General features: G+C 69.1%; 210 protein-coding genes, 5 tRNA genes, 1 other RNA gene and 5 pseudogenes (2 of these 221 cut by a window edge). 114 read left to right on the forward strand and 107 right to left on the reverse strand.

Features of this window, described 5'->3' with window-relative positions; all coding sequences use genetic code 11:
- From pabB to holA, 5 genes are all read left to right on the forward strand, one after another.
- Window positions 1-1,235: the 3' portion of an aminodeoxychorismate synthase component I gene (gene pabB, locus HUS56_RS13145; RefSeq protein WP_173923894.1), read on the forward strand. 208 nt of this gene lie to the left of the window's left edge; the window shows 1,235 of its 1,443 coding nt (coding positions 209-1,443); its start codon lies beyond the left edge, outside the window; the stop codon is at window positions 1,233-1,235.
- 85 nt (window positions 1,236-1,320) lie between these two features.
- Entirely contained in the window at window positions 1,321-3,894 is a 2,574-nt protein-coding gene (gene leuS, locus HUS56_RS13150) for a leucine--tRNA ligase (protein ID WP_254431457.1), read from the forward strand.
- A 94-nt stretch (window positions 3,895-3,988) separates the two neighbouring features.
- Window positions 3,989-4,651 carry a ComEA family DNA-binding protein gene (locus HUS56_RS13155; protein ID WP_173923895.1) on the forward strand — a complete coding sequence of 221 codons (663 nt, stop codon included), beginning with the start codon at window positions 3,989-3,991 and terminating at the stop codon, window positions 4,649-4,651.
- Window positions 4,652-7,045 carry a ComEC/Rec2 family competence protein gene (locus tag HUS56_RS13160; RefSeq protein WP_173923896.1) on the forward strand — a complete coding sequence of 798 codons (2,394 nt, stop codon included), beginning with the start codon at window positions 4,652-4,654 and terminating at the stop codon, window positions 7,043-7,045.
- Between the two features lie 23 nt (window positions 7,046-7,068).
- Window positions 7,069-8,097 carry a DNA polymerase III subunit delta gene (gene holA / locus HUS56_RS13165; protein WP_173923897.1) on the forward strand — a complete coding sequence of 343 codons (1,029 nt, stop codon included), beginning with the start codon at window positions 7,069-7,071 and terminating at the stop codon, window positions 8,095-8,097.
- 102 nt (window positions 8,098-8,199) lie between these two features.
- Here holA and rpsT read toward each other — a convergent pair whose 3' ends face one another.
- From rpsT to HUS56_RS13185, 4 genes are all read right to left on the reverse strand, one after another.
- Window positions 8,200-8,460, reverse strand: coding sequence for a 30S ribosomal protein S20 (rpsT, locus tag HUS56_RS13170; RefSeq protein ID WP_173923898.1), 261 nt, complete (start codon window positions 8,458-8,460; stop codon window positions 8,200-8,202).
- Window positions 8,461-8,687: 227 nt separating this feature from the next.
- Entirely contained in the window at window positions 8,688-9,449 is a 762-nt protein-coding gene (locus HUS56_RS13175; protein WP_173923899.1) for an alpha/beta fold hydrolase, read from the reverse strand.
- Between the two features lie 3 nt (window positions 9,450-9,452).
- On the reverse strand, window positions 9,453-10,076 hold the full coding sequence (locus HUS56_RS13180) for a response regulator transcription factor (RefSeq protein ID WP_173923900.1): 624 nt from the start codon (window positions 10,074-10,076) through the stop codon (window positions 9,453-9,455).
- On the reverse strand, window positions 10,073-11,296 hold the full coding sequence (locus HUS56_RS13185; protein WP_254431458.1) for a sensor histidine kinase: 1,224 nt from the start codon (window positions 11,294-11,296) through the stop codon (window positions 10,073-10,075). Before HUS56_RS13185 ends, HUS56_RS13180 begins: the two co-directional genes overlap by 4 nt.
- Window positions 11,297-11,389: 93 nt before the next feature.
- Here HUS56_RS13185 and lepA point away from each other — a divergent pair, with 93 nt between their 5' ends.
- The 3 genes from lepA to hemW are packed head-to-tail and all read left to right on the forward strand — an operon-like array spanning window position 11,390 to window position 15,142.
- The gene (gene lepA / locus HUS56_RS13190; protein WP_173923901.1) at window positions 11,390-13,249 is read left to right on the forward strand and encodes a translation elongation factor 4; all 1,860 of its coding nucleotides are present in this window, start codon (window positions 11,390-11,392) and stop codon (window positions 13,247-13,249) included.
- 10 nt (window positions 13,250-13,259) lie between these two features.
- Window positions 13,260-13,913, forward strand: a complete 654-nt coding sequence (locus HUS56_RS13195) for a DUF1990 family protein (RefSeq protein ID WP_173923902.1) — start codon at window positions 13,260-13,262, stop codon at window positions 13,911-13,913.
- Between the two features lie 2 nt (window positions 13,914-13,915).
- Window positions 13,916-15,142, forward strand: a complete 1,227-nt coding sequence (gene hemW / locus HUS56_RS13200; RefSeq protein WP_173923903.1) for a radical SAM family heme chaperone HemW — start codon at window positions 13,916-13,918, stop codon at window positions 15,140-15,142.
- 6 nt (window positions 15,143-15,148) lie between these two features.
- On the opposite strand, the gene HUS56_RS13205 is transcribed toward hemW, so the two are convergent.
- Window positions 15,149-15,532 (reverse strand): DUF4870 domain-containing protein, encoded by a 384-nt coding sequence (locus tag HUS56_RS13205; RefSeq protein ID WP_173923904.1) that lies wholly within the window; start codon window positions 15,530-15,532, stop codon window positions 15,149-15,151.
- Between the two features lie 123 nt (window positions 15,533-15,655).
- Window positions 15,656-16,057 carry a DUF4870 domain-containing protein gene (locus HUS56_RS13210; protein ID WP_173923905.1) on the reverse strand — a complete coding sequence of 134 codons (402 nt, stop codon included), beginning with the start codon at window positions 16,055-16,057 and terminating at the stop codon, window positions 15,656-15,658.
- Window positions 16,058-16,248: 191 nt separating this feature from the next.
- Between HUS56_RS13210 and hrcA the strand changes: the two genes are divergently transcribed.
- The 19 genes from hrcA to HUS56_RS13300 all read left to right on the forward strand — a co-directional run bounded on the left by hrcA (window position 16,249) and on the right by HUS56_RS13300 (window position 34,918).
- On the forward strand, window positions 16,249-17,274 hold the full coding sequence (gene hrcA, locus HUS56_RS13215; RefSeq protein WP_173923906.1) for a heat-inducible transcriptional repressor HrcA: 1,026 nt from the start codon (window positions 16,249-16,251) through the stop codon (window positions 17,272-17,274).
- Between the two features lie 56 nt (window positions 17,275-17,330).
- Complete coding sequence (gene dnaJ, locus HUS56_RS13220) at window positions 17,331-18,431, forward strand: molecular chaperone DnaJ (RefSeq protein WP_173923907.1); 1,101 nt, start codon at window positions 17,331-17,333, stop codon at window positions 18,429-18,431.
- Window positions 18,432-18,443: 12 nt separating this feature from the next.
- Window positions 18,444-19,178, forward strand: coding sequence for a 16S rRNA (uracil(1498)-N(3))-methyltransferase (locus HUS56_RS13225; protein WP_173923908.1), 735 nt, complete (start codon window positions 18,444-18,446; stop codon window positions 19,176-19,178).
- Window positions 19,179-19,202: 24 nt separating this feature from the next.
- The gene (locus HUS56_RS13230) at window positions 19,203-19,562 is read left to right on the forward strand and encodes an HIT domain-containing protein (RefSeq protein ID WP_173923909.1); all 360 of its coding nucleotides are present in this window, start codon (window positions 19,203-19,205) and stop codon (window positions 19,560-19,562) included.
- Between the two features lie 76 nt (window positions 19,563-19,638).
- Window positions 19,639-20,655 (forward strand): PhoH family protein, encoded by a 1,017-nt coding sequence (locus HUS56_RS13235; RefSeq protein ID WP_173924594.1) that lies wholly within the window; start codon window positions 19,639-19,641, stop codon window positions 20,653-20,655.
- Window positions 20,656-20,683: 28 nt separating this feature from the next.
- Window positions 20,684-21,145 carry an rRNA maturation RNase YbeY gene (ybeY, locus tag HUS56_RS13240; protein ID WP_173923910.1) on the forward strand — a complete coding sequence of 154 codons (462 nt, stop codon included), beginning with the start codon at window positions 20,684-20,686 and terminating at the stop codon, window positions 21,143-21,145.
- 2 nt (window positions 21,146-21,147) lie between these two features.
- On the forward strand, window positions 21,148-22,467 hold the full coding sequence (locus tag HUS56_RS13245; RefSeq protein ID WP_173923911.1) for a hemolysin family protein: 1,320 nt from the start codon (window positions 21,148-21,150) through the stop codon (window positions 22,465-22,467).
- The gene (gene era, locus HUS56_RS13250; RefSeq protein WP_173923912.1) at window positions 22,442-23,353 is read left to right on the forward strand and encodes a GTPase Era; all 912 of its coding nucleotides are present in this window, start codon (window positions 22,442-22,444) and stop codon (window positions 23,351-23,353) included. The genes HUS56_RS13245 and era overlap by 26 nt, the downstream gene beginning before the upstream one ends.
- A gap of 70 nt (window positions 23,354-23,423) precedes the next feature.
- Window positions 23,424-24,620 carry a sensor histidine kinase gene (locus HUS56_RS13255; RefSeq protein ID WP_173923913.1) on the forward strand — a complete coding sequence of 399 codons (1,197 nt, stop codon included), beginning with the start codon at window positions 23,424-23,426 and terminating at the stop codon, window positions 24,618-24,620.
- The gene (locus HUS56_RS13260; protein WP_173923914.1) at window positions 24,617-25,297 is read left to right on the forward strand and encodes a response regulator transcription factor; all 681 of its coding nucleotides are present in this window, start codon (window positions 24,617-24,619) and stop codon (window positions 25,295-25,297) included. Before HUS56_RS13255 ends, HUS56_RS13260 begins: the two co-directional genes overlap by 4 nt.
- Window positions 25,298-25,742: 445 nt before the next feature.
- A complete protein-coding gene (locus HUS56_RS13265; RefSeq protein ID WP_173923915.1) occupies window positions 25,743-26,504 on the forward strand; it encodes an ABC transporter ATP-binding protein in 762 nt (253 codons plus the stop codon).
- On the forward strand, window positions 26,501-27,901 hold the full coding sequence (locus tag HUS56_RS13270) for an ABC transporter permease (RefSeq protein ID WP_173923916.1): 1,401 nt from the start codon (window positions 26,501-26,503) through the stop codon (window positions 27,899-27,901). Before HUS56_RS13265 ends, HUS56_RS13270 begins: the two co-directional genes overlap by 4 nt.
- 135 nt (window positions 27,902-28,036) lie before the next feature.
- Window positions 28,037-29,815, forward strand: a complete 1,779-nt coding sequence (leuA, locus tag HUS56_RS13275; protein WP_173923917.1) for a 2-isopropylmalate synthase — start codon at window positions 28,037-28,039, stop codon at window positions 29,813-29,815.
- A 434-nt stretch (window positions 29,816-30,249) separates the two neighbouring features.
- Complete coding sequence (gene recO / locus HUS56_RS13280; protein ID WP_173923918.1) at window positions 30,250-30,987, forward strand: DNA repair protein RecO; 738 nt, start codon at window positions 30,250-30,252, stop codon at window positions 30,985-30,987.
- On the forward strand, window positions 30,984-31,796 hold the full coding sequence (locus HUS56_RS13285; protein ID WP_173923919.1) for an isoprenyl transferase: 813 nt from the start codon (window positions 30,984-30,986) through the stop codon (window positions 31,794-31,796). Before recO ends, HUS56_RS13285 begins: the two co-directional genes overlap by 4 nt.
- A 70-nt stretch (window positions 31,797-31,866) precedes the next feature.
- The gene (locus tag HUS56_RS13290; protein ID WP_173923920.1) at window positions 31,867-32,607 is read left to right on the forward strand and encodes a hypothetical protein; all 741 of its coding nucleotides are present in this window, start codon (window positions 31,867-31,869) and stop codon (window positions 32,605-32,607) included.
- Window positions 32,608-32,685: 78 nt separating this feature from the next.
- Window positions 32,686-33,351 carry a DsbA family protein gene (locus HUS56_RS13295; RefSeq protein WP_173923921.1) on the forward strand — a complete coding sequence of 222 codons (666 nt, stop codon included), beginning with the start codon at window positions 32,686-32,688 and terminating at the stop codon, window positions 33,349-33,351.
- A complete protein-coding gene (locus HUS56_RS17445) occupies window positions 33,348-33,479 on the forward strand; it encodes a hypothetical protein (protein ID WP_256368819.1) in 132 nt (43 codons plus the stop codon). The genes HUS56_RS13295 and HUS56_RS17445 overlap by 4 nt, the downstream gene beginning before the upstream one ends.
- A 362-nt stretch (window positions 33,480-33,841) precedes the next feature.
- Entirely contained in the window at window positions 33,842-34,918 is a 1,077-nt protein-coding gene (locus tag HUS56_RS13300) for an IS110 family transposase (RefSeq protein ID WP_173923922.1), read from the forward strand.
- 56 nt (window positions 34,919-34,974) lie between these two features.
- On the opposite strand, the gene HUS56_RS13305 is transcribed toward HUS56_RS13300, so the two are convergent.
- A complete protein-coding gene (locus HUS56_RS13305) occupies window positions 34,975-35,457 on the reverse strand; it encodes an aminoacyl-tRNA deacylase (RefSeq protein ID WP_173924595.1) in 483 nt (160 codons plus the stop codon).
- 91 nt (window positions 35,458-35,548) lie between these two features.
- On the opposite strand from HUS56_RS13305, the gene dusB reads away from it, so the two are divergent.
- The 11 genes from dusB to HUS56_RS13360 all read left to right on the forward strand — a co-directional run bounded on the left by dusB (window position 35,549) and on the right by HUS56_RS13360 (window position 47,754).
- Window positions 35,549-36,709, forward strand: coding sequence for a tRNA dihydrouridine synthase DusB (gene dusB / locus HUS56_RS13310; protein WP_173923923.1), 1,161 nt, complete (start codon window positions 35,549-35,551; stop codon window positions 36,707-36,709).
- Between the two features lie 2 nt (window positions 36,710-36,711).
- A complete protein-coding gene (locus HUS56_RS13315; protein ID WP_173923924.1) occupies window positions 36,712-37,968 on the forward strand; it encodes a deoxyguanosinetriphosphate triphosphohydrolase in 1,257 nt (418 codons plus the stop codon).
- Window positions 37,969-38,010: 42 nt separating this feature from the next.
- Complete coding sequence (gene dnaG / locus HUS56_RS13320) at window positions 38,011-39,897, forward strand: DNA primase (protein WP_173923925.1); 1,887 nt, start codon at window positions 38,011-38,013, stop codon at window positions 39,895-39,897.
- A 189-nt stretch (window positions 39,898-40,086) separates the two neighbouring features.
- On the forward strand, window positions 40,087-41,721 hold the full coding sequence (locus tag HUS56_RS13325) for an ABC transporter substrate-binding protein (protein ID WP_173923926.1): 1,635 nt from the start codon (window positions 40,087-40,089) through the stop codon (window positions 41,719-41,721).
- 86 nt (window positions 41,722-41,807) lie between these two features.
- On the forward strand, window positions 41,808-42,902 hold the full coding sequence (locus HUS56_RS13330; RefSeq protein WP_173923927.1) for an ABC transporter permease: 1,095 nt from the start codon (window positions 41,808-41,810) through the stop codon (window positions 42,900-42,902).
- Window position 42,903: 1 nt separating this feature from the next.
- Complete coding sequence (locus HUS56_RS13335) at window positions 42,904-43,980, forward strand: ABC transporter permease (protein WP_173923928.1); 1,077 nt, start codon at window positions 42,904-42,906, stop codon at window positions 43,978-43,980.
- Window positions 43,977-45,665 carry an ABC transporter ATP-binding protein gene (locus tag HUS56_RS13340; RefSeq protein WP_173923929.1) on the forward strand — a complete coding sequence of 563 codons (1,689 nt, stop codon included), beginning with the start codon at window positions 43,977-43,979 and terminating at the stop codon, window positions 45,663-45,665. The genes HUS56_RS13335 and HUS56_RS13340 overlap by 4 nt, the downstream gene beginning before the upstream one ends.
- Window positions 45,665-46,525: an ABC transporter ATP-binding protein gene (locus HUS56_RS13345; RefSeq protein WP_173923930.1), complete on the forward strand. Its 861-nt coding sequence runs from the start codon at window positions 45,665-45,667 to the stop codon at window positions 46,523-46,525. The genes HUS56_RS13340 and HUS56_RS13345 overlap by 1 nt, the downstream gene beginning before the upstream one ends.
- A gap of 74 nt (window positions 46,526-46,599) precedes the next feature.
- Window positions 46,600-46,672: transfer RNA gene (locus HUS56_RS13350), tRNA-Asn, on the forward strand.
- A 54-nt stretch (window positions 46,673-46,726) separates the two neighbouring features.
- Window positions 46,727-47,452: an AzlC family ABC transporter permease gene (locus HUS56_RS13355; protein WP_173923931.1), complete on the forward strand. Its 726-nt coding sequence runs from the start codon at window positions 46,727-46,729 to the stop codon at window positions 47,450-47,452.
- Complete coding sequence (locus tag HUS56_RS13360) at window positions 47,449-47,754, forward strand: AzlD domain-containing protein (protein WP_173923932.1); 306 nt, start codon at window positions 47,449-47,451, stop codon at window positions 47,752-47,754. Before HUS56_RS13355 ends, HUS56_RS13360 begins: the two co-directional genes overlap by 4 nt.
- A 33-nt stretch (window positions 47,755-47,787) precedes the next feature.
- Here the strand turns inward: HUS56_RS13360 and def are convergent, their stop codons facing one another.
- Window positions 47,788-48,354, reverse strand: coding sequence for a peptide deformylase (gene def / locus HUS56_RS13365; RefSeq protein WP_173923933.1), 567 nt, complete (start codon window positions 48,352-48,354; stop codon window positions 47,788-47,790).
- A 40-nt stretch (window positions 48,355-48,394) separates the two neighbouring features.
- Between def and HUS56_RS13370 the strand changes: the two genes are divergently transcribed.
- The 3 genes from HUS56_RS13370 (at window position 48,395) to HUS56_RS13380 (ending at window position 50,802) form a co-directional block, all read left to right on the forward strand.
- A complete protein-coding gene (locus tag HUS56_RS13370; RefSeq protein WP_173923934.1) occupies window positions 48,395-49,312 on the forward strand; it encodes a DMT family transporter in 918 nt (305 codons plus the stop codon).
- A gap of 152 nt (window positions 49,313-49,464) precedes the next feature.
- Complete coding sequence (locus tag HUS56_RS13375) at window positions 49,465-50,718, forward strand: glycosyltransferase (protein ID WP_254431459.1); 1,254 nt, start codon at window positions 49,465-49,467, stop codon at window positions 50,716-50,718.
- A 10-nt stretch (window positions 50,719-50,728) separates the two neighbouring features.
- A tRNA-Ile gene (locus HUS56_RS13380) sits at window positions 50,729-50,802 on the forward strand.
- 137 nt (window positions 50,803-50,939) lie between these two features.
- Here HUS56_RS13380 and HUS56_RS13385 read toward each other — a convergent pair.
- Window positions 50,940-52,174, reverse strand: a pseudogene (locus HUS56_RS13385) (IS256 family transposase); the annotation flags it as partial.
- A 287-nt stretch (window positions 52,175-52,461) separates the two neighbouring features.
- Window positions 52,462-53,319: a response regulator transcription factor gene (locus HUS56_RS13390; RefSeq protein WP_217424025.1), complete on the reverse strand. Its 858-nt coding sequence runs from the start codon at window positions 53,317-53,319 to the stop codon at window positions 52,462-52,464.
- Window positions 53,320-53,743: 424 nt separating this feature from the next.
- Here HUS56_RS13390 and HUS56_RS13395 point away from each other — a divergent pair, with 424 nt between their 5' ends.
- The 3 genes from HUS56_RS13395 to HUS56_RS13405 all read left to right on the forward strand — a co-directional run bounded on the left by HUS56_RS13395 (window position 53,744) and on the right by HUS56_RS13405 (window position 58,914).
- Window positions 53,744-55,396, forward strand: coding sequence for a hypothetical protein (locus HUS56_RS13395; protein ID WP_173923935.1), 1,653 nt, complete (start codon window positions 53,744-53,746; stop codon window positions 55,394-55,396).
- 451 nt (window positions 55,397-55,847) lie between these two features.
- The gene (locus tag HUS56_RS13400) at window positions 55,848-57,452 is read left to right on the forward strand and encodes a hypothetical protein (RefSeq protein ID WP_173923936.1); all 1,605 of its coding nucleotides are present in this window, start codon (window positions 55,848-55,850) and stop codon (window positions 57,450-57,452) included.
- A 46-nt stretch (window positions 57,453-57,498) separates the two neighbouring features.
- Window positions 57,499-58,914 carry a hypothetical protein gene (locus HUS56_RS13405; RefSeq protein WP_173923937.1) on the forward strand — a complete coding sequence of 472 codons (1,416 nt, stop codon included), beginning with the start codon at window positions 57,499-57,501 and terminating at the stop codon, window positions 58,912-58,914.
- Window positions 58,915-59,031: 117 nt separating this feature from the next.
- Here HUS56_RS13405 and HUS56_RS13410 read toward each other — a convergent pair whose 3' ends face one another.
- A complete protein-coding gene (locus HUS56_RS13410) occupies window positions 59,032-60,255 on the reverse strand; it encodes an IS256 family transposase (RefSeq protein ID WP_173921883.1) in 1,224 nt (407 codons plus the stop codon).
- A 304-nt stretch (window positions 60,256-60,559) separates the two neighbouring features.
- Between HUS56_RS13410 and HUS56_RS13415 the strand changes: the two genes are divergently transcribed.
- Complete coding sequence (locus tag HUS56_RS13415; protein ID WP_173923938.1) at window positions 60,560-61,843, forward strand: serpin family protein; 1,284 nt, start codon at window positions 60,560-60,562, stop codon at window positions 61,841-61,843.
- 43 nt (window positions 61,844-61,886) lie between these two features.
- Here the strand turns inward: HUS56_RS13415 and HUS56_RS13420 are convergent, their stop codons facing one another.
- The 3 genes from HUS56_RS13420 to HUS56_RS13430 all read right to left on the reverse strand — a co-directional run bounded on the left by HUS56_RS13420 (window position 61,887) and on the right by HUS56_RS13430 (window position 64,943).
- Window positions 61,887-62,684 (reverse strand): alpha/beta fold hydrolase, encoded by a 798-nt coding sequence (locus tag HUS56_RS13420; RefSeq protein ID WP_254431460.1) that lies wholly within the window; start codon window positions 62,682-62,684, stop codon window positions 61,887-61,889.
- Between the two features lie 220 nt (window positions 62,685-62,904).
- Window positions 62,905-63,501, reverse strand: coding sequence for a DUF1992 domain-containing protein (locus HUS56_RS13425; RefSeq protein WP_173923940.1), 597 nt, complete (start codon window positions 63,499-63,501; stop codon window positions 62,905-62,907).
- Between the two features lie 89 nt (window positions 63,502-63,590).
- Window positions 63,591-64,943 (reverse strand): glucose-6-phosphate dehydrogenase, encoded by a 1,353-nt coding sequence (locus HUS56_RS13430; RefSeq protein ID WP_173923941.1) that lies wholly within the window; start codon window positions 64,941-64,943, stop codon window positions 63,591-63,593.
- Between the two features lie 62 nt (window positions 64,944-65,005).
- Here HUS56_RS13430 and HUS56_RS17375 point away from each other — a divergent pair, with 62 nt between their 5' ends.
- On the forward strand, window positions 65,006-65,851 hold the full coding sequence (locus HUS56_RS17375) for an SMP-30/gluconolactonase/LRE family protein (RefSeq protein WP_173923942.1): 846 nt from the start codon (window positions 65,006-65,008) through the stop codon (window positions 65,849-65,851).
- Between the two features lie 86 nt (window positions 65,852-65,937).
- Here the strand turns inward: HUS56_RS17375 and HUS56_RS13440 are convergent.
- From HUS56_RS13440 to dinB, 5 genes and pseudogenes are all read right to left on the reverse strand, one after another.
- Window positions 65,938-67,929 (reverse strand): annotated as a pseudogene (locus tag HUS56_RS13440) (beta-glucosidase); the annotation flags it as partial.
- A gap of 87 nt (window positions 67,930-68,016) precedes the next feature.
- Entirely contained in the window at window positions 68,017-69,021 is a 1,005-nt protein-coding gene (locus HUS56_RS13445; protein ID WP_173923943.1) for a glycoside-pentoside-hexuronide (GPH):cation symporter, read from the reverse strand.
- Between the two features lie 46 nt (window positions 69,022-69,067).
- Window positions 69,068-69,391 (reverse strand): annotated as a pseudogene (locus HUS56_RS17380) (MFS transporter); the annotation flags it as partial.
- Window positions 69,391-69,936 (reverse strand): annotated as a pseudogene (locus HUS56_RS13460) (AAA family ATPase); the annotation flags it as partial. The pseudogenes HUS56_RS17380 and HUS56_RS13460, both read right to left, overlap by 1 nt.
- A gap of 246 nt (window positions 69,937-70,182) precedes the next feature.
- Window positions 70,183-71,379 carry a DNA polymerase IV gene (gene dinB, locus HUS56_RS13465; RefSeq protein ID WP_173924598.1) on the reverse strand — a complete coding sequence of 399 codons (1,197 nt, stop codon included), beginning with the start codon at window positions 71,377-71,379 and terminating at the stop codon, window positions 70,183-70,185.
- A 169-nt stretch (window positions 71,380-71,548) separates the two neighbouring features.
- On the opposite strand from dinB, the gene HUS56_RS13470 reads away from it, so the two are divergent.
- Entirely contained in the window at window positions 71,549-71,971 is a 423-nt protein-coding gene (locus HUS56_RS13470; protein ID WP_173923945.1) for an ester cyclase, read from the forward strand.
- A gap of 75 nt (window positions 71,972-72,046) precedes the next feature.
- Here HUS56_RS13470 and HUS56_RS13475 read toward each other — a convergent pair whose 3' ends face one another.
- Together HUS56_RS13475 and HUS56_RS13480 are read right to left on the reverse strand one after the other, a co-directional pair.
- Window positions 72,047-72,670, reverse strand: coding sequence for a cyclodeaminase/cyclohydrolase family protein (locus HUS56_RS13475; RefSeq protein ID WP_173923946.1), 624 nt, complete (start codon window positions 72,668-72,670; stop codon window positions 72,047-72,049).
- Window positions 72,671-72,722: 52 nt separating this feature from the next.
- On the reverse strand, window positions 72,723-73,499 hold the full coding sequence (locus HUS56_RS13480; RefSeq protein WP_173923947.1) for a hypothetical protein: 777 nt from the start codon (window positions 73,497-73,499) through the stop codon (window positions 72,723-72,725).
- Window positions 73,500-73,594: 95 nt separating this feature from the next.
- Between HUS56_RS13480 and HUS56_RS13485 the strand changes: the two genes are divergently transcribed.
- Window positions 73,595-75,400, forward strand: a complete 1,806-nt coding sequence (locus HUS56_RS13485) for a bifunctional 3'-5' exonuclease/DNA polymerase (RefSeq protein WP_173924599.1) — start codon at window positions 73,595-73,597, stop codon at window positions 75,398-75,400.
- Here HUS56_RS13485 and HUS56_RS13490 read toward each other — a convergent pair.
- Complete coding sequence (locus HUS56_RS13490) at window positions 75,379-76,080, reverse strand: PadR family transcriptional regulator (protein ID WP_173923948.1); 702 nt, start codon at window positions 76,078-76,080, stop codon at window positions 75,379-75,381. The genes HUS56_RS13485 and HUS56_RS13490 overlap by 22 nt on opposite strands.
- Window positions 76,081-76,282: 202 nt before the next feature.
- Here HUS56_RS13490 and HUS56_RS13495 point away from each other — a divergent pair, with 202 nt between their 5' ends.
- On the forward strand, window positions 76,283-76,804 hold the full coding sequence (locus HUS56_RS13495) for a DUF3145 domain-containing protein (protein WP_173923949.1): 522 nt from the start codon (window positions 76,283-76,285) through the stop codon (window positions 76,802-76,804).
- A gap of 158 nt (window positions 76,805-76,962) precedes the next feature.
- Here the strand turns inward: HUS56_RS13495 and HUS56_RS13500 are convergent, their stop codons facing one another.
- The 6 genes from HUS56_RS13500 to aceE form a co-directional block, all read right to left on the reverse strand.
- Window positions 76,963-78,198, reverse strand: coding sequence for a beta-ketoacyl synthase (locus HUS56_RS13500; protein ID WP_173923950.1), 1,236 nt, complete (start codon window positions 78,196-78,198; stop codon window positions 76,963-76,965).
- 82 nt (window positions 78,199-78,280) lie between these two features.
- Window positions 78,281-78,529, reverse strand: a complete 249-nt coding sequence (locus tag HUS56_RS13505; protein WP_173923951.1) for an acyl carrier protein — start codon at window positions 78,527-78,529, stop codon at window positions 78,281-78,283.
- A gap of 64 nt (window positions 78,530-78,593) precedes the next feature.
- Complete coding sequence (locus HUS56_RS13510; RefSeq protein ID WP_173923952.1) at window positions 78,594-79,598, reverse strand: beta-ketoacyl-ACP synthase III; 1,005 nt, start codon at window positions 79,596-79,598, stop codon at window positions 78,594-78,596.
- A 21-nt stretch (window positions 79,599-79,619) separates the two neighbouring features.
- Window positions 79,620-80,543, reverse strand: coding sequence for an ACP S-malonyltransferase (locus tag HUS56_RS13515; RefSeq protein WP_173923953.1), 924 nt, complete (start codon window positions 80,541-80,543; stop codon window positions 79,620-79,622).
- Between the two features lie 110 nt (window positions 80,544-80,653).
- The gene (locus HUS56_RS13520; protein ID WP_173923954.1) at window positions 80,654-81,868 is read right to left on the reverse strand and encodes a CdaR family transcriptional regulator; all 1,215 of its coding nucleotides are present in this window, start codon (window positions 81,866-81,868) and stop codon (window positions 80,654-80,656) included.
- An 11-nt stretch (window positions 81,869-81,879) separates the two neighbouring features.
- Complete coding sequence (gene aceE, locus HUS56_RS13525) at window positions 81,880-84,606, reverse strand: pyruvate dehydrogenase (acetyl-transferring), homodimeric type (protein ID WP_173923955.1); 2,727 nt, start codon at window positions 84,604-84,606, stop codon at window positions 81,880-81,882.
- A gap of 167 nt (window positions 84,607-84,773) precedes the next feature.
- Between aceE and HUS56_RS13530 the strand changes: the two genes are divergently transcribed.
- The gene (locus HUS56_RS13530) at window positions 84,774-85,232 is read left to right on the forward strand and encodes a peroxiredoxin (protein WP_305792493.1); all 459 of its coding nucleotides are present in this window, start codon (window positions 84,774-84,776) and stop codon (window positions 85,230-85,232) included.
- 20 nt (window positions 85,233-85,252) lie between these two features.
- On the opposite strand, the gene HUS56_RS13535 is transcribed toward HUS56_RS13530, so the two are convergent.
- Complete coding sequence (locus HUS56_RS13535; protein WP_254431461.1) at window positions 85,253-85,951, reverse strand: hypothetical protein; 699 nt, start codon at window positions 85,949-85,951, stop codon at window positions 85,253-85,255.
- A 73-nt stretch (window positions 85,952-86,024) separates the two neighbouring features.
- Here HUS56_RS13535 and HUS56_RS13540 point away from each other — a divergent pair.
- A tRNA-Val gene (locus HUS56_RS13540) sits at window positions 86,025-86,097 on the forward strand.
- A 15-nt stretch (window positions 86,098-86,112) separates the two neighbouring features.
- Here HUS56_RS13540 and HUS56_RS13545 read toward each other — a convergent pair.
- Both HUS56_RS13545 and HUS56_RS13550 read right to left on the reverse strand, forming a co-directional pair.
- The gene (locus HUS56_RS13545) at window positions 86,113-86,730 is read right to left on the reverse strand and encodes a TetR/AcrR family transcriptional regulator (RefSeq protein WP_173923956.1); all 618 of its coding nucleotides are present in this window, start codon (window positions 86,728-86,730) and stop codon (window positions 86,113-86,115) included.
- A 3-nt stretch (window positions 86,731-86,733) separates the two neighbouring features.
- Window positions 86,734-87,909 carry an FAD-binding domain gene (locus tag HUS56_RS13550; RefSeq protein ID WP_173923957.1) on the reverse strand — a complete coding sequence of 392 codons (1,176 nt, stop codon included), beginning with the start codon at window positions 87,907-87,909 and terminating at the stop codon, window positions 86,734-86,736.
- A 100-nt stretch (window positions 87,910-88,009) separates the two neighbouring features.
- Between HUS56_RS13550 and HUS56_RS13555 the strand changes: the two genes are divergently transcribed.
- The 3 genes from HUS56_RS13555 (at window position 88,010) to rnpB (ending at window position 90,036) form a co-directional block, all read left to right on the forward strand.
- The gene (locus HUS56_RS13555) at window positions 88,010-88,828 is read left to right on the forward strand and encodes a Nif3-like dinuclear metal center hexameric protein (RefSeq protein WP_254431462.1); all 819 of its coding nucleotides are present in this window, start codon (window positions 88,010-88,012) and stop codon (window positions 88,826-88,828) included.
- Window positions 88,829-88,871: 43 nt separating this feature from the next.
- Window positions 88,872-89,609, forward strand: coding sequence for a zinc ribbon domain-containing protein (locus HUS56_RS13560; RefSeq protein ID WP_173923958.1), 738 nt, complete (start codon window positions 88,872-88,874; stop codon window positions 89,607-89,609).
- Between the two features lie 53 nt (window positions 89,610-89,662).
- Window positions 89,663-90,036, forward strand: an RNA gene (gene rnpB, locus HUS56_RS13565) — RNase P RNA component class A.
- Between the two features lie 41 nt (window positions 90,037-90,077).
- Here the strand turns inward: rnpB and ppgK are convergent.
- Together ppgK and map are read right to left on the reverse strand one after the other, a co-directional pair.
- The gene (gene ppgK, locus HUS56_RS13570; RefSeq protein ID WP_173923959.1) at window positions 90,078-90,830 is read right to left on the reverse strand and encodes a polyphosphate--glucose phosphotransferase; all 753 of its coding nucleotides are present in this window, start codon (window positions 90,828-90,830) and stop codon (window positions 90,078-90,080) included.
- Between the two features lie 34 nt (window positions 90,831-90,864).
- On the reverse strand, window positions 90,865-91,728 hold the full coding sequence (gene map / locus HUS56_RS13575) for a type I methionyl aminopeptidase (protein ID WP_173923960.1): 864 nt from the start codon (window positions 91,726-91,728) through the stop codon (window positions 90,865-90,867).
- Between the two features lie 11 nt (window positions 91,729-91,739).
- Between map and HUS56_RS13580 the strand changes: the two genes are divergently transcribed.
- Window positions 91,740-91,925, forward strand: a complete 186-nt coding sequence (locus HUS56_RS13580) for an SPOR domain-containing protein (protein ID WP_173923961.1) — start codon at window positions 91,740-91,742, stop codon at window positions 91,923-91,925.
- 17 nt (window positions 91,926-91,942) lie between these two features.
- Here the strand turns inward: HUS56_RS13580 and panB are convergent, their stop codons facing one another.
- Complete coding sequence (gene panB, locus HUS56_RS13585) at window positions 91,943-92,836, reverse strand: 3-methyl-2-oxobutanoate hydroxymethyltransferase (protein WP_173923962.1); 894 nt, start codon at window positions 92,834-92,836, stop codon at window positions 91,943-91,945.
- Between the two features lie 86 nt (window positions 92,837-92,922).
- On the opposite strand from panB, the gene HUS56_RS13590 reads away from it, so the two are divergent.
- The 3 genes from HUS56_RS13590 to HUS56_RS13600 are packed head-to-tail and all read left to right on the forward strand — an operon-like array spanning window position 92,923 to window position 98,087.
- Window positions 92,923-94,260, forward strand: coding sequence for a glutamine synthetase family protein (locus HUS56_RS13590; protein WP_173923963.1), 1,338 nt, complete (start codon window positions 92,923-92,925; stop codon window positions 94,258-94,260).
- 10 nt (window positions 94,261-94,270) lie between these two features.
- Window positions 94,271-97,306: a bifunctional [glutamine synthetase] adenylyltransferase/[glutamine synthetase]-adenylyl-L-tyrosine phosphorylase gene (locus HUS56_RS13595; RefSeq protein WP_173923964.1), complete on the forward strand. Its 3,036-nt coding sequence runs from the start codon at window positions 94,271-94,273 to the stop codon at window positions 97,304-97,306.
- A 25-nt stretch (window positions 97,307-97,331) separates the two neighbouring features.
- Complete coding sequence (locus HUS56_RS13600) at window positions 97,332-98,087, forward strand: alpha/beta fold hydrolase (protein ID WP_173923965.1); 756 nt, start codon at window positions 97,332-97,334, stop codon at window positions 98,085-98,087.
- Between the two features lie 127 nt (window positions 98,088-98,214).
- Here the strand turns inward: HUS56_RS13600 and glnA are convergent, their stop codons facing one another.
- Window positions 98,215-99,639: a type I glutamate--ammonia ligase gene (glnA, locus tag HUS56_RS13605; protein WP_173923966.1), complete on the reverse strand. Its 1,425-nt coding sequence runs from the start codon at window positions 99,637-99,639 to the stop codon at window positions 98,215-98,217.
- A 139-nt stretch (window positions 99,640-99,778) separates the two neighbouring features.
- On the opposite strand from glnA, the gene HUS56_RS13610 reads away from it, so the two are divergent.
- Window positions 99,779-100,213 carry an RDD family protein gene (locus HUS56_RS13610; RefSeq protein WP_173923967.1) on the forward strand — a complete coding sequence of 145 codons (435 nt, stop codon included), beginning with the start codon at window positions 99,779-99,781 and terminating at the stop codon, window positions 100,211-100,213.
- Window positions 100,214-100,228: 15 nt separating this feature from the next.
- Here the strand turns inward: HUS56_RS13610 and HUS56_RS13615 are convergent, their stop codons facing one another.
- Window positions 100,229-100,942, reverse strand: coding sequence for a DUF4191 domain-containing protein (locus tag HUS56_RS13615; RefSeq protein WP_173923968.1), 714 nt, complete (start codon window positions 100,940-100,942; stop codon window positions 100,229-100,231).
- Window positions 100,943-101,103: 161 nt separating this feature from the next.
- Here HUS56_RS13615 and HUS56_RS13620 point away from each other — a divergent pair, with 161 nt between their 5' ends.
- Window positions 101,104-102,663 carry a hypothetical protein gene (locus tag HUS56_RS13620; protein WP_173923969.1) on the forward strand — a complete coding sequence of 520 codons (1,560 nt, stop codon included), beginning with the start codon at window positions 101,104-101,106 and terminating at the stop codon, window positions 102,661-102,663.
- On the opposite strand, the pseudogene sucB reads toward HUS56_RS13620, so the two are convergent.
- The 3 genes and pseudogenes from sucB to HUS56_RS13635 form a co-directional block, all read right to left on the reverse strand.
- A pseudogene (gene sucB / locus HUS56_RS13625) lies at window positions 102,660-104,116 on the reverse strand (2-oxoglutarate dehydrogenase, E2 component, dihydrolipoamide succinyltransferase). The gene HUS56_RS13620 and the pseudogene sucB sit on opposite strands and share 4 nt — an antisense overlap.
- Window positions 104,117-104,182: 66 nt before the next feature.
- On the reverse strand, window positions 104,183-105,556 hold the full coding sequence (lpdA, locus tag HUS56_RS13630; protein WP_173923970.1) for a dihydrolipoyl dehydrogenase: 1,374 nt from the start codon (window positions 105,554-105,556) through the stop codon (window positions 104,183-104,185).
- A gap of 93 nt (window positions 105,557-105,649) precedes the next feature.
- Complete coding sequence (locus HUS56_RS13635; protein ID WP_173923971.1) at window positions 105,650-107,113, reverse strand: leucyl aminopeptidase; 1,464 nt, start codon at window positions 107,111-107,113, stop codon at window positions 105,650-105,652.
- Window positions 107,114-107,200: 87 nt separating this feature from the next.
- On the opposite strand from HUS56_RS13635, the gene HUS56_RS13640 reads away from it, so the two are divergent.
- The 4 genes from HUS56_RS13640 to HUS56_RS13655 all read left to right on the forward strand — a co-directional run bounded on the left by HUS56_RS13640 (window position 107,201) and on the right by HUS56_RS13655 (window position 112,014).
- A complete protein-coding gene (locus tag HUS56_RS13640) occupies window positions 107,201-108,127 on the forward strand; it encodes a proteasome assembly chaperone family protein (protein WP_173923972.1) in 927 nt (308 codons plus the stop codon).
- Window positions 108,128-108,426: 299 nt separating this feature from the next.
- The gene (locus tag HUS56_RS13645) at window positions 108,427-109,995 is read left to right on the forward strand and encodes an RNA polymerase sigma factor (RefSeq protein ID WP_173923973.1); all 1,569 of its coding nucleotides are present in this window, start codon (window positions 108,427-108,429) and stop codon (window positions 109,993-109,995) included.
- Between the two features lie 7 nt (window positions 109,996-110,002).
- Window positions 110,003-111,259, forward strand: a complete 1,257-nt coding sequence (locus HUS56_RS13650) for a MurT ligase domain-containing protein (RefSeq protein ID WP_173923974.1) — start codon at window positions 110,003-110,005, stop codon at window positions 111,257-111,259.
- Window positions 111,256-112,014, forward strand: coding sequence for a type 1 glutamine amidotransferase (locus tag HUS56_RS13655; RefSeq protein ID WP_173923975.1), 759 nt, complete (start codon window positions 111,256-111,258; stop codon window positions 112,012-112,014). Before HUS56_RS13650 ends, HUS56_RS13655 begins: the two co-directional genes overlap by 4 nt.
- A 129-nt stretch (window positions 112,015-112,143) precedes the next feature.
- On the opposite strand, the gene HUS56_RS13660 is transcribed toward HUS56_RS13655, so the two are convergent.
- Window positions 112,144-112,377 carry a hypothetical protein gene (locus HUS56_RS13660; RefSeq protein WP_173923976.1) on the reverse strand — a complete coding sequence of 78 codons (234 nt, stop codon included), beginning with the start codon at window positions 112,375-112,377 and terminating at the stop codon, window positions 112,144-112,146.
- Between the two features lie 145 nt (window positions 112,378-112,522).
- On the opposite strand from HUS56_RS13660, the gene HUS56_RS13665 reads away from it, so the two are divergent.
- A complete protein-coding gene (locus tag HUS56_RS13665) occupies window positions 112,523-114,601 on the forward strand; it encodes a type IIA DNA topoisomerase subunit B (RefSeq protein WP_254431463.1) in 2,079 nt (692 codons plus the stop codon).
- 16 nt (window positions 114,602-114,617) lie between these two features.
- Here the strand turns inward: HUS56_RS13665 and HUS56_RS13670 are convergent, their stop codons facing one another.
- Complete coding sequence (locus HUS56_RS13670) at window positions 114,618-117,092, reverse strand: DNA topoisomerase (ATP-hydrolyzing) subunit A (protein ID WP_173923978.1); 2,475 nt, start codon at window positions 117,090-117,092, stop codon at window positions 114,618-114,620.
- Between the two features lie 84 nt (window positions 117,093-117,176).
- Here HUS56_RS13670 and HUS56_RS13675 point away from each other — a divergent pair, with 84 nt between their 5' ends.
- Entirely contained in the window at window positions 117,177-118,316 is a 1,140-nt protein-coding gene (locus HUS56_RS13675; protein ID WP_254431516.1) for an alkaline phosphatase family protein, read from the forward strand.
- A gap of 3 nt (window positions 118,317-118,319) precedes the next feature.
- Here the strand turns inward: HUS56_RS13675 and HUS56_RS13680 are convergent, their stop codons facing one another.
- Entirely contained in the window at window positions 118,320-118,901 is a 582-nt protein-coding gene (locus tag HUS56_RS13680; RefSeq protein WP_173923980.1) for a DUF3043 domain-containing protein, read from the reverse strand.
- Window positions 118,902-118,937: 36 nt separating this feature from the next.
- Between HUS56_RS13680 and HUS56_RS13685 the strand changes: the two genes are divergently transcribed.
- The 5 genes from HUS56_RS13685 (at window position 118,938) to HUS56_RS13705 (ending at window position 124,091) form a co-directional block, all read left to right on the forward strand.
- Window positions 118,938-120,365 carry a dipeptidase gene (locus HUS56_RS13685; protein WP_173923981.1) on the forward strand — a complete coding sequence of 476 codons (1,428 nt, stop codon included), beginning with the start codon at window positions 118,938-118,940 and terminating at the stop codon, window positions 120,363-120,365.
- Window positions 120,366-120,461: 96 nt separating this feature from the next.
- Window positions 120,462-120,812, forward strand: a complete 351-nt coding sequence (gene erpA / locus HUS56_RS13690; RefSeq protein WP_173923982.1) for an iron-sulfur cluster insertion protein ErpA — start codon at window positions 120,462-120,464, stop codon at window positions 120,810-120,812.
- A 199-nt stretch (window positions 120,813-121,011) separates the two neighbouring features.
- The gene (coxB, locus tag HUS56_RS13695) at window positions 121,012-121,914 is read left to right on the forward strand and encodes a cytochrome c oxidase subunit II (RefSeq protein ID WP_173923983.1); all 903 of its coding nucleotides are present in this window, start codon (window positions 121,012-121,014) and stop codon (window positions 121,912-121,914) included.
- A complete protein-coding gene (gene ctaD / locus HUS56_RS13700; RefSeq protein WP_173923984.1) occupies window positions 121,911-123,647 on the forward strand; it encodes a cytochrome c oxidase subunit I in 1,737 nt (578 codons plus the stop codon). Before coxB ends, ctaD begins: the two co-directional genes overlap by 4 nt.
- On the forward strand, window positions 123,648-124,091 hold the full coding sequence (locus HUS56_RS13705) for a cytochrome c oxidase subunit 4 (RefSeq protein WP_173923985.1): 444 nt from the start codon (window positions 123,648-123,650) through the stop codon (window positions 124,089-124,091).
- Between the two features lie 79 nt (window positions 124,092-124,170).
- Here the strand turns inward: HUS56_RS13705 and HUS56_RS13710 are convergent, their stop codons facing one another.
- Genes HUS56_RS13710 through HUS56_RS13730 form a run of 5 tightly spaced genes read right to left on the reverse strand, consistent with a single transcriptional unit; the run spans window position 124,171 to window position 129,277 of the window.
- Window positions 124,171-125,040: a putative RNA methyltransferase gene (locus HUS56_RS13710; protein WP_173923986.1), complete on the reverse strand. Its 870-nt coding sequence runs from the start codon at window positions 125,038-125,040 to the stop codon at window positions 124,171-124,173.
- Between the two features lie 31 nt (window positions 125,041-125,071).
- On the reverse strand, window positions 125,072-126,685 hold the full coding sequence (locus tag HUS56_RS13715) for a cytochrome bc complex cytochrome b subunit (RefSeq protein ID WP_173923987.1): 1,614 nt from the start codon (window positions 126,683-126,685) through the stop codon (window positions 125,072-125,074).
- Window positions 126,682-127,758 (reverse strand): ubiquinol-cytochrome c reductase iron-sulfur subunit, encoded by a 1,077-nt coding sequence (locus tag HUS56_RS13720; protein ID WP_173923988.1) that lies wholly within the window; start codon window positions 127,756-127,758, stop codon window positions 126,682-126,684. Before HUS56_RS13720 ends, HUS56_RS13715 begins: the two co-directional genes overlap by 4 nt.
- Before the next feature lie 36 nt (window positions 127,759-127,794).
- Window positions 127,795-128,589 (reverse strand): c-type cytochrome, encoded by a 795-nt coding sequence (locus HUS56_RS13725; RefSeq protein WP_173923989.1) that lies wholly within the window; start codon window positions 128,587-128,589, stop codon window positions 127,795-127,797.
- Between the two features lie 49 nt (window positions 128,590-128,638).
- Complete coding sequence (locus HUS56_RS13730) at window positions 128,639-129,277, reverse strand: heme-copper oxidase subunit III (RefSeq protein ID WP_173923990.1); 639 nt, start codon at window positions 129,275-129,277, stop codon at window positions 128,639-128,641.
- Window positions 129,278-129,408: 131 nt separating this feature from the next.
- On the opposite strand from HUS56_RS13730, the gene trpD reads away from it, so the two are divergent.
- A complete protein-coding gene (trpD, locus tag HUS56_RS13735) occupies window positions 129,409-130,461 on the forward strand; it encodes an anthranilate phosphoribosyltransferase (RefSeq protein ID WP_173923991.1) in 1,053 nt (350 codons plus the stop codon).
- A gap of 89 nt (window positions 130,462-130,550) precedes the next feature.
- On the opposite strand, the gene glpK is transcribed toward trpD, so the two are convergent.
- Together glpK and HUS56_RS13745 are read right to left on the reverse strand one after the other, a co-directional pair.
- Window positions 130,551-132,071 carry a glycerol kinase GlpK gene (gene glpK, locus HUS56_RS13740; RefSeq protein WP_173923992.1) on the reverse strand — a complete coding sequence of 507 codons (1,521 nt, stop codon included), beginning with the start codon at window positions 132,069-132,071 and terminating at the stop codon, window positions 130,551-130,553.
- Window positions 132,072-132,179: 108 nt separating this feature from the next.
- A complete protein-coding gene (locus tag HUS56_RS13745; RefSeq protein ID WP_173923993.1) occupies window positions 132,180-132,965 on the reverse strand; it encodes an MIP/aquaporin family protein in 786 nt (261 codons plus the stop codon).
- Window positions 132,966-133,175: 210 nt separating this feature from the next.
- Between HUS56_RS13745 and dhaK the strand changes: the two genes are divergently transcribed.
- Genes dhaK through dhaM form a run of 3 tightly spaced genes read left to right on the forward strand, consistent with a single transcriptional unit; the run spans window position 133,176 to window position 135,561 of the window.
- Window positions 133,176-134,177: a dihydroxyacetone kinase subunit DhaK gene (gene dhaK, locus HUS56_RS13750; protein ID WP_173923994.1), complete on the forward strand. Its 1,002-nt coding sequence runs from the start codon at window positions 133,176-133,178 to the stop codon at window positions 134,175-134,177.
- Window positions 134,178-134,186: 9 nt separating this feature from the next.
- Window positions 134,187-134,834 carry a dihydroxyacetone kinase subunit DhaL gene (gene dhaL / locus HUS56_RS13755; RefSeq protein WP_173923995.1) on the forward strand — a complete coding sequence of 216 codons (648 nt, stop codon included), beginning with the start codon at window positions 134,187-134,189 and terminating at the stop codon, window positions 134,832-134,834.
- A gap of 1 nt (window position 134,835) precedes the next feature.
- A complete protein-coding gene (gene dhaM / locus HUS56_RS13760) occupies window positions 134,836-135,561 on the forward strand; it encodes a dihydroxyacetone kinase phosphoryl donor subunit DhaM (RefSeq protein ID WP_254431464.1) in 726 nt (241 codons plus the stop codon).
- A 23-nt stretch (window positions 135,562-135,584) separates the two neighbouring features.
- Here the strand turns inward: dhaM and HUS56_RS13765 are convergent, their stop codons facing one another.
- Entirely contained in the window at window positions 135,585-136,346 is a 762-nt protein-coding gene (locus HUS56_RS13765) for an SDR family NAD(P)-dependent oxidoreductase (protein ID WP_173923996.1), read from the reverse strand.
- Between the two features lie 70 nt (window positions 136,347-136,416).
- Between HUS56_RS13765 and HUS56_RS13770 the strand changes: the two genes are divergently transcribed.
- Window positions 136,417-136,749 (forward strand): hypothetical protein, encoded by a 333-nt coding sequence (locus HUS56_RS13770; protein WP_173923997.1) that lies wholly within the window; start codon window positions 136,417-136,419, stop codon window positions 136,747-136,749.
- 222 nt (window positions 136,750-136,971) lie between these two features.
- On the opposite strand, the gene HUS56_RS13775 is transcribed toward HUS56_RS13770, so the two are convergent.
- The 4 genes from HUS56_RS13775 to HUS56_RS13790 form a co-directional block, all read right to left on the reverse strand.
- Window positions 136,972-137,400, reverse strand: coding sequence for a cupin domain-containing protein (locus tag HUS56_RS13775; protein WP_173923998.1), 429 nt, complete (start codon window positions 137,398-137,400; stop codon window positions 136,972-136,974).
- Window positions 137,401-137,464: 64 nt separating this feature from the next.
- A complete protein-coding gene (locus HUS56_RS13780; protein WP_173923999.1) occupies window positions 137,465-139,843 on the reverse strand; it encodes an excinuclease ABC subunit UvrA in 2,379 nt (792 codons plus the stop codon).
- A 3-nt stretch (window positions 139,844-139,846) separates the two neighbouring features.
- A complete protein-coding gene (locus HUS56_RS13785) occupies window positions 139,847-140,257 on the reverse strand; it encodes a VOC family protein (RefSeq protein ID WP_173924000.1) in 411 nt (136 codons plus the stop codon).
- A 9-nt stretch (window positions 140,258-140,266) separates the two neighbouring features.
- Window positions 140,267-140,764: a helix-turn-helix transcriptional regulator gene (locus HUS56_RS13790; RefSeq protein WP_173924603.1), complete on the reverse strand. Its 498-nt coding sequence runs from the start codon at window positions 140,762-140,764 to the stop codon at window positions 140,267-140,269.
- Window positions 140,765-140,959: 195 nt separating this feature from the next.
- Here HUS56_RS13790 and HUS56_RS13795 point away from each other — a divergent pair, with 195 nt between their 5' ends.
- The 3 genes from HUS56_RS13795 (at window position 140,960) to HUS56_RS13805 (ending at window position 142,834) form a co-directional block, all read left to right on the forward strand.
- On the forward strand, window positions 140,960-141,388 hold the full coding sequence (locus tag HUS56_RS13795; protein ID WP_173924001.1) for a helix-turn-helix transcriptional regulator: 429 nt from the start codon (window positions 140,960-140,962) through the stop codon (window positions 141,386-141,388).
- Between the two features lie 5 nt (window positions 141,389-141,393).
- Window positions 141,394-142,056, forward strand: a complete 663-nt coding sequence (locus HUS56_RS13800) for an SRPBCC domain-containing protein (RefSeq protein ID WP_173924002.1) — start codon at window positions 141,394-141,396, stop codon at window positions 142,054-142,056.
- 154 nt (window positions 142,057-142,210) lie between these two features.
- Window positions 142,211-142,834: an HdeD family acid-resistance protein gene (locus tag HUS56_RS13805; protein WP_173924003.1), complete on the forward strand. Its 624-nt coding sequence runs from the start codon at window positions 142,211-142,213 to the stop codon at window positions 142,832-142,834.
- Between the two features lie 73 nt (window positions 142,835-142,907).
- On the opposite strand, the gene HUS56_RS13810 is transcribed toward HUS56_RS13805, so the two are convergent.
- Window positions 142,908-143,675 carry an SDR family oxidoreductase gene (locus HUS56_RS13810; protein ID WP_173924004.1) on the reverse strand — a complete coding sequence of 256 codons (768 nt, stop codon included), beginning with the start codon at window positions 143,673-143,675 and terminating at the stop codon, window positions 142,908-142,910.
- Window positions 143,676-143,809: 134 nt separating this feature from the next.
- Between HUS56_RS13810 and HUS56_RS13815 the strand changes: the two genes are divergently transcribed.
- From HUS56_RS13815 to HUS56_RS13835, 5 genes are all read left to right on the forward strand, one after another.
- Window positions 143,810-144,280, forward strand: a complete 471-nt coding sequence (locus HUS56_RS13815; RefSeq protein ID WP_254431517.1) for an NfeD family protein — start codon at window positions 143,810-143,812, stop codon at window positions 144,278-144,280.
- Between the two features lie 59 nt (window positions 144,281-144,339).
- Window positions 144,340-144,831: an NfeD family protein gene (locus HUS56_RS13820; RefSeq protein WP_173924005.1), complete on the forward strand. Its 492-nt coding sequence runs from the start codon at window positions 144,340-144,342 to the stop codon at window positions 144,829-144,831.
- A 15-nt stretch (window positions 144,832-144,846) separates the two neighbouring features.
- The gene (locus HUS56_RS13825; protein ID WP_173924006.1) at window positions 144,847-145,812 is read left to right on the forward strand and encodes an SPFH domain-containing protein; all 966 of its coding nucleotides are present in this window, start codon (window positions 144,847-144,849) and stop codon (window positions 145,810-145,812) included.
- A gap of 5 nt (window positions 145,813-145,817) precedes the next feature.
- The gene (locus HUS56_RS13830) at window positions 145,818-146,573 is read left to right on the forward strand and encodes a glycerophosphodiester phosphodiesterase (protein ID WP_217424027.1); all 756 of its coding nucleotides are present in this window, start codon (window positions 145,818-145,820) and stop codon (window positions 146,571-146,573) included.
- A gap of 85 nt (window positions 146,574-146,658) precedes the next feature.
- Complete coding sequence (locus HUS56_RS13835) at window positions 146,659-147,021, forward strand: RNA polymerase-binding protein RbpA (RefSeq protein ID WP_173924007.1); 363 nt, start codon at window positions 146,659-146,661, stop codon at window positions 147,019-147,021.
- 18 nt (window positions 147,022-147,039) lie between these two features.
- Here HUS56_RS13835 and lnt read toward each other — a convergent pair whose 3' ends face one another.
- The 9 genes from lnt to HUS56_RS13880 are packed head-to-tail and all read right to left on the reverse strand — an operon-like array spanning window position 147,040 to window position 156,965.
- Entirely contained in the window at window positions 147,040-148,581 is a 1,542-nt protein-coding gene (gene lnt / locus HUS56_RS13840) for an apolipoprotein N-acyltransferase (protein WP_173924008.1), read from the reverse strand.
- A 33-nt stretch (window positions 148,582-148,614) separates the two neighbouring features.
- The gene (locus tag HUS56_RS13845) at window positions 148,615-151,044 is read right to left on the reverse strand and encodes an RNA helicase (protein ID WP_173924009.1); all 2,430 of its coding nucleotides are present in this window, start codon (window positions 151,042-151,044) and stop codon (window positions 148,615-148,617) included.
- 42 nt (window positions 151,045-151,086) lie between these two features.
- Window positions 151,087-151,839: a twin-arginine translocase subunit TatC gene (gene tatC / locus HUS56_RS13850; protein WP_173924606.1), complete on the reverse strand. Its 753-nt coding sequence runs from the start codon at window positions 151,837-151,839 to the stop codon at window positions 151,087-151,089.
- Window positions 151,840-151,886: 47 nt separating this feature from the next.
- Window positions 151,887-152,153 carry a Sec-independent protein translocase subunit TatA gene (tatA, locus tag HUS56_RS13855; protein WP_173924010.1) on the reverse strand — a complete coding sequence of 89 codons (267 nt, stop codon included), beginning with the start codon at window positions 152,151-152,153 and terminating at the stop codon, window positions 151,887-151,889.
- Between the two features lie 39 nt (window positions 152,154-152,192).
- A complete protein-coding gene (locus tag HUS56_RS13860) occupies window positions 152,193-153,182 on the reverse strand; it encodes a YafY family protein (RefSeq protein ID WP_173924011.1) in 990 nt (329 codons plus the stop codon).
- Window positions 153,182-154,201: a YafY family protein gene (locus HUS56_RS13865; protein WP_254431466.1), complete on the reverse strand. Its 1,020-nt coding sequence runs from the start codon at window positions 154,199-154,201 to the stop codon at window positions 153,182-153,184. The genes HUS56_RS13860 and HUS56_RS13865 overlap by 1 nt, the downstream gene beginning before the upstream one ends.
- 49 nt (window positions 154,202-154,250) lie before the next feature.
- On the reverse strand, window positions 154,251-155,198 hold the full coding sequence (locus tag HUS56_RS13870; protein ID WP_173924013.1) for an FKBP-type peptidyl-prolyl cis-trans isomerase: 948 nt from the start codon (window positions 155,196-155,198) through the stop codon (window positions 154,251-154,253).
- A gap of 43 nt (window positions 155,199-155,241) precedes the next feature.
- Window positions 155,242-156,267, reverse strand: coding sequence for a tRNA (adenine-N1)-methyltransferase (locus HUS56_RS13875; RefSeq protein WP_254431467.1), 1,026 nt, complete (start codon window positions 156,265-156,267; stop codon window positions 155,242-155,244).
- A complete protein-coding gene (locus HUS56_RS13880; RefSeq protein WP_173924015.1) occupies window positions 156,264-156,965 on the reverse strand; it encodes an HAD family phosphatase in 702 nt (233 codons plus the stop codon). The genes HUS56_RS13875 and HUS56_RS13880 overlap by 4 nt, the downstream gene beginning before the upstream one ends.
- 73 nt (window positions 156,966-157,038) lie before the next feature.
- On the opposite strand from HUS56_RS13880, the gene HUS56_RS13885 reads away from it, so the two are divergent.
- The gene (locus HUS56_RS13885; protein ID WP_254431468.1) at window positions 157,039-157,959 is read left to right on the forward strand and encodes a PAC2 family protein; all 921 of its coding nucleotides are present in this window, start codon (window positions 157,039-157,041) and stop codon (window positions 157,957-157,959) included.
- A gap of 21 nt (window positions 157,960-157,980) precedes the next feature.
- Here the strand turns inward: HUS56_RS13885 and HUS56_RS13890 are convergent, their stop codons facing one another.
- Together HUS56_RS13890 and HUS56_RS13895 are read right to left on the reverse strand one after the other, a co-directional pair.
- On the reverse strand, window positions 157,981-158,799 hold the full coding sequence (locus HUS56_RS13890; RefSeq protein WP_173924017.1) for an undecaprenyl-diphosphate phosphatase: 819 nt from the start codon (window positions 158,797-158,799) through the stop codon (window positions 157,981-157,983).
- 60 nt (window positions 158,800-158,859) lie between these two features.
- Entirely contained in the window at window positions 158,860-160,185 is a 1,326-nt protein-coding gene (locus tag HUS56_RS13895; RefSeq protein ID WP_173924018.1) for a M20/M25/M40 family metallo-hydrolase, read from the reverse strand.
- Window positions 160,186-160,299: 114 nt separating this feature from the next.
- Between HUS56_RS13895 and HUS56_RS13900 the strand changes: the two genes are divergently transcribed.
- From HUS56_RS13900 to HUS56_RS13925, 6 genes are all read left to right on the forward strand, one after another.
- A tRNA-Leu gene (locus tag HUS56_RS13900) sits at window positions 160,300-160,384 on the forward strand.
- A gap of 168 nt (window positions 160,385-160,552) precedes the next feature.
- Window positions 160,553-161,296, forward strand: coding sequence for a hypothetical protein (locus HUS56_RS13905; RefSeq protein WP_173924019.1), 744 nt, complete (start codon window positions 160,553-160,555; stop codon window positions 161,294-161,296).
- Entirely contained in the window at window positions 161,293-162,840 is a 1,548-nt protein-coding gene (locus HUS56_RS13910; RefSeq protein ID WP_173924020.1) for a DNA polymerase Y family protein, read from the forward strand. Before HUS56_RS13905 ends, HUS56_RS13910 begins: the two co-directional genes overlap by 4 nt.
- Before the next feature lie 16 nt (window positions 162,841-162,856).
- Complete coding sequence (locus HUS56_RS13915) at window positions 162,857-166,294, forward strand: error-prone DNA polymerase (protein WP_173924021.1); 3,438 nt, start codon at window positions 162,857-162,859, stop codon at window positions 166,292-166,294.
- Window positions 166,295-166,443: 149 nt separating this feature from the next.
- Window positions 166,444-167,316: a DUF3097 domain-containing protein gene (locus HUS56_RS13920; protein WP_254431469.1), complete on the forward strand. Its 873-nt coding sequence runs from the start codon at window positions 166,444-166,446 to the stop codon at window positions 167,314-167,316.
- Window positions 167,317-167,470: 154 nt separating this feature from the next.
- Window positions 167,471-168,568 carry a VIT1/CCC1 family protein gene (locus HUS56_RS13925; protein ID WP_173924022.1) on the forward strand — a complete coding sequence of 366 codons (1,098 nt, stop codon included), beginning with the start codon at window positions 167,471-167,473 and terminating at the stop codon, window positions 168,566-168,568.
- Window positions 168,569-168,624: 56 nt separating this feature from the next.
- On the opposite strand, the gene HUS56_RS13930 is transcribed toward HUS56_RS13925, so the two are convergent.
- Window positions 168,625-169,101: an Lrp/AsnC family transcriptional regulator gene (locus tag HUS56_RS13930; RefSeq protein WP_173924023.1), complete on the reverse strand. Its 477-nt coding sequence runs from the start codon at window positions 169,099-169,101 to the stop codon at window positions 168,625-168,627.
- 109 nt (window positions 169,102-169,210) lie between these two features.
- Between HUS56_RS13930 and HUS56_RS13935 the strand changes: the two genes are divergently transcribed.
- On the forward strand, window positions 169,211-170,440 hold the full coding sequence (locus HUS56_RS13935) for a PLP-dependent aspartate aminotransferase family protein (RefSeq protein WP_173924024.1): 1,230 nt from the start codon (window positions 169,211-169,213) through the stop codon (window positions 170,438-170,440).
- Here the strand turns inward: HUS56_RS13935 and HUS56_RS13940 are convergent.
- The gene (locus tag HUS56_RS13940; RefSeq protein ID WP_173924025.1) at window positions 170,430-171,815 is read right to left on the reverse strand and encodes an MFS transporter; all 1,386 of its coding nucleotides are present in this window, start codon (window positions 171,813-171,815) and stop codon (window positions 170,430-170,432) included. The genes HUS56_RS13935 and HUS56_RS13940 overlap by 11 nt on opposite strands.
- Before the next feature lie 72 nt (window positions 171,816-171,887).
- Window positions 171,888-173,684, reverse strand: a complete 1,797-nt coding sequence (locus tag HUS56_RS13945; protein WP_254431470.1) for a DEAD/DEAH box helicase — start codon at window positions 173,682-173,684, stop codon at window positions 171,888-171,890.
- A 63-nt stretch (window positions 173,685-173,747) separates the two neighbouring features.
- Here HUS56_RS13945 and HUS56_RS13950 point away from each other — a divergent pair, with 63 nt between their 5' ends.
- A complete protein-coding gene (locus HUS56_RS13950; protein ID WP_173924027.1) occupies window positions 173,748-174,533 on the forward strand; it encodes an SGNH/GDSL hydrolase family protein in 786 nt (261 codons plus the stop codon).
- Here HUS56_RS13950 and HUS56_RS13955 read toward each other — a convergent pair.
- Together HUS56_RS13955 and HUS56_RS13960 are read right to left on the reverse strand one after the other, a co-directional pair.
- Window positions 174,515-175,792 carry a D-alanyl-D-alanine carboxypeptidase family protein gene (locus tag HUS56_RS13955; RefSeq protein WP_173924028.1) on the reverse strand — a complete coding sequence of 426 codons (1,278 nt, stop codon included), beginning with the start codon at window positions 175,790-175,792 and terminating at the stop codon, window positions 174,515-174,517. The two genes, HUS56_RS13950 and HUS56_RS13955, sit on opposite strands and share 19 nt — an antisense overlap.
- Window positions 175,785-176,609: an RNA methyltransferase gene (locus HUS56_RS13960; RefSeq protein WP_173924029.1), complete on the reverse strand. Its 825-nt coding sequence runs from the start codon at window positions 176,607-176,609 to the stop codon at window positions 175,785-175,787. Before HUS56_RS13960 ends, HUS56_RS13955 begins: the two co-directional genes overlap by 8 nt.
- Before the next feature lie 90 nt (window positions 176,610-176,699).
- On the opposite strand from HUS56_RS13960, the gene HUS56_RS13965 reads away from it, so the two are divergent.
- Window positions 176,700-177,545, forward strand: coding sequence for an NAD-dependent protein deacetylase (locus HUS56_RS13965; protein WP_173924030.1), 846 nt, complete (start codon window positions 176,700-176,702; stop codon window positions 177,543-177,545).
- Between the two features lie 26 nt (window positions 177,546-177,571).
- On the opposite strand, the gene HUS56_RS13970 is transcribed toward HUS56_RS13965, so the two are convergent.
- Together HUS56_RS13970 and HUS56_RS13975 are read right to left on the reverse strand one after the other, a co-directional pair.
- Window positions 177,572-178,678 carry a glycosyltransferase family 1 protein gene (locus tag HUS56_RS13970; RefSeq protein ID WP_173924031.1) on the reverse strand — a complete coding sequence of 369 codons (1,107 nt, stop codon included), beginning with the start codon at window positions 178,676-178,678 and terminating at the stop codon, window positions 177,572-177,574.
- Window positions 178,675-179,568 carry an alpha/beta fold hydrolase gene (locus HUS56_RS13975; RefSeq protein ID WP_371808313.1) on the reverse strand — a complete coding sequence of 298 codons (894 nt, stop codon included), beginning with the start codon at window positions 179,566-179,568 and terminating at the stop codon, window positions 178,675-178,677. Before HUS56_RS13975 ends, HUS56_RS13970 begins: the two co-directional genes overlap by 4 nt.
- A gap of 112 nt (window positions 179,569-179,680) precedes the next feature.
- On the opposite strand from HUS56_RS13975, the gene HUS56_RS13980 reads away from it, so the two are divergent.
- Window positions 179,681-180,415 (forward strand): exonuclease domain-containing protein, encoded by a 735-nt coding sequence (locus tag HUS56_RS13980; RefSeq protein ID WP_173924033.1) that lies wholly within the window; start codon window positions 179,681-179,683, stop codon window positions 180,413-180,415.
- Window positions 180,416-180,580: 165 nt separating this feature from the next.
- Here the strand turns inward: HUS56_RS13980 and HUS56_RS13985 are convergent, their stop codons facing one another.
- The 3 genes from HUS56_RS13985 to glgA all read right to left on the reverse strand — a co-directional run bounded on the left by HUS56_RS13985 (window position 180,581) and on the right by glgA (window position 183,050).
- The gene (locus HUS56_RS13985) at window positions 180,581-180,829 is read right to left on the reverse strand and encodes a type B 50S ribosomal protein L31 (RefSeq protein WP_173924034.1); all 249 of its coding nucleotides are present in this window, start codon (window positions 180,827-180,829) and stop codon (window positions 180,581-180,583) included.
- Between the two features lie 175 nt (window positions 180,830-181,004).
- Window positions 181,005-181,790, reverse strand: a complete 786-nt coding sequence (locus HUS56_RS13990) for an ABC transporter ATP-binding protein (RefSeq protein ID WP_173924035.1) — start codon at window positions 181,788-181,790, stop codon at window positions 181,005-181,007.
- Between the two features lie 72 nt (window positions 181,791-181,862).
- Window positions 181,863-183,050, reverse strand: a complete 1,188-nt coding sequence (gene glgA, locus HUS56_RS13995; protein ID WP_173924036.1) for a glycogen synthase — start codon at window positions 183,048-183,050, stop codon at window positions 181,863-181,865.
- Window positions 183,051-183,132: 82 nt separating this feature from the next.
- On the opposite strand from glgA, the gene glgC reads away from it, so the two are divergent.
- From glgC to HUS56_RS14010, 3 genes are all read left to right on the forward strand, one after another.
- The gene (gene glgC, locus HUS56_RS14000; protein WP_173924037.1) at window positions 183,133-184,380 is read left to right on the forward strand and encodes a glucose-1-phosphate adenylyltransferase; all 1,248 of its coding nucleotides are present in this window, start codon (window positions 183,133-183,135) and stop codon (window positions 184,378-184,380) included.
- Window positions 184,377-185,039: a phosphoserine phosphatase SerB gene (gene serB / locus HUS56_RS14005; RefSeq protein WP_173924038.1), complete on the forward strand. Its 663-nt coding sequence runs from the start codon at window positions 184,377-184,379 to the stop codon at window positions 185,037-185,039. Before glgC ends, serB begins: the two co-directional genes overlap by 4 nt.
- An 85-nt stretch (window positions 185,040-185,124) precedes the next feature.
- Window positions 185,125-186,072 carry an SMP-30/gluconolactonase/LRE family protein gene (locus HUS56_RS14010; RefSeq protein WP_173924039.1) on the forward strand — a complete coding sequence of 316 codons (948 nt, stop codon included), beginning with the start codon at window positions 185,125-185,127 and terminating at the stop codon, window positions 186,070-186,072.
- A 4-nt stretch (window positions 186,073-186,076) separates the two neighbouring features.
- On the opposite strand, the gene HUS56_RS14015 is transcribed toward HUS56_RS14010, so the two are convergent.
- On the reverse strand, window positions 186,077-186,787 hold the full coding sequence (locus tag HUS56_RS14015) for a beta-ketoacyl-ACP reductase (RefSeq protein WP_173924608.1): 711 nt from the start codon (window positions 186,785-186,787) through the stop codon (window positions 186,077-186,079).
- 141 nt (window positions 186,788-186,928) lie between these two features.
- On the opposite strand from HUS56_RS14015, the gene HUS56_RS14020 reads away from it, so the two are divergent.
- From HUS56_RS14020 to HUS56_RS14030, 3 genes are read left to right on the forward strand one after another with little or no spacing between them, the layout of a single operon-like run.
- On the forward strand, window positions 186,929-187,306 hold the full coding sequence (locus HUS56_RS14020; RefSeq protein WP_173924040.1) for a DUF3099 domain-containing protein: 378 nt from the start codon (window positions 186,929-186,931) through the stop codon (window positions 187,304-187,306).
- Window positions 187,303-187,551 (forward strand): hypothetical protein, encoded by a 249-nt coding sequence (locus HUS56_RS14025; protein WP_254431471.1) that lies wholly within the window; start codon window positions 187,303-187,305, stop codon window positions 187,549-187,551. The genes HUS56_RS14020 and HUS56_RS14025 overlap by 4 nt, the downstream gene beginning before the upstream one ends.
- Window positions 187,548-188,384 carry an SURF1 family protein gene (locus HUS56_RS14030; RefSeq protein ID WP_173924041.1) on the forward strand — a complete coding sequence of 279 codons (837 nt, stop codon included), beginning with the start codon at window positions 187,548-187,550 and terminating at the stop codon, window positions 188,382-188,384. Before HUS56_RS14025 ends, HUS56_RS14030 begins: the two co-directional genes overlap by 4 nt.
- 48 nt (window positions 188,385-188,432) lie before the next feature.
- Here HUS56_RS14030 and HUS56_RS14035 read toward each other — a convergent pair whose 3' ends face one another.
- On the reverse strand, window positions 188,433-190,031 hold the full coding sequence (locus tag HUS56_RS14035) for an ABC-F family ATP-binding cassette domain-containing protein (protein WP_173924042.1): 1,599 nt from the start codon (window positions 190,029-190,031) through the stop codon (window positions 188,433-188,435).
- A 115-nt stretch (window positions 190,032-190,146) separates the two neighbouring features.
- On the opposite strand from HUS56_RS14035, the gene HUS56_RS14040 reads away from it, so the two are divergent.
- Window positions 190,147-191,265 (forward strand): winged helix DNA-binding domain-containing protein, encoded by a 1,119-nt coding sequence (locus HUS56_RS14040; RefSeq protein ID WP_173924043.1) that lies wholly within the window; start codon window positions 190,147-190,149, stop codon window positions 191,263-191,265.
- 54 nt (window positions 191,266-191,319) lie between these two features.
- Here the strand turns inward: HUS56_RS14040 and HUS56_RS14045 are convergent, their stop codons facing one another.
- A complete protein-coding gene (locus tag HUS56_RS14045; protein WP_173924044.1) occupies window positions 191,320-191,889 on the reverse strand; it encodes a YceI family protein in 570 nt (189 codons plus the stop codon).
- A gap of 134 nt (window positions 191,890-192,023) precedes the next feature.
- Window positions 192,024-193,229 (reverse strand): glycoside hydrolase family 3 N-terminal domain-containing protein, encoded by a 1,206-nt coding sequence (locus tag HUS56_RS14050; RefSeq protein WP_173924045.1) that lies wholly within the window; start codon window positions 193,227-193,229, stop codon window positions 192,024-192,026.
- A 110-nt stretch (window positions 193,230-193,339) separates the two neighbouring features.
- Here HUS56_RS14050 and HUS56_RS14055 point away from each other — a divergent pair, with 110 nt between their 5' ends.
- The 6 genes from HUS56_RS14055 to HUS56_RS14080 all read left to right on the forward strand — a co-directional run bounded on the left by HUS56_RS14055 (window position 193,340) and on the right by HUS56_RS14080 (window position 199,496).
- The gene (locus tag HUS56_RS14055; RefSeq protein WP_173924046.1) at window positions 193,340-194,461 is read left to right on the forward strand and encodes a hypothetical protein; all 1,122 of its coding nucleotides are present in this window, start codon (window positions 193,340-193,342) and stop codon (window positions 194,459-194,461) included.
- Window positions 194,461-195,285 (forward strand): oxygenase MpaB family protein, encoded by an 825-nt coding sequence (locus HUS56_RS14060; RefSeq protein WP_173924047.1) that lies wholly within the window; start codon window positions 194,461-194,463, stop codon window positions 195,283-195,285. Before HUS56_RS14055 ends, HUS56_RS14060 begins: the two co-directional genes overlap by 1 nt.
- Complete coding sequence (locus tag HUS56_RS14065; protein ID WP_173924048.1) at window positions 195,282-195,776, forward strand: Lrp/AsnC family transcriptional regulator; 495 nt, start codon at window positions 195,282-195,284, stop codon at window positions 195,774-195,776. Before HUS56_RS14060 ends, HUS56_RS14065 begins: the two co-directional genes overlap by 4 nt.
- 107 nt (window positions 195,777-195,883) lie before the next feature.
- Window positions 195,884-197,020 carry a pyruvate dehydrogenase (acetyl-transferring) E1 component subunit alpha gene (gene pdhA, locus HUS56_RS14070; RefSeq protein ID WP_173924049.1) on the forward strand — a complete coding sequence of 379 codons (1,137 nt, stop codon included), beginning with the start codon at window positions 195,884-195,886 and terminating at the stop codon, window positions 197,018-197,020.
- Complete coding sequence (locus HUS56_RS14075; protein WP_173924050.1) at window positions 197,017-198,039, forward strand: alpha-ketoacid dehydrogenase subunit beta; 1,023 nt, start codon at window positions 197,017-197,019, stop codon at window positions 198,037-198,039. Before pdhA ends, HUS56_RS14075 begins: the two co-directional genes overlap by 4 nt.
- Complete coding sequence (locus tag HUS56_RS14080; protein WP_173924051.1) at window positions 198,027-199,496, forward strand: dihydrolipoamide acetyltransferase family protein; 1,470 nt, start codon at window positions 198,027-198,029, stop codon at window positions 199,494-199,496. Before HUS56_RS14075 ends, HUS56_RS14080 begins: the two co-directional genes overlap by 13 nt.
- A gap of 68 nt (window positions 199,497-199,564) precedes the next feature.
- Here HUS56_RS14080 and HUS56_RS14085 read toward each other — a convergent pair whose 3' ends face one another.
- The 16 genes from HUS56_RS14085 to rplU form a co-directional block, all read right to left on the reverse strand.
- The gene (locus tag HUS56_RS14085) at window positions 199,565-200,101 is read right to left on the reverse strand and encodes a hypothetical protein (protein ID WP_173924052.1); all 537 of its coding nucleotides are present in this window, start codon (window positions 200,099-200,101) and stop codon (window positions 199,565-199,567) included.
- A gap of 105 nt (window positions 200,102-200,206) precedes the next feature.
- A complete protein-coding gene (locus HUS56_RS14090; protein WP_173924053.1) occupies window positions 200,207-200,704 on the reverse strand; it encodes a glutathione peroxidase in 498 nt (165 codons plus the stop codon).
- Between the two features lie 9 nt (window positions 200,705-200,713).
- Window positions 200,714-201,451: an SOS response-associated peptidase gene (locus HUS56_RS14095; RefSeq protein WP_173924054.1), complete on the reverse strand. Its 738-nt coding sequence runs from the start codon at window positions 201,449-201,451 to the stop codon at window positions 200,714-200,716.
- 166 nt (window positions 201,452-201,617) lie between these two features.
- The gene (locus HUS56_RS14100) at window positions 201,618-201,878 is read right to left on the reverse strand and encodes a Txe/YoeB family addiction module toxin (protein WP_173924055.1); all 261 of its coding nucleotides are present in this window, start codon (window positions 201,876-201,878) and stop codon (window positions 201,618-201,620) included.
- A complete protein-coding gene (locus HUS56_RS14105; protein ID WP_173924056.1) occupies window positions 201,875-202,126 on the reverse strand; it encodes a type II toxin-antitoxin system Phd/YefM family antitoxin in 252 nt (83 codons plus the stop codon). Before HUS56_RS14105 ends, HUS56_RS14100 begins: the two co-directional genes overlap by 4 nt.
- Window positions 202,127-202,239: 113 nt before the next feature.
- A complete protein-coding gene (locus HUS56_RS14110) occupies window positions 202,240-202,407 on the reverse strand; it encodes a helix-turn-helix domain-containing protein (protein ID WP_173924057.1) in 168 nt (55 codons plus the stop codon).
- Between the two features lie 175 nt (window positions 202,408-202,582).
- Window positions 202,583-202,658 (reverse strand) — tRNA-Ala (locus HUS56_RS14115).
- A gap of 92 nt (window positions 202,659-202,750) precedes the next feature.
- Window positions 202,751-203,125 carry a ribosome silencing factor gene (gene rsfS / locus HUS56_RS14120; RefSeq protein WP_173924058.1) on the reverse strand — a complete coding sequence of 125 codons (375 nt, stop codon included), beginning with the start codon at window positions 203,123-203,125 and terminating at the stop codon, window positions 202,751-202,753.
- 34 nt (window positions 203,126-203,159) lie between these two features.
- Complete coding sequence (locus HUS56_RS14125; RefSeq protein WP_173924059.1) at window positions 203,160-204,209, reverse strand: hypothetical protein; 1,050 nt, start codon at window positions 204,207-204,209, stop codon at window positions 203,160-203,162.
- Window positions 204,206-204,805, reverse strand: a complete 600-nt coding sequence (nadD, locus tag HUS56_RS14130) for a nicotinate-nucleotide adenylyltransferase (RefSeq protein ID WP_371808314.1) — start codon at window positions 204,803-204,805, stop codon at window positions 204,206-204,208. Before nadD ends, HUS56_RS14125 begins: the two co-directional genes overlap by 4 nt.
- Before the next feature lie 15 nt (window positions 204,806-204,820).
- Window positions 204,821-205,027 carry a hypothetical protein gene (locus HUS56_RS14135; RefSeq protein ID WP_173924061.1) on the reverse strand — a complete coding sequence of 69 codons (207 nt, stop codon included), beginning with the start codon at window positions 205,025-205,027 and terminating at the stop codon, window positions 204,821-204,823.
- Between the two features lie 51 nt (window positions 205,028-205,078).
- The gene (locus HUS56_RS14140; RefSeq protein WP_173924062.1) at window positions 205,079-206,347 is read right to left on the reverse strand and encodes a glutamate-5-semialdehyde dehydrogenase; all 1,269 of its coding nucleotides are present in this window, start codon (window positions 206,345-206,347) and stop codon (window positions 205,079-205,081) included.
- A 9-nt stretch (window positions 206,348-206,356) separates the two neighbouring features.
- Window positions 206,357-207,175, reverse strand: coding sequence for a glutamate 5-kinase (proB, locus tag HUS56_RS14145; protein ID WP_173924063.1), 819 nt, complete (start codon window positions 207,173-207,175; stop codon window positions 206,357-206,359).
- The gene (gene obgE, locus HUS56_RS14150; RefSeq protein WP_173924064.1) at window positions 207,172-208,728 is read right to left on the reverse strand and encodes a GTPase ObgE; all 1,557 of its coding nucleotides are present in this window, start codon (window positions 208,726-208,728) and stop codon (window positions 207,172-207,174) included. Before obgE ends, proB begins: the two co-directional genes overlap by 4 nt.
- A gap of 69 nt (window positions 208,729-208,797) precedes the next feature.
- Window positions 208,798-209,055 (reverse strand): 50S ribosomal protein L27, encoded by a 258-nt coding sequence (rpmA, locus tag HUS56_RS14155; RefSeq protein ID WP_148734951.1) that lies wholly within the window; start codon window positions 209,053-209,055, stop codon window positions 208,798-208,800.
- Between the two features lie 22 nt (window positions 209,056-209,077).
- On the reverse strand, window positions 209,078-209,386 hold the full coding sequence (gene rplU, locus HUS56_RS14160; RefSeq protein ID WP_173924065.1) for a 50S ribosomal protein L21: 309 nt from the start codon (window positions 209,384-209,386) through the stop codon (window positions 209,078-209,080).
- Between the two features lie 223 nt (window positions 209,387-209,609).
- Between rplU and HUS56_RS14165 the strand changes: the two genes are divergently transcribed.
- A complete protein-coding gene (locus HUS56_RS14165; protein ID WP_173924066.1) occupies window positions 209,610-209,897 on the forward strand; it encodes a DUF4031 domain-containing protein in 288 nt (95 codons plus the stop codon).
- Here HUS56_RS14165 and HUS56_RS14170 read toward each other — a convergent pair.
- Window positions 209,894-212,479 (reverse strand): Rne/Rng family ribonuclease, encoded by a 2,586-nt coding sequence (locus tag HUS56_RS14170; RefSeq protein WP_173924067.1) that lies wholly within the window; start codon window positions 212,477-212,479, stop codon window positions 209,894-209,896. The two genes, HUS56_RS14165 and HUS56_RS14170, sit on opposite strands and share 4 nt — an antisense overlap.
- 277 nt (window positions 212,480-212,756) lie before the next feature.
- Between HUS56_RS14170 and HUS56_RS14175 the strand changes: the two genes are divergently transcribed.
- Complete coding sequence (locus HUS56_RS14175) at window positions 212,757-213,383, forward strand: vitamin K epoxide reductase family protein (protein WP_173924068.1); 627 nt, start codon at window positions 212,757-212,759, stop codon at window positions 213,381-213,383.
- 16 nt (window positions 213,384-213,399) lie between these two features.
- On the opposite strand, the gene ndk is transcribed toward HUS56_RS14175, so the two are convergent.
- The 5 genes from ndk to HUS56_RS14200 all read right to left on the reverse strand — a co-directional run bounded on the left by ndk (window position 213,400) and on the right by HUS56_RS14200 (window position 219,592).
- Window positions 213,400-213,822, reverse strand: coding sequence for a nucleoside-diphosphate kinase (gene ndk / locus HUS56_RS14180; RefSeq protein ID WP_173924069.1), 423 nt, complete (start codon window positions 213,820-213,822; stop codon window positions 213,400-213,402).
- A complete protein-coding gene (locus tag HUS56_RS14185) occupies window positions 213,819-214,241 on the reverse strand; it encodes a DUF4233 domain-containing protein (protein ID WP_173924070.1) in 423 nt (140 codons plus the stop codon). The genes ndk and HUS56_RS14185 overlap by 4 nt, the downstream gene beginning before the upstream one ends.
- Window positions 214,238-215,614, reverse strand: coding sequence for a folylpolyglutamate synthase/dihydrofolate synthase family protein (locus HUS56_RS14190; RefSeq protein WP_173924071.1), 1,377 nt, complete (start codon window positions 215,612-215,614; stop codon window positions 214,238-214,240). Before HUS56_RS14190 ends, HUS56_RS14185 begins: the two co-directional genes overlap by 4 nt.
- Entirely contained in the window at window positions 215,611-218,916 is a 3,306-nt protein-coding gene (ileS, locus tag HUS56_RS14195) for an isoleucine--tRNA ligase (protein WP_173924072.1), read from the reverse strand. The genes HUS56_RS14190 and ileS overlap by 4 nt, the downstream gene beginning before the upstream one ends.
- 274 nt (window positions 218,917-219,190) lie before the next feature.
- Window positions 219,191-219,592: a GntR family transcriptional regulator gene (locus HUS56_RS14200; protein ID WP_173924073.1), complete on the reverse strand. Its 402-nt coding sequence runs from the start codon at window positions 219,590-219,592 to the stop codon at window positions 219,191-219,193.
- Between the two features lie 77 nt (window positions 219,593-219,669).
- Between HUS56_RS14200 and HUS56_RS14205 the strand changes: the two genes are divergently transcribed.
- The 4 genes from HUS56_RS14205 (at window position 219,670) to HUS56_RS14220 (ending at window position 224,384) form a co-directional block, all read left to right on the forward strand.
- Entirely contained in the window at window positions 219,670-221,022 is a 1,353-nt protein-coding gene (locus tag HUS56_RS14205) for an MFS transporter (RefSeq protein ID WP_254431472.1), read from the forward strand.
- Between the two features lie 103 nt (window positions 221,023-221,125).
- The gene (gene valS, locus HUS56_RS14210) at window positions 221,126-223,720 is read left to right on the forward strand and encodes a valine--tRNA ligase (protein WP_173924074.1); all 2,595 of its coding nucleotides are present in this window, start codon (window positions 221,126-221,128) and stop codon (window positions 223,718-223,720) included.
- On the forward strand, window positions 223,717-224,163 hold the full coding sequence (locus HUS56_RS14215; protein WP_173924075.1) for a GNAT family N-acetyltransferase: 447 nt from the start codon (window positions 223,717-223,719) through the stop codon (window positions 224,161-224,163). Before valS ends, HUS56_RS14215 begins: the two co-directional genes overlap by 4 nt.
- Window positions 224,163-224,384, forward strand: a complete 222-nt coding sequence (locus HUS56_RS14220; protein ID WP_173924076.1) for a hypothetical protein — start codon at window positions 224,163-224,165, stop codon at window positions 224,382-224,384. Before HUS56_RS14215 ends, HUS56_RS14220 begins: the two co-directional genes overlap by 1 nt.
- Window positions 224,385-224,411: 27 nt before the next feature.
- On the opposite strand, the gene HUS56_RS14225 is transcribed toward HUS56_RS14220, so the two are convergent.
- The 5 genes from HUS56_RS14225 to sufD form a co-directional block, all read right to left on the reverse strand.
- Window positions 224,412-225,242, reverse strand: coding sequence for a class I SAM-dependent methyltransferase (locus tag HUS56_RS14225; protein ID WP_173924077.1), 831 nt, complete (start codon window positions 225,240-225,242; stop codon window positions 224,412-224,414).
- A 95-nt stretch (window positions 225,243-225,337) separates the two neighbouring features.
- The gene (locus HUS56_RS14230; protein WP_173924078.1) at window positions 225,338-225,667 is read right to left on the reverse strand and encodes a metal-sulfur cluster assembly factor; all 330 of its coding nucleotides are present in this window, start codon (window positions 225,665-225,667) and stop codon (window positions 225,338-225,340) included.
- Between the two features lie 19 nt (window positions 225,668-225,686).
- Window positions 225,687-226,454 carry a Fe-S cluster assembly ATPase SufC gene (sufC, locus tag HUS56_RS14235; protein ID WP_173924079.1) on the reverse strand — a complete coding sequence of 256 codons (768 nt, stop codon included), beginning with the start codon at window positions 226,452-226,454 and terminating at the stop codon, window positions 225,687-225,689.
- 50 nt (window positions 226,455-226,504) lie between these two features.
- Window positions 226,505-226,831, reverse strand: coding sequence for a non-heme iron oxygenase ferredoxin subunit (locus HUS56_RS14240; protein ID WP_173924080.1), 327 nt, complete (start codon window positions 226,829-226,831; stop codon window positions 226,505-226,507).
- A gap of 1 nt (window position 226,832) precedes the next feature.
- On the reverse strand, window positions 226,833-227,606 hold the 3' portion of the coding sequence (gene sufD, locus HUS56_RS14245) for a Fe-S cluster assembly protein SufD (RefSeq protein WP_254431473.1). It continues 399 nt past the right edge of the window; 774 of the gene's 1,173 nt are visible here — the last part of the coding sequence; its start codon lies off the right edge, out of view; the stop codon is at window positions 226,833-226,835.

Raw genomic sequence — 227,606 nt, forward strand, 5'->3', positions numbered from 1 at the left:
TCAGCGACGACGAGCCGGCGACGGTGGCGGCATCCGTCTTCGAGGTGCTCGCCGAGGGGCTGGGCGCCCGCTCGTCCGGCCCTACCGACGCTGACCACGACCTCGCGGCACGGCTCGGGTGGTACGGGTGGTTCGGCTACGAGCTCGGGGCGCAGCTCAACGACGTTCCCGCGTCGGACGCCGAGACACCCGACGCCGCCTTCCTCTTCGTCGACCGAGCCATCGTGTTCGACCACGCCGCACGCACCATGCAGCTCGTCTGGTGCCAGGCGGATGAGACGGATGCCGCGGCCGCAGCGTGGGCCGACGACCTCGAGTCGCGCTTCCTCGCGCTCGACCCCGGCCGTACCGTGCTCGATCGGCCGGCCGCCGTCGAGGGCGATCGCCGACAGCCTCCGACCGTGCGCTGGCGGCACTCACCCGAGCGGTACGCCGAGCTCATCGGCGAGTGCCAGGCCGCGATCGTTCGGGGCGACGCCTATCAGCTGTGCCTCACCAACCGAGTCGACGTCGATGTACGACCCGATCCGGCCGCGACGTACCTCGCCCTTCGGGCCTCGAGTCCGAGCCATCACGGCGGACTCCTGCGGTTCGGCGAGTTCGCGCTCCTGAGCGCCTCACCCGAGCAGTTCCTCCTGGTCGATGCAGATGGCTTCGTCACCACCAAGCCGATGAAGGGCACGCGACCGCGCGGGAACGACACGGCTGCCGACCTCGCGCTGCGCCGCGAGCTCGTCGAAAGCGAGAAGGAGCGCGCCGAGAACCTCATGATCGTCGACCTGATGCGCAACGACCTCGGACGCATCGCGGAGCTCGGTTCGGTGTCGGTGCCGAGCCTGCTCGAGGTGGAGGAGTACGCCCACGTGCACCAGCTCGTCTCGACCGTTCGCGCGCGGATCCGGCATCCGCTCACCGCACTCGACGTCGTCGCGGCCGCCTTCCCAGCCGGCTCGATGACCGGCGCACCCAAGCGCAGCGCGATGACGATCCTCCATGAACTCGAGCAGGGACCGCGTGGCGTGTACTCGGGCACGTTCGGGTACCTCGGCATCGACGGCAGCGCCGACCTGGCGATGGTCATCCGGTCGATCGTGCTGACCCCACGCGGCGCCAGCATCGGCACGGGCGGCGGCATCACGGCGCTGTCGGTCGCCGAGGAGGAGATCGAGGAGACCCGCGTGAAGGCGAGGGCGCTGCTCGCGGTGCTCGGCGCGGCGGCGCCACGTGGGGAGTGACTAGGCTTGAGAGTCGAGCACGCCGTCGCTGCGGCGTGCCCGAATGATGTGCGGATTCGACCGCAGCGACACGATTGAGAGTCACGTGGCACACGATCACGACCAGTCCCGCGCCGACCACGGCGCCTACGACTTCGCGGCGATCCAGGCGAAGTGGCTGCCCGTGTGGGAAGAGCTCCAGCCGTTCCGGGCCGGACTGCCGGGCGACACGAAGCCCCGCAAGTACATCCTCGACATGTTCCCGTATCCGTCGGGTGACCTCCACATGGGCCACGCTGAGGCCTTCGGCTTCGGCGACATCGTCGCCCGCTACTGGCGGCACCAGGGCTTCGACGTGTTGCACCCCGTCGGCTGGGACTCGTTCGGGCTTCCCGCCGAGAACGCCGCCATCAAGCGCGGCGTCGACCCCCGAGGATGGACCTACCAGAACATCGAGCAGCAGAAGCGGTCGTTCCGCCAGTACGCGCCGTCGTTCGACTGGTCGCGAGAGCTTCACACGAGCGATCCCGAGTACTACCGATGGAACCAGTGGCTGTTCCTGAAGCTCTACGAGAAGGGCATCGCGTACCGCAAGGCCGGAATGGTCAACTGGTGCCCGAACGATCAGACCGTGCTCGCCAACGAGCAGGTCATCGACGGGCACTGCGAACGCTGCGGGTTCGTCGTCACCAAGAAGTCGCTCACGCAGTGGTACTTCCGAGTGACCGACTACGCCGACCGACTCCTCGATGACTTGAACCAGCTCGAGGGAGCATGGCCGTCGAAGGTCATCTCGATGCAGCGCAACTGGATCGGTCGATCCTCGGGCGCCGACGTCGACTTCCAGATCGAGGGGCGCGAGGAGCCCGTGACGGTCTTCACGACACGACCCGACACGCTCTACGGGGCCACCTTCATGGTCGTGGCCGCCGACGCCGAGCTCGCTGCCGAGCTCGCTGACGGGGCATCCGACGAGGTCAAGGTCCGGTTCAACGACTACCTCGACTCGGTGCGCGCCGAGAGCGATATCGATCGCCTGTCGACCGAGCGGCCGAAGACCGGCGTATTCCTCGAGCGGTATGCGATCAACCCGGTGAACGGCGAGCGGCTGCCGATCTGGGCGGCCGACTACGTGCTGGCCGATTACGGTCACGGCGCGATCATGGCGGTGCCTGCCCACGACCAGCGCGACCTCGATTTCGCTCGCACGTTCGGGCTGCCGATCCGCGTCGTGGTTGATACGAATGCACCGGTCACCGGCGTGGTGCCGGTGATCCCGCTCGACGAGCACGGCGATCCGGTGCTGCCCGACGACGTGGAGACGCTCGATCCGGCTTCGACCGGGGTGGCCCTGGCCGGTGACGGCCGTCTCGTCAATTCGGGGCCGCTCGACGGGCTGTCGAAGACGAACGCGATCCGACGCGTCATCGAGATCCTCGAGCAGCGCGGACTCGGGCGTGCGTCGAAGAACTTCCGCCTGCGCGACTGGCTCATCTCCCGTCAGCGCTATTGGGGAACCCCCATTCCGATCATCCACTGCGCCGAGTGCGGTGAGGTCCCGGTGCCCGAGAACGAGCTTCCGGTTCGGCTGCCCGATGCTGCAGGTCTCGACCTGAAGCCGAAGGGCACGAGCCCGCTCGGAGCCGCCGAGAGCTGGGTGAACGTCGCCTGCCCGAACTGCGGCGGCCCGGCCAAGCGCGATTCCGACACGATGGACACGTTCGTCGACAGCTCCTGGTACTACCTGCGCTACTTGAACCCGAACGACGAGACCAAGGCGTTCGACGTCGCCGAGGCCGAGAAGTGGATGCCCGTCGACCAGTACGTCGGCGGGGTCGAGCACGCCATCCTCCATCTGCTGTACTCGCGGTTCATCACCAAGGTGCTCTTCGACCACGGCTACCTGAGCTTCACCGAGCCGTTCACCTCGCTGCTGAACCAGGGCATGGTCATCATGAACGGCGCGAAGATGTCGAAATCGAAGGGCAACCTCGTCGAGTTCGCGACCGAGCTCGCCGCACACGGTGCCGATGCCCTGCGCGTGACGCTCGCATTCGCCGGTCCGCCCGAGGAGGACATCGACTGGGCCGACGTCTCGCCCGTCGGTGCGGCGAAGTTCCTGGCCCGCGCCTGGCGCATCTCTGGCGAGGTCGCATCGAGTCCCGATGTGGAGTGGAAGACCGGTGACGTGTCGCTGCGTCGCATGACGCATCGCCTGCTCGCCGACGCCCCGCAACTCGTGGAGGCGTTCAAGTTCAATGTCGTGGTCGCTCGCCTGATGGAGCTCGTGAACGCGACGCGGAAGGTCATCGACTCGGGGGCCGGGCCTGCCGATGCCGCGGTGCGCGAGGCCGCCGAGGTGACCGCGATGATCCTCGACCTGTTCGCGCCGTACACCGCGGAAGACATGTGGCAGCGCCTGGGCTACGAACCCACCGTCGCACTCGTGCCGTGGCGCAAGGCCGACCCGGCCCTGCTCGTCGAGGACTCGGTCACCGCGATCGTGCAGGTCGACGGCAAGGTGCGCGACCGGCTGGATGTCTCGCCGAAGATCTCCGTCGAGGAGCTCGAGACCCTCGCCCGAGCGTCGACGGGCGTCGCACGTGCCGTCGGCGAGCGCGAGATCGTGAACGTGATCGTGCGCGCGCCGCGGCTCGTGAACATCGCCACGCGCCGCTGACACTCCTCCTCCACAGGCGACGGCCCGGGCTCGCGGGGTGCCGGTACCGTCGACCCGGCAGGATCCGCGGGCACCCGCTCGGTAGCGTGCCGGCATGCCCGCGAGCCAGCGACCCGACCCGCTCGACGCGCTCGCACCATCGGCACGTCGCGCCGCTCCTCGCACGCGGATCGCGGTCGGCGCCTCGGTCGTGCTCTTCCTCGCGTGCGTCGCGGTCGCGGCGGCCCTGTCGTTCTCCGCGGCGGGGGGCGGCGACCAGGGCGTCGTCGCTCGATTCGACGCGCAAGCTCCCGCGACTGCACTTCCGGGCGACCGCGCGATCGTCAGCAGCGAGCCGCTGCTGGTGCATGTGCTCGGTGCCGTCGCAGAGCCGGGGCTCGTGGAACTCGCCGCGGGGGCGCGCGTCGTCGACGCGGTCGCGGCCGCGGGCGGGTTCACGGCCGAGGCCGATCCCGCCGGAGTCAACCTCGCTCGACCGGTCGTCGACGGCGAGCAGTTGGTCGTGCTCGCCCTCGGCGAGGCGCCGCCGCCCGCCCCCGATGGCACGGCCGCGGGTGCCGGCGACGGGCTCGTGCACCTGAACACCGCCGATGTCGCAGCGCTCGACACGCTGCCCCGCATCGGGCCGGCGCTCGCGCAGCGCATCATCGATTGGCGGGAGGCGAACGGCCCGTTCACGAGCGTCGATCAGCTGCTCGATGTCGCCGGCATCGGCGATGCCGTGTTCTCGGGGCTCGCCGACAAGGTCACGCTGTAGGTGCGCGACCTCCGGCTGCTGCTGCCTGCCGCGGTGGCGTGGTCCGCCGCATGGTGGGCGGTTTGGGCGCCGGATCCGTGGCTCGGCGCGCGGGCGATGTCGTGGGCGCTCTGGGCGAGCGGGCTGGCCGTGCTCGCGCTGATGGTCGGCACGGTCGTGCGGCGGGGTGGGCCGCGGCGCGCCGATGCCATCGACCGTTCCACGGTCATCGCCGCCCGGCTCGTCCGCAACGGCCCCGCCGTGGTCGTCGCACTGGCGGCGGCGGCGCTGGTGACGTCGTCCGCTGCATCCGGGCTCGAACAGCGCGCGCAGTCCCCGTTGACCGCGGCCGCTCATGCCGGGCAGACGGTGCACGTCGTCGTCGATGTCGTGGCGGCGCCGCGTCTCATGCGGGGCGCCGGCTGGGGTGAGACCCCCGAGGAACGGAGCGTCCGTGTCGACGGGCGGCTCGTCTCGGTCGACGGTGCGGACGTCGCGGCGGTGGCGGTCACGACGACGCTCCCGGGGCGCTCGGGCCGCATCGAGCTCGGCGGCCGCGTCGCCTTCGACGCGCGCTCGTCGACGCTGCCCGCCGAGGAGGAGAGCGGCTTCCGGCTCCGGGCCGGCGGTGAGGTTCGTGTCGAGCCTCCGCCACCGTGGTTGGCCTGGGCGGCGGTCCTTCGCCATGGATTCGCGGATGCCGCTGCCGGCCTGGGCGGCGATGGCGGGGCGCTCGTCCCCGGGCTGGCGATCGGCGACACGACTGCGGTCGACGCCGAGCTCGATGCGGCGATGAAGGCGAGTTCGCTCAGCCACCTGACCGCCGTTTCGGGAGCCAACTGTGCGATCGTCACCGCGGCGGCGTTCGGGCTCGCGGCACTGCTCCGCCTCCCACGCGCTGCTCGCGTCGTCGTGGCGATGGCGGCGCTGGTGGGGTTCGTCGCACTCGTGACACCGCAGCCGAGCGTCGTACGCGCGGGCGTCATGGCGATCGTCGTGCTCATCGCGATCGCGGCCGGCCGGCCGGGTGGTGGCGTGGCCGCACTCTCGGTCGCGGTGTCGGGGCTTCTCGTCGCCGACCCCTGGTTCTCGAGGGACTACGGATTCGCGCTCTCCGCCGCCGCCACGGCGGGACTCCTGCTGCTCGCGGGGCCGCTGTCGGCGCGAATGGCGCGGGTGATGCCCGTGCCGCTCGCGATCGCCCTCGGTGTTCCCCTGGCCGCCCAGCTGGCGTGTCAGCCCGTGCTCGTGCTGCTCGACCCGGCGATCGCCGTCTATGGTGTGGCGGCGAACCTGCTCGCCGCGCCCGCGGCCCCGGTCGGCACGGTGATCGGGATGCTCGGATGCCTCGTGCTGCCGGTGCTGCCGTCGGTGGGAACGGCCTTCCTGCAGTTGGCATGGCTGCCGGCGTCGTGGATCGCCGTTGTCGCGCACGGGGCCGCCGCGCTCCCCGGCGGGCGATTGCCATGGCTGCCCGATGCCCCGGGAGCCCTGCTGCTCGGCGCCGGCACGGCACTCGCCCTCTGGCTGGTGCTCGGCGATCAGCGTCGCCGAGCGGCCCGTGCGGTGGCTGCGTTCGCACTGGCCATCGTCGTCGCGGTTCCGGTCGGATCTTCGCTCGTCGCTCCGGTGATCGGGAGCGCGACTCGGCCGCCGGAGTGGGACGTGGCCTCATGCGATGTCGGTCAGGGTGACGCGGTCCTGATCCGGTCCGCCGGCGAGACGGCCCTCGTCGACACCGGGCCCGATCCGGCCGCGCTCGACCAGTGCCTCGCACTGCTCGGCGTGGAGCGGGTCGATCTGCTCGTGCTCACGCACTGGGATGCCGATCACGTCGGGGGAGCGGCGGCGATCGCCGGGCGCGTCGAGGTCGTGGTGCACGGACCACTCGACGGGGCCCGCTCCGATCGAGCGCTCGGGCCCCTCGTTCGTTCGGGAGCGGAGGTGGTCGAGGTGCTGGCCGGGCATGGTGGCCTCGTCGGCGACGCGTACTGGCGGGTGCTCTGGCCGCGACCCGGCCTCGCGCCGGGCAATGACGCGAGCGTCGTCCTCGAGGTCGACGCCGCGGACTACCGGATGCTGCTGCTCGGCGACCTGGGCGAGGAGGCGCAGGCACGGCTGCTCCGGTCCACCGAGGTGCAGCGGGCCGACCTGGTGAAGGTTGCGCATCACGGTTCCGCCGACCAGAGCGCCCGCCTGTACCACCAGGTCGGTGCGGCCGTGGGGATCATCGGCGTGGGACGCGACAACGGGTACGGTCACCCCACTGAACGCCTGCTCGACCTGCTGCGCTCCTCGGGGACGACGGCGCTTCGCACCGACCGGTCGGGAACTGCCGTGCTGACCGCCGAGGGCGATGGGGTGTTCAGACTGTGGAGCGAACGCTCGGGCACCGAGGTCGGACCCCGCCCCTAGACTCGAACGGAACGGGAGGTGCGGTGGCGGCACGAACAGGCGCGGCGACGCGTTCGAAGGCGACGATTCCGCAGTTGTCGTGGAACCAGGTGCGACCAGCCCCCGTCGTCCTCATCTCCGGGCCCGAGCAGGTGCTCGCCGAGCGAGCGAGCGCCATGCTGCGAGAAGCTCTTCGCGCCGACGACCCGGCCCTCGAGGTGAGCGACCTCGAGGCCGATGGCTATCGCCGCGGAGAGCTGCTCACGCTCGCGAGCCCGTCGCTCTTCGGCGAGCCGCGACTGATCCGGGTGAACGCCGTCGAGCGCGCGAGCGACGACTTCCTCATCGACGCGATGGAGTACCTCGAGCAGACCGCAGAGTCGACCACACTCGTCCTGCGCCACACCGGTGGTCAGCGGGGCAAGAAGCTCCTCGATGCAATCCGGGCCGGCACCGGCGGCGGCATCGAGATCGTCTGCGCCGAACTGAAGCGAGACGTCGAGAAGCAGGAGTTCGTCGCGGCCGAGTTCCGCGCGGCGGGGCGCAGCGTGAACCCCAGGGCCCTCCGGGCACTCGTCGCCGCGTTCAGCGATGACCTGGCCGAGCTTTCGGCGGCGTGCCGCCAGCTCATCGCCGACGCGCCCGGTGACGTCAGCGAAGAGGTGGTCGCCCGATACTACGGCGGTCGTGTCGACACGAACGCCTTCGCGGTGGCCGACTCCGCGATAGCGGGGCGTCACGGTGATGCGCTCATCGCCCTGCGACACGCACTCGACAGCGGTGCCGACCCGGTGCCGATCGTCGCCGCGTTCGCGATGAAGGTCCGCACGATGGCGAAGGTGTCCGGAGTCCGGGGCGGCGGCCCTCAGGTCGCATCCTCGCTCGGGCTCGCCCCGTGGCAGGTCGACCGGGCCCGACGCGATCTCGCGGGATGGAGCGATGAAGGCCTCGGCCGGGCCATCCAGGCGCTGGCGGCGGCCGACGCGGCCGTGAAGGGCGCCGAGCGCGACCCCGTGTTCGCCCTGGAGCGCCTCATCGGCATCATCTCCGCGCGGGGTCGCGAGCATGCGTGACGCGAAGGTGCGAAGCCCCGAGTGACCTGACGACTCTCGAACGCAGGAACGCAGAAGGCCCCGCACCATCGGTGCGGGGCCTTCTGTCGCAAGTGCGTCGCGTCAGAGCGCGGCGACCTGCTTGGCGATCGCGGACTTGCGGTTCGCGGCCTGGTTCTTGTGGATGACGCCCTTGCCGGCGGCCTTGTCGAGCTTGCGGGTCGCGACGCGAAGGGCGGCCGTCGCCTTCTCCTTGTCGCCGGCCGCGATCGCCTCGCGCGTGGCGCGGACGGCGCTGCGGACCTCGCTCTTGACCGCCTTGTTGCGCTCCGTCGCCTTCTGGTTGGTGCGGATGCGCTTGATCTGCGACTTGATGTTTGCCACGTGGTTCGTCTTTCGTTCGTGCGGGTACCGGATGTGCCGGGCGGAGGTAGAGGGGCCTCGCCGGCGAATCGTGCGGGGTGGGACCCACACGGAAGCCAACAGGCAACGATACCAGCAGGGTGCCGACGTCTCCAAAGCGAGCACCGCGGCGGCTCACGCGCCCGCATGGGTCCCGAGCGACGACGCGCCGCTCGGGAATCCGGACCGGCTCACCGTGAGACCCGGCATCAGCCGTTTCTCTCCCGTTGCCTGCGGCCTGCATGTGCCTGGAGCTCGGCAACGGCGCCCAGGATGACCGCCGTGAAGTCGTCGGGCCGGGTGAGGCTCACGAGGTGCGTCGCGCCGGGGACCACGACGAGTCGCCCACGCGGGGCGGCGCGCAACATCCGTCGCTCCTCGATCCGGAAGTGGTCGAAACGGCCGTTGACGAACCAGACCGGCACGTCGATCCTGGCGAGGGCCGCCTCGGGGTCGAGCTCGCCGACCGCGGTCAGCGCCGGCGCCATGACATCGAGCGCGACGCCGCCGGCGAGCACGTCGTCGACCGCGTCACCGCGGAGGAAGAGGCGCACCATCGCGTCGTTCATGGCCCTGCCACGGTCGGGCAGCCGGCCGATGAGCGCGGCGAGCCTGCGGTAGCCGGCGAGGCCCGCCCCACGGGGCCGAGTTCCGCATGCCGCCGCGACGAGTCCGTCGATGCGGTCGGGATGCCGCCCCGCGAACTCGATGGCGAGGTACCCGCCGAGGCTCAGCCCGACGGGCAGCGTCGGGGTCGACCGCCTCGACGAGGGATCGCGTGCCGGCAGCGCGGTGTCCAGCGCGCGGATCGCATCGTGGAGGGTGAACGGGTCGTCGATGCGGGACCCGTGGCCGGGAAGGTCGATCGCGATGGCGTCGATGTCGTGGCGGGCGAGCGTCGTGAGCTGCCTCCGCCACATGGTGGCCGAGGTGCGGAGTCCGTGCACGAGCACGACGCGGGCGCGCGGCATCCGTCAACCCGCCCTGATCGCCCCGAGCTCGCGCGCCCGAGCCACGGCGGCGGTGCGGGAGCCGACGCCCAGTTTCGCGAAGATGTGCACGAGGTGCGACTTCACCGTCGCCTCGCTGAGGAACAGCGCTCGGCCGATGTCGCGGTTCGACCGGCCCTCGGCCACGAGCGACAGCACCTCGGCCTCGCGCACCGTGAGCCGTTCGGCTCTGCCGAGCGACGCGTCGAGCCGCGACGAGACACCCGGCGCGAGCGCCGATTCCCCGATCGCCGCGGCGCGCACGGCCGCGACCAGCTCGGCGGGCGGGGCATCCTTCAGCAGGTACCCGCTCGCGCCCGCCTCGATGGCGCCGAGGATGTCGGCGTCGGTGTCGTAGTTCGTGAGCACCAGGACGCGCGGCGCGCCGTCGAGGGAACGGATCCGCCGAGTGGCCTCGACGCCCTGCAGCGCACCTGGGAACTGCAGGTCCATCAGCACGAGATCGACGTCGGATGCCGCGGCGAGACGTACAGCGTCCTCGGCGGTCGGGGCTTCGGCGACGACCTCGAGATCGGGCTCCGACTCGAGGAGCGCGCGGATGCCGGCCCGCACGACGGGGTGATCGTCGGTGAGCAGGAGCCGGATCATGGCGCCCCCACGGGGATCCGAACCGAGACAGCGGTCCCATCGCCCGGGCTCGTCTCGATCACGAGTCGTCCGCCCAGGTGTTCGGCACGTTCCCGCATCGCCCGTATGCCGAAGGCGACGCCCTCGTCCTCCGCGTGCCGTGCGATCAGCGGGTCGAAGCCCACGCCGTCGTCGACGACGTCGAGCGCGACCTCGCCGTCGAGATAGCTGAGCGTGAGCTCGGCTCTCGCGGCATCCGAGTGACGCAGCACATTCGCGAACGCGCCCTGCGCGATGCGGAGCACCGTCGCGTCGACCGCCATGGGCAGCACGATCGGATCGCCGCTCAAACCGAAACTCGCGCGGATCGGCGCCCCCGCCTGTTCGGCCTGCTCGTTCACGGCGGCAACGAGCCGGCGGAGCGCGGCCGGCAGCGTCTGCTCGTCGAGCGACGGAGGCGTGAGCTCGCGGATGAACCGCCGTGTCTCGCCGAGGTTGTCGGCCGCGGTCTCGCGCGCGAGCCGGAGCTTCTCACGAGTGCGTTCATCGTCCACGTCGCGCTCGACGGCGTGCAGGAGCATCTGGATGCTCGAGAGTCCCTGTGCCACGGTGTCGTGGATCTCACGGGCGATGCGCTCCCGCTCGGCGAGCGTGCCTGCCTCGCGGCTGGCTGCCGCCAGCTCCTCGCGGGTCGCGAGCAGGTCGAGGATGAGGGCCTGCCGGTCGCGGGTCTCCTGGGCCATGGCGCGATACCCGAGTCCGATCACGATCGCGACGCCGGCACTGATGAGCGGCCCGAGGATGGTGCCCACCTCGAAGCCCAGGTGCGTGGCGGTGCCCCAGACCGACAGGCCGAACGTGATGACGACGAGCGGCACCGCCATCGGGGCGGGCAGCAGGTGCAGCTCGACGAAGAAGAGCGGGAACGCCAGGAACGCGGCATCGGGGGTGAAGTACGACAGCGCGACCCAGAGCGCGAGCAGCGCCGCCAGCCAGAGGACACGCGCCCAGGTCGGCAGGTGGCGGTGGGCGGCGGCCACGCCCGCCCCGTACCAGGCGAGGAATGCGACCGCGAAGACGGTGATCGGCACCTCGGCCGGCGCGTCGACCAGCAGTGCCCGCACCACGACGAACAGGGTCAGCCCGACCACGAGCAGGTGCAACCCGAACCGGAGGGTCAGGAAGACCGGGCGCAGTGCCGACGGGGCCACCCGGGGCTCGGTCACGTCGATCGCGGTCATGGTGGAGTTCAGCGTAGTCGCGAGGGTGCGGCGCGGCATCCGACGAAAGTGGGAGACGAAGGCGGGTCTCGAAATCATGGGAGAATCGACAGGATGTCCCCACGAGCCGCCAACCCCCCGGTGCCCGCCGCCACCGATCCCGCGCTGATCCGCAACTTCTGCATCATCGCGCACATCGACCATGGCAAGTCGACGCTGGCCGACCGGATGCTGCAGATCACCGGGGTCGTGTCCGATCGCGACATGCGCGCGCAGTACCTCGACCGCATGGAGCTCGAGCGCGAGCGCGGCATCACCATCAAGAGCCAGGCGGTGCGCATGCCGTGGGCCGTGTCCGACAGGGCGTACGCGCTCAACATGATCGACACGCCGGGCCACGTCGACTTCAGCTACGAGGTCTCGCGGTCGCTCGCGGCGTGCGAGGGGGCGATCCTCCTCGTCGACGCGGCGCAGGGTATCGAGGCGCAGACGCTCGCCAACCTCTACCTCGCCCTCGAGAACGACCTCGAGATCATCCCGGTGCTGAACAAGATCGACCTGCCGGCCGCCGATCCCGAGAAGTACGCGAAGGAGCTCGCCGACCTCATCGGCGGTTCGCCCGACGACGTGCTCCGCGTGTCGGGCAAGACCGGCGTCGGCGTCGAAGACCTGCTCGACCGAGTCGTCGAGCGCATCCCGGCTCCGGTCGGAAATGCGGATGCCGCACCGCGGGCGATGATCTTCGACTCCGTGTACGACAGCTATCGCGGCGTGGTCACCTATGTGCGCATGGTCGACGGGCACCTGAATCCTCGTGAGCGCATCCAGATGATGTCGACCAAGGCCACGCACGAGATCCTCGAGATCGGAGTGAGCGCGCCCGAGCCGACGCCGACGAACGGCCTCGGGGTGGGCGAGGTGGGCTACCTCATCACCGGCGTGAAGGACGTGCGCCAGTCGAAGGTCGGCGACACGGTCACGACCGCGGTGAAGCCGGCCGCCGAACCGCTCGCCGGTTACACCGAGCCGCTGCCGATGGTCTACTCGGGCCTCTATCCGATCGACGGCAGCGACTATCCCGAGCTTCGCGAGGCGCTCGACAAGCTCAAGCTGTCGGATGCCGCGCTCGTCTACGAGCCCGAGACGTCGGTCGCGCTCGGCTTCGGCTTCCGCGCCGGGTTCCTCGGCCTCCTGCACCTCGAGATCGTGACCGAGCGACTCCGTCGCGAGTTCGGACTCGACATCATCGCGACCGCACCGAGCGTGGTCTACGAGGTCACCACCGAAGACAAGAAGACCGTGACGGTCACGAACCCGAGCGAATTCCCGACGGGCGCGAAGATCGCCGAGGTGCGCGAGCCCATGGTGAAGGCCGCCATCCTCGCCCCGAAGGACTACGTGGGCACGATCATGGAGCTCTGCCAGTCGCGACGCGGCTCGCTCCTCGGCATGGAGTACCTCGGCGAAGACCGGGTCGAGATCCGCTACAACATGCCGCTCGGCGAGATCGTGTTCGACTTCTTCGACCAACTGAAGTCGAAGACGGCGGGGTACGCGTCGCTCGACTACGAGCCCGCCGGCGACCAGGCGGCCGACCTCGTGAAGGTCGACATCCTCCTGCAGGGCGAGCAGGTCGACGCGTTCAGCGCGATCGTGCACCGCGACAAGGCGTACGCCTACGGCGTGCTCATGACCGGCCGGCTTCGCGAGCTCATCCCGCGGCAGCAGTTCGAGGTGCCCATCCAGGCGGCCATCGGCGCGCGCATCATCGCCCGCGAATCGATCCGGGCGATGCGCAAGGACGTGCTGGCCAAGTGCTACGGCGGCGACATCAGCCGCAAGCGCAAGCTCCTCGAGAAGCAGAAGGAGGGCAAGAAGCGCATGAAGATGGTGGGCCGCGTCGAGGTTCCGCAGGAGGCGTTCATCGCCGCACTGTCGGGCGACACCGAGGGCAAGGAAGCGAAGAAGAAGTAGGTCTCTCCCGATGACTCGTCGAAGCACCTTCACCGACCAGTCGGTCACGTACGGCGCCATCGGCGCGACGCTCGCGCCCGACCTCCTGCGCTATCCGCCCGAGGGGTATCGTCCCGCCGCGGACTCCGTGCGCCTCGGGAGCGGCGTCGAGCGATTCGAACGGGCGTCGGAGTCGCTGATGACGTGGGGCGTGCAGAAGGGCGCCGGCTTCGAGGTCGTCGACGTATCGGCCGGCACCGGTGCGCAGTACCCGGGCATCGCCTATGACGCCGATGGCATGACGCCGCTCGCCGAGCAGCCCGCCCCGCACACCGAGCAGCGCTTCGGCGCCGACGGTACGCCCTACATCACGGCCGGCGTCACCGCGACGCTTCGGCGCAGGACCCGATTCGGGAGCCGTGACACTCCGGTGCTCGTGGTGTACGTGATCGACGAACCCGGCCGAGTCGGCTTCGCCTACGGCACGACCGCCGACGGACCCGAGAGCGGTGAGGAGTCGTTCATCCTCGAGCACCGCGACGATGACACCGTCTGGCTCACCATCCGATCGATGCTGCGGACTCGCGGCGGCATCCATGCTCTGACCGCACCCTCGCAGCGAAGGAAGCGGCGCGAGCTCACCACGCGCGAGCTGCGCGCGCTGCATCCCGCGTTCCCGGGCTGATCGTGGGGTCGGCGCTTCCGCTCGGTGACCCGGCGCCGCTCGACGGGCTCCTGCCGCCGTCAGCCGCCGTCGGCGCAGCCGACCGTGCCTTCGGCGTGTACGTGCACGTGCCCTTCTGCCGGGTGCGATGCGGCTACTGCGACTTCAACACCTACACGGCGAGCGAGCTGCGCGGTGCGCGGCAGGTCGACTACGCCGACCACGCGATCGCAGAGATCCGGATGTCGCGGCGCGTGCTCGCGGCATCTGGCGTGCCCGCTCGCTCTGCCTCGACCGTGTTCTTCGGCGGGGGGACGCCGACCCTCCTTCCGGCCGACGATCTCGTGCGAATGCTCGGGGCGGTGCGCGGCGAGCTCGGGCTCGTGCCGGGCGCCGAGGTCACCACCGAGGCGAACCCCGACTCGGTCGGACCCGACGACCTGCGCCGCCTCGCCGACGGCGGCTTCACGCGGATCTCGTTCGGCATGCAGTCGGCCGTTCCGCACGTGCTCGCCGCGCTCGACCGCACGCACGATCCCGCCAGGATTCCGCTCGTGGTCGGCTGGGCCCGCGACGCGGGCCTCGATGTGAGCCTCGACCTCATCTACGGCACGCCGGGGGAGTCGCTCGACGACTGGCGTCGCAGCGTCGACACGGTCCTCGAGCAGCGTCCCGATCACGTGAGTGCCTACGCGCTCATCGTCGAGGAAGGCACGAAGCTGGCCCGGCAGATCCGTCGCGGCGAGCTGGTGGGACCCGACGACGACCTCGAGGCCGACATGTACGAGCACGTCGACGATGCACTCGGCGCCGCCGGGTACGAATGGTACGAGGTGAGCAACTGGGCGTCCTCGCCTGGGCATCGTTCCCGGCACAACCTCGGCTACTGGCGGGGCGACGACTGGTGGGGCGTCGGGCCGGGGGCCCACAGCCACATCGGCGGTGTCCGCTGGTGGAATGCGAAGCATCCGGCCGCCTATGCCGAGCGTGTCACGGCCGAACGGTCACCGGCGGTCGGCCGGGAAGTGCTCGGCACCCGCGCTCGAGAGACGGAACGGATCATGCTCCGCACGCGCATCAACGAAGGAGTCGAGATCGCATCGCTGGGCGGAGGCGGGCCCGAGGCGGTGGCCGGCCTGATCGCCGACGATCTCGCCGACGCGAAAGCCGCCCGCGCCGGTGTGCTGACGCTCACCAGGCGAGGACGGCTGCTCGCGGACGCGGTCGTCAGGCGCCTGCTCGACGACTGAGTCGGATCAGCTCACGAACTTGATCGCGAGCGGATAGGTGTAGGGCTGGCCCTGGTTCGCCTTCACCGCGGCGATGATGCTGAAGATGATCGTGAGCACCCAGACCGCGATCAGCACGAAGATGCCGACGACGATGAAGATCAGGATGTATCCGACCACGTAGGCGATCGCCATGGTGATCTGGAAGTTCAGGGCTGTCGCGGTGTGCGCACGGACGAACGGCCCCTTGTCCTTCAGGATCAGGTACCCGATCAAGGCGGGGATGAAGCTGAAGAAGATACCGCCGATGTGCACGAGCGTCGCCCACAGCTTCTCGTCGTTCGGGCTGAGCGCGCGGCTCTGCTCGTACGGGTTCTGCGGTGGGGGCGGGGGAGGCGGGGTCTCGGACATTCGGTCTCCTTGTTCGTGCTCGTCCTGACGGCGAGACTCGGTCGATCTCATGCTGGCACAGAGTCGCCCGCTGGGGCAGCATTGACGCCCCGCGGGCGGACCCCGTGCCGCTGGGCCGGGCGACTACTTGATGAGGCGGATGGCGAAGGGGTAGCGGTAGTGCCTGCCGTCCTTCGCCTGCAGGAACGCGATGATCGAGAACACGACCCCGACGATCCACACGGCCCACATGAGGATCGCGCCGATGAAGACGATGATCAGGATCCACGAGATGACGTAGCCGAAGAGGAGGGTGATCTGGAAGTTCAGCGCCTCCTTCGCCTCGGTGCTCGTGAAGGAGCCCCGGTCCTTGAAGACCAGCCAGATGATGAGCGACGGCAGGAAGCCGAGGACGCCGCCGAGGTGCGCGAAGGAGCCCCACTGCACGTCCTGCTCGGGAGTGAGGGGCGCCGCCGCGACCGGCTGCTGCGGCTGCGGAGCCGGCGGGACGTTCGGATCGGGGGACTGGAAGTTCGGGTCGGTCATGGCTCGCTCGCCTTTCAGGGCTTCGGTGGGGGTGAACCGCGACGGCGCAGGGGACCCGGCCGGGCATGACTCGCGGGGTACCCATACGGTAGCGTCGCCACCCCCGGGTGGCAACGGCGATCACGCAGGATCTCGCGATATGATTAGCAGTCAGTCGAATCGAGTGCTAAGCCGGCAGGAAGGCGGGGTGGATGGTCTCCGAACGCAGTCTCGCCGTCCTGCGCGCCATCGTGCAGGACTACGTCGCCTCGCGCGAACCGGTCGGCTCCAAGTCGATCGTCGAGCGGCACGCATTCGGCGTGTCGGCCGCGACGATCCGCAATGACATGGCCCTCCTCGAGGAGGAGGAGCTGATCGCGGCGCCGCATACGTCGTCCGGTCGTATTCCCACCGACAAGGGCTACCGGGTCTTCGTCGACCAGCTCAGCGAGATCCGACCGCTCAGCCAGGCGCAACGACAGGCCATCGAGACCTTCCTCGGCGAGTCGAGCGACCTCGATGAGCTGCTCGCACGCACCGTTCGGCTCATCTCGCAACTCACCAAGCAGCTCGCCGTGGTGCAGTACCCGAGCTTCGGCAGCTCCCGAGTGCGCCATGTCGAGGTCGTGCAGCTCGCGCCCGATCGCGTGCTGTGCGTGCTCATCACCGACTCCGGGCAGGTCGAGCAGCGACTCGCGATGCTCGAGCAGCCGGTCGACGAAGAGACGCTGGCCGGGCTTCGCGTCCGGCTCAACGAGATCGCCGGCGGTCGCACGATGACCGAGGCGGCCGAGGCCCTCTCCGGCGAGATCGCTGCCACCGATCCCCGGCATGCGGAGGTCCTGCACACCCTGGCGGCGACACTCGCCGAGCAGGCACGGGTACAGCGACAGGATCGACTGGTCGTCGCGGGGGCTGCCAACCTCGTCCGCACCGAGGAGGACTTCGCGGGCTCGATCCTCGCGGTCATCGAGGCCATCGAGGAGCAGGTCGTGCTGCTGCGCCTCTTCGGCGAGATGGCGGCCGACGAGCAGCACTCCGTCGCCGTCCGGATCGGTCGCGAGAACGCCCCGTACGGGCTCGGCGAGACCTCGGTCGTGTCGAGTTCCTTCGCGATCCCCGGTCGCGACGTCTCCAGGCTCGGCATCGTCGGGCCCACCCGTATGGACTACTCGCAGACCATGGCGGCCGTTCGCGCCGTCGCCCGGTACCTCTCCCGCACGCTCGGCGAGAACTGACCCACCCGCTGCCGCCAAGCCGACGGCAGCCGGCAATCGAAAGGACGAAGCCCTCCGTGGCCGACCATTACGAGGTCCTCGGCGTCTCACGCGACGCCACCCCCGAAGAGATCAAGAAGGCGTACCGTCGGCTCGCGCGCGAGTTGCACCCCGACGTGAATCCGGGTGTCGAGGCATCCGAGCGGTTCAAGGCGGTGACGCACGCCTATGACGTGCTGTCCGACCCCCAGCAGCGTCGGCAGTACGACCTCGGTGGCGGTCAGGGCGGCTTCAACGGCCAGGGCTTCGGCGGCTTCGGGGACATCTTCGAGACGTTCTTCGGCGCCGGACAGCAGACCCGCGGTCCGCGCTCCCGACGCGAACGCGGGCAGGACGCCCTCATCCGCGTGGAGATCGGGCTGGAAGAGGTCATCTTCGGCACGCACCGCGACATCGAGGTCGACACGGCCGTGCTCTGCGAGACCTGCCGCGGCTCGTGCTGCCAGCCCGGCACGTCGCCCGTGACCTGCGACATCTGCCATGGCACCGGCTCGATCCAGCGCTCGGTTCGCTCGCTCCTCGGCAACGTCATGACGTCGAGCCCCTGCGGAACCTGCCGGGGCTACGGCACGATCATCGCGACGCCCTGCGTGACGTGCCAGGGCCAGGGCCGCGTGCGAGCGCGTCGCACCGTGCCGGTCGATGTTCCCGCCGGCGTCGACACCGGGGTCCGCCTGCAGATGCCGGGTTCGGGTGAGGCAGGTCCCGCGGGCGGCCCGAACGGCGACCTGTACCTCGAGATCAAGGTGCGCAACCACGAGGTCTTCAGCCGCAACGGCGACGACCTGCTGTGCACCCTCGAGGTCGCGATGACCGACGCCATCCTCGGCACGACCGCACGAGTGGCCGCGCTCGACGGCGACGTCGACGTGGAGGTCCGACCCGGTCTGCAGAGCGGCGAGGTGATCACGGTGAAGGACCGGGGCGTCACGCGACTGCGCGGCACCGGCCGCGGCGACCTGAAGATCGGCGTGCAGGTGGTCACCCCGACGAAGCTGTCGTCGAAGGAGCGCCAGCTGATCGAGCAGTTCGCCGCATCGAAGAAGGCGCCGGCGCCCGAGCTCAGCCACTTCCAGCAGGGGCTCTTCGCGCGTCTGCGCGACCGATTCCTGGGCTAGGCGGATGTCGCGGTGAGCCACCTCTACCTCGACGAGTCGCTCGACCTCTCGTCCGCCGGTCCCGGCACGATCATCGAGCTCCGAGGCGACGAGGGGCGGCACGCCGTCACCGTGTCCCGGGTCCGGCGAGGCGAGCGCATCGCGATCGGCGACGGGCGCGGCACGATCGTGCAGGGGGTCGTGACGGCGACCGGTCCACGTGACCTCACGCTCGAGGCCGAGGAGCTTTTCGTCGAGGAGCCGCCGGCCATCCGGATCACGCTCGTGCAGGCGCTGGCCAAGGGCGACCGCGACGAGCTCGCGGTCCAGGCGGCGACCGAACTCGGGGTCGACGCCGTCGTACCGTGGGCGGCGGCTCGCTCCGTCTCACGGTGGGAGGGCCCGAAGGCCGAGAAAGGCAGGCAGCGCTGGAGCGTGATCGTGCGCGAGGCGGTGAAGCAGTCGATCCGGTCGCGCGTGCCATCGGTTGCGAAGGTCGCGACGACCGCCGAACTGCCCGAGCGATTGACCGGCATCCGGATGCTGCTGCTGGAGCCCACCGCCACGACCCCGCTCAGCGAGGTCCAGCCCGACGCCAGAGATCTCGCGCTCGTCGTGGGTCCCGAGGGAGGCATCGCGCCCGAAGAGCTCGAGCGACTCGTCGCCGCGGGCGCCGAGACCGTGCGACTCGGGACCTCGGTGTTGCGCACCTCGACGGCCGGCCCTGCCGCCATCGCGGTGCTGAACACCGCACTCGGGCGGTGGTGACCCATCCATAGCTACGATGGGGGGATGACGGAATCCGGTGCCGAGCCCACGATCTTCGAACGCATCGCCGCGCGCGAGATTCCCGCCGACATCGTGGCCGAAACCGACCGCATCGTGGCGTTCCACGACATCGCGCCGAAAGCCCCCGTGCACGTGGTCGTCACGCCGAAGCAGGGGCGCTACCGCGATGTCGTCGAACTCGCGAACGGTGACCCCGCCCTGCTGGCCGAGCTCGTCGCCGTTGCCCGAGACGTCGCCGCCGACCTCTCCGACGGCGACTTCCGGCTGGTGTTCAACCCCGGCGGCGGTGCCGGCCAGACCGTGTTCCACGTGCGCGCCCACGTCCTCGCGGGCGGTTTGGAGGAGGGGTCGCTTGCCGGCTGATCCGCAGGCCTTCGACGCACCCGAGCCGCAGCCGATTCGCGATGATGAGGAGCGGCTGCGCGTCGACGGTGTCGCCATGGTGCGGCTGCTCGGTCCGCAGGACCGACTGCTGACCTCGATCCAGCACCAGTACCCCGGTGTGGAGGTGCACGTCCGAGGCAACGAGATCGCGATCCGCGGCGACCTCGACGAGCGCACTCGCGTGCGCCGTCTCATCGAAGAACTCCTGGAGCTCGTACGAGCAGGCCAGGATCCGACGCCCACCGAAGTGAGGAGCTCGGCCCGAATGCTCGACGCCGATCCCAACGCCAGGCCATCAGAACTGCTGGGGCAGGTCATCGTGTCCGCCCGCGGCAAGACCATCCGACCGAAGACCGAGGGCCAACGCGAGTACGTCGACGCGATCGACGACCACACGATCGTCTTCGGCATCGGTCCCGCCGGCACGGGCAAGACGTACCTCGCCATGGCGAAGGCCGTGCAGGCGCTGCAGCGCAAAGAGGTCAACCGCATCATCCTGACGCGCCCCGCCGTCGAGGCGGGGGAGCGGCTCGGGTTCCTGCCCGGCACGCTCACCGACAAGATCGACCCCTACCTGCGTCCGCTCTACGACGCGCTGAACGAGATGATGGACCCCGAGATGGTGCCGAAGCTCCTCGCTGCAGGCACCGTCGAGGTGGCACCGCTGGCGTACATGCGCGGAAGAACGCTGAATGATTCGTTCGTCGTGCTCGACGAGGCGCAGAACACGACGCCCGAGCAGATGAAGATGTTCCTCACCCGACTCGGGTTCGGCTCCAAGATGGTCGTCACGGGCGACATCACCCAGATCGACCTTCCGGGCGGCGCCAGCGGGCTCCGGTTGGTCACGCGCATCCTGCAGGACGTCGACGACATCCACTTCGCACGCCTCACGAGCGACGACGTCGTGCGGCACTCGTTGGTGGGCCGCATCGTCGACGCGTACACCGAGTACGACCAGCGCCAGCAGGCGCAGCGCTTCGAGCGGGAGCAGGCGCGCGAGTTCGCGAACCGCGCCGAGCGTCGCGGCGCGGCCCCGCGCGATCACCTTCCACGCAGGGGCAAGTCGTGATCGTCGACGAGGCGGGGGTTCACCGCAGGTGAGCATCGAGGTCAACAACGAGTCAGGCGTCGACGTCGATGAGGGTGCGCTGCAGCGTCTCGCCGTGTACGCACTCGACGCGATGCACGTGCATCCCGACGCCGAGCTCGCGATCGTGCTCGTCGACGAGGGCGCGATGGAGCAGCTCCACGTGCAGTGGATGGATGAGCCGGGTCCGACCGACGTGCTGAGCTTCCCGATGGACGAGTTGCGTCCTGGTACCGAGGACCAGCCCGCACCGCCCGGCCTGCTCGGCGACGTCGTGCTGTGCCCGCAGGTCGCCGAGACGCAGGCCCGTACGGCGGGGCATCCACTCATGGACGAGCTGCTGCTGCTCACGACGCACGGCATCCTGCATCTGCTCGGCTTCGATCATGCCGAGCCCGCGGAAGAGAAGGAGATGTTCGGCATCCAGCGCGATGTGCTCGTCGGCTTCGCGATGCAGGAGCGTCGTCGCTGACCATGCAGCCGTGGTTCTTCATCGGCGCGGCGTTCGTGCTCGTCGCCTTCGGCGGCCTCATGGCGGCGATCGATGCGGCCATCGGCGTGAGCAGCCGAGCCGATATCACCGACCTGGCGATCGGCTCGCGGGTGCGCCGATCGCTGCTGGCCATCGCCGACGACACCGGCGCACATGTCAACGCCGTCAACTTCGTGCGCATCATCCTGGAGACGACGGCTGCGGTACTCGTCACGCTGGCGTTCGCCTCGTTCCTCGACAACGTGTGGCTCGTGCTGCTCTACTCGGCGCTCATCATGACCGCCGTGTCGTTCGTGCTCGTGGGTGCGAGCCCTCGTGGCGTGGGTCGCGCGCACGCCGCCACGGTGCTGCGCCTCACGGCACCGCTCGTGCACTTCCTCCGAGTGCTGCTGGGGCCGCTGGCCAACGCGCTCGTCGCGCTCGGCAATCGGGTGACGCCGGCCCGCATCCGGTTCGCCGGCGTGTCGAGCGAGGAACAGCTGCTCAGCATGGTCGACGAGGCGGCCGAGCTCGAGGTGCTCGAGCAGGGCGACCGTGAGCTGATCCACTCGATCTTCGAGTTCAGCGACACCGTCGCGCGCGAGGTGATGGTGCCGCGCACCGACATGGTCACCATCGACGCATCCGCGCATCTCGCCCAGGCGATGTCGCAGTTCCTGAAGGCGGGATACTCGCGCATCCCGGTCATCGAGCAGGATGCCGATGATGTGACCGGCATCCTCTACCTCCGCGACCTGGCGCGATTGAGCTTCGAGCGGCCGCTCGACGCGGAGCAGCTGCGGGTCGGTGAGCTCGTGCGCCCCGCGGTCTTCGTTCCCGATTCGATGAAGGCCGACGCCCTCCTCCGGCAGATGCAGCTCGAGTCGAACCACCTCGCGATGGTGGTCGACGAGTACGGCGGCATCGCCGGCCTCGTCACCCTCGAAGACCTCATCGAGGAGCTCGTCGGCGACATCTCCGACGAGTACGATCGCGAGGCAGCACAGGTGGAGGAACTGGGCGACGGCCGGTACCGGGTGAACGCGCGGCTCCCCATCGACGAGCTGGGTGAGCTGTTCGGGCTCGACCTCGACGACGAAGACGTCGACTCGGCGGGAGGCCTGCTCGCGAAGGAGCTCGGCCGGCTCCCGCAGCGGGGCGAACGGGTGACCGTCTCGGGCCTCATCCTCGAGGCGGAACGCACCGAGGGCCGGCGCAAGCGCATCTCGACGATCCTCGTGGAGCGCGACCAGGCCCTGATCGACGCGCAGGCGGCGTTCGAGTTGAACGACTCCGATGGAAGGAACAACCACCGTGACTGAGTACCGCGCCGGGTTCGTCTCGATCGTGGGGCGGCCGAACGTCGGCAAGTCGACGCTCACGAACGCGCTCGTCGGCGAGAAGGTCGCCATCACGAGCTCGAAGCCGCAGACGACTCGGCGCGCCATCCGCGGCATCGTGCACCGGGAGCACGGGCAGCTGATCCTCGTCGACACGCCGGGCCTGCACCGGCCGCGCACCCTCCTCGGCGAACGCCTGAACACGCTCGTTCAGTCCACGCTGGGCGACGTCGACGTGATCGCGTTCTGCGTGCCCGCGAACGAGGCAATCGGCCCGGGCGACCGGTTCATCAACGAGCAGCTCGACCAGTATCCGCGCGCGAAGAAGGTGGCGATCGTGACGAAGACGGATGCCGCGCCGAAGGTCAAGGTGGCCGAGCAGCTGCTCGCTGTCTCCGAGTTGCGCGAGTGGGCCTCGATCATCCCGGTCTCGGCGCCCACGGGGGAGCAGCTCGACGTGCTCGTCGACGAGCTGCTCGCGCTCATGCCCGAGTCGGAGCATCCGCTGTATCCGGCCGAGACCCTCACCGACGAGGACGTGACCGAGCGCATCGCCGAATTCGTGCGCGAGGCGGCGCTCGAAGGGGTCTCCGACGAGCTCCCGCATTCGATCGCCGTCACCGTCGACGACCTCATCGAGCGCGACGACAAAGACCTGGTCGAGGTCTACGCGAACGTCTTCGTGGAGCGCGACAGCCAGAAGGGCATCATCATCGGCAAGGGCGGCGCCCGGCTCAAGGAGGTCGGCGCAACCGCGCGCGAGCAGGTCGAACGCCTCCTCGGCCGCAGGGTCTACCTGGCGCTGCACGTGAAGGTCGCGAAGGACTGGCAGCGCGATCCGAAGCAGCTCGGGCGGCTCGGGTTCTGAGCGTACGACTCGAGGATGATTCCACTCCCGCGGCGGCGAACGTCACCGTGACAGCGCGTACGGTGGATCGGTGCCCACCTCCCTGAGTCGCGCAAGACTCACGACCGACATCGTGCTCGCGGTCGTGTTCGGGCTCGTCTGCCTGCCGTTCGCGTTGCTCGGAAACGTGGTCGACCTCGTGGCGCTCGGCGGCTTCGTCGCGGCCCTCGCCGTGAGGCGGCTCGCGCCCGCCTGGTCGCTCGGCATCGCCTGGGCGGCCGCGATCGTGCAGATGACGGCGCTGCGCGACCTGCAGCTCTACGACGCGGCGGTGCTCGGCGTGCTCTACTCCACGGCCGCGCACGGCGGCCGGATCGTGAAGTGGCTCGGCCTCGCCTCCGCGGGACTCGGTGCGGTGATCGCCACGCTCTACCTGGCGGTGCTGAAGCCGCTGACCGGTGCGACGCCCCTCTACGCCAACCCGTCCGACGCCTTCGGCCAGGCCCTCTGGCTCGGCTTCCTCTTCGTCGCGGCGATCTCGGTGCTCGTGCTCGCATGGACGGCGGGCCTGCTGGCCCGTTCCGTTCGCGACTCGCGCGAGGTGCGTCGTCGCGAGGAGATCGCGACCCGTGAGCGGGCGCTCGTCGAGTACCGGTACGCCGTCGAACAGGAGCGCAACCGCATCGCGCGCGACATGCACGACGTCGTCGCCCACTCGCTGGCGGTCGTGATCGCCCAGGCCGACGGAGCGAGGTTCGCCGCACGCACGCGGCCCGAGGCCGCTGTCGGTGCGCTCGACACGATCGCCGGTGTCGCTCGCGGCGCGCTCGGCGACGTACGAGTACTGCTCGCCGAGCTCCGCCACGACGAGACGGATGCTCCGCAGCCCGTGCTCGACGACCTCGCCGGCGTGCTCGAGCGCGTCGGCGACGCGGGTCTCGACGTGCACTTCAGCGAGAAGGGGGAGCGCCTGCCGCTCGGGACCGGCCACCAGATCGCCGTCTACCGCATCGCGCAGGAGGGGCTGACGAACGCCCTCCGTCACGGTGACACGTCAGCCCCGGTCGACCTCCGGCTGAGCTGGGACGACGGGGGCGTCGATCTCGAGGTCGTCAACGCGATGCGAACGGATGCCGCGCCCGTCGAGTCTCGCGGCATCCGGCATGGGATCCCTGGGATGCGCGAGCGCGCCCAGCTCGCTGGCGGCACCCTCACCGCGGAGGCGGACGGGGACGGGACCTTCCGGGTGCGCGCCCGCATCCCGGTGCAACCGGGGAGCCTCGCATGAGTGCCATCAGCGTGGCGCTCGTCGACGACCAGGCGCTCTTCCGAGCCGGCGTGCGGATGCTCGTCGAGTCGCAGCCCGACCTGCGCGTCGCAGGCGAGGCGGGCGACGGGGCCGCTGCCGTTGACCTGGCCGAACGAGCGCGTCCCGACGTGATGCTCATGGATGTCCGGATGCCGCTGCAGGACGGCATCGCGGCGACCGAGCGCATCCTCGCCGATGCCGACCGCGAGCAGCGCACGCCACCGCGCATCCTCGTGCTGACCACGTTCGACCTCGACGAGAACGCGGCGCGCGCCATCCGCGCCGGCGCGAGCGGCTTCGTGCTGAAGGATGCCGATCCCGAGTTCCTCCTCGCCGCGATCCGCACGGTGCACCGCGGCAACCAGGTGATCGCGGCATCCGCTACCCGTGAGCTGTTCGCGCACGTCGGCCGGGGGAGCGGCCGCCGGGCGGCACCCGCCGCGTGGTCGGAGCTCACGCCGCGGGAGCGCGAGATCTTCGGGCTCGCGGCTCGCGGACTTTCGAACGCCGAGATCGCGGCATCCGAGTTCCTCTCGGAGGCGACCGTCAAGACGCACGTCAGCCGCATCCTCGCGAAGCTGGGGCTCCGCGACCGCGTGCAGCTCGTCGTGTTCGCGTACGAGCACGAACTGCCCCCCGTTCCGGTGGTCGAGTAGCGACGGCCGAAGGCCGACGCGGATCGAGACCCGGACGTGACGTCTCGATACGCGTCGCGCTTCGCGCGGCGCTACTCGACGACCAGGGGGCGTCGTGTTCGCGTACGAGCACGAGCTGCCGGTGGTCGAGTAGCGCCGGTCGGAGGCCGACGCGGATCGAGACCCGGACGTGACGTCTCGATGCGCGTCGCGCTTCGCGCGGCGCTCCTCGACGACCAGGGGCGCGTCGTGTTCGCGTACGAGCACGGGCTGCCCGCCGTTCCGGTGGTCGAGTAGCGACGGCCCGGAGGCCGACGCGGATCGAGACCCGGACGTGACGTCTCGATACGCGTCGCGCTTCGCGCGGCGCTACTCGACGACCAGGTGCCGCGTCATCCTCCAGGATGACGGCGAACCATCCGAGGGCCGGATGCCGCGGCCGACGCGGCTCCGTAGCGTCGACGACATGCAGATACAACCTTCCGACCTGGGCCTCATCGCCCGGGTCACCAACCTCGGCAAGCAGTACGGGCAGGGTGCAGGAACCGTGGCCGCGCTCGACGACGTCTCGCTCGGACTGCGTCGCGGCGAGTTCACCGCGATCATGGGGCCCTCGGGCTCGGGCAAGTCGACGCTGATGCACATCATGGCCGGCCTCGACTCGCCGACCACCGGGCGCGCCTGGCTCGGCGATACCGACATCACCGAGCTCTCCGACACCGCCCTCACCGTGCTCCGGCGTCGCCGGATCGGCTTCGTGTTCCAGTCGTTCAACCTGGTCCCGACGCTCGACGTGCAGGGCAACGTGCTGCTGCCGTTCGAGCTCGACGGCCGCCGGCCGAGCAGAGACGAGCAGGCGTGGATCGACGAGCTCATCGAGGCGCTCGGCCTGGGCGCACGGCTCCGTCACCGGCCGCACGAGCTCTCGGGCGGGCAACAGCAGCGGGTCGCCATTGCACGCGCCCTCGCCACGCGGCCCGACCTGGTCTTCGCCGACGAACCGACCGGAAACCTCGATTCGCGCACCGGGCGTGAGGTGCTCGGCCTCCTCGCGGCGGCGAGCGCCCGGTACGGACAGTCGATCGCGATGGTCACGCATGATCCCGTTGCCGCAAGCCACGCCGACCGCATCCTGTTCCTCGCCGACGGGCGCATCGTGCGCGACGCGACCCGTTCCTCCGCGGAGGAGATCTCGTCGTACATCCTGTCGATGGGGGTCGCGGCATGATCCGCACCCGGTTGAAGGACCAGTGGCCCACGCTGCTCGTCGCCGCGCTCGCCGGCACCTTCGGCGTCGCACTCCTGCATGTGACGGGCCTGCTGGCCGCCGCGATCGCCGCCGACGACGTCACCGGCTCGAGCGACACCGTTGCGATCATGCTCGGCATCGTCGCGGTCGTCTTCATCGTGATCGCCGTGTACGTCAGCGCCGTCGTCACGACGAACACGGTCGCCACGGTTGTCGCCGGGCGCACCAGGCTGATCGCGCTCCTGCGTCTCATCGGATCCAGCGCTCGCGCGCAGCGCATGCAGATCGCACGGGAGGGATTGTTCATCGGCCTCATCGGCGCGGTGATCGGCATCGCCGTGGGCACGGCCGCCGCCATGGCCCTCGAGGTCATCGCGGTCGCGACCGACCTGATGCCCTCCACGGACTACGACTACCTCAACGTCGCGGTCCTGCTCCCTGCCGGAGCCGTCGTCGTCACGACGTGGCTCGCCTCGTGGGTCGGTTCCCGCCGGGTGCTGCGGGTTCGTCCGATCCAGGCGATCGGCGACTCGCGTGAGCACGATCGCGAGGAGCTGGGGCGTCGGCGTGTGCGCAACGTGTCGGCGGCCCTGCTGTTCGCCCTCGGCACTGCGCTGCTCGTCGTCGGCATCGTCTGGGGGCTCACCGAGCCCTACGGCGTGCTCGTCGGCATGGCCGGCGGCATCCTCTCGTTCACCGGTATCGTGCTCGGCGCGCACGTGGTGATGCCGCCCGTGCTGCGGCTCGTCGGTCGCGCCCTCGGCACGTCGCCCGCTGCGCGACTGGCGGCGGAGAACGCCGTGCGCCACCCCGAGCGCAGCTCGCGGATGACGATCGGCATCGTCATCGGCGTGACCCTCGTGACCACGTTCGCCGTGACGATGGAGTCGTATCGCGAGTTGATCCGCGCGGCACAGCGGGCGCAGCCCGAGGTCTATGCGGGCGTCGATGCGATGCTCGACGTGACGGTCGCCGTGTTCACCGTGCTGATCGGCTTCAGCGCGCTCATCGCGGCGATCGGGATGGTGAACACGCTGTCGCTCAGCGTCATACAGCGGACGCGTGAGCTGGGACTGCTGCGAGCGCTCGGCTTCGATCGGCGGCAACTGCGCCGCATGATCGTCGCCGAGAGCGCGGCGCTGACGCTCGCGGCGACCGTGACCGGGATCGTGCTGGGTTTCGGATACGGCTGGGCGGGGGCGCAGTCCCTCCTCGGTGGCGCACAGGGTGAGGGCGTGCTCGTGCTGCCCGGCATCCCGTGGGCGATGTTCGGTGCGCTGCTGCTGGCGGCCGGCGTGCTGACGCTCGTCGCGTCGATCGCGCCGGCGCGGCGCGCGATGCGGGTGGCGCCGGTCGTGGCTCTCGCCGTCGAATAGCGCCGTGTTAGCCTTGACTCGTGCTACGCGGTCTGCTCCTCCTTAGCTGCCGCAGCGAGTCCTAACCCAGGCCTCCCTCGCTGCGGAGTTCGTCGTCGGCTGAAACCCACCCGCAGAGCGAGAAGAGCACACCCCATGAAGAACACCCAGAAGCCGTCGGCGATGCCCGTGCATCGGTATCGCCCGTATCACGAGCAGATCCGGGTCGACCTGCCCGACCGCACATGGCCGTCGAAGCGCATCACCGTCGCACCGCGCTGGTGCGCCGTCGACCTGCGCGACGGCAACCAGGCCCTCATCGACCCGATGAGCCCAGAGCGCAAGCGCATCATGTTCGACCTCCTGGTGCGCATGGGCTACAAGGAGATCGAGGTCGGATTCCCGTCGGCGAGCCAGACCGACTTCGACTTCGTGCGCAGCCTGATCGAAGAGCGCGCGATCCCCGACGATGTCACCATCCAGGTGCTCACGCAGGCGCGCGATCACCTCATCGAGCGCACGTACGAGTCGATCCGCGGCGCCAAGCAGGCGATCGTGCACCTCTACAACTCGACGAGCATCCTGCAGCGCGAGGTCGTGTTCCGCAGCGACAAGCAGGGCATCATCGACATCGCGCTGCACGGCGCACGCAAGTGCCGCGAGATGGAGGTGTCGGTTCCCGGCACGACGGTCTACTACGAGTACTCGCCCGAGAGCTACACGGGCACCGAGCTCGAGTTCGCGGTCGACGTGTGCAACCAGGTGCTCGAGATCTTCGAGCCGACGCCCGAGCGAAACGTCATCATCAACCTGCCCGCAACGGTCGAGATGGCCACGCCCAACGTCTACGCCGACTCGATCGAGTGGATGAGCCGGCACCTGAACCACCGCGAGAACGTGATCCTCTCGCTGCATCCGCACAACGATCGCGGCACTGCCGTGGCGGCCGCCGAACTCGGCTACATGGCGGGAGCCGACCGCATCGAGGGATGCCTGTTCGGCAACGGCGAGCGCACCGGCAACGTCGACCTCGTCGCCCTTGGAATCAACCTGTTCACGCAGGGCATCGACCCCCAGATCGACTTCTCCGACATCGACGAGGTGAAGCGCACGGCCGAGTACTGCAACCAGCTGCGCGTCGGTGAGCGCAGCCCATGGGCGGGCGACCTTGTCTACACGGCGTTCTCGGGGTCGCACCAGGACGCGATCAAGAAGGGCTTCGAGGCCATGGATGCCGAGGCGGCCCGTCGCGGCATCCCGGTTGACGATCTCGAATGGGCGGTGCCGTACCTGCCCGTCGACCCGAAGGACCTGGGGCGCAGCTACGAGGCGGTGATCCGGGTCAACTCGCAGTCGGGCAAGGGCGGCGTCGCGTACCTGCTGAAGACCGACCACGCGCTCGACCTGCCCCGCCGGTTGCAGATCGAGTTCTCGGGCGTCGTGCAGGCCAAGACCGACGCCGAGGGCGGCGAGGTCACGAGCGACGAGATCTGGCGCATCTTCACCGATGAGTACCTGCCGGCGCCCGAGGATCGCCCCGACGAGAAGTGGGGCCGGTTCGAGCTGCTGTCGCTGCGCACCGAGAGCGATCTCACCGGTTCGGTGCGCGTCCGCGTCGGTCTGCGCGACGGCGAGGAGCGCGTCGAAGCCGACGGCACCGGGAACGGCCCGGTCGCGGCGTTCCTCTCGGTGCTGGGGGCCGAGGGGGTAGACGTGCGTGTGCTCGACTACAGCGAGCACGCCCTCTCCGCAGGCGGCGACGCCCTCGCTGCGGCGTACGTGGAGTGCCAGGTCGGCGGTCGCACGCTGTGGGGCGTCGGGGTCGACGCGGACATCTCGACCGCGTCGCTGAAGGCGGTCGTGTCGGCCGTGAATCGTGCGCTCCGCAGCGCACAGGTCGAAGTCGTCGACGAGCGCCAGGTCGTCGGCGTCTGAGGCCCCGTCCGGTGGTCGAGTGGCGCCCGCCGGAGGCGGACGCGTATCGAGACCCGGCTGCGTCTCGATATGCGTCCCGCTTCGCGTGGCGCTACCCACGCCCCGTCCGGTGGTCGAGTAGCGCCCGCCGGAGGCGGACGCGTATCGAGACCCGGCTGCGTCTCGATACGCGTCACGCTTCGCGTGGCGGCGGCTGCGTCTCGATACGCGGCGCGCTTCGCGTGGCGCTACTCACGCCCCGTCCGGTGGTCGAGTAGCGCCCGCCGGAGGCGGACGCGTATCGAGACCTGGTTGCGCCTCGATATGCGGCACGCTTCGCGTGGCGCTACTCGACGACCCGGACGGCAGCGCGGCATCCGTGCAGCCCCTCGCGTGATCGAGCCGGTGCTCGGCCCGCCTCGGCGCTGCCGCACGGCCGCGCGGGATAATGAAGGGTGCCCGTCTACCGAGATGAAGCCGTCGTGCTGCGCACCCACAAGCTGGGGGAGGCCGATCGCATCCTCACGCTGCTGACCAAGCGGCACGGCAAGGTGCGCGCCGTCGCCAAGGGCGTGCGACGCACCGGGTCGAAGTTCGGGGCACGGCTCGAGCCCTTCATGGTCGCCGACCTGCAGCTCTACGAGGGCCGCAGCCTCGACGTGGTGACCCAGGCGGACTCGCTGGGATCGTACGGAGCCGAGATCACGCAGGACTACGCGTCGTACACCGCGGCGAACGCCATGGTGGAGGCGGCCGACAAGCTCACCGAGGCCGAGGGGTCGCTGCAGCAGTACCTGCTGCTCGTGGGTGCACTCCGCTCGCTCTCTCGCGCCGAGCACGGAGCGAGCCTGACGCTCGACTCGTACCTGCTGCGCGCCCTGGCACTCGCGGGCTGGGCGCCGAGCTTCCAGGACTGCGCGCGCTGCGGCAGGGTCGGCGAGCACACAGCCGTCGTCGTGCAGCTGGGCGGCGTGGTGTGCGACGACTGCGCGCCGCCCGGAACGCCGCGTATCGCCCGCTCGACCGTCGCACTGCTCGGCGCTTTGCTCGCAGGCGATTGGGGATACGCCGAGGCCTCGCTGGCCGGCGATCGGAGCCAGGCGAGCGGCATCGTCGCGGCCTACACCCAGTGGCACCTCGAGCGCGGCCTTCGCTCCCTGCCCCACGTCTCGAGAGAAACGACGACCTCGTGAGCCCCAAGCCCTACACGCATCGCGACGCGGTGCCGTATCGCCCGCTCGACTGGACCGGCCTGTACCCGCCGCAGCTGCCCAAGGGCGCTGTGCCCGACCACGTCGCGATCGTCATGGACGGCAACGGGCGCTGGGCGAACGGCCGCGGCCTCACCCGCATCGAGGGCCACAAGGCCGGCGAGGCGGCGCTGCTCGACGTCGTCGCGGGGGCGGTGCAGGTCGGGGTGAAGCACCTCTCGGTCTATGCCTTCTCGACCGAGAACTGGAAGCGCTCGCCCGACGAGGTGCGGTTCCTCATGGGCTACAACCGAGACGTGCTGCATCGTCGCCGTGACCAGCTCAACGAGTGGGGCGTGCGAATCCGGTGGGCGGGGCGCAGGCCGCGTCTGTGGCGCTCGGTCATCGACGAGCTGCAGTACGCCGAGCGGCTCACGGCGGGAAACGACACGCTGACGCTCACGATGTGCGTGAACTACGGCGGTCGCACCGAGATCGCCGACGCAGTCCGCTCGATCGCCGACGATGTGGCATCCGGTCGCCTGAAGCCCTCGGCGGTCACTGAGAAGCAGATCGCGCGGCGCCTGTACGTGCCCGAGCTGCCCGACGTCGACCTGTTCGTGCGCAGTTCTGGAGAGCAGCGCACGTCGAACTTCCTGCTGTGGCAGTCGGCGTACGCCGAGATGGTCTTCCTCGACACGCTCTGGCCCGACTTCTCGCGCACCGACCTGTGGCACGCCATCGCGGTGTACGCGCGTCGCAACCGACGCTTCGGCGCCGCAGTCGACGCGCCCGCACCCGTCATCGTCTGATCGAGCGGATGCCGCCGCGGCGACTTGCCGCGGGGCGGTCGACGATGCATGCTGGCCGCAGGGGGCCGAAGTGGATGCCGGTGAGGGGCGCATTCGCGAGCTGCAACGGTTGGCGTACGGCGCCGATGCGTCGGACGCCGAACGCGCGAGAGCCGTGGACGAACTCGCGCGACTCGCGACACGGGGAGTCGGCGGTGACGGCCCCCGCGACGTCGACCGAGCAGATCCGGGGCGTCGTCCCGAGACGGTCGATGCATCGGATGCCGCCACGGACACGGAATCCGTCGAACCTGCGCAGCACCTGCACGCCACGGGGCGCCGGAGCATCGTTCGGTGGTCGGCCGTAGCCGGCACGATCGGCCTCCTCGTCGGTTCCGCCCTCGGGTGGGGGATCGGCCGGCATGCCTCCATCGATGCGCCGGGACGCGCGACCTCTGCGGCGTCGGAGTCCGCGCCCGCCGGCACGCCGCTCGAGGAGACGGGGCTCCTCGACGTCTTCGACCGGGTGCCGCCGGCCGCAGAGTCGGCGCGCTTCGCCGACGTGGTCGACCCGATCGATCCGGCATCGGTGCGGCTGCTCGCCACCCGCCTCGATGGGCCGGCCGCCTACCTGGCCCGGACGACCGACGGCCAGGATGTCTGCCTCGTCCTGCTGCTGCCGTCCCGTGCACCGCGCAGCGAATGCACCGTCGGGGGGCGCCTTCCTCCCGACGGGTTGACGATCCTGTACGGCGCCCTCGGTTACGGGCTCGCGGCGGCACGACTCGGACCGACCGGAGTGGTCTCGCTCGGCCAGACGGTCGAGTTCTGAGCGCCGGGTCTCGACGGATCACCCTGCTGCCCGCATCGATGGGGAATACCAGGAGAGAAGTATCCGTTTGCATGTATCGTGAGCGAACCAATCAAGATCGACATCTGGTCAGACATCGCGTGCCCCTGGTGCTACATCGGCAAGCGGCACCTCGAGGCGGGCATCGCGGCCCTCGGCGACGAGGCGCCCGAGGTCGAGATCGAGTACCACTCGTTCGAGCTGTCTCCCGACACGCCGCTCGACTTCGAGGGCTCGACGGTCGAGTACCTGTCGGAGCGCAAGGGCATGCCGGTCGCCCAGGTCGAGCAGATGCTCGAGCATGTCACCGCGGTCGCGTCCAAAGCGGGACTCGACTATCACTTCGAGAAGGTCGCCCACACGAAGACGCTCAAGGGCCACGAGCTGCTGCACCTCGCGAAGGCGCACGGTGCGCAGCTCGAGATGAAGGAGCGGTTGCTCAAGGCGTACTTCACCGAGGGCGGCCGGGTGAACCGCATCGAGGAGCTCGTCGGGTACGCAGAAGAGCTCGGCCTCGACCCGGTCGAGACACGCGAAGCACTCGAATCGGGTCGCTACGCCCCCGATGTGCAGGCCGACATCGCCCAGGCTCGCAGGTACGGCATCAACGGCGTGCCCTTCTTCGTGTTCGAGGGCAAGTACGGCGTCTCGGGGGCGCAACCGGCCGAGGTGTTCTCGCAGGTGCTCACCCAGGTCGCCGGCGAGCGCGACGGGGCCGCGGCGTGACCGAGCCGAGCGAGGTGACGGATGCCGCACCCGCACCGTTCACGATGGTGACGGGCGACCCCGCGGCGATGATCTGCGACGGCGACGTCTGCTATGTTCCCGAGGCGCAGGCCCCGGTGACCGAGTAGCGGCGGGCGTAGCCCGACGCGTATCGAGGTCAGGCGTCTCGATACGCGGCGCCTGCGGCGGCGCTACTCGACGACCGGCGAGTCGCGCGTCTCGATACGCGGCGCCTGCGGCGGCGCTACTCGACATTGAGAATGGTGGTGGCGGTCTCGGGCTGGGTCTGACCTGCTACTCGACGGACTCGTTGTGATGTCATTCGGCCGATTTGTCGGCCCTGCTCGGGGCTTGTCGATCACGTCGGTTCGGGAGACCGGGCCGGGCGTGGGATGTGACCTAATAGGACCCTGTCCGCCGACTCTTCAATGTCTTGTCCGCCCGGCCCGGTGCGGTCATCCGATCGATCACTCGAGAGGAGACACCCATCATGCTACCCACCCCGAACGCGCCCGTCCCGGGCACGACTGTCGTCGTCGGTGTCGATACGCACACGGACACCCATCACGCGGCAGTGCTTGATCTGAACGGCCGGCTCGAAGGCGACGCCGCGTTCCCGGCGACGCCGGCCGGTTACCAGGCACTGGTGGACTGGGCCGGCTCGTACGGGATCATCGACCGGATCGGGGTCGAGCTGACCAGCTCGTACGGTGCCGGCTTGACTCGGGCGCTGACCGGTGCAGGGATCCACGTCCTCCAAGTAAACACCACCGACAAGGCCACCCGCGCCCGACGCGGCAAGGACGACCGCAGCGACGCGATCGCTGCCGCGCAGAAAGTCCTCGCCGGGATGGCGACCGCGATCCCGAAGGACACCACCGGTGTCATCGAATCGATCCGGATGCTGACATTGGTGCGGAATTCCGCGGTGAAGTCCCGCACGCAGGCGTTGAACCAGATCAAGGACCTCCTCGTTACCGCGCCCACCCCGCTACGGGAACAACTCCGCCGATTCAGCCTGCCCACGATCGCGAAACACGCGGCCGCACTCCAACCCGACACCGGGCGGTACGCCGATCCGGCACACGCAGCCGAGCATGCCCTGAAACGTCTCGGTCACCGCGTCGCCGCCCTGAACGACGAGATCACCGCCGCAGATCAGGAACTACGCGCCCTGACCACGGCGACCGCACCAACTCTGCTCGCTCGTCCCGGGCTGGGCGTCCACACCACCGCCCAGTTCCTGATCACCGCCGCCGAGAACATCGACCGGATCACCAGCGACGCCGCATTCGCCAGACTCTGCGGAGCCGCACCCGGCCCAGTATCGTCCGGACAAACCCACCGGATGCGACTGCACCGCGGCGGCGACCGGCAAGCCAACCGAGCGCTGCACATGATCATCATCGGCCGGATGAAGAACGACCCCGACACCCGCGCCTACATCACCCGAAGACTCACCGAAGGCCTCTCAAAACGCGACACCATCCGCGCCCTGAAACGCTACGTCGCCCGCCAAGTCTTCAACGACCTCAAAACCGACCTCACCAAGAATCGACATCCATAGGACCATCGACCGGCGAGTCGCGCGGCCTGCGGGGGCGCTACTCGACGACGGGGCCGCTATTCGGGCTCGCTGATGTCGGCGACGGTCGCATCGAACGCCGCGATGAGCCGGTCGGCGTCGACCCAGAGGCTGCGACCGTGCTCGCCTGCGCCCATCGAGATGCGCCGGCCCACGATCGTCTCGTCCACGACGACCGGCCATGCGGTCGTGGAGCCGAGCGGGGTGATCGTGCCACGCTCGTAGCCAGTCGCCGCGAGGGCGTGCGCGGCATCCGGGAGCTGGATCTTGTTGACGCCCAGCAACGCGCGCACCTTGGGCCACGAGATCTTGCGACCGCCGGGCACGAGCGCGAACACGTACGTGTCGTCGCTCTTCTTCAGTACCAGCGACTTCACGATGTCGCCGGGCGTGATGCCCAGCAACTCGGCGGCCTCTTCCAGGCTGCGCGCGGGCGGACGCTCGATGATCTCGACTTCGAGACCGCGGGCCGCGGCGTCGGTTCGCACCCGTTCCGAGCCGGTCAGCGGCGCATCGGCCATGTCGTCCTCCACAGGTCGTCCTCCTCGGAATCCTAGGCGCGCGATCGCGCGCGTGGGCGGGGCGGTCGAGTTCTCTGGGAGAATCGAGGGGATGCCTTCACCAGACACGATTCCCGCGGCCCCGCTCTCGATCGGTGGCATCCGACTCGACGCTCCCGTCGTCCTGGCGCCCATGGCCGGCATCACGAACACGGCGTTCCGTCGGCTGTGCCGCGAGTTCGGCGCCGGGCTCTACGTCTCCGAGATGATCACCTCACGTGCGCTCGTCGAGCGCACGCCCGAGTCGATGCGGCTCATCACCCATCACGAGTCCGAGACGCCGCGCTCCATCCAGCTCTACGGCGTCGACCCGAAGACGGTGTCCGAGGCGGTCACCATGCTCGTTGCGGAAGATCGCGCCGATCACATCGACCTGAACTTCGGATGCCCCGTGCCCAAGGTCACCCGCAAGGGCGGAGGTGCAGCGCTTCCGTGGAAGCGCGGCCTCTTCCGCGACATCGTCGAGGGCGCCGTGCGCGCCGCCGGCGACGTCCCGCTCACCGTGAAGATGCGCAAGGGCATCGACTCCGACCATCTCACCTATCTCGAGGCCGGGCGTATCGCCGAGGGGGCCGGCGTGGCATCCGTGGCGCTCCATGCCCGCACGGCCGCCGAGTTCTACTCGGGCGAGGCCGACTGGTCGGCCATCACGAAGCTGAAAGAAGTCGTGACGAGCGTTCCCGTCCTGGGCAACGGCGACATCTGGTCGGCCGACGACGCCCTGCGCATGGTCGCCGAGACCGGGTGCGACGGCGTGGTCGTCGGCCGCGGTTGCCTCGGCCGGCCATGGCTGTTCGGAGATCTCGCTGCGGCGTTCCGCGGCGATCGCTCGCCGGGCTTCGAGCCGTCGCTCGGGCAGGTCGCCCAGACCTTCCGCCGCCACGCCGAGCTGCTCACCGAGTTCTTCGACAGCGAAGAGCGCGGATGCCGCGACATCCGCAAGCACGTCGCATGGTACTTCAAGGGCTATCCGGTCGGCGGCGAACTGCGGGCTCGGCTCGCCACAGTCGAGTCGCTCGCCCAGCTCGAGGACCTGCTCGGCACGCTCGACTGGTCGATGCCGTATCCCGGGGAGGGCGCCGAAGGTCCGCGCGGCCGGGCGGGCACGCCGAAGCAGCCCGCCCTTCCCGAGGGCTGGCTCGCCTCGCAAGAGCTGGTGGGCCACGATCGCACCACGCTCGTCGACGCCGAGCTCGACACGAGCGGCGGCTGAGGGTGCGCGATCGGCTCTTCGGCGGGTACGACGACGCCGACACCGAACGATGGCTGCCTGAACATCACACGAGCAGGCGCAGCGACTTCGCGCGCGACCGGGCGCGGTTGCTGCACTCCAGTGCGCTCCGGCGGCTTGCGGCGAAGACCCAGGTGCTGAGCCCCACGGCAGGGCTCGACTTCGCGCGCAACCGCCTGACGCACTCGCTCGAGGTCGCGCAGGTCGGCCGTGAGCTGGCGGCGAGCCTCGGACTCGACCCCGACGTCGTCGATACCGCCTGCCTGGCGCACGACCTCGGGCACCCGCCGTTCGGGCACAACGGCGAACGCGCGCTCAACGTCTGGGCAGCAGACATCGGCGGGTTCGAGGGCAATGCGCAGACGCTCCGCATCCTCACTCGGCTCGAGCCGAAGGTGTTCGGCGACGACGGCCGCAGCTACGGTCTCAACCTCACTCGGGCGAGCCTCGACGCGAGCTGCAAGTATCCATGGCCCGAGGCGAGCTCAGTGGTCGATCCGAGCGGGCGTGCGAAGTTCGGCTTCTACCGCGATGACCTCCCGGTGTTCGAATGGATGCGGGCCGGCGCTCCCGAACGACGGCTCTGCATCGAGGCCCAGGTCATGGACCTGGCCGACGACATCGCCTACTCGGTGCACGACTTCGAAGACGCGATCGTGAACGGCTATGTGGATGTCGCGGCGCTCGGCGCACGCGTCGACCACGACGCGCTGGTGTCGTCGATGTTCGAGTGGATCGGCGGGGCCATCCCACATGATGAGCTCATCGCCGCGTTCGACCGGCTCGACTCGCTCGAAGGCTGGCTCGACTCATGGAGCGGCAGCAGGCTCGAGCAGGGGCAGCTCAAGAACCTCACGAGTCAGCTCATCGGGCGCTTCGCGCATGCCGCAACGGATGCCACGCGCTCGGCGTTCCCCTTGGCGAGCCTCATCCGGTTCGATGCCGACGTGGTCGTGCCGCGTGAGATCCAGGCCGAGATCGCCGTGCTGAAGGGCATCGTGGCCGCGTTCGTGATGTCGAAGAACACCCGACAGCCGATCTACGCGCAGCAGCGGCAGGTGCTCACCTCGCTCGCCGACGTGCTGTTCGAGGCGGGCGACCAGCACCTCGATCCGGGCTTCGCCGCCGACTGGAGGGCGGCCGGCGACGACGGCATGCGCAAGCGGGTCATCGTCGACCAGGTCGCGAGTCTCACCGACCAGTCCGCGCTCGCGTGGTACGAGCGGCTGGTGCAGCGATGATGCCGGGTCATTGGTCCCGCACAGAGAACTAGGATGAGGCGCATGGCGGGCCGGATTCGACAGAGCGACGTCGATGAGGTGAAGGCCCGCACGAACATCGCCGATCTCGTCGGCGAGCACGTGAGTCTGAAGCCCGCCGGGGTCGGCTCGTTGAAGGGCCTCTGCCCGTTCCACGACGAGCGAACACCGAGCTTCCATGTGCGACCGCAGCTCGGGTACTACCACTGCTTCGGCTGCGGGGAGTCGGGCGACGTGTACACGTTCCTGCAGCGCATGGATCACCTCTCGTTCACCGAGGCGGTCGAACGGCTCGCCGGGCGCGTCGGCTACGAACTGCATTACGAAGACGGCGGGCCGGCATCCGACCACGGCAACCGTGCGCGACTGCTCGCGGCGAACCAGGCGGCGTGGGAGTTCTTCGTCGAGCGCCTCGGGTCGCCCGAGGCCGAGCCGGGTCGCCGTTTCCTCGGCGAGCGAGGGTTCGACGCCGACGCCGCTCGCCGGTTCGGCGTGGGCTTCGCCCCGAAGAGCTGGGACGCGCTCACGAACCACCTCAGGGCCCGCGGATTCACGACCGATGAGCTCGCGGCATCCGGCCTCGTCTCGCAGGGCGACCGCGGAGTGTACGACCGGTTCCGTGGGCGGCTGATCTGGCCGATCCGCGACGTCACGGGCCAGACGGTCGGGTTCGGCGCCCGAAAGCTCCTCGACGACGACCCGGGGCCGAAGTACCTGAACACTCCCGAGACCGCGATCTACCACAAGGCGCAGGTGCTCTACGGCCTCGATCTCGCGAAGCGCGACATCGCGAAGACCCGCCGGGTCGTGCTCGTCGAGGGCTACACCGACGTCATGGCGTGCCATCTCGCCGGGGTGACGACGGCGATCGCGACGAGCGGCACATCATTCGGGGTCGAGCACATCAAGGTGCTGCGCCGGGTGCTCGGCGACGACTCCGGCGTCGGAGAGGTCGTGTTCACGTTCGACGGCGACGCGGCCGGGCAGCAAGCCGCCATGCGCGCCTTCGTCGAGGAGCAGCGGTTCGCCGCGCAGACGTTCGTGGCGGTCGCGCCCGACGGCCTCGACCCGTGCGACCTCCGGCTTGCGCGCGGCGATGCGGCCGTGCGCGCGCTCATCGAGACGAAGACGCCCATGTTCGAATTCGTCATCAGGCACACGCTCGCGCGCTACGACCTCGAAACGGTCGAGGGCCGCGTCGCGGCGCTTCGGGCGGCGGCCCCCGTCGTCGCCGAGATCCGCGACCCGGCGCTCCGCCCGGGCTACACCCGCGAACTCGCCCGCATGCTCGGCATGGAGCTCGGCGAGGTGACGCGCGCCGTTCGTGGCGCCGGTGGTCGTGGGGTGAAGGTCGCGGGGGAGCGGGGCGGCCAGAAGGCGACCAGCGCGTCAGAGCCTCCGGCGCAGCCTCCGACGGTGATGGATGCGCCCAACCGGCCGTTCTCGATCGCCGACCTGCCGAACGACCCCTCGACGCGACTCGAGCGCGACGCGCTCCAAGCCATGCTCCAGTACCCCGACCGCGTCGGCGCGGATCGGTTGCGCAGCGCCGTCGACAGCCGGTTCGGGAACGCTTCGCTCGCGGTCGTGCGCGACGGGATCGCGTCGGTGCTCGCGTCATCCGACTCGGTCATCCGCGTCGACCGGGTCGTCGAGGAGGTGCCCGCGCCGTTCGCCGATCTCGTCCGGCAGCTCGCCGTCGCCCCGGTGCCGCAGCGCAGCGAGGCCGAGCTCACGGTCTACGTGCAGGGCGTCGTCGGATCCCTCGTGGATCGGGAGCTCCTCCGACAGAAGTCCGAGCTGCTCGGCCGGCTTCAGCGCACGGATCGCTCGGATACGACGACCTTCGCGTCCCTGCAGCGCGCCCTCGTCGAGCTCGAGGCCGAGCGCCGATCGCTGCGCGCAGACTGAGCGGCATCCATTTCGACGGCGCCGCACGCGCTTCGGTTGCGTCCAAGGTTGCACTTCCATAAATATTGCGTCGTGCGGGCCTGCGGCCCCGCAGGTTTCCCGGGCCCGTGTGCTACCTCTGGGGGATACGACAACGCGAGGCGGTTCGCTGCTGCGCGTTTCAGTCCTGACAGGAAGAGGTAGACGGATATGTCATCCGCATCCACGAACCGGCGCCGCGTGATCGTCGCGGCAGCCGGTGTCTCGGTGGCGGCCCTCGCCCTTGCCGGCTGCACGGCTGGCGGCGGCGGGAACACCGAGGGGGCCGGCGGCACGCTGACCATCGGCACCACCGAGCAGATCACGGCACTCGACCCCGCCGGCTCGTACGACAACGGCTCATTCGCCGTCATGAACCAGGTGTATCCGTTCCTCATGAACACCCCGTACGGCAGCCCCGATGTCGAACCCGACATCGCGGAGTCGGCGGAGTTCACGTCGCCGACGGAGTACACGGTCACACTGAAGCCGGGCCTCAAGTTCGCCAACGGCAACGACCTCACCGCATCCGACGTGAAGTTCACGTTCGATCGCCAGCTCGCGATCGCCGACGAGAACGGCCCGTCGTCGCTGCTGTACAACCTCGAGTCCACCGAGGCGGTCGACGACACCACCGTCGTGTTCACGCTGAAGACCGAGAACGACCAGATCTTCCCGAAGATCCTGTCGAGCCCCGTCGGCCCGATCGTCGACGAAGACGTCTTCTCGCCCGACGAGCTCACGTCCGACGACGACATCGTCGCCGGCAACGCGTTCGCCGGCCAGTACGTGATCACGAGTTACGACTTCAACAACCTCGTCGCCTACAAGGCGAACCCCGAGTACCAGGGGCTTCTCGGCGAGGCGAAGACCGAGACGGTGAACGTCAAGTACTACACCGATGCCTCCAATCTGAAACTCGACGTGCAGGAAGGCAACATCGACGTCGCGCACCGCACGCTGTCGGCAACCGACATCGACGACCTGCGCGGCAACGACAACGTGAAGGTCGTCGACGGCCCCGGTGGCGAGATCCGCTACCTCGTCTTCAACTTCAACACGATGCCGTTCGGCGCCACCACGCCCGAGGCCGACCCGGCCAAGGCCCTCGCCGTCCGCCAGGCCATTGCCGACCTCATCGACCGCGACGCGATCTCGGAGGACGTCTACAAGGGCACGTTCACGCCGCTCTACTCGTACCTGCCCGAGGGCCTCACGGGTGCCACCGAGTCGCTCAAGGAGCTCTACGGTGACGGCAACGGCGCTCCCGACCCGGCCAAGGCCGAGGAGCGTCTGACGGCCGCGGGCATCACGACGCCGCTGCCCATCTCGATCCAGTACGTGGCCGAGCGCTACGGGCCGTCGTCGAGCGACGAGTACGCGGTCATCAAAGACAACCTCGAGTCGAGCGGGCTGTTCACCGTGAACCTGCAGTCGACCGAGTGGGTCCAGTACTCCGAGGACCGCGTCGCGGACCTGTACCCCGCCTACCAGCTGGGTTGGTTCCCCGACTACTCCGACGCCGACAACTACCTCACGCCGTTCTTCCTCACGGAGAACTTCCTCGCGACCCACTACGACACCCCCGAGGTGAACGACCTGATCCTCCAGCAGGCCGTCACCGCCGATGAGGCGGCTCGCACCGCCCTCATCGAGGAGATCCAGGACAAGGTCGCGGCCGACCTGTCGACGATCCCGTACATGCAGGGTGCGCAGGTGGCCGTCGTCGGCACCGACGTCGAGGGCGCGGAAGACACGCTCGACGCGTCGTTCAAGTTCCGCTACGCGGCACTCTCGAAGGGCTGACAACGGACTAGAGTCGTTGAAGCTCGACGACGGGGGCGACCTGCTACCGCGGGTCGCCCCCGTTCCCCTGTACCCCTGAGGATCCCATGAGCACTCTTGACACGACGCCCGCGACGGAAGATCTCCCCGCCGCTGGCCGACCGAAGCCGAAATCGCAAGGAGGCGGCTTCGGTCGATACCTGCTGATCCGCTTCCTGCTGATCTTCCCGACCATCTTCATCCTGGTCACCCTCGTCTTCTTCCTGATGCGCACCACGGGCGACCCGATCACCGCCGCTCAGGGTGGCCGGCTCGGACCCGAGGCGCTCGCAGAGCTGCGTGCCGCCGCAGGATTCGACCGGCCGATCTTCATCCAGTACGTCGAGTACCTCGGCCAGATCGCGACGTTCAACTTCGGCGAGACGCTGACCACGAACCGGCCGGTGTTCGAGGTGCTCGCAACCTATGGCCCCGCCACGTTCGAGCTCGTCTTCTACTCGCTCATCGTCGCCTTCGCCGTCGGAATCCCGCTCGGCCTCCTCACGGCGTACTACCGCGACAAGCCGCAGGATGCGGTGTTCCGCGTGCTCGCCATCTACTGGTACGCGGTGCCGGTCTTCTTCGCCGGTCTCATCCTGAAGCTCATCTTCTCGGTCTGGCTGAAGTGGTTCCCCGTCGCCGGGCGCGCGAGCGTGGCCACCGAGCTGCAGATCCAGGCGATGCCGAACAAGACCGGCTTCTACACGATCGACGCCATCATGAGCGGCAATCCCGAGGTGCTCATGGACGTGCTGTCGCACGCCGTGCTGCCGGCGATCGCCCTGGGGCTCCTGACCGCCGGCATCTTCCTCCGGCTCGTGCGCACGAACGTCATCGGCACGCTCGCGACCGATTACGTCGACGCGGCCAGATCGCGCGGGGTGGGGGAGCTGCGGCTCCTCCGCAAGCACGCGTACCGGCCGGCCCTGATCCCGATCGTCACCGTCATCGGCCTCCAGATCGCGCTGCTGCTGGCCGGCGCCATCCTCACCGAGACGACGTTCGAATGGAAGGGCCTGGGATTCATCCTCGTCGAGTTCATCGAGTCGAGGGACTACGTGGCCGTGCAGGGCATCGTCGTCCTGCTCGCGGTGATCGTCGCGGTCACCAACTTCATCGTCGACATCATCGCGGCGTTCATCGACCCGAGGGTGAGGTACTGACATGACCGCGGCATCCGTCACCCCCGCCGCCCCGAAGCGGCGACTCCGCGACCGGCTCCCGGTCATCCACCATCTTCGGCAGAGCGTCGGCCTCCAGCGCGGCATGCTGGTCGCCGGCCTCGTGCTGCTCGCGATCTTCGTGATCTGCGCGATCTTCGCGCCGCTCCTCGCGCCGTACGGGTTCGCGCAGCGGCGCGACGAGGCCGGGTCGTTCGGCACCCAGCAGCCGCCGTCGGCCGAGCACTGGTTCGGCACCACGGTCGGCGGCTACGACGTGCTCTCGCGGGTGATCTTCGGCGCGCAGACCGCGATCCTCGTGGTCATCGTCGCGGTCATCCTCTCGCTCTTCATCGGCGTCGCCCTCGGCCTGTACGCGGGCTACTTCGGCGGATGGCTCGATCGCGTGATGGTCGTCGTGTTCGACGCCATCTACGCATTCCCGTCGCTGCTGCTCGCCATCGTGCTCTCGATCGTCATCTCAGGGGGGCAGTCGAGCCTGTGGGGCGGCGTGCTCGCGGCGGGCGGATCGATCGTCGTGGTGTTCATCCCGCAGTACTTCCGCGTCATCCGCGCCGAGACGGTGCGCATCAAGGCGGAGCCGTTCGTCGAGTCGGCGAAGGTGCTCGGCGCCTCGAACTCGCGGATCGTGTTCAAGCACGTGTTCCGCAACGCGACACGCACGCTCCCGCTCATCATCACGCTGAACTCCGCCGAGGCGATCCTCACGCTCGCGGCGCTCGGCTTCATCGGCTTCGGCATCGAGCCGACCGCCGCCGCCGACTGGGGCTACGACCTGAACAAGGCCCAGTCGGATGTCACGAGTGGCATCTGGTGGACCGCCACGTTCCCCGGCCTCGCGATCGTGCTGGCGGTGCTCGGCATCATGCTCGTGGGCGAGAGCCTCAACGACCTGGCCGACCCGCGACTCCGCAGCCGCCGCCGCATCGCCCAGGCGGCCGGCGAAGTTGCGCAGACCTCCGTCGTTCCGGGCGGCACGCTCGCCGCAGGCCCCGGAGGACTCGGCGGCCTCGAAGACGGGGAATCGTTCGACGAGCACGGAATCGAGGTCAAGCGATGAGCACGGTGCTCGACATCAAGAACCTCGGTGTCTCGTTCTCCACCGACGCCGGGGCCGTGAAGGCCGTCGACGACGTCTCGCTCTCCGTCGAACGCGGCGAGGTGCTCGCCATCGTCGGCGAATCGGGCAGCGGCAAGACCGTGACGGCCAAGACGATCCTCGGTCTGTTGCCCGAGACGGCCACGACGCGAGGCGCCGTGCTGCTCTCCGATCGCGACGGCGAACGCGCGCAGGACGTCATCAGCCTTTCCAAGCAGCAGCTGCGCGAAATCCGCGGCGACGACGTCGCCATGGTGTTCCAGGAGCCCTCCACGGCCCTCAACCCGGTGTACACGGTCGGCTGGCAGATCATGGAGGGCCTGCGAGCGCACAGCTCGATGTCGAAGAAGGATGCTCGCGCCAAGGCGATCGACATCCTTCGCAAGGTGGGAATCCCAGATCCCGAGCATCGGGTCGACCACTATCCGCACCAGTTCTCGGGCGGGCAGAAGCAGCGTGTCGTCATCGCGATGGCGCTCGTGCTCGAGCCGGGCCTCATCGTCGCCGATGAACCCACCACGGCGCTCGACGTCACCGTGCAGGCCGAGATCCTCGACCTGCTGCGCAGGGTTCGCGACGAGTTCGGAACCGCCATCGTCCTCATCACGCACAACATGGGCGTCGTGGCCGACCTCGCCGACCGCGTCGCAGTGATGTATCAGGGCAAGGTCGTCGAGGAGGCCGACGTGAGGTCGCTCTTCGCGGCGCCGAAGGCCGACTACACGAAGGCGCTGCTCGCCGCCGTGCCGTACGTCGGACATGGCACCGTGCGTGCCGCGGAGCGAGCGGCCGAGCGCCCCGAGGGCTGGGCGCAGCAGCCGCCGGTGGTCGAAGCTCGTGGTCTCGAGATCGTGTATCCCGGACGCTTCGGTCGCGAGGGGTTCCGTGCCGTCGACGGCGTCGATCTCGTGATCCGCCCGGGCGAGGTGCTCGGCCTGGTGGGGGAATCGGGTTCGGGCAAGACCACCATCGGGCGCGCGATCGCCGGGCTCACGAAGGTGACCGGCGGCTCGCTGAAGGTGCTCGGCGCCGAGATGCACGGCATCCGCGAGCGCGAGTTCCGACCGCTCCGCAGCCGCATCGGCTTCGTGTTCCAAGACCCCGCGTCGAGCTTCAACCCGCTGCTCACGATCGGCGAGTGCGTGGCCGAGCCCCTCATCATCCACGGACATGCGAAGGATGCCGCATCGGCGCGCACGCGCGTCGACGAGCTCCTCGAGGCCGTGCAGCTCCCGAAGGCCTACGGCGATCGGTTCCCGCATGAGCTCAGCGGCGGCCAGCGCCAGCGTGCCAGTCTCGCGCGGGCGCTCGCGCTCGGGCCCGAACTGCTCATCGCCGACGAGCCCACCTCCGCGCTCGACGTGTCGGTGCAGGCTCGCGTGCTCGAGCTGTTCGGCGAGCTGCAACTCGAGTTCGGCTTCGCCTCGCTGTTCATCAGCCACGACCTCGCCGTGGTCGACCTGCTCGCCGACCGCATCGCGGTGCTGTATCGCGGTCGACTCGTCGAGGAGGGAACGGGCGTCGAGGTGCTCGGAGCACCCGAAGACGAGTACACGCAGCGCCTGCTGGCATCGCTGCCGGTGCCCGACCCGATCGCCCAGGCCGAACGACGAGAGGAACTGCGCCGACTCCGGGAGGCGGTGTGATGCGGGGAGCAGCCGCACACGGTTACCCGATCGTGCTCAGCGACCTCACGCTGGAGTATCCGGCGCACGGTCCGAGCCCGGCTCACGTGGCGCTGCACGGGCTCTCCTTCACGATCGCGCCGGGTGAGGTGGTCGGCCTCCTCGGCAGTGCCGGCAGCGGCAAGTCGACGCTCGCGAAGGTCCTCTCCGGAATCGCCCTCGAACAACGGCAGGGTGAAGTACAGCCCGTGATCACCGGCGGCGACGCGACCGTGATGGGGCAGAGCCTCCGCAAGTTGCCGAAGCGCCGTCTGCCCGAGTACCGCTTCCACGTCGGGTACCTCCCGCAGGATGCCGCGGCGAAGCTGCCGCCCGATCTCACCGTGTCGGAGATCGTCGCGGAGCCGATCCTGGAGCGCGACCGGCGCTACAACCGCCGCGCGCTGACCACTCGCGTCGCAACCATGATCGACGGCGTGCGGCTGCCGCTCGGATTCCTCGAGAAGTTCCCGTACGAGCTGAGCGGCGGGCAGCGGCAGCGCGTCGCGCTGGCACGGGCGCTCGTGCTCGGCCCGTCCGTCCTCGTCGCCGACGAGCCGACCGCGGGCATCGACCTCACGGTCCGTGACGCGGTGGCGCAGCTCATCGGCGAGCTCCGCGAGCGGCACAACTTCTCGGCGCTCATCATCAGCCACGACCTGCCGGTGCTGCGTCGCACGGCCGATCGCATCGCCGTGCTCGATCGTGGCGAGCTCGCCGCGCTCGGCACGATCGATGAGGTGTTCGAGGACCCGCGGCATCCGTACGTCATGGCCCTTGCCGGTGCGCTCGACGCCGGGCACGCGGTGATCGACGACCTCGAGGAGGGCCCATCGATCTGACGCTCGGCGAGTGGGTGGCGCCGATTGGGAGTTCCCCACGGTGCTTTGCTAGAGTGTCTCTGCTGAGCAAGCGATCCTCCATAGCTCAATTGGCAGAGCAATCGGCTGTTAACCGATAGGTTCTTGGTTCGAGTCCAAGTGGGGGAGCGGGAAAGGCCGCCCGGTTATCCGGGCGGCCTTTGTTCGTTGCAGGAGGGATTCGTGGAGAACCAGGCGACGCATCCCGCGCCCGAGCGCACTGCCGACGCGTCGCGGGTCGCCGTGCGCGACAGCCTCGCCGTCGGGATCGCCACGGCCGCCTACGGCATCTCGTTCGGCGCGCTTTCGGTGGCGGCCGGGCTCGACATCTGGCAGACGTGCTTCCTCAGCCTGGTGATGTTCACCGGTGGCTCGCAGTTCGCGCTGGTCGGCGTGCTCGCAGGCGGCGGAACGGCGGCCGGGGGTTCCGCGATCGCGACCGCCGGAATGCTCGGCATCCGCAACGTGGTCTACGGAATGCGGATGAAGCCCGTGGTCGATCGAGGCGGGCTGTTGCGCCGCGTCGCCGCCGCCTGGGTGACGATCGACGAGTCGACGGCCGTCGCGCTCGCTCAGCCCGAGGAGCGGTCGGCTCGAGTGGGATTCTGGGTGACCGGCGTCGTCATCTTCGCCGGGTGGAACCTGACCACGCTCGCGGGCGCCCTCATCGGAGACGCGCTCGGCGACACACGCGCGTGGGGCCTCGACGCGGCCGCGGCCGCGGCCTTCGTGGGGCTGCTCTGGCCCCGGCTGAGGCGCTTCCAGGCCGGAGCCGTGGCCGTCGCCGCTGCGGTCGTCGCCACGATCACGATCCCGCTGCTCATGCCCGGCCTCCCGGTGCTCGTGGCCGCGGCAGTGGCGGTGGTCGTCGGCTGGTTCAACGTGTTCTCACGGCGGAGCGACGCATGACGACCTGGCACATCATCCTCCTCGCTTCGGCCGCCACCCTGGCGCTCAAGCTCGGCGGGTACTTCGTCCCGGCCGGATTCCTCGAGCGCGAGCGGCCCGCTCGCATCGCCGACCTGCTGACGGTGGCGCTGCTGGCCGCGCTCATCGCCGTGCAGACGCTCGGTGCCGGGCAGGCGGTCGTCGTCGACGCGCGCGTGCCGGCCGTGGTCGTCGCTGCGGCCCTCTTCGCGCTGCGGGTGCCATTCATCGTCGTGGTCGCCGTCGCCGCGCTGGTGGCCGCCGGCATCCGCGCCTTCACCTGAGCTGCCCAACCTGTCAGTCGGGTGCCTGCGAGCTCAGCCTTCCAGGTCGTCGACGCCGGGCATCCACGAGACGCCGGGTCGCCCCCAGCCGACCTTCTTCGCGATCTTCGCCACAATGCGCTGATCCTTGTCGCCGAGGCGATCCGTGTAGAGCGTGCCGTCGAGGTGGTCGTACTCGTGCTGGAAGATCCGGGCGAGCCATCCCTCGGCCTCGATCTCGAATGACGAGCCGTCGAGCTCTGTCGCGCGGAGCAGCGCCCGTTCGGCTCGGCGCAGCGGGAATCGCTCTCCGGGGAAGGAGAGGCACCCCTCGGACTCCTCCTCGGGGTCGGGTTCGCCCGCGGGCGGCGGTGAGATCCACAACTCGGGGTTTATGGCGCCCCCCCGCCACTTGCGCCCGCCCTCGTCGACCCACCCGAAGGTGAAGACGCGGAGTGCCACCCCGACCTGGGGGGCGGCGAGGCCGACGCCAGGCGCGGCATCCATCGTCTCGTACATGTCCCGCACGAGGACCCGGAGATCGTCATCGAACTCCTCGACCGGAAGCGCGGGGGAATGCAGCACGGGATCGCCCGAGATGCGGATGGGGAGCACGGCCATTCGCCAAGGATATCGACGGCCGAACAGGTAGTGTCGTCACGTGGATCCGGACCTGAGCGACCTCTCCGAGCAGATCGCACTCGACCCCACGCAGTTCATCGGGATCCCGCTCGCGCTCGTCGGAGCGGTGTTCCTCTCGCTCGGCGCCCAGTTCCAGCACCGGGGTGTCGTGAAGGTCGAGGCGCGCACGGTCGACACGCTCGGCAAGGGGCTGAACGGCAGGCAGCTGGCCCTGTTGCTCGCTCGCCCGTCGTGGGTGCTCGGCACGCTCATGCTCGGCCTCGCGATCGTGTTCCAGCTGGGTAGCCTCTACTTCGCGCCGATCATCGTGGTGCAGCCGCTCGGTGCGATCGCGCTCGTCATCACGTCGATCCTGAACTCGCGCCTCAACCACGTGAAGCTCAACCGCAAGTCGATCATCGCGATCATCATGTGCGTCGGCGGCGTCTTCCTGTTCGTCGGCGTCGCGGCCTTCACGGCTGTCGACAAGCGGGTCACCGACCGGCAGCTCGTGACGATCCTCATCATCCTCGCGGTCGTGCTGATCCTTGCCGGCGTCGCCTTCGGCATGCTGCGTCGCCGGATCCGCGCGATCTTCTACGTCATCATGGCCGGAGTGCTGTACGGCTTCGTCGTGACCTTGGCCAAGGTGGTGCTCGGACGCATCCAGCAGCGCGAGTTCGAGTGGCTCACGTTCACCTGCCTGCTCGGGCTTCTTCTCGCGATGGCGCTCGGCGCCTACTTCGTGCAGAACGCCTACGCGACCGGCCCGCCCGACCTGGTCATCGCCGGCCTGACTGTCGTCGATCCCATGGTTGCGGTCGTGATCGGCATCGTCGTGCTCGGTGAGGCGTCGCAGGCGCCACTCTGGGCCATGGTCACGTTCGTCGTTGCGGGTGCGATCGCCGTCTGGGGCGTGTTCATGCTCGCCCGGAACCATCCGCAGACACGGCTGTGAGCAGGTCGAACGACATGCGATCCTGCGAACACGCAGCCGGCGGTGCGTAGACTATGGTCGGATTCAGTCAGCGCGCGCTATCCCCCGACTGCGCCGGCACATGACGGGGCCAGATCGCCCCCATCCGACAACTGTGAGGAACAAACACCAACGTGTCTGACACACCCGGTGCGTCAACCCCCGGCACCGTCGACCCTCAGACGGACGGACCGCTCAGGATCCTGATCGGAGCCGACACGTTCGCTCCCGACGTGAACGGTGCGGCCCGCTTCGCCGAACGTCTCGCCGCAGGGCTCGTCGAGCGCGGCCACGACGTGCACATCGTGGCCCCCGCTGCGAGCCGCAAGCACGGCACGTGGAAGGAGGTGCACGAGGGTCAGGAGATGACCGCGCACCGCATCTACAGCTGGCGCTGGTACCCGCACGACTGGCTTCGCTTCGCCCTTCCGTGGCGCATCAAGCAGAACGCCGCTCGCATCCTCGATGAGGTGAAGCCCGATGTCGTGCATTTCCAGTCGCACATCGTCGTCGGGCGCGGGCTGTCGATCGAGGCGGAGAAGCGCGGCATCCGCATCGTCGGCACCAATCACTTCATGCCCGAGAACATGCTCGAGTTCACGCTCATTCCGAAGGCCTGGCAGGACTGGTCGGTGGGGCTCGCCTGGAAGGCCGCGCGGCGAACGTTCGGTCGGGCTGAGGCGGTCACCACCCCGACTCGCCGCGCCGCCGACTTCTTGGAGCGGTATACCGGTCTGCGCGGCGTGCACGCGATCTCGTGCGGCATCGACGCGCACAAGTACTCGCCGAACTGGGCGCCGCGCACCGAGAACCGCATCATCTTCGTGGGTCGCGTCACCGGTGAGAAGCACATCGACGTGCTGCTTCGGGCGGTGACCCTGCTTCCCGAATCGCTCGACGTCAAGGTCGAGATCGTGGGCGGCGGCGACCAGAAGCGCAACCTCGAGAACATGGCGGTCGAGCTCGGTATCGCCGACCGCGTGACCTTCACCGGCTACGTCACCGACGAGGAGCTGCGCGAGGCGTACCACCGCGCATCCGTGCTCGCGATGCCATCGATCGCCGAGCTGCAGAGCATCGTGACCATGGAGGCGATGGCGTCGGCGCTGCCCGTCGTCGCGGCGAACGCCATGGCCCTGCCGCACCTCGTGCACGACGGCGAGAACGGCTTTCTCTTCGAGCCAGGCAGCCCCGAAGACCTCGCGGCGAAGCTGCGCAAGGTGCTCGAGGCGTCACCAGACGACTACCGCGAGCTCAAGGAAGGGTCGATCCGACTCATCGCGGCGCACGACATCCAACGCACGATCTCGACGTTCGAGAGCCTGTATCGTGGGAAGCCGGTGACCGATCCGGTCACCGACGTCGCGTCGGCGGCACTCCCCGAGTGACGCCCTGCGAGGGGCGGTAGCTCAGCCGGTCAGAGCAGTGGACTCATAATCCATCGGTCACGGGTTCAAGTCCCGTCCGCCCCACAGATATCGTTCTGATCGGGGCTTTCTTGGGATGGTCGCATGCCGCCAGTGGAATGCGATTCGGAATGCGCTCCGACATTCGACACGGTCATCCCTGGTAGTGGTGTAGCGCCGTGTCCTTCGTTGTAGATGGTTAGGCTCAGTTTGAGTACGGTGTCGGTGCTCACCTCGTTTTCGATGTCGGGGACGAGGGTGAGGCGGCTTCTGGCGAGGATGTCCAGGCCGAGGTAGCGGCGGCCTTCGGCCCATTCGTCGGTCTGCTCGGCCAGGACGGCGCCGACGAGGCGGATGATCGTGTCGCGGTTCGGGAAGATGCCCACCGAGTTGGTGCGGCGGCGAATCTCTCGGTTGAGCCGCTTGTTCGGGTTGTTCGACCAGATCTGGGCCCAGAGCCCTTCGGGGAACCCGGTGAATGCGAGGATGTCCGCGCGGGTGGTGTCGAGGTGCTCGAAGGCGTCGGGGAGCTTGCCGTCGACGTAGTCCAGGAGCCGGTCGAACTGGGCGTGCACGGCATCGGCGTCAGGTTGGTCGTGGACCGAGTGCAGCATCGCCTTCACGGCCGGCCACATGGCCTCCGGCGTCACCGACATCAGGTTCGCGGCGTAATGCGTGCGACACCTCTGCCAAGTTGCGCCGGGGAGGTTCACGACGATCGCTTCGACCAGCCCGGCGTGCGCGTCGCTGGTCACGAGCCGGACACCGGACAGGCCGCGGGCGACGAGGTCGGCGAAGAAGCTGTTCCACGCCGGGCCGGTCTCACTGTTCGCCACACGCAGCCCAAGCACCTCTCGTCGGCCGTCGGCGTTCACGCCGGTGGCGATCACGACGACCGCGTTGATCACCCGGCCGCCTTCGCGAACCTTCATCGTCAGCGCGTCCGCGGCGACGAACGTGAACGGGCCGGAGTCGCCGAGGGGTCGGTGGCGGAACTCGTCGACGTGCTCATCGAGCTCGGCCGCCATCCTCGACACCTGCGACTTCGACAGGCTGTGGATGCCGAGGGTCTTGACGAGCTTGTCCATCCGTCGGGTGGATACGCCGGCAGGTCGGCGACGACGGTGATCATCGCGGACTCGGCCCGTTTGCGGTGCTCGAGCAGCCACTCCGGCAAGTACGTCCCGGCCCGCAGCTTCGGGATCTGAACGTCAATCGTGCCGACCCGCGTGTCCAGGTCGCGGCGCCGGTACCCGTTGCGCTGGGTCCTCCGGTCCGGGGAACGCTGCCCCCATTCGGCGCCGACGACGGCATCCGCGTCAGCGGACAGCAGCGCGTTAATCATGGTCTGCAGCAGCTGCCGCATCAGATCCGGGGACGCGTCCGCGCGGGCTTCGCCGAGCAGGCCGGCAGGGTCGACAATGTGAGGTGCGGTCATCGTGTTGATTCCGTTCGAGTGAGTTGCAGGAGATTCCTCGAAGGATCACACGGTTGCCGCGCTCACGTCAGTAGCGACGAGCCCGATCCCCGCGCTACACCACTATGCGGGACTCAACTTTCGACACGCCCCGACTTGCTCGATCGATCGCGCAGGTACTCGATCGATCTCGGCCGGCCTCGGACGTTTCGGCGGGCGATGGGCCCCGTCACGCCGAACCCGCTCTCATCGGCGGCCATCTGACGAGACGCGGGGTGTCACAGTGACTGTGCCGTCCGTGCGGATGGTCAAGGACGGCTCCGTTCCGCTTGGTCGACTGTAGCTGGGCTGGTGTCAGTTCCGTCGTCGTGCGTGGCGACCTCTGCCTCGATCGTCTGAATCGCTGGAGCTCGCGCAGTGAACGAGGGCAGTTGGAGCACACGAAGCTCGTGGGCGAGAATGACGGCGCTGACGCGGTCGTTCACGTGGAGCTTGCGATAGAGGTTCTCCTGGTGCTTGCTGACAGTCCGAGGACTGATTCGCAGTCGACTGGCGATCGCGACGGTGGTGAGGCCACGAGCGACGAGCCCTAGCACTGCGAGTTCCCGTGAGGTGAGTCGAGCGTCTGCGACGGCGTTCGCATCCACCGAACCGGGCACGAAGCACTCTGCCAAGACGGCGCAATGCGCGTCCAATGCTGCGATCAGCGGTCGAAGCAGCTCGAGATCATCGGTCGCACCCTGGAGCGGTTCCGCTGAGGATACGCCGAGCCACCGGTGATCCATGTTCTGGCGTGGTCGCAAAGGGACGAAGACGAAGTCCTTGATGTTCTGATCGCGAAGGCTCTGCAGGAGCGTCCGCGACCACGAGGTTGTGAAGCGCTGCGCCTCCATAAGGCTGTGCGTGTGCGGATCTCCCGTCGAACGGTACAGCAGAGCGAGCGGATGATCGCCGATCTGCGGCACGTAAGGTGCAGCATCGACGGCCGTCTCGTATACGCCGAAACGAGCACGCGACTCGGTGAAATCAATGGTTCCGGTAGCGTCGGAAGAGAAGTACGTTGCCAGTTCGTGGCAGATCTCCACCATCGGATCATGGTCTAGCGGCCGCGAGAGCAATTCGGCCGTCAGGTCGATCCACGAATTCCGGAAACTCGAACTGCTCATGTGATCTCCAGCGAACGAGCTGCGCGTTATCTCGCACTGTGGAGCCGAGCGACGCCGTCGCTCGGCGGCGACCCGTCCAGCCCGAAACGGATTGACCACGTTGCCCGGACTTCTGCGATCAGTATCCCGCTGCTCGTGGGAACCGGCAAGGAGCTTTGACGGCGTCGCGTAGCACACCGGGTGCAGCACAGCAATGCGCACCTGTGCGTAGAGACGCCCCAAGGCGTGCGGCCGCACCATGGGTATACCGCCTTCGGCGGGCCCCCCAAATGCGCGACTCTGGGAGGATGCCATGACTTCGAAGTCACCGGCGAACGACGCCCACACATCTGATAAACGAGGGACGTCTCGTGCGCTCACGGCGATGAGAACGCCGAACCCCGTCCACTCCGGTGCGGAGCGGGAAGAGGCGGGGCTTCATTTCATGGCGGATGACCGCATCGACGTCACGTCGATGAAATCGCCCCGACGACTCGCAATGGACGCCGTGTTCCACGATCGAGCCGACCTCAGGCAGGGGCTCACGGAGAACCTTGCCCCCGCGCGAACACGCAACGCGGCGGCCGAAACCCGGGTCGAGGCGGCGTTCGCGGCGTTTCCGCGATCGCGGTCCCGGGTGACGGGCATCCCGAACGGCGACCTCCCCGCCGAGGCGGCGTTGTTCGACGTGATGAGTGCCGGGATTCGCGCTCGACTGAACGCACGCCAGCCGCGCCACCCGGGATCCGGCATCGCCATCCGTTCCGACAGTCCGTTGATCCGTCGCGCACGAAGCGGCTCCCACCGCGACCGTTCGCTGGGGACGGTCCGGGTCGACGAACTCCTCGACCACCTCAACAACCACCGTCCCGAAGTGGTCACGCTTTCGAGCGGGCGAGCCCTCACCGTGAGCCAGGCCAAGGCCCGCGCCCGGGCGATCCTGGACGAGATCGATGGCGGTGCTGGCCACGCGAACGCCGAGGTCGACATCGACGCGCTCGAGGGAACCAGCGTCACTGAGGTCGGCGACGGTGACCCGGACACCGTGAATGCGGTACAGGCGTTCGTCACGGAGAAGGTCGACACCCAGATGACCAGGGTGGTCGCCCCCGAGGACCCCGTGAGTTTTGGACTTATCCCGCTCCCCGATGAGGGAGGCAACGCGAACCTCCCGACCACGTTCCAACTGCGGCCCGGCCCGACGGACGTCACCGCGTATCACGACTTCAGCACCCTTCAGGTCGCATTCGAGAACGTTTGGCTGGAGATCCTCGACGGCGAACTCGAAACCCTCGGCCGCGACCTGTACCGCGAGTACGTCGACTTAAAGGACTTCATCGGCTACGACGAAGACACCGCGGAGAGACCGATCAGTTCGCTGCAGGACCTTGCTTGGCTCATGGGCCGGGTCCGGGAGCTGAGCCGGATGTCGCAGGACGCGATACCGGCCGGCAGCGGAGGCGGCGGCTCCTCCTCCGGGAAGCCCTCGACCGGAACGAACGAGATCGCTGAGGGGTTCGAGGACTTCCTGAACAGCCTTCCCGGAGGACGCGGCCTCACCGGCGTCCTCACGCTCGGCGTCAGCGAGTTCGTTCTGTGGTTCTTGAAGGAGACCGGCAGCATCGGCACCAAGCCGGCATTGACATGGGACGACGTGCTGAACGGCAGGCAGCTCAACCGGGGTGACCGGATCCTGGCATCCGTCGCCGAGAACCGCGTCCCGCAGGGCTCGATCGAGCTCGTACTGCGGACCGACATTTCGACGATCCAAGGGAAGGTCGGGAAGAGGAACGTCGCATTCCAGCGCTTCGACGAGCCATCGGGCAAGTTCGTGAACGTCGCCGTAGCAGGAAACTTCTATCCCGCGAGGGCAGGGGAGCCAGTGGAGTCCGGCACCGTCGCCCTGTCCGACAGCCAAGGCAACGCACAGTTCTGGGAGCACCGCGTCCTCATCGCATCCACCTCACTCGACGCCGGACTGCTCGAGTTCTCATCGCAGGAAACCGAGACCACGCTCTCCGGCCGGTACGTCCTCGGTGACCTCGACAAGGTCGTTCCCGACGGCGCGAGCGTGACCTTCTACTGGAAGGACTCCTGACATGCCGACCTACAGCGCAGCTGCCGCGGCGGCTCGATCCGCGGATGCCTCCGAGAGCAACCCGCTCGGTGGAACCAGCCGACTCGCCTACCTGCTGACCCAGCTCGAGAACAAGCTCGCCGAACGGTACGCCTTCGACGTGTTCGAACCCGGAGCCATCAACTTCGGCCTCATGGTCACGTATCGGCAGAAATGGGTGCCGCAGGACTACCAGGTCGGAGAACTGGTCAAGACCATCCCGCTCGCTCCGAAGGAGATCAAGCGGTACACGACCAAGACGGTCTCCAAGAAGACCCGAACGCAGAAGGAGCTCGACGACAACCTTCGGACCCAACGCGACGAGTCGACCGACACAACCCGAGCGGACGAGGAGATCGTCACGAAGGCGGTCAAGAAGACGAACTTCAACCTCACGGCCCAGGAGACGTTCGGGAAGGAAGGCTCGTGGTCCGTGACAGCGACCCAGAACGCAGGTGGTAGCTCCGAGAACGAATCCCACAAGACGAAGAAGGACTTCCGCGAGGCGGTCATGAAGAGCGCCAAGGAGTACCGAGAGCAGCACAAGGTCGAAGTGGATGTCTCGGAGATTGCAGAGGACGAGAGCACGGGATTCCACGAGATCCAGAATCCCAACGACGAACTCGCTGTCACGTACTTGCTCTACGAACTGGAGCGCACCTATCTGATCAGCGAGGACCTGTACAAGCTGACACCGGTGATCTTCGTCGCCAATGAAGTGCCCGCGCCGAACGCGATCGATGATGCGTGGTTGATCGAGCACGATTGGATCCTGAATCGCGCCATTCTCGACGATTCCTTCCGCCCCGCACTCGAGTACCTCACCAAGAGCTTCACCGGCGCCGAAGTCAACATCAAGATCCTCGAAGCGAACGCGGCCGCGGCGAAGGAGCTGGTCGACAAGCTGAACCAGCAGTTGCAGCTGCAAGTGGGCATCCTCGCCGCGAACCAGCGAAGCCTCGATGACGCGGTCGGCCAGATGATCGCGAGCCAGCGAGTCGAGGGAGGGCTGACCTTCGTCAAGGGCATCTTCGATCCGCTCAAGATCACCGGCGACGCAGATACCGGCGCGGTCGACGCTGCAGAGGCGATGGTCGAATACGCGCGGGACACCCTCAACCGGGCTGAGCGGGAGCGCGCTCGCCTGCTCTCCCTGGTGGAGGTCGCCGCGACCGCGCTCCAAACGGCCGTCGACAAGCTGGCACTCGCGGTCAAGGAACACTACGACCAGGTAGCGGCGATCGATCGACTGCGGGTCCACGTCAAGGAAAACATCCTCTACTACATGCAGGCGATCTGGCGACAGGAACCACCCGACCAGCGCTACTTCCGCCTCTACGATCTGGATGTTCCGGAAATCGTCGCCGAGGCAAGCGCAGAACTGACGACGGCAGGGCCCGGCACGACAGCTCGACGCGGACTCATCGACGCGATCCGCGGCGACGACTACGCGATGACGATCGTAACTGTCCCGAACTACCGCATCGAGGCCCGCAAGCTGCGCGATGTCGCAGATCTGGACAACGTCCTCGCGTACACCGGCAACTACATGGTCTTCGCCCTCAACCGGAACAACTTCATCACCCTGCGCATGATGCAGGACTACCTCGAAGTGGGGAACCAGGTCGGCCTCCGAGACCCCGACGAGTTCGGAAACCTGAGCATTACGCAGTTGCGCGACCTCGCCGTGAGAATCAAGGCCGAGGATCCGACCGCTTGGGAGACCATCAGAGAAGACTTCGAGGAGAGGCTCATCGATCGGCTCAGTTCGCCGCGGATGGAGGGTGAACTCGTGATCGTACCCAGCTCCTCGCTCTACATCGAATGCCTGGTCGGCACCCACCCGCTCCTGGAGGACTTCAAGCTGATCCACCGCGCGCTCGACGTGAAGAAGGTGCAAGCCGAGGTTCGTCGCGCTGAACTTGAGAACGTCCGTCTGGCCGCCAGGGCCCTCGAGGGAGAACGCAGCGATCCCGACATCGAGAAGACAATCCTCGTGCGCGGCGATGCCATTCCGACGATGCCGGTCGACGACTAGCGGTTCTTGACGCCCGGAGCCGGATTCGGAACGGATGAAGATCGCGATGACGGAGAAGCTCGACGACCAGCGGGCCACCCAGGACCGTCGTACAGATGACCGGTTCGGTCGGCGCGACGCGGCAAGACCAAGCCACCCTCCACAGGGGCCCGGCTGGGATCGAGCTCCGGCCGCGTCGGGTTCGATCCTCGTTCCGCCTCGCAACTGCTGGGACTTCATCACCTTCGATCCGGAGCTCAGCGACACGGTCACGGGCGTCGGGGTGCACCGTGTGATCCGCGAGCAGGTCGGCGAGTACATCGCGCGGCAGGGGTACGGTCCGAATGTGAAAGTTCGGATTCCGGGGGCGTCCTTCGACCATTATCGAGACAAGAACACATTGTCGATCGGACACAAGGGGGGCGGCCACGGCGATGTGGACCTCGCGTTCTGCTCCATCGACAAGAAGACCATGCTGGTGGCAGAGGTGAAGCCTGCGAACACCGAGGCAGCGACCGGTGATCTCCAGATCGGGTTCTACATTGAGAAAGCGAATGAGGATGCGTCCCTCAAAACGAAGCTCGGCGTGAAGGAGTTCGCGCGGATGGGTGCGAGGCACGCCCGACTTCCTACCGAGGTCGTGTACCTCAGTCGACGTTTCCAGGTGAAGTGGTGGGAGTGCGTGGATGGCGTCATCCTGTATAAGGAGATCGACAAGAAGCGACGCAACGAGAAGGGGAAGCAGAAGGAGAAGGCTTCGAAGGGGTCGATCGGGCCGACCGTGGAGATTCAGGGCCGGAAGATCCAGCTCCTCACCTCTGCGCCACGGCCTCGCACTTATGCCGATTGGGTTCCGTCGGCGCTGCGCCGGGACATCGAGGCGAACGCGCTCCCAGACGGTGTATATCGCGGTCGATACACCGCGATGTGGCCATCGGGCTACTCCGCTGACGTCGTTGTGTGGGTGGACACGGGTCCGCTCGGTCGCGAGCACTTCTACTATCACGAGTTTCCGCGAGATCCGGCATTCTATGACGACCTCGCCCGAAAGGTGGGCCTATCGGATTGGCAACGAGACCTAGTCCGGTCGACGCTCGTTGAGTACAACGAGGACATATGGCGGCGAATCGCCCCAGACCCAGTAACCGGCGTCCAATCGAGCATGAACCCCTACCATGCTCGAGATGACCTCCGCGTCTACTACGCCGACCGCCTCAAAGCCGTCGTCGGGGGAGCAGCCACGGTCATTGTCACAGCGGGCGTCACGGCGGCGGCATCCACCACCATTACGGCGGCGCAGCGTGGCGTCGTGAGCAAATTGATTGAACGCGAAGCTGAGCTCGTGCGGTCCGAGCCGCTGCCAAGCTGGGTGATGGCGGCGATCAGAGCCGGCGCGGCCGAGGCCAAAGCCGCGGGCGGAGGAGGCCCCGGAGGCGCCCCACCCATAGGGGCGTCAATTCCCAAACCCGTTACTGTTCGCTGAAAGGGTCTGCGCGCGCACCGTTTCCTGTGACACTCGAGCTGTCGTCCGCGTCTTGCTCGAGGTGGCGTCCCGCTGTGTGGTGGAGTTTCTCGACACCGTGCGGGTCAGCTTGGTTGATTATGCCGCAGCGAGTTCTGGGATGGCCACCTCCTCGGGTTCGATGTTCAGGAGCTTCATGGAGTGCTCGCTGAAGTAGCGGCGGTCGGCGCCGTCCCACTCGTCGTGCTGCTCGATCAGGACGTGCCCGGCCAGGCGGAGCAGCGCGGCGGGGTTCGGGAACGTCCCGACGACGTCCGTGCGGCGTTTGATCTCCTTGTTTACGCGCTCGAGGGGGTTCGTGGACCAGATCTGCCGCCAATGCGCGACCGGGAAGCTCGTGAACGCGAGCAGGTCATCGCGGTCGTCCTCGAGCATGCCGGCGACCTTCGGGTGCGACCTCGTGAGCATCCGGACGACCTCGTCGAACTGGGCGTGCACGTGGCCGGCATCGGGTTGGGCGAAGATCGTGCGGATGATCGACGCGACCATCGGGCCCGCGGTCTTTGGCACGTTCGCGAGCACGTTGCGCATGAAATGCACCCGGCACCGCTGCCACACCGCACCCTGCAGCACGGTCTGGGTCGCGGCGATCAACCCGGTGTGCGCGTCCGAGATGACCAGCTGCACCCCGCCCAGCCCGCGCGCCTTGAGCGACCGCAGGAACGTGGTCCAGAACGGTTGCGACTCGGTGTCGCCGACCTCGAACCCGAGCACCTCACGGCGCCCGTCCTGTGCGACGCCGACCGCGACGACGACGGCCTGGGACACGACTCGCCGGCCGACCCGGGCCTTGCAGTAGGTCGCGTCCAGGAACACGTAGGGGTAGGTGCTGTCGGCGAGGGGCCGGTCCCGGAACGCGGCGACGTCCTCGTCAAGGTTCGCGCAGATCCGCGAGACCTCCGACTTCGAGATCCCGGTGTCGGCGCCGAGGGCCTTCACCAGGTCATCGACCTTCCGAGTCGACACGCCGTGCACGTACGCCTCCATCACGACCGCGAACAACGCCTGATCCACCCGGCGGCGCCGCTCCAGCAACGACGGGAAGAACGACCCGGTCCGCAGCTTCGGGATCCGCAACTCCAACTCTCCCGCCGTGGTCGTCAGCGTGCGAGGCCGAGTGCCGTTGCGCTGCGCGGTGCGTGACTCGGTGCGTTCGAACGGGGCGGCACCGATGAACGCGGCCGCTTCCGCGTCGATCAACTCCTGGTAGAGGGCTTCGGTCGCGACCCTAATCCGGTCGCTGACATCGGTGAGTTTCAGTTCCCCGAGCAGCTCGAGGAGGGCAGACTGGTCAAGAGCCATCGTGCGTATGTGTCCTTCCGTGAGATTCCTAGACAGTTCTCACCGACCATCGCACGATGGCTCACCACGTCAAAGACGTGACACTCAACACCGAGAACTACACCACCACAAGGGACGCCACCCTTGCTCGATGCGGAAGGAGGGTCCGTATGTGTGCGAGCCGCACCCCAATACGGTCATCTGGTACCGACTGGGACCCGACGAAGCCTGACCGACGCCCTCGCTCCGAGCGGCCCCCCCGAGGGATGAGCCTCAGTGCGGGCAGAGCATGCAAGAGTCATCAGCTTCTGGACACAATCCATGTATGACGCGAGCTACCCCGGCTGCCGCAGAGTTCCGTGTATCGAAGCGCAGTCGCGCGCTCGGGGCCGGGCTAGCTGTGGCCGTCGCGCTCGTACTCGTCGGCTGTGGCGGAATCGCTGACCAGCCGGGCGGAGGCGCGCGGGACACCGTGGACGCCGATCTCGCGGGCAGCCTGTCGGCCGGGGACGCTGCCGCGGCGGCCGAGGGCGTCAACGCGTTCGGCTTCGATCTGCACACCTCGGTGGCCGAGGATGGCGAGAATACGGTCACCTCGCCGCTGTCGGCGTCGGTGCTGCTGGCGATGGTGGCCGCCGGTGCCGGCGGAGACAACGCCGAGGAGATGGTCGAACTGCTGGGCCTGGACGGGCCGCGGGACACACGGTATGCGGCGCTGCTCGCCGATCTGGTCGATGCTGGTGACGTCACGTTGGAGATCGCGAACGCGCTGTGGGCAGCGGAAGGGTATCCGTTCGAGGACGACTTCGTCTCGTTCGTGCAGCGCACGTACGGTGCGACGCTCGATGAGGTCGACCTCGGCTCGCAGGATGCCGCCGACGAGATCGACGCCTGGGTCGACGAACGCACCAAGGGGCTGATCGATGAGATCGCTGCGGATCTGGGCCTGCCCGATCCGCAGGCGGTGCTGGTGCTGCTGAATACGGTGTACTTCCAAGGCACCTGGACCACCGCGTTCGACGAGGACGACACCTGGGAGATGCCATTCGCCCTGGCCGATGGCGACGACGTGATGGTGCCCACCATGCATCGCAGCGACGTCGAGGTGGCGACCTCGTTCGGTGAGGGCTTCCAGATGCTGCGGCTTCCCTACGGTGACGACGAGCGGTTCGGCATGGAGGTGCTGCTGCCCGACGAAGACGTGGCCCTCGACGAGCTTCTCGACGACCTCGACGCCGAGGTCTGGCGGAATGCGGTCGACGGCCTTCAGCCGGCCACCGTCTCCCAGATCGCCCTGCCGCGCTTCGAGCTCGAGTGGGACGCCAGCCTCAAGGAGGTGCTGCAATCGCTCGGGATGGCGTCTGCGTTCGGCGACGGGGACTTCACCCCGATGTCACCCGCCGACCCGTTCCTCGACACCGTCGTGCAGAAAACCTACATCCAGGTCGACGAGACGGGCACCGAGGCCGCCGCGGTCACGGGAGGGATGATGGCGCAGTCCGCAGGACCGCCGCCATTCCAGGTCGACCGGCCCTTCGCGTTCACCGTCAGCGACCGCGAGACCGGCGCCGTGCTCTTCCTCGGCAGCGTCCACGACCCCCGCGGCTGACGCGCCGACGCGGAGGCCCGCGGAGAGTGTCGATGGGCGGCGATCAGTTGATCTGCAGCACCTCACGGAGTCTGGCTGCGAAGGCCTCGGGCTGACCGGCGTAGCCGAACTCACCACCCATGAAGCCGCCATGGTGGCTGGGGAAGACCGTCGCCTGCTGGCCGAGCTGGTCGGCCAGGGCGATCGCGGCGCGACCGGTGTACACCTTCACCGACTCCTCTCCGACCGCAACGATGATCCGAGTCGGCACCGCCTTCAGGGTCTCGAGGTCCGGCTCGTAGTGTGGCACCGCCCAAGACCGGTCCGACAGCAGTGGGTCGTCCCGTGTCCCGTCGTCTTCGGTCGGCAGCCCGAACACGGTGGGGTCTGGCGCAGGCTGGGCGAGGTGCTCTTCAGTGATTTCGCCCTCCCACGAGGTCATCGCAATGAACGCGGCCATGCCGGCCCCCCAGCCCTTGTCCTGGTATTCCCGCGTGTAGGCAGCTCGGGCCCGCCGGACAGCCTGCGCATCCGGCAGCACGCAGTCGATCGGCGGCTCATGGGCGACCAGGATCGACACGTCCTCCGGGTAGGCCGTGACCAGCGCGAGCGCGCTCACTGCGCCGCCGCTGCTGGCGAACATCTGCACCGGGCCGACGCCGAGTGCCTCGATGATCGCGTGGATGTCCTCGGCTTGGGTCTCCGGATCGTTCGTGACCCCGCCGTCCTTGCGCTTGCTCCGACCCAGGCCGCGCGGGTCATAGGTCACGACCGTGCGGTCCTCGAAGAGCTTCACTTGGGCGCGGAATCCGCTGGCATCCATCGGCTGGCCGATCATGAGCAGCGGCGGCCGGCCATCCACCGTCGGCAGTGGCCCGTGCACGTCGTAGACCAGGTCGACTTCTGGGAGCTCGAGCGTGTGCTGCGTCACCGGCGGCCTCCTCCATGGCGAACAGACTCACCGGATCGTACGACGCGGCACCAGCGGGGCGCTAGCGTGACCGTCAGCTCAGACTGTTCGGCGAGGACGGGCTGCCACACGATCGGCCGCGCGTTCGCTCGTGTTCGGGAGCAATGCATCATCAGCCGCGACGTCGCCACCACCGGGTTCGTGACGCTCTCTGCTCGTGCTCGAGCTGTTCCCGCTCCTCGGCCGCCTGACGCCGTCGGGCTTCGCGGCGCTCTCGCCAGGCACGAATCTCGTCGTCGGCGTCTCGAGTGGCGGTGACGACGGGGGGCCCGCCGAGTAGCTGGCGGCGCGCCTCGATCACGCGCCGGTTGAAGTCCTCCACCGCCTCCCGCACTTCGGATTCCCGGTGCATTCGATCCAGACGGGCCTCGAGTTGTTCGTTCTCGACCCGCAGGGTGAGTGCGGGCGGACCCAATCCGCTCAGTTGCTCGCGCTCGATCTTGCGACGAATCCACCAGTCGGGGTCGTGCCGCCCGGTCAGTCCCTCGAGGGGCTTCCCCGAGCCCGGGAGGTTGTCGAACTCGCCGCGACGGATGGCCTGCTGGATCGCATTCTCGACGTACGCCGATCGCTCCGCCTGGGTCCACGGGCGAGCAGGTTCGGACGCCGCGTCGGCGACATCGGGTTCCTCGCCACGGGCGATCGCCTCTTCACGGGCGAGGCGATCGAGCCGGTACTGCCACGCGGCGCGCCGGGAATCCTCGCTCATCCTCGACCTCTCTCGCGGCGTCGGACACCCACCTTCAACGATAGGACGCGGGGTGCCTCGGATCGCCCGGATCGAACGGGCGCGGTCGACTATCGGTCGGAGGGGCCGTCGCTGCCGGCCGGGTACTCCTCGAGCGGCACGGCGTCGGCACGCCAGGCTCGAAGCACCGGCTCCATGATCCGCCAGGTCTGCACCGCCTGGTCCCCGCGCACCGACAGGGTGGGGTCGCCGGCGAGCACGCCGGCGAGCACCTCGCCGTAGGCTGGCACATCGCCAGGGTCGAGATCGACGCGCATGGCCACCCGATCCACCTCGAGGGGATCCGCGGGACCGTTCGTGTTGAAGTGGATCCACACCGTTGCAGGGTCGAGCCCGATCTTCACCCGGTCGGGTTCCTCGAACCCCGAGAGGCCGTCGGGAATCCAGTTCGGCTCCTTGAAGGTGATCGCCACGCGCTTGTCGAGGCGGGGAAGCGCCTTTCCGGCACGCAGTCGAAACGGCACGCCCGCCCATCGCCACGTGTTCACCTCAACCGTGACCTCGGCCCAGGTCTCGGTACGCCGATCGGGTTCGACACCCTCCTCGTCGACGTACGCGGGCAGAACCCGGTCGCCCACCTTCCCCGCGGTATAGCGGGCCCGTCGGCTGCTCGCGACCGGATCATCGTTCCAGATGCGCGTCGCCCGCAACACGGCCGCGGCACCGTCGCGCACGTCTCGGGCGCCCAGCGAGCTCGGCGGCTCCATGGCCAGGATGCCGAGCACATGCAGCGCATGGCTCTGCAGCATGTCGACGAGCGCGCCGGCCCGATCGTAGTAACCGGCGCGACCCTCGAGCGCGAGGCTCTCGTCGAGGATGATGTCGACACTGGCGACGTGCGTGGAGCTCAGGACCGCCTCGAACATCCGGTTCGCGAACCGCACGCCGAAGAGGTTCAGCACCGTCGACATGCCGAGGTAGTGATCGACGCGGAAGATCTGGTCTTCTGGAACCAGGCTGCCGACGAGTCGATTGAGCTCCTCGGCGCTCGCGGCATCGGTGCCGAACGGCTTCTCGAGCACCAGCCGCGTGTCGGACGGAAGGTCGACGTCGGCCAGTGCTCGGCAGGCGCGCTCGGTGACCTGGGGCGCCACGGCGAAGTACAGGATGATCGGTGCCGAGGGAAGGGACTCGATGAGACGTGCGAGGTCGTCTGGCGCTGTGGCATCCGCTCGCACGTAACGTGTCGTCTCGATGATCTCGTCGAGGTCGGGGCCGCTCTCGTCGCCGAACGACCGCCGCACGCGCTCGCGCCACTCGCCGTCGCTGAGTTCGCCCCGACCGGAGCCCACCAACCTCACGCTCGTGTGACGGCGGTTGACGAGCGCGGCCAACCCCGGCAGCAGCAGTCGCGCGGTGAGGTCGCCGCCCGCACCCAACACCACCAACGTCGGCGTCGTCATCCTACCAGTGTGTCAGGTTCTGCAAGAGTGGGAACGGAGACATCGACGACGGGTGGCGAGAGATGCGTGCGGAGCAACTGACCGGACCAGAGGTCTACCACGGCGAGGGCCCGGTCTGGTTCCCCGGCTGGGGCGGCCTGCGATTCGTCGACATGCTCGCCGGCGACATCATGACCCTCATGGTCGACGGCACGCTGCAGCGCACGCACGTCGCATCCGTCGCGGCCGCGGTGCGCCCGCGGCAGGGTGGGGGAGCGGTCATCGGGGTGGAGCGAGGATTCGCACTCGAGGAACCCGACGGAACGGTGAGCACCCTCCCCGAGGTGTGGAGCGATCCGGGCATCCGCATGAACGAGGGCGGCTGCGACCCCGACGGCCGCTTCTACTGCGGGTCGATGGCCTACGACCAGGCGCCAGGCGCGGCATCCGTCTACCGTCTCGATCCCGACGGCTCGGTCGTGACCGTGCTCGAGCGGGTCACGGTGTCGAACGGCCTGGAGTGGAGTCCCGACGGCACACGTGCCTACTACAACGACACCGCGACCTCGGCCATCGCGGTGTTCGATTACGACCGCGAGGCTGGGTTCACGAACCGTCGCGTCTTCGCCGAGCTGCCCGACGATGGCAGGCCCGACGGATTGACCGTCGATGCCGAGGGCGGCGTGTGGACGGCGGTGTCGAACGGGAGTGCGGTGTACCGCTACAGCAGCACCGGCGCGCTCGAGGAGCGGCTGACCGTGCCGGCCAGCAAGGTCACCGCCTGCACCTTCGGTGGCGACGCCCTCGACCGGCTGTTCATCACGACGTCGCAGGAGAACGTCGACACGAGCGACGACCCGCTCGCGGGTTCGCTGTTCTTCGCCGACGTCGGAGTCAGGGGAATGCCCGTTCGCACCTTCGCCGGCTGATGGATGCCGCAGCCCACCTTCATCGGTTGGAGATCGTGCCGGTGTGCCGCGTGTCGTCGGCGGACGTGCCGACGTACGGTGTAGTCGCCACGCACCGGCTGGAAGCTGCGCGCACAGTAGTCCCAGACGGCGAACGGATGATGCGTGGCTGCCGGGTCGATCGTGATCGTCACCTCTCGCGACTCGCTCGGTTCGAGGAACACCTTCTGGAATCCGACGAGTCGCCGTGGGGGTTGTCCCTCGGCGGGGACGCCGAGGTAGACCTGCACCACCTCTGCCCCTGCTCTCGCACCCGTATTCGTCAGCGCGGCGGTGACCGTCACGGGCGAGTTCACGCCATCAGGTGCCTCTATCGAGACGTCGTCGAGATCGAACGTGGTGTAGGAGAGGCCGTATCCGAAGCCGAACTGCGGCTGGATTCCCTGCGCCTGGAACCAGCGATAGCCCATCTCCAGTCCCTCGGAGTAGCGGATCACAGGGTAGCCGTCGCCCTCGTCGATGCCCGGGTAGCGTTCGGGATGCCCCGCATAGAGCGTGTCGTCTTCCGATCGCGGATAGGTGGTGGGGACCTTGCCCGACGGATTGACGACCCCGAAGATCAGGTCGGCGACCACGTGCCCGTCTTCGGCGCCCTGGTTCCACACCTCGAGCAGGGTCGGGGCCTGGTCGATCCACGGCATCAGCACGGGGTTGCTGTCCTTGAGCACGACGACCGTTGCCGGGTTGCGACCGAGGAGCTCGGCGAGCATCCGGTCCTGGTCGTTCACCATGTTCGCGTCGGGCTGGTCGGCGCCCTCGGTGGCCACCAGCCCCGCCATCAGCACGACCACGTCGGCGGCGGCGGCCCGCTTCGCCTCGTCGAGATTGGAGAGGTCGTCGGCGACCGTGAACTTCGTGACCGCAGCGGATGACCCGAGGTTGGCCAGCACGTCGCGCATTCCGTCGAGCGGCCGGACCGTGTAGAGCGGCGTCACCTTCGACGATCCGCCGCCGCCGAGGCAGGCCTCATCGACGAACGTGGACTGCCCGATGATGACGATGGAGCCGGCGTGAGGGTCGAGGGGGAGCAGCTTGTCGTCGTTCTTCAGCAGCACGGCCATCTGGGCGCCGATCCTGCGTGAGATCGCTCCATGCGCTGCCGCGTCGATCTCGCGGGGCGCGTACGGTCGTTCGAACTGCCCGAAGCGGAACATCTGCCTGAACCTGCGGATGAGGGCGCGGTCCACGGTGGCCACCTCGAGGCTGGTGTCGTTCAGCGCCGCTTCGATGTTCGCCTGGTTCAGCCACTTGGCGTCGGGCATCTCGTGGTCGAGGCCGGCGTTCAGGGAGGGCGCGGCAGAGCGCGTCGACCAGAAGTCGGACTGCACGTAGCCGTCGAATCCCCACTCGGTGCGCAGGATGTCGGTCAGGGTGTATCGGTACTCGGTGGCGTAGACGCCCCGCACGCGGTTGTACGCGCTCATCACCGCGGCCAGGCCGGCGTCTTTCACGGCCATCTCGAACGGCAGGAGGTACAGCTCGCGCAGCACGTGCTCGTCGACCTCGACGCTGGTGCGGAATCGTTCGTACTCCTGGTCGTTCAGCACGTAGTGCTTCGCCATCGCGATCACGTCGTGCGCCTGGATCGCCCTGGTCACCTCCACGCCCATGACCCCGCTGAGGTAGGGGTCCTCGGAGAAGTACTCGAAGTTGCGGCCGGCGATGGTGGTGCGATGCAGGCACACGCCCGGGCCCTCGAGCACGTGCTGGCCGAGGGTCGCGGTCTCCGAGCCGATGATGTCGCCGTAGGCGTGTGCGAGCTCGGGGTCGAAGCTCGCGGCAACGCCGATGGTCATCGGCAGGGACGTGGCCGGTGGGCTCGGCGTCCCGTCGCCCATCCCGACGCCGACGGGACCGTTGGTGATCCGGAATCGCGGAATTCCCAGCTCGTCCATCGCCGCCACGTGTCGTTCCACCTGGATCTGCGCCGCGAGCTGTTCCATGGCCTCGGCGGATTCCGCGGCCTGGGCCGACATCGCGTAGATGTCGATCGTCTCCATCGCGCCGTGGAGCTGTGCGATCTTCTGCTCCAGCGTCATCGCCGCGACGAGCTTCTCAGCTCGCTCACGAGGTGACGCCGCGGCATCCTGCCAGGGGAACGCAGCTTGGGTCACGGTGACCCTCCTTCACTCTGCGGGCGTCGAGGCAACGCCCGCGTCGGCTCGGCGTTCGGCGATCTCGCCGACGAGACGGCGGTACACGCTCTCGGTCAACGGGTAGGCGAACATGATCAGTCCCGTGACGAGCAGCGTGACCACGAGGACACCACCCGCGGCCACTCGCACGGCGGCGATGGCGCTGTCGGACTGCGTCTCGGCCCCCGACACGTACCCGCCGATGCCGATGGTGTACGCGGCCGCTGCGCCTCCGACGGCTTGGCCCGCCTTGCGCATGAACGAGAGCACGGAGTAGCTGGCACCCTCGGCACGCACGCCGTTCTTCCAGTCGCCGTAGTCGACGGTGTCGGCCTGCAAGGCCCAGATCAGAGTACTGATGAGCCCGAGCGGAACGCCGAGGAGTCCGTAGGCGACGATCCCGATGATCGGGATCGATGACGGGGCGAGCGCGACGCCGAGCGCGACCACGGAACCGATGAACGCCGCGAGCAGGTAGGTGCGTTTCTTGCCGATAGCGCTGATGAGCTTCGGGACGATCGCGGCGGCGACCAGCATGCCTGCGGTCTGCCCGACGGTCAGCCAGATGTAGTAGTCGGCGTTGCCCAGCACATCGCGTGCGTAGTAGACGGCCACCGTCTGCAGCGAGAACATCCCGCTGAGAAATACCAGGGCCGCGATGCAGAGGATGATCAGCGGCCGGTTCTGGCGCAGCATGCTGAGCGTGTCGCGCAGGGTCGTGGTGCTCGTCGAGCGTTTCACCGTCTCGCGCGAGGTGGCGAAGCACCACAGGTACAGGCCGACGCCGACCAGGGCGAACACCACCGTGGTGACGGTCAGTGACAGCTGGAGGTTCTCGGCGCCGTCGATCTGCGGGGCGACGACCAGTGCGATCACGAGGATCGTCAGGCTCGCAGCGATCGACCGAGACGTCGACAGCTTCGCCCGTTCGTCGGACTCCTGCGTCATCGCCGCCGCAAGCGATCCGTAGGGGATGTTGACGAAGCTGTAGACCAAGTTGGAACAGGGCGTAGGTGACGAACGCCCAGATCACCTTGCCGGCGTCGCTGAGTGCACTCGGAATGCTGAACATGGCGACGAGCAGCAGCATCAGCGGAACCGATCCGAACAGGAGGTACGGGCGGAACCGGCCCCACCGAGTGGAGGTCCGGTCGACCCGACCCCCTGCGATGAGGTCCGAGACGCCGCCTCAGATGCGCACGACGAGGAAGAGCGTGCCGGCGGTCGCGGCGCTGATGCCGGCGACATCCGTGTAATAGATCAGGATGAACGCCGAGACCATCGAGAAGGTGAGGTTGTTCGCCGCATCACCCGCCGCATACCCGAGATACTGCGACGTGCGAAGCGAACCTCCGGTCTCGGCCATCAGCGTTCCGATCGACGCTCGGTGCCGCGGGTGGATCGGGCGTCACGGGCGCGGTCCGTGGCCGCTCGGACGATGAGCTCGACGCAGGCGTCGAGGCGCAGGGCCGTCGTGTCGAGCACCAGGTGGTAGAGCGCAGGATCTTCGACGCGGACGCCGTAGACCCTGCGCGCGTACTCCAGCCGGGCGGCATCCGTGCGCTTGAGCCGCCGCGCCGCCGTCTCCTCGTCGATGCCGTACGTCGTCGCCGCCTGCCGCACCCGAGCCTCGACCGGCCCACGCAGATAGACGTGGAGCGCCCAGGGGACGGATTGCAGCACGACCATGGCGGCATGACCCAGTATCACGCCGCCGGTGTGCCGGGTGCGTGCGAGCACCTCCTCGATGTGTCCGCGCACATCGCTCTGCTGCAGATCCAGTCGTTCCATCGACCCGCCGGCCTCGCCCGTCGTGGTGCTCAGACGGCCGAGGCTTGCGGTGAGACGGCCCATCGGCGTGCGGGGCTCATCGCCGATCTGCGCGACCGCCGTCTCGGTCTGTCCCGTATGGGTCGCGACCGCGCGCGAGGTCGCGACCTAGGAACTCGACTCCCAGCCGCTCCGCGACTCGCGGACCCACGACGCTGCAGGCGGCGCCGTACAGGGCGGCCAAGGTCACCAAGGGCGGATGCTGCACGAGGGCGCCCATGCCTATGGGTCTAGCATGCGAGTCGAGGCCCAACAAGCCGTTGAGACGCCCACCCCTTCGACGACCGCATGACGGTCGCCACTGCCAGACGGCGGGCCACATCGCGTTCACTCGTGTTCGGGCAGCAGCGGCGGCGACCAGCCCGGATCGCGACCGAGCTGCGCGGCTCGCGCGACGGACATCGCGCCGAAGCGATCGCGCACTGCATCCAGCGCCCGGTCGAGGCGTGCCCCGTCGTCCCAGTCGATCGGCAGTTCCGGCTGGATGCCGTCGGCCCGTGCCAGCTGTGCCAGCGAGACGCCGATCAGGGTGATGCCGCGTTCGGCGATCTCGGGCAGCGCCGCGGTGAGCAGCCCTCGCGCGACGGCCAGCAGCACTGCCGTGCGGTCGGACGGTGCACCGAGGGTGCGAGATCGGGTGGCCTTCGCGAAGTCCCCATAGCGAAGACGCAGCACGACGGTGCGGCACATCCGGCCCCCATCGCGGAGACGGCGGACGAGCCGATCGACGATCTGGGTGAGGATGAGGTCGAGTTCGTCGGGTGAGCGCGGACGGCTGCCGAGCGCCCGCTGGGAGCCGATCGAGCCGCGGCGGCGGGTGGTGTCGACCGGGCGGGGGTCGCGGAGCCGGGCCAACGCGTGGAGGTGTGCGCCGGTCGCACTGCCCAGTAGCCTCTCCGCGGTCGCGGCTTCGAGCTCGGCCAGTTGACCGACCGTGCGAATACCGAGACGGTGCAGCTTCTCAGCGTTGACGGCACCCACTCCCCACAGCCGCTCGACGGGCAGCGGGAGCAGGAACGCCTGCTCGCGCTCGGGCTCGACCACGAGAAGCCCGTCGGGCTTGCTCACCGCACTGGCGACCTTCGCGAGGAACTTGGTGCGCGCGATCCCGACCGAGATGGGCAGCCCGACCTCTGTACGAACCCGCTCACGCAATCGCACCGCGATCTGCTCGGGAGTGCCTGCGATGCGTCGGAGACCCCCGACCTCGAGGAACGCCTCGTCGATGGAGATCCCCTCCACGAGCGGCGTCGTATCGCGGAAGATCGCGAACACAGCGCGGCTGGCCGTCGAATAGGCGTCCATCCGTGGCCGGACGACCACCGCATCGGGGCAGAGGTCGCGCGCCTGTCGGCCGCCCATGGCGGTGCGCACCCCACGGGCCTTCGCCTCGTAGCTCGCCGCCAGCACGACACCGCCGCCGACGATGACCGGCCGGCCGCGCAGCTCGGGCGCGTCACGCTGTTCGACCGAGGCGTAGAACGCGTCGAGATCCGCGTGCAACACCGTGGCCTCGCCCCGCATCCCGCCTCCCACCGTTCGCCCCTACTGCGGATGGTCGCATGCACCGGGGACACGCGCTGGTCCGTTCCCTCGCGGCGATTCGTTGACGCGGCCCGCCGGCCGGGGCCAGCCTGTAGGAGACAGGCGGAACCATTCCCCGCCATCACCGACGCCTCGAGGAGCGATCGCCATGTCCGCATCCACCCATGAGACGCTGATCCGCGAGTACATCGACGCGGTGTTCAACCGGCATGAGCTCGACGATCTCGGGTCGTACTGGGTCGAGGACCTCTCGTCCCACTGGATGGGCCAGGAGACCCTTGAGGGACTGCCGGCGTGGCGGGCGGCGATGTCGAGCTTCTTCACCGCCTTCCCCGACCTCACCTACACGCTCGACGACCTCTTCTTCGCCGGCGACCGCGGCGTGTGGCGCGGTCGCTGGCGCGGAACTCTGCACGGCGACTGGGCCGGGATCGCCGCGTCGGGGAGAAAGGCGGTGTGGACCGCCATCATCATCGGGCGCTTCGCTGGCGGGAAGCTCGCGGAGGACTGGGTGGAATACGACCGGCTCGGCCTCTATCGCCAGCTCGGCGACATCCCGCTCGACGGTTGATCGACGAGTCGGGCGGCCAGCCGGCGTCACCGTGCGTCGCGGCTCTGGCGGGGCGCCCTCCGATCCGGGCTTGCGTCAGCGAAGCGCGTCTGCCAGTCGGTCCACCTCGGCTCGCGCGTGTTCGAGCTCATCGAGGTCGCGCTGGAACGTGTCGATGCGATCGTCGAGATCGTCGCCGGAAGCGCGGTGCGCCGACAGGATCTGCAGGTCGGCTCTCGCCGTGGCTGCTGACCCGGCGAGCGCCGCCGAAAGCGCTTCGACGGCGACGATGAGGTCGGCTTCGACATGGCGGTTGCCGATGTCGGCGAGCAGGCGCGCTTCGTCGACGAGGGATGCCGCGAGCCTGCCCACCGCGACCGAGGAAGCCGTCGCCTCGACGGTGGTCGAGCGCACCGCGCGTTCGCGATCAGGACCGGCATCCATCGCGAGCGCCGCCCCGAACGCGGCAGATCGCTCGCCGTCCGTCTCCGCTGCCGCGGTCGCCCGGCGTCGAACCCGGTCGACCCTCGCGGACGCCCGCCCGGCTGCCGGATCGTCATCCGAGTATCCGGCCACCATGCCGAGCAGGGCAGCGGAGATGGCCGTCATCACCGCGCACGCCGCGCCGCCTCCGGGCGCTCCGTGCGCCTGCGCCAGGTGGTGCAGCCACTCGTCGAGCGGTGTCTCGCTGGCAACGAGGTCCTCGTCGTCGGCGCTCATGTCGATCGAGGTGACACTCGAGGTCGGTTGGATGCAAGCCGTGCCATGGCTCTCAGCCTAGGTCGAGCGTCTCGGGAGCCGCAGCGATGAGAGGCCCGACCGAGATCGCATCGACGGCGGCGTCTCCGCGGATGCGCCGCATGGTGGCGACCACTTCTGCGACGACGTCGGGGGTGAGCTGGCCGCACACCACGCTATGAGGGCCGAGCGGAGCGAGCCCGCCCGCACGAACTCGAATCACCTCCCAGCCGACTTCGCGCAGCGCGTCGTCTTTCTCGAGGTCGGATGCCTCCTTCAGCACCAGGTGCGCACGCCGAGACCGACCCGGGTCGTCGTACTCGACGGCGATGCGCAGCGCCGGCACGATGACGTCGGGCCAGACCTCGCGGCGGCTGTAGAACGTGCGCGCGATGTGGATGGCGTTGACGCGGTGATTGAGTCGGATGCGTTCGGCGAGCATCGCCTTGAGCCGCTGTTCGGTCTGCGAGGTGCGCGTTCGCAGCGATGGGTTCATGAACGGCAAACCCGCCTCGGCGACCGCCGCCGGAGCGGTCGCGCTCGTGCGGCACTTGGCGCACGCGGTGCCGGTGAGCATCTCGCGCACCGTGGCCGTGTAGCGATCGTGCCCGCGCGTGCAGACCCACTCGTAGCTGGCGCCGACTCGGGTCTCGCGGGCGAGCGCGGTGCGATGCGGCGGAGCCACCCTGCCGAGAAGCTCTGCTCGCGACCGGTGGGTCTCGTCGATCAGCATGCAGAGCGGACAGACGCGGCCCAGCGCCACGACCCCCGCGGCCCCGGCGTCGGCGCCGTGCCCGCACCGGAAGCTCACCGCGACCACGGTCGATCACCCCGAAGTTCCACGGGTCCATCGTGGCGGATGCCGCCGACACTGTCGTCCGCTGCCACGAGAATGAGCAGGTGCACGTGATCATCGGGGCCGCGGGGCGAGACCGATTTGCGCTCACCGTTCCCGAGCGAGGAGGCGAGCCGATCGCCGTCGTGGCGACCGATGAGCTTCCCGACGTCGTGCGAGAGCTCGAGGCGAGGTCGAGGCCCCGCTGGGTGTGGGCCGACACCCGCCGGTCGTACCCAGCCCTGCTCGAGGCCGGCGTGCGGGTCGGGCGTTGCCACGACCTCCGTCTCTGCGGTGCCATCGTCGACCACTCGACGTTCACCGAGCAGACTCGGGCGACGGGGCGGTATCCGCGGCCCGCATGGCTGCCGCCGGGTCCTGCCGAGGCGGGGCAGTCCGTTCCCGCCCCATCGACCGACCGAAGCACCACGCTCTTCGACCTCGACGACTTCGATGACGGGACGCAGGGGTCGCGGCCGGACGACCGAAGGCCGGCAGCGAGCGAGGCCGCGAAGGATGCCGCCATCGGCCCCGACCCGGCCGGCGACGCGCTGACCCGTGAGCTCGAGCGCCAGCTCGCCCTGGTCGACGAGAGCTCCGACCCGGCCGCCCTTCGCCTCCTCCTCGCCGCCGAGTCGGCGGGCGCCCTCATCGGCGCCGAGATGCAGGCGGCGGGTCTCCCTTGGGATCGCAGGGTTCACGAGTCCGTGCTCGAGGGCGAGCTCGGCCCTCGGCCCGCGCCCGGATGGAAGCCGGCACGGATGGAGGAGCTCGCCGCCCGGGTGCGCGACGAGCTCGGCGCGGCATCCGTGAACCTCGACTCCCAGGTCGACCTCCTGCGTGCGCTCCGTGCCGCGGGCATCGGCGTCTCGTCGACCGCGAGGTGGGAGCTGCGGGAGCACGACCACCCGGCCATCGAGCCGCTCATCGCCTACAAGAAGCTGGCGCGGTTGCTCAGTGCCAACGGCTGGGCCTGGCTCGACGAGTGGGTGGTCGACGGGCGGTTCCGTCCCGAGTACGTGCCCGGGGGCACGGCGACCGGCCGGTGGGCCACTTCGGGTGGCGGCGCACTGCAGCTGCCGAAACTCGTGCGCCGCGCCGTGGTCGCCGATCCCGGCTGGACGCTCGTGGTGGCCGACGCGGCCCAGCTCGAGCCGCGGGTGCTCGCCGGCATGTCGCACGACGAGGCGATGGCGGCGGCGAGTCGTGGTCGCGATCTCTACGCCCGACTGGTCGATGCCGGTGTCGTCGCCACCCGTGACGAGGCGAAGATCGCCATCCTCGGCGCGATGTACGGCGCCACCACCGGCGACAGCGGGCGGCTCGTGCCGCGGCTCGCACGGGCGTTCCCCCGTGCGATGGCGCTGGTCGACCGTGCGGCGCACGTGGGCGAGCGCGGCGGTTCGGTGACGACGCTCCTCGGCCGATCCTCGCCTCCGCCGTCCGCAGAGTGGCGCGCGGTGCAAGCGCGGGCAAGCGAACCCGAGGCGACGCCTTCCGATGAGCGTCGCGCGAGATCGTCGGCGCGCGATTGGGGCCGATTCACGAGGAACTTCGTCGTGCAGGGCAGCGCGGCCGAGTGGTCGTTGTGCTGGATGGCGGCACTTCGGAGCCGCCTCGAGGTCATCGCGCGTCGCACCGGCGCCCAGTTCGCCGACGCGCCACGGTCGGGCCCCGTCTTCCGACGTGCGCCGCACCTCGTCTACTACCTGCACGACGAGATCATCGTGCATGCCCCCGAACCGGTCGCCGCCGAGGTCGCTGATGCCGTGCAGGCGTCGGCACGGGAGGCCGGGCGCCTCCTGTTCGCTGAGTTCCCGGTGGAGTTCCCGCTCGCCCTCGCGGTGGTCGAGAGCTACGCGATGGCCGGAGGCTGAGCCGCTTCGCGAGCGGTGGTGTCCGCCGACGACCTCGCGGCGGGCCGTCGTCCGCGCTTGGGTCGCGTCGCCTTCGGCGGATACGCGAGGCGGTCGGCCGCCGCGACGGCGTCGATCCAGGCGAGCGCCGCGTGAGCGCGATGCAGATCGGCGGATGCCGCGAGCCGGGCGAGGTCGGCCTCGGCCTCGTCCTCCGCGTCGACCGTTCCGGCTGTGCCGTCTCGTGTGGCGTGTTCGACGCGGGCCGACGCGACATCTCGCCGTGCCGACCACCGATCGCGTTCCTCGGCCACGACGGTCGCGGCGTCGCACTCCGGCAGCGAACGCGCGATGAGCACGCGGTCGATCGTCTCGTCCCACGGGTCGGAACCCGAGGCATCCGCCCCGTGCAACCACCCCACAGCCGCCTCGCGACCGGCAGCGGTGAGGCGATGGAGCGGGAGACCGTCGTCGGTCGCCCCCGCCGGCTCGATCAGCCCCTGCCGGGCGGGCCGCTCGAGGGTGGCGTACGTCTGCCCGACGTTGCCCGTTCGCCGACCGCCGGTGCGGGCGATGATGCCCCCGTGCAGCTGGAATCCGTACGCTGGACCGGCGGTGAGCAGCGCGAGCAGCGCGTCGCGAACGGCCATGGAGCCTCCGGTGGAGAGGAACGGGAACGGTGAGAACGCTTCACCGAGCATACTGTTCTCCTGGTGCGGAGGGTACGGCCGGACACACTCCGAGATGGCGCGATCCGCGCCGTTCCGCCCGTGTGGAGCCTTGTCATGCACGGCAATCCCCGGCATAATCGCCCATGACGGCCCAGCCGTCGGCAATCGAACACACCGCAATCCGCAGTTCCGAGGTCGTAGGGGAAGACGCACCTCGAGAACGGAGACGGAGATGGCGGAGAAGGTCACGCACGCCGCGCGCACAGCGCGAGGCGTGCTGTTCGTGCATTCATCGCCGCGGGCGCTCTGCCCGCATGTGGAATGGGCCGCCGGGCGGGCGCTCGGCTCTGCCGTGAACTTCGACTGGTCGGAACAGCCGGTCTACCGCGGCCTGCTCCGAACCGAGTACTACTGGGAGGGCGAGACGGGCACCGGTGCGAAGCTCGCGTCGGCACTTCGCGGCTGGGAGCAGCTCCGGTTCGAGGTGAGCGAAGACCCGAGCCCCGGCTCCGACGGCGCGCGATGGATGCACACACCCGATCTCGGCGTGTTCTTCGCGCAGACCGATACCGCGGGCAACGTCGTCGTGCCCGAGGACCGGATCCGCTACGCCATGGAGATCGCCGGCCACGACACGATCGAGCTGCACCGCGAGCTCCGACTCGCGCTCGGCCAGGCGTGGGACGACGAGCTCGAACCGTTCCGGCACGCGAGTGACTTCGCCCCGGTCGTCTGGTTGCACCAGGTCGGCTGATTCGGCTGCCGACGCGATGGCGTGACGCGATCGTCGGATGATCCTTCCCGGCGCTTGCACGACCGAAATCGCGGACGCGACGCGGAAGACCCCGACCGACGGATGGCGGTCGGGGTCTTCCGCGGTGAGCCCGGATGCCCCGGGGCGCCCGCTCCCGCTCAGGCAGTGCGGAACGCCGCGACGGCGTTGTGGCCGCCGAACCCGAACGAGTTCGAGATCGCCACGAGGTCGCCGTCTCCGAGGGGGCGCGGCGAGGTGACGACGTCGAGCGGGATCTCGGGGTCCTGGTCGGTGAGGTTGATCGTGGGCGGAGCGGTTCGCTCGTGGAGGGCGAGCACCGTGAAGATCGCCTCGATCGCACCCGCGCCGCCGAGGAGGTGCCCGGTGGACGCCTTCGTGGCGGTGACGGCGATGTCGTCGAGGCCACTGCCGAAGATGCGGCGGAGCGCGTTGTACTCCGCGATGTCGCCGACGGGTGTGCTCGTCGCGTGCGCGTTCACGTGCACGACGTCGGTGAGCGCCGCGCCGGCACCCTCGACGGCCTGCTTCATCGCCCGCGCCGCCGCCGAGCCCTCGGGGTCGGGCGCTGTGATGTGGTACGCGTCGCTCGTCACCGAGCCGCCGAGCAGCTCGGCGTAGATGCGGGCGCCGCGCGCCTTGGCGTGCTCCTCGGTCTCGATGACGAGTGCGGCGCCCCCCTCGCCGAGCACGAATCCGTCTCGCCCGACGTCGTACGGCCGCGAAGCGCCCGCCGGGTCGTCGTTGCGCCGCGACAGAGCCTGCATGGAGGCGAACGCGGCGATGGGCAGCGGGTGGATCGCGGCCTCCGAACCGCCGGCGATCACGACATCGGCGAGGCCCAGCTGGAGATGATCGTACGCGTTCACGAGGGCCTCGGTGCTCGACGCGCACGCCGAGACGACCGTGCGGATGCCGGCTCGAGCGTGGAGGTCCATGCCGATCGCCGCGCCGGGGCCGTTCGGCATGAGCATCGGCACGGTCATCGGCAGCACCCGGCGCGGGCCCCGCTCGCGCAGCGTGTCCCACGCGTCGAGGAGCGTCCAGACGCCACCGATGCCGGTCGACCAGTCGACCGCGAGGCGTTCGGGCGCCACTTCGGGCGCACCGGCGTCGGCCCACGCCTCTCGGCCGGCGAGCAGCGCGAGCTGGCTCGAGGGGTCGAGTCGCTTCTGCTCGTGGCGTTCGAGCACCGTGTGCGGCGCGACCTTGGCGGTCGCGGCGAACGTCACCGGCAGCTCGAGCTCACCCACCCACTCCTGTTCGAGGTGGCGGGCGCCGGACTCGCCGGCGAGCAGGGCGTTCCAGCTGTCGCGAGCGGTGCCGCCGAGCGGCGAGGATGCACCGATCCCGGTGACGACGATCTTCTTGGTCATGACGAAAGCACTCCGTTGGAGGAAGGGGGATCACGCCGACGGGCGGGCCGCACGAGGTCGCGCGGGCCCGCCCGATCAGCGACTAGGCCTGGGCCTTGACGATGTAGTCGACGGCGTCGCCGACGGTCTTGAGGTTCTTGACCTCTTCGTCGGGGATCTTGACGTCGAACTTCTCCTCGGCGTTGACGACGATCGTCATCATCGAGATCGAGTCGATATCGAGGTCATCGGTGAACGACTTGTCCAGCTCAACCGTGTCGGTCGCGATGCCGGTCTCGTCGTTGATGAGCTCGGCCAGGCCGGCAAGCACTTCTTCGGTGGACAATGCCATGTTCTTCTCCTTGAGGGTGTCTCGTTTGACCGAGAGACAGTCTAGATGGACGCGGGTCGGCGGTTCAGGGCAGAACCACCACTTGGGCGCCGAACACGAGGCCGGCGCCGAAGCCGATCTGGAGGGCCAGCCCTCCGGAGAGCTCGGGGTGCTCCTCGAGGAGCCGGTGCGTTGCGAGCGGGATGGAGGCCGCCGACGTGTTGCCCGTCGTGGCGATGTCCCGTGCGATGACCACGGACTCGGGGAGCTTCAGCTGCTTCGCGAACTCGTCGATGATGCGCATGTTCGCCTGGTGGGGGATGAACGCGGCGAGGTCGGCGCTCGTGACGCCCGCGGCATCCATTGCCTGCTTCGCCACCTTGGCCATGTCCCACACGGCCCAGCGGAAGACGGTCTGGCCCTCTTGGCGGAGGGTCGGCCACTCGGATGCCCCGTCGCGGAACTCGGTGAGCGTGTGGTTCATGCCGACGGCCGCCGCCTTCGAGCCATCGGAGCCCCACACGGTGCGTGCGATGCCGGGGAAGTCGCTCGGCCCGAGCACGACGGCACCGGCACCGTCGCCGAGGAGGAAGGAGATGCTGCGATCGGTGGGGTCGACGACGTCGGACAGCTTCTCGGCGCCGATGACGAGTGCGTAGTGGGCGACGCCCGTGCGGATGAGGGCGTCGGCCTGGGCGATGGCGTAGGCGTAGCCGGCGCACGCCGCGTTGGTGTCGTACGCCGCCGCCGGGTTCGCGCCGACGCGATCGGCCACGACGGCTGCCATCGACGGGGTCTGCTGGACGTTCGAGATCGTCGCGATGATGACGAGGTCGATGAGCTCGGGCGCGACCCCCGACCGCCCGATGGCCTCGCGCGCGGCCTCCGTCGCCAGGTCGACCGCAGCCACGTCGGCACCCGCTCGGGTACGGGTCACGATGCCGGTGCGCTGCTGGATCCACTCGTCGGAGGAGTCGATCGGCCCGACGAGGTCGTCGTTCGGCACGGCGTTCTCGCCGCGGGCCGCGCCCACCGCGTAGATACGGGTGTAGGCCGGTCCGTGCGACTGCTGGAGGGTGTGCTTGATCATGCGTGGCTTTCTCGTGGGCGGTCAGGCGGCAGCCTGGTCGATGAGCTCGATCGCGGCGGGGAGGTCGTCGGGAGTCTTCACGGCGATGGTGGGCACGCCCTTCAGCGCGCGCTTGGCGAGCCCGACCAGGGCTCCGGCGGGCACCACCTCGATGATGCCGGTGACGCCGGCCGCGGCGAACGACTCCATGCACCGGTCCCATCGCACGGGGGACGACACCTGTCGGACGAGCAGGTCGACGAAGGCCCGTCCGGATGCCACGGTGCCGCCGTCGCGGTTCGACCACAGCGTCACCCCGGGGTCGGAGACATCGTGGTCGGCCGCGACCGCCGCGGGGCGTTCGACCGCCGGTCGCATGTAGCGCGTGTGGAACGCGCCGGCCACTTGGAGGGGGATCACGCGCGCACCCGCGGGCGGCTCGGCCTTGAGCGTCTCGAGCGCGTCGAGTGCACCGGCGACGACGATCTGCCCGCCTCCATTGAAGTTCGCGGGCTCGAGGCCGAGTTCGGCGAGACGCGCGAGCAGGGCGTCTTCGTCGGCGCCGATGACCGCGCTCATGCCGGTCGGCGCGAGCGCCGCGGCATCCGCCATCGCTCGCCCACGCTCGGCCACGAAGCGCATGGCGTCGACGTCGGCCCAGATGCCGGCCCCGGCCGCGGCGGTGATCTCACCCACCGAGTGGCCGGCGATGCCGCCGATGCGAGCGGTGCGGCCGGCGGCCAGGAGCGTGCGAAGAGCGAGGGGGCCAGCCGCGACGATGAGCGGCTGGGCGACCGCCGTGTCGCGGATGGTGTCGGCGTCGCTCACGGTGCCGTGGGCCGCGAGGTCGATGCCCGCGGCATCCGACAGCTCGGCCAGGTGCTCTGCAGCGGACTCGTCGGCGAGCCATGGGGAGAGGAATCCTGGGGTCTGGGAGCCCTGTCCAGGGCAGACGACGACGATCACCTTCCCAGTCTGCCAATCAGCGTCGAACCGGGAGTGTGTCGTTTCGACAAGCTCTCGTCGAAAGCATTGTGCGTGGCCGACATGAGTCTCCGGTCGGTGGTGACGGTGTCTCAGCTCGGCCGGCGCCGAGGCTGGTGCTCGTGGTCGCTCATCGACCCGATGATGAGCGCTGCTTGGAGGATGAGCGCCTCACGTGCCCCGGTCGCGTCCCAGCCGATGACGTCGGAGACCCGCTTCAATCGGTACCGGACCGTGTTGGGGTGCACGAACAGCTCGCGTGCCGTCGCCTCGAGGGAGCGTCCGTTGTCGAGGTAGCTCCACAGCGTCGTCAGGAGCTCGGTGGAGTGCGCCTGCAGCGGGCGGTAGATGCGGTGCACGAGCGTGGCGCGCGCGAGCGGATCGCCGGCGAGCGCGCGCTCGGGCAGGAGATCGTCGGCGTGCACGGGGCGCGGGGCGTGCCGCCAGGAGTTGGCGACGGCGAACCCGGCGAGCGCGGCCTTGGCGCTCTTCGACGCGTCGACGAGGTTCGGCACTTCGTGGCCGAGCACGAGGTGTCCGGAACCGAAGTGCGGCTCCAGCTGGGTTGCGATCTCCATGAAACTCAGCGCGGGAGCGGTGCCGATCGATTCCTCGGCATCGGGGCCGAGCGGGTCGGAGCGCCCGATGACGAGTACGAGTCGGTTGCCCTGCACCCCGATGAGGACATCGGCCTGCATGTGGCGGGCCGCGCGGCGCACCTGGTCGACGTCGAGCTGCTTCGGGGCAGTGCCGACGAGCACGGCGACCTCACCGTGGCCGTGCCAGCCGAGGGCCGCGATGCGGCTCGGGAGCTCGTCGTCGTACTCGCCCGAGAGGATGGAATCGACGACGAGCGCCTCGAGGCGGGCATCCCAGAGTCCGCGCGCCTCCGCGGCGCGAGCATAGACGTCGGCCGCGGCGAACGCGATCTCGCGGGAGTAGAGCAGGATCGCCTCGCGCAACTCTTCGCCGCCACCGTTCTTGACGCGTTCCTCGACCACCTCCACCGTGACCCGGATGAGCTGCAGCGTCTGCTGCAGGCTCACCGAGCGGAGGAGTTCACGGGGCGCCGCGCCGAAGACGTCGGCGGCGATCCACGGCGTCGACCGCGGATCGTCGTACCAGGCGATGAAGGAGGAGATGCCCGCCTGCGCGACCAGCCCGACGGCGGATCGGCGGCTGGGAGGCATGTCGCCGTACCAGGGGAGGGTGTCCTCGAGGCGCTTCAGCGTCTGGGTCGAGAGTTCTCCCGCGATGGTGCGCAACCACGCGAGGGTCTCGGCCTTCGTCCTGGGCTTCGTCGCCACCTGGTCGCCCGCTAGCTCTCGCCGCCGGCCGTTCCGGTCGTGCCCGCGTTCACATCGTGGAGCCGGTACTTCTCGATGGCCTGTGCGGGAACCGAGCGATCGATCTCGCCGCGCTTGGCGAGGAGTTCGAGCGTACGAACCACGACCGACGGTCCGTCGATCTTGAAGTAGCGACGGGCGGCCGGACGTGTGTCGGAGAAACCGAAGTCATCGGCGCCGAGGGTCGCGTAGTCGCCGGGCACGTAGGGCCGGATCTGATCGGGCACCGCATGCATGTAGTCGGAGACGGCGACGAACGGGCCCGCCGCACCTGAGAGCTTCTGCGTCAAGTAGGAAGTGCGCGGCTCGGCCTCGGGGTTCAGGAAGTTGTGCTCGTCGGCGGCGAGGCCGTCGCGGCGCAGTTCGGTCCAGCTCGTCACCGACCAGACGTCGGCCGACACGCCCCAGTCCTGCGCGAGCAGCTGCTGCGCCTCGATGATCCACGGCACGGCCACGCCCGACGCGAGCAGCTGAGCCTTCGGGCCCTGCGCCGTGCCCTCGGAGAGGCGGTGGATGCCGCGCACGATGCCCTCGACATCGGTGCCCTCGGGTTCGGCAGGCTGCACGATCGGCTCGTTGTAGACCGTGAGGTAGTACATGACGTTCGGATCGGGGTCGGTGCCGCCGTACATGCGCTCGAGGCCCGAGCGGACGATGTGGCCGATCTCGTAGCCGTAGGCGGGGTCGTACGACACCACCGCGGGGTTCGAGGAGGCCAGCAGCAGCGAGTGTCCGTCGGCGTGCTGCAGCCCCTCGCCGGTGAGCGTGGTGCGACCCGCGGTGGCGCCGATGAGGAATCCGCGCGCCATCTGGTCGCCGGCCGCCCACAGGGCGTCGCCCGTGCGCTGGAAGCCGAACATCGAGTAGAAGACGTAGATCGGGATCAGCGGTTCGCCCTCGGTGGAGTACGACGAGCCGATCGCGGTGAACGCCGCCAGGGCCCCCGCCTCGTTGATGCCGACGTGCAGGATCTGACCCTGTGGACTCTCTTTGTACGCGAGCAGCAGCTCGCGGTCGACCGACGTGTAGTGCTGGCCGTTCGGGTTGTAGATCTTCGCGTTCGGGAAGAACGCGTCCATGCCGAAGGTGCGGGCCTCGTCGGGAATGATCGGCACGATGCGGTTGCCGAAGTCCTTGGCCCGCATGAGGTCCTTCAGGATCCGGACGAACGCCATGGTCGTCGCGATCTCCTGGGTGCCCGAGCCCTTCTTCGCGATGGCGTAGGCGGAGTCGTCGGGCAGCGTGATCGCCGTGTGGGCCGTGCGCCGCTCCGGCAGGTAGCCGCCGAGCTGTCGACGGCGTTCGTGGATGTACTGGATCGCCTCGTCCTGGTCGCCCGGGTGGTAGTACGGCGGCAGGTACGGGTTCTCCTCGAGCTGTGCATCGGTGATGGGGATGCGCATGGTGTCGCGGAACGTCTTGAGGTTGTCGAGCGTCATCTTCTTCATCTGGTGGGTCGCGTTGCGTCCCTCGAAGCTCGGACCGAGACCATAGCCCTTGATGGTCTTCGCGAGGATGACGGTCGGCTGGCCCTTGTGCTCCATGGCCGCCTTGAACGCCGCGTACACCTTGCGGTAGTCGTGGCCGCCGCGCTTCAGACCCCAGACCTGGTCGTCGGTCAGGTCCTTCACGAGCTCGAGGGCGCGGGGGTCGCGACCGAAGAAGTTCTCGCGGACGTACGCCCCCGACTCCGCCTTGTAGGTCTGGTAGTCGCCGTCGGGCGTGACGTTCATGAGATTGCGCAGGGCGCCGTCGTGATCGCGGGCGAGCAGATCGTCCCACTCGCGACCCCACACGACCTTGATCACGTTCCAGCCGGCGCCGCGGAAGAAGCTCTCGAGCTCCTGGATGATCTTTCCGTTGCCGCGCACCGGGCCGTCGAGCCGCTGGAGGTTGCAGTTGATCACGAAGGTGAGGTTGTCGAGGCCCTCGTTCGATGCGATCTGCAGCTGTCCGCGGCTCTCGACCTCGTCCATCTCGCCGTCGCCCAGGAACGCCCAGACGTGCTGGTCCGAGGCATCCTTGATGCCTCGATTCGTCAGGTACTTGTTGGCCTGCGCCTGCCAGATCGCGTTGATCGGACCGAGACCCATCGAGACCGTCGGGAACTGCCAGAACTCGGGCATCAGGCGCGGGTGCGGGTACGACGACAGGCCGTCGGGGGCGTGCGACTTCTCTTGGCGGAAGCCGTCGAGCTGGCCGGCGTTCAGCCGTCCTTCGAGGAAGGCGCGCGCGTACATGCCGGGGGAGGCGTGGCCCTGGAAGAAGATCTGGTCGCCGCCGCCGGGGTGATCCTGGCCGCGGAAGAAGTGGTTGAACCCCACCTCGTAGAGCGAAGCGGATGACGCGTACGTCGAGATGTGACCGCCGACCGCGATGCCCGGTCGCTGCGCTCGGTGCACCAGGACGGCGGCGTTCCAGCGGATCCAGGCGCGATACCGACGCTCGAGCTCCTCGTCACCGGGGAACTCGGGCTCGTTCTCGGGAGCGATCGTGTTCAGGTAGTCGGTCGTGGGCACCATCGGCACGCCGAGGTGGAGCTCCTTCGAGCGCTTCAGCAGGCTGAGCATGATCTCGCGACCTCGCTGGTGACCCTTCGCGGCGATGAGTGCGTCGAGCGACTCGGCCCATTCGGCGGTCTCCTCGGGATCCGCGTCCATCGCCTCGACCGAGTAGGGGTCCTGGTCGTTGACAGTCACACTCGACCTCTTTCTTCAACAGATCATGTCTGCGGTGTTGGGGCGTGCGCACAGCGAGAACCGGGTCGCGGCCGGGTGGCACCACGCCATCCTAGTGAGTCTATGCCTTCGGCGTCGGGGCTAGGCTGGTTGCTCGCCCCGGGCGGAATTCCTGCGGAAGGCGACTCATGACCATCCTCGCACCCGGCGCGCCGGCGCCCGAGTTCTCCCTGTCGAACCAGCACGGGCAGCCCGTCTCTCTGGGCGGCTTCCGCGGCGCGGCATCCGTGACCATCGTGTTCTTCCCGCTCGCCTTCTCGCGCGTGTGCCAGGGCGAGCTGCGCGAGCTGCAGGACAACCCGGGCCTGTTCGCCGCGGCGGGGTCGCAGGTCGTGGCCATCTCGGTGGACTCGAAGCACGCGCTCCGCGCCTGGGCCGAGGAGCAGGGCTTCGGCTTCCCGTTGCTCTCCGACTTCTGGCCGCACGGCGACGTCGCCATGGCGTACGGCGCGTTCCTGCCCGAGCGCGGCTACGCCGGCCGCGCGACCTTCGTCGTGCGCGACGGTCTCGTGCGCGCGAGCTTCGCCACCGGACCGGGCGAACCGCGGTCGCTCGATCAGTACCGCGAGGCGCTGGCCGCGACCTGAGCGGATGCCTCGGCACGGGCTCAGTCGAGGATGCCCACCGAGCGGGCGATCACGAGCGCGAGGATGACGAACCCGCCGAAGGCCTGCAGGCCCATGAGCACCTTCATCCGGTGCCGCAGCGGCATCGCATCGCTCGCGCTGAACGCCATGGAGTTCGACAGCGAGGTGTAGAGGTAGTCGATGAACTGCGGCGTCCAGTCCATGCGCTCCGCCGAACCCTTTGCGACCTCTTCGATCGTGTCGGCATCCTCATCCTGGGAGAAACGCAGGTCTGCCGGCGGCAGCTCGGTGCGGGCCCAGCTCGTGCGCACGACCGGTCCGCCGCGATCCAGCTCCCAGTAGAGCAGCGCGAAGCCGATGACGTTCGCGACCCAGACCTGGAGCGCGGCCAGCAGGAGTCCGGGCGCATCCTGGCGTCCGGCGACGAGCTTGACCACGAGGATGACGAGGGTGATCTGGTTGACGAGCACCAGCACGAGCGCGAAGCCGACAGAGAGCATGCGCGACCACTTCGTCTGGCGCCTCAGCCGGTGCGGGTTCACGACCGAGAGCGAGATCAGCAGCGCCGCGCCCGCCGCCACCACGACGAAGCGCTGGCCGCCGACGAGCTCGTTCGGCAGGAACGCGTAGAGCGCGAGGGCGGCGAGGAGGGCGACGACGGCAGGCCACCGGTACTCGGGCTGCGCCGTGCGACTCGGATGCCGCGACACCACCTCCATGGGCGTGAGTCTATGGACACTCCGATAGCATGGGCGTGCGCCGCGCGGAGCCCTTTCCAGCTGTCGAGCGCAGGGGCCTTTAGCTCAGTTGGTAGAGCGCCACGTTTACACCGTGGATGTCGTCGGTTCGAGCCCGGCAGGGCCCACTCCTCGCTCGCTCGTCACGGCGCGAGGGCGCGGCGCATCAGGTCGACGAACACGTGGACCGGGTCGTCGTGACCGACCGGATCGTTCGGTCGCGTGATCAACCACAGATCCATCAGGTGTCCGAGCGCGCCGACGACCGCCATCAGCAGGTCGTCGGGAACGTCGGTGCGCACGGCGCCCCCCGACTGCCCGGCGGCCAGCGCCCGTGCCAGCCAGGGCGATGCCTCACGCTCGGCGTCGCGCCGTGCCGCTTCCATCGTCGGCGTCCCCGCCGCGGAGAGCCAGTCGCGCAGCAGGTTCGCCAGCTGGGGGGAAGCGGCGAGCGCGCGCGCGAGTCGTCGGCAGTGATCCTCGATCGTCGTCCAGAACGCCTCGCGGTCGGTCGCCGGCGGAACCGGGAACGGCCCGGAGCGGATGATCATCTGCTCGAGGTACGTGCGGATCACGTGCGCGTAGAGATCATCCTTCCCGTCGAAGTAGTAGTACATCGACCCCTTGGAGATGGCCGCCGCGTCGATGATGCGGTTCAGCGAGGCCGCCGCGAAGCCGTGTGCGGCGAATTCGACGAATGCAGCATCCAGGATCGCCGTTCGGCGCTCGTCGGGAAGGGCATGGAACCGAGGGCGAACCATACGTCAACCGATCGGGGCCGGCGGAAGGGTGATCGGGTCGCGCAGGCTTCGCCCCATCACCAGGTTCGCGACGGGGCGCAGCGACATCAGGCCCATCACGGTGTTCCGCAGGATCAGCTGCAGGCGATTCCTCGGAGCGAAGGCGGCTCCGAGCCCGATGGCCGCGTCCTGCTTCGCTTCGACCAGGGGCCCGAGCTGGCGCTCGTACGCCGCGAATGCCGCCCGGTGGTCGTCCGAACGCCCCAACCCGGCCGCGAGGATGTACGACTCCACCATCGCGAGCGCGGATCCCTGGCCTGCGAGGAGCGATGGACATGCCGCCGCATCCCCGACCAGCCCCACCCGACCTCGCGACCACGACGGCATCCGAATCTGGCTCGCGCGGTCGAGGTAGAACGTTCGAGCCTCGGGCATCCGCTCGAGGATGGCGGGGATCTCGCCGCCCAGGCCGTGCAGACGCCGGCGGAGCAGCTCCTGTTGTGCCGGGACATCATCGGACGGCACCGCGCCGTCGTGCCGGAAGGTGAACACGAACATCGTCGTGTCGTCGCGGAGCGAAAGGCGGAGCATCTGCATCCCGACACGGGTGTTGCTCACCGCAACCAGCTCCTCCCTCGGACGATAGCCCGCCACATCGAAGACCGCGACGGTGATGCCCAGGTACCGCTCGAATGCAGCCTCGGGGCCGAATGCCAGCCTCCGCACCTCAGAGTGAAGGCCGTCAGCGCCCACGACCAGATCGAAGTCCCGGGCAGCGCCGCTGGCGAACTCGACGTGGACTCGTTCCCCGTCGTCGCCGAGCGCTGTCACCGTCTCGCCGAAGATGGTCTCGACACTTTCCATGGACTCGTAGATCGCGGACGCCAGGTCGGAGCGGACGATGCTGACGTACCGCCCCTCGGCGTTGCCGATCACACGCCGCGGGTCGAAGTGGGCGACCCGTCGTCCGTGTTCGCTCACTTCCCGGACCTCGCGCACGAGATATCCCCGATCGAAGAGCTGAGGGACGATGCCCATGCGTTCGGCGACCTCGAACCCGGAACCCCAGAAGTCCACCAGGTAACCGCCGGCCCGCAGTTGCGGCGCCTTCTCGATCAGCGTCGGTTCATGCCCGAAGCGCCGCAGCCAGAACGCGAGTGTGGGTCCGGCGATGCCCGCGCCCACGATCAGCACTCTCATGTGACTCACCTCTAGACCGGTGGTTCGACCACTGGTCTCATCGTTGCACGCCGGATGGTGACGAGCAAGCTTCGGGATGCCGCGACGATAGGCTGGGGCCGTGCCCGCCACGCTCGCCGAGATCATGAGGACGATCGATCGACTCTGGCCGCTCGAGGGCGCCGAGCCGTGGGACGCGCCCGGTCTCGTCACCGGTGACCCGGGTGCCTCGGTCCAGCGTGTGCTGCTCGTCGTCGACGCGGTCCGCACGACGGTCGACGAGGCGATCGAGCTCGATGCCGACCTGCTGCTCGCCCACCATCCGCTCCTCCTGCGCGGCGTGACCAGCATCGCCGAAGACCGGTACAAGGGGTCGCTGCTGGCCCGGCTCATCCGCGCCGACTGCGCGCTCATCGCGGCGCATACCAACGCCGACGTCGTCGAGAGCGGCACGTCAGCGGTGCTCGCGCAGGCCCTGGGTCTGCGCGACATCCGACCGATCGTTCCCGGGGCCGACTCCGCACTCGGACTCGGACGCGTGGGGCGCCTGCCCGAACCGACGACGCTCGGGCGGCTGGCGCGACGACTCGCGGAGATCCTCCCGCCGACCGCCACGGGCGTCCGCGCCGCAGGCGGCTACGATGACCGCGTCGAGACCGTCGCACTGTGCGGCGGCGCCGGTGATTCCCTGCTCGGCCATCCCGCCGTGCAGTCTGCAGATGTGTATATCACCGCGGACCTCCGGCACCACCCGGCATCCGAGGCGCGCGAGCAGGCGCTCGTCGGTCGCGGGCCGGCGCTCATCGACGTATCGCACTGGGCGAGTGAGTGGCTCTGGCTCGATGCCGCGGCATCCGAGCTTCGCGCAGCACACCCCGAGCTCGACGTGCAGGTCAGCGAGCTCCGCACCGACCCCTGGGACTTCCAGGTCGTGCAATGATGACCCGTTCCACCCCCACGCCGACGCCGACGAGGAGCATCACGTGAAGGCCAGCCCCGCCGAGCAGCACGAGTTGCTGCGACTGCAATCGCTCGACACCCGCATGCAGCAACTCGACCACCGTCTCGGATCGCTTCCGCAGGCCGTGCCGCTCGCCGAACTGGTTCGAAGCGAAACCAGGGTGCGCGGCACCCGGGCCGAGGCGATCGGCGCGCTCGAGGATGCGCGCGCCGAGCTCGCCCGTCTGGAGTCCGACGTCGCCGTCGTCGAGGCGCGAATCGCCCGCGATCGCGACCGGCTCCAGCACACCTCCTCCACGAAGGATGTCGCCGCGCTCGAAGCCGAACTCACCGCCCTCGCGAAGCGCCTCTCCGACCTCGAGGACCAGGAGCTCGCCGTCATGGAGCGAGTGGAAGCGACCGAGTTCGCGCTCGCGGCCGTCGACGCCGAACGCGAGTCGATCGCCGCCGAGATCGCGACGCTCGAGGTGCAGCGCCGCGAGGCGGCGGCCGAGATCGCCGCCGAGCGCAAGGCGGCCGAGAAGGACCGGGCCGCCGTCGAAGCCGGGGTGCCCGCAGACCTCCTCGAGCTGTACGAGCAGCGACGCGCCCGTGGTGGCGGCGTCGGCGCCGCGCTGCTTCGCCAGCGCACCTGCGGCGGATGCACGATCACCCTCACCGGGTCCGACCTCGAACGCGTGCGCCAGGCGGCACCCGACGAGGTGCTCCAGTGTCCCGAATGCGACCGGATCCTGGTCCGAACCGACGAGTCGGGGCTCTGACTCCGACCCGATCAGCCGGGGTTCAGGCCGGGCCGGTAGTCTTGAGGGGCGAGTGGGTCGGCAAGACGGTCGCGTCGTCCGAGTGATCGGATGCCGAGGAACGTCCGGGCTCCGCAGGGCAGGACGGTGGGTAACGCCCACCCGGGGTAACCCGCGAGACAGTGCCACAGAAAGCAGACCGCCGTAGGCTCGCCTGCGGTAAGGGTGAAACGGTGGGGTAAGAGCCCACCAGCGGCCGCGGTGACGCGGTCGGCTCGGCAAACCTCGTCCGGAGCAAGGTCAGACAGGAAGCTATGGGGCGGCCCGTCCCGCTTCCGGGTGGACCGCTGGAGGGTCACGGTGACGTGACTCCGAGAGAGATGGCCGTCCAGCCGGTGTCGCGAAAGCGCCCGGTCAACAGAACCCGGCGTATCAGCCGGCCCGCTCGCACTGTGCTCGTTTCGCGCGCCGCCGCTGTGGGCGGGCCGCTCAGTGTGCCGCGAGCGAGGCCGCGCCGAGGATGCCCGCGTTGTTGCGGTGCACCGCCGGCACGATCGGCGTCTTCAGGTCGAGCAGGGGCAGGAACTGCTGGTGGTGCTTCGACACGCCGCCGCCGACCACGAACAGGTCGGGCGAGAAGAGGAACTCGACGTGCGAGTAGTAGCGCTGCAGCCGTTTCGCCCACTTCTCCCAGCTGAGCGAATCCCGCTCCATCGCCGAGAAGGCTGCTCGGGTCTCGGCATCGTGGCCGTCGAGCTCCAAGTGCCCGAGTTCCGTGTTGGGCACGAGCACGCCGTCGTAGATGAGGGCGGATCCGATCCCGGTGCCGAGCGTCGTGAGAATGACCAGGCCCTCGGCGTCAACCGCGGCGCCGTAACGGGACTCGGCGTAGCCGGCGGCATCCGCGTCGTTGATGAAGTGGATCTCGCGACCGAGCTCGCGTTCGAACAGCTCCTCTGCGTTGAGACCGATCCACTCCTCGGAGATGTTCGCCGCCGACAGGGTACGCCCGTGCTTCACGACGGCCGGGAAACAGACGCCGAGGGGCAGGATCGCGCCCTCGGCGGCGTCGATCTCGACGAGGAGCTCCCGGGCCGCCTCGAGGATGTCGTCTGGCCGCCCTCCGGCCGGTGTGGCGATCTTGCGGCGGTCTGACACGAGCTCGCCGGTGCCCAGATCGACGACCGCCCCCTTGATGCCCGTGCCTCCGATGTCGATGCCGATCGCGTGGTCAGTCGCCATGGCGCCAGACTATCGCGCGTGGAAGGTCGGCCCTTCAGGGCAACGTCAGGATCTCGGCTTCGCGGTCGGTGACGACGATCGTGTGCTCGAACTGCGCGGTGAGCGAGCGATCGCGGGTGATGACGGTCCAGTCGTCCTCCCAGACGTCCCACTCGATGCCTCCGAGCGTCAGCATGGGCTCGATCGTGAAGACCATGCCGGGCTCCATCACGGTGTCGAATTCGGGTGCGTCGTAATGGGGGATGACGAGGCCCGTGTGGAAGGCGCGGCCCACCCCGTGACCCGTGTACTCGCGCACGACGCCGTACCCGAATCGCTTCGCGTAGGCCTCGATCGCTCGTCCGATGACGTTCACCTGCCGGCCGGGGGCCACCGCACGGATGCCGCGGGCGAGCGCTTCCCGCGTGCGCTCGACGAGCAGCGCCGCCTCTTCGGACGGGCGCCCCACGAGGAACGTCTGATTCAGGTCGCCGTGGTACCCGTCGAGGTACGCGGTGACGTCGATGTTCACCAGGTCGCCGTCTTCGAGCACCGTGTCGTCGGGGATGCCGTGGCAGATCACCTCGTTGACCGACGTGCACGAGGACTTCGGGTATCCGCGGTACCCGAGCGTCGAGGGGTAGGCGCCGTGCGCGACCACGAACTCGTGGGCGATGCGGTCGAGCTCGTCGGTCGTGACGCCGGGTCGGATGGCCGCTGCCGCCGCCTCGATCGCCCGCGCCGCGATGCGCCCGGCTGCTCGGACGCGTTCGACCTCGTCGGGCGTGTACCAGTCGCCGCCGGTGTACCGAGCGGGCTTCCGGCGACCGACGTACTCGGGTCGGCGCACGGTACCCGGCACGGCGCGCGACGGCGACAGGCGTCCGGGAATCAGGTGGCCGGCGGCATCCTTGGGCATAGGATCACCCTATGGCCAGGGATGTGGAGCACCAGTTCTGGTACAACATGCGCACCGGTGAGGTGGAGCAGGGATTCGTGTCCCCGGCGCCCGACCGGGTCGGCCCGTTCCAGACGCGCGCCGAGGCCGAGCGGGCCCTCGACGTGCTGCGCGAGAACAGCGCCAAGTGGGCCGAGGAGGACGCCGCCGAGCAGTAGCCGGCCGGCTCGCGACGCTACTCGTAGCTGTGCTCGGCGTTCGGGTAGCTGCCCGACTCCACGTCGGTGCGCCATTGCTTCGCCGCAGCGCTGAGGGTGCCGGCCAGGTCGGCGTACTGCTTTACGAACTTCGGCACCCGCCCGATGGTGAGGCCCGCCCAGTCCGTCCACACGAGCAGCTGCCCGTCGGTGTGCGGGCCCGCGCCGACGCTGATGGTCGGGATGTCGAGGAGCTCGGTCACCTGCCTCGCCGCGTCGGCGGGCACCATTTCGAGGACGACCGCGAACGCGCCAGCGTCCTGCACGGCCTTCGCGTCGGCGAGGAGCTGCTCCACGCCCGCGCCCCGACCCTGGATGACGTGACCACCGAGGCCGTGCTCGCTCTGGGGAGTGAAGCCGATGTGCCCCATGACCGGGATGCCGGCCTGCACGATTCGGCGGATCTGCTTCTGGGAGCGTTCTCCGCCCTCGAGCTTGACGGCGTGCGCTCCGGTCTCCTTCATGAAGCGGACCGCCGTGTGCAGGGCCTCCTCGGGGCCGTTCTCGTATGAGCCGAACGGCATGTCTGCGATCACGAACGCGCGGGTCACCGCGCCGGCCACCGCCCGTGTCAGCGGAATGAGCTCATCGATCGTCACCGGCAGCGTCGTCTCGTGGCCGAAGACGTTGTTGCCCGCGGAATCGCCGACGAGGAGGAAGTCGATGCCCGCCTCGTCGAAGATGCGGGCGGTCAGCATGTCGTAGCTCGTGAGGCCGGTGATCTTGATGCCTTCGCGCTTGGCGTTCTGGAAGTGGCGCGTGCGGACTCGCTTCGGTCCGCCGGTCGCGGATGAACCGCCGAAGGGGTTGGTCTCGCCAGCGGAGGCGGAGGCGGGGGTGGATGATGCGTCGTTGGCGGGATGCTCGGACATGCCGCAAGTCTGGCACACGCGGCATCCGGGCTCGGCGCCCCGGCCACCCCCGAGCCGCTACCCTGAGAGGGCGAGAGAGGGTGTGGATGGATAAGCAGCGCGACTTCGTTCTCCGGACCATCGAGGAGCGAGGAGTCAAGTTCGTCAGGCTCTGGTTCACCGATGTCGTCGGCACCCTGAAGTCGGTGGCGATCGCTCCCGCCGAGGTCGAGGGCGCCTTCACCGAGGGCATCGGGTTCGACGGGTCCGCGATCGAGGGACTCAGCCGCACCTACGAGTCCGACCTGCTCGCGTTCCCCGACCCGGGCACGTTCCAGACGCTTCCGTGGCGCGGCGACGTCGATCCCACGGGCCGCATGTTCTGCGACATCACGACTCCCGACGGAGAGCCGGCCGTGGCAGACCCGCGCAACGTGCTGAAGCGAACCCTCGCGCGAGCCGCCGACCAGGGGTTCACCTTCTACACGCATCCCGAGATCGAGTTCTACCTGCTGCGGTCCTCCAAGTTCGGCGAAGACGGTCCTGTTCCGGTCGACTCGGCGGGCTACTTCGACAACGTGCCGGGCGGTACGGCCCACGACTTCCGACGCCGGTCGGTGCGAATGCTGGAAGACCTCGGCATCTCGGTCGAGTTCAGCCACCACGAGGCAGGTCCGGGCCAGAACGAGATCGACCTGCGCTACGCCGACGCGCTCACGACGGCCGACAACATCATGACCTTCCGCACCGTGGTGAAGGAGGTGGCGATCGAGGAGGGTGTCTACGCAACATTCATGCCGAAGCCGTTCTCGCAGTATCCCGGCAGCGGCATGCACACGCACCTCTCGCTCTTCGAGGGTGACACCAACGCGTTCTACGAGCCCGGCGCCCAGTACCAGCTGTCGAAGATCGGCCGGCGATTCATCGCAGGCCTGCTTCGGCACGCGAACGAGATCTCGGCGGTCACGAACCAGTTCGTGAACTCGTACAAGCGCCTCTGGGGGGGTGACGAGGCGCCGAGCTTCATCTGCTGGGGCCACAACAACCGCTCCGCGCTCGTTCGCGTTCCCCTGTACAAGCCCAACAAGGGGCAGAGCGCACGAGTCGAGTACCGCGCCATCGACTCGGCGGCGAACCCGTATCTCGCCTTCTCGCTCCTGCTCGCCGCCGGCATGAAGGGCGTTCAGGAGGGCTACGAACTGCCGCCCGAGGCCGAAGATGACGTCTGGGCCCTGACCGACAGCGAACGCCGCGCACTCGGCTTCAGCCCGCTGCCGGCCAGCCTCGACCACGCCATCGAGTTCATGGAGGAATCGGAGCTCGTCGCCGAGACGCTCGGCGAGCAGGTGTTCAACTACGTGCTCGCGAACAAGCGAGCCGAATGGCGCGAGTACCGCGCCCAGGTGACGCCGTTCGAGCTGCAGCGCAACCTCGAGATCCTCTGACCGCATCCCGATGTCACGGCCGGCGCAGTCCCTCGGACGACTCGCACGCGCGGGGTTCGCGAACCTGGAGCGTGCCGCACAGGAACTGGAGGCGCTCGCGGCAGAGACCGGTGTCGACGAAGACCAGCTCCGCGCCGCGTTCGCCTCGGCCGGCGACCCCGACGAAGCGCTGGCAGCGGTTCGGCGGATCGTAGAACGCGCGCCGCTCGAGGCCGCCGCGGTGCTGGCGCATCCGGCCTCCGCCGAGCGCATGGCGCTGCTGCTCGGGGCGTCGCGCGGATTCGCCGACTTCCTCGCGAGGCATCCCTCCGAGGTCGCCATGTTCCAGCAGGTGCCGACTCCGCCGCTCACGACCGACGACGCCCGCGCAGCGCTCCTGGCCGCGATCGACGACCTCGACGATCTCGATCGTCCCGATCGCAGCCGAGCCGACTCCTCCGAGGCGGCCGCCGCCGCAATCCGCGTCCGGTATCGGCGGCTGTTGGCCGCGATCGCCGTGTACGACCTCACTCGGCCCGACGCGATCGATGCCGTCGACACCGTCGCGTTGGGCCTGGCCGACCTGGCCGGTGCCACCCTCGATGCGGCGATCGAGGCCGCTCGACGCATTGTCTCGCGTCAGGAGGACGAGGGGGCGGCTCCGGGCCGGTATCCCGAAGCCGAGGTGCGTGCGACGCGCCTGGCCGTCATCGGCATGGGCAAGGCGGGTGCACGCGAGCTCAACTACGTCAGCGACGTCGACGTGATCTTCGTGGCGGAATCGGTCGATGAAGCCGTGGTGTCGACACCACGTGCGCTCGACATCGCGACGCGGCTCGCCGTCGTCGCGATGCGCGTGATCTCCGAGCCGGGGATCGAGCCGCCCCTCTGGGAGGTCGATCCCAACCTCCGGCCCGAGGGGAAGGACGGGGCACTCGTCCGCACGCTGGAATCGCATTTGCAGTATTACGACCGGTGGGCGAAGAGCTGGGAGTTCCAGGCACTGCTGAAGGCGCGTCCGATCGCCGGAGACCTCGAGCTCGGGACGCGATACGTCGCGGGCATCGCCCCCAAGGTGTGGGCGAGTTCGGGTCGAGACGGATTCGTCGAATCGGTGCAGCGCATGCGCGAGCGAGTGACCGAGCACATCCCCGCCGGCGAGGTCGACCTGCAACTGAAGCTCGGCCCCGGCGGACTGCGCGACATCGAGTTCACCGTGCAGCTCCTCCAGCTCGTGCACGGCGCGACCGATCCATCCATTCGGCAGTCCGGCACCCTTCCGGCGCTGGCGGCACTGGCGGAGCACGGATACGTGGGACGCGAGGAAGCGGCGAAGTTCGCGCGCGACTACCGGATCCTCCGCGTGCTCGAGCATCGGCTGCAGCTCGACCGGCTCCGGCGCACGCACCTCATGCCCGGTGGGCAGGCCGAGCTGCGCACGCTGGCCCGCTCATCGGGATTGGCCCGAACCGCCGACGAGCTCACCGCCCTGTGGCAGTCGACCAGGCAGCGAGTCCGCGGCCTGCATGAACGGCTCTTCTATCGGCCCCTGCTCTCCGCCGTGGCCGCACTGCCCGCCAGCGACCTCGAACTCACGAGCGAGCAGGCGGAGGCGCGGCTCGCGGCGATCGGATTCCGCGACCCCCGAGGCGCGCTCGCGCACATCGCGGCCCTCACGGCAGGGGTGTCGAGGCGTGCCACCATCCAGCGCCACCTCATGCCCGTGCTCATCGGCTGGTTCGCGGATGGCGCCGACCCCGATTACGGCCTGCTCGCGTTCCGGCGCGTGAGCGATGCACTCGGCGGGACGCACTGGTACCTCGGGCTGCTCCGCGACTCGTCGGATGCGGCACTGCGGTTGACGCGCGTGCTGTCGGGCTCTCGCTTCGTGGGTGAGCTGTTGGAGCGGATCCCCGAGGCAGTCGCGTGGCTCGGCGACCTCGATGAGTTGCGGCCGCGGTCGCTCGAGGCCCTCGACGACGAGAAGCGGGCCGTGCTCGGACGCCACGGCTCAGCTGATGCCGCAGCGAACGTGTTCCGCGCCATCCGACGCCGCGAGGTGCTCCGGCTCGCGCTCTCGGCGATCCTCGACGTCTGCAGTCCCGAGGAGCTCGGCCACGGACTCTCGGATGTCGCGCAGAGCCACATCGCGGGACTGCTGGCCGCGATCCGAAGTGACGAAACCGACGTGATCGAGTTCGCCGTCATCGGCATGGGTCGCTTCGGCGGTCGCGAGCTGGGCATCGCGTCGGACGCCGACGTCATCTACGTCTACCGTCCCGTGGACGAGGGCACGGAGAAGGCCCAGGCACGCGCCCTTCGCATCGTTTCCGAGCTGAAGCGCCTGAGCGACGACACACGACTGCCGTTCGAACTCGACGCAGACCTCCGACCCGAGGGTCGGAACGGGCCGGTCGCCCGGTCGCTCGAGGCGTACCGCGCCTACTACGCCAGGTGGGCCCTCACGTGGGAGGCTCAGGCGTTGCTGCGGGCCCGGCCCGTCGCCGGAGACGAGTCCCTCGTGCGCGACTTCATGGAACTCGCCGACGCGGTGCGCTATCCCGATCAGATCTCGGAGCGGGACATCCGCGAGGTGAAGCGCATCAAGGCCCGCGTCGAGAACGAGCGGTTGCCGCAGGGCGCCGATCCGACGCGACATCTCAAACTCGGCCGGGGCTCGTTGTCGGATGTCGAATGGTTCGTGCAGCTCGTGCAGCTCGAGCACGGCGCCGCCGAGCCGGCGCTGCGCACGCCGTCCACGCTCGAGGCATTGGCGGCTGCCGTCGACCACGGGTACATCTCGGGAACGGATGCCGCGACGCTGCGCGCAGCGTGGGTGTTCGCGTCGCGCGCACGGTCGGCACTCACGCTGTGGCTCGACCGCACGACCGACGTGCTGCCGGTCGAGCGCTCCCAACTCGAGGGCGTCGCACGCATCATGGGATACCCGCCCGGATCGGCGACGCGCCTCGAAGACGACTATCTGCAGGTCACCAGGCGGGCGCGCACCGTGTTCGAGCGCGGCTTCTACGGCGTCGAGCCGCGTCGCGAGCCGACGACCAGCTGACGTCAGGCGAGAAGGAGGTCGAATCGTGGACACCGTCATCCTGCTTCCGGGCATCGTCCTGCCGGCGACGGAGGCGTACACCGGCCTCCTCCAGTCCTTGAGCGGAGCTGCCGATGCGATCGCCAAGGAGCTCGAGGTGTACGCCGGCGATGAGCCGCCACCCGGATACGGGCTCGAGACCGAGATCACCGGTGTCCTCGACGTGATCGATCGACGGGGGAACGATCGCGTCCATCTCGTCGGGTACTCCGCCGGCGGCGCGGTGGCCTTCGCGTTCACCACGCGGCATCCCGACCGTGTCTCGAGCCTCGCCCTGCTCGAGCCCGCCTGGCTCGGCAACGCGGGAATTGGGCCCGGTGAACGACGGGTGCGGGAGGCCTTCGCCCGTGCGGCCACCTTGCCACCTGATCAGATGCTCGCGGAGTTCACCCGCCTCCAGCTGGCGCCTGGCGTCGAACCACCCGCCCCACCCCCGGGACCGCCTCCCGCCTGGATGCGGAAGCGGCCCGGAGGCATTCGGGCGATCCTTCGTGCGTTCGACGAGGGGGATGCGGAACTGGACGTCCTCGGCGGCTCGGGAGTGCCGGTCTACTACGCCCTCGGCAGCCGGAGCAATCCCGAGTACTTCGGCGAGATGGCGGCGCGCTGCCGATCGGGGCTTCCCGACGTCACCGTCGAGGTGTTCGACGAACGTCACCACTTCGATCCACCGCACCGCGTGGAGCCCGACCGCCTCGCCAGGTCCCTGCGAGCGTGGTGGCGGTCGCACCCGCGCGGCTGAGATCGCGGGCGCGGGTCGCAAGGTCCCTGGAAGCTAGGGCTTGCGGTCGCGGGTTGCGCTCACGCTACTCGGCCGCGAGGCTGAACGCGAGGAATACTCGCCTCTCGTCCGGCACCGCGGAACTGGGTTACACGCCGTAGTACAGCTCGTACTCGAACGGGTGGGGGCGCTGCGCCAGGGGCTTCAGCTCCTTCTCGCGCTTGTAGTCGATCCAGGTCTCGATGAGCTCCTTGGTGAACACCCCGCCCTCGAGAAGGAAGTCGTGGTCGGCCTCGAGCGCATCGAGCACCGCGTCGAGCGAACCCGGCACCTGGGGGATCGACTTCGCTTCCTCGGGCGGAAGCTCGTAGAGGTCCTTGTCGATCGGCTCGTGCGGCTCGATGCGGTTCTTGATGCCGTCGATGCCGGCCATGAGCTGCGCGGCGAAGGCGAGGTAGGGGTTGCCCGAGGCATCCGGAGCACGGAACTCGATGCGCTTCGCCTTCGGGTTGTTTCCCGTGATCGGGATTCGGATCGCCGCCGAGCGGTTGCCGGCCGAGTAGACGAGATTCACCGGTGCCTCGAAGCCCGGCACGAGGCGGTGATACGAGTTCACCGTGGGGTTGGTGAAGGCGAGGATCGCCGGAGCGTGCTTCAGGATGCCGCCGATGTACCAGCGCGCGATGTCGCTGAGCCCGCCGTAGCCGGCCTCGTCGTAGAAGAGGGGCTTGCCCTCGTTCCAGAGCGACTGGTGTGTGTGCATGCCGGAGCCGTTGTCGCCGAACAGCGGCTTGGGCATGAACGTCGCCGTCTTGCCCCACTCGCTCGCCGTGTTCTTGACGATGTACTTGAACTTCAGGATGTCGTCGGCGGCGTGCACCATCGTGTCGAACTTGTAATTGATCTCGCCCTGCCCGGCGGTGCCGACCTCGTGATGCGAGCGCTCCACCTCGAGGCCCGCGTCCATGAGCTTCAAGACGATGTCATCGCGCAGGTCGGCGTGCTGGTCGACGGGGGAGACCGGGAAGTAGCCGCCCTTGAAGGCGGTCTTGTTCGCGAGGTTGCCGCCGTCCTCCTCACGGCCGGAGTTCCAGGCGCCTTCGCTGGAGTCGATCGCGTAGAAGCTCGCGTTCTGCTTCACCTCGTAGCGCACGTCGTCGAAGATGTAGAACTCGGCCTCGGGGGCGAAGTACGCGGTGTCGGCGATACCGGTGGAGGCGAGGTACTTCTCGGCCTTCTTGGCGACCTGGCGCGGGTCCTTGCCGTAGATCTCGCCATTGCGGGGGTTGTAGATGTCGAACACCATCACGAGCGTGCGCTCGGCGCGGAACGGGTCGACGTAGGCCGTGGCGACATCCGGAATGAGTTGCATGTCGGATTCGTGGATCGATGCGAACCCGCGGATCGACGAGCCGTCGAAGAGCTGGCCGACCGTGAAGAACTCCTCGTCGACAGTCGACGCCGGGATGTTGAAGTGCTGCTGCACACCCGGGAGGTCGGTGAAGCGGATGTCGAGGAACTTGACATCGGTCTCCTTGATGAACGAGAGCACTTCGGACGAATCACTGAACATGTAACGGAATCTCCAAGGGGGGCGGGATCGGACCGACGGGCGCGGCCGGCGGTTAGCACGCTAGCGAGCCGCGATTTCCCGGCCGTGACGCCAATGTTTCGGCCATGTTACGTGCAGTCCGCGTCGGTAGACTCGACGCGTGCCTGACGCGACTCCCGAAACCACCGGCGGCCTCCGACCCAACCGGTGGCCGGGGGATCGGCTCGGGTTGCCCGAGGCCGGGCAGGGTTCCGTGGGCCGTGTGGGGCGCCGCATCGCGGCACTCGTGATCGACTGGGCGGCAGCCATGCTCATCGCCATGCTCTTCGCACCGTACGACTCGTCGGTCTACTCATGGATCACGCTCGGCATCTTCGCGCTCATGCAGGTGCTCTTCATCCCGACGATCGGCGGCAGCATCGGCCATCGCCTGCTCGGGCTGCGGGTGGTGCCGATCACGGGCGGCTGGGTCGGCCCCTGGCGGCCCATCGTGCGCACGCTGCTGCTCGTCATCGTGATCCCAGCGCTCATCTGGGATGCCGACCAGCGGGGCTTCCACGACAAGGCGGCCGGCACCGTGCTCCTGCGCTCCTGAGGGCTCCTGCTGAGGTCAGCGCATCTTGCCCCGCTGCGGGCGAACCTTCAGCGGGTCGATGCCCTTCGGAATCGGCAGCGGTGTCTGCAGGGAGTTCAGGCGGTTCGACACGGCCAGCACCTCGGGCTTGGTGAGGGTGCGCTTCGTCTTGCGGAGCGTCGCCGGAAGGCGGTGCAGCTCGACGGAGCCCTCTTCGTGGCCCACCGTGATGAGCGTGATCGGAACGTTGGGAAGCACCCGGGCGACCTTGCGCTGCTCGTCGTTGAGCATGCGCTTCGTCCGCGTGGCCGGACCCTCGCTGATGAGGGCGACACCGCCACGCCCGACCGCGCGGTAGACGGCGTCTTGAGTCTTGCCGTTCACCGCGATGGGCATCTCGTTGCCGACCCAGCCGCCCCGCAGGCCGCTGCGGAGCACGGCCCCCACCGCGCCCGGCTGGCCGTCGATCTGCGAGTAGGCCGCCCGTTCAGCTCGGCGGCCGAGGATGACGAGCGCGACGAGGATGCCGGCGAGCACGCCCGCGATGACCCAGAGGGCGATCGTGAGGCCATTGCCATCGCCGAGCCACAGGGCGAGCCCCAGGCCGACGAGCACCGGAGCGAGGAAACCGAGGAGCATGAGCCACTGCGAGCTCGGGTCGTAGCGGCGAGTCATCTGGAAGACCTGCCACATCTGCTTGATGCGGCCGGGCTCCTTGGGGGAGGACGACTTGTCCTTGGTGCGTGCCATGGACTCAAGGATACCGGCGTGGCCACCCCGCCTCCGACCGCGTTCACCGAGGGCGGAGGCGGCGATCCGACTCGTCCTCGACAGGGCGCGCTTCCAATCGCAACTTCCACCGAGCACACGTCCGGGGGATGGCAATCCAGGTGGATTGGAAAGCTCCAACCATGACTTCCAGCCGGAATCGAGCACGCACTCCGCGCTCCGAGCCGGTCTCCCGCCCGCCGCTCGAGGGACGGCTCGCCGGCTACCGGCTCATCCGCAGGATCGCGACCGGCGATCGCGCCGACGTCTACCTCGCCGTCGCCGATGTCGATCCGGCAACCGGATCAGCGGACGGCGCATCGGCGCCCCCACAGCCGATCGTCGCGGTGCGAATCTACGGACCGGAGGCCGACGAGGCGAGCATCACGACCGAGGTCGAGGCGATGTCGACCGATGCCACGGGCACGCTCCCACGGCTCGTCGACGTCGCGACGCTCGCCGATGGGCGGTGCTGCATCATCGTGGAACGCATCGGCGGACCCTCGCTCTCCCGCCTCCTCGTCGAACGGACGATCGCTCCGGGCGAAGCGGTCACGATCCTCGCACCCATCATCGCGGCGGTCGCCGAGCTCGCCCGGCAGGGTTTCGCCCACGCACGGCTGGCCGCGAGCGACATCTTCCTCGACGACCGGGGCCGACCACGACTCATCGGGCTGGGTGAGCTCCGGCGCATGCCGCCGTCGGCAAAGGCAGCCGAGCGCGTCGTCCTGCACCGGGTGGCCCACGAGGCGCTCGCTGAGCTCGTCGAGCACGTGGCGGCATCCGTCAGCCCGGCGAACACGCTCGACGGCGTCATCGCGCTCCTTCGAGCTCGACTCGATGCGCGCCCCTTCGTCCCGTGCGAGATCGAGGTGGAGCGTGCGCTCTTCGCGGCGGCGCGACCTGAGCCGGTCGGCGGCATGAGCGCACGAGCCCTTGCGCCACGATTGCCGGCGCGGGTCACGGCACCCCACGACTTCGAGGCCGGTTCCCCGGCCGACACCGACCCTCAGCCATCCGTCGGTGCCGGCGGGCGGCGTGCTGGGCTCCGCCAGGTCCTCGCACTCGCCGAGTTGCCGAACGGGATCTCCGACAGGCTGGCGGATGCCGCTGATGCTGACCACGTCGCCGGGCTGCGTCGGCGAATGACCGGGTTCCTCCGCCGGCGAGGCCGCGCTGCCGCGGTCGGAACACTCCTCGGGGGCGGGGCACTCGTGCTCATGCTCACCCTCGTTCCGCCGGCCACGGCGGGCGTCGAACGGCTTCCCGGGGCCGACGCCGCACCCGCTGCAACTCCGTCCGGCGAGGCGTCGCAGCCGTCGGCGCCCGACACGTCTGGGCCGACCGCGGTGACGGAGTCGATCGAACCGACCGTCGAGGTACCCGATGATCCGGTCGTCGCCGCGCGTCGCCTTCTGGAGCAACGGGAGGTGTGCTTCGCGACCCTCGACATCACCTGCCTCCAGTCCGTGGTGCAGGCAGGGTCATCGATCGAGGCACGCGATCGCGCGTCGATCCAGGACGCCCGCGATGGATCAGTCGCGCTCGAGCCCGAGTTCGACCTCACGAGCATCGAGGTGGCAGCCGAGATGGGGGCGGCTGTACTCCTGCGGGTCCCTCGCACGGTGGCGGAACGCGAACCGGCCTCCCTCCTCGTGGTGAGGGGGGAGGCCGGATGGCGTCTGCGTGAGCTGTTCGACTAGATGCCGAGCTGCGACTCGAAGTCGCCCTCCTCGAGGCGCTCCTTGACCGCCGTGAGGAAGCGGGCGGCGTCGGCCCCGTCGATGATGCGGTGGTCGTACGAGAGGGCGAGGTACACCATCGAGCGGATGGCGATCGCGTCCTCTCCGTCCTGCTTGACGACGACCGGACGCTTCACGACGATGCCGGTGCCGAGGATCGCCGACTGCGGGAGGAAGACGACCGGAGTGTCGAACAGCGCTCCGCGCGAACCGGTGTTCGTGAGCGTGAACGTGCCGCCAGACAGTTCGTCTGGCTTCAGCTGGTTGTTGCGCGTGCGATCGGCGAGATCCGCGATCTGCGCCGCGAGGCCGGCGATGTCGAGTTCACCGGCGTCTCGGATCACGGGAGTCAGCAGCCCGCGCTCGGTGTCGACCGCGATGCTCAGGTTCTCGGATGCCGGATAGACGATGTCCTGCCCGTCGACGGTGGCGTTGATGATGGGGTAGGCGCGCAGCGCTTCGGCAGCGGCCATGGCGAAGAACGGCAGGAAGGAGAGCTTGTTGCCCGTCTTCTGGAGGAACGCGTCCTTCGTGCGTTCGCGCAGCCGTGCTACGCGGGTGACGTCGACCTCGACGACCGTGGTCAGCTGTGCGGTCGAGGTCATCGACACGACGGCCCGTTCGGCGACGACCTTGCGCAGGCGCGTCATCGGAACCGTCGTTCCTCGCAGGGGCGAGGTCTCGAGGGGCGTGCGGGCCGGCTTGGCCTCTGCTGCAGGTGCCGCAGGTGCGGCCTGAGCCGACAGCACATCCTGCTTGCGGATGCGACCGCCGACGCCGGTGCCGGTGACACTGGCCAGGTCGACTCCCTGCTCGTTGGCGAGCTTGCGGACGATCGGCGTGACGTAGCCGCTGGGGCCGGCGTGCGCTCCTGAGGGCGCCGCGGCGGCCCCCGCGGCCACGTCACCCCGATCGTCCGCCAACCCGCCAACGAGCAGGGAGTCGACCCGGCCCGTGTCACCCGCCCCCGCCGCGGCGGGCGCACCCCCCAGAAGGAGGGGCTGGCGGCCCCGGGCCCCCCCCCGGCGCCCCCAGCAGAGGCCACAGGCGCGGGCGCTGCTTCAGGCGCAGGCGCTGCCTGGGGTGCGGGTGCTGCTTCGGGAGCGGCGGCTGCTGCTTCGGCAGCGGGCGCTGCCGCCTCGGGCGCCGGAGCGGCTTCGGCCTGGGCGGCGCCGGTGCCGTCACCGATGGTGACGAGGGCCGTGCCGACCTCGACCGTCTCGTCCTCCTGGACGAGGATGGCCTCGACAACGCCGGCGATCGGCGATGGGATCTCGGTGTCGACCTTGTCGGTCGACACCTCGAGCAGCGGCTCGTCGACCTCCACACGGTCGCCGACGTTCTTCAGCCAGCGGGTGACCGTGCCCTCCGTGACACTCTCACCGAGTGCGGGGAGGCTGACGGATTCGCTCATTCGATTGTCTCCTTCACAGCGTCTGACGCTTTCTACCTTATTGCAGTCGTGTTCGAGGGCGCCGGGTCAGAGCGCGTGCAGCGGCTTGCCCGCGAGCTTCAGGAACGCCTCGCCGAGCGCCTCGTTCTGCGTGGGGTGCGCGTGGATGAACGGCGCGATGTCCTCGGGGTAGGCCTCCCAGTTCACCGCGAGCTGCGCCTCGCCGATGAGCTCGCCGACGCGAGCACCGATCATGTGGACGCCGACGACGGGCCCGTCGTTCACACGCACGACCTTGATGGATCCGCTGGTCTCGAGGATGTGGCTCTTGCCGTTGCCCGCCAGGTTGTAGTCGTACGCCAAGACCTGGTCGGCGCCGTACTTCTCCGCGGCGCGCGCCTCGGTGTAACCGATCGATGCGATCTCGGGGTCGCAGTAGGTGACCTTCGGGATGTTGACGTCGTCGACCACGATCGGGTTGAGGCCCGCGATCTCCTCGGCGACGAAGATGCCCTGCTGGAACCCGCGATGCGCGAGCTGCAGACCCGGCACGATGTCACCGACCGCGTAGATTCCGGGAACGTTCGTGGCGAGGCGTTCGTCGGTGATCACGAAGCCGCGGTCGACGGTGACACCCGCCTCCTCGTACCCGAGACCCTGTGTCGCCGGGCCGCGCCCGACCGCGACGAGCAGCAAGTCGGCTTCGACGGTCTCGCCGCTCTCGAGCGTCACCACGACACCCTCGTCGTTCTGCGTCACGCCCTGGAAACGCACGCCGAGCTTGTACTCGATACCGCGCTTGCGGAACGCGCGCTCGAGCTGCTTCGACACCGACTCCTCTTCGTTGGGAACGAGGTGGGGGAGCGCCTCGATGATCGTGACGTCGGCGCCGAAGGACTTCCACACGCTCGCGAACTCGACCCCGATGACGCCGCCGCCGAGGACGGCGACCTTGTTCGGCACGAAGTCGAGCTCCAGCGCCTGCTCACTGGTGATGACGCGACCGCCGATCTCGAGACCCGGAAGCGAGCGGGAGTACGAGCCCGTTGCGAGGATGACGTTCTTGCCGACCAGGCGGTCGTCGCCGACCTGCACGGCATTCGGGGCGACCAGTCGCCCCTCGCCTTCGATGACCGTGATGCCGCGCGCCTTGACCAGGCCCTGCAGCCCCTTGAACTTGCTTGCGACGATGCTCTCGCGGTACGCGGTGACGCCGGCGACGTCGATGCCCTCGAACGCCGAGCGAACGCCGAACTTCGACGACTCACGGGACTGGTCGGCGACCTCGGCGGCGTGCAGCAGCGCCTTGGTGGGGATGCACCCGCGGTGCAGGCACGTACCGCCCAGTTTGTCCTTCTCGACCAACCCGACGGTGAAACCGAGCTGGACGGCACGCAGCGCTGCCGCGTACCCCCCGCTACCGCCACCGAGGATGACAATGTCAAAGTTCTGCTCGGACAACCGGGATCTCCCTCGCGCAAGGTCTGCGTCACGGACTGCCCGCGTCGTGGCTGGGCAGGGTGCACGGGCGCCGTTCGCGCCCATATGACCTTACTACCCCGCTGCGAGGTCCTCGCCCAGCCGCACGAGCGTGCGTCCCGCCACGCCGGTGCCCCCTGAGCCGGTGAAACCCCATGCTGCGCCGCTGTTGTTCGCGGGGCCCGCCACGTCGAGGTGCGCCCACGGAATCCGCTCATCCGAGTCCGGCCGGGTGCCGATGAACTCCTGCAGGAAGACGCCGGCGAGGAGCATGCCGGGCACGGTCACCCCCAGCTTCGTGTTGGCGAGGTCCGCGACATCCGACTTCAACAGGCTGCGCAGCTCCTGGGGGAGCGGCATCGGCCAGACCGCCTCGTCGACGGCGTCGGCGGCGGCACGGACACGCGCGACCAGGCTTTCGTCGCCCATCAGGCCCGCGATCCGGTGTCCGAGGGCGACGACCTGGGCGCCCGTCAGCGTCGCGACGTCGACGATGGCGTCGGGCTGTTCATCACTCGCCGCGGCGAGCGCGTCGGCCATCACGAGCCGCCCCTCGGCGTCGGTGTTCAGCACCTCGACGGTGGTTCCGCCGTGGATCCGGAGCACATCGTTGGGACGGACGGCCCGGCCGGAGGGCATGTTCTCGGCAAGGCACAGCCAGCCGGTGACGCGGACCGGCACCGCCAGTTCGGCGAGCGCCAGCATCGACGCGAGCACCGCGGCGGCGCCGGCCATGTCGGTCTTCATGCCGACCATCGACGCGAACGGCTTCAGCGAGAGGCCGCCGGAGTCGAACGTGATGCCCTTGCCGACGAGCGCGAGATGAGTGGATGCCCCGGCTGGCGCATACTCCAACCGGACGAGCCGCGGCCCGCGGCTCGAACCCCGCCCGACGGCGAGGATGCCGCCGAAGCCGTCGGCCTCGAGCGCCTCCTCGTCCCAGACCCTGGACGCCAGGCCCGCGGCATCCGCCAGCTCCACAGCGATCTCGGCGAACCGCTCGGGGAACAGGTCGAGCGGGGGAGTGTTGACGAGGTCCCTGGTGCGAGCGACGGCGTCGGCGATGGAACGGATCCGATCGAGCCCGACCTGGTGCCCGGTGTGCATCGTGATGCTCGTGACCGGCGACTTCGCGTCGGAGCGGTAGTCGGCGAAGGAGTAGGCGCCGAGGGCCGCACCCTCGAGGAGCGCCTCCGCGCTCTCGCCGTCGTCCGCCGGAACCGCGATCGCGAGCGACTCGGCGCCCGCGAGTTGGCGCGTCGCGCTTCCGGCCGCAAGACGCAGGCTCGCGGCATCCGCCCGCTCGCCGACGCCGATCACGGCGACCAGGGCGGGCCCTCCGTGAAGAGAGGGAAGGCGGGTGAGCTCGTCGGCCGCGCCCTTCGCGCCGAGCGTCGCGAGCAGGGGAGCGACCCACTCGTACCCGTCCGCGGCCAGGAGCGCGGGCCCCTCGGAGCCGCTTCGAGCAGCGAGTAGCACGACGTCGGCGTCGGACTCGGTGGCGGGGGAAGGGGAGGTTGCAAGGTCGGGGACGGTCATGCAGCCGATGGTACGTGTTCGCTGTGGGCATCATCGGCGCGCCGGGTCAACCGCCGGACCCGTCCGAGGCCTCAGTAGGCTGGATACATGCGCGATCCCCGATCCCTCTTCGAGGTGAACCCCGACGTCCAGGTGCCGCCGGGGCTTCCGCTCGTCGCGGGCGTGACGGGTTTCGTCGACGCCGGTTCGGCAGTGTCGCAGACGACGGAGTACCTGCTGTCGACGCTCGACACCACCGTGGTCGCCACGTTCGACGCCGACGAACTGCTCGACTACCGCGCACGTCGGCCGATCATGCTCTTCCAGGGCGATCACCTCACCGACTACCGACCGCCCCGCCTCAGCCTCGACCTCGCGCGCGACGAGATCGGTCAGCAGTTCCTCATGCTGACGGGGTACGAGCCCGACTTCCAGTGGGAGCGATTCGTCGCTGCGGTCCTCGGGCTCATCGAAGACCTGGGTGTGACGTCGACGACGTGGGTCAACTCCATCCCGATGCCGGTGCCGCACACGCGGCCCATCGGGGTGACCGTGAGCGGCAATCGCACCGACCTCATCGACGCGATGTCGATCTGGCGACCGACCACCCAGGTTCCGTCGAACGCCATGCACCTCGTCGAGTACCGGCTGCAGGAACTCGGACACCCGACCACCGGGTTCGTGCTGCTGGTTCCCCACTACCTCTCCGACGCCGAGTACCCGGCCGCCGCAGTGGCGGCGCTCGAGGCGATCAGCGCGGCGACCGGGCTCATCTTCCCCACCGATGTGCTGCGCGAGCAGGGCCGCGAGTTCGTCGCCCGCATCGATGAGCAGGTCGGGGAGAACGGCGAGCTCGCCAAGCTCGTCGGCACCCTCGAAGAGCGACACGACTCCTACATGGAGGGCACGACGCTGCGATCGCCCCTCATCGACGAAGACGGCGAGCTGCCGACGGCCGACGAGATCGCTGCCGAGCTCGAGAAGTTCCTGGCCTATCGGCGGACTCGCGACGACGACACGCCACTCGGCGGCTGAGCCGACGCACTCGGTCGCACCGATACCGTCCCCTTCGCCCGGAACGCGGGAATGCCCATGTCGTGCCGTGCGTTGTCCATGACTGGGGCAGATGAACGGGCGGTAGGTGCACCGGTCGGTGGCGTGCGTGACTGTATAATGGGAGACGGACCCGTTCTGGTCCGCTGGTGCGATGTGATCGCGCCGAAGACGCGGACTTGACATGGGTCCTCATAGTGTCCGAAAACAACCGGACCGAGCGCACCAGCCACCGCCTGACAGGGCACATGCCGCGCGACGGTAGGAGAGGTTTCAAACGAATGGCAACGACGAAGGCTGCGGCCTCGGCGAAGAGCGAGGCGCAGAAGCCTGCCGCGAAGCGCGCGACGACCGCGAAGTCGACCGCCGCGAAGACGACGAAGGCGACGGCCGAGCAGGCCGACACGGCTGTGAAGACGGCGACCGCGAAGACGAAGAGCTCAGCGCCGGCGGCCAAGGGCGCGAAGGCGAACGGCACGAAGACGGCGGCCAAGGCCGCGGGCACGGCCAAGGGCAAGTCCGGCTCGAAGGGCGCTGCCGCGAAGGGCGCCGCGACGCCCGCATCGAAGACGCCGCGCACGAGCACGGCGAAGTCCGCGGCGAAGCCGCGTGGCACGGCCAAGACGGGCGCAGAGGGCGATGACGACATCGAGCCCCAGGAGCTCGATGACGCCGAGATCGACGTCGACGTCGATGTGGATGCCGATGTGGACGCGGAGGTCGATGCCGAAGCCGGGGCCGACACCGAGGCCGATGCAGCCGACACCACCGACGAGCCGGCCGCCGAGCCGGCCGCCGCAGATGCGGCATCCGACACCGACGACGACGAGGCCAAGCCTGCCGAGACCGTCGAGCCGCACCCGACCGGCGCGCTCGTGCTGCGCGCGGTCGACGACGAGGACGAAGTGCCGGTCTACTCGACCGCCATCACCGGTGCCACCGCAGACCCCGTCAAGGATTACCTGAAGCAGATCGGAAAGGTCGCACTGCTGAACGCGGCCGAAGAGGTCGAGCTGGCGATGCGCATCGAGGCCGGCCTCTTCGCCGAGGAGAAGCTTTCGCACATGACCGACGCCGAGAAGCGGTCGCAGCTCGGTCGCGAGCTGCAGTGGGTCGCGAAGGACGGGCAGCGTGCCAAGAGCCACCTGCTCGGCGCGAACCTGCGCCTCGTGGTCTCCCTCGCGAAGCGCTACACGGGTCGCGGCATGCAGTTCCTCGACCTCATCCAAGAGGGGAACCTCGGCCTCATCCGCGCGGTGGAGAAGTTCGACTACACCAAGGGCTTCAAGTTCTCGACCTACGCGACGTGGTGGATCCGTCAGGCGATCACGCGAGCGATGGCCGACCAGGCCCGCACGATCCGCATCCCGGTGCACATGGTCGAGGTCATCAACAAGCTCGCGCGCGTGCAGCGGCAGATGCTGCAGGATCTGGGCCGCGAGCCCACTCCCGAGGAGCTCAGCCGCGAGCTCGACATGACCCCCGAGAAGGTCATCGAGGTGCAGAAGTACGGTCGCGAGCCGATCTCGCTGCACACGCCGCTCGGCGAAGACGGTGACAGCGAGTTCGGCGACCTGATCGAAGACACCGAGGCGGTCGTTCCGGCCGACGCGGTCGGCTTCACGATGCTGCAGAAGCAGCTCGAGTCGCTCCTCGATTCGCTGAGCGAACGCGAGGCAGGGGTCATCCGCATGCGGTTCGGATTGGGCGACGGCATGCCGAAGACGCTCGACCAGATCGGCGACACGTTCGGCGTGACTCGCGAGCGGATCCGGCAGATCGAGTCCAAGACGATGGCGAAGCTGCGCCACCCGTCGCGCTCGCAGTCGCTCCGCGACTACCTCGAGTAGGCCGACCGTGCGCTACGCGCCGGCGATCCTCGTCGGCAGGCTCGTCCGATTCGCCGCCCGGCTGCGCAAGCCCGGCGGCGGATCGGCGGTTCCGGGCCTCATCGTGAACACGATCGCACCCGGGTACCTCAAGCGAACCCTCTCCGGATTCCCGCAGGGGCTCGTCGTGGTGTCGGGTTCGAGCGGCAAGTCCACGACCACGAAGATGCTGGTCGCCATTCTCCGCGCGCACGGCATCGACGTGTTCACGAATCCGTCGACCGCGAACATCAGCCAGGGGCTCACGTCGGCGCTGCTCGAACGCGCCGACTGGCGCGGTCGCGTACCCGGCGACGTCGCGGTGCTCGAGATGGACGAGGGGCATGGCGCCGTGGTCATGCAGGGCGTCGATGCGCGCGTCGTGACCCTCATGAACGTTATGGTCGACCAGATCGATCGTTTCCACGACTCCGAGATGGTGGCGGGCATGCTCGCCCGCATCGCAGAGCGCGCCCACGAGGCCGTCGTCGTGAACGCCGACGATGCGTACCTCGAGCGGATCTCGGGCAGGATGTCACCGGATGTCGCGGTGCGGCGTTTCGGCGTGTCCGAGGCCGTGCTCGAGGCTGCGCCGCGGGGGCTGGGCTACACCGAGACCACCTCGGCCCGGCTCGCGGCAGGCGAGGGCGTGCGCGTCGAGTCGGTCGACGGCGTCACCGCGGTCCTCGCCGACGGCGAGACATCCGTCGCCATCAGGCTCCCGGCTAGGGGCACGCACTACGCCGTCGATGCCGCCGCAGCGTATGCGACAGCGCGGGCCGTGCTCGGCGACGCGTTCGTCGCCACGACGGCCGCCGACGCGCTGAGCGAGATCCCGGCCGTGTTCGGGCGCGGCGAGCGTGTGCGGGTCCGGGGGCAGGACGTGGAGTTCGTGCTCGTGCAGAACCCGGCCAGCTACCAGCTGAACGTCGACAGCATCGATCCCGACACCGAGCAGATCCTCTTCGCGATGGGCTCGGACGTGCGCGACCCCTCCTATTTCTGGCCGACGGATGCCTCGGCTCTCGGCCGTGTGGCCATCGTCAGCGGATCCAAGGCGCACGAGGCGGCATTGATGCTGGCCTACGACGGAGTCGAGATCGACCGCGTCGAGCCCGATCTGCCTCGAGCCCTCGACGATTTCCTCAGTTCGCCACCGCCCACGGCCGGGGTGAAGACGATCGTGTTCACCGCCGACTCGATGCGGCGCACACGCAGCCACCTCGGATTGACGGGAGCGGAATGAGCGGCGTCACCCTCACCATCGTGTCGCTCCTGCCCAGGCTGCAGAACACGAACGGAGACGCCCAGAATGCGGCCGTGCTCGCCGCTCGGGCCACCTGGGCGGGGCTCGACGCCCGCGTCGTCGACGTCGATCGGCGCGATGCGCTGCCCGAGCGGGTCGACGCCATCGTGCTGGGCTCGGGCAGCGACTCCTCACTCGAGGCGACGCGTGGAACGCTGCTCACGATGCACGACGAGCTGCGCACGTGGGGCACCGAGGGCGTGCCCATCCTCGCGGTGGGCACCGGGTGGGAGCTGCTCAGTTGGGGCATCGAGCTCGCCGACGGTTCGGCGGTGGAAGGACTCGGGGTCCTCCCAGGACGTGCGGTGCCACGCGCTGACCGGGTGACCGGCGACCTCGTCGTCTCCTCACCGCGGTTCGGCACGCTGGTCGGCTTCGAGAACCACGCCCGCGACTACGTCGGCGCCGAGGGGTCACCGCTCGGGCGCGTGCGGGCGGGCAGCGGCAACGGCCGTGACGCCGGTCAGGAGGGTGTCGTGATGGGATCGGTCATCGGCACGCACCTGCACGGGCCGGTCCTCGCGAAGAATCCCTCCTTCGCAGACGCGCTGCTCGGCATCGCGTCGGAGCGCGCCCGACTCGAGTATCGGCCGGGGGAGCGCACAGCGATCGTCGACGGCTATGCCGCCGCGGCCCGCGAGGCGCAGCTCAGCGCGGCGGGGGTTGCGCTCTCCGCGTCCGGCCCTCGCGCCTGATCGCACGGACGGCATCGAGTCAGACCGGCGCCCGCGTCTCCGGCGATCGCGTGAGCTCGACATCCCGCGCCTCTGCTGGAAACCACGAACGCCCCGGGGATCCCGGGGCGTTCGATGAAGGTCGAGGATCTAGTCTCGGCCGTCGGACAGCAGACGGCTGGACTCGTCGTGCCAGCTGTGCGCGATCTCGGAGAGCTTCTCCTGGTGCTTGCGGCCGTGGTGCGCGCAGAACAGCAGTTCGCCGCTCGCGACGACCACGCGGATGTAGGCCTGTGCACCGCAGGCGTCGCACCGGTCGAGGGCGGTGAGCTCGTACGGGGTGTCGAGTTCGACCGCACCGGCTGTGTCGGTGTACTGGGTCATGGCTCCTCCTCCTGGCTCACGTCCCGAATTCCGTTCATCAATCAAAACACGGGTCCGATGGCCCGCCTTCCGTTCCGCCGGGCATTTCGCTGTCCGCGTAGCGCCTGGCGTGCGAGGTCGGTCGGCGTCAGTAGGCTTGACCGACGTGAGCTCCGACTATTCCGCCCGCCATCTCTCCGTGCTCGAGGGCCTCGAAGCGGTTCGCAAGCGTCCCGGCATGTACATCGGCTCGACCGATTCGCGCGGCCTCATGCACTGCCTCTGGGAGATCATCGACAACTCCGTCGATGAGGCGCTCGCGGGCCACGGCAACGAGATCGGCGTGGTACTCCACCCCGACGGCAGCGTCGAGGTGCGTGACCGCGCCCGCGGCATTCCCGTCGACGCCGAGCCCAAGACCGGGCTGTCGGGCGTCGAGGTCGTGTTCACGAAGCTCCATGCCGGCGGCAAGTTCGGCACCGGCTCGTATTCGGCGTCGGGCGGTCTGCACGGAGTCGGGGCATCCGTCGTCAACGCCCTCTCCGAGCGACTCGACGTCGAGGTCGACCGCAACGGCAAGACGTGGGCGATGTCCTTCCACCGCGGGGAGCCCGGCGTGTTCGATGACCGGGGTGCGCCATCTCCCGACGCCCCCTTCACGCCGTTCGAGGTTCGGAGCGAGCTTCGTGTCGTCGGCAAGGTTGCGAAGGGGGTCACCGGCACCCGCATCCGCTACTGGGCCGATCGACAGATCTTCACGAGGGGCGCGGAGTTCCAGGTCGACGAGCTGCTCGCGCGGGCACGCCAGACGGCGTACCTCGTGCCGGGCCTCGCGATCGACGTCACCGATGAGCGCGGCGCCGAGCCGCACACCACGTCGTTCCAGTTCGATGGCGGCATCTCGGAGTTCGTCGAACACCTCGCGGTGGATGCCCCGCTCACCGACGTGTGGCGCATCACGGGTTCCGGCGGTTTCACCGAGACGGTGCCGGTGCTGTCCGAGGCCGGCGCGATGATTCCGACCGAGCTGCATCGCGAGTGCCACGTCGACATCGCGCTCCGGTGGGGCACGGGCTACGAGACGGTGGTCAAGTCGTTCGTGAACATCATCGCGACACCGAAGGGCGGCACGCACCTCGCCGGGTTCGATCAGGGTCTCCTGCGATTCATGCGCCAGCAGGTGGAGCAGAACGCCCGACGGCTGAAGGCCGGCAACGACAAGCTCGAGAAAGACGACGTGCTCGCGGGTCTGACCGCCGTGATCACCGTTCGCCTGCCCGAACCGCAGTTCGAGGGCCAGACGAAAGAGGTGCTCGGCACGCCGGCCGTGCGGGCGATCGTGGCCAACGTGCTCACCAAGGAGCTCGCGGCGCGATTCGCATCGTCGAAGCGTGACGACAAGGCGCAGTCGGCGTTGCTGCTCGACAAGGTCGTCGCCGAGATGAAGTCGCGCATCTCGGCCCGCGCCCACAAAGAGACGCAGCGCCGCAAGAACGCCCTCGAGAACTCCTCGCTCCCGGCGAAGCTCGTCGACTGCCGCTCGAACGACGTGGCTCACAGTGAGCTGTTCATCGTCGAGGGCGACTCGGCGCTCGGCACGGCCAAGCTGGCTCGCGACAGCGAGCATCAGGCCCTCCTGCCCATTCGCGGCAAGATCCTCAACGTGCAGAAGGCGAGCGTCGCCGACATGCTCGGCAACGCGGAATGCGCATCGATCATCCAGGTCATCGGCGCGGGCTCGGGGCGAAGCTTCGACCTGTCTGCGGCTCGGTACGGCAAGGTCATCATCATGTCCGATGCCGACGTCGACGGCGCGCATATCCGCACGCTGCTGCTGACCCTCTTCTTCCGCTACATGCGGCCGATGATCGAAGAAGGGCGCGTCTTCGCCGCGGTGCCGCCCCTGCATCGCGTGGTCGTCATGAATTCCGGCTCGAAGCCGAACGAGACCATCTACACCTATTCCGAGGCCGAGCTGCAGGGGGTGCTTGCCACGCTGAAGAAGCAGGGCCGGCGCTACCAGGACCCGATCCAGCGCTACAAGGGCCTCGGCGAGATGGATGCCGACCAGCTGGCGACGACGACGATGGATCGTCGTCACCGCACGCTGCGCCGGGTGGGCATCGGCGACGCCGAGGCGGCAGGCCGCGTGTTCGAGCTGCTCATGGGCAACGAGGTCGCGCCGCGCAAGGAATTCATCATCGACGGCTCGGATGCCTTGGAGCGCGAGCGCATCGACGCCTGACGGGGGTTGCGCGGGCTCAGCCGATGCGGGTGCCCACGGCTGCGACGACGGCCTCGAGCGACTGCCCGGATGCGTCGCGCTTCGCGCCGCCGTCTGGCAGCTGGCGCACCGATCCGTCGGAGCCGACCGCATGGGCGGGGGAGGGACCGACCCAGGCGAGGTGCAGGGCGTCTTCGCCCTTCAGGAACCGCTGCGCTCGCACCCCGCCGGTGGCGCGTCCCTTCGGGGGGAACTCGGAGAACGCGCTCACCTTGGCACTGCCGGGGTCGGTGCCGAGCAGCGTCTCGCTGCTCGTCGCGACGGTGACCACGACGGCCTCGGCCGCGGCAGCAGCCGGCACACTCGTGAAGTGGATGGCGTGTGCACCCGGTGAGAGCTTGATGCCGGCCATGCCGCCGGCGGGGAAGCCCTGCGGTCGCACCGACGCCGCCGGGAACCGGAGGAGCTGGGCATCGGATGCCACGAACACGAGTTCATCGCTCTCGTCACCCTGCACGGCACCGACGACCTCGTCGCCCGCCCTCAGGCCGATGACCTCGAACTCGGGCTTCGCGGGATACGCGCCCGCGACCACGCGCTTCACGACGCCCAGCTTCGTGCCGAGGGCGATCGATCGATCGCCGTTGAGCGAGACGAGCGCCAGCACCTTCTCGTCGCGGTTGGGCAGGGCGAGGTAGTCGCCGATGCGCACGCCGGCACCCAGTTGCACCGACGTGGGCGGGAGCATGGGCAGATCGACGGGAGTGAACCGGATCAGGCGTCCGAGGCTCGTCACCGCCCCGATCTCGGCGCGGCTCGTGGTGTCGAGCGTCGAACGGATGGCGTCGTGCTTGCTGCGGCGCGCGGGAGGCGTGATCGTCGGCGGACCGTCGGGCCCGTCGGGCAGGTCGACGCGGGCGATGCGACCGGTGGCGCTGAGCAGCACGCGGCACGGGACATCCGCCACCTCGAGGGCGGCCGCGGCATGCTTGGCCGTCGCGCCGGCGATGGACGGCCGGGCGTCGGTGAGGAGGGTGCGTCGCGGGGTGCCGTAGCGCTCGGCGACCTCGGCGAGCTCGGTGGACACGAGCTGCTCGATGCGGTGCCGGCTCGCCAGGATGGCCTCGAGCTCCTCGATCTCGGCCCGGAGCCTGTCGCGCTCGGCCTCGAGCTCGAGTCGCGAGAACTTCGTGAGGCGCCGCAACTGCAGCTCGAGGATGTATTCGGCCTGCAGGCGGCTGAGGTCGAAGACGTCGATGAGTCGAGTGCGCGCGGCTGCCGCATCGTCGCTCGTGCGGATGACCTGGATGACCTCGTCGATGTCGAGGATCGCGATGAGCAGACCCTCGACGAGGTGCAGGCGCTCGTTGCGGCGCGCAAGCCGGTACCGCGACCGGCGCGTGACGACCTCGATGCGGTGCGCGACGTACACCTGCAGCAGTTCGCGCAGCCCGAGCGTCTGCGGGCCCCCGTCGACGAGCGCGACGTTGTTGATGTTGAAGGAGTCTTCGAGGGGCGTCAGGCGGTACAGCTGCTCGAGCACGGCGTCGGGGCTGAAGCCCGTCTTGATGCCGATGACGAGCCGCAGGCCGTTCGTGCGATCGGTGAGGTCGGTGACATCCGAGATGCCGTTGATCTTCTTGGCGGTGACGCCGTCTTTGATCTTCTCGATGACCTTCTCGGGACCGACGAGGTAGGGCAGTTCGGTGACGACGAGGCCCGTCTTTCGTGCGGTGATGTTCTCGATTCGCACCTTCGCCCGCGTCTTGAAGGCGCCCCGACCGGTCGCGTACGCGTCTTTGATGCCGGAGAGGCCGACGATGGTGCCGCCGCTGGGGAGGTCGGGGCCGGGCACGAACTCCATCAACTCGTCGAGCGTGGCGTTCGGATGGGCGATGAGGTGTCGCGCCGCCGCAACCACCTCGATGAGGTTGTGCGGCGCCATGTTCGTCGCCATTCCGACCGCGATGCCGCTCGCGCCGTTGACGAGGAGGTTGGGGTAGGCCGACGGCAGCACCTCGGGCTGGGTGAGCTGGTTGTCGTAGTTCGGTACGAAGTCGACGACGTCTTCGTCGAGCCCCTCGGTCATCGCCAGGGCGGGCGCGGCGAGGCGCGCCTCGGTGTACCGCGGGGCTGCGGGGCCGTCGTCGAGCGACCCGAAGTTGCCATGCCCGTCGATCAGCGGCACCCGCAGGGTGAACGGCTGCGCCATGCGCACGAGGGCATCGTAGATCGCCGTGTCACCGTGGGGATGCAGCTTTCCCATGACCTCGCCGACGACGCGCGCCGACTTGACGTGCCCCCGATCGGGTCGCAGGCCCATCTCGGTCATCTGGTAGAGGATGCGTCGCTGCACCGGCTTCAGGCCGTCGCGTGCGTCGGGGAGCGCGCGCGAGTAGATCACCGAGTAGGCGTACTCGAGGAACGAGCCCTGCATCTCGGTGGCGACGTCGACGTCTTCGATGCGTTCGGCGACCGACTCGTCGGTGGGCGGGTTCTTGGCTCGGGTCATCCGTGTTCTCTGGTGCGGGCGTGCGACGCACGCGGGGCAACGGGGGCGCGCCCGGCCTGTGCCAGACTGGGCGCGATGCCTGCAATGCTACCGGTGCCCACCCACAGCGCTCCGCGGCTTGCCGGGGTGCTCCGCAGTTCGATCGCAAGCCTCCGGGGCGAGGCCAACGAGTTCGAACTGCCCGCGGCATCCGGTGTGGTGGTCGTCCTCGTCGACGGCCTCGGCGCGGCCAACATCCAGGCGCGCGCGGGTCACGCCCGATTCCTGGCATCGCGGATGGCGCGGCGCGACGTGATCCGCACGGTGGTGCCCTCGACCACGGCGGCCGCCATCGCGAGTTTCACGACGGGCCGGATGCCGGGCGAGCACGGCCTCGTCGGGTACCGGTCCCTCGATGCGGAACACGATCGTGTCGTGAACCAGCTGAACGGCTGGGACGACGGCATGCTGCCCGAGACGTGGCAGCGCGCAGAGACGCTGTTCGACGCGGCGCGGCCCTCGGGGGTTCCGAGCTACGCGATCGGTGCCGCGCGCTATGCGAACTCGGGGTTCACCCGTGCGGTGCTCCGGGGCGCCGAGTATCGGGCCGGCGCCTCGATCGCCGACCGATTCACCGCCGCGCGCGACGTGCTCGATGAGGCATCCCCTGCGCTCATCTACCTCTACGTGCCCGAGCTCGACCAAGCGGCGCACGCCCACGGCTGGGAGTCCGACCGCTGGCTCACCATCCTCGAGCATCTCGACGCCGAACTCGCGGCATTCGAGCGTCGGATGCCGCGGGGCACGGGCCTGCTGGTCACCGCCGACCACGGGGTGATCGACATCCCCGCGCACCGCCACGTGTTCATCGACGACCGGCCCGAGCTGCTCGAGGGCATTCGCCACGTCGGAGGCGAGCCGCGCTTCCTCTCGCTGTACTTGGAACCCGGCCTCGACGAGGCGGTACGCGCAGCCCTGGTCGACCGCTGGCGGGCGGCCGAGGGCCACCGCGCCTGGGTGCTCGGTCGCGACGAGGCGATCGAGGCCGGCGTCTACGGCCACGTGGCCGAGGAGGTGCGGCCGCGGATCGGCGACATCCTCGTCGCCGCTCGATCGGCGATCGTGTACTACGACCGCCGCGAGGCGAACCGGCAGGCGGAGACGATGATCGGGCAGCACGGGTCGCTGAGCGACGAGGAGACCCGGGTTCCGCTCATCCGCGGCGGGGTGTACGCGCGAACCTGACGATCAGGACGGATACTGCCCGCGCTTGACCTGTGGCTTCGGCAGGCGCAGCGGACGCAGCTGGAGGGCTCGCATGGCCGCGTACCAGCGGACTCGCTCCACCTTGTCTTCGCCGAACTTGGCCTTCAGCTTCCGGGTGAGCACGAAGCCGAGGATGACGACGTCGAGCACGGCGACGGCGAAGAAGGCCCAGAGGGCCAGGATGCCGACGGTCTGCACCTCGGGGCTCGGCACGAGGGTCAGGAGGATCACGGCGAACATCACCGGGATCAGCACCTCGCCGATGCTGAAGCGGGCGTCGATGTAGTCCCGAACGTACTTCTTCTGCGGGCCGCGGTCACGTGCCGGCAGGTAGCGCTCATCGCCCGCCGCCATGCCGATGCGCGCACGCTCGCGCGCCTCGGCTTGCTTCGCCCTCGCCTGCTTGGCCGCCTCCTTGCGGTCGTTCGGGACGAGCGGTCGCTTGCGTGCGGCCTCACGCTCGGCTCGGGTCGGCGTGGGTGCGCCCTTGCCGACTCTGGGGGTCTGTGCTGGGTTCTCGGCGCCCGCCTCGGGCGCGGGGGAATTGGTGGGATGCTTGGCCACGGGGTCCTCGAATCGGTTCCCCTTAAGATTACCGGCATGACTCGACCCCCTCTCACCGAACCCGTCGCCGGAGCCGCCCCTGCCATCGCCGGAGCCGTCCGCGACGCGGTCGATGCCGGATTCCCCGCGGCCGTGGCCGACCTGGCTCGGCTCGTCCGCATCCCGTCCGTCTCCTGGCCGGCGTTCGATCCGGCCCACGTCGCCGAGAGCGCGGAGGCGGTCGCCGAGCTGCTCCGCGGCACGGGGGTGTTCGAACTGGTCGAGATCCGCAGCGCGGCGGTGGAGGACGGGTCCGAGCAGGGTCAGCCCGCGGTCGTCGCCCATCGTCCTGCCCGGAACGGGCGGCCCACCGTGCTGCTCTACGCCCACCACGACGTGCAGCCGCCCGGCAAGGCCGAGGACTGGGACACCCCGCCCTTCGAGCCGACGCAGCGGGGCGACCGCCTGCACGGACGCGGGGCGGCCGACGACAAGGCCGGCGTGATGGCCCACGTCGGAGCCGTGCGGGCTCTCGCCGAGGCGGCCGGCGACTTCGACCTCGGAATCGCGGTGTTCATCGAGGGCGAGGAGGAGTGGGCGTCGCGGTCCTTCGCGAACTTCCTCCACGAGAACCGCGACCTGCTCCAGTCCGACGCCATCATCGTGGCCGACTCCGGCAACTGGGACCTCGAGACGCCGGCGATCACGGTCGCTCTGCGGGGTGCCGTCGCCTTCAACCTCCGGATCGACACGCTGGCGCACGCCTCCCACTCCGGGATGTACGGCGGCGCGGTGCCCGACGCCATGCTCGTGGCGATCCGCCTCCTGGACACGCTCTGGGCCCCCGACGGCTCGGTCGCCGTCGACGGACTCCGTCACGCCGACCTCGACACGCCGCCGTACGACGAGGCGAAGCTCCGAGCCGAAACGGGGCTGCTCGACGGGGTGGCGCCCATCGGTCACGGCACGATCCTGTCCCGTATCTGGGCGCAGCCGGCCATCACGGTCACCGGGATCGACGCACCGGATGTCGCGAACGCGTCGAACACCTTGATCCCGGGTGTCCGCGTCCGAGTGAGCGCGCGAATCGCGCCCGGTCAGGACGCCGACGAGGCCTTCGCGGCCATCCGTGCGCACTTGGAGGAGAACACGCCGTTCGGGGCCCGTCTCCAGTTCACCGACATCGACACGGGTCAGCCGTTCCTCGTCGACACGAACGGATGGGCGGTCGCCGAGACCCGCGCGGCCATGGCGGAGGGCTGGGGGAGGGAGCCCGTGGAGATCGGAGTCGGCGGCTCCATCCCCTTCATCGCGGAGCTCGTCGAGGAGTTCCCGGGAGCGCAGATCCTCGTGACCGGCGTCGAGGACCCCGATTCGCGCGCCCACAGCCCGAACGAGTCGCTCCACCTCGGGGTGTTCAAACGCGCGCTGCTCAGCGAGGCGCTGTTCCTCGCGCGGCTCGATGCGCGTGGTCCGGCGTCGTGATCTCCGGCGCGTTGCGCAGTTGGGGACCCATACCCGGCAAGCGCGGTTACCATGGGAGGGAAGGATTCCGCGTTTCCGCACGCACCGAGGAGTGACATGAGCGACACGATCACCGAGACGACGCATGGTGTGAAGCTGAGCGAACCGGCCGCCGACAAGGTTCGCAGCCTGCTCGCGCAAGAGGGTCGCGACGACCTGCGCCTGCGCGTGGCAGTCCAGCCGGGCGGATGCTCCGGGCTGATCTACCAGCTCTACTTCGACGAGCGGCTCCTCGACGGCGACGCCGTCGTCGACTTCTCGGGCGTCGAGGTGGTCGTCGACAAGATGAGCGTGCCGTACCTCGACGGCGCCGCGATCGACTTCGAGGACACCATCCAGAAGCAGGGCTTCACGATCGACAATCCGAATGCGCAGGGCAGCTGCGCGTGCGGTGATTCGTTCCACTGACGCCTACCACATCGCTCCAGAAGGGAGGCTGCATTCGCAGCCTCCCTTCGTCGTCCGCGTCGTGTTCTGCCGGGGATCGCGTCGGCACCGGACACGACACCGGCACCCGATGCACATTCGTGCCGCGGAGTCGGAGTAGGCTAATGATCGATCATGCGCTTCGCTGTGAAGCGTCTTCGAGTCTCCCGAAAGGTCACCGGTGCGCCACAATCGCCGTCTCCGATGGGCTGCTATCCCGATCGCAGCGTCGCTCAGCCTCATCCTCGCCGGATGCACGCAAGCACAGCTGAACGGATTCCTCCCGGGATTCGCCGAGGGGGAGGGCCCCGTCACCAACCACACCGAGCGCGTCTCAGGACTCTGGGTCACGTCGTGGATCGTGCTGCTGGTCGTCGGCGTGCTGACCTGGGGGCTCACCATCTGGGCGGTGATCGCGTATCGGCGGCGCAAGGGCCAGACCGGCCTGCCGGTCCAGCTGCGGTACAACATGCCGATCGAGGTGTTCTACACCATCGTTCCGTTCATCCTGGTGCTGGGATTCTTCGCCTTCACCGCGCGCGACCAAGCCGCCATCGAGCAGCGGTTCGCTGAAGACGAGGTCGATGTGCAGATCGAGGCGATCGGCAAGCAGTGGGCGTGGGACTTCAACTACGTCAAGGAGGACGTGTACTCACCCGGCATCCAGGGCCAGCCGTCCGAAGAAGGACCCGAGGGTTCGCTCGTGGAGTCGCAGATCCCCACGCTCTTCCTGCCGGTCGGCGCGAACGTCGAGATCAAGCTCGAGGCTCGCGACGTCATCCACTCCTTCTGGGTCGTCGACTTCCTCTACAAGAAGGACATGATTCCCGGCAAGACGAACTACATGTCGTTCATCCCCGAGCGCGAGGGCACCTACGCCGGCAAGTGCGCCGAGCTCTGCGGCGAGTACCACTCGCTCATGCTCTTCAACGTCGAGGTCGTCTCACAAGACGAATACGACGACTACATCGAATCGCTTCGCGATCTCGGTCAGGAGGGCCAGCTCTCCGCTGAGTACGACCGCAACCAGAACCTGCCCGGAGCGGGCACTCCCGAGCTGCAAGAGGAGACTGAAGCCGAATGAGCACCACGACCGCACCGGCTCGGCCGCAGTCGAACAGTCAGACGTTCGGCTCCTCGAAGGTCGAGCACAAGGGCAATCTCCTCGTGCGGTGGATCACGTCCACCGACCACAAGGTCATCGGGTACCTGTACCTGACCACCTCGTTCATCTACTTCTGCGTCGGCGGGGTGATGGCGCTCATCATCCGCGCGCAGTTGTTCGAGCCCGGGCTCGAGGTCGTGCAGACGCGGGAGCAGTACAACCAGCTGTTCACGATGCACGGAACGATCATGCTCCTCATGTTCGCGACGCCGCTGTTCTTCGGCTTCGCGAACGCGCTGATGCCGCTGCAGATCGGTGCGCCTGATGTTGCATTCCCGCGCCTGAACGCGCTCTCGTACTGGTTCTTCAGCTTCGGTTCGTTCATCGCCGTGGCGGGGGTCTTCACGCCGCAGGGTGCTGCTTCCTTCGGTTGGTTCGCCTACCAGCCGCTGGCCAACACGACGTTCTCACCTGGAGTGGGCGGCAACCTCTGGATGCTGGGCCTCGGCCTCTCGGGCTTCGGCACCATCCTCGGAGCCGTGAACTTCATCACGACCATCATCACGATGCGCGCACCCGGCATGACGATGTTCCGCATGCCGATCTTCACCTGGAACACGCTCGTCACGTCGATCCTCGTCCTGATGGCGTTCCCGGTGCTCGCTGCCGCGCTGCTCGCCGCCGCCGCCGACCGGGTCTTCGGCGCACACATCTACGATCCCGCCAACGGCGGCGTCATCCTCTGGCAGCACCTGTTCTGGTTCTTCGGGCATCCAGAGGTCTACATCATCGCGCTTCCGTTCTTCGGCATCGTCTCCGAGGTCTTCCCGGTCTTCAGCCGCAAGCCGATCTTCGGGTACAAGACCCTGGTCTACGCCACGATCGCGATTGCCGCGCTCTCGGTCACCGTGTGGGCGCACCACATGTACGTCACCGGCTCGGTGCTGCTGCCGTTCTTCGCGCTGATGACGATGCTCATCGCAGTGCCGACCGGCGTGAAGATCTTCAACTGGATCGGCACGATGTGGCGAGGATCGATCACGTTCGAGACGCCGATCGTCTGGGCGATCGGCTTCCTGGTCACGTTCACGTTCGGCGGCCTCACCGGGGTCATCCTGGCTTCGCCACCGCTCGACTTCCACGTATCCGACACGTACTTCGTCGTCGCCCACTTCCACTACGTGGTGTTCGGCACGGTCGTCTTCGCGATGTTCTCGGGCTTCTACTTCTGGTGGCCGAAGTGGACAGGCAAGATGCTGAACGAGTCTCTCGGCAAGTGGCACTTCTGGCTGCTGTTCATCGGCTTCCACACGACGTTCCTCATCCAGCACTGGCTCGGGGTCGTCGCCATGCCGCGTCGGTACTATTCGTACCTGCCCGAAGACAACGTCACCTGGATGAACCAGCTGTCGACCGTGGGTGCCGCCATCCTGGCCATCTCGATGGTGCCGTTCTTCCTGAACGTCTACATCACGGCACGGCGGGCTCCGAAGGTCACCGTGAACGATCCTTGGGGATACGGACGCTCGCTGGAGTGGGCCACGAGCTGCCCGCCGCCGCGACACAACTTCACGTCCATTCCGCGGATCCGATCCGAGGCGCCGGCGTTCGACCTCAACCACCCCGAGGCGGGCATCCCGGTGGGAATCGGTCCGGCCAAGGACGCGCCCCAGGCACCCGTGTACGATGCGGCGACGAAGGAAGTCAAGTAGATGCGCGCGAATGTCATTCTGTTCTGGGTCATCGCGATCTTCTTCGCCATCATGGCGGTGGTGTACGCGTTCTGGACCTGGTCCGACCCAATGGGCACGGACATCGCCGACAACAAGCCTGCGATCGAGTGGGCGGGCACCGTCATCCTCTCGCTCACGGCGGTACTGGGCGCGTTCATCGCCTTCTACCTCGGTCGGGTGCATCGGGCCCAGGGCGCCGAGCTGCCTGAGGACCGTCTCGACGCGAACATCGACGACGGCGATCCCGAGCTCGGGTTCTTCAGCCCGTGGAGCTGGTGGCCGATCCTGCTCGCGTCTGCCGCAGCCCTGATGTTCCTCGGCCTCGCGGTGGGCTTCTGGATCTCGTTCATCGCCGTCGTGATCTTCATCGTGGCCATCGTGGGTTGGGTGTACGAGTACTACCGGGGCAACTTCGCTCGCTGACCAACCCGTTCGATGAACCCCCGGCTCTCATGCCGGGGGTTCATTCGTTCGCCACGTCGGCCAGCCCGTCGGCCGTTCATCATGCGGCAGGTACCTCCGGTCTTCCCGCCCGTTGGTGCACGAACGTCAGCACATCCACGGCGACCGTCACGTCCATCGTTCCGGTGCCATGATCGTCGCGGCGAGCGGCTGTATGGCGGGCGGTGGGTCCCATTCCAATGAGCAGAGCACGAGTGCTCTCGTCGGCGCTCAGCAGATACTCGACCGCCCGTGAGCGTGTGCGGACGAGGCCGGCCGAGTCGAGTTGCTCGGTCACGGCCGTGACCTTTCGGGGAGGAACAGCGAGCAGAGCGCCTCGCCGACGGAGTTCATGAAGGTGAGCAGCTCGTGGCACGACGACCAGCAGCCGTCCGCCGGGACGCAGTATGCGGGCGAACTCGGCCGGGTTGCGTGGCGCGAACACGTTGAGGACGACGTCGGCGGAATCGTCGCGCAACGGCAATGGGCGCCAGAGGTCCAGCACGACTCCGGTGCCGTCGGGGATGGCTCGCACTGCGCGTCGCATCGCGTCAGGGGAGCGGTCGGCGAGCAGCAATCGTGCATCGTGGAGGGTTTGAGAGACCCGCCCTGCGTAGTACCCCGTGCCGCAGCCCAGGTCGGCGACCCGGAGGTCTGCTGCCTCGCTCTCGGTGGCGCGTGGGAGCACCGCATCGGTCAGCGCGTCGGCGATCGGTCGATACGCACCGCTCTCGAGGAGGGCAGCGCGATCCGCGAGCATGGCCCGGTCGTCGCCGAGCGTTCGCGGAGCCTTGGGTGGAAGCAGCGTGAGGTACCCGTGCTTCGACCGATCGAATCGGTGTCCACGTTCGCATCCGTAGACGCGCTCCTCCAGCGCTGACAGGTCGGCGAAGCAGTTCGGGCACCGAAGCCATGTCGAGTCGATCGACATTGGCTCGGTGCCCGAATTCGCTCGCCGCGAATCAGTGGTGCTGCGTGGAGTGCGCTGCCTCGAGCTCGCCCCTGGTGACCGGCGCGATGCGGTCCTCGAAGAACCACCGCGAGAGGCCCGCGCGAACGCGCTGGCCCATGGTGATCTTGCCACGGGCGTTCGGACGCAACATCAAGGGCTCGTAGGAGTTGTAGCTCACGAGTCGCCACCGCTCGTACTCGTCGAGCGGCTGGTGCACCTCGATGAACTCGCCGCCAGGCAGCTTCACGATCCGGCCCGACTCGTACCCGTGCAGGACGATCTCGCGGTCCTTCTTCTGCAGCGCGAGGCAGACGCGCTTGGTGATGAAGTACGCGATGATCGGCCCCAGGATCACGGTGGCCTGAAGCGCGTGGATGACCCCCTCCATCGTGAGCGAGAAGTGCGTCGCGATGAGGTCGGAGGCTGCGGCGGCCCAGAGGCCGGCGTAGAACGTCACGCCCGCTGCGCCGATGGCCGTGCGGGTCGGAGCGTTGCGCGGACGGTCGGCGATGTGGTGCTCGCGCTTGTCGCCCTTGATCCAGGCCTCGATGAACGGGTACAGCACCACCAGCAGGATGAAGATGCCGATCGCGATGACGGGCACGAGAATGTTGAACGACCACGTGCGGTCGAGCCACACGAATTCCCAGCCCGGCGGGATCAAGCGCAGGGCACCATCGGCGAAGCCGATGTACCAGTCGGGCTGCGTACCGGCGGAAACGGGCGATGGGTCGTATGGACCGTAGTTCCAGATCGGGTTGATCGTGAAGAGTGCCGCGATGACCGACACCACGCCCCAGATGAGGAACATGAAGCCGCCGGCCTTCGCCGCGTAAATCGGCAGGATGGGCGGGCCGACCGAGTTCGTCGGCTCGCGTCCGGGGCCGGCGAACTGGGTGTGCTTGTGAATGAACACGTAACCCACGTGAACCGCGATGAGGGCGACCACGAGCGCCGGGAGCAGCAGGATGTGCAGCGTGTAGAGGCGGCCGACGATCGCCGTGCCGGGGAACTCGCCACCGAAGAAGAGGAACGAGGTCCACGTGCCGATGATCGGGAAGCCCTTGATCATGCCGTCGATGATGCGGAGGCCGTTGCCGGAGAGCAGGTCGTCGGGGAGCGAGTATCCGGTGAAGCCCTCGGCCATCGCGAGGATGAAGAGGATGAAGCCGAACACCCAGTTGATCTCACGGGGCTTGCGGAACGCACCGGTGAAGAACACGCGGAGCATGTGCAGGCCGATGGCGGCGACGAAGAGCAGCGCCGCCCAGTGGTGCATCTGGCGAACGAAGAGGCCGCCTCGGATGTCGAACGAGATGTCGAGCGTCGACGCCATCGCGACGGACATCTCGACGCCCTTCAACGGCACGTACGAGCCGTCGTAATGGACCTCGGCCATCGACGCCTGGAAGAAGAACGTCAGGAACGTTCCGGAGAGCAGCACGATGATGAAGCTGAACAGGGCGACCTCGCCGAGGAGGAACGACCAGTGGTCGGGGAACGCCTTGCGGCCCAACCCCTTGATCGCGACGGCGATGCCCGTACGGTCGTTGACGTACTCGGACGCCGCCGCCGTGAAAGTGCGCTTCGCCGGTGCGGGCGATTGTGTCGGTGCGGTGGTCAATTGCGCTCCCAGAAGCTCGGGCCGACGGGTTCGGTGAAGTCGCTCTGCGCGATGAGGTAGCCCTCGTCGTCGACAGCGATCGGCAGCTGCGGCAGCGGGCGCTTGGCCGGGCCGAAGATGACTTCGCAGTGGTTCGCCACGTCGAACTGCGACTGGTGGCAGGGGCAGAGGAGGTGGTGGGTGTGCTGTTCGTACAGGGCCACGGGGCATCCGACGTGCGTGCAGATCTTCGAGTACGCGACGATGCCGTCGTACGACCACGACGCGCGGTCGGGCTGCTCGTTCAGCTCGCTCGGGTCGAGACGCATGAGCAGGACGGCCGCCTTCGCCTTCTCTTCGAGTCGGCCGTGCTCGAGGTCGTTGAGGCCTTCGGGGATGACATGGAACGCACTGCCGATGGTGACGTCGGAAGCCTTGATCGGAACGCCGGACGGGTCGAGCGCGAGCCGCGTGCCCTGGGCCCACATGGTGTGGCTGAGCAGCTCGACAGGAAGCTGGTCTTGGGGGGCGAGGCCGCGGAAGAGCACGACCGCGGGGAGCGGCACCGCGAGGAGCGCAGCGATGAGGCTGTTGCGGATGACCGTGCGGCGAGAGAAGCCCGACTCCTCGTCGGCCTCGCGCAGGACCTCGACCGCGCCCTGCTGGGTCGCCTGACTGCTTCCGATGGGGTGCCGGATGTCGATCGCCTCAGCCGACGTCATGAGCGACTTGCCCCAGTGCACGGCACCGAACCCGATGCCGAGGAGCGCCAGGGCGATTCCGAGGCCGACGAACATGTTGTTCAGCCGCACCGCCCCGACGTCATTCGACTCGATCGGGAAGAGCATGTATGCCGCGATCGCCCAGACGCTGCCCAACACGGACAGGTAGAACAGCGTGTAGACGGTGCGCTGGGCGCGCTTCTGCCGCTTCGGGTCTTCGTCGGTGACACGGGGACGATGCGGCTCGAAGCCGGGATTCGTGAAGGCGTCTTGGGGAATGACCGCTGTGCCGGTCGAGCCGGCGAACTCCTGCGCGGCGTGCGACGAGTCTGCAGCGGCGAGTTCAGTGCCGCTGTGGTCGTCCTGTGCCATGGTTCTCCTTTTTCGGGTACTTCGATGCCGAACGCGCTAGTTGGACTTCGCCGTGATCCACACGGTGATCGCGACGATGGCGCCGAGACCGAAGATCCAGATGAACAGTCCCTCCGCGACGGGCCCGAGCGAGCCGAGTTCGAAACCGCCGGGGGAGCGGTTGTCCTGGATGTACTGGAGGTAGGTGATGATGTCGCGCTTGTCTTCAGGGGTGATGTTGAGGTCGTTGAACACCGGCATGTTCTGCGGACCGGTGACCATCGCCTCGTAGATGTGCACGCCCGAGACATCGGTGAGCGGAGGAGCGAACTTGCCCTCGGTGAGTGCGCCACCCGCACCGGCGACGTTGTGGCACATGGCGCAGTTGATGCGGAAGAGCTCCGCACCGTTGGCCGCATCGCCGCCGCCGTTGACGAGGTGATCGGCCGGGATGTCGGGGCCGGGGCCGAGCGACGCGACGTAGTACGCGAGCTGCTTGACCTGCTCGTCGGTGAACTGCGGCGGCTTCTGCTGCGCCTGCGGACCCTGCATCTGCATGGGCATGCGGCCGGTGCCGACCTGGAAGTCGACGGATGCCGCGCCGACGCCGATGAGGCTGGGACCGTTGCCGGTGCCCTGCGCCTCGAGGCCGTGGCAGGTGGCGCAGTTCGCCTGGAAGAGCTTCTTGCCCTCGTCGATCGTCTCCTGCGACGTCGGCTCCGCCTCGGCCTGGGCAGCCGTCGTGCTGTTCAGCGCCGCGTACGCCCCGCCGGTGAACACGAGGCCGAGGGCCAGCAGTGCGACGGTGGCGAGCGGGTGCCGGCGTCCGGTGCGCCGCTTCGAGCGATTCATTGAGTTCTTCCTGTTCACGGGCATGCTGTGCTGGCGCTCCTGATGCGGGTTACCTGAGGACGTAGATGACGAGAAACAGGCCGATCCAGACGACATCCACGAAGTGCCAGTAGTACGAGACGACGATGGCACTCGTGGCCTCGCGGTGGCCGAAGTGCTTGACGGCGAACACCCGCCCGATCACGAGGAGGAAGGCGATCAGGCCGCCCGTGACGTGGAGACCGTGGAATCCGGTCGTGAGGTAGAACGCGGAGCCGTAGGAGTTCGAATCGATCGCGATACCCTCGGAGACGAGCTGCGCATACTCCCAGATCTGGCCGGCGACGAAGACGGCACCCATGGCATAGGTGAGGAAGAACCACTCGACCATGCCCCACTGGGTGGGCTTCCACCCGGTGGCGTAGGGCTGGAGCCGCTCGGCGGCGAAGACACCGAACTGACAGGTGAACGACGAGAGCACGAGGATGATCGTGTTCGTCAGCGAGAACGGGAAGTTCAGCCGATCGGACTCGAAGGCCCACAGTTCGGGCGAGGTGGACCGGAGCGTGAAGTAGATCGCGAACAGGCCGGCGAAGAACATGACCTCACTGCCGAGCCACACGATCGTGCCCACTGCAACGGTGTTCGGTCGCTTGATCACGGGCGCGCTCGCCTGGAAAGTCATAGAGGTGCTCGTCACGCTCCCCATTATGGCTGAAATCCGAGTCGAGTTTTGGCCAACCGGGGGAGTCGTGTTGCCCGACCTCGGGTAAGGATCGCCTAACTTCAGGTGTGGAAGCGCCGTGAATCCGCCCGGAATGCGCTCGATAGGATCGAGGCATGCCCACGTCCCGATCCTGGCCGACCATCATCTCCGCCCTTCTCGATGGGGAAGACCTCAGCGTGTCGGATGCGGCGTGGTGCATGGAGCAGGTCATGACGGGCTCGGCGACCCCGGCGCAGCTCGCCGCATTCCTGGTGGCACTGCGCGTGAAGGGCGAGACGGTCGACGAGATCGTCGGCTTCCGTGACGCGGTGCTCGAGCATGCCGTACCGCTGCCCGTCGACCCCATGGCGCTCGACATCGTCGGCACCGGCGGCGACCGGGTCGGCACTGTCAACGTGTCCACCATGGCGTCGATCGTGTGCGCTGCCGCTGCCGTTCCGGTGATCAAGCACGGGAATCGCGCCGCGAGCTCCGCGTCCGGATCCTCCGACGTACTGGCGGCTCTCGGGTTCGATCTCGCCCTGCCGCCCGAGCGAGTGGCGCAGGTCCTCGATGAGGCGGGCATCACGTTCGCGTTCGCGGCGGCATTCCATCCAGGGTTCCGCCACGCCGCCGCCGTGCGTTCCGAGCTCGGCGTGCCGACCGTCTTCAACTATCTCGGCCCGCTCTGCAATCCAGCACGGCCCGAGGCATCGGCCGTGGGTGTGGCTCACCTCGACCGCGTTCCGCTCTTCGTCGGCGTGTTCCAGACGCGCGGCGCGACCGCACTCGTGTTCCGCGGCGACGACGGTCTCGACGAGCTCACGACGACCGGGCACAGCCATGTCTGGGAGATCTCGCGAGGCACCGTGAAGGAGCACGACCTCGATCCGCGCGAGCTCGGCCTCGAGCGTGCAGAGCTCTCGGATCTCGTGGGCGGCGACGCGGCGCACAACGCCGAGATCGTGCACCGCGTGCTCGGCGGCGAGCGGGGACCGCTGCGCGACATCGTGGTGCTGAACGCCGCCGCGGGTCTGGTGGCCTTCGAGCTCGCGAAGGATCCCGGCCAGTTCCAGCGCGCCATCCTCGACCGCTTCCGCGACAAGATGGCCGTCGCCGAGGAGGCCATCGACAGCGGTGGAGCGGCCCGCAAGCTCGAGGAGTGGATCCGGGCGACGAAGGCCTGACCGCGGCATCCCGAGGCCGTCGACGACGCGTCGCTCGATGGCTTGCGAACGGCCCCGCGCGTCACGCGGGGCCGTTCGCCTCGTCGGCATCAGCCGTGCGACACGTCCTCGTCGACCCAGTCGAAGGTCTTCGAGACAGCCTTCTTCCACAGGCGGAGCTGACGGTCTCGCTCGGCCTCGTCCATCTGGGGCTCCCACCGGCGATCCTCCTGCCAGTTGGCGCGAAGGTCGTCGAGTCCCGACCAGAAGCCCACTGCGAGACCGGCAGCGTACGCAGCGCCGAGCGCCGTGGTCTCGGCCACGACCGGCCGCACGACCGGCACACCGAGGATGTCGGCCTGGAACTGCATGAGCGTGTTGTTCGCGATCATGCCGCCGTCGACCTTGAGCTCGGTCAGATCCACGCCCGAGTCGGCGTTCACTGCGTCGAGCACCTCGCGCGTCTGGAAGGCGGTCGCTTCCAAGGCGGCGCGGGCGATGTGGCCCTTGTTCACGTAGCGGGTCAGGCCGACCAGGGCGCCACGAGCGTCGGGGCGCCAGTACGGGGCGAACAGCCCCGAGAAGGCCGGCACGAAGTACGCGCCGCCGTTGTCGTCGACGGTCTTCGCGAGCTCCTCCACCTCGGGGGCGCTCGAGATGATGCCGAGGTTGTCGCGCAGCCACTGGATGAGTGAGCCGGTGACCGCGATCGAGCCTTCGAGCGCGTAGTGCGCGGGCTGGTCGCCGAGCTTGTATCCGAGCGTGGTGAGCAGGCCGTTCTTGGAGTGGATGATCTCGGTGTCGGTGTTGAAGATGAGGAAGTTGCCCGTGCCGTACGTGTTCTTCGATTCACCGGAGTCGAACGCCGCCTGGCCGAAGGTCGCCGCCTGCTGGTCGCCGAGGATGCCTGCGACCGGCACCTCGCGGAGGAGGCTCGACGGCTCGACGGTGCCGTACACCTCCGAGGACGACCTGATCTCGGGCATCATCGATCGCGGAACGCCGAACGCGTCGAGGATGTCGTCGCGCCAGCTCAGCGTCTCGAGATCCATGAACATCGTGCGGCTCGCGTTGGTGACATCCGTCGCGTGCACGCCACCCTCGGTTCCGCCGGTGAGGTTCCACAGCACCCAGCAGTCGGTGGTGCCGAACATCAGGTCGCCGGCCTCGGCCTTCTCGCGAGCGCCCTCGACGTTCTCGAGGATCCACACGATCTTGGTTCCCGAGAAGTAGGTGGCCAGCGGAAGCCCGACGTCCTGCTTGAAGCGCTCGACGCCACCGTCGGCGGCGAGCCGGTCGACGATGGGCTGGGTGCGGGTGTCCTGCCAGACGATGGCGTTGTAGACGGGCTCGCCGGTGTTCCTGTCCCAGACCACCGCGGTCTCGCGCTGATTGGTGATGCCGACGGCGGCGATGTCGTGGCGGGTGATGTCGGCCTTGCCGAGCGCCTGCCCGATCACCTCCCGGGTGTTCCGCCAGATCTCCATCGGGTCGTGCTCGACCCATCCGGCCTTCGGGAAGATCTGCTCGTGTTCGAGCTGTCCGGACGCGACGATGGACCCCTTCCTGTCGAAGACGATCGCGCGTGTCGACGTCGTGCCCTGGTCGATCGCCAGGATGTAGTCAGCCATGACTTCCTCTCAATGTTGCGATGCCCGCAACCGCAGTCGGGCGGGCACGGGTGTTTCGATGCCGAAATGACGCGGGGCCGGCCCTCACGGACCGGCCCCGCCGGATGGTCAGGTGATGATCGGCAGGAGTGGGATCGCGGCCCATCCGGCGATCAGGCCGCCGATGATGGGGCCGACGACGGGAACCCAGGAGTACGCCCAGTCGGACGATCCCTTGCCCCTGATCGGCAGGAACGCGTGCGCGATGCGCGGACCGAGGTCGCGGGCCGGGTTGATCGCATACCCCGTCGGACCACCGAGGGACACGCCGATACCGATGACGAGCAGCGCGACGGGGAGCGCTCCGAGCGCCGCGAGGCCGCCGTCACCCTGCCGGCCGCCGCCGAACCCGATGACGACGAACACCAGCACGAAGGTGCCGATGATCTCGGTGACGAGGTTCCACGCGTAGTTGCGGATGCCGGGGCCCGTCGAGAACGTGCCGAGCTTGGGGGCCGGGTCGGGCTCCTCGTCGAAGTGCTGCTTGTAGGCCAGCCACACGAGCACGGCGCCGATGATCGCGCCGATCATCTGGGCCAGTATGTAGGCCGAGACGGACAATGGGTCGACCGGGACGGTGATCCCGAGTCCTGCGTTGCCGAACTCGGTCGCGCCGTTCGCCACGAGGCCGAGGGTGACCGCCGGGTTGATGTGCGCGCCCGATGCGTAGGCGACGATGACACCGGAGAAGACCGCGAGGCCCCAGCCGATCGTCACCATGAGGAACCCGCCGTTGAAGCCCTTCGTCTTCGCGAGGGCGACGTTGGCGACGACGCCGCAACCGAGAAGCACCAGCATGCCGGTGCCCACCAGCTCGGAGAGGAACAACCTCCAGAGATCGTCCACGTTGACCATCCATCCTTTTCGCTAGGCCCAGGGCCGTCGCCCGTGGGGCGGAACAAGGCAACACTACTCACAGGAGACCCTCAGGCGGAACGGTTCGTCGGCGATTCGATTCCGCCACTACCGGCCGGGCCGCGTGCTGGCGTAGGTTGGCGGGGGAGTGCTGCGTCGGCGTCGCTGCATGGGTGCTCGGCGTGCGGCAGCCATGGAGAAGGGGTGCCCGTGAAGAAGATCATCAACGATCCGAAGCGCGTCGTCGACGAGTCGGTGGCGGGCTTCGGCCTGGCACATGCCGACATCCTGCGCGTCGAGATGGATCCGATCCATGTCGTCCGCGCCGACGCTCCCGTGGCCGGGAAAGTGGGAATCGTCAGCGGCGGCGGAAGCGGTCATGAGCCCCTGCACGCCGGCTTCGTCGGCTTCGGCATGCTCGACGCCGCGGTGCCGGGGGCCGTCTTCACCTCGCCGACACCTGACCCGATCCTCGCCGCGACCAAGGCGGTCGACGGTGGGGCCGGCGTGCTGCACATCGTGAAGAATTACACCGGGGATGTCCTGAACTTCGAGACCGCCGCCGACCTGGCCGGTGCCGACGGCATCGACGTGCGAGCGGTCGTCACCAACGACGACGGGGCCGTGAAGGACTCCCTCTACACCGCCGGTCGACGTGGAGTCGGCGGCACCGTGCTCGTCGAGAAGATCGCCGGGGCCCGTGCGCAGGCGGGGGGATCGCTCGATGAGGTCGCCGGGGTGGCCGAGCGCGTGAACGCGAATGCGCGCTCCATGGGCATCGCCCTCACCCCCTGCATCGTCCCGCACGCGGGGGAGCCGAGCTTCACGCTGGCGGAGGACGAGATCGAGATCGGCATCGGGATCCACGGTGAGCCCGGCCGGGAGCGCATCAAGCTCGAACCGGCCGATGCGCTCGTCGATCGGATGCTCCAGCCGATCCTTGAGGACCTTCCGTACTCGAGCGGCGACCGCGTGCTGCTCTTCGTGAACGGCATGGGCGGCACGCCGCTCGTCGAGCTGTACATCGCCTATCGGCGGGCCGTGGAGGTGCTCGAGGAGCGGGGCATCGACGTCACTCGTTCCCTCGTGGGCAACTACATCACCTCGCTCGAGATGCAGGGCATGTCGATCACGTTGCTGAAGCTCGATGACGAGATGATCGAGCTGTGGGATGCCCCGGTGCAGACCGCGGCACTTCGGTGGGGACGATAGGGAGGCACCGTGGGACTGGACATCACCTGGGCGGTGGACTGGGTCAGGCGGAGCGCGGATGTGCTGTCCGACCACCGCGTCGAGTTGATCACGCTCGACCGCGAGATCGGCGACGGCGACCACGGCGAGAACATGGACCGGGGTTTCCAGGCCGTGCTGCCGAAGCTCGATGACCTGCCTGCCGGATCCACCCCCGGTGATGTCCTGAAGCTCGTCGCAACGACGCTGATCTCGACGGGCGGCGGCGCGGCGGGGCCGCTGTACGGCACGGCGTTCCTGCGGGGAGCGGGGGCGGCCGATTCCTCGGCGTCACTCGACGGCCCCGCGGTTGCTGCCGTGCTCGCGGCCGCACGAGACGGCATCGTGGCTCGCGGCAAGGCGGAACCCGGCGACAAGACCATGGTGGATGCCTGGACTCCGGCGGTGGATGCCGCGGAGGCCGCGGCTTCCGACGGGGCGGATGCCGCGGCGGTGCTTGCGGCTGCGGCATCCGCCGCGTGGGCCGGTGCGGAGGCGACGGAGCCGCTCGTCGCGCGGAAGGGCCGGGCCAGCTATCTGGGGGAGCGTTCGGCAGGGCACCGCGATCCCGGAGCGCAGTCCACCGCGCTGCTCCTGCAGGCGGCGGCCGACACGGCGTCCGCCGCCGCGGGGGCCTGAGGTGGGCACGCCGGGAAAAGTCGGCATCGTGTTCGTCTCGCACTCCGCCCGCATCGCGGCGGGCCTGGTCGAGCTCGCCACGCAGATGGCTCCGAGCGCCTCGTTGTTCGCAGCCGGAGGCACTGATGATGGACGCATCGGGACGAGCTTCGACCTCGTGAGCGCCGGCATCGCCGAGGTGGACTCGGGCGAGGGTGTCGCCGTGCTGTGCGACCTCGGCTCGGCGATCCTGACCGCTGAGACCGCGATCGAGTTCCTCGACGACGACGTTCGCAACCGGGTTCGCATCGTCGATGCTCCGCTTGTCGAAGGGGGAGTGGCCGCTGCGGTGGCAGCCGAGGCCGGCGATGATCTCGAACAGGTCGTGGCGGCGGCGGAGTCCGCGCGGGCGGTCGCCGCAACGGGTGCGGGCGCTGAGCCGGCGGATGCCGCGGAGGAGAGGTTCGACCGAGGACGTGGCGGCGCGGCATCCGGCCACGCTCGGACCGTGACCCTCGTCAACGCCGACGGCCTGCACGCGCGACCCGCCGCGGAGCTCGTGAAGCTCGCCAGCACCTTTCCCGAGCGGGTCACCGTCAACGGCGTCGACGCGAAGAGCCTGCTCGCGATCATGTCCCTCGGGTTGACCAAGGGGGCTACGGTCGAGATCGCGAGCGATGACCCCGAGGGCGGGCGCGCGGTCGAGGCGTTGGCCGCTCTCGCGGAATCCGGCTTCGGCGAGCACTGAGAGCGAGCTGAGGGCCCTTGGGGCTACTTGCCGCCCGCGACTCGGATGTCGGCGCCTGACGTGTACGAGGCGTCCGGTGAGAACAGGTAGGCCACAGCGCCGGCGATCTCATGCACCTCACCCGGGCGTCGCATCGGGATGCCGGGGGCACGCTCGTCGGGTGCGTTCGGTCGTCCAGCGACAGCATGGATCTCGGTGCGCGTCGTGCCGGGGGAGACGGTGTTCACTCGAACACCGACCGGGCCGAACTCCTTCGCGGCATCGGTCGTGAGCATGTTGATCGCAGCCTTGCTCATGGCGTAGGGGATGTACGTGTTCGCGGAGCCGGTCGCTCCGGCGCTGGAGGAGATGTTCACGATGCAACCGCCGGCCCCGCCTCGATCGGTCGCCATGTGGCTGATCGCCGCCTGCGTGAGCACGATCGGCGCGAGCACGTTGATGCGGAAGAGCAGCTCCGTTTCGTCGATGTCGACGTCGAGGAAGCTTCCGATGCGTCCGGTGATGCCGGCGTTGTTCACGAGACCGGTGACCGCGCCGAACTCGGCGACGGCCGAGGGCACGACCGTGGAAGCGGCATCCAGATCGGCGAGGTCGATCCGAAGTAGGAGGACACGAGCGCCGGATGCCTCGCACGCGCGTACGACGTCGGCCGCTTCTTCCTCACGCTCGCGGTAGGTGAGCACGAGATCGTGTCCGTCTGCCGCGAGTCGCTCGGCGATCGCGGCACCGATGCCTCGGCTGGCTCCGGTGATGATCGTGACGGGGCGGTTCGAATCCGAGTGCATCTGCCCAGCCTATGGCGGGTCGCCCCGCGATGCTGGCGCATGAAGCGGAGGCGGGCGTACCATCAGCACAATGGCACGCGAAGAGGCGAGCCCGCCCCAGGGCAACACGTTCACACGATTCTTCGATCGCGTCGACCGGGCGCTGCAGCCCGTGTTCGAGGAGCGCCGAGCGCCGTCGGATGACGACGGCCCGACGCAGCCCACGGATCAGAAGCCCTGCCCGATCTGCGGGCACCCCATGTTCGAGCATCTGATCGACCATTCGACCCCCAACGCGGTGCTCATCTGCCCGACCGATGAGCGATTGCCCGAGCGCGAGGTCGAGGGCCCGTACAACGAGCTCGGCATGCCCGCGAGCGGCCGCCGCGCCGAGAGGTTCGAGGAGCGCCGAGAGGCCCGGTGAGCGTGTCGCCCGAGTGAGTCCGACGCCCGAGGAGATCGGGAAGCCGTTGCGGCGCGCGTCGTTCCCGATTCTCGGCGCTGAGGCTCGTCGGGGGAGGCATACGTCGCGGGCGTGGGTCGATCCGGAATCCTGTTCCGACATAATGTGCATTATCGGCGCACGAGGGTTCGAGCGCGATCGTGACGGGATCGCTGCTCAGGTGCGCGTTGATCCAGGTGGTGCTCACCACGGCATGTCGCGGTCGACCGAGCGCTCGGAGTCGTCGGGGAACTCCGGGAGTTCGCTGCCGCCGGCGCGGATGCAGAGCCAGCGAAGCTGTTCGGGACTGTCGGGCGTGCAACGCCACGTGCGCCAGACGCCCTGACCGACGCGGATCAGCGTGCCCGGCCCAACCTCGAGCACATCGTCGTCGAGTCCCATCTGGCCACGCCCGGCCAGGAAGACGTAGAGCTCCTCGACCCTCGCGTGCCGATGCCAATAGCCGGCCTCCTCGCCCGGCTCGAGCGCGTTCGCGGTGAGGCCGATGTACTGCATCGTCAACTCGTGGTCGACGACGCGTCGGCCGTCGCGAGAGGTCTCGGGCCGGAATCCGCCGAAATGCGAACGCCACTCGTCGATTCCGCCGATCTCCAGTACCTCGTAGTCCGTCACGCTCCCACCTTAGGGGCGGCCTTCCGATCACGGCTGACATCCCGGGGCGCCACGACGGTGCCCGTCAGGCGCCGACGTACGCCGCGAGGTGCTCCCCCGTCAGCGTCGATCGCGCCGCGACCAGATCGCCGGGCGTGCCCTCGAACACGACCCGGCCGCCATCGTGTCCGGCTCCGGGGCCGAGGTCGATGATCCAGTCGGCGTGCGCCATGACGGCCTGGTGGTGCTCGATGACGATGACCGACTTCCCCGAGTCGACGAGCCGATCGAGCAGGCCCAGCAGGTTCTCGACGTCGGCGAGGTGCAGGCCCGTCGTCGGCTCGTCGAGGATGTACACACCGCCCTCCTCCGCCATGTGCGTCGCAAGCTTGAGACGCTGTCGTTCGCCGCCCGACAGTGTGGTGAGCGGCTGCCCGATGGTGAGGTACCCGAGGCCCACGTCGGCGAGCCGCTGCAGGATCGCATGAGCGGCGGGGATCCGCGACTCCCCCGACGCGAAGAACTCCTCGGCGTCGGCCACCGACATCCCCAGTACCTCGCTGATGTCCCGGCCACCCAGGCGGTACTCGAGGACGGATGCATCGAACCGCTTGCCTTCGCAGACCTCGCACGTCGAGGCGACGCTCGCCATCGGCCCGAGATCGGTGTAGATCACGCCCGCGCCGTTGCAGTTGGGGCAGGCGCCCTCGGAGTTGGCGCTGAACAACGCCGGCTTCACCCCGTTCGCCTTGGCGAACGCCTTGCGGATCGGCTCGAGCATGCCGGTGTACGTCGCCGGGTTGCTTCGCCGGGATCCCCTGATCGCGCCCTGGTCGATCGACACGACGCCCTCACGGCCCGACACGGAACCGTGGATGAGCGAGCTCTTGCCCGACCCGGCAACGCCGGTCACCACGACGAGGACGCCCAGCGGGATGTCGACGTCGACGCCCTGCAGGTTGTTCTCCTCAGCTCCGCGGACCTCGAGCGCGCCCGACGGTTCGCGGAGGGTCTGCTTCAGCGCGGCTCGATCATCCAGGTGTCGGCCTGTCAGGGTTCCGCTCGCGCGTAGCTCCTCGACGGTGCCCTCGAACACGACCTCTCCCCCGCCGGCGCCGGCGCCCGGGCCGAGGTCGACGACACGGTCGGCGATCTCGATCGCCTCGGGCTTGTGCTCGACGACGAGCACGGTGTTGCCCTTGTCGCGAAGCTGTCGCAGCAGGTCGTTCATGCGCTGGATGTCGTGCGGGTGGAGGCCGACCGTGGGCTCGTCGAAGACGTACGTGACATCCGTCAATGACGATCCGAGGTGCCGGATCATCTTGGTCCGCTGCGCCTCGCCGCCTGAGAGCGTGCCCGAGGACCGGTCGAGCGAAAGGTACCCCAGGCCGATCTCGACGAAGGAGTCCATGATCTGCTGCAGGTTGGCGAGCAGCGGCGCGACGGATGGCTCGTCGAGGCCGCGAATCCACTCGGCGAGGTCGCTGATCTGCATGGCACACGCGTCCGCGATGCTGATGCCGGCGATCTTCGAGGAGCGCGCCCCCTCGGCGAGCCGGGTCCCGCCGCATTCGGGACAGGCGGCGAAGGTGACAGCACGCTCGACGAACGCACGGATGTGCGGCTGCATCGCGTCCAGGTCCTTCGACAGCATGGACTTCTGGACCTTCGGCACGAGCCCCTCGTAGGTGAGGTTGATGCCCTGCACCTTGACCTTGGTCGGCGCCTTGTAGAGGAAGTCGTGGAGCTCGGCCTCGCTGAAGTCCTTGATCGCCTTGTCGCCGTCGAAGAACCCGGATTCCGCGTACATCCGAGTGGCCCAGCCGTCTGCCGTGTAGCCCGGCACGGTGATCGCGCCGGCGGTCAGCGACTTCGTCTCGTCGTAGAGCTGCGTGAGGTCGATGTCGGAGACGGTGCCCATGCCCTCGCAGCGGGGACACATGCCGCCGAGTTGGGTGAAGTCGACCGACTTGCTCTCCCCCTCGCCGACCGTGATGGCACCACTGCCGTGCACCGTCGGAATGTTGAAGGAGAACGCCTGAGGAGAGCCGATGTGCGGCTGACCCAGACGGCTGAAGAGGATGCGGAGCAGGGCGTTCGCGTCGGTGACCGTGCCCACGGTCGACCGCGCGTTGGCGCCCATGCGCTCTTGATCGACGATGATCGCGGTCGTGAGTCCCTCGAGCACGTCGACCTCGGGCCGGGAGAGATTCGGCATGAACCCCTGCACGAATGCGCTGTAGGTCTCGTTGATCATCCGCTGGGACTCGGCGGCGATCGTCTCGAACACGAGCGAGCTCTTGCCCGAGCCCGACACGCCGGTGAAGACGGTCAGTCTTCTCTTGGGGATGTCGACGTTCACATCCTTGAGGTTGTTCTCGCGCGCGCCCCGCACGCGGATCAGGTCGTGGGTGTCGGCAGGGTGCGTCTCGCCGGTCGAAGGATTCGTGGTCGTGATCGTCATACGTCAGCGCGGCTCCTGGATGCGGACCATGTTGCCCGCGGGGTCGCGGAACGCGCAGTCGCGCACTCCGTAGGGTTGGTCGATCGGCTCCTGCGCGACTTCGGCGCCACTGGCCTGTACGTGCTCGAACGTGCCGTCGACATCACTGGTCGCGAGCACGATGCTCGCGTACGTGCCCTTGGCCATCATCTCGGCGATCGTACGACGCTCGTCGTCGGTGATTCCGGGATCGGCGGCGGGCGGATGCAGGACGACGGATGTCTCGGGCTGGTCGACCGGGCCGACGGTGATCCACCGCATTCCCTCGTACCCGACGTCGTTGCGCACCTCGAAGCCGAGCACGTCGCGGTAGAACGCCAAGGATGCCTCGGGATCGGTGTGCGGAAGGAACGTGTACTGAATCGTGATGTCCATACGGAAACGCTATCGACGGCCGGTGACGGCGGCTTCTCGATTCCTGATCGGTCTGGTCACCCGTTTCGCGACGACCGACGGAACGCCCTCGAGGGGGTGCATGGCCTCACGACGGTACACGCTCGGGGGCACGCCGACGAGTTCGGTGAACCTGGTGCTGAACGTGCCGAGCGACGTGCATCCCACTGCGAAGCAGACCTCGGTGACGCTGAGGTCACCGCGCTGCAGGAGTGCCATCGCTCGCTCGATCCGCCGTGTCATGAGGTAGGCGTATGGCGATTCGCCATAGGCCTGCTTGAACGCGCGACTCAGGTGCCCCGAGGACATGTTCGCACCTCGCGCCAGCGCTTCGACGTCGAGCGGCTGCGTGTACTCGCGGTCCATGCGGTCTCGAACGCGGCGCAATTGGGCGAGGTCACGGAGGCGCTGCAGCTCGGCCGGAGTGCTTTCCACCTGCGCGATCGTGCCACGTCGAGCGGACGTTGTCCAGCGAGGTCGAGGACGCATGCGCCACGGAGACGGGTTCATGGTCATCCGTCCTCGGCGTCGCGGTGGAGCTGTCGGGACGCGCCATCGCGTGGATGCCACGCCATCGACACGACAGGTCGTCGTCCTCCCGGAAAGCGACTCCCCCGGGCCGTCGGGCGATCACCACGCTTATTCAGTCTTGACTTATATAAGTGACCACGCAACAATATACCCATGCACGCGCTCGACATCCTCGGCGACCCGGTTCGGCGGCGCATCCTCGAGTTGCTCGCCGAGGGCGAATCGTCCGCGGGCGAACTCGGGCGGGTCGTTCAAGAGGAGTTCGGCATCTCACAGCCGGCCGTGTCACAGCACCTGAGGGTGCTCCGAGACGCCGGCTTCGCGACCGTGCGCCCCGAGGGCACGCGGCGGCTCTACGCACTCGAACCGGGCCCGCTCGCCGCGGCCGACCAGTGGTTCGACGCGTTCCGGCGCTTCTGGCAGCCGCACCTCGATGCGCTCGGTACCGAGCTCGCGCGGGGGCGTAGGCAGCGGCGTCTCGCTCAGGAGAACACCTCCGAGCACCCCTCGGCCGGCGCGGAGGCCGGGCAGGCCGACCAGAACCGACCCGCACCTGACACATCCGACAACGACAAGGAGTGACACGAATGATCGACATCAACGCCCAGCTCGAGGCGGTGGACCGCACCGTCCGTACCGAAGACGTGGAAGGGGTCCCGTCGCGAGTGCAGACGCTCGTCCAGACCTACCCCTCCCCGATCGACGACGTCTGGGACGCCGTCACGAGTGCCGATCGCATCACTCGCTGGTTCCTTCCGGTCAGTGGCGACCTCCGGCTCGGCGGGCAGTACCGGCTCGAGGGCAATGCGAGCGGCACGATCCAGTCGTGCGAGCCGCCGCAGGCGGGCACGGCGCAGTACGACATCACGTGGGAGTTCGGAGGCGGCGTGACCTTCGTCACCGTTCGCCTCGAGTCGGTGGGTTCCGACCGCACACGTCTGGAGTTGCAGCACGTCGCCCCGGTCTCGGCGGTCCCCGACGAGCTCTGGCAGCAGTTCGGCCCCGCCGGAACCGGCATCGGCTGGGACTCCGGGCTGCTCGGGCTCTCGCTGCACCTCACCGATCCCGACGCGCGTCCCGAAGACCCCGAGGCGTGGACCCGGACCGACGAAGGCAGATCGTTCCTGCGCGGCTCGGCCGACGCCTGGGCGGTCGCCCACGCCGGCGATGGCATCGAGATCGACTTGGCGCGGACGGCTGCCGACACGACCTACGCCATGTACACCGGCGAGGGCCCCGGGCCCAGCTGAGGCAGGAACACGGCACGACGACATGGGCCGCCCTACCTCGCTGCTCGGCAGAACACGCGACGACGCGCGGGTTCACATCCGACACTCAGTCGCCGCGGAGGAATACCCTGACTCGTGCAGTGCACCACGTCATCGCACGAGGAAAGGGCAGCTCATGTCGTCGCCGCAGTCCAACACCGTCTTCGCCGGGTTCTCGCTGGACTCAGCGAATCTCTCGAAATCCGCGATCAACACCGTCCGTACCACGCTCGGAATCTCGGGCGCCGTCGCACTCATCGTGGGCATCATGATCACGTTCTGGCCGAAGAACTCGGCCGTCGTGCTCACGGTGATCCTCGGGATCTACCTCATCATCGCGGGGCTGGCCTACGTCGGCCTCGGCATCTTCTCGAAGGGCATCTCAGGTGGGGCGAGAGCCCTCGACATCATCCTCGGCGTGCTGTTCGTGATCGGTGGGGTCGTGGCCGTGACCAACCCGTCCGAGAGCGCCGTCGTGCTCGGCATCTTCCTGGGCATCCTCATCGGGATCCTGTGGATCGTCGAGGGCGTCGTCGCGCTCGTGCAATCGGGCGATGCGCCGTCGAAGGGATGGGCGATCTTCTTCGGCATCCTGAGCATCATCGCAGGCATCGTGCTGCTGTTCAGCCCCATGTTCGTCGTGGTGCTCTGGTGGATCCTCGGGATCTCGCTCATCGTGCTCGGGATCATCCAGATCGTGCGAGCGTTCCGCTTCGGCCGCGGCGCGACCAGCAGCGACGCCGCGGCGGCCACGACGTAGCCGCGACCTTCGACGGCGAGGGCCGGTCGAGCGCACCAGCGTTCTCGACCGGCCCTCACCGTGTGCGCGCGACTCAGGTCTCGCGGGCGAAGCCCGATGTGTCACCCACGTAGCGCGTGTGGTCGGCGGGCACCGGGTCGGTGGCGGCTGCGGCGACCTCGGCGGCGAACTCGGCCACGTTGTAGAGCCGGCCGGCCTCCTGCTTGCGTGCATCGATCGCGCCGGGGTTCGCGCGTTCGAGCAGCGTGGCGGTGATCGTACCCTCGATCATGTCGCCCGAGACGACGACGAACTCGATCCCGGATGCCTCGAGCTCGGGCAGTTTGGCCCGGAGTGCGTCTTCGCCCGCCCGCTTCGACAGCGCCACCGGCTCGTACTCGGGCATGGTCGGCGTCGTGCGGATGAAGTGGGCCTGGTGACTCGTGACGAAGACGATGCGGGCGCCCTCGGCTAGGTGCGGAAGTGCGCCCTCGACCACGTTCAGCTGCGCGTCGCGATTCAACCGCATGGCGTAGTCGTCGCCCATGCCCATCTCCATGCCGCCGGAGGCGTTCAGGACGAGGATGTCGATCGGACCGAACTCGGCGACCGCGCGCTCGAACATCGCAGCCACCGACGCGGTGTCGGTCAGATCCGCGCCGACGGCGATCGCGCGACCGCCCGCCGCCTCGATCTCGGACACCACCTTGCCGGCACGCGGCGCCTTGCTGCGATAGTTCACGACGACCGAGGCCCCCGCCGCAGCGAGGTAGCGCGCAGTGTCGGCGCCGATCCCTCGCGACGAACCCGTGACGAGAGCGACGCGACCGGCGAGCGATCCTGGGGCGAGTGGGTTCGTCACGGCGGGACTCCTCGGGGAAGTGCGGGTTCGCGGGCGGGCCCGGCGAATCACCGCCCACGAGACTATCAAGGCCGCGCGGCCTCTCGCGTGCTGCTAGTTTCATCGCGGGGCCGTGAGAGGAGTACCAGTTGGATGTGCTGACCCAGTACGGCTGGATCGTCTGGCTCGTCCTGATCCTGGTCTTCGTCATCATCGAGGTCTTCACGCTCGAGATGACGTTCCTCATGCTCGCTCTCGGCAGCGTCGTCGGGTTGCTCTCCGGGCTCTTCGGGATCCCGTGGTGGGCCCAGTTCGTCATCGCGGCGGTCGTCTCGCTCGCACTCGTCCTGACCCTGCGGCCTCCCCTGCTGCGCATGCTGCGCCGCAGCGGAGACCCGGCACGTAGCAACATCGACGCCCTGATCGGCGCCGACGCAGCCGTCGTGCGCACGGTGACTCCCGCTGGGGGGCGGATTCGTCTCCAGAGTGGAGACATCTGGTCGGCGCGCCTCTCCCCCATCACCGAGCAGAACGATGTCGCGGTGGGCCAACGGGTGCTGATCACGGGCGTCGACGGCGCGACGGCGGTCGTCGTCCCGACCGAACGCAGCGCCCCGAGTCCGTAGGGGTTGCTCCGAGTGCGCGGTGATAGGTTCGTGGAACAGACCGTCGAAGGGGCGATCGTATGGTGGACCTGACCCAGTACCTCTGGATCGTCTGGCTCATCTTCATCTTCGTCTGCGTGATCATCGAACTCCTCACGCTCGAGTTCACGTTCCTCATGATCGCCTTCGGTTCCGTGGCCGGCCTCGGCGCCGAACTCCTCGGCTGGGAATGGTGGGTGCAGTTCCTCGTCGCCGCCGCGGTCTCCGTGCTGCTGATCCTCACCATCCGCCCGCTGCTGCTGAAGACGATGCGACGCGGCGAAGACCCCACTCCGAGCAACATCGCGGCCCTCATCGGCATGTCGGGGCGAGTGGTCGCACCCGTCGCCGATACGGGCGGTCTCGTCAAGCTCGCCAACGGCGAGACGTGGACGGCCCGCCGGTCATCCGAAGCCCCGCAGCCCGACATCGCCACCGGGGCATCCGTTCGCGTCGTGCTCGTCGATGGGGCAACCGTCGTCGTCGTGCCCGACGAGACGGCCGCGCCTGATGCCTCCTCAACGACCCGATAGCCAAGGAGCCCTCGCATGATCAGCATCGACGGATTCATCGCCCAGATCTTCATCGCCGTGCTACTGATCGTGGTCGGCATCTTCGTCCTGGTCGTGCTGATCCGGGCGATCCGCATCATCCCCCAGGCCTACGCCGGCGTGGTGGAACGGCTGGGTCGCTACCACAAGACCCTCTCCCCCGGACTCAACGTCCTCGTGCCGTTCATCGACCGGGTGCGGCCACTCGTCGACATGCGCGAACAGGTCGTGTCGTTTCCCCCGCAGCCCGTGATCACCGAGGACAACCTGGTCGTCTCGATCGACACCGTCGTCTACTTCCAGGTGACGGATGCCCGGGCAGCGACGTATGAGATCGCGAACTATCTCGGCGCGGTCGAGCAGCTGACCACCACGACACTGCGCAACGTGGTCGGCGGATTGAACCTCGAAGAGGCGCTCACCTCGCGCGACAACATCAACAACCAGCTGCGCGCCGTGCTCGACGAGGCGACCGGCAAGTGGGGCATCCGTGTCTCGCGCGTCGAGTTGAAGGCGATCGACCCGCCCCACTCCATCCAGGACTCGATGGAGAAGCAGATGCGCGCCGAGCGTGACCGCCGTGCACTCATCCTCACCGCTGAGGGCACGAAGCAGTCGGCCATCCTCACCGCCGAGGGCGAGCGTCAGGCCGCGATCCTCCAAGCCGAGGGTGACGCGAAGGCGGCGGTGCTGCGCGCCCAGGGTGAGGCCGAGGCGATCCTCACCGTCTTCGACGCGATCCACAAGGGCGATCCCGATCCGAAGCTGCTGGGATACCAGTACCTGCAGATGCTGCCCCAGCTCGCCGAGGGCCAGGCCAACAAGCTGTGGATCGTTCCGAGCGAGCTCACCGAGGCGCTCAAGGGCATCGGCCGCGCGTTCACCCCCGCCGCTCAGGGGTCGACGGATGCCGCGACCACCGCAGCGCCCCGAGCCGCCGCTGCGCCTCCCGACCGCGCCTGATCCACGTGGGCTCGACGTACCTCGTCCCGCCGGGGCCGCGGGTGCTCGCGCATCGCGGACTCGCGCTCGAGGCGCCCGAGAACACGCTGCTCGCCTTCGCGAAGGCCGTTGCGATCGGCGTGGTGTACCTCGAGACGGATGTGCACGTGTCGAGCGACGGCGTCGCAGTGGTGGCGCACGACCCCACACTGCGGCGGGTGGCAGACCGGGATGTCAAGGTGTCGCAATTGACGATGGCCGAGCTCCGCCGGGTGGACCTCGGCCGGGGTCAGGGATTCTGCTCCCTCGAGGAGGCGCTCGACGCTTTCGGCGAGGCGCGCTTCAACATCGACGTGAAGGTCGAGGCCGCCGTGACCGCCGCCGTTTCCGCCCTGGAACGCACGCGGGCCGGATCGCGGGTGCTGTTGACGAGCTTCTCCGATCGCCGACGCCGTCGACTCGGTGCGCTCGTTCCCGACGCCGTCACCTCGGCCGGCCGATCCGGGGTCATCCGGTCGTGGCTGGCGTCCCTGGTGCGATCTCACCGAGTGATGACCCACGCGCTCGGCGAGGCGGTCGCCCTGCAGGTCCCCGAGCAGGTCGGACCGCTCCGTCTCGTCACGTCGCGATTCGTCGAGGTCGCCCACGACGCCGGTGCCGAGGTGCACGTCTGGACCGTGAACGACCCTGCTCGGATGACGCGCCTGTTCGACCTCGGCGTCGACGGCATCGTCACCGATCGTGCCGACCTCGCCCTTCCGCTGGTCGCGGCGCGAAACTGAGAATCTCCCGGTAGTCGTCCAGTTCCTGGCAAGGGAACGCCCAGCTTGATCGTTTATACCTAGAGACGATCGAGAGGAGTACGCCATGGCGGACCGGAGCCTTCGGGGCATGCGTATCGGCGCCCAGAGCCTGCAGAGTGAAGACGGCGTGATCTTCGCCGAACGTGCCGACTACACCTACCGCTGTGAGACGTGCGGCCGCGAGACGGTGATGACCTTCTCGACCGAGGCGGAGCTTCCTGAGACCTGGGAGTGCAAGCACTGCGGTGCCGCAGCCACGCTTCTCGTCGACTCCAAGCCTGTCGAGATCGACCGGTCCGGCGAGAAGGTGGCGCGCACGCACTGGGACATGCTGCTCGAGCGCCGTACCCGCGCTGAGCTCGAGGAACTGCTCGAGGAGCGCCTCCAGTACCTCCGCGCGCGTCGCGGCCAGCAGAAGACCGCCTGAGCGCGAGTTCCGCGCCGCCTACGTCGTTCCAACCGGATGGACGCGGCGTCGGGCGAGGGTGCCGGCCGCGACGAGGCCGCCGAGTGACCCGATCACGATGAGCGCCGGCACTCCGCTTCCGAGCACCACCGACGGCGTCAGGCCGGTGCGCAACTCGACGTCGGTCACCATTACGCCCGGCTCGTAGGCCGGCAGCGCATCGATGGTGCGGCCGGTCGGGTCGATGACCTGACTCGTTCCGACCGTCGAGATGTTGACGACGGAGCGGCCCGTCTCGATCGCCCGCAGCCGTGCGATCGCGAGTTGCTGCTGGTTCTCGTCGGTGTGGCGGAAGTCGGCGTTGTTGGTCTGGAACATGTAGAGCTCGGCTCCGTCGCGAGCGCCCTCCCAGATGAGCTCGTCGTAGATCACGTCGAAGCAGATCGCGAGCCCGGTGATGGCGTCGCCGAGGTCGAAGACGGGCGGATTGGTGCCCGGGCTGTATCCGCGTTGGATCAGGCCGGTCAGGTCGCCTGCGATGGCGTCGTAGAACCAGCGGTCGGGGATGTATTCGCCGAAGGGGACGGGATTCCGCTTGTCGTAGGACTCGACAGCGCCCTCCCCCGCCCTCCAGAGGATCGAGGTGTTGAAGAACTCGTCATCACGCATGGTGACGGTGTTCAGCATCAGCGGTGCGTCGAGCTGTTCGCTGAGGTCGTCGAAGATGCGCGCCGTCGAGTCACTGCGGGTGGGGTCGATGTCGGATCCGCCCTCGGGCCACAGGAGCACGTCGACATCGGGTTCCTCGAGCACCGGTTCGGTCGCGTCGAGTTGTGCGGCGAGCACATCGCCGGGTTCACGCTCGTCGAAGTATCCGGCCGGCCCGTTGCCCTGGACGCTCGCGACGCGGAGTTCGCCCGTCGTCGTCGTCGGCCACGCCGGAACGAGCACCGCGATCAACGCGAGCGCCGCGACCGGGATGGCGGAACGAAGGTCCTGCCACCCCCTGAGCCGAACCCACTCGATGAGGCCGGCGACGATCGCCACCATGACGAAGCCCAGCCCGGTGGATCCCACCCACGACACGACGTCGGCGAACGGACTCTGCGACTGGCTGTGCGCTGCCCGCCCCCAGGGGAAGCCGCCATACGGGAACGAGCCGGTGGCGGCCTCGCGCAAGCACCACAGCCCTGCCACGAGCAGGGGAAGCCCGATCAGGCGCACCCAGCGCGAGGTCCAGGCCTTCGGCACCCACCGGTACGCAAGCGCGATCAGCACCGCTCCGCCCGCGACGAAGAGCGACTCGAACACCGAGAGCGCGATCCACGGCACCGGACCGAGATACAGCGAGGTCCATGACACCTGCTGCAGGTAGAACGCGAGCCCGAATGCGAGTCCCACGTGGAACGCGGCCCACGCTGTGCGCCCGATGAGGCTCACGAGGGCGAGCGCGATGCCGACGAACGCCAGCGGCCAGATGCCGGCTCCGGGAAAGCCGAGATCGTAGACCAGCCCACCGGCGATCGATGCGAACACCGCGACCCACAGCGGCAGCAGCGGACGCGGTTCGTTCTCGGGCACCCGCTCAGCCTAAGCGACGAGAACCGCGTGGATTCAGCCGACGGAGCCGTAGGCCACGACGCCGCGACGGACCGCGTCGATCGCGGCACGGGCCGTGGCGCCGAGCTCGGCGTCGGCGACGATCGAGATCTGGTCGAGCAGGTCGACGACCTGCTTCGCGAGCCGCACGAAGTCGCCCGCGGCGAGTTCGGTGTCGTCGAGCACCGGCCCGAGGCTGGCCCCGCCCGCCCAGGCGTGCATCGCCTGCGAGAGCGCCGGCGACGGCTGGTCGCTGCCCGCCAGACGGTGCTCGCGCTCCAGGTCGTCGAGTTCGGCCCAGACATCCGTGGTGCGATCGAACGCGTCGCGGAATCGTCCGCGGGGCAGGCGGAACTGCTCGCCGCTGTCGTCGCGCCTCGGCTCGTACACGAGCGCCGCCGCCATGGCGGCGAGAGCCGGCACGTCGAGGTCGTCCCAGAGTCCCAGACGAAGGCACTCGGCCACCAGGAGGTCGCGCTCGCCGTAGATGCGTTTCAGGATGCGGCCCGCCGAAGACGAGACGAGCGCGCCGTGGTCGTCTCGTACGAGATAGCCGAGGCGCTCGAGCACCTCCGCCACGCGATCGAAGCGCTTGGCGATCTGCCCGGTGCGGCTGCGGATCTGCCGTGACAGCTGCTCGTGCTCCCGCTTCAGCCGCCACCAGCGCTCGGCCCACCGCGAGTGCTGCTCCCGTTCCGCGCAACCGTGGCACGGGTGCGCCCGCATGGCCTTGCGGGCCGCGGCGAGCTCGCGCTGCATCCGCTCGCGCTGGGCGTGGGTGGAATTGCCCTTCGACGACTGCCGCTCGAGCTCGCCGATACGGCGCCGGATCGACGCGTACTCGCCGAAGTCGCCGAGGTGGCAGCGCATCGCCTCCTCGTAGCCGGACATCGATTCCTCCTGCTTGCGCAGGGTGCGAGCAAGGTCGACGACGGCACGGTCGGCCTGGAACTGGGCGAACGAGAGCTCGAGGATCTGCCGTGTTCGCTCTCGTCCGAACTGGTCGATGAGGTTCACGGCCATGTTGTAGGTCGGCTTGAAGCTCGAGTTCAGCGGATAGCTGCGGCGCGAGGCGAGCGACGCGACCGCTTCAGGGTCGAGCCCGTCGGACCACTGGACCACCGAGTGTCCTTCGACGTCGATGCCGCGACGTCCGGCGCGCCCGGTGAGCTGCGTGTACTCGCCCGGTGTGATGGGCACCCGCGCCTCGCCGTTGAACTTCTCGAGCTTCTCGAGCACCACCGACCGCGCCGGCATGTTCACGCCGAGTGCGAGCGTCTCGGTGGCGAAGACGACCTTGAGCAGCTTCAGCTGGAAGAGCTCCTCGACGACCTCCTTGAAGGCGGGCAGCATGCCGGCATGGTGTGCGGCGACGCCGCGCTGCAGTCCCTCGAGCCATTCCCAGTACCCGAGCACGGCCAAGTCCTCATCCCGGAGCATCCGGGCGCGCTCCTCGACGATCGAGCGGATCTCGTCGCGCTCCGCGGCATCCGTGAGCCGGATGCCGGAGCGGAGCACCTGCCGGACGGCCTGATCGCACCCGGCCCGCGAGAAGATGAACACGATCGCGGGAAGCAGGTGCTTGCCGTGCAGCAGTTCGACCACGCCGGGCCGGTCGAGACGCGCCTCCTCGTGCGAGCGCTGGTGGAAGCGCCCTCGGTCACTGCCGCGGCGGCCGCGCGCTGACCGGGACGAGATCGAGCGGCTCCCCGAGCGCGCGAGTCGCATCAGCTCGGGATTCACCCGGTTGGTCGCCGCCTGTCCGGACGAATCGAACAGGTCGATGAGCTTGGATTTCACGAGCACGTGCTGCTCGAGGGGCACCGGGCGCTCCTCCGAGACGATCACGTTGGTGTCGCCGCGCACCGCCTGCAACCAGTCTCCGAACTCCTCGGCGTTCGACACGGTCGCGCTGAGCGACACGAGTCGCACCTCCTCGGGAAGGTGGATGATGACCTCCTCCCAGACCGCTCCGCGGAACCGGTCGGCGAGGTAGTGCACCTCATCCATCACGACGTACGCGAGCCGGTCGAGCAGCGGAGAGTCGGCGTACAGCATGTTGCGCAGGACCTCCGTCGTCATGACGACGATGCGGGCTCCGGAGTTCACGTTGGTGTCGCCGGTGAGCAGGCCCACCCGGCCGGCACCCCACTCGTCGACGAACTCCTGGAACTTCTGGTTGCTGAGCGCCTTGATCGGCGTGGTGTAGAACACCTTCGCTCGGGGCTCCTGCATCGCGAGGAACACCGCGAACTCGGCGACGACGGTCTTTCCCGCGCCGGTCGGCGCGGCCACGAGCACGCTCCGACCCTCGTCGAGTGCGGCGCATCCGGCGCGCTGGAACGGGTCGAGGTCGAAGCGGAGCCGAGAGGCGAACTCGACGAGTCGCGGTTGCCGGCGCTGCTCGCGAGAGATCGCGTACCGCTCGGCCGGTGAGAGGCTCATCACCCCTCCAGCCTAGACAGGCTCCGAGCTGGACCGGCGGGGCTAGACAGCTCCCTCGAATTCGATCCTGTTGCGACGCTCGGCTCGTTTGTCGTGCAGGTTCGCGATGAACCACGCCGCGAAGTAGAGGGCGATCATCGGGATCGCGAGCAGGAACATCGAGATGACGTCGGCCGACGGCGTCGCGATCGCGGTGAACAGCACGATGACGAGGATCGCCACGCGCCACGACTTGATGATGGCCTTCGCGCTGATGACGCCGGCGAAGTTCAGCAGCACGATGAACACCGGAACCACGAACGCGACGCCGATGGCAACGACGAGCTTCAGGACGAAGTCGATGTACTCCTTGGCCGTGAGCAGCGATTGCGCCCCCTCGGGGACGAAGCTCGTCATGAGTCGCACGATGTTCGGCAGCACGAACCAACCGGCGGCGCAGCCCGCGAAGAAGAGCGGGATGGCCGTCGCGAAGAACGCGAACGTGAACTTGCGCTCACGGGTGTTGAGCCCGGGCACGAGGAACGCGAAGATCTGGTAGAGCCACACCGGGGCCGAGATCACGAGACCGAGGGTGAACGCGATCTGCAGGCGCAGGTCGAAGGCGCTCGAGATCGTCGGGAAGATGATGCCGGTGTTGCCGCCCTGTGCCTCGGCGACCTTCTCGACCGGCTCCTGGATCGCCTCCCAGACGAACAGGTCGGTGAGCACCCAGCCGATGATGCCGCCGATGACGATCGCGATCGCCGAGATGAAGAGTCGCTTGCGCAGCTCGATGAGATGCGCACCGAGCGACATCCGCTTCTCGCGGTTCTTCCCGCGATCCTTCACCGCGGTCATCGGGGTCAGCGACTCTTGCCGGTGTCGGCCTCGTCGGCCTTCGCCTGAGCGGCCGTCGCCTCCGTCGTCGCCGCGTCGGCCGTCGCGGTCGTACCATGCGCCGTCGCATCGTCGGCCGCGGCCTCGTCCTTCTCCGGACGCACCTCGCTCTTCAGGATCTTCATCGACTGACCGAGGCTACGGGCGAGGGCCGGAAGCTTCGGGGCGCCGAAGAGCAGCAGGATGACCACGAGGATGATCAGCGCATGCCAACCAGTGAAGCCTTGCCACATAGGTGTTCGTCCGTTCTCAGTGGGATCTTGCGCGACAGTCTACCTGTCTTGGCCGGTGGCGTCGTCGTAGCCCGCCAGGCCGCCCTCGGCCCACTCGGCGACCGCCGCTCTCGCCTCGGCCGGTGCCACCACGGTGACGAGGCCGGGCAGCCCGGCGACGAGCCGCTTCAGGCCGTGCACATGTGCCAGGCGCAGCGTCACGCGCAGGCGCCCGTCGACCTCGCGCGAACGGGAATCGGCGAGATAGTCGGCGAGCAGGGGCAACGCGGTCGGCGAGACGTCGACGATCACGTCGAGGTCGGTGTCGGATCCCTGGAACAGGGTGTCCGGAACATCCACCTGCGAGTGATCGCCGATCGGCTCCTCGGTGAGCAAGAGGTCGCTCATGCGGTCGACGCGGAAGTTGCGGACGTCTTCGCGCGTGTGGCAGTACGCCTGCAGGTACCAATCCGCGTCCTGCGAGATGATGCGAAGGGGATCGGCGCGACGCCGGCCGGCCTCGCCCCTCGCGTTGAGGTAGTCGAATTCGATCTGCCTCCCTTCGGCCACGGCCTCGCGGATGGGCGTCAGGGACTCGTCGGCTTCGGTCTCGGCCACCGCGAGCCGACTCGGCGCGGCCGATGCCCCGGCCGTGAGCTTGCCCATGAGCGACGCCAGCGACGCACTGCCCGCGTTCTCGGGAAGGGCGCTGAGGTACTGCAGACCGGCGATGAGCGCGGCGGCCTCGCGTGCCGACAGGCGCGGGGCGTCATCGATGGCGACGTGGTGGACGATGACGATGACGTCATCCTCTTCGAAGGAGTCCCAGTCGATGTCGAAGAGATCGTTCGGCTGATACGTGCCCGTCGATCCGGGAAGGCCGGATGTCGCGATGAGGCGGACGGCATCGCGGATCTGCTCCTCGCTCATGCCGAAGTGCTTCGCCGCTTCGCTGACGTCGACGACGCGCTGCTCGAGCAGGTACGGGACGAACGACAGCAGGAAGACCAGCTTGTCGGGCGCCTTCAGCGGCGTGGGTCGGCGGGCCATCATGCGCCTCCTCGATCGCGATGCGCCCCGGCCACGGCTGCCAGCCGGTCGCGAACGGCGTCGCGGAGTTCGACGGGCGCGATGACCCGCACCTCAGGACCGTAGGCCGAGAGCTCGTCGGCGAAGATCGCGGCATCCGTGTAGTGCAGGCGGATGACCCCGGCGTCTTCATCGCGGAGCACGGCGCGCTTGCCGAGCCGGACCTCTGCGTCGCTGCCCGCCCTGACGGCGAGGTCGGCGACGTTGCCGAGGCGCAGCTCGTCGAGCTCTGCGAGGATGCGGTCCTGGATGTCGGCCGGCGGCGGGTCGAACGTCATGCCCGGCACCGCCTCGACCGGCCCGATGATGCGGGAGAGCAGGAACGTGCGGGGTGCCTTCACGCCGTGGTCGAACCCGTGCAGGTGCCACCGCGCCTCGTGCAGCACGACGGCCAGCGGGTCGACCGTGCGCTCGCGGGCGGCCCCCTCACCCGGCTTGAAGTAGTGGAAGCGCACCGTCTGCCGGCGATCGAGAGCCTGCCGCAGGGGCTCGAACGCGGCATCCCGCACCCTCAGCCGTGGCGCGTAGCCGATCACCGGCTCGCGCGGCTCGATGCCGAGCGAGCGGAGCTTGGTGAGCGCACGCTGCGAGTCGGCCGAGAGCGACGCCTCACGCCATACCTCGGCGGCGAGGCCCAGGAGCGTGAGCTCGTCGGGGGTGAAGCGCACCGCGTCGGGCAGGTCGTACTGCCCCTTCGGGATGCGGTATCGCAGGGCCTGGTTGTCGCCGGGGCGATCAGGCGACTCCACCGTCTCGAGCGGGATGCCGAGCTCGCGGATGTCGTCTTTGTCTCGTTCGAACTGACGCTCGAGGTTCGCATTCTGCCCGGCAGGGTCGTATCGCTCGGCGTAGCCGCGGACCGACGAGAGGATCTCGGACTTCAGCAGCCCCGCCTCGGTGGCGAGCAGCGCGAGCACCAGGCTGAAGAGCCGATCTTCGACCGGGATCCTCGGCTCACCCTTGCGCGATGCTCCCGACACAGAAGCGATCATACTGAACGGGGCGCAGGGCCCGGGCGGCGTCGCCGGCTCAGACGACCCCCAGGATGTCGATCACGAAGAACAGGGTGGAGCCGGGCGGGATCCGGCCGGCCGCCTGGTCGCCGTACCCCTCGGACGGAGGCACGATGACGCCGACCTGCGAGCCCACCTTCTGCCCGATGACCGCGTCGGCGAAGCCGGGGATGACCTCGGAATCGTCGCCGTCGGAGACGACGAACGTCGCGGGAACGCCGTTCTCCCAGCTCGAGTCGAAGACCTCGTTGTCGTCCCAGGTGACGCCGGTGTAGTGCACGACGACGCGGTCGCCCGACTCCACGACCGGGCCCGAGCCGGCCTTCAGCACCTCGACCTGTGCGGTCTCGGTGGTGGGCGCCTCGGTCTTGGGCACGGTGATGCCGGGGCGGCCGTCGGGTGCGAGCACCACGGCCGGGAACCCGTCGCGGCTGAGCCGGACGGCACCGTTCGCGCGCGTGAGGAAGGTCTCGTGCACGTCGATGACCAGCACGAGGCTGTCGTCGGCCTCGATGCCGAGCGAGGGATTGCCCTGCTCGCCGAACGCGTCGGCGGGGGGCACGACGACGGTCACTCGCGAACCTTCACTCGCGCAGCTCAGCCCCTTCGCAATGCCGGGAAGGCCGCCTCGGCCGGCAACGACCGGCACCGGGTCCTCATCGCCGAACCCGGCGACCTGGATCTCGTCGCCGGTGCGGCCGTTGTAGACGGCGAGGCCGACCATCGCCTGCTGTCCGTCGGCGAGCAGTTCACCGTCGCCCGCGATGACCTCGGAGCACTGGGTCTCTTGGGGCGCGAGCGGAGTGGGGAACTCGACCTGCGGCTCATCGCCGAAGTCGCCAGAGACGGTGACCAGCTCCGACGACCGTCCGGGGGACGCGTCAGGGGTGGGCGCGGAGGCGCAGCCGGTGAGGGCGACGGCGACCAGGCCGGCGGTGGCGGTGAGCGCGAGAGACGAGCGCACTGATCCTCGATTCTTCGATGGGTCGCGGAGGGGCGATGAAAGACTACCCGGCATCGGCTGGGGGTTCAGGTCGGTCGGTGCCGGGGTCGACGGCGCGGGACTGCCCTGCCGCGGCATCCGCCACTCGGACCCGCTTGCGCAGGGCCTTGGCGCTGACGGTCCGCTCGCCGAGGGCGCCGGGCGTCCAGGTCTCGACGTCATCCTCGGTGAACTCGGTCTTCGACCGGCGTCGCTTGAGCTCGGGCAGCACCGTGCCGGGTGCCAGGCGCCGCGCGGTGACCAGGAACCCGGTGTGGGCGATCATGCGATGGTCGGGCCGGACCGCGAGCCCCTGCACGTGCCAGCCACGCACCATGGTCTCGGACGACTGCGGCTCGGTGTAGTCGCCGGTCGCACGGATCGCCTCGGCCACGCGGGAGAGCTGCGTGACGGTGGCGATGTAGCACAGCAGCACCCCGCCGGGCTTCAGGGCCGTCGAAACGGCGTCGATGCACTCCCACGGCGCGAGCATGTCGAGCACGACGCGATCGACGGATGCCGCGGGCGCCTGTTCGGGCAGCGACTCAGCGAGGTCGCCGAGCGTGATCGACCAGTTCTCGGGGTCGGAGCCGTGGAACGTCGCCACGTTGGCGCGGGCGACCTCGGCGAACTCCTCGCGGCGTTCGAACGAGAGGAGCCGCCCCGACCTTCCGATCGCACGCAGCAGCCAGAGCGACAGGGCACCCGAGCCGACGCCGGCCTCGACGACGGTGGCACCCGGGAAGATGTCGGCCAGGGCGAGGATCTGCGCGGCGTCCTTCGGGTACACGATGGCGGCACCGCGCGGCATCGACATGACGAAGTCGCTGAGAAGAGGCCGAAGCGCGAGGTACTCGACGCCGACCTGGTTGGTGACGACCGATCCGTCGGGCAGGCCGATGAGGTCGTCATGCGCGATCGGGCCCTTGTGCGAGTGGAACAGCTTTCCGGGCTCGAGGGTGATGGTGTGCAGCCGGCCCTTGGGGCCGGTGAGCTGCACTCGGTCCCCCGCCCGGAACGGCCCGCTGCGCTCGCCCCGGCTCTCGCTCACGCCGTGACCCCACGGGCATCTCGCGCATCGCATGCGTCTCGCGCCGCGAGGACGGCCGCGACATCCGCCACCGACTTGTCGGCAAGCGTCGCCCAGAGCGCGTGCGAAGGCGCCTCGTCGAGGCTGATGATGTTCGGCACGCCGACCGCCACGGCGCCTGCAGACCAGGCCGACGTGAGGCCCGCCGGGGAGTCCTCGATGGCGACGCACGCAGCGATGTCGACGCCCAGCGCCTCGGCTGCAGCGAGGTAGGGCTCGGGATGCGGCTTCGGGTTGTCGACCGAGTCGCCGGTCACGATGGCGTCGAACGCCTCGAACGGGATCGCCGCGACGATGTCGTCGGCCATCGACCGCACCGACATGGTGACGAGCGCGGTCGGGATGGAAGCCTCGCGCAGGGCCTCGAGCAGCTCGCGCGCCCCGGGCCGCCAGGGCACGCCGTGCTCGGCGATCTGCTCCTCGACCCGCGCGGTCAGGCGCGCCACGATCGTGTCGGCATCGAGGTCGACGCCCGCCGCCTGGAACACACGCGCCGATTCCCAGAGACCCAGCCCCACGACTCCGAGGCCGTCTTCGTGCGTCCACCGCCCTCCGAAGGACTCGACGAGCTCTTCCTCGGCCGTCATCCAGTAGCGCTCGGTGTCGACGAGGGTGCCGTCCATGTCCCACAGGACTGCGGCGGGAAGGCGAGTGGTCACAACCCGCAAGTCTACGGCCACGGCCTATTGTGGGAGAGTCCCCGGAGTCGGGGCGGGAAGCGGGGCACCTGGAGTGAATCATCCGGCCGGGTTCGAGGGCGGAAGGCTGCTCGTCGTCGCGTTCGAGGGATGGAACGACGCGGGCGAGGCGGCCACCGGTGCGGCCAAGCTCCTGGTCGAACGTCTCGGCCTCGTCGAGATCGCGTCGGTCGATCCCGAGCTCTACTTCGACTACCAGTTCACGCGGCCCACGGTCGCGGTCGGCGACGACGGGGTCCGGCGGCTCGAGTGGCCCGGGGCAGCGATCCTCGGTCCGAGCGGCGATCCCGGTTCGCCCGGCCAGGCGCGCGTCACCGGACCGGGCGCCGACACGCTGCACGTGCTGCTCGGATCCGAGCCGGCACGCAGCTGGAAGGGCTTCGCCGCCGAACTCGTCGACGCCGCGCTCACCGCCGACATCGAGGGCATCATCCTCCTCGGTGCCATGCTGGCGGATGCCCCGCACACGCGCCCGCTCGCGGTGTTCGCCTCGAGCGAGAACCCCGACGTCCGCGACGCGCTCGGCGTCGACCGATCCACCTACGAGGGCCCGGTCGGCATCCTCAGCGTGATCGCGGACCAGGCCGAGCGGGTGGGAATTCCGACGGTGTCGCTCTGGGCGTCGGTTCCGCACTACGTGCACAACTCCCCTTCGCCGAAGGCCGTGCTCGCCCTGCTCGGCAAGCTCGAGGAGCTCACGGGCCTCAGCATCCCGCGGGGCAACCTCGAGGTCGAGGCCAAGGCCTGGGAGGCGGGCGTCAACGCCCTCGCGGCCGATGACGAGGACATGGCCGGCTACATCACCCAGCTCGAGCAGGCGCGTGACGCCGTCGACGCGCCCGAGGCGAGCGGCGAGGCGATCGCCCAGGAGTTCGAGCGGTACCTGCGGCGGCGCGGCGACGGGCCCGAGGGGCGCGCCGACGGGCGCGGTGAGGGCCCGCGGCCGGCTCCGTGAGGCGCGGGCCCGCGGCATCCGTCACGCCTCGATGACCCCTGCCGCCAACAGGGCGAAGATCGTGCCGCCGAGCAGCAGCCGGTAGATCACGAACGGCAGGAAGCTGTGCCGTGAGATCCACTGCATGAAGAACGCGATGACGAGGATCGCGACGACGAAGGCGACGAGCGTCGCGGCGGCCGTCTCGATCGGACCGTACACGGCGGGCTCGCCCCAGCTCTTGAACAGTTGATAGAACCCCGAGCCGAACACCGCTGGGATCGCGAGCAGGAACGCGTAGCGCGCCGCGGCCGCGCGCTCGTACCCGAGGAACAGCCCCATCGTGATGGTGCCGCCCGATCGAGAGACGCCGGGGATGAGCGCGAGCGCCTGCGCGAATCCGAAGAGGATGCCGTGCGGCACGGTGAGCTGGTCGAGCTTGCGGTTCTTCGCCCCTGCCCAGTCGGCGAGGCCGAGGATGATGCCGAACACGACGAGCATCGTGGCGACGATCCAGAGCGAGCGGAAGGTCGTCTCGATGGTGTCCTGGAACAGGATGCCGAGCACCACGATCGGGATGGAGCCGACGATGATGAGCCAACCCATCCGCGTATCGGGATCGTTGCGCGGAATCCTGCCGGTGAGCGACCGGAACCAGTGCGAGATGATGCGAACGATGTCGCGCCAGAAGAAGACGACGACGGCCGCCTCGGTGCCGATCTGCACGATCGCGGTGAACGCCGCACCGGGGTCCTGGGCGTTGGGCAGGAACTCGCCCAGGATGCGCAGGTGGGCGCTCGAGGAGATGGGGAGGAACTCGGTGAGCCCCTGCACGAGCCCGAGGATGATCGCTTCGATCACGTGGAGCGTCCGCCTTCCGCCTCCGCGGCAGCCGGAGGAGTGACCTGGTCAGTATTCGGTTCAGTAGTCGAGGAGGAGGTCCCTCAGGACCCGCCTACCGAAGACTAGTGCGTCGAGCGGCACTCGCTCGTCAACGCCGTGGAACATCCCGGGGAAGTCGATGCCCTCGGGCAGGCGGAGCGGGGAGAAGCCGTAGCCCGCGATGCCGAGGCGACTGAGCGACTTGTTGTCGGTGCCGCCCGAGAGCAGATAGGGGAAGACGGATGCCCCGGGGTCGTGCACCCCGATCGATCGCCGCACGGCGTCGACGAGCGGCCCGTGCGTCGGTGCCTCGAGCCCGATGTCACGGTGCACGATCTGGACCTCGACGTCGTCGCCGATGATCTCGCGGACCTGGGCGAGCACCGCGTCCTCCTCCCCCGGCAGGGTGCGGATGTCGACGAGCGCCTCGGCACGGTCGGGGATCACGTTGTGCTTGTACCCGGCGTCGAGCTTCGTCGGGTTGGTCGTGGTGCGCAGCGTCGCGGTGATGAAGCCCGACGCCGACCCGGTCGCGAGGGCGAGCTCATCGGGTGCGACCTGCTCGGCGTCGACGCCCAGCGCCGCGGCGATGTCGCCGAGCAGCTCTCGGGTCGTGTCGGTGAGGTGGAGCGGCCACTCCGTGCGGCCGAGGCGCGCGATGGCCTCGGCGAGCTTCGTCACGGCGTTGTCGTGGATGAGCCGGGAGCCGTGTGCCGCGGTGCCGTGGGCGATGAGGCGCACCCAGATGAGCGACTTCTCCCCCGTCTGCAGCAGGTAGGCGCGCTGGTCGCCGACGTGCACGGAGTAGCCGCCCACCTCGCTGATCGCCTCAGTGGCGCCGTCGAAGAGCTCGGGATGGTGATCGACGAGCCAGCTCGCTCCGACTCCGCCGCCTGCCTCCTCGTCGGCGAAGAACGCGACCACGAGTTCGCGTTCGGGCAGCGACCCCGAGCCGATGATGTCGCCGAGCGCGGTGAGGATCATCGCGTCCATGTCTTTCATGTCCACCGCACCGCGACCCCAGAGCATCCCGTCGCGGATCTCGCCGGCGAACGGGTCGACGCTCCAGTTGCGGGGGTCGGCGGGCACCACGTCGAGGTGACCATGGAGCACGAGCGCGGGCTTTGCGGGGTTGCGCCCCGGGACGCGTGCGACGACGCTCGTGCGCCGCTCGGCGGGCTCGAAGACCTGCGGCGCCAGGCCGAGGGCGGCGAGCCTCGCCTCGACGTACTCGGCGGCCTCGCGTTCGCCCTCGGCCCGGCCCTCCCCGTAGTTGGTGGTGTCGATCCGGATGAGGTCGCGTGCGATCACCGCCGTCTCGTCGAGCGCGGTGTCGGACTGCTGCACTGCGGATGCTTCGGCCATGCGTTTCACCGTAGTCGCCCCGGCGTCGGGGGCGCCTCGCCGGCGTTCGAGGCACCCCGGAATCCGTGCTAATGTCTTCTCTCGGGCCTGCGAGCGATCACGGCCCGACACAACGCGCGGGTGGCGGAATTGGCAGACGCGCTAGCTTGAGGTGCTAGTGCCCGTATAGGGCGTGGGGGTTCAAGTCCCCCCTCGCGCACGCGTTGCGAAGAAGGCCGGATCATCGTGATCCGGCCTTCTTCCGTTTCGCCCGTTCTCGAACCGAGACACCCGATTCTCGTGGAATTCGGGCAACTCGGAGTCGGCAGGACGGTCGGCTCTTGGGACTTGCCTGATTCGAACGTATGTTCGAACATGGGATATGACCATGACCGCTCCCCTCGCAGCCCCAGCTCCACGGCCCGCGCGTGTAGAGGAGTTGCAGGCCCGCATCCGGGGCATGCAGGCGACTCGGCTCGACTCCAAGGCCGTGCCGACGCATCCGGCGCTCGAGGCCGTGCTGCCCGGCGGCACGCTGCGCGAGGGCACGGTCGTGCAGGTCGAGGGGTCGACGACCCTGCTCATGGCGCTCCTCGCCGGTCCGAGCGCGAGCGGGCGATGGGTCGCGGTCGCCGGCATGCCCGAGTTCGGCGTCGAGGCCGCGGCGCGGTTCGGCGTCTCCCTCGACCGGCTCGTGCTCGTTCCCGATCCAGGGCGTCAGTGGCTCACCGTCGTCGCGGCGCTCGCCGATGTCATCCCCGTGGTCGCGGTGCGGCCCACCGGTCGGGTCTCCGCCGCCGAGACGAGCCGGCTGCAGGCTCGACTCCGCCAGCGGGGCACCACACTGCTCGTCGCCGGCGAGTGGCCGGGCAGCGACGCCCGCCTCCGGGTCGAGGCGAGCGAGTGGCAGGGAATCGAGTGGGGGCCCGGGCGCCTGGTCGAACGCGAGGTCGTCGTGAGCGCCGCCGGTCGTGGCGAGTTCGTCCGCAGCATCCGCTCACGGCTCCGCCTTCCCGACCGTTCGCTCGAGTTCGCCGCGGTGCATGCCGGTGCCGGCGACGCCGAGGTCGCCGAACCGATCCGCATCGGCCGGTTCGCCATCGGCGAGTTCGAACGGAGGGCGACCGGATGACTCCAGACCCGGGCCGCGCCATCGTGCTGTGGTGCCCAGACTGGCCGGTGTTCGCCGTGTGCCGCGAGCACGCGCTCGACCCGGCTGCGCCCATCGCGCTCACCGAGGCCGGCCTCGTCTTCGCCTGTTCCGCCGCCGCCCGCCGCGACGGCGTCACGCGAGGCCTGAAGCTTCGCGAGGCGCAGTACCGCTGCCCCGAACTCACCCTGCTCGACTACGACGCGGCGCTCGACGCGCGCATCTTCGAGCCCGTCGTCCGAGCGGTCGAGGCGACCGTGCCCGGCGTGCAGCTCGTGCGCCCGGGCACGCTTGCGATGCGGGCGCGCGGCCCGGCGCGGTACTACGGCGGTGAGGATGCCGCGGCGGCGGCTCTCCTCGCCACCGTCGCCCGGCACGGGGTACCCGATGCCAGGGTCGGCGTGGCCGACGGGCCGTTCGCGGCCGAGCAGGCGGCACGGGCGGCACACGAATCCCCCGTGCGCATCATCGAGCCCGGGGCATCCGCAGCCTTCATCGCGCCCCTGCCCGTCGGGCTCGTGGTCGATGCGCGCACCGCGACCCTCCTGAACCGGCTGGGGGTGCGCACCTTGGGCGAGTTCGCCGCATTGCCCGATGACGACGTGCGGCGCCGGTTCGGGGCATCCGGGGCCTTCGCGCACGATCGCGCCGCCGGGCGCGAGCAGGCTCGCGTGATCGCCCGCACTCCCCCACCCGAGTTCGAGGCCGTGCAGCACTTCGAGCCGCCGCTCGACCGCGTCGATCAGCTCGCGTTCGCGTTCCGGGTCGGGGCCGAGCAGTTCATCGAGCGCATGCGCTCCGTGAGGCTCGTGTGCACGAGCCTGCGCATCGAGCTCGACGACGAGGGCGGCGGGCACTCCAGCCGCAGTTGGCTGCATCCGCGGTGGTTCACGCCGGCCGACGTCATCGACCGGGTGCGCTGGCAGCTGCAGGGCGCCGGTACGGCCGACAGCGGGCTGGCGTCGCCGATCGTGCGGCTTCGTGTCATCCCCGAGCACATCGACTCCACGGGCAACCATGAAGAGGGGCTCTGGGGCGGCGGTCCTGACGAGCGCGTGCACCACGGGCTCACCCGCGTGCAGAGCATGCTCGGGCACGAGGCGGTCGTGACCGCGGCGATCGGCGGCGGCCGCATGCTCGCCGACCGCCAGGTGCTCGTGCCGTGGGGCGACCGGCCGCCAGAACTGGCCGCAGCCGAGGCGCCGTGGCCGGGGAGCCTGCCCGCGCTCGCCCCGGCGAGCGTGTTCCGTGAGCGGCAGCCGATCGCCCTGCTCGATGCGCGTGGCGAGCTGGTGGCGATCGACGAGCGCGGCGCGATCTCCGCGGCACCCGAGCGGTTCGCCGTGGGTGGGCGCGAGGCGGCCCCGGTTCGCGCATGGGCCGGCCCGTGGCCGGTGGTCGAACGCTGGTGGGACGCCGAGCAGGCCAAGCGCGTGCACCGCTTCCAGGTCGTCGACGACGACGGCTGCGCATGGCTGCTCGTGCGCGACCGCGAGGGCTGGTGGGCCGAGGCGAGGTACGACTGATGGCCGGAGGCCACTGATGGGCTGGAACAATCCGTCGATCCCGTGGTCGGAGCTCGAACGCAAGCTCTCCGATCGGCGGCGGCCGGGCGGGCCCGGGGTCATCGCCGACGGCGGCGACAGTCCCGCGTGGAGCCGCAAGCGGCATCCGTACCGCCCCTCCGAGGGCGTTGCGGCACCGACCGGCCCGATCGTGCCGTACGCCGAGCTGCACGCGCACTCCACGTTCAGCTTCCTCGACGGCGCCTCGTCGCCCGAGCAGCTGGTGGAAGAGGCGCACCGCCTCGGCCTCGCGGGGCTCGCCATCACCGACCACGACGGCTTCTACGGCATCGTGCGCTTCGCCGAGGCCGCCGAGAGCTTCCCCGACCTGCAGACGGTGTTCGGCGCCGAGCTCTCGCTCGGGCTCACCGAACCGCAGATGGGCGCCGCCGACCCCGAGGGCGAGCACCTGCTCGTGCTCGCACGGCGGGAGGAGGGGTATCACCGGCTCGCCAGCGCCATCACCGCGGGGCAGCTCGCGGGCGGTGAGAAGGGGCGCCCGGTCTACTCGCTCGAAGAGCTCGCCGAGCGTTCGGGCGGCGAGTGGGTGATCCCCACCGGATGCCGCAAGGGCGCGGTTCGTCGTGCACTCGCGAACGAGGGGGCGGATGCCGCGTGGCGCGAGCTCGACCGCCTCGTCGCCCTGTTCGGGCGCGACCACGTCGTCGTGGAGCTCTTCGACCACGGGCATCCGCTCGACCAGGAGGCGAACGACGTGCTCGCCGCGCTCGCCGAGCGGGCCCGGCTGCCGCTGCTCGCGACGAACGCGGTGCACTACGCGACCCCGGGCGAGCACCGGCTCGCCTCCGCGCTGGCGGCGGTGCGGGCGAGACGCAGCCTCGACGAGCTCGACGGGTGGCTCCCGGCATCCGATGGCCTGCACCTGCGCAGCGGTGTCGAGATGATGCGCCGCTTCGACCGGTATCCGGGCGCGGTCGCACGTTCGGTGACGCTCGCGGAGGAGCTCGGGTTCCGGTTGCGCAGTGCTCGGCCCAGGCTGCCCCGGCAGAAGGTTCCCGCCGGCCACACGCCCATGAGCTGGCTGCGCGAGCTCGTCTGGGCGGGTGCCGAGCGCCGCTATCCCGGGCTGCCCGAGCACGTGCGCGAGCGGCTCGCGCGCGAGCTCGACGTGATCGAGCAGAAGGACTTCCCCGGGTACTTCCTCATCGTCTACGACATCGTGCGCGAGGCGCGCAGCCGCGGCATCCTCTGCCAGGGTCGTGGATCGGCCGCGAACTCCGCCGTCTGCTACGTGCTCGACATCACCGCGGTCGACTCGATCTTCTTCGACCTGCCGTTCGAGCGGTTCCTGTCGGCGCTGCGCGACGAGGAGCCCGACATCGACGTGGACTTCGACTCCGACCGCAGGGAGGAGATCATCCAGTACGTCTACGAGAAGTACGGCCGGCAGAACGCCGCCCAGGTGGCCAACGTGATCAGCTACCGGCCGAAGGTCGCGGTGCGCGACATGGCGAAGGCGCTCGGCTACTCCACCGGCCAGCAGGATGCGTGGTCGCGGCAGGTCGAGCGATGGGGTGCGGTGGTGTCGACCGACGATCACGACATCCCGGCCCCGGTCGTCGACCTCGCCGAGCAGCTGCTGACGTTCCCGCGCCACCTCGGCATCCATTCGGGCGGCATGGTGCTCACCGACCGGCCCGTCGGCGAGGTGTGCCCGATCGAGCACGCCCGCATGGAGAACCGCACGGTGCTGCAGTGGGACAAAGACGACTGCGCGTGGATGGGGCTCGTGAAGTTCGACCTGCTCGGCCTGGGCATGCTCGCGGCCCTGCAGTACACCTTCGATCTCGTGCGCGAGGCCACGGGCGAGGAGTGGGAGCTCGCGACCCTGCCCAAGGAGGAGGAGGCGGTCTACGACATGCTCTGCCGTGCCGACTCCATCGGGGTGTTCCAAGTCGAGAGCCGCGCGCAGATGGGCACGCTCCCCCGGCTGAAGCCGCGCTGCTTCTACGACCTCGTCGTCGAGATCGCGCTCATCCGGCCGGGCCCCGTTCAGGGCGGTGCCGTGCACCCCTACATCCGGCGACGCACCGGAGAGGAGCCGATCAGCTACCTGCACCCCGACCTCGAGCCGGTGCTCTCGCGCACGCTCGGGGTGCCGCTCTTCCAGGAGCAGCTCATGCAGATGGCCGTCGCGGTGGGTGACTGCACCGCCGCCGACGCCGACCTGCTGCGCCGCGCGATGGGCTCCAAGCGCGGGGTCGAGAAGATCGAGCGACTGCGCGAGAAGCTCTACGCCGGCATGGCGGCGAACGGCATCGAACCCGACGTGGCCGATTCGATCTACGACAAGATCCAGGCGTTCGCGAACTTCGGGTTCGCCGAGAGCCACGCACTCAGCTTCGGGCTGCTCGTGTACGCGAGCTCGTGGCTGAAGCTGCACTACCCCGCCGCGTTCCTCGCGGCGCTCCTGCGTGCGCAGCCGATGGGCTTCTACTCGCCGCAGACGCTCACGGCCGACGCCAGGCGACACGGCGTGACGGTGCTGCGGCCCGACATCCTCCGGTCGGGGGTGAACGCGGGGCTCGAGGCGATCGACGCGACATCCGCGTCAGCTGACGACGACACCATCGGCACTCGGCGCGAGCCGACCGGAATGCCCTCGTGCGTCGATCCCGTGCAACCGCCCGTCGGGCCGTTCGACCGCGACCTGTCCGACCGTTCTGCCGAGCATCGCCGCGACGGTGCGTTCGCGGTGCGGCTCGGACTCGCCGACGTCTCGTCGATCGGCGAGAAGGTCGCCGAGCGCATCGTCGCCGAGCGCGATGCACGGGGACCGTACCGCGACATGGCCGACGTCTCGCGGCGCGCCGGCCTCGACGCCGAGCAACTGGAGGCACTCGCCGCGGCCGGCGCGTTCGAGGGGTTCGGCCTGCAGCCACGCGAGGCGCTCTGGCTCGCCGGCGAGGCGGCGCAGGATCGCGAGGAGTACCTCGCCGGATCGATGGTGGTCGTGCAGCCACCGCTCCTGCCCATGCTCACCGACGCCGAGCAGGTCGTGTACGACCTCTGGGCGACGGGTATCTCTCCCGACGATCACCCGATCCGGCACATCCGCGGTCAGCTCGACGAGCGCGGTGCGATCCGCATCGACCGTCTCACGCACGCCGAAAGTGGGCGGCGCATCGAGGTGGGCGGCGTGGTCACCCATCGTCAGCGTCCCGCGACCGCGAGCGGCATCACCTTCCTGAACATCGAAGACGAATCGGGCACCCTCAACGTGATCGCGGGGGTCGGGGTGTGGAACCGGTATCGCCGGGTGGCCCGGGAGGCGCCCGCGATGATCGTCCGCGGCATCCTGGAGCGCTCGCCCGAAGGGGTGACCAACCTCGTCGCAGATCGGTTCGAGCGCCTCACCGTGTCGGCGCCTTCCCGGTCACGCGACTTCCGTTGAGGGCGCTGCGCGGCACCCCGTCATCGCACCGCAACGGTGCGATGACGATCCCGAGGAGTCTGGTGGCGTGGGTTCGGGCGCATGGTCGGTCTGCGCGGCTCACCGGTTCGGCATCCGTCCCGCCTCGTGACATCCGTTAGCCTCGTCCGGTGCCAGCGACACCTCTCGACGCAATCGGACCCGACCGCTACGGAAGCGACGTGCTCGCCGGCGACTGGCGGGCACGCGGCCGCCGAATCATCCCCAAGGTGGAGGCCGCCCGCGATCTCGTCGTCGAACTCGCCGCCGACGGCTACGTCGGCGCGGTCGTCGGGCTCGAGAAGCAGCACGTCGTACTCGAAGACCGATTCGGCAGGACGCGCTTGTTCCCGCTCGGCCACGGGTTCCTCGTCGATGGCGAGCCCGTCGAACTCGTTCGTCCGAGCCAGAAGCCGCCAGCCGCACGGGCGCGCACCGCGTCGGGGTCGTTCGCCGTCGCGTCCGCGCCCGCCCGCGTCGCCCTGCCCAGCCGCATCTTCGTCGAGGGGCGGCACGATGCCGAGCTGGTCGAGAAGGTCTGGGGGGCCGACCTCCGCATCGAGGGGGTCGTCGTCGAGTACCTCGAGGGCGTCGACGTGCTGGACGAGCAGCTCGACGAGTTCCGTCCCGGACCCGGGCGACGGGCCGGCATCCTGGTCGACCACCTCGTTCCCGGGTCGAAGGAGCAGCGCATCGCCGACGCGGTGGCGCGCGGCCCGCATGGGCGCCACGTGCTCGTGGTGGGGCACCCGTTCGTCGACATCTGGCAGGCGGTGAAGCCGACTCGGCTCGGTCACGACGCCTGGCCGGTCATTCCGCGTGGCGTCGAATGGAAGCGCGGCGTGTGCGCGGCATTCGGCTGGCCGCACGCCGAGCAGGCCGACATCGCGCGTGCGTGGCAGCACATCCTCGGCCGCGTCCGCGGCTACGGCGACCTCGAGCCCGCGCTGCTCGGGCGCGTGGAGGAGCTCATCGACTTCGTGACGGCGCCGCACGACGCCTGAGGCACTGCCCTTCGGCGCTCCGAAATGCTGCCAATCGGGGCCGTTTCGGACCGTGCCCGACCGGCCGCGGATATCGTGTGGGAGGCCGCAGGCGCGTGCCGAACGCGATGGAGCGGGACGACCGCACATCGTCGGCCCGTGGAGGACGTGAGACATGAACCAAGAGGGGCGCCAGTCGGCCACCGACGGCGATCGCGCGAAGTGGCGGCGGTACCTTGCCGACGAACGTGCCGAGGCCGCGGTCTACCGCGAGCTCGCCGCCCGACGCGAGGGCGAGGAGCGCGAGATCCTGCTCGCGCTCGCCGCAGCCGAGGGCCGCCACGAGGCGCATTGGCTCGCCCTCCTCGGCGGTGACGAGGGCCGGATGCCGCGAGCCGACCTCCGCACCCGACTGCTCGGCGCGTTCGCCCGGCGGTTCGGGTCCATCTTCGTCCTGGCGCTCGCGCAGCGCGCCGAGGGCCGCTCACCCTACGCCACCGACCCTGACGCCACACCCGCCATGGCCGCCGACGAGCGGATCCACGGCGAGGTCGTGCGCGGACTCGCCGCTCGCGGGCGACGTCGCCTGGCCGGCACCTTCCGCGCCGCGGTCTTCGGCGCCAACGACGGGCTGGTCTCGAACCTCGCGCTCGTGCTCGGCATCGGCGCCACCGGAGTCCCCGCCTCGGTCGTGCTGTTCACCGGCATCGCCGGCCTCCTTGCGGGCGCGCTCTCGATGGGGGCGGGCGAGTACGTCTCGGTGCGATCCCAGCGCGAGCTGCTCGAGGCATCCGTGCCCGACCCGACGACCCGCGAGGCCCTGGTCGACCTCGACATCGACGCGAACGAACTCGCCCTGGTGTATCGGGCCCGTGGCATGGACGAGCAGGAGGCGAGCGAGCGCGCGGCTCTCGTCGTCGCGCGGGTGCACGCTGCCGGGAGGAACCCGGTGCCGACCGATCCCCTGACGGTCACGGCGAACGACGATGATGCCATCGGCACCGGGCTCAACGCGGCCGTCTCGAGTTTCGTGTTCTTCGCCTCGGGGGCGCTCATTCCGGTGCTGCCGTGGATCTTCGGCCTGTCCGGCACGGTCGCGATCGTGACCGCCGCCGTGCTGGTCAGCATCGCGCTGCTGGCCACCGGCGCGACGGTGGGCCTGCTCTCGGGCGCGCCACCGTTGCGACGGGCACTGCGCCAGCTCGCGATCGGCCTCGGCGCCGCGGCGATCACCTACGCCCTCGGGCTCGCGTTCGGCGCCACCGTCGCCTGACGGGCGGGTCGATCGCTCGGCCGATACCCGGGCTCAGGAGCGCGGGCCGGCGATGCTCAGCCGACCAAGCGATTCCAGCCGTCGCCGTCGACGTGCTCGAAGATGAGGTTCGTCTCGGTGTGCGCGACCGCCGGATGCCCCGTGAGATGGGCAACGACGAACTCGCGCAGCTCCTCGGCGTCGCGCGCGGCGACGTGGATGAGGTAGTCGTCGGCACCCGCCATGTGGAAGACGCCCAGCACACCGGGAAGGTGCGGCACCTGCTGACGGAACGCGTCGATCTCGTTGCGGTCGTGCTTCACGAGACGCACCGCGATGAGCGCCTGCAGCGACACGCCGAGGGCGGCCAGGTCGACGTCGACGCGGTACCCGCGAACCGTGCCGAGGCTCTGGAGCCGGCGCAGGCGCAGCGATACCGTGGACTCGGCCACGCCGACCTCAGCGGCCAGTGCTGCGCCCGACGCCCGGGCGTTCGTGGAGAGCGCCTGGAGCAACGCGCGGTCGACGCGATCGAGTTCGGGTTTCTGCGCCATGGCTCGCCTCCCCGGCATCGGAAACGCAGTTTCTGCGATGTTTCGATCGTACTGCAATGATCCTGCAGTGTGATTTGCTGTTCATGACAGCATCTGCTTGGTTCGAGGCATGCAGCCATCGTCGTCGTCGCAGTTCGAGACCCGCGCCGTGCACGGCGGAATGCACGGGGTCCGGGCGAGCGGATCCCACGTGCCCGTCATCGACTTCTCGACCACGAACCCGCTCGGTTCCGTCGAGGCGGGCGGGCTCTCGTACGAGGAGCTCGCGACCGGCCACGCCCTCGGCGAGGGCCGCTCCGCGGTCTACCAGCGGCTCTGGCAGCCCGGAGTCGCGCGCTTCGAAGAGGCCCTCGCCGGGCTCGAGGGCACCGAGGGGGCGGTCGCGTTCGCGAGCGGCATGGCGGCGCTGTCGGCGACGCTCATCGCGGCAGCGTCCGCCGGCCGCCCGCACGTGGTCGCGGTCCGGCCCCTCTACGGCGGCACCGACCACGTGCTCGAGTCGGGCCTGCTCGGCACCCGGGTGACGTGGACGGATGCCGCCCGAATCGCCACGGCGATCGAACCCGACACGGGCCTCGTGATCGTCGAGACCCCCGCGAACCCCACGCTCGAGCTCCTCGACCTGCGTCAGGCAGCGGACGCCGCGGGCGACGTTCCCCTGCTGGTGGACAACACGTTCGCGACCCCGGTGCTGCAGCGTCCGGTCGAGTTCGGCGCCGCGCTCGTGCTGCACAGCGCGACGAAGTACCTGGGCGGCCACGGGGATGTGATGGGCGGAGTCGTGGCCGGCAGCCAGGACTGGATGGAACGCCTTCGCCGGGTACGCGCACTCACCGGCGGACTCCTCCACCCGATGGCGGCCTACCTCCTCCACCGTGGGCTGAGGACCCTGCCGGTGCGGGTTCGCGCGCAGCAGGAGACCGCACATGTGCTCGCAGAACGGCTGCTCGCGCACCCCGCCGTCGCCGGGGTGCGGTATCCCGGGCTGCCCGGGCAGGATCCGGCGGGCCTCCTGGGCACCCAGCTCGACGGGCCGGGTTCGATCATCGCGATCGACCTCGCGGGCGGGTACGACGCGGCGGCCAGGTTCACCGAGTCGTGCGAGTTGATCACCCACGCCGTCTCGCTGGGCGGGGTGGACTCACTCGTGCAGCACCCCGCGTCGCTCACGCATCGGCCCGTGGCGGGCGAAGCCAAGCCGAGTGCGGGCACCGTGCGACTCTCGATCGGGCTGGAGCATGTCGACGACCTGACGGCGGACCTCATGGCGGCCCTCGATGCCGCCGCCGAGATCGGTGGGCTCCATTCGCCCGACCGCGCCGACGCCCTCAGCGGCTGACCCGCCGCGGCCTCCCCTCCACTGCGCCGACCGCCGTGACCGGGTTCCGGATGCCGATCCACGAGATGATGCCGCCGACGACGAGGAAGGCCGCAGTCGCGAACGCGGCCCGCTGGTATCCGCCGACGTCGAGCTGCGTGCCGACGATCACCCCGATGCTCGCGATCGCGACGAGCCCCGCGATGCGTGCGACCGCGTTGTTGACGGCCGACCCGATCCCCGCCCGGGACGGGTCGACCGCCCCCAGGATGGCTGACGTGAGCGGAGCCACCGTGATCGCCATGCCGAGCCCGATCAGGAGGATGCCGGGCAGGAACTGCGCCCAGTAGTTCAGCTCCTGCCGAACCGTGAGGGTGAGCAGGTAGCCGACCGCGACCACGACCGGCCCGAGCGTCATGAAGATGCGCGGACCGTAGCGCGTGGACAGTCCGCCGAACCGCGAGCCGAGCAGCACCAGCATCACCGTCGGCGGGAGTGTCGCGAGTCCGGCGAGCGTCGCGGAGAAACCGCCGAACTCCTGGAGGAAGATCGTCATCGCGAACGGCCCGAGCGAGAAGGCCGCGTAGATGAAGAGCGTGGCGACGTTGCCCCAGGCGAAGTTGCGTGCCCGGAACAGGCTCAGTGGAAGCATCGGATGGCGCGTGCGCCGCTCCCAGAGCACGAAGACGACGAGCGCGACGAGGCCGACCACGAGCGGGGCCCACCCCACGGGCGACCCCCAGCCGAATCTGCCCTGCTCGATGAGGGCGAACCCCGCCCCGCCGAGGCCGACGATGCCGAGCGCCGCGCCCACCCAGTCGATGGGGTCGCGATCGGGGTTCGGCTCGTCGCGTCCGAGCGCGTGCATGAGCACGAGCACCACCGCGATGGGCACGAGGTTGATCCAGAAGACGAGGCGCCAGGACAGCAGGTCGACGAGGACGCCGCCGAACAAGGGGCCGACGAGGAACGCACTGGTCGTCCACGCTGTCCACTGCCCGATGGCGCGGCCCTGCTCCTCTTTGGAGAAGGTCGCGATGATGATGGCGAGCGAACTCGGCACCAGGAGTGCCCCGGCTGCGCCCTGCAGGGCCCGGCCGAGCACGAAGACGATGCCGTCGGGTGCGACGGCGCAGATGACGGAGGTCGCGGCGAAGCCGTAGAGCCCGATGCGGATGATTCGGAGCCGGCCGAACGAGTCGGAGAGCGATCCCGCGAGCAGGATGAGCGATCCGAGCGTGAGCAGGTAGGCGTCCACCGCCCACTGCTGCAGCGCCAGTCCGCCGCCGAGATCGTCGGCCAACGAGGGCAGTGCCACGTTGATGACCGCACCGTCGAGGAACGCGATGAACGACACGACGATGGCGACGACGAGCACGCGGGTACGGCGGTCCATCCGCCCATGCTGGCACACCCCTCGGACGCCGGGCCCGCGGCATCCGACGCCCACCGCCGCCATTCCGGGTGCTCAGCGACTCCCGAGTCGGCGGCGCAGCAGGTCGATGCGCGCCTGCAGCTGCGTGACGGTGGCCTGTGCGACAGCTGGACCACCGCAGACCCGACGCAACTCGGCATGCACCCGGGAGTGCGGCTCGCCGTTCTGCCGCGCCCAGAGCCCCACGAGGCTGTTCAAGAGCGCTCGCTGCTCCTTCAGGGTTCGGTAGAGGGCGACGGGCTCGGGCCGATCGTCGCCCGCGACCTGTCTGCGCCGCTCCCCCGCCCGCCTCGCCTGCCGCGCCTGCCGATGGCGCAGCAGCTCCGAGACCTGCTCGGGATCGAGGAGGCCCGGAATCCCGATGAAGTCGAGCTCCTCGTCGGTGCCGGGTTCGGCGAGGCTGCCGAACTCGGTGCCGTCGTAGAGCACACGGTCGAACGAGGCATCCGATCCCACCGCTTCCCAGGTGCCGAGCCGGGCCTCCTCGGAGGCGCGCTCCTCGCGATTCGCCGACTCGAGCAGGCCGTCGTCGAGACCGTCGTCGTCGCCGGAGCCCTCGCGTCGATCGAGGGCGTGGTCGCGTTCGAGCTCGAGCTGCGAGGCGAGGTGCATGAGTGCCGGCACGTTCGGCAGGAACACCGATGCCGTCTCGCCGCGCCGTCGGGCGCGCACGAACCGGCCGATCGCCTGCGCGAAGAACAACGGGGTCGACGCGCTGGTGGCGTAGACGCCGACGGCGAGGCGCGGCACGTCGACCCCCTCGGACACCATCCGCACGGCGACCATCCAGCGGCGCGTGTTCGCCGAGAACTCCTCGATGCGAGCGCTCGCCTCCTTCTCGTCGGAGAGCACCACCGTCACGGGCTCACCGCAGATGCCCTCGAGGATCTGCGCGTATGCCCGCGCCATCGACTGGTCTGTCGCGATCACCAGCCCTCCGGCATCGGGGATGCCGTGCCGCACCTCCGTCAAGCGGCGATCGGCGGAGGCCAGCACCGCCGGGATCCACTCGCCGGTCGGCTCGAGCGCCGTACGCCAGGCCGCGGACGTGACCTCTTTCGTGTTGTCCTCGCCGAGGCGGGCCTCCATCTCGTCGCCGGCTCTGGTGCGCCACCGCATGTGGCCTGCGTAGACCATGAACAGCACGGGACGCACGACCCCGTCGGCCAGCGCACGACCGTAGCCGTAGTCGTAGTCGGTCTTCGAAAGACGCACGCCCGTCGCGTCGGGCTCGTAGCGCACGAATGGGATGGGCGCCGTGTCGGAACGGAACGGGGTTCCGGTGAGCGAGAGCCGCTTGGCCGCCGGCTCGAACGCCTCGCGGATCGCGTCGCCCCACGAGAGCGAATCGCCCCCGTGGTGCACCTCATCGAGGATCACGAGCGTGCGGCCCGAGATCGTGAGCTCGCGGTGCAGCGCCGGACGCATCGCCACCTGCGCGTACGTCACGGCGACGCCGTGGAAGTGGCGGGCGGTCTGACCGTGGGCATTGCGGAAGCCCGGGTCGAGCCGGATGCCGGCACGCGCCGCGGCATCCGCCCACTGCCGTTTCAGGTGGTCGGTCGGAGCGACCACCGTGATGCGGTCGATGACCCGCCGTGCCCTGAGCTCGGCGGCCAGTCGAAGTGCGAACGTCGTCTTGCCTGCGCCCGGGGTCGCGGCGGCGAGGAAGTCGCGCGGCATCTCGGCGAGGTAGCGCTCGAGGGCCTCGGCCTGCCAGGCGCGCAGCTTGCTCGCGGTGCCCCACGCGGCCCGTTCGGGGAACGACGGGGAGAGGTGCTCAGCGGCCGACGTGCCGGAGATCGGGCCGGAAGGGGTCGCTGTGCTCACTGGATTCGAGCGTAGCGGAGGGGCACGACATCGCTCGAACCGGGCGCTTGGCACAATGAGGGGATGGTCATGCAGCGTCATCCGTGGTCGCGATACGTCGCGATCGGCGACTCGTTCACCGAGGGCATCGGCGACCCCGAGCCGAGCGTGCCGGGCGGCCACCGAGGTTGGGCCGACCGTGTCGCCGAGCAGTTGAGCCAGGGCACCGACGACTTCGCCTACGCCAACCTCGCCATCCGCGGCAGGCTCATGCAGCAGATCATCGACGAGCAGCTCGAGCCGGCGCTGGCCCACCGGCCCGACCTCATCACGATCTCGGCCGGCGGCAACGGCGTCATCCGCCCTCGTACCGACCCCGACGAGATCGCGGCGCGATTCGAGTACGCCATCGACCGGCTGTCGCGCGACCGGGCCACGATCGTGCTCTTCACGGGCGTCGACGTCGGGTTCTCACCGGTGTTCCGCGGCATCCGCGGCAAGGTCGCGATCTACAACGAGAACCTCCGCGCCATCGCGCAGAAGTACGACTGCATCGTCGCCGACCAGTGGGCCCTCACCGAGATCCAGGATCAGCGGATGTGGGCCCCCGACCGGCTGCACCTGAACGCGCTCGGGCACCACACCGTCGCTCGCATGGTCCTCGCGGCGCTCAACGTCGAGAACGACCTCGAGCCGATGAAGCCCGAGCCGCTGCCGGCGAGCACGTGGCGGCAGGCACGGGTCGAAGACCTGTCGTGGGCGCGCGAATACCTCGTGCCCTGGGTGCTGCGGCGCATCCGCCACCAGTCGTCGGGCGATTTCGTGCAGGCGAAGCGGCCCGATGCGGGTCCCTATTCGCTTCCCGACTGAGCCGCGTGCGCGTCGAGCGCGCCGGGGTTCGTGAGCCGCCACCAGGCGCCCGGGTCCTCGAGCGACGCGTCGAGAACCAGCGGAACCCTGATCTCCTGCGCACCGGCCCGAACGATCGCCTCGCCGACCTGCTGTCCGCGGCGTGCGAGGGTGACCGGATCGGCATGAACCTCGACGTCGACGGCGGTGTCGCTCCAGACGATGACGGATGCCCCCCCGGCCGTTCGGGCCCGTGCCGAGTCGCCCCACGGCGTGTCGTACTCGGCGAGCACCTGATTCGTCTCGAGCGGGGACACCTCGTGGAAACCGGTCGAGACCGAGTCGAGGAGCGCCGCGATCGCCCCGTTCAGCAGCTCGTGCGTCTCGCCGCCGAGCAGCACGCCGACCACGGTGACGGTCGACGACCCGACCGGGTAATCGGCCGAGAAGAGCAGGTTGGCCGCGTCATCCGTCGTTCCGGTCTTGATCCCGTCGACGCCGTGCGAGCCGAGCAGCTTGTTCGAGTTCTTCAACGTGCCGAGACCGGGAACCTCGACCACCGGCATCGCGACGATCTCGGCGAGGACCGGGTCGGCGAGGGCCAGCTCACCGAGGCGCACGAGGTCGGCGGCGGTGCTGATGTTCTCGTCGGAGAGTCCGCTCGCATCCACGATGCGCGTCGACGTGAGGCCGCGTTCAGCGAGCCAGGCGTTCGCGCGCTCGACGAGGGCTTCCTGTGACCCGAACGCCCAGTTCGCGATGGAGATCGCGTAGTTGTTGCCCGATGGCAGCATGAGCGCCTCGAGGCTCTGCCGGAGCGTGAGCGTCGTCCCGGCGCGCACCGGCGCCACCGAGCCGTTCTGGGCGACCATGTCCCAGTAGATGTCGACATCGGCGTCGGTGTACGCGATCTCGGGTCCGCCGTCACCGGCCGCGATCGGATGCCCCTCCAGCACGACGAGGGCCGTGACGACCTTCACGATGCTCGCCATCGGCATCGGGGTCGCCTCATCGCCCGCCGCGAGGAGGCCATCGAACCCGACCGCGCCCACGGCGAAACTGCCGAATCCCGGAAGGCTGAGCGCCTGCGGGGCCGCCGCCGTCGGGGCCGGATCGGCGACCTGCGGGGCGGCGGCAGGAATCGGTGCGCCGAGGGCGTTCGCCGCGTAGATGCCGCCGCCGGTGATGAGCGCGATCACGAGGGCGAGCGCGCCGAACACGACGATGCGCCGGCGTCGGTACACCTGGGCGCGCGACAGGCGGGGTGCGGAGTCACCCACGCGCGCGGGCCTCTCGGGGCTCGGCGAGGGCGTACAGCGCCACCGCCGCGGCCGCCGCGACGTTCAGCGAGTCCACGCCGTGCGCCATCGGGATGGTCACCACCAGATCGGCTGCGGCCAGGGCGCGGCCGCTGAGTCCATCCCCCTCCGCGCCGAGCACGAGGGCCAGGCGCTCGGGAGGGTCGGCGGAGAGGTCGCGGAGCGAGACCGCTCGGTCGGCCAACGCCAGCGCGGCGATCGCGAAGCCGTGGGTGTGGAGCATCCGCTCGGCCTCAGGCCACTCGGGCAGGCGAGTCCAAGGCACCTGGAACACGGTGCCCATGCTCACCCGTACGCTGCGCCGGTAGAGCGGATCGGCGCACCTGGGTGTCACGAAGACCGCGTCGGCGCCGAGCGCCGCGACCGAACGGAAGATCGCGCCCACGTTGGTGTGGTCGACGATGTCCTCGAGCACGACCACCCGGTGGCTGCCCTCGAGCAGCTCGGCCGGATCGGGCAGGCTCGGGCGTTCGAACGCCGCCAGCGCCCCCCGGTGCACGCGGTAACCCGTGATCGATTCCAACTGGTCGGGGTCGGCGAGGTGCACGGGGATGTCGTACGGCTCGAGCGCCTCGGACAGGCCCGGCAACCACTTCTCCTCCATGAGGACCGAACGCGGCCGGTGGCCGGCACTGATCGCCCGTCGGATGACCTTCGCCGACTCGGCGATGTACAGGCCGGCCGCTGGCTCGTGGGTACTCCGAAGCGCGACATCGGTTAGCCGGGCGTAATCGGCGACCGCGTCGGATGCCGCATCGCGGACGCGTTCGATCTGCATGTTCTCCTCCACTCCAGCCTGCCAGTGCACGAAACAATCCGGAAAACCGACGCGTTTACAATCAGGGACACCGTCGAAGGGAATCGGGCCATGGCAGCGGGCATCGGAACACCGATCATGGCCGACGCTCGGCTCGATGAGGCGATCGACCTCATGCGGGAACGTCGGGTCGCGGTGCTCACCGGCGCCGGGGTCAGCACCGATTCGGGCATTCCCGACTACCGCGGCGAGGGCGCTCCGGTCCGCACGCCGATGACGTTCCAGACCTTCCTCGCGTCCGAGACCGCTCGCAAGCGGTACTGGGCCGGCAGCCATCTCGGGTGGCGCGCCTTCGGCAGCGCTCGACCCAACGACGGCCACCGGGCACTCGCCGCGCTCGAGGCCGGTGGTGTCGTGAGCGGCGTCGTCACGCAGAACGTCGACGGGCTGCACCGGCGAGCGGGCAGCCGACGCGTCGTCGAGCTCCACGGCGGCATGGACCGCGTGCTGTGCCTGAGGTGCGGGCAGCACTACGCCCGGCAGGCGATCGCCGATCGGCTCGCCGAGCTCAACCCCTCGATCGACCTCGAGCGGTCGATCCGCGTGAATCCCGACGGCGATGTCGATGTCGACGACGTCGACGCGATGGTGATTCCCGACTGCACGGTCTGCGGCGGCATCCTGAAGCCCGATGTGGTGTTCTTCGGCGAGTTCGTGCCGCCCGAGACCTTCCAGGCCGCGGCATCCATCGTCCGCGGAGGCGAGACACTCCTGGTCGCCGGCTCATCGCTCGTGGTGAACTCGGGCATCCGGCTCATCGAGCTCGCGCGCCGGCGGCGCATGCCGATCGTCGTCGTCAACCGAGGCGCGACGAGGGGCGACAACCGCGCCGCCGTGAAGATCGACGCCGGTACCAGCGAGACGCTCACCGCGATGGCGAGTGCCCTGCTCGACTGAGCGTGCGACGATCCCGACGCTGACGCTCAGCGGCGTGTACGGGCTCGGTGCCCCCGTCGGCGCGCGCTCGGTTCGACCGTTCGTCGCATCAGTTCCAGCAGGCGCTCGGCCGAGGCGGCCCACGTGTAGCGGGCGGCGACGGCGACGGATGCCGCGGAGCGCCGCTCCCACTCCCCGTCGCGTTCGAGCGACCGCAGCGCTGCGACGAGGGCGTCGGGATCTCGGGGATCGAAGTACACCGCCGCGTCGCCGCCGATCTCTCGGAAGATGGGAATGTCGCTGACGACGACGGGCGTCCCGAGGCGCATGGCCTCGACGAGCGGGATGCCGAAGCCCTCGGCCTGCGACGCGTGGACGAGGGCGGTGGCGTTCGCGAGCAGCTCGGCGTACGCGGCATCCGTCACGCCATCGTGGAAGACGAGGCGCGCCTGCGGTGCGAGTTGCGTGAGCCGGGTGCGCTCGGCGCGACTGATACGACTCATGAGGTGCAGTTCATGGTCGGGCAGTGCTGCGACGGCACGAACGAGCGTGTCGACGTTCTTGTACGGCATGTACGAGCCCATGTACACGAGCCGGTTCCGTTGGGGACGCGAGCGCGGGAGCGAGGGCGTCCCGAGATCGTCGGCGGCGTTCGGGATCACCGTCACGGGGCGGTCGGTGAGGTGGTGCTCGTGGATGAGTCCCGCCGTGGTCTCGGACACGGTGACGACCGCGTCGGCGCGGTTCAGGAGCAGCCGCTGCGGCCACCACGCGAGGTGGTAGAGGCGCCACAGCACCCGCACGAAAGCCGGGAGGTCGTGCGGCGGGGGGCGATTCTCGTAGTAGATGAGATCGTGCAGGGTCAGCAGCAGCTTGTAGTCACGGCCCCAGGAGCCCATGGTCTGCATGGGCGTGAACACGAGATCGGGGCGCAGCTTCCGCACCTGCCGCGCGACGAACGGCTCGCGGATGCTCGTGGGCGAGCTGACCAGCTCCCACGGCAGGGGCGGCAGCATCTCGAGCTGACGGTGGTCGCTGATGAGCATGGTGAGCGGATGCCGCTTCGCGAGCTCGGTGACGATGCCCGCGGTGAACCGGCTGATGCCGTCGTGCTGCCCGATCCGGGTGTACCGGCAGTCGACGACGATCCTCACGCGCGCGCCCCGGAGCGCAGGAACCGCAGGATGCGCGCCGCGGCGTCGCCCGGCGTCTCGTAGTGGATGAGATGCCCCACCTCGGGGATCACCTCGAGCCTCGCGTCGGGGAAGCGCCCGACGAGCCGGCGCTGGGCCTCGAGCGGGGTGACGTCGTCGCGCTCGGCGGCGACGAGCAGTGTCGGCACCGAGATGCCGGCGGCGTATTCGCTGACGTCGTGGCTCACCGACGCCGTGAACGCTTCGAGCACGGAGTCGCGGTCGCCGAACGCCGAGAAGTACCGATCGTGCTGGTCATGGATCCACTGGCGGAGCCGCCTCGAACGGGTCTTCGCCATCGTGACACTCATGACGCGCACGATGGCGCCGTTGCGGAGCAGCGCGAAGCCCGCCCGCTCGGGAAGCGCCGCGGCGGCGCGGTAGTACAGCACCGCGAGCCGAGTCATCACGCCGCGCGGGCCCTCGAGCGCCGGCGCGCCGATCGGATTGACGAGCACCAGCCGCTCGGGCGCGAGGCTGCGGGCGACCGCCGCCGATGCGACGATCGACCCGAAGGAGTGGCCGAGCAGCGTGTATGGCCCGTCGACGCCGATCGCTCGGATGAACGCGCCCAACCAGTCGGCGTACGCGTCGATGTCGTGCGCCCGGTTCGCGAACGTCGCGGACCCGCCGAATCCCGGAAGATCGGGTGAGATGATGCGGAAGCCGGGCAGCTGGGCCACGACCGGCTCGAGCCCGTGATGGTCGCCGCGGAAGCCGTGCACGAGCACGAGCACCGGGGCATCCGCAGCACCGTACTCCCACCACGCGGTCTCGGTGCCGTCGACGTCGACGCGATGCTCGCTCACGGGGATACGAGCGAGCTGCTCGGCGTACGGGGAGTCGATCATCCCGGTCATTCTACGGCGGCGCACCTGAGCGCCGACCGTTCCGCACGGCGGATGCCGCGGACACGCGCCTTGCTCCCCCTCCGTGACGGTGGCCGCCCATACCCTTCCGAGCATGGAAGCCACGAGCAGCGCCCGCTGGGCCGACACCCTGGCCGTCTTCGACCTCGAGACCACCGGCATCGACGTCGACTCCTGCCGCATCGTGACCGCGCACGTGGGCGTGATCGGCCCCCGCGGCGAGGTACTCGAACGCCGGGAATGGCTGGTCGACCCCGGCGTCGAGATCCCGACGGCGGCCTCGCTGATCCACGGGGTGACCACCGAGCGAGCCCGGCTCGAGGGCGTTCCCGCGGCGGGTGCGGTCTTCGAGATCATCACGGCACTGTCGGATGCCGCGAGCCGCGGCCTGCCCATCGTCGCGTACAACGCGGCCTACGACCTCACGTTGCTCGAGCGCGAGGCGCAGCGCTATGGCCACGCTCCCCTGCCGGGGCCCGGCCCGGTCATCGATCCGCTCGTCATCGACAAGGCGGTCGACCGATACCGACGCGGCAAGCGCACGCTCACCGCTGCCGCCGCGCACTACGGGGTCGAGCTGCCCAACGCGCACGACGCCGGGGCCGACGCCGTCGCAGCGGGCCGGGTGGCGCAGGCCATCGTGCGGGCGTATCCCGAGCTCGCGGCGATCGCCGTGGCCGACCTGCATGCCCGGCAGGTCGACTGGTGCCGCGAGCAGGCCGAGAGCTACCAGGCGTGGCGCCGCGCGAACGGCGAGCCCGAGTTCACGACATCGGGCGCCTGGCCCGTGCGCCGTGCGGCCGCGGCACCCGCCGAAACGCTGTTCTGACCGCCCTCGGTGATCGAGGAGCGCCGCGCGCAGCGCGACGCGTCTCGAGATCAAGTGACCCGGTCTCGATACGCGTCCGCCTCCGGCAGGGCGCTACTCGACCACCGAAACCGAGGCATGACGAAGGGCGGACGACCGATGTCGCCCGCCCTCGTTCGGCAGTGCCTACTTGCCGAAGTTCTTGAAGCGCTGGTTGAACTTCTCGACGCGGCCGGCCGAGTCCATGATGCGCTGCTTGCCCGTGTAGAACGGGTGCGACTCCGACGAGATCTCGACGTCGATGACGGGGTAGGTCTCGCCGTCGAGTTCGATCGTCTTGTCGCTCGTGACGGTCGAGCGGGTGAGGAACGTGGCGCCCGACGCGAGGTCGCGGAAGACCACGGCGTTGTACTCGGGGTGGATGTCGGTCTTCATGGAGACTTCCTTGGATTCAGTCGGCAGAGCGATCGGATGATGTGTGTGAATCCCACCGGATGCGATCGAGGAACACAGGGCAGGAAAGCATGGTGGCCCGCGGGCCAGCTATCGATTCTAGCAGAACCGACGGAATCGCACGTCAGTCCGCGCGAACCGGCGTGCCCGGCGCACCTCACGCCGCGCGCGCGGCGAACCGGCCTTCGGCCTCGGTCAGGTCGATGTCGAGCCCGAAGGTCTCGGTCAGCGTCTGCGACGTGAGCGCCTCGGCCACCGGACCGGCCGCGACAATTCTTCCACCGGACAGGAGCATCACGTGCGTGAAGCCCTGCGGGATCTCTTCGACGTGGTGGGTGACCATGACGATCGCGGGCGAGGACGAGGACGACGCGTAGCCGCCGAGGAGGCCCACGAGCTCCTCGCGCGCCCCGAGGTCGAGTGAGGCAGCCGGCTCGTCGAGGAGCAGCAGTTCGGGGTCGGTCATCACCGAACGCGCGATCTGCACCCGCTTCTGTTCGCCGTCGGAGAGCGTGCCGAACCGGCGCTCGGCGAAGCCCTCGAGGCCCCACTCCTTCAGCACGCGCTGGGCACGGCGAAGATCGATCTCCTCGTACTCCTCGTTCCAGCGCCCGGTGACCGAGTACGCGGCGGTGAGCACGACGTCGAGCACGGTCTCGTTGCGGGGGATCTTGCGCGCCATCGCCGTGGACGCGAAGCCGATCATCGGCCGGAGCTCGAACACGTCGACCTTGCCGAGTGACTCCTCGAGCACGTGCGCCGAGCCCTTCGACGGGTGCATCGCCGCGGCAGCGATCTGCAGCAGCGTGGTCTTTCCTGCACCGTTCGGGCCGAGGATGACCCAGCGCTGGTCGGAGTCGACGCTCCACGTCACCGAGTCGAGGATGAGATTGCCGTCTCGGATGACCGACACATCGCGGAACTCCAGAACCGTGCTCGCCATGCCTTCAATGCTATCGGGACGCGGACGGCGCTCTCGTCCGCGGCGGCTCGTGGAGCAGGGGTTCGGGATGCCTCAGCCGGCCAGTACCCGCTCGTACACCTCGCGCGTGCGAGCCGCGATTTCGTCCCAGGCGAAGTGGGCCTCGGCGCGCCGTCGACCCGCCTCGCCCATGGCCCGCGCTCTCGCAGGATCACTGACGACACGGGTGAGCGCTGCGGCCAGGTCGGCCACGAACGCGTCGGGATCGAGCGGGGTCCCGGTGCCGTCGTCGGCCTGCTCGATCGGCACGAGCTCGCCGGTCACGCCGTCCTCGACCACCTCGGGGATGCCGCCCGTCGCCGTGCCGACCACCGGCGCGCCACACGCCATCGCCTCGAGGTTGACGATCCCGAGCGGTTCGTACACCGACGGGCACACGAACACCGTCGCGGCCGTCAGCAGTGCCGTCAGTTCGCCTCGAGGCAGGTGCCGATCGATCCAGACGACCCCGCCCCGTTCGGCACGGAGCTCGTCGACGAGTCCGGTGACCTCGGCCATGATCTCGTCGGTGTCGGGCGCGCCGGCGCAGAGCACCAGCTGCACGTCGGCGGGCAGCATCCGGGCCGCGCGCAGCAGGTACGGCAGGCCCTTCTGACGCGTGATGCGCCCCACGAAGATCACCGACGGCCGATCAGGGTCGAGGCCGAGGGCGCGAGCGGTCTCGTGATCGTGATTCGGCTGCCAGTCGCGCAGGTCGATGCCGTTGTACACGACCTCGACACGTCGGGGATCGATCGCCGGGTACGCGCGAAGGATGTCGCGGCGCATGCCGTCGCTCACCGCGATGACTGCATCGGCGTCTTCGAACGCGGTGCGTTCCACCCACGATGACAGGCGGTAGCCCCCACCGAGCTGCTCGGCCTTCCACGGACGGAGCGGTTCGAGGCTGTGGGCCGTGACGACGTGCGGAATGCCATGCAGACGCTTGGCGGTGAATCCGGCGAAGTTCGCGTACCAGGTGTGCGAGTGCACCAGGTCGGCGCCCGCGGTGCCGCCGGCCATGAGCAGGTCGACCCCCATGGTGCCGAGCGCCGCATTCTGGCCGTCGAACTCGGCGGGCGTGGCATACCCGATGGTGCCGGGCTCATCGCGAGGGGCGCCGAAGCAGTGCACGGTCACGTCGAGATCGCGTCGGAGCGCCCGGACGAGTTCGGCGACGTGCACCCCCGCCCCGCCGTACACCTCGGGTGGATACTCGCGGGTGAGCAGGTCGACGCGCATGCAGCAACGCTAGCGCAGCGACATCCGTCACGCTCCGACTTCGTACGCCCCCGCCGGTGCCGTCTTGGTTACGCTGGGGGGCATGTCCTCGCGCAAGGTATTCGGCATCGTCCTCGCCGGCGGCGAGGGCAAGCGGCTCATGCCCCTGACCGAAGACAGGGCGAAACCCGCGGTGCCGTTCGGCGGGCAGTACCGGCTCATCGATTTCGCGCTGTCCAACCTGCTCAACTCGGGGCTCCGCCAGATCGTCGTGCTCACCCAGTACAAGTCGCACAGCCTCGACCGCCATGTCTCGCAGACGTGGCGGTTGAGCGGCCTGCTCAATTCATACGTCGCGTCGGTGCCTGCGCAGCAGCGCCTCGGCAAGCGTTGGTTCTCCGGGTCGGCCGACGCGATCCTGCAGAGCCTGAACCTCATCTACGACGAGCGGCCCGACATCATCGTCGTCGTCGGTGCCGATCACGTGTATCGCATGGACTTCGCCCAGATGGTCGACGCCCACATCGAGAGCGGTGCCACGGCGACGGTCGCGGCGATCCGGCAGCCGATCTCGCTGGCCGACCAGTTCGGCGTCATCGAGGTCGACCCGGCGCAACCGAATCGCATCAAGCAGTTCCTCGAGAAGCCGAAGAACCCGACCGGCCTTCCCGAGTCCCCGCACGAGGTGTTCGCGTCGATGGGCAACTACGTGTTCGACGCCGACGCCCTCATCGAGGCGGTGCTGCGCGACGGCGAACGAGCCGACTCGAGCCACGACATGGGCGGCGACATCATCCCGGCGTTCGTCGAGCAGGGCACGGCGGGTGTCTACGACCTCAAGCAGAACGAGGTCCCGGGGTCCACCGACCGCGACCGCTACTACTGGCGCGACGTCGGAACCATCGACTCGTTCTTCGAGGCGCACCAAGACCTCATCTCGGTGCTTCCGGTGTTCAACCTCTACAACCGGGAATGGCCGATCTTCAGCCAGCAGCTGAACTCGCCGCCGGCGAAGTTCACGCGCGACGCGCGCGGGTCGCTGGGCACGGTCATCGACTCGATCGTCTCGCTCGGGTCGGTCATCTCGGGGGCGCACGTGGAGCGCAGCGTGCTCGGGCCCTGGGCGATCGTCGGCTCGGGGGCGCACGTTGCGGATTCGATCCTCTTCGATCGCGCCAGGATCGAGGCCGGCGCCACGGTGCAGCGCGCCATCCTCGACAAGGAGGTCGTCGTCGAAGCCGGTGCCCGCATCGGGGTCGACCGCGCCGAAGACGTCGGGCGCGGCTTCAGCGTGACCGACAGCGGCATCACCGTCGTCGGCAAGGGTTCGAGAGTCCGAGCGTCCGCGTGACGGATGCCGCATCCGGCCGCGCCCGCGGCCCGCTCGTCGTGCTCGACGCCGACTCCACGCTCATCCGCGAGGAGTCGATCGAACTGCTCGCGGAGGCGGCGGGCAGCCTGGCCCTCGTCGCCGCCGTGACCGAGCGAGCCATGCGCGGCGAACTCGACTTCGCGGCGAGTCTGCGCGAACGCGTCGCGACGCTCGCCGGGCTCGAGGTGTCGGTCTTCGAGACCGCGCGGGCTCGGCTGACGCCGACCGACGGCGTGCAGGAGCTCATCGACGGCGTACACGCGGCGGGAGGGCTGGTCGGGGTCGTCTCGGGCGGGTTCCACGAGCTGCTGGATCCACTGGTCGCGCGCCTCGGCCTCGACTTCTGCCGGGCGAACCGGCTCGAGGTGGGCGATGGACGGCTCACCGGACGGGTCGACGGCTCCATCGTCGATGCCCATGCCAAGGCGACCGCGCTCGACGAATGGGCGTCGGCCGGCGGCATCCGATCAGATCAGACCGTCGCGGTGGGCGACGGAGCGAACGACCTCGAGATGCTCGCGCGCGCACGGCTCGGGGTTGCATTCTGTGCGAAGCCCCTGGTTCGCGAACGGGCGGATGTTGCGATCGACACGCCCGACCTCAGCGTGGTGCTGGCCCTGCTGGGCCTGCGCGGATGACCCCGCCGGCGCGGTGACGGCGAGCGAGGCTGGGAGTCCGGTCGGAACCCCGGCCGCGTGACCGCGCCGGTCGTAACATGACCCTATGTCCGGTCGCATCGTCGCACGTGCATCGTCCGCCGCCGCACTCGGCGCACTGCTCGCCGTTTCGGGAACGCAGGCGGCCCTCGCTGCCCCGCAGGCGCCGCCCGGCCGGCACGCCGAAGTGATCGCGCTTCCCGACGGATTCCAGCCCGAGGGCATCACGATCGGCCCGGGCGGCACCGGCTACGTCGGCTCGCTGGTCGACGGAGACGTCTATGTGTTCGACGTGCGAACCGGCGCGGAGATCACCACCTTCGAAGGACCGGGTACGGCCTCGGTCGGAATGAAGATCGACAACCGCGGCCGGCTCTTCATCGCGGGCGGCCCCAACGGCGACGGGCGTGTCGTCGACGCGTCGACGGGCGAGATCCTGCAGACCTACGACCTCGCCGACGCACCGACATTCGTGAACGACGTCGTCGTCACGCGTGACGCCGCGTGGTTCACCGACAGCCAGCAGGCGCAGCTGTACAAGCTGCCGCTCGGTCCCGGCGGAGCACTCCCCGACCCCGACGACGTCGAGGTGCTTCCGCTGACCGGTGACTGGGTGCAGATGCCCGGCTTCAACGCGAACGGGATCGCCGAGACGCCGAACCACCAGGCGCTCCTCGTGATCCAGTCGGCCACGGGAACGCTCTTCCGCGTGGATCCGTCGACCGGCGTCGCGACCGAGGTCGACCTCGGCGGCGCCTCGCTCGCGAACGGCGACGGCCTGCTGGTGATCGGCCGCACGCTCTACGTGGTGCAGAACTTCTCGAACACCGTCTCGGTCATCCGCCTCGATGCCGCGGGCACGACGGGCGAACTCGTCGATCAGGTGACCGATTCCGACTTCCAGGTTCCGACCACGGTCGCGAAGTTCGGCAGCAGCCTGTACCTGCCGAACGCACGGTTCGACACGCCTCCGACACCCGACACCGAGTACTCGGTGGTGCGCATCGATCGATGACGGCCTAGTGGCCCATGCCGAGGCCGCCGTCGACCGGGATCACCGCACCCGAGATGTATCCGGCGTCGTCGCCGGCGAGCCAGGCGACGACCTTCGCAACCTCGTCGGATGACGCGAACCGGCCAAGCGGGATGCTCTTCTTGTACTCTGCCTGCTGCCCCTCGGGGAGTTCGCCGGTCATGTCGGTCTCGATGAATCCGGGCGCGACGACGTTGGCCGTGATATTGCGCCCCCCGAGCTCGCGAGTGAGCGACCGCGCCATGCCGACGAGGCCGGCCTTCGATGCCGAGTAGTTCACCTGGCCGGCGGAGCCGAGCAGGCCGACGACACTGGAGATGAACACGATCCGGCCGAATCGCGCCTTGAGCATGCCCTTCGAGGCGCGCTTGACCACCCGGAACGCCCCAGTGAGGTTCGTGTCGACCACGCTCGTGAACTCGTCTTCGCTCATCCGGAGCAGCAGCGTGTCACGCGTGATGCCGGCGTTCGCGACCACCACCTCGACCGGACCGAGCGCCGCCTCCACCTCGCTGAACGCCGCGTCGACGGACGCGGCATCCGTCACGTCGGCTCGGACCGTGAGGGCACCGTCTGGGCCCTCGCCCGACCGCGCCGTCACGGCGACGCGATGGCCCTGGGCGATGAACTCGCGGGCGATCGCATGCCCGATGCCCCGGTTCCCGCCGGTCACGAGGACGGTGCGGCTCGTCGTCATCATGGACTCCCGTTCTGCGTGTGCGGAGGGTCGTGGCGGATCGGCCCGTCCCAGCTTAGAGGCTCGTGAAAGGGGCATCCGCCGGGCTCGGTCGGACGTAGGCTTGAGGGAGAGGAGTGCCGCGCGACCACGGCCATCACCATGAAGCAGCAGTCGATCACCACGCTGCCGCCCTCCCCCGAAGCGGAGCGGCGTTCGCGCATGATCAAGTACACGATCGCGATGACGATTCGCGTCGCGTGCATCTTCTGCATGCTGTTCGCGCAGGGATGGTGGCTCGTCGTATTCGCCGCCGGCGCGGTCTTCCTCCCCTACGTCGCCGTGGTGCTGGCCAACGTGAGCACGTCGAGGACGAGCGAGGTGCTCCGCCCCGGTGGGATCGTGCCGCTCGGCGAGGCGGCCGCCCGTGAGGCGCCCACGGCCGAGGTCCCCGGCACGGCCGCCGGCTCGAGCAGCGCCGGCACCCCACCGACCGCGCATCCGGCCCCACCGCACGACGACGAGCGCGGTGCCGCGTGATCGGCGGAATCGGGGCGGTCGCCGCCCCCGACGTCTGTTCGCGCGCCGGGTGCCGCGAGACCGCGGCGTGGCGCATCGACTGGCAGAATCCCCGGATCCACACCGGCGACCGCTGGAAGACATGGCTGGCGTGCGACGACCACATCGAATACCTCCGCGGGTTCCTCGAGGCGCGGTCGTTCCCCGTCCGGGTCGCCCCCTTCGAGCCCGAGTCGATCGACGCCGCGGCGGAGCGTGACGCATGAGCGAGTGGTCGTTCCTCCGCTCGCCCCGCTGGGCGGGCTACCTCGCGCTCGTCGTTCTGTTCGCCGTGGTCTGCTGCGCGCTGGGCACCTGGCAGCTGAATCGGCGCGCCGAGGCGCGCGCGGAGGTGGCCCGGATCGACGCGAACTACGACGCCGAGGCGGTTCCCGTCGGCGAGGCCCTCCCCGAGCTCGACGGGTTTGATATCGATCAGCGCTGGCAGGTCGTCGCCCTCGCAGGCGAGTACCTCGCCGATGAGGAGGTCGTCGTGCGCAACCGGCCGTTCGCCGGCAGCACCGGATTCGAGGTGATCACCCCGTTCCGGCTCGAGGATGGATCGGTGTTCATGGTCGACCGCGGGTGGATCGCGCAGGCCTCGAACGGACGCCCCGGCGAGTTCGCGCCACCGCCGTCGGGTCGCGTCGAAGTCGAGGCCCGCCTGAAGGCCAGCGAGGGTCGCATCGCCGGACGCACGTCGACCGGTGATGAGCTCGCTACCATCGACCTCGACGAGCTGGCGGCACGGGTCGACGGTCGGAGCTACACGGGCGCGTACGGCGTGCTCGTGCAGTCCGGCGTCGAGGCTCAGGAACCACCCATCGCTGCGCCGCGCCCGGTACGCGACGAGGGCCCGCACCTGAGCTACGCCCTGCAGTGGTTCGTGTTCGCGCTGCTCGGGTTCATCGGGCTCGGCTGGGCGGCGAACCAGGAACGCCGGGCGCTCGCAGAGGCGTCGGCCGGGCCAGAGGCGCCGAAGACGCCCCGTGCGCCGCGCAGGCCGCCCCGTGAACGGCGCGACGCGGACGTGGAGGACGAGATCCTCGACCGGCAGTAGGTGCGGCCGAAACCGAGCGTTCGGTTGCACTTCTCGGGCGTGCCGACCTCACGCCAGCTCGATGAGCTCCTGGTAGTCGTGGCTCCAGTGGTCTTCGGTGCCATCGGGCATGATGAGGACCCGCTCGGGGTTGAGGGCCTCGACCGCCCCGGGGTCGTGCGAGACGAGCACCACCGAACCCTCGTAGTGGGCGAGGGCGTCGAGGATCTCGGCGCGGCTGGCCGGGTCGAGGTTGTTCGTCGGCTCGTCGAGCAGGAGCACGTTCGCGCCCGAGACCACGATCATCGCGAGCGCGAGTCGCGTCTTCTCACCGCCCGAGAGCACTCCGGCTGGCTTGTACACGTCGTCCCCCGTGAAGAGGAACGACCCGAGCACCTTGCGCGCCTCGGTCTCGGTCAGGTTCGGCGACGCGCTCACCATGTTCTGCAGCACCGTGCGCTTCACGTCGAGCGTCTCGTGCTCCTGTGCGTAGTACCCGACGCGCAGTCCGTGTCCCGCCTCGACCACGCCGGTGTCGGGCCGGTCGACGCCGGCCAGGATGCGCAGCAGCGTGGTCTTGCCGGCCCCGTTCAACCCGATGATCACGACCTTCGAGCCGCGATCGATGGCGAGGTCGACCGCCGTGAAGATCTCGAGTGAGCCGTAGCTCTTCGACAGGTCGCTCGCGGTGAGCGGCGTGCGACCGCACGGCGCCGGTGTCGGGAATCGGAGCTTCGCGACCCTGTCGACGGCGCGCACCTCCTCGAGGCCGGCGAGGAGCCGGTCGGCTCGCGCGACCATCTGCTGCGCGGCGGCGGCCTTCGTGGCCTTGGCGCCGAACTTCGCCGCCTGCTGCCGGAGTGCGTCGGCCTTCTTCTCGGCGTTGGCGCGCTCCTTCTTCCGTCGCTCCTCATCGGCAGCACGCTGGCGGAGGTAGTGCTTCCAACCCATGTTGTAGATGTCGATCACCGAACGGTTCGCGTCGAGGTAGAACACGCGATTCACCACCTCGCCCACGAGCTCGACGTCGTGGCTGATCACGATGACCCCGCCCTTGTACGCCTTCAGGAACTCGCGCAGCCAGACCACCGAGTCGGCATCGAGGTGGTTCGTCGGCTCGTCGAGGATCATGGTCTCGGCGTCGGAGAACAGGATGCGGGCCAGCTCGATGCGACGGCGCTGGCCGCCCGAGAGCGTCTTCAGGGGCTGGTCGAGGATGCGGTCGGGAAGGTTGAGGTTCGACGCGATCGAGGCAGCCTCGGCTTCGGCGGCATACCCGCCGAGGGCGGTGAATCGATCGGTGAGGTTGCCGTACTTCTTCATGGCGCGCTCGGCGACCTCGGCGTCGTCGCTGGCCATGGCGACCGAGGCGTCGTGCATGCCCAGCACGAGTGACCCGAGTCCGCGTGCATCGAGGATCCGCGTGCGTGCGAGCATCTCGGGGTCCCCCGACCGCGGGTCCTGGGGCAGGTAGCCGATCTCGCCCGAGCGGTCGATGCGGCCGCCCGTGGGAAGCGTCTCGCCCGCGAGTGTTCTCGTGAGCGTGGTCTTGCCGGCGCCGTTGCGACCCACCAGCCCGACCTTGTCGCCCGATGAGACCCGGAAGTCGACGTGCTCCATGAGCACGCGCGCTCCGACGCGGATCTCGAGGTCATGGACGGCGAGCACGGGAGTCCTCCGGTCGGAAGTGGTGGGTATTAGGGGGTGCCGAGTGGCACAACCTGTCAGTCTATCGCTCGATCGCGATGTGGTCGCTGTCGGCGCGGTCCTGCAGACTCGGAGCATGACGACGGATGCCGCGGGCGTCGACGCCGAGACGATCGCCGTGCGGGCGGCGCGGCTCGCCGCGCACGCACTCGACGGCGGCCTCCCCACACCCTCCGATGTGGTCGAGCGACTGGTGTGCGTGCAGGCGCAGGATCTCGCAGCGGCGAAGTGGGTGCTCGGCGCACGGGTGCCCAGTTCGACGGAGGAGACCATCGAGTCGGCGATCGACCAGCGGGCGCTGCTGCGCTCCTGGCCGATGCGCGGCACGTTGCACTTCGTCGCCCCCGCGATGCTCCGGCCGATCCTGCGTCTGACGTCGGCGCGGCTGCGGCAGCGGGCGGCCAAGACGCGCCGCGATGAGGGCATCGACGACGAGGCGCACGCCGCCGCGCGCAGGGTGGCGGTTCGCATGCTCGAGGGTGGACGGGCGGCCACCCGAGAGGAGCTGCAGGCGGCGTGGTCGGCGGCCGGCATCTCCACCGCCGGGCAGCGCGGGTATCACCTGATCTGGCTCCTCGCGAACGAGGGCGTGCTGTGCTGCGGCCCGGTCGAGACTCGCGCCCGGCAGCGGTTCGTGCTGCTCGACGAGTGGTCGCCGCGCGGCTCCGACGAACCCGGCGACGTCGACGAGGTCCTGGCTCGATTGTTCACGGGCTACGCGCGCGGGCACGGCCCCGTGTCGATCCGCGACTTCGCGTGGTGGACGGGTCTCACCCTCGCTCAGGCGCGAACGGCGGTGACGGCAGCCCGAGACGCAGTCGCCCCGTACGACGGCGACCGCTACGTCGCCGCCGAAGCCCCGCCGGTCCTGGGTTCCGACAGCGCCGCGCGGCTGGCGCTCGCCCCGTTCGACGAGTACTTCCTCGGCTACGCCGATCGCACGGCGTTCTGCTCCCCCGACGACGCCCCGCGCGTCGTTCCGGGCAGGAACGGGATGTTCCTGCCCATCCTCGTCCACGACGGCGAAGTGGTCGCCACCTGGCGTCGATCGGCGCCGCGACGCGGCGCGGTCCCGATCGAGGTCAGACCCTTCCGCGATGGCCTCCCGGTCGAGGAGTTCCGGCCGGCGTTCGACCGCTGGGCCGCATTCTGGTCGACGCAGGTCGGCGACCTGACGCTCCAGGCGTCGGAATGACGGAGGGCCGGATGCCCGTGGCATCCGACCCTCAGCCGCGCGATACTCCGTCGATTACTGCTGGAGCGAGGCCTGCAGTTCGAGCGTGATGGCGACGGTGTCGCCGAGGAGCACGCCCCCGGTCTCGAGGGCCGCGTTGTAGGTGAGGCCGAAGTCCTCGCGGTTGATGGTGGTCTTCGCGGTGGCGCCGCCCTTGTAGTTGCCGTAGGGGTCGCCGCCGAAGCCGCCGAACTCGAAGTCGAACGTGACGGGCTTCGTGATGCCACGGATCGTGAGATCACCGTCGACCTTGAACTCGCCGTTCTCGACGCGCACGCCGGTCGAGACGAAGTCGATCGTCGGGTACTTCTCGGCCTCGAAGAAGTCCCCCGTGCGCAGGTGCGCGTCGCGGTTCGGCTCGTTCGTGGTGATCGAGGCGACCTCCGCAGACGCCGTCACGCTCGAGTCGAGCGGGTTCTCGGCGGTCACGAAGGTCGCGTCGAAGCGCTCGAACTTGCCCTTCACCTTGCTGATCATGATGTGCCGGATGCTGAAGCCGATCTCGCTGTGCGCGGTGTCGACCTTCCAGGTGCCGACGCGGTAGCCGGGGATCTCGATCGTGGTCGCGGTGGCGGTGCTCGTCATGTCGGTGTCTTCTCCAAGTCGTAGTCTGCGGCCGGAGATCGGCCACGAATATGCAAACGCATATATCGACTGGATCTATTCCCGAGGAGTGCCGAAATCTCCTTCGGGCGCGCTCGGGGTTGCCGTCGCGCATGTCAGGGCGCGAGCGAGTGCCGGAGTTCGAGCACGCGCTCAGCGGCTTCGTCGACGCGCGATGCCGGAAGGCGTCCGGACTCCACCGCAGCCACGATGGATCCGACGAGCCCGTCGACCGAGATGCCGAACTCGGACGGGTCCGCCGGCAGCACGTAGAGCAGCAGGTCGCCCCCGGCCGCGATCGCCCGGACGGCGTTCTCGCCGGGATCGGCGAACTCGGCCAGCCCGTTGTGCTGGAGCATGAGCATGTCGTCCGTCACGACGACACCGTCGAAGCCCAGCTCGTCGCGGAGGATGCGATGCCACTCCGCCGACAGGGATGCCGGGGCGGCATCGACGGCCGGATAGACGAGGTGTCCGGTCATGACGAGTTCCGCGCCTGCGGCGATGCCGGCAGCGAACGGGAGGGCGGGCCCGGCGCGCCACTCCTCGATCGTGAGAGGGGCGGATGGCACGGTCGAGTGCGAATCGCCGGGCGCCGCCCCGTGTCCCGGGAAGTGCTTCAGGGTGCTCATCACGACGCCCTGTTCGCCGGTCACCGCAGCCGCCACCCGTTCGGCTGCGGCCGCCGGGTCGGTGCCGAGAACCCGTCCCGAGATGAACGACTCCGGATCCGCGGTGACGTCAGCGACGATCCCGAAGTTCACTGACACACCCGACGCAGCGAGGGTGGCCGCGCGGGCCGCGAACGCCTCCTGTGCCGCGGCGACCGGGGCGCTTCGAAGCTCCGCCGGGCCGGGCGCACCATCCCAGGGCAAGCGCTGCACATCGCCGCCCTCCTGGTCGATGGCGACCAGGGTCGGGGCTTCGGGATCGACCTGGACACCGGCGGCGAGGGCGGCCACCTCTGCCGGGCTGCCGGCGATGTTGTCGCCCATCAGGATGAGCCCGGAGATGCCGGCCTCCACGTAGGCGCGAAGCGGGTCGGGGTCTGTACCCGGCGCGTGCAGCATGAGCAGCGCGGCCGCCTTCTGTTCGAGGCTGAGGTCGGCGACGCGTTCGCGTGCCCAGGCGACGGCGGGATCAGCATGGGCCGACGCAGTCGGCGTCGGAGTCGGGGTAGGACGCGACGACGCCGGCTTCGACGACGAGGGCGCCGTTGACGTCGGCTCGGGCGCAGACGGCGCGGCCGGGGCGCAGGCCGCAGCAGTCAGGGCCACCACCACCGTCAGGAACGGGAGCACCGCGATTCGAGTGAGTCGCATCCGCCCGAGTGTACGCCGCGTGTTCGAGCGGGCGCCGAGTGTCGCCGTGGGTAGACTCGGCGGGCTCGAAGGGGGATGCCGTGACGGGCCGATCGAGACGCTGGACGAGGGTGGCCGTACTCACCGCGCTCGTCGGGTTGCTCACCGCCCCGACCGTCGCAATCGCCGAGGAGTACCCGAGCTGGGACGAGGTCCTGGCGGCGAAGTCCGACGTGAGCGCTCGCGAGGCCGAGGCCGGGCGGATCTCGGCGCTCCTCGGCGAGCTCGAATCCGAAGCAGGGCGGCTGGGCGACGCGGCCGTCGCCGCGGCTGCGGCCGCCTCCTCGGCCGAAGCCGCGCGGGCTCAGGCCGAGCAGCGTGCCGGCACGTTGCGCGCCGCAGCCGAGGTTGCGACGGCCGAAGCGGCCGAGTCTGCGGTGAAGCTCGGTCGGGTCGGTGCGGTCCTCGCTCGTTCGGGGGGAGCGGATGTCGCCCTGCGACTCCTCTTCGGTGCCGATGACGATCCCGATCTGCTCGTCGGACTCTCGCGTGCCGCGCAGCTGGCGAACGTGTACGGCGGCGTCGAGGCCCGGGCGAGGGCGACGGCGGCGGACTCCGAGTCGTTGAGCGACCAAGCCGACGTCGCCGAAGCCGAGCGCGTGCGGTTGGCCGAGCAGGCGGCCGCGGCCGCGGATGCCGCTGAGCAGGCACACGGCGCCGCCGAGGCCCGGGTGGCAGAGCAGCAGTCGACCCTGGACACGCTGTACGCCCAGCTGGCCACCCTCAGGGATCGCTCGGTCGAGATCGAACGTCAGTACCGGATCGGCGAGCAGGTCGCTCGGGAACAGGCGGCACGGGAACAGGCTGCGCGGGCCGCCGAGACGGCGGCCCGCGCGGGCAGCACCGGTGGTGCGGCATCCGACGCTCCGCCGCCCGGCGTGGTCGTCGACCGCGCCGGTGCGAAGGCGTACGCGGCCGGCCGGATGTCGGACTTCGGGTGGGGCCCAGACCAGTTCCGATGCCTCGACCTGCTGTGGACCCGCGAGTCGGGATGGCGCGCCGACGCGTACAACCGCTCGAGCGGAGCGTACGGCATCCCCCAGTCGCTCCCGGGCAGCAAGATGGCGGCAGCGGGCGCCGACTGGCGGACGAACGCGGCGACGCAGATCGACTGGGGGCTCTCGTACATCGCGAATCGCTACGGGTCGCCGTGTTCGGCCTGGGCGCACTCCGAGGCGTACAACTGGTACTGATGCCCGATCACGAACGCGACGTCTTCCGTCGCCATGCCGCGGAGGGCGTGCTGCTCCTCGGTGGCGGCACGGCCATCCTGCTCCAGCTCGCCGACCCGCGGATCGCTCGCGGTGTCGCCGATCACAGCGACTTCCGAGATCGGCCGCTGGATCGACTCCTGGGGACGCTCGACTACGTATACGCCGTGAACTTCGGCGACGACGACCTGATCGCGGCAGCGGTGCGCACGGTGAACACCAGGCACCGGAAGGTCCGTGGCCATGCAGAGGACGGTCGGCCGGCGTACGACGCGTTCGACGCCGATGCGCAGCGCTGGGTCGCCTCCACGCTCGTCTTCACCGCGCTCCGACTCCACGAGCGCCTCTGGGGACCGCTCGACGCAGCGACGGGCGACGCGATCGTCCGTCAGTACCGGCCCCTCGCCGCCAGCCTGCAGGCGTCACGGGAAGGCTGGCCCGCATCCCGTGCCGAGTTCGAGACGTGGTGGGCGGATCGGGCGGCCGCACTGCGGGTGGGTCGCGAGGCGCGATCCGTCGCCCGCGCCCTGCTCTCCGGGGCATCCGGGCTGCCGCTCGGAGCGTCGGCACTACTGCCGCCGGTGCGCCTCATCACCGCCGCGCTGTTGCCGGCGCCTGTGCGGGACGCGTACGGGTTCAGGTGCACACCTCGTGTCGCGCGAGTGACCGACGCCTGGTTCAGCGCGATCGCGGCCATCTGGTCGATTCTCCCGCGGGTCGTCCGGCACGCTCCCATGCGGGCAGCACTCCGGCGCGTGCGGCGTCGCAGCCGGTACGCTGTCCATGAGCCACGAGGACGACGATGACCCAGCAGATACCGCACCGGAACGATGCGCTCGACAGCATCGATCGACGCATCGTCGCCGAGCTGAGCCGGGACGGACGGCTCTCGGTGCGAACGCTCGCCGAACGCGTCCACATCTCGCGAACGGCCGCCCACAATCGGGTCCAGCAGCTGCAGAAGCGAGGCGTCATCACGGGATTCGGCGCCCAGATCGACCGCCGCGCGATCGGCCTGCACATCTCCGCGCTGGTCGTCGTGCGCATCGGCGACGTGTCGTGGGAGGAGATCGCCCAGAAGCTGGCGACGCTCCCCTTCGTGGAGAAGGTCCAGGCGGTCTCGGGCGACATCGACATCATCCTCACCGTCAGCGCACCCGACCACGAGCAGCTGAGCCAGGCGATCCTCCGCGACATCCACGACATGCCGGGCGTCGTCTCGACGAGATCGCACCTCATCCTCGCCGAACTGGACGGTCATCCGCCCGCTCAGACCCTGGACATCTGGCGCACCTGAAGCTCGTCCAGCGGACGCCTGGCACTGTTGCACGACGGCGCGGGCCGTTCGTTCACGCTTGCTCGAGAGCCCCGGCAGAAGCCTCGGGAGTGTCGCACCATGGCTGTATGAGCCTCAACGTCGAGCATCACAGCGTGCGCACCCTCCCGTCCGAGAAACCCATCCGACTCCTCGACAACGCGGGTCATGCGGTCACCGGTCAGGCGACCGGCGGCTTCGCCCTGCCCGACTGCGACACCCTCCTCGACCTGTACCGCAAGATGGTGATCGCTCGCCGCTTCGACGTGCAGGTGACCGCGCTCACGAAGCAGGGTCGCCTCGCCACATACCCCTCTGCGTACGGCCAGGAGGCGTGCGAGATCGGCGTGATCGCCGCGCTCGAGGCCCGCGACTGGTTCTTCCCGACGTACCGCGACAGCATCGCGCTGCTGACGCGCGGCATCGACCCGGGGCACATCCTGCAGTCATTCCGCGGCGACTGGCACAACGGGTACGACCAGCACGCCCATCGCTGCGCCTCGCAGGCCACTCCCCTCGCGACCCAGGCCCTGCACGCGGTCGGGCTGGCCCATGCCGCCCGCCTCCGCAAGGACCCGATCGTCGCGCTGACGTTCCTCGGCGACGGTGCCACGAGCGAGGGCGATGCGCACGAGGCGTTCAACTTCGCGGCCGTCTGGCAGACCCCGACCGTGTTCCTCGTGCAGAACAACCAGTTCGCGATCAGCGTGCCGCTCTGGCGCCAGACCCGCGCCGTGACGCTCGCCGACAAGGCGGTCGGGTACGGCATGCCCGGATATCACGTCGACGGCAACGACATCGCCGCCATGTACGCCGTCGCCCGTGCCGCGGTCGACCGGGCACGTTCAGGCGGCGGCCCGACGCTCATCGAGGGACTCACCTATCGCATCGAGTCGCACACGAACTCCGATGACCCCACCAGGTATCGCAGCGCCCGCGATGTCGAGCATTGGAAGCGACGCGACCCCATCGAGCGGCTCGAGAAGTACCTGGTCTCCGAGGGCGCCCTCACCGAGGCCATTCGATCCGAGATCACGGATGCCGCGGAGGCGGTCGCCGCTCACACGCGCGACGTGATGACCGCCGAGGCCGACCTCGACCCGCTCGAGCTCTTCGACCACGTGTACTCCCGCCCGCGCCCGGCACTGATGGAGCAGCGCGCCCGCCTGGAGGCCGAGCTCGCCGAGGGAAAGCACGAAGCCGAACCCGCCGGAGCCGCCCGATGACCGCGACGACCACCGAGACCGAGACCACTGCGGCATCCGCCCCCACGCAACTCACCATGGCCGGCGCACTGAACGCCGCGCTCCGCGACGCCATGGCGGCCGACGACCGCGTCGTCGTCTACGGCGAGGACGTCGGGCCGCTGGGCGGCGTCTTCCGTGTCACCGACGGCCTGCAGGCGCAGTTCGGCGACGACCGCATCTGGGACTCGCCGCTCGCCGAGTCGGGCATCGTCGGCACGGCGATCGGCATGGCGATGTACGGCATGCGGCCTGTCGTCGAGATGCAGTTCGACGCGTTCAGCTACCCGGCGTTCGAGCAGATGGTCTCGCACGTTGCGAAGATGCGGAACCGCACGAAGGGTCGGATGACGCTGCCGATGGTCGTCCGCATCCCCTGCGCCGGGGCGATCGGCGGCGTCGAGCATCACTCCGACTCGTCCGAGGCGTACTGGACCTCGACACCCGGCCTCACCGTGGTGATGCCGTCGAACCCCGCCGACGCGTACTCCATGCTCCGCGAGGCGATCGAGAGCGAGGATCCCGTCGTCTTCATGGAGCCGAAGAGCCGGTACTGGTCGAAGGCTCCCATCGCCCTCCCGGTGAAGACCCAACCCATGGACCGCGCGGTCCTGGTCCGCGAGGGCACCGACGTGACGTTGCTCGCCTACGGGCCCACCGTCCGCACCGCGCTCGAAGCAGCGGATGCCGCAGAGGCCGAGTCGCTCTCGGTCGAGGTCGTGGACCTGCGCAGCCTCTCGCCGTTCGATGACGAGACGGTCGGGGCATCCGTTCGCAAGACCTCGCGAGCCGCCGTGATCCACGAGGCGGCGCAGTTCGGCGGCTACGGTGCAGAGGTCGCGGCACGCGTCACCGAGCGGAACTTCCACTATCTGGCCGCACCCGTCCTGCGCATCACGGGGTTCGACATCCCGTATCCGTCGCCGAAGCTCGAGGAGCACTACCTGCCGACGCCCGACCGCGTGCTCGCGGCCCTCGACACGTGGGAATGGGACGACTGATGGGCCGCGACTTCATCCTCCCCGACCTCGGCGAGGGGCTCACCGAGGCCGAGATCGTCGCGTGGCTCGTCGAGCCCGGCGACGAGGTCGCCATCGACCAGCCCGTGGTCGAGCTCGAATCCGCCAAGTCGGTCGTCCAGCTGCCCACACCGTTCGCGGGTGTCGTGGAGTCGCTCGGTGGGGAGGTGGGCGACGTGCTGCACGCCGGTGCAGTGCTGATGTCGCTTGCTCCCGTCGGTGCCGACGCCGATTCCCCAGAGGCAGCGATGCGTGACGCTGAGCCGTCGACGGATGCCGCCCCCGCACCGGTGCCGGCCGAACCGGGAATCGCGGTGCCGACCGACACCGCAACCGAGGAGTCGGGCGCCGTGCTCATCGGCTACGGGACCCGCGCGAGCACGGCGACGAAGCGCGCCGCCACCGCGCCCACCCGGTTCGGACGCCGCAGGAGTGCCGGAGGTGGGCAGGGGCCGGGCTCGGCCGCGCCCTCGCGACTCGACCCGTCGCGCCGCTCCCCTGTCGTCTCACCGATCGTGCGCCGTATCGCCCGCGAGCACGGGTTCGATGCCAGCCAACTCGAGGGGTCGGGTCCCGACCATCTCGTGACGCGGCGGGACGTCGAGTCGTTCGTGCGTGATCTCCAGGCCGCACCGACCGCACCGGCCGTGCCCCCGCCGACCGCTCCGGCCGCGCCGCCGGCGGCACTCGAGACTGCTGCACCGGCCGACACGACCGCGGCCGTCGCCGACACCGCTGGTGCATCCGCAGCCGACCGACGGGTGCCCCTCGACCGCATGGGTCGCGCCGCGGCCGCCCACTTCTCGCGCTCCCGACGCGAGATCCCCGAGGCGACGGTCTGGATGGACGTCGACGCGACGGAGTTGCTCGTTGCCCGGCGAGAGCTCCAGGAGGCCACCGGTGAGCGATTCGGCGTCACGGCACTCGTCGCACGCTTCGTCGTGGCTGGCCTGGCGCGGCATCCGCTGCTCAACTCGAGCTTCGACGCCGAGCGCGACGAGATCGTCGTGCACGAAGCGGTGAACCTGGGGATCGCCGCGCAGACGCCGCGCGGGCTCCTCGTGCCCGTCGTCCACGGTGCCGAGCGGATGACGCTCCGCGCGATCCGCGACGCCATCGGCGCCCGCAGTGATGAGGCCACGACCGGTGCGTTCGCGCCTGCCGCGCTCACCGGCGGGACGTTCACGCTGAACAACTACGGCACGCTCGGTGTCGACGGGTCGGCCGCCATCATCAACCACCCCGAGGCGGCGATGCTGGGCATCGGCCGTCTCGTGGAGCGGCCGTGGGTGGTGGGTGGAGAGCTCGCGGTACGCACGGTCACCGAACTCACGCTCTCGTTCGATCATCGCGTCTGCGACGGCGCCGAGGCGGCGGCGTTCCTCACCTTCGTCGCGCGCTGCATCGAGCGGCCCGTGTCGTTGCTCGCCGACCTCTGAGCGGTCTTCACGTCATGACGTGACGGGGGCGAGGCGCCCTCCCGCCCCCCCCCCCCGCCGTGCCCTGCTCAGAAGAACTCGTCGGGCGTACCCGCGGCACGTTCGACGTCGCGGGTGTCTTCGCCCGCCGCCTTCAAGCGGGCGACGGCGACCCTGAGTCCCGACTCCATCTGCGCGGCCCACGCCTCGGATTCCCGGGCCGTCGCCTCGGCCGTGCGCGCGCGGGTTTCGGCCGCTTCTGCGACGAGGCGGGCGTCGTGCACCTGACGAAGCGCCAATGAGATGCCGTAGTAGGCGGCGACGATCGTGGCGATCGGCGCAGCGATGATCGCGAGCGCGCTGATGGCCGCGCCGGTGGGACTGAAGGCGATCAGCAACGCGAAGGCGAGGAAGAGCACGACGATGGCGACGAGCACGACCATCATGAAGCGCAGGTCGCGGCTCCACGTGCCAGGCCCGCCGTTGCGCGAGGGCTTCGAAGGCGTGCCATCAGGCCGAGGGCCCGACGCGACGTCGGGCGGAATGGTCGCCTCGTCGCGCGGGGCAGGGACGCCGGGCTGAGCCGCTCCCTGGTCGACGATCGGACGAGTGTACGCATCGGTCATTCGTTCCCCCGCTCCCGAGAATGATCAGACCCCCCAATTGTGGGGCCGCGACGAGGAGGGGTCAAGGAAGCACGCCGTGCCGGGCGATGTCGTCGGGGTCGGCGATCAGGCGGCCGCGGCATCCGTGAGGAAACGCTCGATGAGCTCGACGATCGCCGGGTCGTCGGGCTTCACCTGGGGCCGGAATCGACGGATCTCGTCGTCGGGAAGCAGCAGGAACTTCTCGAAGTTCCACTTCACTCGGCCCGCCTTGCCGTGGTCGTCGGGGACCTTCGTCAGCTCGGCATACAGCGGATGCCGGTGGCGGCCGTTGACCTTCACCTTCTGCATGAGCGGAAAGCTCACCCCATAGGTCATCGAGCAGAACTGCTTGATGTCATCGGCGTCGCCGGGCTCCTGACCGGCGAACTGGTTGCAGGGGAAGCCGATGATGGTGAAACCACGATCGCCGTACTGCCGCTGCAGAGCTTCGAGCTGCTCGTACTGCGGCGTGAGCCCGCAGCGCGAGGCGACGTTGACGACCATCACGACCTGGCCGGCGTGGTCGGCGAGCGAGACGACGGCGCCGTCGATGGTCGTGAGCGGGATGCCGCGAATGTCCACCCGTCGAGCCTAACGCCCGGTGTGGGGGTCTTCGGCCGTTGATTCATCGAGCGGTTCGATGAGGCTCGCGTCGCCCGGATCGACCGTGCGGGAGTTGTTCACCTTGCGGTCGACCTCGTAGGACGTGATGGTGGACGCGACCGCGTCGGACTCGTGCACGAGCAGGTCGAGCATGTTCTGCTTGGCTGCGTCGTCGAGCTTCACGGGCTGGAGGTACTCGTCCCACGCGTCGCGTGGGAGGAAGACGGGCATGCGGTCGTGGATCTCGCCCGACGCATCCCTCGCTTCGCGGGTGATGATCGACATCGAGACCTCCCACTCGTCGTCGACCTTGCGGGCGGTGTAGATCCCCGCAGCCGCCAGCAACCCGTCGGGCCCATGCAGGAAGTGCGCCTGCTTGCTTCCCGGCTCACCCGTCCACTCGTAGTAGCCGCGCATGGGCACGAGGCACCTCGAGGAGGCGAACGCGCCCTTCCAGAGCCCGTTCGTCGCGACCGTCTCGATGCGCGAGTTGAACTGCGGGCGCTTCGACTCCTTCATGAACGAAGGGTGGAAATTCCACACCGCATCGTCGATGCGACGCACGATCTCGCCGGTCTCGGAGTCTTGGCGCTCGCGCACGATGGGCGCGACCTGCGTCGGCGCGATCGAGTACGTCGGCTGCCAATCGCGGAAGTCGCCCCCCTCGGCCACGAACTCCTGGATCAGTTCATCGGTCTTGGCATCGAGGGCGAAACGTCCGCACATAGGCCGAGGGTACCTCGCGCCTCCGACAGTGGGCGAAGCGAAGGCCCTCGAGCGCGTACTCGAGGGCCTTGGTGAATCTGCGGGCTCGAACCCCTGCCTCACGTCATTGCGAGCGATCCCTCAGCGGATCAGTGGTCGTCGGCAGCCTGGGCTGTCGCCGACTTCCTCAGTAGTGGTCGCGGGCTTGCAGGATGACGATGTGGTTGTCAGTGACGTAGTAGACGAGCCGGTTCGTCTCGTCGATACGGCGTGACCAGGCGCCTGAGAGGATGTGCTTGAGCGGCTCGGGCTTGCCGATTCCGGCGAAGGGGTCGCGCAGGACGTCGGCGATCAGGAGGTTGATCCGCTTGAGGGTCTTGCGGTCCTGCGTTTGCCAGTAGACGTAGTCTTCCCAGCCGTTCTGGTCGAACGCGAGCGCCCGGGTCACGCGTCGAGGAGGTCGTGCTGCTCGAACTCGCCACGCCGCGCGCGCTCGATGGCTTCGAGAAGCCGCTCCGCGTTCGAGGGGTTGCGCAGCAGGTAGGCGGTCTCGGTGATGGCGTCGTAGTCGTCCTTCGACATGATCACCGCGTTGCCGTGTCGAGATACGATTTCGACGGCAGTGTGATCGTCGTTGACCTGCTGAATCAGGCCGAACAGGCTCTTGCGTGCTTCGGTCGCAGTGATCGCCGACATGTCCGCCTTCTCTCGCTAGTGGTACCGGATAATGTACCACTCAACATGGTCGGATGCGTGACGGTGCCAGGAACGCGAACGTCGGGCAGGTCGTGGTACGTGATCGCCCGGTGTCAGCCGGGTTCCATTCTGCTCTTCGGGCCGGTTCCTTCGAGACGCCAGTGGTAGATCGTCTCTTCGGAGAGCTGCAGGCACTGCGCCAGCTCGTCGACGCTGAGGTAGTCGCCGAGGTTCTCGACGAATCGGTAGGCCGGGACATTGGGTTGCGGTGATCTGCTCATACTCCGTAGGAGTGCGCGTCATGCCGTGATGCCGACCGTCAGTGGGATCCGGATGTGGATGCCTGTGGAAGTCGTCCGCCGAAGCGAAAAGAGCCCCAAAAGGGCCGCATAGGCCTTCCGCAGGCCCCCCAGCAAGGAGAAAACCCCTGAGAATCTTGCGATTCATCAGGGGTTTTGGTGGATCTGAGGGGACTCGAACCCCTGACCCCCTGCATGCCATGCAGGTGCGCTACCAGCTGCGCCACAGACCCGGGCGCCCCGTTCGGGGCAACGAATCGAGCTTACACCAGCCGCGGCCCCGGCATGAAATCGACCGGCGCATGCGAGGCCGGACGCCTCTGAATCACTTCTCGGCCGCGAGCAACGGTGCCACGGGTACCACAGGGCAGTCGAGCCAGAGCCGCTCCAGACCGTAGTAGAGGCGCTCCTCGCGGTGGAACACATGGACGACGAGATCGCTGAAGTCGAGGAGCACCCAGCGGCCGGCATCGTGTCCCTCTCGGCGGAGGAGCTTCATCCCGGACTCCTTGAGGGCATCCTCGACCTCATCGGCGATCGCGACGACGTTGCGCTCGGAGTTCCCGGTGACGATGAGGAACAGGTCGGCGAACGGGAGGGGCTCGGACACATCGAGGGCGACGAGGTCTTCGCCGCCCTTGGAATCCGCTGCTCGCGCCGCGATCGCGAGCGAGTCGAGTGCCTGGTCGGATGCGGTCATATGCTCACTTCCGGATGGGGAATCGATGACCGGCTCAGAAGAGCCCGGCCACGGCTCCGATGACGAGGGTGGCGACGACGCCCAGCGCGAGCACGCCCGCGGTCACGGCGAGCACGAGGGGGACATTCATGCCCTCCTTCTTAGGAGGCGCCATCATGGCCTTGGCGCCGCCCTGCGTGCTGACGGCCCGCGTCGCCGCGACCGGGGCACCGAGACCGGCGGTGTCCTCGACCTGATCGAAGAGTCGGTCGACGTCGGATGAATCGATCTGGCTGGGGTGCACGCCGGTCGCCCCATAGCTTCGGGGCAGGTCGACCGAGCCGGTCACGATGACCTCAGAACTCTTGATCCCGCTACCGATGTGCCCCTGGTCAGGGAGCGTGGGAAGGATCAGCGCGTTCGTCGTGGTGGGAATGCCATGGCTCACCGAACCCCGCGACAGGAGCTGGTCGAACGGCTCGGCGCGCTCGATCGGCGCGTTGAGCTGCGCCGTCCAGTGACCGACCGGTTTCGGGGCCGACGTCGGCTCGTCGGCGATGGCCGACTCCGCCGCCTGGTGCGGAGTGGGCTCGCGTGACGGGGCAGGCTGCGGAGGGAAGGGGGCGGACGATGGGTCGGCCGAACGGGCCGGAACGGATGCCGCCGGCGCACTCGCCGAACGAGCAGCCGGGAACGACGAGGCGGGAGCCGGAAGTACCGGATCGTCGTCGAAGTCGTCGGAATGCCCCTCGAGCATCGCACGGAGTTCGCGGCGCGTAAGCGTTCGCTCGGGCGTCGTGCGCTGGGCAGGCGGCTGAGGCCACGACGGCTGCGCCTGCTGACCGAAGGCGTCACCGTACTGCGGCGTCGGCCCACCTGACCCTGCCGGGGGTTGCGCCGCCGGATACGACGGCGGCTGGGAGGACGGAAGCGGTGGAGCCGGTGCCGCCGTGGGCGGCGGAGTCGGCGTCGGGGGCGCTGCCGGAGCTGGAGTGGGCGCCGGTGCGGAAGGCGCGTTCGCCTGCGCCTCCTCCTGCGCCTGACGCAGGCGCTCGCGCTCCCGCGCCTCGCGGCGCGTGAGCGGCGGATCCTGCGACGACGTCATGCGACACTCCGGTAGAGGTGGTGCTTGGAGATGTACTGGACGACCCCATCGGGCACCAAGTACCACACCGGGAAGCCCCGGCGCACCCTGTCCCGGCAGTCGGTCGACGAGATCGCAAGTGCCGGAACCTCCAACAAGCTTACGTGCTGCCTAGGCAAACCCGAAACGGAGAGCACGTGTCCCGGGCGACTCACAGCGACGAAGTGGGCGAGGTTCCAAAGCTCGTCGACGTCTTTCCAGGCGAGGATCTGCGCGATCGCGTCGGCCCCGGTGATGAAGTAGAGGTCGGCGTCAGGTCGCTCGGCGCGGATGTCGTGGAGCGTGTCGATCGTGTAGGTGGGCTTGCCGCGGTCGATGTCGACCCGGCTCACGGTGAACGACGGGTTCGACGCCGTCGCGATCACCGTCATCAGGTACCGGTGTTCGGCGTGCGTCACATCGGACTTGTACGTCGACGGCCCGGTCGGCACGAACACCACCTCGTCGAGGCCGTGCGACTGCGCGACCTCACTCGCCGCGACCAGGTGGCCGTGGTGAATGGGATCGAACGTGCCGCCCATGACGCCGATGCGAGGCCGACGTTCTTCGTGCGCCATCACACGAACGCTCGGTCAGTGCCCGCCGTGCTCGCCCCCGCCGTGTCGAGCGGCGTACGCCTCGGCCTTGCCGCGATGCCGGTTGGCGACGTCTCGGTACGAGGCGACCACGAACGCCAGTGCGGCGAAGATGACGAGTGCGATGAGGCCGTAGGCCCACGCTTCCATCGGAAGCTCCCTCGCATGCACCGTCTCGGTCAGCACTGCGGTCGTGAGGCTCATCGGCCGTTCCTTTCGAATCCTGCGGGTGACGCTCGTGACAGTCTATCGAGATCAGGACCGGACGTGGCCGGCGCCGCGCACGATCCACTTCGTGCTCGTGAGCTCGGGAAGGCCCATGGGCCCCCGCGCATGAAGCTTCTGCGTGGAGATCCCGACCTCGGCGCCGAACCCGAACTCCGCGCCGTCGGTGAACCGGGTGGATGCATTCACCATCACCGCCGCGGCATCCACCTCGTTCAGGAATCGCTCGGCATTCGCGAGGTCGTTGGTCACGATCGACTCGGTGTGCTTGGTCGAGTATCGGCGGATGTGGCGGAGCGCGTCGTCCATCGAGTCGACGATGCCCACCGAGATGTCGAGGCTCAGGTGCTCGGTCGCCCAGTCCTCGTCCGTCACGGGCACGGTTTCGGGCCGCAGGGCTCGCACCCGCTCATCGGCATGGATGGTGACTCCGGATGCCTCGAGCCGATCGAACACCGCCGGCAGCAGTCGCTCGGCGGCATCGCGATGCACGAGCAGCGTCTCGAGCGCGTTGCACACGCTCGGGCGCTGGACCTTCGCGTTGTGCACGAGCTCGACCGCCCAGTCCTCGGGCGCGCTCGAGTCGAGGAACATGTGGACCACGCCCGCCCCGGTCTCGATGACCGGTACCTTCGCCTCGTCGACGACGGCGCGGATGAGTCCGGCGCTGCCGCGCGGGATGAGCACGTCGACGTAGTCGCGTGCCTGCATCACGTGGCGGGCCCCCGCCCGTCCGAAGTCGTCGACCGTCTGCACCGCGTCGGCGGGAAGACCGGCCTGCTCGAGCGCATCGCGAAGCACGCCGACGAGCTCGCGGTTGGTCTGCTCGGCGGCGCTTCCCCCGCGAAGCACCACCGCATTGCCGCTCTTCAGTGCGAGCACGGCGATGTCGATCGTCACGTTCGGGCGCGCCTCGTAGATCGCGCCGACCACGCCGAGCGGCACCCGCACCTGGTCGATGCGCACACCGCTCGGCGCGGTACGGCCGCTCACGGTCTCACCGACCGGATCCGTGAGCGCGATGACCTCGAGGACGGCATCGGCCAAGGCCTCGCCACGCCGTTCATCGAGCTTGAGCCGGTCGAGCAGGCCGGTTGCCAGGCCGTCATCGCGGCCCCGCTCGAGGTCGCGTCGGTTCGCCTCGATGATCTGCGCCGACCGCTCACGGAGCAACGCTGCGATCCGATCCAGGGCAGCGTCTTTCTCGGTCGTCGAAGCCTGGGCGAGGCGGTACGACGCCTCCTTCGCAGCGGCCAGGCGCGCGTCGATCACCGTGGTGTCGAGGTGGGATTGCTCCATGTCCCCAGCCTAGGCGAGCGTCGAGCGGCCGCTCGCCGTGTGACGCCTGGGCGCCGGATCGAACCAGGTTCCGAGCGGTGCACCGGCCAGCGCGTCAGCCACGAGCGTCGTCGCCGTGATGAGCACCGCGGAGCCCGACTCGGCGGCGATTCGCGCGGCGGAGACCTTCGTCTCGGCTCCCCCGGTGCCGACGCCGGCGCTGCCGATGGAGTCCATTTCGACTCCGTCCAGCGCATCACCGAACGGAACCCGGTCGATCCGCACGGCTCCGGCGAGGTGCGGCGGCTTCGTGTAGAGCGCGTCGACGTCGGAGAGCAGCACGAGCAGGTCGGCGCCGATGAGCTCGGCGACCATGGCCGCGAGCCGGTCATTGTCACCGAATCGGATCTCGTGCGTCGCCACCGTGTCGTTCTCGTTCACGATCGGGAGGATGCGGAGCGCGAGCAGCCGGTCCATGGCACGCTGTGCGTTCGATCGCGGCGTGGCGTGCTCGAGGTCCCCGGCGGTGAGCAGCACCTGTCCGGCGACGATGCCGTACCGGTCGAGCGAGTCCTGGTAGCGGAAGACGAGCAGGTTCTGACCGACGGACGCCGCGGCCTGCTGCGTGGCGAGGTCGGTGGGTCGGGCATCGAGCCGGAGGTACGGCATGCCCGTGGCGATCGCGCCCGACGAGACGAGCACCACCTCGGTGCCGCGCTCGTGCGCCGACGCGAGCGCATCGACCAGGGGCCCGATCTGGCCGGCGTTCTCGCCGCTGATCGACGAGGAGCCCACCTTCACGACGATTCGGCGAGCACGCGGAATCTCGGCACGGGACGCGGGGATCATCGCTCGCCTTCGGTGTCGGATGCCGCGGCATCCCGATCGACGTCGACGTCGGTCTCGTCGTCGGACCACAGGCCGGCCTCGCGCTCACGCTGCAGCTCGGCGCGGGCCTCGGCCTTCGCGTCCATGCGCTCGTGGTAGTCGCTGCGCCGCTCGGCACGCGTCGCACGACGATTGTCGTCGAGCCGGAAGTCGGAGCCGCGCGGCGAGGTGATGAGCTCCGCTGTCGAGGTGAGGGTGGGCTCCCAGTCGAACACGACGCCGGAACCCGGACCGATGACGACCGTGGACCCGGCGACGGCGCCGGCACGAACGAGCTCGTCCTCGACGCCGAGGCGGGCCAGGCGATCGGCGAGGAAACCGACCGCCTCGTCGTTGGCGAAGTCGGTCTGCGCCACCCAGCGCTCGGGCTTGCGGCCCAGCACCCGGTAGATCGTGCCGTAGCTGCCGCCTTCGGCTCGCACGGTGAACTCGGCGTCGTCGACCGGCTTCGGCCGCATGACGATCCGGGGCGGGGCGGGAGCGGCCGCAGCCTCGGCGCGAGCCTGGTCGACGAGCTCACCGAGCGCGTACCCCAGCTGACGGAGTCCTTCGTGGCTCACCGTCGAGATCTCGAACACGCGGTACCCGCGGGCCTCGAACTCGGGCTTCACGAACTCGGCGAGCTCGCGCGCCTCGGGCACATCGACCTTGTTGAGCGCCACGAGCTGCGGTCGGTCGAGCAGCGGCACCTGGCCCTCGGGCACGGGGTATGCGGCGAGCTCTCGGAGGATGACGTCGAGGTCGCTGATGGGATCGCGGCCCGGCTCGAGCGTCGCGCAGTCGATCACGTGCAGCAACGCCGAGCACCGCTCGACGTGCCGAAGGAACTCGAGACCGAGGCCCTTGCCCTCGCTCGCGCCCTCGATGAGACCCGGCACGTCCGCCACGGTGAAGCGGTGGTCTCCGGCCTGCACGACGCCCAGATTCGGATGCAGCGTGGTGAACGGGTAGTCGGCGATCTTCGGCCTCGCCGCCGACAGCGCGGCGATGAGGCTCGACTTGCCGGCCGACGGGTAACCCACGAGCGCGACATCCGCGATCGTCTTCAGCTCGAGCGTCACCTCGCCCTCGTATCCGGGCGTGCCGAGCAGCGCGAACCCCGGGGCCTTGCGCTTGGTCGTGGCCAGCGCGGCGTTGCCGAGGCCGCCCTGCCCGCCGGGTGCCACGACGAAGCGCATCCCCGGTTCGGTGAGGTCGATGAGTTCGGTTCCGTCGGCGTCCTTCACGACTGTGCCCACGGGAACGGGGAGCTCGAGGTCCTCTCCCGCCGCACCGGCCCGGTTGTCGCCCATGCCCGGTTGGCCGTTGTCGGATGAGCGGTGCGGGCGCCCGTGATAGGCGAGGAGGGTGGTGACCTGCGGGTCGGCGACGAGCACGATGTCGCCGCCGTGCCCGCCATTGCCGCCGTCGGGTCCGGCGAGGGGCTTGAACTTCTCACGGCGCACCGACACACAGCCGTTTCCTCCGTGGCCCGCGCGCAGGAATAGCGTCACCTGGTCGACGAAGCTGACCATGCCGAGTCCTCCTGGATGAAAACGCGTGAGGGCGAGCCGAAGCCCGCCCTCACAAGACCGATGGGTCGATTATTCGCCGGCCGCCACGATGTTGACGACCTTGCGGCCACCCTTCGTGCCGAACTGCACCGCACCGGCCTCGAGCGCGAACAGGGTGTCGTCGCCACCGCGACCGACGCCCGCGCCCGGGTGGAAGTGGGTGCCGCGCTGGCGGACGAGGATCTCGCCCGCGCTGACGACCTGGCCACCGAATCGCTTCACGCCGAGGCGCTGAGCGTTCGAGTCACGACCGTTGCGAGTGGAGCTCGCTCCCTTTTTGTGTGCCATGTCTGATTCTCCTTGCGAGCCGCTACTTGATGCCGGTGATCTTGATGCGCGTGAGCTCCTGGCGGTGGCCCTGGCGCTTCTTGTAGCCGGTCTTGTTCTTGAACTTCTGGATCACGATCTTCGGGCCGCGGAGGTCGTTCAGGACCTCGGCAGTCACCGTGACCTTGGCGAGCGACTTGGCGTCGGAGGTGATCTTGTCGCCGTCGACGAGGAGGACCGGGGTGAGCTGGACGTTGCCGTCTTCGTCAGCCTTGATGCGGTCCATCGTCACGATGGTGCCGACTTCGACCTTCTCCTGCCGACCGCCGGCGCGCACTACTGCGTAAACCACTACTCGTACCTATCTCTGGGGAGCCCGGGGGCTCCGTGTGCCTGATGGGGATGTCACTGCGCGCGAGACCCCAGCGGGAAGGAGGGTCGTCACTGCCAGAAAACTGTGCGGGCACACCGGGATAAGCGGTGGCACCAACGGTCGAGTTTACCGGATGACCAGAGGCCGTGCAAACGCGCGTCACCGCCGAGCCCGGCCCGGTGCGCGACGTAGGATCGCCGACATGACGGTGCTCATCGACACGCCGCTGTGGCCGAAGCACGGCACGGTCTGGTCGCACCTCGTGAGCGACCACTCGGTCGAGGAGTTGCACGAGTTCGCCGAGCGCAACGGCGTTCCTCCGCGGGGGTTCGACCTCGACCACTACGACGTGCCCGTCGAGCGCTACGACGACCTCGTGGCTGCGGGCGCCGAGCCGGTGTCACCACGCGAGCTCGTGCGCCGGCTGGCCGCCAGCGGTCTGCGCGTCACGCCGCGTGAACGGCGTGCCCGGGCCGCACAGGGGGACTAGTCGTCGGAGGGCTCGGGAGGGGCGCCGTCGGCGCGCGTGATGACGGGTGGCCCCCCGGCGGGACTCAGCGCGGCCGTCGACACGCGTCGACTCCTGGCGCGGCCCTCGCCGGCCTTCTTCGGCGCGGGCAGCGCGTCGAGCACTGAGTCGAGGAGCACCTCGGCGTCCTCGACGCGCACGGGTCGCCTGCGCTCGACGGGCGCGACCGGGGGCAGCTCGACGATCGGCGTCGCCGCGCCGGGTGCCTCAGCGCTCGGAGCCGACTCGGGCTGCGCCGCCGAGGAAGCGGCCGCGGCATCCGTCGATTCGGCCGGGCTGCCCTGCTCCTGCGTGACCCGGCGGTGACGGCCGCGCCGGCGACCGGTTGCCGCGGGCGTCTCGGTCGTCGCAGCTGCCGGCTCGGCGGCTGCAGCATCGCCCCCCTCGGTCGACGCGGCAGGCGCCTCAGCGGGCTTCTGGTCGGCATGCGGGATGGTCGACGCCGCGATCTGCGCCAGCGCGTTCTTCACGTCCTCGGTGATGGCGTGCGTGCCGGCATGCGCCTTGCTCTCGGCCTGCTGCTGGCTGCCGCCTCCGCGCCCACGGCGCCGCTCCACCTGCTGCGGCGCGCGGTGCTTCATAATCGGTTCGTGGTGCACGATGATGCCCCGTCCCGCACACACCTCGCAGGGCTCACTGAACGATTCGAGGAGGCCGAGCCCGAGCTTCTTGCGGGTCATCTGCACGAGTCCGAGCGAGGTGACCTCGGCCACCTGGTGCTTGGTGCGGTCGCGGGACAGGCACTCGACGAGTCGGCGCAGCACGAGGTCGCGGTTCGACTCGAGCACCATGTCGATGAAGTCCACGACGATGATGCCGCCGATGTCGCGCAGCCGGAGCTGCCGCACGATCTCTTCGGCCGCCTCGAGGTTGTTCTTCGTCACCGTCTCTTCCAGGTTGCCGCCGGAACCCACGAACTTGCCGGTGTTCACGTCGACGACCGTCATCGCCTCGGTGCGGTCGATGACGAGCGACCCGCCAGAAGGCAGCCAGACCTTGCGATCGAGGGCCTTCTCGATCTGCTCGGTGATGCGGAACTCGTCGAACGAGTCGCGCTCGCCCTCGTAGGACTCGACGCGCTCGAGCAGGTCGGGCGCGACCGCACGCAGGTACCGGGTGATGGTCTCGTGAGCACCGGAGCCCTCGATGACCATCTTCTGGAAGTCCTCGTTGAAGACGTCGCGCACGATCTTGATGAGCAGATCGGGCTCGGAGTGCAGGAGCGCCGGAGCCTGGACCTTCTCGAGTTGCGTCGAGATGTCGGCCCACTGCGCGATGAGCCGGTTCACGTCGAGCGTGAGCTGCTCCTCGGTCGCGCCCTCGGCGGCGGTGCGGACGATCACGCCCTGGTTCTCGGGCAGCACCTCCTTCAGGATCTTCTTCAGCCTGGCGCGCTCGGTGTCGGGCAGCTTCCGGCTGATGCCGTTCATCGAGCCGTTCGGCACGTACACGAGGTAGCGGCCGGGCAGCGACACCTGGCTCGTGAGGCGGGCGCCCTTGTGCCCGACCGGGTCCTTCGTCACCTGCACGAGCACCCGGTCGCCGGGCTTCAGCGCCAGCTCGATGCGCCGGGGCTGATTCTTCTCGCCGTTCTCGGCAGCGGCGTCCCAATCGACCTCGCCGGAGTAGAGCACCGCGTTGCGGCCTCGCCCGATGTCGACGAACGCGGCCTCCATGCTGGGCAGCACGTTCTGCACGCGGCCGAGGTAGACGTTGCCGATGAGCGACGCGTCCTGGTTGCGGGCGACGTAGTGCTCGACGAGTACGCCGTCTTCGAGCACGCCGATCTGGATGCGCCCGCCCTTCTCCCGCACCACCATCGAGCGCTCCACCGACTCGCGGCGGGCGAGGAACTCGGCCTCGGTGATCACCGCGCGACGACGTCCGGCATCGCGACCGTCGCGACGACGCTGCTTCTTCGCTTCGAGGCGCGTCGAGCCCTTGACCTTCTGCGGTTCGGTGATGAGTTCGGGCTCGCGCGGCTTGCGAACCTTGACGACGGTGTTCGCGGGCTCATCGCCGGCGGGTCCGCTGTCTTCGCCGCTGCGGCGACGGGTACGGCGCCGAACGCTGGAGGACTCGTCGGACGAGCCCCGCTCGCTCCGCTCGGGGCGCTCGGGCTGGACCAGCACCGGCGGGGCATGGAATATGAGCGACGTCGTGGTCAGCGTGGCGGGGATCGGCGACTCGGGCTCCGTCGGCGAGGGTTCGGATGCCTCGGCGTGCGGCTCCTCGACCCCCCGCTCGGGTTCGGGCTCGCCGGGCGCAGCGGCATCCGCTTCGGGTGCGGAAGAGATCGACGCGTCGTTCGGCGGTTCGGGGGTGGCGGCATCCGTCTCGGCCCGGTCGGGCTCGCCCGGAGGACCGGGTGTCTCGTGGGTCACGTCAGCGTCGTCGGATGCCGCGGCCGCCGTCTGCTCGCTCCGGCCCTTGACGGCGCGCACCCGGCCGCCACGACGGACGCCGAAGAGTCCACCGCGTCGCTTCGGGGTGCTGCTGCCGGAACCGGGTTCGTTGCTGGTGTTCTCGTTGCCTTCCACCATCTCTGGTGCACTCCTACGCCGGTATGGATGACCGCGCCACCCATCTCCGTACTCTTCTCGAGCGGTTCTGCGCCGTGCGGCGAACCGCCAATCCTTCATTTCCTGCGACCGGCAGGTTGCCTGTGTCGCGACGTCTCGCGGTGCTGTGACCGCCGATTCGGATGCATCGCATCCTCAAAGCCTTCGTTGGCGTCGCATCGGGCGCGGCCCGGGCGACTCATTCGATTATCGCACGCTCCCGCAGGGACGTGTCGAAACGGCATGCCAGAATACGACCATGCCGGACTCTCCCCCGCAGTCCAGACCCGTCGCGTTCGCGGTCTTCCTCATCATCGCCGGGGCACTCGGCCTCCTCGCGGCGTTCGAGCTGTCGGTCGAGAAAGTGCTCCTGCTGGCCGATCCCGAACACGTGCCGGCGTGCAACGTGGGCGTGCTCGTCGGCTGCGGGGTGAACCTCGACTCGTGGCAGGGCTCCGTGTTCGGGTTCCCCAACCCGTTCATCGGCATCGCAGCTTGGCCGGTCGTCATCACGATCGGCGTGGCGGTCCTCGCCGGCGCCCGGTTCCCGCGATGGTTCTGGATCGGCTTCAACGCCGGGGTGCTCGGCGCCCTGGTGTTCGTCGGCTGGCTGATCGCGCAGAGCATCTACGTGCTCGACGTGCTCTGCCCGTGGTGCATGCTCACCTGGGCGGTCACGATCCCGACGTTCTTCGCCGTCACGTTGTTCAACCTGCGCGAGGGACATGTCCCGTCGTCGGGACGCGTTCGGAAGGTCTCCGCCGAGCTCTTCAAGTGGATCCCGCTCATCACGGTGGTCTGCTACGCGATCGTCATCGTGCTCGCGCAGGCGCAGATGAACGCCATTCCGCGCGTGCTGATCGACCTCCAGAACCTGTTCCGCTGAGCTTCCACCTGCGACGTCAGGCGAACCAGAGCGCGAGCTCGCGCTCGGCGGAATCCTGGGAGTCCGATCCGTGCACGAGGTTCTGCTGCACCGCAAGGCCCCAGTCACGGCCGAAGTCGCCCCGGATGGTGCCGGGCGCCGCGGTGGTGGGGTCGGTCGTTCCCGCGAGGACGCGGAAGCCCTCGATGACCCGGTTGCCGGCGACGCGCATCGCGACGGTCGGGCCCGACATCATGAAGTCGATGAGCGGCTCGTAGAACGGCTTGCCTTCGTGCTCGGCATAGTGGTTCGCGAGGAGCTCGCGGTCGGCCTGGAGCATGCGGATGTCGACGAGCGAATACCCCTTCGCCTCGATGCGGCGGAGGATCTCGCCGGTGAGGCTGCGCGCGACGCCGTCGGGCTTCACGAGGACGAGGGTCTCTTCGATGGCGGTGGTCATTCCTGTTCCTTCCCTGGATCGGCGTTCGCCGTCCGTGTTCGGTCGATTCGTGCACCGGCATGCATGCCGTACCACCACATGCCGCCGAAGATCGCGCCGATGATGAACATCGCCGGATTGAGGAATCCGCTCGCGATGATCACGACCTGCAGCGCCCAGCCCAGCCAGAAGCCCCAAGAGAAGCGGAGCAGCCCGATGGTCACGATGAGGCCGAGGATCACCACGCCGCCGGCGACGAGGGCGACCCAGGGCGGAAGGCCCCATCCGCTGTTCTCGGTCGGTGCGAGCCCCCAGATCACCAGTGTTGCGAGGAACACCACGAGCACCTCGAACGCGAGCACCATCGAGCCGAGGGTCTGTCGCGCCGAGCGCGGCGGTCGTGCGTCGGGCGCGGCGGTCGGTGTCGTCGCCTCGCTCATGCTCGCCCCCATCCGCGGTCGGCCACGATGGACATGGCGTCGCCGACGAGCACGATCGAGCCCGTCACGACCACCGCTCGCTTCGGCGCCTCCGACGCCCACGCACGGGCTTCGTCGAGGGCGTCGTCGAGCCGCTCCACGACCTGCACCCGATCGGGCCCGACGCGGCCGGCCACGATGCCCGCCAGCTGGTCGACCTCGCGCGCACGATCGGAGTCGGGCGACGTGACGATGAACGAGCCACCGGTGCGGGCGAGCACCTCCACCATGGCGTCGGCGTCCTTGTCGGCGAGGATCCCGAACACGAAGACGACGTCGTCGAAGTCGAAGTACTCGTCGAGCCCGTCGACCAGCGCCGTGGCGCCGTGCGGATTGTGCGCGGCATCCACGATGATCGGGGGGTCTGCGGCGATCGCCTGGAACCGGCCCGGCGAAGTCGCCTCGCCGAGTCCGGCCTCCACGATCTCGTCGGCCAGGCGCACGGAACCGCCGCCGATGAAGGCCTCGACCGCGGCGATCGCGACCGCGGCGTTCTCGGCCTGGTGGCGTCCGAAGAGCGGCAGCGCGATCTCGCGGTACTCGCCTGCGAGGCCTCGGATGGTGACGAGCTGCCCGCCCACGGCGACCCGGGACTCGATCACCTCGAACGCGTCGCCCTCGACGGCCAGCGTCGATTCCGTGAGCTCGGCCGCGTTCTCGAGCACCTCGAGGGCCGCTCGGCGCTGCTTCGCCGAGACGACGGAGGCCATCGGCTTGATGATGCCCGACTTGGTGCGCGCGATCTCGACGATGGTGTCGCCGAGCCGGCTCTGGTGGTCGAGGTCGATCGGCGTGAACACCGCGACCTGCCCGTCGGCGACGTTCGTCGAATCCCACTCGCCGCCCATGCCGACCTCGAGCACGACGACGTCGACGGGGGCATCGGCGAAGCAGGCGAAGGCGAGCGCGGTGAGGGCTTCGAAGTAGGTGAGGGGCTCGTCTCCGGCGCCCCGGAGCTCGTCGTCGACGATGGCGAGGAACGGGAGGATCTCATCCCAGTTGCGGGCCACGGCCTCGTCGCTGATCGGCACACCGTCGATGCGGATGCGCTCGTTGAACCGCTCGAGGTGCGGACTGGTGAGCAGACCGGTGCGCAGGCCCGAGGCGCGCAGCAGGCTCTCGATCATGCGGCTCGTCGACGTCTTGCCGTTCGTGCCGGTGATGTGGATGACCGGGGCCGCACGATGCGGATCCCCTAAGAGCTCGACGGTGCGACGGGTCGGCGCGAGCCGCGGTCTGGGCGAGCCCTCGCCGACGCGGGCGACCAGCGCGTCGTAGACGGCATCGGCCCGTTCGCGGGCCTCGTCGTCGTGGGCGTCGGATGCGTCGGTCACAGCTTCTCCAGCTCTACGAGGAGTGCCGAGCCGTCGCCGACGGAACGAGCAGCGGACGCGTCCCCCACGTCGACGGACGTCTCGATGTCGATCTGGAGCGCGAGCGTCTCGCGGGCGATGAGGTCACGGTGCCGAGCGGCGGCGTCGGCGCCGAGGCCGTCCAGCGTCAAGCCGAGGCGGATGCGGTCGCCGACCTCGAGCCCTGCGGCCTTGCGCGCGTCCTGCACCGCCCGGACGACGTCGCGGGCAAGACCCTCGGCCTCAAGTTCGGGGGTCGTCGTCGTGTCGAGGATCACGAAGCCTCCGCCACCGAGGAGCGCCAAGGCGCTCGATCCGTCCTGCGATCCGCCGGACTCGAGCACCAGTTCGTACTCGCCGGGCTCGAGCAGGATGCCGCCGGCCACCACTCCTTCGCCGTCGGCCGACCAGTCACCGGCTCGCGCCGCCTGGATCGCCTGCTGCACCGAGCGACCGAGGCGCGGACCGGCGGCGCGCGCGTTCACCGTGAGCCGCTTGGTCACCCCGTAGGTCTCGGCGCTCGACTCGTCGAGCTCGACGAGGTCGACGGACTTCACGTTGAGCTCGTCGCGGAGGATCCCCTCGAACGGCGCCAGCTTCGCGGCATCCGTCGTGACCACCGTGAGGTTCGCGAGGGGCAGGCGAACCCGCCGACCGGCCTGCTTGCGCAGCGCGAGCGCGGCGCCGCTGATCTCGCGGACGGCGTCCATCGCTGAGACGAGCGCATCATCCGCCGGGAACTCCGCGGCATCGGGCCAGTCCTCGAGGTGCACGCTGCGGCCGCCGGTGAGTCCGCGCCAGATCTTCTCGGTGACGAGCGGCAGGAGCGGTGCAGCCAGTCGCGTGAGCGTCTCGAGCACGGTGTAGAGCGTGTCGAACGCCTCGGTGCCCGATCCGTCGTCGGCGACGCCGGTCCAGAACCGATCACGCGACCGGCGCACGTACCAGTTGGTGAGCACGTCGCCGAAGTCTCGGAGCTTCTGGGCGGCGAGCGGCGAATCGTAGGCCTCGAGGTCTGCGGTGACGGCCGTGACGAGGTCGCGCAGCTTCGCGAGCAGGTACTGGTCGAGCACATCGGTCGAGGAGGTCGAGCGGGATGCCTCGTAGCCGCCCTCCTTCGCGGTGTTCGCGTAGAGGGAGAAGAAGTACCACGTGCTCCACAGCGGCAGCATGAGCTGCCGTACACCCTCGCGGATGGCCTCCTCGGTGACGATCAGGTTTCCGCCGCGCAGCACGGAGCTCGACATCAGGAACCAGCGCATCGCGTCGGCGCCGTCGCGGTCGAAGACCTCGTTGACGTCGGGGTAGTTGCGCAGCGACTTCGACATCTTCTGCCCGTCGCTGCCGAGCACGATGCCGTGGCTCACGACGTTCTCGAACGCCGGCCGATCGAAGAGCGCGGTCGAGAGCACGTGCATGGTGTAGAACCAGCCGCGCGTCTGCCCGATGTACTCGACGATGTAGTCGGCGGGGTTGTGGGTGTCGAACCACTCCTTGTTCTCGAACGGGTAGTGCACCTGTGCGTACGGCATGGAGCCCGAGTCGAACCACACGTCGAGCACGTCGGGGATCCGACGCATCGTGGACCGCCCGCTGGGGTCGTCGGGGTTCGGCCTGGTGAGCTCGTCGATGTAGGGGCGGTGCAGGTCGGGCTCCCCCGCGCTGTTCACCGGGAGTCGGCCGAAGTCGCGCTCGAGTTCCTCGAGCGATCCGTAGACGTCGACGCGCGGGTGGGCGGGGTCGTCGCTCTTCCACACCGGGATCGGCGAGCCCCAGTAGCGGTTGCGGCTGATCGACCAGTCGCGGGCGCCGGCGAGCCACTTGCCGAACTGGCCGTCCTTCACGTTCTCTGGGACCCAGTTGATCTGCTGGTTCAGCTCGCCCATGCGATCGCGGAACTCGGGAACGCGCACGAACCAGCTCGAGACGGCCTTGTAGATGAGCGGATTGCGACAGCGCCAGCAGTGCGGATACGAGTGCTCGTAGCTCGCCTGCCGGAGCAGGCGCCCTTCGGCCTTCAGGATGCGGGTGAGCGGCTTGTTCGCCTCGCTCCACAGCAGCCCCGCGACATCCGTGACCGCAGGAAGGAACCGACCTCCGTCGTCGAGCGAGATGATCACCGGGATCCCGGCGGCCTCGCCGACCTTCTGGTCCTCCTCACCGTAGGCCGGCGCCTGGTGGACCAGCCCGGTGCCATCGTCGGTGGTCACGTAATCGGCGACGAGGATCTGCCAGGCGTTCTCGAGGCCGTACTGCTCCACGTCGGCGTAGTAGTCGAAGAGCCGGTCGTAGGTGATGCCGTCGAGCTCGGCGCCGCGCACGGTGCGCGACACGGCGGCCCGGGCCTCGTCGGCGGAGTCGTAGCCGAGCTCCTTGGCGTAGTCGCCCACGAGGTCGAGGGCGAGCAGGTACTCGCCGCCCAGCACCTCGGTGTCGGAATCACCCGCGCGCTCGCGGAGCACTGTCGCATCGGGCGTACCGTTCGGCCCCGCCGGCACCACGGCGTACTCGATGTCGGGTCCGACCGCGAGGGCGAAGTTCGTGGGCAGAGTCCAGGGCGTTGTGGTCCAGGCGAGGGCGCGCACCGCCGTGAGGCCGAGGGCTTCGGCCTTCGCACCCGTGAGCGGGAAGGTGACGGTGACCGTCTGGTCCTGCACGGTCTTGTACACGTCGTCGTCCATGCGAAGCTCGTGGTTCGAGAGCGGCGTCTGGTCGCGCCAGCAGTAGGGCAGCACGCGATACCCCTCGTACGCGAGGTCTCGGTCGTGCAGGGTCTTGAATGCCCAGATCACCGACTCCATGAAGGTCACGTCGAGGGTCTTGTAGTCGTGCTCGAAGTCGACCCAGCGCGCCTGGCGCGTGACGTACTCCTCCCATTCCCTGGTGTAGCGGAGAACGGCGTCGCGGGCGGCCTGATTGAACGCCGCGATGCCCATCTCCTCGATCTCGCTCTTGTCGGTGATTCCCAGCTGGCGCTCCGCCTCGAGCTCCGCGGGCAGCCCGTGCGTGTCCCATCCGAAGCGGCGATGCACCTGATGGCCGCGCATCGTCTGGAAGCGCGGGAAGAGGTCCTTGGCGTATCCCGTGAGGAGGTGCCCGTAGTGGGGCAGGCCGTTCGCGAATGGCGGGCCGTCGTAGAAGACCCACTCGGGTGCGCCCTCGCGTCGGTCGATCGACGCCTGGAACGTGCCGTCCTGCTTCCAGAACTCGAGGACCTCGCGCTCGATGGCAGGGAAGTCGGGTGACGGGACGACGCCGTGGTCGCCGGGGGTACGGGGGTACACGCTCGATCGCTCCTCGTGGCACGGATGCTCTCGCGAGGACGCCGGCCGCTCGTTCGAGCACCGCCGCGGTACCACCTCGCTTGCGAATCATGACTCGGTCCTGCGACGTGCTCAGGAACCGGGTGCGACTCGCCCCTCGTTGCGGCTGTGACGGGCCACCCGTTCGGTTCTACTGGGCCGGAGGGGTTCGCTTCGCCGCTTCGCGGCGAATCGCCCCGCCCCCGGCGGTTCTTCCGAAGACTCCCCGGTGATGGCCGGATCGACGTCGTTGGCGTCAAGAATACCGTGTCGGTGCGGTACGAAGCACACTCGGCGACGACGGCGACGAGCGATACGCCGCGCTCACGAGGGCGAGCAGGGCGCCCTCGGGAAGGTCGTGGAGCTTCGCCTCGTCGACGAGGTCGTGGATCGCGCCCGCGAGTGCGGCATGGCCGCCGATGCGGACCACCACGACCGCCCCGCGACCACGATGCAGCTCGATGAGCCCCTCGTCGCGCAGCAGGCGGTACGCCCGCAGCACCGTGTGCACGTTCAGCCCGAGCGATGATGCGAGCTGGCGCGCGGCCGGCAGGCGCTCGCCGCCGATGACGCGACCATCGATGATCGCGGACCGCAGGGCCGACGCCAACTGCTCGAACAAGGGCGTCGGGAGCGCGGAGTCCAGCCGAATCAGCACGACTTGAGCATATTGTGCTATTCGAACTGGAACAAGTTGCTTGTCACCCGTGTCCGCCGCTGCAAGGATGAGTGCCCGTGACCACCACCACTCCCGCATCCCCCGCCTCCGAGCACCGCTCCCCGGTGCGCCGCGTCGCCTGGGCGTCGATGATCGGCACTTCGCTCGAGTCGTTCGATTTCTACGTCTTCGCGTACTTCTCGGCGTTCTTCGTCGGTCCGCTGTTCTTCGACCCGCTCGGCCAGTTCGGCGGCACGCTCGCCGCGTTCTCGACGATCGCGGTCGCCTTCGTCGTTCGTCCCCTCGGTGCTGCGATCTTCGGGCACATGGGCGACCGGCTCGGCCGCCGCGCGACCCTGCTCTGGACGGTCGGCATCATGGGCGTCGCCACCGGGTTGATCGGCCTGCTTCCCACCTACGCGCAGGCGGGCTGGCTCGGCGCCGTGCTGCTCGTGCTCCTCCGCATCGCCCAGGGCCTCTCGCTCGGCGGCGAGTGGGGCGGCTCGATCCTGCTCGCGACCGAGCACTCGAACCCCGTGAAGCGCGCGTTCTACGCCGCCATCCCGCAGCTCGGCTCCCCCGTCGGCTCCATCCTCTCGGCCGCGCTCTTCATCGTCATGACGATCGCCCTGCCGGCCGAGGAGATCGCCGCCTGGGGCTGGCGCATCCCCTTCCTGCTCGCGATCCCGCTGCTGCTCGTCTCGCTCTACCTTCGCTGGTCGATCGACGAGACGCCGGTGTTCAAGGAGGTGGTCGCCGAGGGCCGTCGCGACCGCATCCCCTTCGCGACGATGTTCGCCAAGCGCCCGGTTGCGATCGTCATCGCGATCGGCGCGGCGATGCTCGGCATCGGCTCCTACTCGCTGATGAACACGTACACCATCAACTACGGCGCGACCGAACTCGGCTTCAGCTTCCAGGACCTCCTCGTCGCGACGACCATCGGCGGACTGCTGCAGCTCGTCACCATCCCCCTGTTCGGCGCATGGGCGAATCGGATCGGGTCGGCGCGGGTCGTGGCGTGGGGCGCCCTCGGCACGCTCCTCATCACCTTCCCGATGTACTTCCTGCTCCAGTTCGCGACGTTCCCGATCCTCGTGGGCACCATGATCATCGGAGGCATCCTGCCGACCATGTCGTGGGCAGCGCTCGGCGGCCTGATGAACGACCTGTTCCCCGATCACTTCCGCTACTCGGCCCTGTCGGTGTCGTACGCGGTCGCGGCGACCGTGGGCGGCTTCGTGCCCCTGGCCACCGTCGCGCTCGGTGAGGCCAGCGGCTACGCCTGGTGGCACCCCGGTGTCGTGCTCGCGCTGCTCTCGGCCGTGACCCTCATCGCGGCCTGGGCGGCGAGCCGCCTGCCGGTCGTGCCCGAGTCGGGCGACCCCGAGCAGCAGCTCGAGCCGCAGGTGGCCGGCTCGAGCGTCTGAAGAACCCGGTCCCCGGGGTGCGGCGCTCCATCCGATAGGCTGGAGCGTCGCACATTCAGGCACCCCCATGGACTCGGTGCCGCATATACCGAACCGGAGCATCATGACCGACACCTCGCGCATTCCCGACAAGCCCGCACTCGAGGGCCTCGAAGCGAAGTGGGGCGGGGTATGGGAGCGCGAAGGCGTCTACCGGTTCGATCGCAGCGGTGCCACGCGCGAGTCGATCTACTCCATCGACACCCCGCCGCCGACCGCATCCGGATCGCTTCACATCGGCCACGTCTTCTCGTTCACCCATACCGACCTGGTGGCGCGGTACCAGCGAATGCTCGGACGCAGCGTGTTCTACCCCATGGGATGGGACGACAACGGCCTGCCGACCGAGCGTCGCGTGCAGAACTACTACGGCGTCCGCTGCGACCCGACCCTCCCGTACGATCCCGACTTCACTACCCCCTTCGAAGGCGCCGACGGCAAGAGCGTGAAGGCCGCCGACCAGGTGCCGATCAGCCGACGGAACTTCATCGAGCTCTGCGAGCGGCTCACCGCCGAAGACGAGCAGCACTTCGAGTCGCTCTTCCGCCTGCTCGGGCTGTCGGTCGATTGGACGCAGACGTACCGCACGATCGCCGACGAAGCCTTGTTCACCTCCCAACTGGCGTTCATTCGCAACGTCGAGCGCGGCGAGGCGTATCAGGCACTCGCCCCGACCCTGTGGGACGTGACGTTCCGCACGGCCGTCGCCCAGGCCGAGCTCGAGGACCGCGAGCAGCCGGGCCACTACCACCGGGTGGCCTTCCATCGGCCCGACGGAAGCACGGTCGAGATCGAGACCAGCCGCCCCGAGCTCATCCCCGCCTGTGTCGCCCTCGTCGCTCACCCCGACGACGAGCGGTACCAGCCCCTGTTCGGCACGACGGTCACGACGCCGGTGTTCGGTGTCGAGGTGCCCGTCGTCGCGCATCACCTCGCCCAGAAGGACAAGGGCACCGGCATCGCGATGATCTGCACGTTCGGCGACGTGACCGACGTGGTGTGGTGGCGGGAGCTCGATCTGCCGAACCGCGCGATCATCGGGTTCGACGGCCGTATCATCGCCGAGGCACCCGACGCCATCACGACCGACGGCGGCCGCGCGGCGTTCGCCGAGCTCGCCGGAAAGACCGTCTTCTCGGCGAAGCAGGCGGTGGTCGAGCAGTTGCGTGCGTCGGGCGACCTGCTCGGCGAGCCGAAGGCCATCACGCACCCGGTCAAGTTCTACGAGAAGGGCGACCGACCCCTCGAGATCGTGTCGACCCGCCAGTGGTACATCACCAACGGTGCCCGCGACGAGGGCCTGAAATCGCGCCTGCTCGAACGGGGCCGCGAGATCGACTGGCACCCCGACTTCATGCGCGTGCGGTACGAGAACTGGGTCGAGGGCCTCTCGGGCGACTGGCTGATCTCGCGCCAGCGGTTCTTCGGCGTGCCGATCCCGGTCTGGTATCCGCTCGACGACACGGGCGAACCGCGCTTCGACGAGCCGATCGTGGCGACGCGCGACCTCCTTCCCGTCGACCCGTCGTCTGCGCCGGCGCCCGGTTACGACGAGTCGCAGCGCGGCCGTCCCCGAGGTTTCATCGGCGAGCACGACATCATGGACACCTGGGCGACGTCATCGCTCACGCCGCAGCTCGCCGCCGGATGGGAACGCGATCCCGAGCTCTTCGACCTGCTCTTCCCGTACTCGATGCGTCCCCAGGGCCAGGACATCATCCGCACGTGGCTCTTCTCGACCGTGCTGCGCGCTGAGCTCGAGCACGGTGAGAAGCCGTGGACGAACGCGGCGATCTCAGGGTTCATCGTCGACCCCGACCGCAAGAAGATGTCGAAGTCGAAGGGCAACGTGGTGACTCCCACCGGCCTGCTCGAACAACACGGCTCCGATGCCGTTCGCTACTGGGCGGCATCCTCCCGACTCGGTGTCGACGCTGCGTTCGATCCCCAGAATCCGACCCAGGTGAAGATCGGGCGCCGGCTCGCCATCAAGGTGCTGAACGCCGCCAAGTTCATCCTCGGCTTCGATGGGCGCGCGGATGCCCCGGTGACCGTGCCGATCGACCGGAGCATGCTCGCCGGGCTCGCCGAGGTGGTCGCGAGCGCAACTCGCGCCTACGACGGGTACGACCACGCCCGTGCGCTCGAGGCGACCGAGACGTTCTTCTGGACGTTCTGCGACGATTACCTCGAGCTCGTCAAGGAGCGTGCCTACGGCGAGCCGAGCCCCGAGCAGGCCTCGGCCGTGGCGGCGCTGAAGACCGCGCTCAGCGTGCTCCTGCGCCTGTTCGCACCCGTCATCTCGTTCGCCGCCGAAGAAGCGTGGCGGTGGTCGCACGACGGCTCGGTGCACCTGGCGACGTGGCCGACCGCAGACGACCTCGCGGCCCGTGGCGAGGCCGGCGTCGAGCTCCTCGAGCTCGCGAGCTCGGCGCTCACCGGCATCCGTCGCGCGAAGACCGACGCCAAGGCCTCGCAGAAGACCCCGGTCGCCCGTGCGGTGATCGCAGCGCCGGCTGCCGGCATCACCCTTCTGCAGTCGGCGGCATCCGATCTCCGCGCGGTCGGACGCATCGCCGAGCTCGAGTTCGCCGAAGCAGAGGAGTTCGAGGTGCGCGAGATCGTGCTCGAGCCCCAGGGGGCGGAGGAACGGCGATGACGCACGAGATCCGACCGGTCGCCGACGACGACTTCTTCGGCTGGCTGCCCCTGTTCGAGGCGTACTGCAGCTTCTACCGAACCGAGCTCGACGACTCGAAAGCGCTCATCGTCTGGAACTGGATCCGTGACCACGACGATCCGCTCCACGCGGTGCTCGCGGTCGACGACGAGGGCACCCCGGTCGGGCTCGCCCACTTCCGCGTCGTGCCCGACACGCTGCAGGCGACCCGAGGGCTCTACCTCGACGACCTCTACGTCGACGAGCGCGCCCGTGGCACTGGCGTCGGTCGCGCGCTCATCGAGTTCGTGCACGCACGATCGCTCGAGGTCGGCACCGGCGGGGTGAGTTGGATCACGGCGCCCGACAACACCCGAGCGCAGCGTCTCTACGATGAGCTCGCGACGCGAACGAACTGGGTCACCTACGAGATGGGCGCCTGATGCGACTCGGCACGCGGTGGGAATTCGGCGCTGAGCCGCCGGCCTCCGTTCCGGCAGACCTCCGGCCGCGCATCGCCGCCGCCGAAGCCGGTCACTCGGGCGATCCGGCCGGCCAGCATTGGACCCTGACCTGGCTCGAGGGGCGCCCCATCGCCGAGCTCGACGACGGCACGGTGGTGCGCGAGACGATCGTCGACGCGCACGCCGATGAGGACTGGTGACAGGTCGGTCGACCTGATGAAGCCGGGTCAGGCGCGCGCGATGATCTCGGCGTGCGGCATGAGGAGCCAGCCGTCGTCGTCGGCTGCCCACTCACGCCATCCCGACGCGATCCGATTCAGCTCCTCGGGGTTCGAATGCCCCGATTCGATCGCGCGCGAGGCGAACTGCGACTGGGTCGCACGCTCAGCCCACGCCATCCCCCACCACTCGCGCTCGAGCGCGGTCGAGAACACCCAAGCCGACGCGGTGGCATCGATGTCGGTGAACCCGGCCTCCCGCACCCAGCGCTTCAGCTGCCGACCTGCGTCGGCCTCGCCACCGCTGCCCGCGATCACGGCGTGCTGGAGTTCGAGCCATCGACTCAGCTCCGCTGACGGCGGACTCCAGATCACGCCGCCGTAGTCGACATCGCGCACGGCGAGGAGGCCGCCCGGCTTCAGGACCCGGCGGAACTCGCGCAGCGTATCGATCGGCCGTGCCAGGTGGTGGAGCAGCTGGTGGGCGTGAACGATGTCGAACGCGCCATCACCGAGGTCGAGCGAGTATGCGTCGCCGACCCGGAACTCCACATTCTCCACCCCCTCGCTGCGCGCGAGTCCGAGCGAGCTCGAGACCACCTCGGGTGCCGCGTCGATGCCGACCACGACGCCCGGGCGCACCCGTCGTGCGAGATCGATCGTGATCGTCCCAGGGCCGCTTCCCACGTCGAGCACGGTCGCGCCGGCCTCGAGATGCGGCCCGAGGTACGCCGCGGAGTTCTCGACCGTGCGCCAGGCATGGATGCGCAGCACGCTCTCGTGGTGGCCGTGCGAGTACACGTCGGCCGTCGGGTCGATGGAGTCGCCGTCGTGCTGCATACACCGAGACTATGCGGCGACACGCTCAGGGCCTATGCCAGTCGGTGACGACCGCCGACCTCGACCGGGGTTGCGCGGTCGCGCTCGGTTGAGCGTCAGATCGCGAAGCCGAGGGCTCGCATCATGTCGCGGCCGTCGTCGGTGATGCGCTCGGGACCCCACGGCGGCATCCACACCCAATTGATGCGGAACGCCTCGACGGTGCCGTCGAGGGCCTCGGCCGTCTGCTCCTCGATCACGTCGGTGAGAGGACATCCGGCGCTCGTGAGCGTCATGTGGATGACCAGCGCGTCGTTCTCGTCGTCCCAGCCGAGGTCGTAGACGAGGCCGAGGTCGACGATGTTGACCCCGAGCTCGGGATCCATCACGTCTTTCAGCGCCTCGGTGACCTCGTCGAAGCGCTCGGGCGCGAGTGAAGTGACCATGGTTCGAGTCTACCGGTGGCTACTGAGCCGCGGACTCTGCGACGTTGTAGCGGTCGTAGCCCTCTTCCTCGAGCCGGTCGGCCAGCTCGTGGCCACCCTGCTCGGCGATCCGGCCGTTGACGAACACGTGCACGAAGTCGGGGCTGATGTAGCGCAGGATGCGCGTGTAGTGCGTGATGAGCATGATGCCGAGGCCGGTGTTGGCCTTGGCCCGGTTCACGCCCTCGGAGACGACCTTCAGTGCGTCGACGTCGAGGCCCGAGTCGGTCTCGTCGAGCACGGCGAACTTCGGCTTCAGGAGCTCGAGCTGAAGGATCTCGTTGCGCTTCTTCTCGCCGCCCGAGAAGCCCTCGTTGACGTTGCGCTCGGCGAAATCCGTGTCCATGCGCAGGTTGGTCATCGACTCGCGCATGTCCTTCACCCAGCTGCGGATCGACGGCGCCTGGCCGTCGATTGCGGTCTTGGCGGTGCGAAGGAAGTTCGTGACGGTGACGCCCGGGATCTCTACGGGGTACTGCATCGCGAGGAACAGGCCGGCGCGGGCGCGCTCGTCGACGGTCATGTCGAGGACGTTCTCACCGTCGAGCAGAATCTCGCCCTCGACGACGGTGTACTTGGGGTGGCCGGCGATGGTGTACGCGAGCGTCGACTTGCCCGAGCCGTTGGGGCCCATGATCGCGTGGATCTCGCCCTCGTTGATGACCAGGTCGACGCCGCGAAGGATCTCGCGGGTGCCCTGGTCGGTCTCGACGTTGACGTGAAGGTTCTTGATCTCCAGAACGGACATAGCGGTGTGTGGTCTCTTTCGTTCGTCGGCCGCGATGACGGCCGGAAGGGTCAGACGGTCAGGGTGACCGAGGGATCGATGTGGACGCCGCCTTCTCTGACCTCGACCCGGAACACGGGCACGGGTTCGTAGGCGGGAAGGCTGAGCGGCTTGCCGGTCTTCAGCGAGAACTTGGACCCGTGGGCCCAGCATTCGAGCGTATCGTCCTCGACGAATCCCTCGGAGAGCGAGATGTCGCCGTGGGTGCACGTGTCGCCGATGGCGAAGATGTCGCCGGCAGCGTCTTTCACGACGGCGATCGGCACGCCCTCGACGACGAAGCGGGCCGCCTCGTTGACGCCGAGTTCGTCGACGGCGCAGACGCGAACGGATGCCACGTCAGCGCCCCTCGAGCTCGGCCTCGAGGGCGGCCGTCAGCCGCTCCTCGAGTTCGGGCGGGCCGATCCGCTGGACGCCCTCGGCGAGGAATCCGCGCACGACGAGGCGACGAGCCTCGTCTTCGGTGATGCCGCGGGCCATCAGGTAGAACAGTTGCTCGTCGTCGAAGCGGCCGGTCGCGCTGGCGTGGCCCGCCCCCTCGATATCGCCGGTCTCGATCTCGAGGTTCGGCACCGAGTCGGCGCGGGTGCCGTCGGTGAGCACGAGGTTGCGGTTCTGCTCGTAGCTGTCGGTACCGGTCGCGGTGTTGCCGATCAGCACGTCGCCGATCCACACGGTGCGCGCACCCTCGCCCTGCAGCGCGCCCTTGTACGTCACGCGGGAGCGGGTGTGCGGAGCGTCGTGATGCACGAACACCTGCTGTTCGAGGTGCTGGCCGGCGTCGGCGAAGTAGAGCCCGAGCGCCTCGACATCCGATCCCTGCTCGGCCAGGTGCGTCGACGGGTTGACCCGCACGACCTTGCCGCCGAGCGAGACGACGATGTGCTTCAGGAACGAGTCGCGGCCGAGGCGCGCGAAGTGGCTGGCGAGGTGCACCGCGTCGTCGTCCCACTCCTGGAGCGAGACGACCGTGAGCGAGGCGCCCTCGCCGACGACGATCTCGACGTTCTCGCTGAGCCGCGCGGGGCCGGTGCCGCGCAGCACGACGAGGCCTCGGCTGTTGGGCGCCGCCTCGATCACGGTGTGCGCTGCCCGCGGCGTGTCGCCGAGGCC

The organism is Agromyces sp. Marseille-P2726, assembly GCF_902809835.1.
GTDB lineage: Bacteria > Actinomycetota > Actinomycetes > Actinomycetales > Microbacteriaceae > Agromyces.

Bases quoted from the DNA above. Each gene is read 5' to 3' on its own strand.
- HUS56_RS13205 (WP_173923904.1), bottom strand. From the start codon at position 15,532: ATGTCCGAGACCCCGCCTCCCCCGCCCCCACCGCAGAACCCGTACGAG.
- HUS56_RS13595 (WP_173923964.1), top strand. From the start codon at position 94,271: ATGTCACGGCCGGCGCAGTCCCTCGGACGACTCGCACGCGCGGGGTTC.
- HUS56_RS13910 (WP_173924020.1), top strand. From the start codon at position 161,293: ATGACTCCAGACCCGGGCCGCGCCATCGTGCTGTGGTGCCCAGACTGG.
- HUS56_RS13985 (WP_173924034.1), bottom strand. From the start codon at position 180,829: ATGAAGACCGACATCCACCCCGAGTACAACGCCGTGGTCTTCCGCGAC.
- HUS56_RS14135 (WP_173924061.1), bottom strand. From the start codon at position 205,027: ATGAGCCTCACGACCGCAGTGCTGACCGAGACGGTGCATGCGAGGGAG.
- HUS56_RS14030 (WP_173924041.1), top strand. From the start codon at position 187,548: ATGAGCGAGTGGTCGTTCCTCCGCTCGCCCCGCTGGGCGGGCTACCTC.
- HUS56_RS13580 (WP_173923961.1), top strand. From the start codon at position 91,740: ATGGCCAGGGATGTGGAGCACCAGTTCTGGTACAACATGCGCACCGGT.
- HUS56_RS13725 (WP_173923989.1), bottom strand. From the start codon at position 128,589: ATGAATCGCTCGAAGCGGCGCACCGGACGCCGGCACCCGCTCGCCACC.
- leuA (WP_173923917.1), top strand. From the start codon at position 28,037: ATGAAGAACACCCAGAAGCCGTCGGCGATGCCCGTGCATCGGTATCGC.
- tatA (WP_173924010.1), bottom strand. From the start codon at position 152,153: ATGTGGCAAGGCTTCACTGGTTGGCATGCGCTGATCATCCTCGTGGTC.
- HUS56_RS13345 (WP_173923930.1), top strand. From the start codon at position 45,665: ATGCGGGGAGCAGCCGCACACGGTTACCCGATCGTGCTCAGCGACCTC.
- trpD (WP_173923991.1), top strand. From the start codon at position 129,409: ATGCCCACGTCCCGATCCTGGCCGACCATCATCTCCGCCCTTCTCGAT.
- HUS56_RS13940 (WP_173924025.1), bottom strand. From the start codon at position 171,815: ATGGACCGCCGTACCCGCGTGCTCGTCGTCGCCATCGTCGTGTCGTTC.
- HUS56_RS14125 (WP_173924059.1), bottom strand. From the start codon at position 204,209: ATGACGTCGTCGCAGGATCCGCCGCTCACGCGCCGCGAGGCGCGGGAG.
- HUS56_RS13820 (WP_173924005.1), top strand. From the start codon at position 144,340: ATGGTGGACCTGACCCAGTACCTCTGGATCGTCTGGCTCATCTTCATC.
- HUS56_RS13405 (WP_173923937.1), top strand. From the start codon at position 57,499: ATGACGGAGAAGCTCGACGACCAGCGGGCCACCCAGGACCGTCGTACA.
- HUS56_RS13835 (WP_173924007.1), top strand. From the start codon at position 146,659: ATGGCGGACCGGAGCCTTCGGGGCATGCGTATCGGCGCCCAGAGCCTG.
- HUS56_RS13745 (WP_173923993.1), bottom strand. From the start codon at position 132,965: ATGGTCAACGTGGACGATCTCTGGAGGTTGTTCCTCTCCGAGCTGGTG.
- glgC (WP_173924037.1), top strand. From the start codon at position 183,133: ATGTCCTCGCGCAAGGTATTCGGCATCGTCCTCGCCGGCGGCGAGGGC.
- HUS56_RS13175 (WP_173923899.1), bottom strand. From the start codon at position 9,449: ATGCCGCGCGCCCGCGTCGTGCTCGTGCACGGACTCCGCACCTCGGCC.
- HUS56_RS13415 (WP_173923938.1), top strand. From the start codon at position 60,560: ATGACGCGAGCTACCCCGGCTGCCGCAGAGTTCCGTGTATCGAAGCGC.
- HUS56_RS13980 (WP_173924033.1), top strand. From the start codon at position 179,681: ATGGAAGCCACGAGCAGCGCCCGCTGGGCCGACACCCTGGCCGTCTTC.
- HUS56_RS13905 (WP_173924019.1), top strand. From the start codon at position 160,553: ATGACCGCTCCCCTCGCAGCCCCAGCTCCACGGCCCGCGCGTGTAGAG.
- HUS56_RS14040 (WP_173924043.1), top strand. From the start codon at position 190,147: ATGACGACGGATGCCGCGGGCGTCGACGCCGAGACGATCGCCGTGCGG.
- ctaD (WP_173923984.1), top strand. From the start codon at position 121,911: ATGAGCACCACGACCGCACCGGCTCGGCCGCAGTCGAACAGTCAGACG.
- HUS56_RS13640 (WP_173923972.1), top strand. From the start codon at position 107,201: ATGCGCGATCCCCGATCCCTCTTCGAGGTGAACCCCGACGTCCAGGTG.
- HUS56_RS17375 (WP_173923942.1), top strand. From the start codon at position 65,006: ATGCGTGCGGAGCAACTGACCGGACCAGAGGTCTACCACGGCGAGGGC.
- HUS56_RS13780 (WP_173923999.1), bottom strand. From the start codon at position 139,843: ATGACGATCACGACCACGAATCCTTCGACCGGCGAGACGCACCCTGCC.
- proB (WP_173924063.1), bottom strand. From the start codon at position 207,175: ATGATCCCCGCGTCCCGTGCCGAGATTCCGCGTGCTCGCCGAATCGTC.
- HUS56_RS13500 (WP_173923950.1), bottom strand. From the start codon at position 78,198: ATGACCAAGAAGATCGTCGTCACCGGGATCGGTGCATCCTCGCCGCTC.
- HUS56_RS13300 (WP_173923922.1), top strand. From the start codon at position 33,842: ATGCTACCCACCCCGAACGCGCCCGTCCCGGGCACGACTGTCGTCGTC.
- HUS56_RS13730 (WP_173923990.1), bottom strand. From the start codon at position 129,277: ATGGGGAGCGTGACGAGCACCTCTATGACTTTCCAGGCGAGCGCGCCC.
- HUS56_RS13535 (WP_254431461.1), bottom strand. From the start codon at position 85,951: ATGGAGGTGGTGTCGCGGCATCCGAGTCGCACGGCGCAGCCCGAGTAC.
- HUS56_RS14165 (WP_173924066.1), top strand. From the start codon at position 209,610: ATGACGGTGCTCATCGACACGCCGCTGTGGCCGAAGCACGGCACGGTC.
- tatC (WP_173924606.1), bottom strand. From the start codon at position 151,839: ATGTCGCTCGGTGCGCATCTCATCGAGCTGCGCAAGCGACTCTTCATC.
- pdhA (WP_173924049.1), top strand. From the start codon at position 195,884: ATGAGCCTCAACGTCGAGCATCACAGCGTGCGCACCCTCCCGTCCGAG.
- HUS56_RS13430 (WP_173923941.1), bottom strand. From the start codon at position 64,943: ATGACGACGCCGACGTTGGTGGTGTTGGGTGCGGGCGGCGACCTCACC.
- HUS56_RS13340 (WP_173923929.1), top strand. From the start codon at position 43,977: ATGAGCACGGTGCTCGACATCAAGAACCTCGGTGTCTCGTTCTCCACC.
- HUS56_RS13390 (WP_217424025.1), bottom strand. From the start codon at position 53,319: ATGAGCAGTTCGAGTTTCCGGAATTCGTGGATCGACCTGACGGCCGAA.
- ppgK (WP_173923959.1), bottom strand. From the start codon at position 90,830: ATGGCGACTGACCACGCGATCGGCATCGACATCGGAGGCACGGGCATC.
- HUS56_RS13545 (WP_173923956.1), bottom strand. From the start codon at position 86,730: ATGGTTCGCCCTCGGTTCCATGCCCTTCCCGACGAGCGCCGAACGGCG.
- HUS56_RS14175 (WP_173924068.1), top strand. From the start codon at position 212,757: ATGCCGGACTCTCCCCCGCAGTCCAGACCCGTCGCGTTCGCGGTCTTC.
- HUS56_RS13925 (WP_173924022.1), top strand. From the start codon at position 167,471: ATGAACCAAGAGGGGCGCCAGTCGGCCACCGACGGCGATCGCGCGAAG.
- HUS56_RS13590 (WP_173923963.1), top strand. From the start codon at position 92,923: ATGGATAAGCAGCGCGACTTCGTTCTCCGGACCATCGAGGAGCGAGGA.
- HUS56_RS14140 (WP_173924062.1), bottom strand. From the start codon at position 206,347: ATGGAGCAATCCCACCTCGACACCACGGTGATCGACGCGCGCCTGGCC.
- HUS56_RS13495 (WP_173923949.1), top strand. From the start codon at position 76,283: ATGGCGGAGAAGGTCACGCACGCCGCGCGCACAGCGCGAGGCGTGCTG.
- rsfS (WP_173924058.1), bottom strand. From the start codon at position 203,125: ATGACCGCATCCGACCAGGCACTCGACTCGCTCGCGATCGCGGCGCGA.
- HUS56_RS14095 (WP_173924054.1), bottom strand. From the start codon at position 201,451: ATGTGCGGACGTTTCGCCCTCGATGCCAAGACCGATGAACTGATCCAG.
- map (WP_173923960.1), bottom strand. From the start codon at position 91,728: ATGCCCAAGGATGCCGCCGGCCACCTGATTCCCGGACGCCTGTCGCCG.
- HUS56_RS13530 (WP_305792493.1), top strand. From the start codon at position 84,774: ATGACCATCCTCGCACCCGGCGCGCCGGCGCCCGAGTTCTCCCTGTCG.
- HUS56_RS13425 (WP_173923940.1), bottom strand. From the start codon at position 63,501: ATGAGCGAGGATTCCCGGCGCGCCGCGTGGCAGTACCGGCTCGATCGC.
- HUS56_RS13505 (WP_173923951.1), bottom strand. From the start codon at position 78,529: ATGGCATTGTCCACCGAAGAAGTGCTTGCCGGCCTGGCCGAGCTCATC.
- HUS56_RS13960 (WP_173924029.1), bottom strand. From the start codon at position 176,609: ATGCAGATCGAACGCGTCCGCGATGCGGCATCCGACGCGGTCGCCGAT.
- erpA (WP_173923982.1), top strand. From the start codon at position 120,462: ATGAGCGACACGATCACCGAGACGACGCATGGTGTGAAGCTGAGCGAA.
- panB (WP_173923962.1), bottom strand. From the start codon at position 92,836: ATGTCCGAGCATCCCGCCAACGACGCATCATCCACCCCCGCCTCCGCC.
- HUS56_RS14225 (WP_173924077.1), bottom strand. From the start codon at position 225,242: ATGCAGCACGACGGCGACTCCATCGACCCGACGGCCGACGTGTACTCG.
- HUS56_RS14105 (WP_173924056.1), bottom strand. From the start codon at position 202,126: ATGTCGGCGATCACTGCGACCGAAGCACGCAAGAGCCTGTTCGGCCTG.
- HUS56_RS13155 (WP_173923895.1), top strand. From the start codon at position 3,989: ATGCCCGCGAGCCAGCGACCCGACCCGCTCGACGCGCTCGCACCATCG.
- HUS56_RS14080 (WP_173924051.1), top strand. From the start codon at position 198,027: ATGGGACGACTGATGGGCCGCGACTTCATCCTCCCCGACCTCGGCGAG.
- def (WP_173923933.1), bottom strand. From the start codon at position 48,354: ATGGCCGTGCTCCCCATCCGCATCTCGGGCGATCCCGTGCTGCATTCC.
- HUS56_RS13235 (WP_173924594.1), top strand. From the start codon at position 19,639: ATGGTGCGGCTGCTCGGTCCGCAGGACCGACTGCTGACCTCGATCCAG.
- HUS56_RS14010 (WP_173924039.1), top strand. From the start codon at position 185,125: ATGTCCGGTCGCATCGTCGCACGTGCATCGTCCGCCGCCGCACTCGGC.
- glnA (WP_173923966.1), bottom strand. From the start codon at position 99,639: ATGTTCAGTGATTCGTCCGAAGTGCTCTCGTTCATCAAGGAGACCGAT.
- HUS56_RS13710 (WP_173923986.1), bottom strand. From the start codon at position 125,040: ATGTCGATCGACTCGACATGGCTTCGGTGCCCGAACTGCTTCGCCGAC.
- HUS56_RS13785 (WP_173924000.1), bottom strand. From the start codon at position 140,257: ATGGACATCACGATTCAGTACACGTTCCTTCCGCACACCGATCCCGAG.
- HUS56_RS14060 (WP_173924047.1), top strand. From the start codon at position 194,461: ATGCCCGATCACGAACGCGACGTCTTCCGTCGCCATGCCGCGGAGGGC.
- dnaG (WP_173923925.1), top strand. From the start codon at position 38,011: ATGGCGGGCCGGATTCGACAGAGCGACGTCGATGAGGTGAAGGCCCGC.
- HUS56_RS13660 (WP_173923976.1), bottom strand. From the start codon at position 112,377: ATGACCCAGTACACCGACACAGCCGGTGCGGTCGAACTCGACACCCCG.
- HUS56_RS13800 (WP_173924002.1), top strand. From the start codon at position 141,394: ATGATCGACATCAACGCCCAGCTCGAGGCGGTGGACCGCACCGTCCGT.
- HUS56_RS13325 (WP_173923926.1), top strand. From the start codon at position 40,087: ATGTCATCCGCATCCACGAACCGGCGCCGCGTGATCGTCGCGGCAGCC.
- HUS56_RS14045 (WP_173924044.1), bottom strand. From the start codon at position 191,889: ATGACGAGCACCGCCACCGCGACCACGATCGAGATCCCCGGCTACCGC.
- HUS56_RS14065 (WP_173924048.1), top strand. From the start codon at position 195,282: ATGACCCAGCAGATACCGCACCGGAACGATGCGCTCGACAGCATCGAT.
- HUS56_RS13615 (WP_173923968.1), bottom strand. From the start codon at position 100,942: ATGGCACGCACCAAGGACAAGTCGTCCTCCCCCAAGGAGCCCGGCCGC.
- HUS56_RS13305 (WP_173924595.1), bottom strand. From the start codon at position 35,457: ATGGCCGATGCGCCGCTGACCGGCTCGGAACGGGTGCGAACCGACGCC.
- nadD (WP_371808314.1), bottom strand. From the start codon at position 204,805: ATGGCGCACGAAGAACGTCGGCCTCGCATCGGCGTCATGGGCGGCACG.
- HUS56_RS13965 (WP_173924030.1), top strand. From the start codon at position 176,700: ATGGCAGCGGGCATCGGAACACCGATCATGGCCGACGCTCGGCTCGAT.
- HUS56_RS13915 (WP_173924021.1), top strand. From the start codon at position 162,857: ATGGGCTGGAACAATCCGTCGATCCCGTGGTCGGAGCTCGAACGCAAG.
- HUS56_RS13330 (WP_173923927.1), top strand. From the start codon at position 41,808: ATGAGCACTCTTGACACGACGCCCGCGACGGAAGATCTCCCCGCCGCT.
- HUS56_RS14050 (WP_173924045.1), bottom strand. From the start codon at position 193,229: ATGCGACTCACTCGAATCGCGGTGCTCCCGTTCCTGACGGTGGTGGTG.
- HUS56_RS13705 (WP_173923985.1), top strand. From the start codon at position 123,648: ATGCGCGCGAATGTCATTCTGTTCTGGGTCATCGCGATCTTCTTCGCC.
- valS (WP_173924074.1), top strand. From the start codon at position 221,126: ATGACCGACACCTCGCGCATTCCCGACAAGCCCGCACTCGAGGGCCTC.
- HUS56_RS14015 (WP_173924608.1), bottom strand. From the start codon at position 186,787: ATGACGACGAGCCGCACCGTCCTCGTGACCGGCGGGAACCGGGGCATC.
- HUS56_RS14110 (WP_173924057.1), bottom strand. From the start codon at position 202,407: ATGAGCAGATCACCGCAACCCAATGTCCCGGCCTACCGATTCGTCGAG.
- HUS56_RS13950 (WP_173924027.1), top strand. From the start codon at position 173,748: ATGGTCATGCAGCGTCATCCGTGGTCGCGATACGTCGCGATCGGCGAC.
- HUS56_RS13845 (WP_173924009.1), bottom strand. From the start codon at position 151,044: ATGAGCCTCTCACCGGCCGAGCGGTACGCGATCTCTCGCGAGCAGCGC.
- lepA (WP_173923901.1), top strand. From the start codon at position 11,390: ATGTCCCCACGAGCCGCCAACCCCCCGGTGCCCGCCGCCACCGATCCC.
- HUS56_RS13550 (WP_173923957.1), bottom strand. From the start codon at position 87,909: ATGAGAGTGCTGATCGTGGGCGCGGGCATCGCCGGACCCACACTCGCG.
- HUS56_RS13825 (WP_173924006.1), top strand. From the start codon at position 144,847: ATGATCAGCATCGACGGATTCATCGCCCAGATCTTCATCGCCGTGCTA.
- HUS56_RS14220 (WP_173924076.1), top strand. From the start codon at position 224,163: ATGCGACTCGGCACGCGGTGGGAATTCGGCGCTGAGCCGCCGGCCTCC.
- HUS56_RS13265 (WP_173923915.1), top strand. From the start codon at position 25,743: ATGCAGATACAACCTTCCGACCTGGGCCTCATCGCCCGGGTCACCAAC.
- HUS56_RS13990 (WP_173924035.1), bottom strand. From the start codon at position 181,790: ATGGCGAGCACGGTTCTGGAGTTCCGCGATGTGTCGGTCATCCGAGAC.
- HUS56_RS13645 (WP_173923973.1), top strand. From the start codon at position 108,427: ATGGCAACGACGAAGGCTGCGGCCTCGGCGAAGAGCGAGGCGCAGAAG.
- HUS56_RS14085 (WP_173924052.1), bottom strand. From the start codon at position 200,101: ATGACCGATGCGTACACTCGTCCGATCGTCGACCAGGGAGCGGCTCAG.
- HUS56_RS13270 (WP_173923916.1), top strand. From the start codon at position 26,501: ATGATCCGCACCCGGTTGAAGGACCAGTGGCCCACGCTGCTCGTCGCC.
- HUS56_RS14185 (WP_173924070.1), bottom strand. From the start codon at position 214,241: ATGAGCGAGGCGACGACACCGACCGCCGCGCCCGACGCACGACCGCCG.
- era (WP_173923912.1), top strand. From the start codon at position 22,442: ATGGAAGGAACAACCACCGTGACTGAGTACCGCGCCGGGTTCGTCTCG.
- HUS56_RS13685 (WP_173923981.1), top strand. From the start codon at position 118,938: ATGACTCGACCCCCTCTCACCGAACCCGTCGCCGGAGCCGCCCCTGCC.
- HUS56_RS13790 (WP_173924603.1), bottom strand. From the start codon at position 140,764: ATGCGTCCTCGACCTCGCTGGACAACGTCCGCTCGACGTGGCACGATC.
- HUS56_RS13410 (WP_173921883.1), bottom strand. From the start codon at position 60,255: ATGGCTCTTGACCAGTCTGCCCTCCTCGAGCTGCTCGGGGAACTGAAA.
- HUS56_RS13260 (WP_173923914.1), top strand. From the start codon at position 24,617: ATGAGTGCCATCAGCGTGGCGCTCGTCGACGACCAGGCGCTCTTCCGA.
- HUS56_RS13765 (WP_173923996.1), bottom strand. From the start codon at position 136,346: ATGCACTCGGATTCGAACCGCCCCGTCACGATCATCACCGGAGCCAGC.
- HUS56_RS14215 (WP_173924075.1), top strand. From the start codon at position 223,717: ATGACGCACGAGATCCGACCGGTCGCCGACGACGACTTCTTCGGCTGG.
- HUS56_RS13180 (WP_173923900.1), bottom strand. From the start codon at position 10,076: ATGATCCGGCTCCTGCTCACCGACGATCACCCCGTCGTGCGGGCCGGC.
- HUS56_RS13185 (WP_254431458.1), bottom strand. From the start codon at position 11,296: ATGACCGCGATCGACGTGACCGAGCCCCGGGTGGCCCCGTCGGCACTG.
- HUS56_RS13475 (WP_173923946.1), bottom strand. From the start codon at position 72,670: ATGAGCGCCGACGACGAGGACCTCGTTGCCAGCGAGACACCGCTCGAC.
- HUS56_RS13675 (WP_254431516.1), top strand. From the start codon at position 117,177: ATGCTACCGGTGCCCACCCACAGCGCTCCGCGGCTTGCCGGGGTGCTC.
- HUS56_RS13210 (WP_173923905.1), bottom strand. From the start codon at position 16,057: ATGACCGACCCGAACTTCCAGTCCCCCGATCCGAACGTCCCGCCGGCT.
- HUS56_RS13770 (WP_173923997.1), top strand. From the start codon at position 136,417: ATGGCACGCGAAGAGGCGAGCCCGCCCCAGGGCAACACGTTCACACGA.
- HUS56_RS13655 (WP_173923975.1), top strand. From the start codon at position 111,256: ATGAGCGGCGTCACCCTCACCATCGTGTCGCTCCTGCCCAGGCTGCAG.
- dusB (WP_173923923.1), top strand. From the start codon at position 35,549: ATGCCTTCACCAGACACGATTCCCGCGGCCCCGCTCTCGATCGGTGGC.
- HUS56_RS13335 (WP_173923928.1), top strand. From the start codon at position 42,904: ATGACCGCGGCATCCGTCACCCCCGCCGCCCCGAAGCGGCGACTCCGC.
- sufC (WP_173924079.1), bottom strand. From the start codon at position 226,454: ATGTCCGTTCTGGAGATCAAGAACCTTCACGTCAACGTCGAGACCGAC.
- HUS56_RS14170 (WP_173924067.1), bottom strand. From the start codon at position 212,479: ATGGTGGAAGGCAACGAGAACACCAGCAACGAACCCGGTTCCGGCAGC.
- glgA (WP_173924036.1), bottom strand. From the start codon at position 183,050: ATGCGCGTCGACCTGCTCACCCGCGAGTATCCACCCGAGGTGTACGGC.
- HUS56_RS13620 (WP_173923969.1), top strand. From the start codon at position 101,104: ATGACTTCCAGCCGGAATCGAGCACGCACTCCGCGCTCCGAGCCGGTC.
- HUS56_RS13930 (WP_173924023.1), bottom strand. From the start codon at position 169,101: ATGGCGCAGAAACCCGAACTCGATCGCGTCGACCGCGCGTTGCTCCAG.
- HUS56_RS13670 (WP_173923978.1), bottom strand. From the start codon at position 117,092: ATGACCCGAGCCAAGAACCCGCCCACCGACGAGTCGGTCGCCGAACGC.
- rpmA (WP_148734951.1), bottom strand. From the start codon at position 209,055: ATGGCACACAAAAAGGGAGCGAGCTCCACTCGCAACGGTCGTGACTCG.
- obgE (WP_173924064.1), bottom strand. From the start codon at position 208,728: ATGGTCAGCTTCGTCGACCAGGTGACGCTATTCCTGCGCGCGGGCCAC.
- HUS56_RS14020 (WP_173924040.1), top strand. From the start codon at position 186,929: ATGAAGCAGCAGTCGATCACCACGCTGCCGCCCTCCCCCGAAGCGGAG.
- HUS56_RS13805 (WP_173924003.1), top strand. From the start codon at position 142,211: ATGTCGTCGCCGCAGTCCAACACCGTCTTCGCCGGGTTCTCGCTGGAC.
- HUS56_RS13395 (WP_173923935.1), top strand. From the start codon at position 53,744: ATGGCGGATGACCGCATCGACGTCACGTCGATGAAATCGCCCCGACGA.
- glpK (WP_173923992.1), bottom strand. From the start codon at position 132,071: ATGGCTGACTACATCCTGGCGATCGACCAGGGCACGACGTCGACACGC.
- HUS56_RS13635 (WP_173923971.1), bottom strand. From the start codon at position 107,113: ATGACCGTCCCCGACCTTGCAACCTCCCCTTCCCCCGCCACCGAGTCC.
- HUS56_RS13490 (WP_173923948.1), bottom strand. From the start codon at position 76,080: ATGCTCGGTGAAGCGTTCTCACCGTTCCCGTTCCTCTCCACCGGAGGC.
- hrcA (WP_173923906.1), top strand. From the start codon at position 16,249: ATGGTCTCCGAACGCAGTCTCGCCGTCCTGCGCGCCATCGTGCAGGAC.
- HUS56_RS13860 (WP_173924011.1), bottom strand. From the start codon at position 153,182: ATGGCCCGCCGACCCACGCCGCTGAAGGCGCCCGACAAGCTGGTCTTC.
- HUS56_RS13895 (WP_173924018.1), bottom strand. From the start codon at position 160,185: ATGGCCGAAGCATCCGCAGTGCAGCAGTCCGACACCGCGCTCGACGAG.
- HUS56_RS13230 (WP_173923909.1), top strand. From the start codon at position 19,203: ATGACGGAATCCGGTGCCGAGCCCACGATCTTCGAACGCATCGCCGCG.
- HUS56_RS13195 (WP_173923902.1), top strand. From the start codon at position 13,260: ATGACTCGTCGAAGCACCTTCACCGACCAGTCGGTCACGTACGGCGCC.
- HUS56_RS14075 (WP_173924050.1), top strand. From the start codon at position 197,017: ATGACCGCGACGACCACCGAGACCGAGACCACTGCGGCATCCGCCCCC.
- HUS56_RS14230 (WP_173924078.1), bottom strand. From the start codon at position 225,667: ATGGTCACTTCACTCGCGCCCGAGCGCTTCGACGAGGTCACCGAGGCG.
- HUS56_RS13360 (WP_173923932.1), top strand. From the start codon at position 47,449: ATGACGACCTGGCACATCATCCTCCTCGCTTCGGCCGCCACCCTGGCG.
- HUS56_RS13510 (WP_173923952.1), bottom strand. From the start codon at position 79,598: ATGATCAAGCACACCCTCCAGCAGTCGCACGGACCGGCCTACACCCGT.
- HUS56_RS13935 (WP_173924024.1), top strand. From the start codon at position 169,211: ATGCAGCCATCGTCGTCGTCGCAGTTCGAGACCCGCGCCGTGCACGGC.
- HUS56_RS13720 (WP_173923988.1), bottom strand. From the start codon at position 127,758: ATGGCACAGGACGACCACAGCGGCACTGAACTCGCCGCTGCAGACTCG.
- HUS56_RS13795 (WP_173924001.1), top strand. From the start codon at position 140,960: ATGCACGCGCTCGACATCCTCGGCGACCCGGTTCGGCGGCGCATCCTC.
- HUS56_RS13245 (WP_173923911.1), top strand. From the start codon at position 21,148: ATGCAGCCGTGGTTCTTCATCGGCGCGGCGTTCGTGCTCGTCGCCTTC.
- HUS56_RS13470 (WP_173923945.1), top strand. From the start codon at position 71,549: ATGTCCGCATCCACCCATGAGACGCTGATCCGCGAGTACATCGACGCG.
- ndk (WP_173924069.1), bottom strand. From the start codon at position 213,822: ATGACCACCGCCATCGAAGAGACCCTCGTCCTCGTGAAGCCCGACGGC.
- HUS56_RS13975 (WP_371808313.1), bottom strand. From the start codon at position 179,568: ATGATCGACTCCCCGTACGCCGAGCAGCTCGCTCGTATCCCCGTGAGC.
- dinB (WP_173924598.1), bottom strand. From the start codon at position 71,379: ATGCGGGGCGAGGCCACGGTGTTGCACGCGGATCTCGACGCGTTCTAC.